General features: G+C 70.1%; 204 protein-coding genes, 2 tRNA genes and 1 pseudogene (1 of these 207 running past the window's edge). 132 read left to right on the forward strand and 75 right to left on the reverse strand.

Annotation, left to right across the window (positions count from 1 at the left end; translation table 11 throughout):
• On the reverse strand, positions 1-67 hold the beginning of the coding sequence (locus ACZ7M7_RS35180; RefSeq protein WP_383633614.1) for a pyridoxal phosphate-dependent aminotransferase. 1,124 nt of this gene lie to the left of the window's left edge; the window shows 67 of its 1,191 coding nt (coding positions 1-67); it begins with the start codon at positions 65-67; its stop codon lies beyond the left edge, outside the window.
• A gap of 239 nt (positions 68-306) precedes the next feature.
• On the opposite strand from ACZ7M7_RS35180, the gene ACZ7M7_RS35185 reads away from it, so the two are divergent.
• The 11 genes from ACZ7M7_RS35185 to kynU all read left to right on the forward strand — a co-directional run bounded on the left by ACZ7M7_RS35185 (position 307) and on the right by kynU (position 12,255).
• Positions 307-831: a hypothetical protein gene (locus tag ACZ7M7_RS35185; protein WP_472124082.1), complete on the forward strand. Its 525-nt coding sequence runs from the start codon at positions 307-309 to the stop codon at positions 829-831.
• Positions 832-1,713: 882 nt separating this feature from the next.
• Positions 1,714-2,271 (forward strand): DUF2617 family protein, encoded by a 558-nt coding sequence (locus tag ACZ7M7_RS35190; protein WP_472124085.1) that lies wholly within the window; start codon positions 1,714-1,716, stop codon positions 2,269-2,271.
• 93 nt (positions 2,272-2,364) lie between these two features.
• Positions 2,365-4,002 (forward strand): polyamine aminopropyltransferase, encoded by a 1,638-nt coding sequence (locus ACZ7M7_RS35195; RefSeq protein ID WP_472124088.1) that lies wholly within the window; start codon positions 2,365-2,367, stop codon positions 4,000-4,002.
• Positions 4,003-4,126: 124 nt separating this feature from the next.
• A complete protein-coding gene (locus ACZ7M7_RS35200; protein WP_472124090.1) occupies positions 4,127-5,047 on the forward strand; it encodes an SRPBCC domain-containing protein in 921 nt (306 codons plus the stop codon).
• A 252-nt stretch (positions 5,048-5,299) separates the two neighbouring features.
• Positions 5,300-6,097: an aldose epimerase family protein gene (locus tag ACZ7M7_RS35205; protein ID WP_472124093.1), complete on the forward strand. Its 798-nt coding sequence runs from the start codon at positions 5,300-5,302 to the stop codon at positions 6,095-6,097.
• A 10-nt stretch (positions 6,098-6,107) separates the two neighbouring features.
• Entirely contained in the window at positions 6,108-6,656 is a 549-nt protein-coding gene (gene pyrE / locus ACZ7M7_RS35210) for an orotate phosphoribosyltransferase (RefSeq protein WP_383615027.1), read from the forward strand.
• 178 nt (positions 6,657-6,834) lie between these two features.
• Positions 6,835-7,857, forward strand: a complete 1,023-nt coding sequence (gene fbaA, locus ACZ7M7_RS35215; RefSeq protein ID WP_370261656.1) for a class II fructose-bisphosphate aldolase — start codon at positions 6,835-6,837, stop codon at positions 7,855-7,857.
• Positions 7,858-7,915: 58 nt separating this feature from the next.
• Complete coding sequence (locus tag ACZ7M7_RS35220) at positions 7,916-9,433, forward strand: MFS transporter (RefSeq protein ID WP_472124097.1); 1,518 nt, start codon at positions 7,916-7,918, stop codon at positions 9,431-9,433.
• A 207-nt stretch (positions 9,434-9,640) separates the two neighbouring features.
• Positions 9,641-10,054, forward strand: coding sequence for a DUF3151 domain-containing protein (locus ACZ7M7_RS35225; RefSeq protein WP_328425366.1), 414 nt, complete (start codon positions 9,641-9,643; stop codon positions 10,052-10,054).
• Between the two features lie 154 nt (positions 10,055-10,208).
• A complete protein-coding gene (locus tag ACZ7M7_RS35230) occupies positions 10,209-11,057 on the forward strand; it encodes a tryptophan 2,3-dioxygenase family protein (protein WP_383615033.1) in 849 nt (282 codons plus the stop codon).
• Positions 11,050-12,255 carry a kynureninase gene (gene kynU, locus ACZ7M7_RS35235; protein ID WP_451172766.1) on the forward strand — a complete coding sequence of 402 codons (1,206 nt, stop codon included), beginning with the start codon at positions 11,050-11,052 and terminating at the stop codon, positions 12,253-12,255. The genes ACZ7M7_RS35230 and kynU overlap by 8 nt, the downstream gene beginning before the upstream one ends.
• Positions 12,256-12,348: 93 nt before the next feature.
• On the opposite strand, the gene ACZ7M7_RS35240 is transcribed toward kynU, so the two are convergent.
• Positions 12,349-15,726, reverse strand: a complete 3,378-nt coding sequence (locus ACZ7M7_RS35240) for a HelD family protein (RefSeq protein WP_472124102.1) — start codon at positions 15,724-15,726, stop codon at positions 12,349-12,351.
• Positions 15,727-15,979: 253 nt separating this feature from the next.
• Here ACZ7M7_RS35240 and ACZ7M7_RS35245 point away from each other — a divergent pair, with 253 nt between their 5' ends.
• Positions 15,980-16,705 carry a hypothetical protein gene (locus ACZ7M7_RS35245; protein ID WP_472124104.1) on the forward strand — a complete coding sequence of 242 codons (726 nt, stop codon included), beginning with the start codon at positions 15,980-15,982 and terminating at the stop codon, positions 16,703-16,705.
• 34 nt (positions 16,706-16,739) lie between these two features.
• Here ACZ7M7_RS35245 and ACZ7M7_RS35250 read toward each other — a convergent pair whose 3' ends face one another.
• Complete coding sequence (locus ACZ7M7_RS35250; protein ID WP_383629669.1) at positions 16,740-17,348, reverse strand: TetR/AcrR family transcriptional regulator; 609 nt, start codon at positions 17,346-17,348, stop codon at positions 16,740-16,742.
• 196 nt (positions 17,349-17,544) lie between these two features.
• Here ACZ7M7_RS35250 and ACZ7M7_RS35255 point away from each other — a divergent pair, with 196 nt between their 5' ends.
• The 9 genes from ACZ7M7_RS35255 to ACZ7M7_RS35295 all read left to right on the forward strand — a co-directional run bounded on the left by ACZ7M7_RS35255 (position 17,545) and on the right by ACZ7M7_RS35295 (position 27,446).
• A complete protein-coding gene (locus ACZ7M7_RS35255; protein WP_383629667.1) occupies positions 17,545-18,435 on the forward strand; it encodes an alpha/beta hydrolase in 891 nt (296 codons plus the stop codon).
• 219 nt (positions 18,436-18,654) lie between these two features.
• Complete coding sequence (locus ACZ7M7_RS35260) at positions 18,655-19,911, forward strand: alpha/beta hydrolase (RefSeq protein ID WP_472124108.1); 1,257 nt, start codon at positions 18,655-18,657, stop codon at positions 19,909-19,911.
• Positions 19,904-21,145, forward strand: a complete 1,242-nt coding sequence (locus ACZ7M7_RS35265; protein ID WP_383615053.1) for an acyltransferase family protein — start codon at positions 19,904-19,906, stop codon at positions 21,143-21,145. Before ACZ7M7_RS35260 ends, ACZ7M7_RS35265 begins: the two co-directional genes overlap by 8 nt.
• A gap of 133 nt (positions 21,146-21,278) precedes the next feature.
• Positions 21,279-22,682: a sensor histidine kinase gene (locus ACZ7M7_RS35270; RefSeq protein ID WP_472124111.1), complete on the forward strand. Its 1,404-nt coding sequence runs from the start codon at positions 21,279-21,281 to the stop codon at positions 22,680-22,682.
• Positions 22,679-23,353 carry a response regulator gene (locus ACZ7M7_RS35275; protein WP_369272470.1) on the forward strand — a complete coding sequence of 225 codons (675 nt, stop codon included), beginning with the start codon at positions 22,679-22,681 and terminating at the stop codon, positions 23,351-23,353. Before ACZ7M7_RS35270 ends, ACZ7M7_RS35275 begins: the two co-directional genes overlap by 4 nt.
• Before the next feature lie 134 nt (positions 23,354-23,487).
• Entirely contained in the window at positions 23,488-24,825 is a 1,338-nt protein-coding gene (locus ACZ7M7_RS35280; protein ID WP_383615059.1) for a sensor histidine kinase, read from the forward strand.
• Positions 24,822-25,487, forward strand: a complete 666-nt coding sequence (locus tag ACZ7M7_RS35285; protein WP_369272472.1) for a response regulator — start codon at positions 24,822-24,824, stop codon at positions 25,485-25,487. Before ACZ7M7_RS35280 ends, ACZ7M7_RS35285 begins: the two co-directional genes overlap by 4 nt.
• Before the next feature lie 47 nt (positions 25,488-25,534).
• Complete coding sequence (locus ACZ7M7_RS35290) at positions 25,535-26,755, forward strand: cytochrome P450 (RefSeq protein WP_472124115.1); 1,221 nt, start codon at positions 25,535-25,537, stop codon at positions 26,753-26,755.
• Positions 26,756-26,843: 88 nt separating this feature from the next.
• The gene (locus ACZ7M7_RS35295) at positions 26,844-27,446 is read left to right on the forward strand and encodes a Uma2 family endonuclease (protein ID WP_472124118.1); all 603 of its coding nucleotides are present in this window, start codon (positions 26,844-26,846) and stop codon (positions 27,444-27,446) included.
• A 9-nt stretch (positions 27,447-27,455) separates the two neighbouring features.
• Here the strand turns inward: ACZ7M7_RS35295 and ACZ7M7_RS35300 are convergent, their stop codons facing one another.
• Both ACZ7M7_RS35300 and ACZ7M7_RS35305 read right to left on the reverse strand, forming a co-directional pair.
• Positions 27,456-29,078, reverse strand: a complete 1,623-nt coding sequence (locus ACZ7M7_RS35300; protein WP_472124121.1) for an ABC transporter permease — start codon at positions 29,076-29,078, stop codon at positions 27,456-27,458.
• Positions 29,075-29,995 (reverse strand): ABC transporter ATP-binding protein, encoded by a 921-nt coding sequence (locus ACZ7M7_RS35305; RefSeq protein WP_472124124.1) that lies wholly within the window; start codon positions 29,993-29,995, stop codon positions 29,075-29,077. Before ACZ7M7_RS35305 ends, ACZ7M7_RS35300 begins: the two co-directional genes overlap by 4 nt.
• A 74-nt stretch (positions 29,996-30,069) precedes the next feature.
• On the opposite strand from ACZ7M7_RS35305, the gene ACZ7M7_RS35310 reads away from it, so the two are divergent.
• Positions 30,070-30,573 carry a GbsR/MarR family transcriptional regulator gene (locus tag ACZ7M7_RS35310; protein ID WP_383615077.1) on the forward strand — a complete coding sequence of 168 codons (504 nt, stop codon included), beginning with the start codon at positions 30,070-30,072 and terminating at the stop codon, positions 30,571-30,573.
• Positions 30,574-30,618: 45 nt separating this feature from the next.
• On the opposite strand, the gene ACZ7M7_RS35315 is transcribed toward ACZ7M7_RS35310, so the two are convergent.
• On the reverse strand, positions 30,619-31,482 hold the full coding sequence (locus ACZ7M7_RS35315) for a diacylglycerol kinase family protein (RefSeq protein ID WP_383615080.1): 864 nt from the start codon (positions 31,480-31,482) through the stop codon (positions 30,619-30,621).
• A 195-nt stretch (positions 31,483-31,677) separates the two neighbouring features.
• Here ACZ7M7_RS35315 and ACZ7M7_RS35320 point away from each other — a divergent pair, with 195 nt between their 5' ends.
• Together ACZ7M7_RS35320 and ACZ7M7_RS35325 are read left to right on the forward strand one after the other, a co-directional pair.
• Positions 31,678-32,961 (forward strand): adenylosuccinate synthase, encoded by a 1,284-nt coding sequence (locus tag ACZ7M7_RS35320; RefSeq protein WP_472124128.1) that lies wholly within the window; start codon positions 31,678-31,680, stop codon positions 32,959-32,961.
• A 125-nt stretch (positions 32,962-33,086) separates the two neighbouring features.
• Positions 33,087-33,383 carry a hypothetical protein gene (locus ACZ7M7_RS35325; RefSeq protein WP_472124131.1) on the forward strand — a complete coding sequence of 99 codons (297 nt, stop codon included), beginning with the start codon at positions 33,087-33,089 and terminating at the stop codon, positions 33,381-33,383.
• A gap of 3 nt (positions 33,384-33,386) precedes the next feature.
• Here ACZ7M7_RS35325 and ACZ7M7_RS35330 read toward each other — a convergent pair whose 3' ends face one another.
• The 3 genes from ACZ7M7_RS35330 to ACZ7M7_RS35340 form a co-directional block, all read right to left on the reverse strand.
• Positions 33,387-34,037, reverse strand: coding sequence for a phospholipase D-like domain-containing protein (locus tag ACZ7M7_RS35330; protein WP_328425325.1), 651 nt, complete (start codon positions 34,035-34,037; stop codon positions 33,387-33,389).
• A 340-nt stretch (positions 34,038-34,377) separates the two neighbouring features.
• The gene (locus tag ACZ7M7_RS35335; protein WP_383615095.1) at positions 34,378-35,085 is read right to left on the reverse strand and encodes a GntR family transcriptional regulator; all 708 of its coding nucleotides are present in this window, start codon (positions 35,083-35,085) and stop codon (positions 34,378-34,380) included.
• Between the two features lie 218 nt (positions 35,086-35,303).
• The gene (locus ACZ7M7_RS35340; protein ID WP_472124135.1) at positions 35,304-36,659 is read right to left on the reverse strand and encodes an aminotransferase class III-fold pyridoxal phosphate-dependent enzyme; all 1,356 of its coding nucleotides are present in this window, start codon (positions 36,657-36,659) and stop codon (positions 35,304-35,306) included.
• Positions 36,660-36,844: 185 nt separating this feature from the next.
• On the opposite strand from ACZ7M7_RS35340, the gene ACZ7M7_RS35345 reads away from it, so the two are divergent.
• The 4 genes from ACZ7M7_RS35345 (at position 36,845) to ACZ7M7_RS35360 (ending at position 41,648) form a co-directional block, all read left to right on the forward strand.
• Entirely contained in the window at positions 36,845-37,447 is a 603-nt protein-coding gene (locus ACZ7M7_RS35345; RefSeq protein ID WP_472124138.1) for a type 1 glutamine amidotransferase family protein, read from the forward strand.
• Positions 37,444-37,902, forward strand: coding sequence for a MarR family winged helix-turn-helix transcriptional regulator (locus tag ACZ7M7_RS35350; protein ID WP_383615104.1), 459 nt, complete (start codon positions 37,444-37,446; stop codon positions 37,900-37,902). The genes ACZ7M7_RS35345 and ACZ7M7_RS35350 overlap by 4 nt, the downstream gene beginning before the upstream one ends.
• A gap of 89 nt (positions 37,903-37,991) precedes the next feature.
• The gene (locus ACZ7M7_RS35355) at positions 37,992-39,944 is read left to right on the forward strand and encodes a serine/threonine-protein kinase (RefSeq protein ID WP_472124142.1); all 1,953 of its coding nucleotides are present in this window, start codon (positions 37,992-37,994) and stop codon (positions 39,942-39,944) included.
• Positions 39,945-40,094: 150 nt separating this feature from the next.
• Positions 40,095-41,648: a PstS family phosphate ABC transporter substrate-binding protein gene (locus ACZ7M7_RS35360; protein ID WP_383615110.1), complete on the forward strand. Its 1,554-nt coding sequence runs from the start codon at positions 40,095-40,097 to the stop codon at positions 41,646-41,648.
• Between the two features lie 58 nt (positions 41,649-41,706).
• On the opposite strand, the gene ACZ7M7_RS35365 is transcribed toward ACZ7M7_RS35360, so the two are convergent.
• Positions 41,707-42,459 (reverse strand): SLATT domain-containing protein, encoded by a 753-nt coding sequence (locus tag ACZ7M7_RS35365; RefSeq protein ID WP_383615113.1) that lies wholly within the window; start codon positions 42,457-42,459, stop codon positions 41,707-41,709.
• Between the two features lie 285 nt (positions 42,460-42,744).
• Between ACZ7M7_RS35365 and ACZ7M7_RS35370 the strand changes: the two genes are divergently transcribed.
• From ACZ7M7_RS35370 to ACZ7M7_RS35390, 5 genes are all read left to right on the forward strand, one after another.
• Positions 42,745-43,089: a YbaB/EbfC family nucleoid-associated protein gene (locus tag ACZ7M7_RS35370; RefSeq protein ID WP_383615116.1), complete on the forward strand. Its 345-nt coding sequence runs from the start codon at positions 42,745-42,747 to the stop codon at positions 43,087-43,089.
• Between the two features lie 98 nt (positions 43,090-43,187).
• Positions 43,188-43,787 (forward strand): recombination mediator RecR, encoded by a 600-nt coding sequence (gene recR / locus ACZ7M7_RS35375; protein WP_272114463.1) that lies wholly within the window; start codon positions 43,188-43,190, stop codon positions 43,785-43,787.
• Positions 43,780-44,439 carry a DUF5063 domain-containing protein gene (locus ACZ7M7_RS35380; protein WP_383615118.1) on the forward strand — a complete coding sequence of 220 codons (660 nt, stop codon included), beginning with the start codon at positions 43,780-43,782 and terminating at the stop codon, positions 44,437-44,439. Before recR ends, ACZ7M7_RS35380 begins: the two co-directional genes overlap by 8 nt.
• 165 nt (positions 44,440-44,604) lie before the next feature.
• Entirely contained in the window at positions 44,605-44,799 is a 195-nt protein-coding gene (locus ACZ7M7_RS35385; RefSeq protein WP_383629644.1) for a hypothetical protein, read from the forward strand.
• A gap of 119 nt (positions 44,800-44,918) precedes the next feature.
• Positions 44,919-45,422, forward strand: a complete 504-nt coding sequence (locus ACZ7M7_RS35390; RefSeq protein ID WP_383615124.1) for an SgcJ/EcaC family oxidoreductase — start codon at positions 44,919-44,921, stop codon at positions 45,420-45,422.
• Here the strand turns inward: ACZ7M7_RS35390 and ACZ7M7_RS35395 are convergent.
• From ACZ7M7_RS35395 to ACZ7M7_RS35410, 4 genes are all read right to left on the reverse strand, one after another.
• Entirely contained in the window at positions 45,388-46,764 is a 1,377-nt protein-coding gene (locus ACZ7M7_RS35395) for a HAMP domain-containing sensor histidine kinase (RefSeq protein ID WP_472124149.1), read from the reverse strand. The two genes, ACZ7M7_RS35390 and ACZ7M7_RS35395, sit on opposite strands and share 35 nt — an antisense overlap.
• Positions 46,761-47,468, reverse strand: coding sequence for a response regulator transcription factor (locus tag ACZ7M7_RS35400; RefSeq protein ID WP_472124152.1), 708 nt, complete (start codon positions 47,466-47,468; stop codon positions 46,761-46,763). Before ACZ7M7_RS35400 ends, ACZ7M7_RS35395 begins: the two co-directional genes overlap by 4 nt.
• Before the next feature lie 79 nt (positions 47,469-47,547).
• Positions 47,548-48,741: a cytochrome P450 gene (locus tag ACZ7M7_RS35405; protein WP_472124155.1), complete on the reverse strand. Its 1,194-nt coding sequence runs from the start codon at positions 48,739-48,741 to the stop codon at positions 47,548-47,550.
• Entirely contained in the window at positions 48,731-49,522 is a 792-nt protein-coding gene (locus ACZ7M7_RS35410; protein WP_383629636.1) for a cyclodityrosine synthase, read from the reverse strand. The genes ACZ7M7_RS35405 and ACZ7M7_RS35410 overlap by 11 nt, the downstream gene beginning before the upstream one ends.
• 278 nt (positions 49,523-49,800) lie before the next feature.
• Here ACZ7M7_RS35410 and ACZ7M7_RS35415 point away from each other — a divergent pair, with 278 nt between their 5' ends.
• From ACZ7M7_RS35415 to ACZ7M7_RS35430, 4 genes are all read left to right on the forward strand, one after another.
• Positions 49,801-51,078 (forward strand): aspartate kinase, encoded by a 1,278-nt coding sequence (locus ACZ7M7_RS35415; protein WP_328880259.1) that lies wholly within the window; start codon positions 49,801-49,803, stop codon positions 51,076-51,078.
• Entirely contained in the window at positions 51,075-52,127 is a 1,053-nt protein-coding gene (locus tag ACZ7M7_RS35420; protein WP_383615140.1) for an aspartate-semialdehyde dehydrogenase, read from the forward strand. The genes ACZ7M7_RS35415 and ACZ7M7_RS35420 overlap by 4 nt, the downstream gene beginning before the upstream one ends.
• 445 nt (positions 52,128-52,572) lie before the next feature.
• Positions 52,573-53,253, forward strand: a complete 681-nt coding sequence (locus ACZ7M7_RS35425) for a SigE family RNA polymerase sigma factor (protein WP_383615143.1) — start codon at positions 52,573-52,575, stop codon at positions 53,251-53,253.
• An 83-nt stretch (positions 53,254-53,336) separates the two neighbouring features.
• On the forward strand, positions 53,337-54,386 hold the full coding sequence (locus ACZ7M7_RS35430; RefSeq protein ID WP_472124160.1) for a hypothetical protein: 1,050 nt from the start codon (positions 53,337-53,339) through the stop codon (positions 54,384-54,386).
• Between the two features lie 77 nt (positions 54,387-54,463).
• Here the strand turns inward: ACZ7M7_RS35430 and ACZ7M7_RS35435 are convergent, their stop codons facing one another.
• The 3 genes from ACZ7M7_RS35435 to ACZ7M7_RS35445 form a co-directional block, all read right to left on the reverse strand.
• Complete coding sequence (locus tag ACZ7M7_RS35435; protein ID WP_383629633.1) at positions 54,464-55,306, reverse strand: SURF1 family protein; 843 nt, start codon at positions 55,304-55,306, stop codon at positions 54,464-54,466.
• 44 nt (positions 55,307-55,350) lie between these two features.
• Entirely contained in the window at positions 55,351-55,725 is a 375-nt protein-coding gene (locus ACZ7M7_RS35440; protein ID WP_472124162.1) for a nuclear transport factor 2 family protein, read from the reverse strand.
• A 90-nt stretch (positions 55,726-55,815) separates the two neighbouring features.
• A complete protein-coding gene (locus tag ACZ7M7_RS35445; RefSeq protein WP_472124165.1) occupies positions 55,816-56,664 on the reverse strand; it encodes a class I SAM-dependent methyltransferase in 849 nt (282 codons plus the stop codon).
• A 70-nt stretch (positions 56,665-56,734) separates the two neighbouring features.
• Here ACZ7M7_RS35445 and ACZ7M7_RS35450 point away from each other — a divergent pair, with 70 nt between their 5' ends.
• Entirely contained in the window at positions 56,735-58,594 is a 1,860-nt protein-coding gene (locus ACZ7M7_RS35450) for a S9 family peptidase (RefSeq protein WP_472124168.1), read from the forward strand.
• Positions 58,595-58,903: 309 nt separating this feature from the next.
• Here the strand turns inward: ACZ7M7_RS35450 and ACZ7M7_RS35455 are convergent, their stop codons facing one another.
• Positions 58,904-60,829: an NAD-binding protein gene (locus ACZ7M7_RS35455; protein WP_383629693.1), complete on the reverse strand. Its 1,926-nt coding sequence runs from the start codon at positions 60,827-60,829 to the stop codon at positions 58,904-58,906.
• A 181-nt stretch (positions 60,830-61,010) separates the two neighbouring features.
• Between ACZ7M7_RS35455 and ACZ7M7_RS35460 the strand changes: the two genes are divergently transcribed.
• From ACZ7M7_RS35460 to ACZ7M7_RS35475, 4 genes are all read left to right on the forward strand, one after another.
• Positions 61,011-62,054, forward strand: a complete 1,044-nt coding sequence (locus tag ACZ7M7_RS35460; RefSeq protein ID WP_383629627.1) for a permease — start codon at positions 61,011-61,013, stop codon at positions 62,052-62,054.
• Positions 62,051-62,902, forward strand: coding sequence for a TIGR03943 family putative permease subunit (locus ACZ7M7_RS35465; protein ID WP_472124171.1), 852 nt, complete (start codon positions 62,051-62,053; stop codon positions 62,900-62,902). Before ACZ7M7_RS35460 ends, ACZ7M7_RS35465 begins: the two co-directional genes overlap by 4 nt.
• 77 nt (positions 62,903-62,979) lie before the next feature.
• Positions 62,980-64,194: an amidohydrolase family protein gene (locus tag ACZ7M7_RS35470; RefSeq protein WP_383610468.1), complete on the forward strand. Its 1,215-nt coding sequence runs from the start codon at positions 62,980-62,982 to the stop codon at positions 64,192-64,194.
• Positions 64,195-64,322: 128 nt separating this feature from the next.
• Complete coding sequence (locus ACZ7M7_RS35475; RefSeq protein WP_383629621.1) at positions 64,323-64,511, forward strand: ferredoxin; 189 nt, start codon at positions 64,323-64,325, stop codon at positions 64,509-64,511.
• A gap of 6 nt (positions 64,512-64,517) precedes the next feature.
• Here the strand turns inward: ACZ7M7_RS35475 and ACZ7M7_RS35480 are convergent, their stop codons facing one another.
• From ACZ7M7_RS35480 to ACZ7M7_RS35505, 6 genes are all read right to left on the reverse strand, one after another.
• Positions 64,518-65,276 carry a glycosyltransferase family 2 protein gene (locus ACZ7M7_RS35480; protein ID WP_451177300.1) on the reverse strand — a complete coding sequence of 253 codons (759 nt, stop codon included), beginning with the start codon at positions 65,274-65,276 and terminating at the stop codon, positions 64,518-64,520.
• A 265-nt stretch (positions 65,277-65,541) separates the two neighbouring features.
• Positions 65,542-69,642, reverse strand: a complete 4,101-nt coding sequence (locus ACZ7M7_RS35485; RefSeq protein WP_472124175.1) for an nSTAND1 domain-containing NTPase — start codon at positions 69,640-69,642, stop codon at positions 65,542-65,544.
• A gap of 533 nt (positions 69,643-70,175) precedes the next feature.
• Complete coding sequence (locus ACZ7M7_RS35490; RefSeq protein ID WP_472124178.1) at positions 70,176-70,739, reverse strand: dihydrofolate reductase family protein; 564 nt, start codon at positions 70,737-70,739, stop codon at positions 70,176-70,178.
• A gap of 312 nt (positions 70,740-71,051) precedes the next feature.
• A tRNA-Pro gene (locus ACZ7M7_RS35495) sits at positions 71,052-71,125 on the reverse strand.
• A 32-nt stretch (positions 71,126-71,157) separates the two neighbouring features.
• Positions 71,158-71,967 (reverse strand): Pr6Pr family membrane protein, encoded by an 810-nt coding sequence (locus ACZ7M7_RS35500; protein WP_472124181.1) that lies wholly within the window; start codon positions 71,965-71,967, stop codon positions 71,158-71,160.
• 141 nt (positions 71,968-72,108) lie between these two features.
• A complete protein-coding gene (locus ACZ7M7_RS35505) occupies positions 72,109-73,035 on the reverse strand; it encodes a metallophosphoesterase (RefSeq protein WP_383610485.1) in 927 nt (308 codons plus the stop codon).
• 120 nt (positions 73,036-73,155) lie between these two features.
• On the opposite strand from ACZ7M7_RS35505, the gene ACZ7M7_RS35510 reads away from it, so the two are divergent.
• Entirely contained in the window at positions 73,156-73,620 is a 465-nt protein-coding gene (locus ACZ7M7_RS35510) for a GatB/YqeY domain-containing protein (protein WP_472124184.1), read from the forward strand.
• A 174-nt stretch (positions 73,621-73,794) separates the two neighbouring features.
• Here ACZ7M7_RS35510 and ACZ7M7_RS35515 read toward each other — a convergent pair whose 3' ends face one another.
• Complete coding sequence (locus ACZ7M7_RS35515; RefSeq protein ID WP_472124187.1) at positions 73,795-76,089, reverse strand: transglycosylase domain-containing protein; 2,295 nt, start codon at positions 76,087-76,089, stop codon at positions 73,795-73,797.
• 465 nt (positions 76,090-76,554) lie between these two features.
• On the opposite strand from ACZ7M7_RS35515, the gene ACZ7M7_RS35520 reads away from it, so the two are divergent.
• The gene (locus tag ACZ7M7_RS35520) at positions 76,555-76,893 is read left to right on the forward strand and encodes a WhiB family transcriptional regulator (RefSeq protein ID WP_328425258.1); all 339 of its coding nucleotides are present in this window, start codon (positions 76,555-76,557) and stop codon (positions 76,891-76,893) included.
• Between the two features lie 46 nt (positions 76,894-76,939).
• Here the strand turns inward: ACZ7M7_RS35520 and bagB are convergent, their stop codons facing one another.
• On the reverse strand, positions 76,940-78,418 hold the full coding sequence (gene bagB / locus ACZ7M7_RS35525; protein ID WP_427840603.1) for an ATPase BagB: 1,479 nt from the start codon (positions 78,416-78,418) through the stop codon (positions 76,940-76,942).
• A gap of 112 nt (positions 78,419-78,530) precedes the next feature.
• A complete protein-coding gene (gene bagA, locus ACZ7M7_RS35530; RefSeq protein ID WP_472124190.1) occupies positions 78,531-79,508 on the reverse strand; it encodes an ATPase BagA in 978 nt (325 codons plus the stop codon).
• 822 nt (positions 79,509-80,330) lie between these two features.
• Between bagA and ACZ7M7_RS35535 the strand changes: the two genes are divergently transcribed.
• The 6 genes from ACZ7M7_RS35535 (at position 80,331) to ACZ7M7_RS35560 (ending at position 84,616) form a co-directional block, all read left to right on the forward strand.
• Positions 80,331-80,585 carry a hypothetical protein gene (locus ACZ7M7_RS35535; RefSeq protein ID WP_472124496.1) on the forward strand — a complete coding sequence of 85 codons (255 nt, stop codon included), beginning with the start codon at positions 80,331-80,333 and terminating at the stop codon, positions 80,583-80,585.
• Entirely contained in the window at positions 80,557-81,072 is a 516-nt protein-coding gene (locus ACZ7M7_RS35540) for a DUF6879 family protein (protein ID WP_472124193.1), read from the forward strand. Before ACZ7M7_RS35535 ends, ACZ7M7_RS35540 begins: the two co-directional genes overlap by 29 nt.
• 13 nt (positions 81,073-81,085) lie before the next feature.
• Positions 81,086-81,934 (forward strand): helix-turn-helix domain-containing protein, encoded by an 849-nt coding sequence (locus ACZ7M7_RS35545; protein WP_472124196.1) that lies wholly within the window; start codon positions 81,086-81,088, stop codon positions 81,932-81,934.
• Between the two features lie 129 nt (positions 81,935-82,063).
• Complete coding sequence (locus ACZ7M7_RS35550; protein WP_472124199.1) at positions 82,064-82,873, forward strand: hypothetical protein; 810 nt, start codon at positions 82,064-82,066, stop codon at positions 82,871-82,873.
• Positions 82,874-83,055: 182 nt separating this feature from the next.
• The gene (locus tag ACZ7M7_RS35555) at positions 83,056-83,976 is read left to right on the forward strand and encodes an HNH endonuclease (RefSeq protein ID WP_472124201.1); all 921 of its coding nucleotides are present in this window, start codon (positions 83,056-83,058) and stop codon (positions 83,974-83,976) included.
• Positions 83,977-84,088: 112 nt separating this feature from the next.
• Positions 84,089-84,616: a hypothetical protein gene (locus tag ACZ7M7_RS35560; protein WP_472124204.1), complete on the forward strand. Its 528-nt coding sequence runs from the start codon at positions 84,089-84,091 to the stop codon at positions 84,614-84,616.
• A 440-nt stretch (positions 84,617-85,056) separates the two neighbouring features.
• On the opposite strand, the gene ACZ7M7_RS35565 is transcribed toward ACZ7M7_RS35560, so the two are convergent.
• From ACZ7M7_RS35565 to ACZ7M7_RS35585, 5 genes are all read right to left on the reverse strand, one after another.
• Complete coding sequence (locus tag ACZ7M7_RS35565; RefSeq protein WP_472124207.1) at positions 85,057-85,839, reverse strand: hypothetical protein; 783 nt, start codon at positions 85,837-85,839, stop codon at positions 85,057-85,059.
• 2 nt (positions 85,840-85,841) lie between these two features.
• Positions 85,842-86,087: a hypothetical protein gene (locus tag ACZ7M7_RS35570; RefSeq protein ID WP_472124210.1), complete on the reverse strand. Its 246-nt coding sequence runs from the start codon at positions 86,085-86,087 to the stop codon at positions 85,842-85,844.
• Positions 86,084-86,272 carry a hypothetical protein gene (locus ACZ7M7_RS35575; protein ID WP_472124213.1) on the reverse strand — a complete coding sequence of 63 codons (189 nt, stop codon included), beginning with the start codon at positions 86,270-86,272 and terminating at the stop codon, positions 86,084-86,086. The genes ACZ7M7_RS35570 and ACZ7M7_RS35575 overlap by 4 nt, the downstream gene beginning before the upstream one ends.
• A gap of 1,114 nt (positions 86,273-87,386) precedes the next feature.
• Positions 87,387-87,854, reverse strand: a complete 468-nt coding sequence (locus tag ACZ7M7_RS35580; RefSeq protein WP_472124216.1) for a hypothetical protein — start codon at positions 87,852-87,854, stop codon at positions 87,387-87,389.
• Between the two features lie 327 nt (positions 87,855-88,181).
• Positions 88,182-89,843, reverse strand: a complete 1,662-nt coding sequence (locus ACZ7M7_RS35585) for a recombinase family protein (RefSeq protein WP_472124218.1) — start codon at positions 89,841-89,843, stop codon at positions 88,182-88,184.
• Positions 89,844-89,868: 25 nt separating this feature from the next.
• On the opposite strand from ACZ7M7_RS35585, the gene ACZ7M7_RS35590 reads away from it, so the two are divergent.
• The 3 genes from ACZ7M7_RS35590 to ACZ7M7_RS35600 all read left to right on the forward strand — a co-directional run bounded on the left by ACZ7M7_RS35590 (position 89,869) and on the right by ACZ7M7_RS35600 (position 91,478).
• Positions 89,869-90,045, forward strand: a complete 177-nt coding sequence (locus ACZ7M7_RS35590) for a DUF4177 domain-containing protein (RefSeq protein ID WP_403030629.1) — start codon at positions 89,869-89,871, stop codon at positions 90,043-90,045.
• A complete protein-coding gene (locus tag ACZ7M7_RS35595; protein WP_383610498.1) occupies positions 90,042-90,509 on the forward strand; it encodes a RidA family protein in 468 nt (155 codons plus the stop codon). Before ACZ7M7_RS35590 ends, ACZ7M7_RS35595 begins: the two co-directional genes overlap by 4 nt.
• Positions 90,510-90,656: 147 nt before the next feature.
• Positions 90,657-91,478 carry a nucleotidyltransferase domain-containing protein gene (locus ACZ7M7_RS35600; protein WP_472124222.1) on the forward strand — a complete coding sequence of 274 codons (822 nt, stop codon included), beginning with the start codon at positions 90,657-90,659 and terminating at the stop codon, positions 91,476-91,478.
• Positions 91,479-91,506: 28 nt separating this feature from the next.
• Here the strand turns inward: ACZ7M7_RS35600 and ACZ7M7_RS35605 are convergent, their stop codons facing one another.
• The 3 genes from ACZ7M7_RS35605 to ACZ7M7_RS35615 all read right to left on the reverse strand — a co-directional run bounded on the left by ACZ7M7_RS35605 (position 91,507) and on the right by ACZ7M7_RS35615 (position 94,098).
• Entirely contained in the window at positions 91,507-92,337 is an 831-nt protein-coding gene (locus tag ACZ7M7_RS35605) for an MBL fold metallo-hydrolase (protein ID WP_427840600.1), read from the reverse strand.
• A gap of 76 nt (positions 92,338-92,413) precedes the next feature.
• Positions 92,414-93,280 (reverse strand): NUDIX hydrolase, encoded by an 867-nt coding sequence (locus ACZ7M7_RS35610; protein WP_383610507.1) that lies wholly within the window; start codon positions 93,278-93,280, stop codon positions 92,414-92,416.
• 143 nt (positions 93,281-93,423) lie between these two features.
• Positions 93,424-94,098: a Crp/Fnr family transcriptional regulator gene (locus ACZ7M7_RS35615; RefSeq protein ID WP_007492020.1), complete on the reverse strand. Its 675-nt coding sequence runs from the start codon at positions 94,096-94,098 to the stop codon at positions 93,424-93,426.
• A gap of 447 nt (positions 94,099-94,545) precedes the next feature.
• Between ACZ7M7_RS35615 and nth the strand changes: the two genes are divergently transcribed.
• The 3 genes from nth to ACZ7M7_RS35630 all read left to right on the forward strand — a co-directional run bounded on the left by nth (position 94,546) and on the right by ACZ7M7_RS35630 (position 97,739).
• A complete protein-coding gene (nth, locus tag ACZ7M7_RS35620) occupies positions 94,546-95,610 on the forward strand; it encodes an endonuclease III (protein WP_472124499.1) in 1,065 nt (354 codons plus the stop codon).
• A 220-nt stretch (positions 95,611-95,830) separates the two neighbouring features.
• Positions 95,831-96,526 carry an NUDIX hydrolase gene (locus ACZ7M7_RS35625; RefSeq protein WP_383610509.1) on the forward strand — a complete coding sequence of 232 codons (696 nt, stop codon included), beginning with the start codon at positions 95,831-95,833 and terminating at the stop codon, positions 96,524-96,526.
• Between the two features lie 13 nt (positions 96,527-96,539).
• A complete protein-coding gene (locus ACZ7M7_RS35630; protein WP_383610512.1) occupies positions 96,540-97,739 on the forward strand; it encodes a MarP family serine protease in 1,200 nt (399 codons plus the stop codon).
• A 39-nt stretch (positions 97,740-97,778) separates the two neighbouring features.
• Here the strand turns inward: ACZ7M7_RS35630 and ACZ7M7_RS35635 are convergent, their stop codons facing one another.
• The 6 genes from ACZ7M7_RS35635 to ACZ7M7_RS35660 form a co-directional block, all read right to left on the reverse strand.
• Positions 97,779-97,961 carry a hypothetical protein gene (locus ACZ7M7_RS35635; protein ID WP_383610515.1) on the reverse strand — a complete coding sequence of 61 codons (183 nt, stop codon included), beginning with the start codon at positions 97,959-97,961 and terminating at the stop codon, positions 97,779-97,781.
• Positions 97,962-98,088: 127 nt separating this feature from the next.
• Complete coding sequence (locus ACZ7M7_RS35640) at positions 98,089-99,027, reverse strand: alpha/beta fold hydrolase (protein WP_383610518.1); 939 nt, start codon at positions 99,025-99,027, stop codon at positions 98,089-98,091.
• A complete protein-coding gene (locus ACZ7M7_RS35645; RefSeq protein ID WP_383610521.1) occupies positions 99,024-99,527 on the reverse strand; it encodes a phage holin family protein in 504 nt (167 codons plus the stop codon). The genes ACZ7M7_RS35640 and ACZ7M7_RS35645 overlap by 4 nt, the downstream gene beginning before the upstream one ends.
• 77 nt (positions 99,528-99,604) lie before the next feature.
• Positions 99,605-101,044, reverse strand: coding sequence for a Na+/H+ antiporter NhaA (gene nhaA, locus ACZ7M7_RS35650; protein WP_472124228.1), 1,440 nt, complete (start codon positions 101,042-101,044; stop codon positions 99,605-99,607).
• 220 nt (positions 101,045-101,264) lie between these two features.
• A complete protein-coding gene (gene acs / locus ACZ7M7_RS35655; RefSeq protein ID WP_472124231.1) occupies positions 101,265-103,223 on the reverse strand; it encodes an acetate--CoA ligase in 1,959 nt (652 codons plus the stop codon).
• A gap of 373 nt (positions 103,224-103,596) precedes the next feature.
• Complete coding sequence (locus ACZ7M7_RS35660) at positions 103,597-106,257, reverse strand: bifunctional SulP family inorganic anion transporter/carbonic anhydrase (RefSeq protein WP_472124234.1); 2,661 nt, start codon at positions 106,255-106,257, stop codon at positions 103,597-103,599.
• 373 nt (positions 106,258-106,630) lie between these two features.
• Between ACZ7M7_RS35660 and ACZ7M7_RS35665 the strand changes: the two genes are divergently transcribed.
• Complete coding sequence (locus ACZ7M7_RS35665) at positions 106,631-107,914, forward strand: polysaccharide deacetylase family protein (RefSeq protein ID WP_472124502.1); 1,284 nt, start codon at positions 106,631-106,633, stop codon at positions 107,912-107,914.
• Positions 107,915-107,949: 35 nt separating this feature from the next.
• Here ACZ7M7_RS35665 and ACZ7M7_RS35670 read toward each other — a convergent pair whose 3' ends face one another.
• Positions 107,950-108,963 carry an ATP-binding protein gene (locus tag ACZ7M7_RS35670; protein WP_472124236.1) on the reverse strand — a complete coding sequence of 338 codons (1,014 nt, stop codon included), beginning with the start codon at positions 108,961-108,963 and terminating at the stop codon, positions 107,950-107,952.
• A gap of 101 nt (positions 108,964-109,064) precedes the next feature.
• On the opposite strand from ACZ7M7_RS35670, the gene ACZ7M7_RS35675 reads away from it, so the two are divergent.
• Complete coding sequence (locus ACZ7M7_RS35675) at positions 109,065-109,889, forward strand: Fic family protein (protein WP_472124239.1); 825 nt, start codon at positions 109,065-109,067, stop codon at positions 109,887-109,889.
• Between the two features lie 453 nt (positions 109,890-110,342).
• Here the strand turns inward: ACZ7M7_RS35675 and ACZ7M7_RS35680 are convergent, their stop codons facing one another.
• Positions 110,343-111,176, reverse strand: a complete 834-nt coding sequence (locus tag ACZ7M7_RS35680) for an HAD family hydrolase (RefSeq protein ID WP_427840589.1) — start codon at positions 111,174-111,176, stop codon at positions 110,343-110,345.
• A 558-nt stretch (positions 111,177-111,734) separates the two neighbouring features.
• On the opposite strand from ACZ7M7_RS35680, the gene ssd reads away from it, so the two are divergent.
• The 7 genes from ssd to ACZ7M7_RS35715 all read left to right on the forward strand — a co-directional run bounded on the left by ssd (position 111,735) and on the right by ACZ7M7_RS35715 (position 117,692).
• A complete protein-coding gene (gene ssd, locus ACZ7M7_RS35685) occupies positions 111,735-112,862 on the forward strand; it encodes a septum site-determining protein Ssd (protein WP_472124505.1) in 1,128 nt (375 codons plus the stop codon).
• 425 nt (positions 112,863-113,287) lie between these two features.
• Positions 113,288-114,454 carry a TadA family conjugal transfer-associated ATPase gene (locus ACZ7M7_RS35690; RefSeq protein ID WP_472124508.1) on the forward strand — a complete coding sequence of 389 codons (1,167 nt, stop codon included), beginning with the start codon at positions 113,288-113,290 and terminating at the stop codon, positions 114,452-114,454.
• A 116-nt stretch (positions 114,455-114,570) separates the two neighbouring features.
• Positions 114,571-115,431: a type II secretion system F family protein gene (locus ACZ7M7_RS35695; protein ID WP_472124243.1), complete on the forward strand. Its 861-nt coding sequence runs from the start codon at positions 114,571-114,573 to the stop codon at positions 115,429-115,431.
• Between the two features lie 40 nt (positions 115,432-115,471).
• Positions 115,472-116,260 (forward strand): type II secretion system F family protein, encoded by a 789-nt coding sequence (locus tag ACZ7M7_RS35700; RefSeq protein WP_472124246.1) that lies wholly within the window; start codon positions 115,472-115,474, stop codon positions 116,258-116,260.
• Between the two features lie 157 nt (positions 116,261-116,417).
• Positions 116,418-116,627, forward strand: a complete 210-nt coding sequence (locus tag ACZ7M7_RS35705) for a DUF4244 domain-containing protein (RefSeq protein WP_383610550.1) — start codon at positions 116,418-116,420, stop codon at positions 116,625-116,627.
• The gene (locus ACZ7M7_RS35710) at positions 116,614-117,027 is read left to right on the forward strand and encodes a TadE family type IV pilus minor pilin (protein ID WP_472124249.1); all 414 of its coding nucleotides are present in this window, start codon (positions 116,614-116,616) and stop codon (positions 117,025-117,027) included. Before ACZ7M7_RS35705 ends, ACZ7M7_RS35710 begins: the two co-directional genes overlap by 14 nt.
• A 164-nt stretch (positions 117,028-117,191) precedes the next feature.
• Positions 117,192-117,692, forward strand: a complete 501-nt coding sequence (locus ACZ7M7_RS35715) for an Rv3654c family TadE-like protein (protein ID WP_472124511.1) — start codon at positions 117,192-117,194, stop codon at positions 117,690-117,692.
• A 450-nt stretch (positions 117,693-118,142) separates the two neighbouring features.
• Here ACZ7M7_RS35715 and ACZ7M7_RS35720 read toward each other — a convergent pair whose 3' ends face one another.
• A complete protein-coding gene (locus tag ACZ7M7_RS35720) occupies positions 118,143-120,650 on the reverse strand; it encodes a DEAD/DEAH box helicase (protein ID WP_472124252.1) in 2,508 nt (835 codons plus the stop codon).
• 82 nt (positions 120,651-120,732) lie between these two features.
• Between ACZ7M7_RS35720 and bldG the strand changes: the two genes are divergently transcribed.
• The 13 genes from bldG (at position 120,733) to hisC (ending at position 138,771) form a co-directional block, all read left to right on the forward strand.
• Entirely contained in the window at positions 120,733-121,074 is a 342-nt protein-coding gene (bldG, locus tag ACZ7M7_RS35725; protein ID WP_003975386.1) for an anti-sigma factor antagonist BldG, read from the forward strand.
• Positions 121,075-121,198: 124 nt separating this feature from the next.
• Positions 121,199-121,636 (forward strand): ATP-binding protein, encoded by a 438-nt coding sequence (locus ACZ7M7_RS35730; RefSeq protein ID WP_383610562.1) that lies wholly within the window; start codon positions 121,199-121,201, stop codon positions 121,634-121,636.
• A 303-nt stretch (positions 121,637-121,939) separates the two neighbouring features.
• A complete protein-coding gene (locus tag ACZ7M7_RS35735) occupies positions 121,940-124,345 on the forward strand; it encodes a sodium-translocating pyrophosphatase (protein ID WP_383610565.1) in 2,406 nt (801 codons plus the stop codon).
• Positions 124,346-124,558: 213 nt separating this feature from the next.
• Positions 124,559-125,155, forward strand: coding sequence for a small secreted protein (locus ACZ7M7_RS35740; protein ID WP_383610567.1), 597 nt, complete (start codon positions 124,559-124,561; stop codon positions 125,153-125,155).
• A 37-nt stretch (positions 125,156-125,192) separates the two neighbouring features.
• Complete coding sequence (locus ACZ7M7_RS35745) at positions 125,193-126,743, forward strand: DUF7059 domain-containing protein (protein ID WP_383610570.1); 1,551 nt, start codon at positions 125,193-125,195, stop codon at positions 126,741-126,743.
• 23 nt (positions 126,744-126,766) lie between these two features.
• Positions 126,767-126,901 (forward strand): hypothetical protein, encoded by a 135-nt coding sequence (locus ACZ7M7_RS35750; protein WP_472124257.1) that lies wholly within the window; start codon positions 126,767-126,769, stop codon positions 126,899-126,901.
• A 195-nt stretch (positions 126,902-127,096) separates the two neighbouring features.
• Positions 127,097-127,294, forward strand: a complete 198-nt coding sequence (locus tag ACZ7M7_RS35755; protein ID WP_369272551.1) for a hypothetical protein — start codon at positions 127,097-127,099, stop codon at positions 127,292-127,294.
• 249 nt (positions 127,295-127,543) lie between these two features.
• Positions 127,544-130,396 carry a type I DNA topoisomerase gene (gene topA / locus ACZ7M7_RS35760; RefSeq protein ID WP_472124260.1) on the forward strand — a complete coding sequence of 951 codons (2,853 nt, stop codon included), beginning with the start codon at positions 127,544-127,546 and terminating at the stop codon, positions 130,394-130,396.
• A 188-nt stretch (positions 130,397-130,584) separates the two neighbouring features.
• Positions 130,585-133,803 carry a dTMP kinase gene (gene tmk, locus ACZ7M7_RS35765; protein ID WP_472124264.1) on the forward strand — a complete coding sequence of 1,073 codons (3,219 nt, stop codon included), beginning with the start codon at positions 130,585-130,587 and terminating at the stop codon, positions 133,801-133,803.
• Between the two features lie 380 nt (positions 133,804-134,183).
• Positions 134,184-135,389, forward strand: a complete 1,206-nt coding sequence (locus ACZ7M7_RS35770; RefSeq protein WP_472124267.1) for a DNA polymerase III subunit delta' — start codon at positions 134,184-134,186, stop codon at positions 135,387-135,389.
• Positions 135,390-135,558: 169 nt separating this feature from the next.
• A complete protein-coding gene (locus ACZ7M7_RS35775) occupies positions 135,559-137,196 on the forward strand; it encodes an alpha/beta hydrolase (RefSeq protein WP_472124270.1) in 1,638 nt (545 codons plus the stop codon).
• A gap of 174 nt (positions 137,197-137,370) precedes the next feature.
• Positions 137,371-137,444: transfer RNA gene (locus tag ACZ7M7_RS35780), tRNA-Thr, on the forward strand.
• Between the two features lie 232 nt (positions 137,445-137,676).
• Positions 137,677-138,771, forward strand: a complete 1,095-nt coding sequence (gene hisC / locus ACZ7M7_RS35785) for a histidinol-phosphate transaminase (RefSeq protein ID WP_472124273.1) — start codon at positions 137,677-137,679, stop codon at positions 138,769-138,771.
• Between the two features lie 164 nt (positions 138,772-138,935).
• On the opposite strand, the gene ACZ7M7_RS35790 is transcribed toward hisC, so the two are convergent.
• A complete protein-coding gene (locus ACZ7M7_RS35790) occupies positions 138,936-140,180 on the reverse strand; it encodes an MDR family MFS transporter (protein WP_472124277.1) in 1,245 nt (414 codons plus the stop codon).
• Positions 140,181-140,349: 169 nt separating this feature from the next.
• On the opposite strand from ACZ7M7_RS35790, the gene ACZ7M7_RS35795 reads away from it, so the two are divergent.
• The 4 genes from ACZ7M7_RS35795 to ACZ7M7_RS35810 all read left to right on the forward strand — a co-directional run bounded on the left by ACZ7M7_RS35795 (position 140,350) and on the right by ACZ7M7_RS35810 (position 143,462).
• Entirely contained in the window at positions 140,350-141,600 is a 1,251-nt protein-coding gene (locus ACZ7M7_RS35795; protein ID WP_472124280.1) for an ATP-grasp domain-containing protein, read from the forward strand.
• Between the two features lie 183 nt (positions 141,601-141,783).
• Positions 141,784-142,266: a hypothetical protein gene (locus tag ACZ7M7_RS35800; RefSeq protein ID WP_472124283.1), complete on the forward strand. Its 483-nt coding sequence runs from the start codon at positions 141,784-141,786 to the stop codon at positions 142,264-142,266.
• The gene (locus ACZ7M7_RS35805; RefSeq protein WP_472124285.1) at positions 142,263-142,679 is read left to right on the forward strand and encodes a DUF2000 family protein; all 417 of its coding nucleotides are present in this window, start codon (positions 142,263-142,265) and stop codon (positions 142,677-142,679) included. Before ACZ7M7_RS35800 ends, ACZ7M7_RS35805 begins: the two co-directional genes overlap by 4 nt.
• 138 nt (positions 142,680-142,817) lie before the next feature.
• Entirely contained in the window at positions 142,818-143,462 is a 645-nt protein-coding gene (locus ACZ7M7_RS35810; RefSeq protein WP_472124288.1) for an MBL fold metallo-hydrolase, read from the forward strand.
• A 7-nt stretch (positions 143,463-143,469) separates the two neighbouring features.
• Here ACZ7M7_RS35810 and ACZ7M7_RS35815 read toward each other — a convergent pair whose 3' ends face one another.
• From ACZ7M7_RS35815 to ACZ7M7_RS35830, 4 genes are all read right to left on the reverse strand, one after another.
• The gene (locus tag ACZ7M7_RS35815) at positions 143,470-144,270 is read right to left on the reverse strand and encodes a nucleotidyltransferase domain-containing protein (protein WP_472124291.1); all 801 of its coding nucleotides are present in this window, start codon (positions 144,268-144,270) and stop codon (positions 143,470-143,472) included.
• On the reverse strand, positions 144,270-145,367 hold the full coding sequence (locus ACZ7M7_RS35820) for a histidinol-phosphate transaminase (protein ID WP_472124293.1): 1,098 nt from the start codon (positions 145,365-145,367) through the stop codon (positions 144,270-144,272). The genes ACZ7M7_RS35815 and ACZ7M7_RS35820 overlap by 1 nt, the downstream gene beginning before the upstream one ends.
• A 59-nt stretch (positions 145,368-145,426) precedes the next feature.
• The gene (locus ACZ7M7_RS35825) at positions 145,427-146,251 is read right to left on the reverse strand and encodes a class II aldolase/adducin family protein (RefSeq protein WP_472124296.1); all 825 of its coding nucleotides are present in this window, start codon (positions 146,249-146,251) and stop codon (positions 145,427-145,429) included.
• Between the two features lie 391 nt (positions 146,252-146,642).
• Positions 146,643-147,311, reverse strand: a complete 669-nt coding sequence (locus ACZ7M7_RS35830; RefSeq protein ID WP_472124299.1) for a dTMP kinase — start codon at positions 147,309-147,311, stop codon at positions 146,643-146,645.
• Between the two features lie 676 nt (positions 147,312-147,987).
• Between ACZ7M7_RS35830 and ACZ7M7_RS35835 the strand changes: the two genes are divergently transcribed.
• The 8 genes from ACZ7M7_RS35835 (at position 147,988) to ACZ7M7_RS35870 (ending at position 157,064) form a co-directional block, all read left to right on the forward strand.
• Positions 147,988-149,259: a hypothetical protein gene (locus ACZ7M7_RS35835; protein ID WP_472124302.1), complete on the forward strand. Its 1,272-nt coding sequence runs from the start codon at positions 147,988-147,990 to the stop codon at positions 149,257-149,259.
• 88 nt (positions 149,260-149,347) lie between these two features.
• On the forward strand, positions 149,348-150,577 hold the full coding sequence (locus ACZ7M7_RS35840) for an argininosuccinate synthase-related protein (protein WP_472124304.1): 1,230 nt from the start codon (positions 149,348-149,350) through the stop codon (positions 150,575-150,577).
• A complete protein-coding gene (locus ACZ7M7_RS35845) occupies positions 150,571-151,332 on the forward strand; it encodes a YciI family protein (RefSeq protein WP_472124307.1) in 762 nt (253 codons plus the stop codon). The genes ACZ7M7_RS35840 and ACZ7M7_RS35845 overlap by 7 nt, the downstream gene beginning before the upstream one ends.
• Positions 151,329-152,543 carry an ATP-grasp domain-containing protein gene (locus ACZ7M7_RS35850; protein ID WP_472124310.1) on the forward strand — a complete coding sequence of 405 codons (1,215 nt, stop codon included), beginning with the start codon at positions 151,329-151,331 and terminating at the stop codon, positions 152,541-152,543. Before ACZ7M7_RS35845 ends, ACZ7M7_RS35850 begins: the two co-directional genes overlap by 4 nt.
• A gap of 75 nt (positions 152,544-152,618) precedes the next feature.
• Positions 152,619-153,884, forward strand: a complete 1,266-nt coding sequence (locus ACZ7M7_RS35855) for a lysine N(6)-hydroxylase/L-ornithine N(5)-oxygenase family protein (RefSeq protein ID WP_472124312.1) — start codon at positions 152,619-152,621, stop codon at positions 153,882-153,884.
• 47 nt (positions 153,885-153,931) lie between these two features.
• The gene (locus ACZ7M7_RS35860; protein ID WP_472124314.1) at positions 153,932-154,879 is read left to right on the forward strand and encodes a fatty acid desaturase family protein; all 948 of its coding nucleotides are present in this window, start codon (positions 153,932-153,934) and stop codon (positions 154,877-154,879) included.
• Positions 154,880-154,909: 30 nt separating this feature from the next.
• The gene (locus ACZ7M7_RS35865; RefSeq protein WP_472124315.1) at positions 154,910-156,124 is read left to right on the forward strand and encodes an MFS transporter; all 1,215 of its coding nucleotides are present in this window, start codon (positions 154,910-154,912) and stop codon (positions 156,122-156,124) included.
• Positions 156,111-157,064, forward strand: a complete 954-nt coding sequence (locus tag ACZ7M7_RS35870) for a GNAT family N-acetyltransferase (RefSeq protein ID WP_472124317.1) — start codon at positions 156,111-156,113, stop codon at positions 157,062-157,064. Before ACZ7M7_RS35865 ends, ACZ7M7_RS35870 begins: the two co-directional genes overlap by 14 nt.
• A 70-nt stretch (positions 157,065-157,134) precedes the next feature.
• Here ACZ7M7_RS35870 and ACZ7M7_RS35875 read toward each other — a convergent pair whose 3' ends face one another.
• Positions 157,135-157,833 carry a 2-phosphosulfolactate phosphatase gene (locus ACZ7M7_RS35875; protein ID WP_472124319.1) on the reverse strand — a complete coding sequence of 233 codons (699 nt, stop codon included), beginning with the start codon at positions 157,831-157,833 and terminating at the stop codon, positions 157,135-157,137.
• A gap of 723 nt (positions 157,834-158,556) precedes the next feature.
• Between ACZ7M7_RS35875 and ACZ7M7_RS35880 the strand changes: the two are divergent.
• The 5 genes and pseudogenes from ACZ7M7_RS35880 (at position 158,557) to ACZ7M7_RS35900 (ending at position 166,950) form a co-directional block, all read left to right on the forward strand.
• Positions 158,557-159,348, forward strand: a pseudogene (locus ACZ7M7_RS35880) (ABC transporter ATP-binding protein).
• A 187-nt stretch (positions 159,349-159,535) separates the two neighbouring features.
• Positions 159,536-160,921, forward strand: a complete 1,386-nt coding sequence (locus ACZ7M7_RS35885; RefSeq protein WP_472124514.1) for a Tat pathway signal sequence domain protein — start codon at positions 159,536-159,538, stop codon at positions 160,919-160,921.
• A 111-nt stretch (positions 160,922-161,032) separates the two neighbouring features.
• Complete coding sequence (locus ACZ7M7_RS35890; protein WP_472124322.1) at positions 161,033-161,452, forward strand: DUF3052 domain-containing protein; 420 nt, start codon at positions 161,033-161,035, stop codon at positions 161,450-161,452.
• A gap of 100 nt (positions 161,453-161,552) precedes the next feature.
• The gene (locus ACZ7M7_RS35895; protein WP_472124324.1) at positions 161,553-162,449 is read left to right on the forward strand and encodes a glycosyltransferase family 2 protein; all 897 of its coding nucleotides are present in this window, start codon (positions 161,553-161,555) and stop codon (positions 162,447-162,449) included.
• A gap of 406 nt (positions 162,450-162,855) precedes the next feature.
• Positions 162,856-166,950, forward strand: coding sequence for a BTAD domain-containing putative transcriptional regulator (locus ACZ7M7_RS35900; protein ID WP_472124327.1), 4,095 nt, complete (start codon positions 162,856-162,858; stop codon positions 166,948-166,950).
• Here the strand turns inward: ACZ7M7_RS35900 and ACZ7M7_RS35905 are convergent, their stop codons facing one another.
• On the reverse strand, positions 166,951-168,654 hold the full coding sequence (locus ACZ7M7_RS35905) for a bifunctional 3'-5' exonuclease/DNA polymerase (protein WP_472124330.1): 1,704 nt from the start codon (positions 168,652-168,654) through the stop codon (positions 166,951-166,953).
• 34 nt (positions 168,655-168,688) lie between these two features.
• Positions 168,689-169,465: a Clp protease N-terminal domain-containing protein gene (locus ACZ7M7_RS35910; RefSeq protein WP_472124333.1), complete on the reverse strand. Its 777-nt coding sequence runs from the start codon at positions 169,463-169,465 to the stop codon at positions 168,689-168,691.
• A gap of 123 nt (positions 169,466-169,588) precedes the next feature.
• Here ACZ7M7_RS35910 and ACZ7M7_RS35915 point away from each other — a divergent pair, with 123 nt between their 5' ends.
• Complete coding sequence (locus ACZ7M7_RS35915) at positions 169,589-170,734, forward strand: DUF2786 domain-containing protein (protein ID WP_472124336.1); 1,146 nt, start codon at positions 169,589-169,591, stop codon at positions 170,732-170,734.
• Positions 170,735-170,749: 15 nt separating this feature from the next.
• Here ACZ7M7_RS35915 and ACZ7M7_RS35920 read toward each other — a convergent pair whose 3' ends face one another.
• The 4 genes from ACZ7M7_RS35920 to rpmB all read right to left on the reverse strand — a co-directional run bounded on the left by ACZ7M7_RS35920 (position 170,750) and on the right by rpmB (position 172,587).
• Positions 170,750-171,286 carry a DUF4232 domain-containing protein gene (locus tag ACZ7M7_RS35920; RefSeq protein WP_472124339.1) on the reverse strand — a complete coding sequence of 179 codons (537 nt, stop codon included), beginning with the start codon at positions 171,284-171,286 and terminating at the stop codon, positions 170,750-170,752.
• 120 nt (positions 171,287-171,406) lie between these two features.
• On the reverse strand, positions 171,407-171,901 hold the full coding sequence (locus ACZ7M7_RS35925; RefSeq protein ID WP_472124517.1) for a hypothetical protein: 495 nt from the start codon (positions 171,899-171,901) through the stop codon (positions 171,407-171,409).
• Positions 171,902-172,045: 144 nt separating this feature from the next.
• The gene (gene rpsN / locus ACZ7M7_RS35930) at positions 172,046-172,351 is read right to left on the reverse strand and encodes a 30S ribosomal protein S14 (RefSeq protein ID WP_472124342.1); all 306 of its coding nucleotides are present in this window, start codon (positions 172,349-172,351) and stop codon (positions 172,046-172,048) included.
• Positions 172,351-172,587 (reverse strand): 50S ribosomal protein L28, encoded by a 237-nt coding sequence (gene rpmB, locus ACZ7M7_RS35935; protein ID WP_383610622.1) that lies wholly within the window; start codon positions 172,585-172,587, stop codon positions 172,351-172,353. Before rpmB ends, rpsN begins: the two co-directional genes overlap by 1 nt.
• Positions 172,588-172,649: 62 nt before the next feature.
• Here rpmB and rpmG point away from each other — a divergent pair, with 62 nt between their 5' ends.
• The 5 genes from rpmG (at position 172,650) to ACZ7M7_RS35960 (ending at position 174,984) form a co-directional block, all read left to right on the forward strand.
• On the forward strand, positions 172,650-172,814 hold the full coding sequence (gene rpmG / locus ACZ7M7_RS35940) for a 50S ribosomal protein L33 (RefSeq protein ID WP_015658813.1): 165 nt from the start codon (positions 172,650-172,652) through the stop codon (positions 172,812-172,814).
• 8 nt (positions 172,815-172,822) lie between these two features.
• Entirely contained in the window at positions 172,823-173,071 is a 249-nt protein-coding gene (locus tag ACZ7M7_RS35945; RefSeq protein WP_472124346.1) for a type B 50S ribosomal protein L31, read from the forward strand.
• Positions 173,072-173,075: 4 nt separating this feature from the next.
• Entirely contained in the window at positions 173,076-174,239 is a 1,164-nt protein-coding gene (locus tag ACZ7M7_RS35950) for a CobW family GTP-binding protein (protein WP_472124349.1), read from the forward strand.
• Between the two features lie 5 nt (positions 174,240-174,244).
• On the forward strand, positions 174,245-174,478 hold the full coding sequence (gene rpsR / locus ACZ7M7_RS35955) for a 30S ribosomal protein S18 (protein ID WP_383610629.1): 234 nt from the start codon (positions 174,245-174,247) through the stop codon (positions 174,476-174,478).
• A gap of 287 nt (positions 174,479-174,765) precedes the next feature.
• Positions 174,766-174,984 (forward strand): DUF397 domain-containing protein, encoded by a 219-nt coding sequence (locus ACZ7M7_RS35960; protein WP_052032434.1) that lies wholly within the window; start codon positions 174,766-174,768, stop codon positions 174,982-174,984.
• A 92-nt stretch (positions 174,985-175,076) separates the two neighbouring features.
• Here the strand turns inward: ACZ7M7_RS35960 and ACZ7M7_RS35965 are convergent, their stop codons facing one another.
• Positions 175,077-175,595 carry an ATP-binding protein gene (locus ACZ7M7_RS35965; protein ID WP_383610632.1) on the reverse strand — a complete coding sequence of 173 codons (519 nt, stop codon included), beginning with the start codon at positions 175,593-175,595 and terminating at the stop codon, positions 175,077-175,079.
• 333 nt (positions 175,596-175,928) lie between these two features.
• Here ACZ7M7_RS35965 and ACZ7M7_RS35970 point away from each other — a divergent pair, with 333 nt between their 5' ends.
• From ACZ7M7_RS35970 to ACZ7M7_RS35990, 5 genes are all read left to right on the forward strand, one after another.
• Positions 175,929-176,753 (forward strand): helix-turn-helix domain-containing protein, encoded by an 825-nt coding sequence (locus ACZ7M7_RS35970; protein ID WP_472124520.1) that lies wholly within the window; start codon positions 175,929-175,931, stop codon positions 176,751-176,753.
• 140 nt (positions 176,754-176,893) lie between these two features.
• Entirely contained in the window at positions 176,894-178,354 is a 1,461-nt protein-coding gene (locus ACZ7M7_RS35975) for an aldehyde dehydrogenase family protein (protein ID WP_472124353.1), read from the forward strand.
• A gap of 65 nt (positions 178,355-178,419) precedes the next feature.
• The gene (locus tag ACZ7M7_RS35980; protein WP_472124356.1) at positions 178,420-179,061 is read left to right on the forward strand and encodes a PadR family transcriptional regulator; all 642 of its coding nucleotides are present in this window, start codon (positions 178,420-178,422) and stop codon (positions 179,059-179,061) included.
• 73 nt (positions 179,062-179,134) lie between these two features.
• Positions 179,135-180,100 carry an ATP-binding cassette domain-containing protein gene (locus tag ACZ7M7_RS35985; RefSeq protein ID WP_472124359.1) on the forward strand — a complete coding sequence of 322 codons (966 nt, stop codon included), beginning with the start codon at positions 179,135-179,137 and terminating at the stop codon, positions 180,098-180,100.
• Positions 180,097-180,852 carry an ABC transporter permease gene (locus tag ACZ7M7_RS35990; protein WP_383610643.1) on the forward strand — a complete coding sequence of 252 codons (756 nt, stop codon included), beginning with the start codon at positions 180,097-180,099 and terminating at the stop codon, positions 180,850-180,852. The genes ACZ7M7_RS35985 and ACZ7M7_RS35990 overlap by 4 nt, the downstream gene beginning before the upstream one ends.
• Before the next feature lie 45 nt (positions 180,853-180,897).
• On the opposite strand, the gene ACZ7M7_RS35995 is transcribed toward ACZ7M7_RS35990, so the two are convergent.
• Positions 180,898-182,319 (reverse strand): glutamate decarboxylase, encoded by a 1,422-nt coding sequence (locus ACZ7M7_RS35995; protein ID WP_472124362.1) that lies wholly within the window; start codon positions 182,317-182,319, stop codon positions 180,898-180,900.
• Positions 182,320-182,407: 88 nt separating this feature from the next.
• Between ACZ7M7_RS35995 and ACZ7M7_RS36000 the strand changes: the two genes are divergently transcribed.
• Positions 182,408-183,169, forward strand: coding sequence for a MerR family transcriptional regulator (locus ACZ7M7_RS36000; protein ID WP_472124365.1), 762 nt, complete (start codon positions 182,408-182,410; stop codon positions 183,167-183,169).
• A gap of 27 nt (positions 183,170-183,196) precedes the next feature.
• On the opposite strand, the gene ACZ7M7_RS36005 is transcribed toward ACZ7M7_RS36000, so the two are convergent.
• Positions 183,197-183,562, reverse strand: coding sequence for a YbjQ family protein (locus ACZ7M7_RS36005; protein WP_383610652.1), 366 nt, complete (start codon positions 183,560-183,562; stop codon positions 183,197-183,199).
• 133 nt (positions 183,563-183,695) lie between these two features.
• Here ACZ7M7_RS36005 and ACZ7M7_RS36010 point away from each other — a divergent pair, with 133 nt between their 5' ends.
• Positions 183,696-184,604, forward strand: coding sequence for a DedA family protein (locus ACZ7M7_RS36010; protein ID WP_383610655.1), 909 nt, complete (start codon positions 183,696-183,698; stop codon positions 184,602-184,604).
• Positions 184,605-184,695: 91 nt separating this feature from the next.
• Here ACZ7M7_RS36010 and ACZ7M7_RS36015 read toward each other — a convergent pair whose 3' ends face one another.
• Complete coding sequence (locus ACZ7M7_RS36015; RefSeq protein WP_472124368.1) at positions 184,696-186,327, reverse strand: threonine/serine exporter family protein; 1,632 nt, start codon at positions 186,325-186,327, stop codon at positions 184,696-184,698.
• A gap of 118 nt (positions 186,328-186,445) precedes the next feature.
• Positions 186,446-186,937, reverse strand: coding sequence for an inorganic diphosphatase (locus ACZ7M7_RS36020; protein ID WP_164425123.1), 492 nt, complete (start codon positions 186,935-186,937; stop codon positions 186,446-186,448).
• A gap of 79 nt (positions 186,938-187,016) precedes the next feature.
• On the opposite strand from ACZ7M7_RS36020, the gene dacB reads away from it, so the two are divergent.
• The 6 genes from dacB (at position 187,017) to folE (ending at position 194,914) form a co-directional block, all read left to right on the forward strand.
• Positions 187,017-188,654, forward strand: a complete 1,638-nt coding sequence (gene dacB, locus ACZ7M7_RS36025) for a D-alanyl-D-alanine carboxypeptidase/D-alanyl-D-alanine endopeptidase (RefSeq protein ID WP_472124371.1) — start codon at positions 187,017-187,019, stop codon at positions 188,652-188,654.
• Positions 188,655-188,756: 102 nt separating this feature from the next.
• Positions 188,757-189,881, forward strand: a complete 1,125-nt coding sequence (locus ACZ7M7_RS36030) for a zinc-dependent metalloprotease (RefSeq protein ID WP_472124374.1) — start codon at positions 188,757-188,759, stop codon at positions 189,879-189,881.
• Positions 189,882-190,092: 211 nt separating this feature from the next.
• Positions 190,093-191,283, forward strand: a complete 1,191-nt coding sequence (tilS, locus tag ACZ7M7_RS36035) for a tRNA lysidine(34) synthetase TilS (protein WP_472124377.1) — start codon at positions 190,093-190,095, stop codon at positions 191,281-191,283.
• A gap of 72 nt (positions 191,284-191,355) precedes the next feature.
• Positions 191,356-191,916 (forward strand): hypoxanthine phosphoribosyltransferase, encoded by a 561-nt coding sequence (hpt, locus tag ACZ7M7_RS36040; protein ID WP_328430472.1) that lies wholly within the window; start codon positions 191,356-191,358, stop codon positions 191,914-191,916.
• Positions 191,917-192,123: 207 nt separating this feature from the next.
• A complete protein-coding gene (gene ftsH, locus ACZ7M7_RS36045) occupies positions 192,124-194,163 on the forward strand; it encodes an ATP-dependent zinc metalloprotease FtsH (RefSeq protein WP_383610670.1) in 2,040 nt (679 codons plus the stop codon).
• 145 nt (positions 194,164-194,308) lie between these two features.
• A complete protein-coding gene (folE, locus tag ACZ7M7_RS36050; RefSeq protein ID WP_472124380.1) occupies positions 194,309-194,914 on the forward strand; it encodes a GTP cyclohydrolase I FolE in 606 nt (201 codons plus the stop codon).
• A 22-nt stretch (positions 194,915-194,936) separates the two neighbouring features.
• On the opposite strand, the gene ACZ7M7_RS36055 is transcribed toward folE, so the two are convergent.
• From ACZ7M7_RS36055 to ACZ7M7_RS36080, 6 genes are all read right to left on the reverse strand, one after another.
• Positions 194,937-195,425 (reverse strand): DUF3180 domain-containing protein, encoded by a 489-nt coding sequence (locus tag ACZ7M7_RS36055; RefSeq protein WP_369272625.1) that lies wholly within the window; start codon positions 195,423-195,425, stop codon positions 194,937-194,939.
• Between the two features lie 57 nt (positions 195,426-195,482).
• Positions 195,483-196,094: a 2-amino-4-hydroxy-6-hydroxymethyldihydropteridine diphosphokinase gene (gene folK, locus ACZ7M7_RS36060; RefSeq protein WP_451174814.1), complete on the reverse strand. Its 612-nt coding sequence runs from the start codon at positions 196,092-196,094 to the stop codon at positions 195,483-195,485.
• Complete coding sequence (gene folB / locus ACZ7M7_RS36065; protein WP_369272627.1) at positions 196,091-196,450, reverse strand: dihydroneopterin aldolase; 360 nt, start codon at positions 196,448-196,450, stop codon at positions 196,091-196,093. Before folB ends, folK begins: the two co-directional genes overlap by 4 nt.
• A 383-nt stretch (positions 196,451-196,833) precedes the next feature.
• On the reverse strand, positions 196,834-197,337 hold the full coding sequence (locus tag ACZ7M7_RS36070; protein ID WP_383610688.1) for a nuclear transport factor 2 family protein: 504 nt from the start codon (positions 197,335-197,337) through the stop codon (positions 196,834-196,836).
• A complete protein-coding gene (gene folP, locus ACZ7M7_RS36075; protein ID WP_383629498.1) occupies positions 197,334-198,239 on the reverse strand; it encodes a dihydropteroate synthase in 906 nt (301 codons plus the stop codon). The genes ACZ7M7_RS36070 and folP overlap by 4 nt, the downstream gene beginning before the upstream one ends.
• 101 nt (positions 198,240-198,340) lie before the next feature.
• Positions 198,341-200,227 (reverse strand): phosphatidylglycerol lysyltransferase domain-containing protein, encoded by a 1,887-nt coding sequence (locus ACZ7M7_RS36080; RefSeq protein ID WP_472124385.1) that lies wholly within the window; start codon positions 200,225-200,227, stop codon positions 198,341-198,343.
• Between the two features lie 260 nt (positions 200,228-200,487).
• Between ACZ7M7_RS36080 and ACZ7M7_RS36085 the strand changes: the two genes are divergently transcribed.
• Both ACZ7M7_RS36085 and ACZ7M7_RS36090 read left to right on the forward strand, forming a co-directional pair.
• On the forward strand, positions 200,488-201,603 hold the full coding sequence (locus tag ACZ7M7_RS36085; protein ID WP_472124388.1) for an alpha/beta hydrolase: 1,116 nt from the start codon (positions 200,488-200,490) through the stop codon (positions 201,601-201,603).
• Positions 201,604-201,763: 160 nt separating this feature from the next.
• The gene (locus tag ACZ7M7_RS36090; protein WP_472124391.1) at positions 201,764-203,149 is read left to right on the forward strand and encodes a hypothetical protein; all 1,386 of its coding nucleotides are present in this window, start codon (positions 201,764-201,766) and stop codon (positions 203,147-203,149) included.
• A 44-nt stretch (positions 203,150-203,193) separates the two neighbouring features.
• On the opposite strand, the gene ACZ7M7_RS36095 is transcribed toward ACZ7M7_RS36090, so the two are convergent.
• Positions 203,194-204,528 carry a PH domain-containing protein gene (locus tag ACZ7M7_RS36095; protein ID WP_472124394.1) on the reverse strand — a complete coding sequence of 445 codons (1,335 nt, stop codon included), beginning with the start codon at positions 204,526-204,528 and terminating at the stop codon, positions 203,194-203,196.
• Positions 204,525-205,043 (reverse strand): PH domain-containing protein, encoded by a 519-nt coding sequence (locus ACZ7M7_RS36100; RefSeq protein WP_472124397.1) that lies wholly within the window; start codon positions 205,041-205,043, stop codon positions 204,525-204,527. Before ACZ7M7_RS36100 ends, ACZ7M7_RS36095 begins: the two co-directional genes overlap by 4 nt.
• A 31-nt stretch (positions 205,044-205,074) precedes the next feature.
• Here ACZ7M7_RS36100 and ACZ7M7_RS36105 point away from each other — a divergent pair, with 31 nt between their 5' ends.
• Positions 205,075-206,226, forward strand: coding sequence for an NADH-quinone oxidoreductase subunit D (locus tag ACZ7M7_RS36105; RefSeq protein WP_383610707.1), 1,152 nt, complete (start codon positions 205,075-205,077; stop codon positions 206,224-206,226).
• Positions 206,227-206,247: 21 nt separating this feature from the next.
• Here ACZ7M7_RS36105 and ACZ7M7_RS36110 read toward each other — a convergent pair whose 3' ends face one another.
• Positions 206,248-207,252 carry an SAM-dependent methyltransferase gene (locus ACZ7M7_RS36110; protein ID WP_472124401.1) on the reverse strand — a complete coding sequence of 335 codons (1,005 nt, stop codon included), beginning with the start codon at positions 207,250-207,252 and terminating at the stop codon, positions 206,248-206,250.
• A 118-nt stretch (positions 207,253-207,370) separates the two neighbouring features.
• Here ACZ7M7_RS36110 and ACZ7M7_RS36115 point away from each other — a divergent pair, with 118 nt between their 5' ends.
• The 3 genes from ACZ7M7_RS36115 to ACZ7M7_RS36125 all read left to right on the forward strand — a co-directional run bounded on the left by ACZ7M7_RS36115 (position 207,371) and on the right by ACZ7M7_RS36125 (position 210,037).
• On the forward strand, positions 207,371-208,585 hold the full coding sequence (locus tag ACZ7M7_RS36115; protein WP_383610713.1) for a sensor histidine kinase: 1,215 nt from the start codon (positions 207,371-207,373) through the stop codon (positions 208,583-208,585).
• 74 nt (positions 208,586-208,659) lie between these two features.
• Positions 208,660-209,331, forward strand: a complete 672-nt coding sequence (locus ACZ7M7_RS36120) for a response regulator transcription factor (protein ID WP_383610716.1) — start codon at positions 208,660-208,662, stop codon at positions 209,329-209,331.
• Between the two features lie 49 nt (positions 209,332-209,380).
• Positions 209,381-210,037 (forward strand): AAA family ATPase, encoded by a 657-nt coding sequence (locus ACZ7M7_RS36125; protein WP_472124404.1) that lies wholly within the window; start codon positions 209,381-209,383, stop codon positions 210,035-210,037.
• A gap of 24 nt (positions 210,038-210,061) precedes the next feature.
• On the opposite strand, the gene ACZ7M7_RS36130 is transcribed toward ACZ7M7_RS36125, so the two are convergent.
• Positions 210,062-211,168, reverse strand: coding sequence for a DUF5937 family protein (locus ACZ7M7_RS36130; protein ID WP_472124407.1), 1,107 nt, complete (start codon positions 211,166-211,168; stop codon positions 210,062-210,064).
• Positions 211,169-211,349: 181 nt separating this feature from the next.
• Between ACZ7M7_RS36130 and ACZ7M7_RS36135 the strand changes: the two genes are divergently transcribed.
• Positions 211,350-211,565: a hypothetical protein gene (locus ACZ7M7_RS36135; RefSeq protein WP_472124410.1), complete on the forward strand. Its 216-nt coding sequence runs from the start codon at positions 211,350-211,352 to the stop codon at positions 211,563-211,565.
• Here ACZ7M7_RS36135 and ACZ7M7_RS36140 read toward each other — a convergent pair.
• Positions 211,555-212,748, reverse strand: a complete 1,194-nt coding sequence (locus ACZ7M7_RS36140; RefSeq protein ID WP_472124413.1) for a threonine aldolase family protein — start codon at positions 212,746-212,748, stop codon at positions 211,555-211,557. The two genes, ACZ7M7_RS36135 and ACZ7M7_RS36140, sit on opposite strands and share 11 nt — an antisense overlap.
• 197 nt (positions 212,749-212,945) lie before the next feature.
• On the opposite strand from ACZ7M7_RS36140, the gene ACZ7M7_RS36145 reads away from it, so the two are divergent.
• From ACZ7M7_RS36145 to ACZ7M7_RS36190, 10 genes are all read left to right on the forward strand, one after another.
• Positions 212,946-213,884, forward strand: a complete 939-nt coding sequence (locus tag ACZ7M7_RS36145; RefSeq protein ID WP_472124415.1) for a Rossmann-like and DUF2520 domain-containing protein — start codon at positions 212,946-212,948, stop codon at positions 213,882-213,884.
• Complete coding sequence (panC, locus tag ACZ7M7_RS36150) at positions 213,881-214,870, forward strand: pantoate--beta-alanine ligase (protein WP_472124418.1); 990 nt, start codon at positions 213,881-213,883, stop codon at positions 214,868-214,870. Before ACZ7M7_RS36145 ends, panC begins: the two co-directional genes overlap by 4 nt.
• On the forward strand, positions 214,867-216,576 hold the full coding sequence (locus ACZ7M7_RS36155) for an L-aspartate oxidase (RefSeq protein WP_472124420.1): 1,710 nt from the start codon (positions 214,867-214,869) through the stop codon (positions 216,574-216,576). Before panC ends, ACZ7M7_RS36155 begins: the two co-directional genes overlap by 4 nt.
• Before the next feature lie 5 nt (positions 216,577-216,581).
• Entirely contained in the window at positions 216,582-217,553 is a 972-nt protein-coding gene (gene nadC, locus ACZ7M7_RS36160; RefSeq protein ID WP_472124423.1) for a carboxylating nicotinate-nucleotide diphosphorylase, read from the forward strand.
• An 8-nt stretch (positions 217,554-217,561) separates the two neighbouring features.
• Positions 217,562-218,359: a type III pantothenate kinase gene (locus tag ACZ7M7_RS36165; protein ID WP_369272645.1), complete on the forward strand. Its 798-nt coding sequence runs from the start codon at positions 217,562-217,564 to the stop codon at positions 218,357-218,359.
• 320 nt (positions 218,360-218,679) lie between these two features.
• Positions 218,680-219,372 carry a hypothetical protein gene (locus ACZ7M7_RS36170; RefSeq protein WP_472124523.1) on the forward strand — a complete coding sequence of 231 codons (693 nt, stop codon included), beginning with the start codon at positions 218,680-218,682 and terminating at the stop codon, positions 219,370-219,372.
• An 84-nt stretch (positions 219,373-219,456) separates the two neighbouring features.
• Positions 219,457-219,636: a hypothetical protein gene (locus ACZ7M7_RS36175; RefSeq protein ID WP_328425066.1), complete on the forward strand. Its 180-nt coding sequence runs from the start codon at positions 219,457-219,459 to the stop codon at positions 219,634-219,636.
• Between the two features lie 158 nt (positions 219,637-219,794).
• Complete coding sequence (locus ACZ7M7_RS36180) at positions 219,795-220,301, forward strand: BlaI/MecI/CopY family transcriptional regulator (protein WP_383610743.1); 507 nt, start codon at positions 219,795-219,797, stop codon at positions 220,299-220,301.
• Between the two features lie 9 nt (positions 220,302-220,310).
• Positions 220,311-220,874: an amino-acid N-acetyltransferase gene (locus ACZ7M7_RS36185; protein WP_328425062.1), complete on the forward strand. Its 564-nt coding sequence runs from the start codon at positions 220,311-220,313 to the stop codon at positions 220,872-220,874.
• A gap of 225 nt (positions 220,875-221,099) precedes the next feature.
• The gene (locus ACZ7M7_RS36190) at positions 221,100-221,435 is read left to right on the forward strand and encodes a histone-like nucleoid-structuring protein Lsr2 (protein ID WP_328425060.1); all 336 of its coding nucleotides are present in this window, start codon (positions 221,100-221,102) and stop codon (positions 221,433-221,435) included.
• An 18-nt stretch (positions 221,436-221,453) separates the two neighbouring features.
• On the opposite strand, the gene ACZ7M7_RS36195 is transcribed toward ACZ7M7_RS36190, so the two are convergent.
• Positions 221,454-222,260: an SCO3374 family protein gene (locus ACZ7M7_RS36195; RefSeq protein WP_472124428.1), complete on the reverse strand. Its 807-nt coding sequence runs from the start codon at positions 222,258-222,260 to the stop codon at positions 221,454-221,456.
• A gap of 430 nt (positions 222,261-222,690) precedes the next feature.
• On the opposite strand from ACZ7M7_RS36195, the gene ACZ7M7_RS36200 reads away from it, so the two are divergent.
• The gene (locus ACZ7M7_RS36200; RefSeq protein ID WP_383610751.1) at positions 222,691-225,216 is read left to right on the forward strand and encodes an ATP-dependent Clp protease ATP-binding subunit; all 2,526 of its coding nucleotides are present in this window, start codon (positions 222,691-222,693) and stop codon (positions 225,214-225,216) included.
• Between the two features lie 75 nt (positions 225,217-225,291).
• Here ACZ7M7_RS36200 and ACZ7M7_RS36205 read toward each other — a convergent pair whose 3' ends face one another.
• Together ACZ7M7_RS36205 and ACZ7M7_RS36210 are read right to left on the reverse strand one after the other, a co-directional pair.
• Positions 225,292-225,939, reverse strand: coding sequence for an HAD family acid phosphatase (locus tag ACZ7M7_RS36205; protein ID WP_472124431.1), 648 nt, complete (start codon positions 225,937-225,939; stop codon positions 225,292-225,294).
• Between the two features lie 289 nt (positions 225,940-226,228).
• Positions 226,229-226,753 (reverse strand): hypothetical protein, encoded by a 525-nt coding sequence (locus ACZ7M7_RS36210; RefSeq protein WP_472124433.1) that lies wholly within the window; start codon positions 226,751-226,753, stop codon positions 226,229-226,231.
• Positions 226,754-227,521: the final 768 nt, after the last annotated feature.

A 227,521-nucleotide genomic window follows, 5' to 3' on the forward strand; every position in this document is an offset into this window, starting at 1 on the left:
TCGTCGTCCCGAACTCGGCGAGCCGGCGGTTGAGCAGGGGGCGGGAGCGGGAGGTCATGCCCGACATCCTGCGCCCAAGCTCCGGAGTTCCTCAACTTCCTTGGGGAAGGTCTCCGCCTTTGCCTGCGCAGACGGGCGGCAGCAGCCCGCGCTTGTTCTCTTCGGACGGCTGCGTACAGTACCTGCGACCATCGATTGGAGAAGACGTTGGACGCGGTCGAGTTCCCTCTGAGCGGTCGGGTGCGCGGGGCCCGGCGATGGCTCGTGGCCACGAGCGCGGCGGGTGCCGTACTCGTGGGAGCCGCTGTGGCATCCGTGGTCGCCGACGCCTCCGGGTGGGTGCCGGTGCCGCGGGCGATCCAGGCGTGTTTGGTGCTGGTGACGCTGTTCGTGCTGCCCGTCGTATGGGTGGGAGTGCACGCTGTGTGGGCGCTGCGCGGGCGGGCCGAGCTGTTCATCGCCGCCGGAGAGCATCCGCGGCGGCGTCCCACCGACCGGCAGTTGGTCAACCACCTGCGCAACGAGCACCCGCTCACGCCACTGTGGTGGATGGTCTGCGTCCTCGGCGGCCTCGGCACGCTCTGCCTAGGATTCGCGCTTCCGTTCGCCCTGGCGGACGGCGCCGCACTCGCCGGCGTACTCCTCGGGACCGGGCTCGCCGTGTCCCTGGCCGCCCTGGCGCTGGCCGTGCCCGGTATCCGCCGCGCCGCCCGCCAGGGCGCGGAGGACGAAAAGCGGCGTGCCGAACTGTGGTCCCTGCCGACCGCCGTCGAACGCCGGCTCATGATCCCCCTCCTCGGCGCCGGCGACGGGGCACACCTCGGAGCCTGAACAATCTTTGGGCGAGAGCACGGCCCGCGGATAGCCCAGTGAGCCCCGAACGGCCCCTGAACTGCGCTTCTGTGCAGGTCAGGGGCCGTTGTGCGATGAGAAGGCTCTGAAGTTCCTCAACTCTGCTTTGGGCCGTGAGGCGGCCGGGCATCTCCCTCCCACGCACCGAGCGGGAGGCGCCCACGGGGGGACGCCACGGTCCGCTTCGGGGGAACGGAAGGAGGCTGACGCCATGATCACAGGGTTTGTTCTGGCGCTGGTCGCATTGGTCTTCGTGTTGATCTTCGTGTCCGCCGTGCGCGGCGGCTCACGGTCGGCCAACCGCTCGCGCAGCCGCAGGAGTCGCTCGCACGACAGCGGCGGCAGCAGCAGCTGGTGGGCCGGCGGGGGAGACAGCGGTGGTTCGTCCTGCGGGGGCGGCTCGTCATGCGGAGGCGGGTCGTCCTGCGGAGGAGGGGGCGGGGGCGGGGGCGGATGCGGTGGCGGAGGCAGCTGACACGGGGCAGCTGAGCTCCCCGAGCAGGGGGAATCGCATCCGTTTGGAGCGGGGCCGGTACCTGGGACCGGCCCCGCTTTCGTGTTCGCACCGGCGCACCGGCGCACCGGCGCACGCCCCGCCCTCAGAGGCGTACGCCGGAGTTGAACAGTTGAGCTGATAAGCCCTCTGAGGGATGGAAACCCTACGAACTTGGGTAAAAACGCTGTGGCGGCGCCACACTTCATGATTCCCTGAAAATCACCAACGCACCCTCTCGGACGTCCCGCGGACACCCCTTCTGACCGGCCGACTGGGCTGACCGGGTCGACTCCCGGTGTCGGCCGGGGTGCGCCGCCGGAGACCGAAACCTCCCCTTTTTCTTTGCGTGCTTGCGGAGCCGACCCATGCTCACGACCCTGAACACCGCCTACACCGACACGCGCGCGGCCGACCTCGCCTGGGCCCTCGGGCGGGAGCCGCTGCCCGCGCTGGCCACGCTCGACCTCGAACTGACCGGGACAAAGCTCCAGTTGCGACTGCTCGGCGCGTCCCACCAGGTGCTCCTGGAGGAGGACCGGGGCATCTGCTCGGAGACGGTGGCCTGTATGCCCGGCAGCAGCACGCCCCTTCCGCTCGGCGTGGCCAAGCGGGCGGGCGACTGGGAGTACGAGTTCGCGGCCCGGGTGGAGATCCTGTCACCAGGTCAGTTCGCCGGTCGTGCCCAGGAGTTGCTGGCCCTGGTCGCCGACCACCCGCACGGCCTGGCCGGCGTCTTCCCCGGCAGCCCGCACGCCTTCACCGCGATGCTGGCCCAGCACCACGAGGGACAGGTGCACTGGCGGACGTGGCACGCGTACCCGCAGGACGGGCAGTTGGTGGCGACGCGCACGAGGGTGGGGGTGAGGGCGGTGGCGGTCACGCGCAGACCCCGGTCCAGGCAGTCCAGCCCGTCCGGCGCTTGAGCCTCCCGGTGGCGGCGACGCAAACGTCCCCCACCTCAAGAACACACGTGTGGGTGACGTAGCGTGCCGCAGGCGTAACGTACCGTCGGCAACGTGATCGAGCCGCACGCCCCCGCCCCGCCCGGCACACCACCGCCCTGGGGTGGCCCCGCACGGCTTCCGGTCAGGCCGGGAACCGGGCGGTTCCTCGTCCTCGCGGGCGTCTTCGTCTGTGCTGCCTGCGGACTCGTGTACGAACTCGAACTCGTCGCCCTCGCCTCGTACTTGATCGGTGACTCGGTCACCCAGGCCTCCGTCGTGCTGTCCGTCATGGTCTTCGCGATGGGCCTCGGCGCCCTCGCCGCGAAACGCCTGCGGCCGTACGCCGCGGCCGGCTTCGGCGCCATCGAGGCGGTACTCGCCCTCGTCGGCGGGTGCAGCGCGTTCGCGCTCTACGCCGTCTTCGCCTGGACCGGCGACTGGGGCGGCCTGTGGGCCAGCGGCCCCCGCTGTCTCCTCGTCGCCTTCTCCCTCATCATCGGCCTGCTGATCGGCGCCGAAGTGCCGCTGCTGATGGAGCTGATCCAGCGCATCCGGCGCCAGGACGCGGGCGGCGCGGTGGCCGACCTGTTCGCCGCGGACTATGTCGGCGCGCTCGTCGGCGGCCTGGCGTTCCCCTTCCTTCTCCTGCCCCTGCTGGGCCAGTTGAGCTCCGCGCTGATCACCGGCGCCGTCAACGCCGTCGTGGGCGGCGCGCTGGTCCTCGGCCTGTTCCGCAGGGACCTCAGCCGCCGCGCCCGCTGGCTGCTGGTGATCGCCAATGTCGCCGTGCTCGGCGTGCTCGCCTCGGCCGCCGTACTCGTCGACGACTTCGAACGGGCGGCACGGCACGCGGTGTACGGGCGGGACGTACGCGTGGCCCTCCACACCGGCCTTCAGGAGGTCGTCATCACCGGCGGCACGCACGGCCGGCCCCTGAACCTCTTCCTGGACGGCCGCCTGCGGGTCAGCGGCCAGGACGAACGCCGCTACCACGAGGCGCTGGTCCACCCCGTGATGAGCGGCGAGCGCACGCGCGTGCTGATCCTCGGTGGCGGGGACGGGCTGGCGGCGCGCGAGGTGCTGCGCCATCCCGGGGTGCACCGGGTCGATGTCGTCGAAGCCGACGCCGGGGTGGTGAGCCTGGCGCGCCGCGATCCTCCGCTGGCCGACCTCAACGACCACGCCTACGACGACAACCGCGTCCACGTCATGACCAGCGACGCCTTCCGCTGGCTGCGGGCGGCGCCGCCGGCGACGTACGACGTCGTCATCTCGGACCTGCCCGACCCCGGCATCACCGCCAGCACGAAGCTGTACTCGCAGGAGTTCTACGGCCTCGCCCGGCGCGCCCTGACCCCGCACGGCCGGCTGGCCGTCCACGCCGGCCCGGCCTCCTCCCGGCCCCGCGTCTTCTGGACGGTCGACACGACATTGCGCGCCGCGGGCCTGCGGACCGCCCCGTACTGCGTCCGGGGCCGCGGTTCCGGTTTTGCGGCCGGCCCCGACCGCTCGGCGGGCCCCACGCGGGCGCCGCACGACTGGGGGTTCATCCTGGCGGGCCATGGCGAACGTCCGGCGTTGCGGCTCGGGGAGGGGGTGCCGCGGCCCGCGACGTTGACGCGGCAGGGGCTGACGGCGGATGCTCGGGCGGCCGAGGGCACGCGGGTCGGGGGGCTGGGGGCGTCGACGCTGGTGCATCCGCGGTACTGAGGGGCGTGGTGGGGTGCAGGGCTCTCGGGCGGATCGGGGAGGGTACGCCCGGCGGGAGGGCTTGCGGTGAGAATCCTCGGATGTGTGGGTGCGGTTCACGCCATGCTGGGTAGGCTCGGTCCCCATGGAGCATGAGGTGTTCGTTCCGGTTGCGGCCGAGCGGCTCAGGGCGGTGCTGGCCGATCCCGCACGGGTTGCCCGGGCGGTCCCCGGGCTCCAGCAGGACGCCGGGGCCGAGCCCGTTGCCGGGCGGCTGAAGGTGCGCGTCGGTGGTCACACGATCACGTATCGGGGTGCCGTACGGGTCTCCGCGCAGGAGGACGGTGACGGTGCGTCCGCCTACGCCGTCGAGGGCGATGCGACCGAGGTGCGGGGCAGCGGGGTTGTGAAGCTCGCGCTCACGGTGCGGGTCCTCGAAGCCGAGGGCGGGGCCACCGTGAAGTTCGCGGGGACTGCTTCGGCGGACGGGCGGGTGGCCGAGTTCTCGGCGGAGGCGGTCGGCTCTGCTGTGGGTCGGTTGCTGAACCGTTTTGGGGAGCAGTTGGGGGTTGTGGCGGAGGAGGCTGTGTCCCCGGAGGCGGGGCAGGAAGCGGGTGCCTCCGAGGATGTGGAGGGGTTGGCTCCTGGGGAGTTCGAGACCCGGGTGACCAGTGACTTCGAGACGACGCCGGATGCGGATGACGCCGCGGCGCCCGGGCCGGCTTCGGCTCCTTCGGCTCCGGCGGCGGGGTCGGATTCCGGCGACGGGGGTGAGGAGGCGTCCGTCTTCGACGCCGAGGTTCCGCCGCCGGCGCTCGAACCGGAGGCGGAGGCTGAGGCCGGGGACGGTGAGGCTCCTGTGGCCGAGGCGGCGCATGCTCGGCGGACGATGATCGGGCGCAGCGCGGAGGAAGTGGATCACGCGCCGCCGCGGGGGCGGTATGCGCCTGTGCCGGCGCCGCAGACTGTCGTGCCGAGTTCCACGTTGCGGTGGGCTGCTCCGGCGGCGGCGATCGTGGTGGCGTCGGCGATTGTGGTGGGGCGGGCGTGGCGGCGGCGCCGTTGAGGGCGTGGGTTTCGCCCCGCCGCCCCTACCCTTCCCGTCCTCCAGGGGCTGCTGCCCCTTCGACCCCGGCCTCTGGGGGCTGCCACCCCCAGACCCCCGCTGTCGACCTGAACGGCCTCGTCCTCAAACTCCCCCAGAGGGGGCACCCCCAGACGGGCTGAAACAACTGGGCCGGCGCCGAGAAGCACCGGGCTCGTCCTCGAACGCCGGACGGGGTTCGGGCCCCTTGATCGTCCCAGTAGGGTCATCCCCGTGAGTAACGAACACATCACGCTGACCGCGGGTGACGCGGAGGTGGACGTGCTGCCGGAGAACGGTGGGCGGGTCGGGGGGCTTCGGGTCGGGGGGACGGAGCTGTTGCGGCAGGGGGAGCGGTTCGGGTGTTTCCCGATGGTTCCCTGGTGTGGGCGGATCCGGGACGGGCGGTTCCTGGACGGGGCCGTCGTGCGGCAGATGCCGTTGAGCGCCCCGCCGCACGCCATCCACGGCACGGCACGCGACGGCGCCTGGAAGGTGGCCAGGGTCGCCGGTGACGAGGCCGTCATCACGTACGACCTGGTCGAGCCGTGGCCCTACGCCGGCCGCGTCACCCACGTCATCGCGCTCACCCCGGACAGCCTCAGCCTCACCATGTCCGTCGAGACGTACGAGACGTCCTTCCCGGCCCAGATCGGCTGGCATCCCTGGTTCAACCGGAACCTCGGCGGAGCGGGCGCCCAGGATGCGCTGCTCGACTTCAGCCCCGCCTGGCAGGAAGAGCGCGGTGACGATCATCTGCCGACCGGGAACCGGATCGAGCCCCGGCCCGGGCCCTGGGACGACTGCTTCGGGATGCCCGGCGGTGTCGACGTCACGCTCACCTGGCCGGGGCAGCTGGAGCTGAAGGTGGCCAGTCGGGAGGAGTGGGTCGTCGTCTACGACGAGCAGGAGGCCGCCGTGTGTGTTGAGCCGCAGACCGGGCCGCCCAACGGGCTGAACACCCTGCCCCGCCTGGTCACGCCCCTGGAGCCGCTCGAGGCCGCGACCGTCTGGAGCTGGCGGCGCCTCTAAGCTGGGCGGCATGACTGACGTACGTGGCGCGCTGTTGCAGCAGATCAAGGACAAGGCCGTGGTGCACGGCAAGGTGACCCTGTCTTCGGGGCTGGAAGCCGACTACTACGTCGATCTTCGGCGCATCACCCTCGACGGGGAGGCCGCTCCGCTGGTCGGGCAGGTGCTGCTCGATCTGACCGCGGAGCTGGAGTTCGACGCGGTGGGCGGGCTCACCATGGGCGCCGACCCGGTCGCCGCCGCGATGCTGCACGCCGCCGCCGCGCGCGGGAAGCGGCTCGACGCCTTCGTCGTACGCAAGGCCGCCAAGGCGCACGGGCTGCAGCGGCAGGTCGAGGGGCCGGACATCGCGGGGCGGCGCGTGCTCGTCGTCGAGGACACCTCCACCACCGGCGGCTCGCCGCTCACCGCCGTCGAGGCCGTGCGCGCGGCCGGCGCCGAGGTCGTCGCCGTCGCGACGATCGTCGACCGGGCCACCGGAGCCGCCGAGAAGATCCAGGAGGGTGCGGGCGTGCCGTACCTGTTCGCGTTCTCCAAGGGCGAGTTGGGGCTCGACTGACCTCGGCCCCGGCGGACGTCCGTCTCGGCTGCTGACAGGCGCTCGGAGCATCCCGGTTCGTCATGGAAAGATGGCCCCGGCGATGCCGACGATGACGTCGCAATCGAGGTCTAGGTCAGGGCCGTAAAGAAGAACGCTGTAAGCAGTACGTCAACCCGCACACTCAAGGAGCGGACAGATGCCCATCGCAACCCCCGAGGTCTACAACGAGATGCTCGACCGGGCGAAGGCAGGCAAGTTCGCCTACCCGGCCATCAACGTGACCTCCTCCCAGACCCTGCACGCGGCCCTGCGCGGCTTCGCGGAGGCGGAGAGCGACGGCATCATCCAGATCTCCACGGGTGGTGCGGAGTTCCTCGGCGGCCAGCACAGCAAGGACATGGTCACCGGCGCCGTCGCCCTGGCCGAGTTCGCGCACATCGTCGCCAAGAAGTACGACATCACCGTCGCCCTGCACACCGACCACTGCCCGAAGGACAAGCTCGACGGGTACGTACGCCCGCTGATCGCCGTGTCCGAGGAGCGCGTCGCGCGTGGTGAGAACCCGCTGTTCCAGTCGCACATGTGGGACGGTTCCGCCGAGACCCTCGCCGACAACCTCTCCATCGCGCAGGAGCTGCTGGAGCGCGCCCGCGCCGCGAAGATCATCCTCGAGGTCGAGATCACCCCGACCGGTGGCGAGGAGGACGGCGTCTCGCACGAGATCAACGACTCGCTGTACACGACCGTCGACGACGCCATCCGTACCGTCGAGGCCCTCGGTCTCGGCGAGAAGGGGCGCTACCTGCTCGCCGCGTCCTTCGGCAACGTGCACGGCGTGTACAAGCCGGGCAACGTCGTGCTCCGTCCCGAGCTGCTGAAGGAGCTGAACGACGGCGTCGCCGCCAAGTACGGCAAGGCGTCCCCGTTCGACTTCGTCTTCCACGGCGGCTCCGGCTCCTCCGCCGAGGAGATCGCGACGGCGCTGGAGAACGGCGTCGTCAAGATGAACATCGACACCGACACGCAGTACGCCTTCACGCGTCCGGTGGCGGCCCACATGTTCCAGAACTACGACGGTGTCCTGAAGGTCGACGGCGAGGTCGGCAACAAGAAGACCTACGACCCGCGGACCTGGGGCAAGCTCGCCGAGGCGAGCATGGCCGCGCGCGTGACGGAGGCCTGCTCGAACCTGCGCTCCACCGGCACGAAGATCAAGTAGCCGTACGCATGCAGCGAGCCCGGTGCTACGGCACCGGGCTCGCTGTATACCTGGGGTCATGCCCGACGTCCGGATGGCCTCCCCACAAGGCAAGTGGATCCTGCTCACCACGGTCCTCGGCTCAAGCATGGCGATGCTGGACTCGACCGTCGTCAACGTCGCCCTCCCCCGGATCGGCGAGGACCTGGACGCGAACCTGTCCGCCCTCCAGTGGACGGTCAACGCGTACACCCTGGCCCTCGCCGGTCTGATCCTCCTCGGCGGTTCCCTGGGCGACCGCTACGGCCGCCGCAAGATCTTCGTCATCGGCGTCGTCTGGTTCGCCGCGGCCTCGCTGCTGTGCGGGCTCGCCCCGAACGCCGGTTTCCTCATCGCAGCGCGGACCCTTCAGGGCATCGGGGGCGCGCTTCTCACACCCGGCTCCCTCGCGCTGATCCAGGCGTCCTTCCACCCCGACGACCGGGCCCGGGCGGTGGGCCTGTGGTCCGGTTTCGGCGGTATCGGTGCGGCCATCGGCCCGTTCCTGGGCGGCTGGCTCGTCGACGGCCCCGGCTGGCGCTGGGTCTTCCTGCTCAACGTCCCGCTGGCGCTGCTGTGCGTCCCCATCGCCCTGCGCCACGTCCCCGAGTCCGATGGGGGCACCTCCCGCTCGAGCCCAGCCGAGAGTGGGGGAGGGTCCAAGCACGGACGCTTCGACGTGCTCGGCGCGGCCCTCGGAGCGCTCTCCCTCGCACTGGTGACGTACGCCCTGATCGAGGCCCGCGATGGGTCCCTGGCCATCGCCGTCACGGCGGTCGCGGGCGTCGCCGCCGGGATCGCCTTCGTGTACGTCGAGAAACGGCGGCCCGACCCGATGATGCCGCTCGACATCTTCGCGTCCCGTCAGTTCACCGCGGTCAACCTGGTCACCGTGTGCGTGTACGCGGCCCTCGGCGGCTTCTTCTTCCTGGCCGCGCTCCAGCTCCAGGTCGTCTCCGGCTACTCGGCCCTGCAGGCCGGTACGGCACTGCTGCCGACGACCGTGCTGATGCTGCTGTTCTCCGCCCGGTCCGGCGCCCTGGCCGACAAGATCGGGCCGCGCATCCCGCTCACCGTCGGGCCACTGGTGAGTGCGGCCGGCCTGCTGCTGATGCTGCGCGTCGGCCCGGACGCCTCGTACGTCGCCGACGTACTGCCCGCCGTTTTCGTCTTCGGCCTCGGCCTGGTCACCCTGGTCGCGCCGCTGACCGCCACCGTCCTCGCCTCAGTGAACGTCGCCCGCGCGGGCCTGGCCAGCGGCATCAACAACGCGGCGGCCAGAGCGGCGGGCCTGATCGCGGTGGCCGCACTGCCGCTGCTCGCCGGCATGAGCGAGGAGGCCTACCGGTCGCCGGACGCCTTCGACAGCGCGTTCGGACGGGCGATGCTGTGGTGTGCCGGGACCCTGGTCGTCGGCTCTGCCATCGCCTTCGCGACGGTACGCACCCTGCCCCCGGACTGCCGCAAACCGGAATGCCTCCACCACGGCTCGATCACTTCGCCGCCGCTGGAGGGGGTGCGCAGTAGGTCCCGGTTGGCGGGCGAGGGGGACGGCTAGGCGCCGGTCCAGGCAATCAAGCCCGTCCGGCGTTTGAGGACGAGGCCCGTTCAGGGCCGAAGTGGGGGTCTGGGGGCCGCAGGCCCCCAGGTGCGGGGCGAAGGGGCGGCAGCTCCTGGCGGACGGGACGGGTAGGGGCGGCGGGGGCGCAGGACAGGGCGCAGGACACGGCACCCACCGGCCCCGGCGATGGCCCACACTTGACCCATGGCCATTCACGAAAACCTCCTCGGGGGCCCGCCCCCGACTCACCTCCCCGACGACCCCGAGCCGCGCGAGCTCCTCGCCGGCGGCACCGCCCCCGCGGACGTCGCAGCGAAGTACCCCACCTCCTCCCTGGCCTGGGCCCAGCTGGCCGACGAGGCCTTCGAGCGCGGCAGCGTCGTGGAGTCGTACGCCTACGCCCGTACGGGCTACCACCGCGGCCTGGACGCCCTGCGCCGCAGCGGCTGGAAGGGCCACGGCCCGGTCCCCTGGGAGCACGAGCCGAACCGCGGCTTCCTGCGCGCCCTGCACGCCCTCGCCCGCGCCGCGGGAACGATCGGCGAGCAGGAGGAGTACGAGCGCTGCTCACAGTTCCTGAAGGACTCCTCGCCGACGGCCGCCCAGACCCTGGGCTAGCCACCGCACCTCCCCTGTCGTGGGGCCCGCCGGTGTGACGAGGGCGGGCCTTGCGATGCGGGAGGACATCCCTGAGGATGCCGGGTGGGGACCGGGGCCCCTTTGTCGATAACGGCAGGGCGGACCGCTACCCGGAGTTACACAGGAGACAGCGATGTCCCAGCAGGCTCACAGGTCCGCAGAGACTCAGGAGCCCGAGACCCCGAATCTCGACTTCGCAGGCACGACGCCGTACGAGGACTACGTCAAGGCGGACGTGCTCACCCACCTCCAGCACACCCTCTCCGACGATCCCGGAGAGATGGTCTTCCTGGTCACGACCCAGGTCATGGAGCTGTGGTTCACCGTCATCGTCCACGAGTGGGAGACCGCGGCACGCGCCCTGCGCGAGGACCGCCCGGCCGTGGCGATCGACGCCCTGAAGCGTTCGGTGCGGGAACTGGACGCCCTGAACTCCTCCTGGAAGCCGCTCGGCCAGCTCACGCCGGCCCAGTTCAATTCGTACCGCAGCGCCCTCGGCGAGGGCTCCGGCTTCCAGTCGGCGATGTACCGCCGGATGGAGTTCCTGCTCGCCGAGAAGTCCGCGTCCATGCTGGTCCCGCACCGCGGCGCCCCCCGCGTCCACGCGGAGCTGGAGAAGGCGCTGCACGAGCCGAGCCTCTACGACGAGGTGCTGCGCTTCCTCGCCCGGCACGGCTGCGCGATCCCGCAGGCAGTGCTGAAGCGGGACGTGTCGCAGAAGTACGAGCCGTCGCCGGCGGTCGAGGCGGCCTGGACCGCGATCTACTCCGGCGACCAGAACTCCGAACTCGCCCGCCTGGGTGAGGCGCTCACCGACGTGGCCGAACTGGTGTGGCGCTGGCGCAACGACCACCTGGTCGCCACCCGGCGCGCGATGGGCGCCAAGGCGGGTACCGGCGGCTCCGCAGGCGTGGCCTGGCTGGAGAAGCGGGCGCAGAAGAACGTGTTCCCGGAGCTGTGGACGGCGAGGTCCCATGTCTGAGTTCGCCGAACTCGCCACCAAGGCCGAGAAGCTCGACGCGACCGACGAACTCGCGGGCAAGCGCGCGGAGTTCGTGCTCGACGAGGTCGTCTACCTCGACGGCAACTCGCTGGGTGCCCTGCCGTCGAACGTGCCCGGACGGGTCGAGGACGTCGTACTGCGGCAGTGGGGGCGGATGCGCATCCGTTCCTGGGACGAGAGCGGCTGGTGGACCGCGCCGGAGCGGATCGGTGACCGGATCGCCCCGCTGGTCGGCGCGGCGGCCGGCCAGATCGTGGTCGGCGACTCGACAAGTGTCAACGTTTTCAAGGCACTTGTCGCCGCCGTACGGATGGCGGAGGCCGCCGGTCCCGGCCGGGACGAGATCCTGGTCGACGCGACCACCTTCCCCACGGACGGTTACATCGCCGAGTCGGCGGCCCGGATGACCGGCCGTACGCTACGGCCCGTGACGCCCGCCGAGGTGCCGGCGGCACTGTCCGGCCGTACCGCCGCCGTCCTCCTCAACCACGTCGACTACCGGACGGGCCGGCTGCACGACCTGCCGGCCCTCACCGCCGCCGTGCACGCGGCGGGCGCGTTCGCCGTGTGGGACCTGTGCCACAGCGCGGGCGCGCTGCCCGTCGGTCTCGACGAGCACGGGGTCGACCTGGCGGTGGGCTGCACGTACAAGTACCTCAACGGCGGCCCGGGTTCGCCGGCGTACCTGTACGTACGCCAAGACCTTCAGGACCGCTTCGACTCCCCGCTCCCCGGCTGGAACTCGCACGCCGAGCCCTTCGGCATGCGTCCCGCCTACGAGCCGGCCGCGGGCGCCCTGCGCGGCCGTGTCGGCACGCCGGACATCCTCTCCATGCTCGCCCTGGAGGCGGCCCTGGAGGTCTGGGACGGTGTGTCGGTCGAGGCGGTGCGGGCCAAGTCGCTGGCGCTGACGGACTTCTTCCTGGAGTGCGTCGGGGCCTATGTGGGGGAGGGACGCGTCGAGTCCCTGACCCCGGTGGCCCATGACGAACGCGGCAGCCAGGTGGCCCTGCGCTGCGAGAACGCCGGGGAGGTCATGCAGCGGCTCATCGACCGAGGGGTCGTCGGCGACTTCCGGCATCCCGATGTGCTGCGGTTCGGATTCACGCCGCTGTACGTGGGGTTCGCGGAGGTGGAACGGGCGGCTCGGGTGCTGGGGGCGCTGCTGCCGGGGTAGCGGTTCGGTACCGGGCGGGCACTGTTCTTCCGGAGAGTGTCCGCCCTCGAGGCCGTATTCCGGCCTCGACGTACCACGTGCGGCGAGGTGAGCTCATGCCGGACCGGTGCCCAGGCGGGCATCCCCGTTACGGCCGTCCCAGCCCGCCGGGGTGCGCCAGACGACGTGGACGCCGAACACGTCGTGGACGGCGTCGGCCGTCCACGCGTCGGCGGGTGGTTCACTCAGCACCAGGTAGAGGTGGTCGGCGGGAGCGGGCAGCGTGTGGTTGACCTCGATCAGGCGGGCCGCTCCCGAGCGGAGGTCGGGATAGGCAGACCGGCCGGCACCCAGCACCTCGTAGAGGATGCTCCCTTTCTCGGTGGCGCACGTGACGTCGACCACGGGTGAGCTGTCGGGCTGCAGGTTCGCGCGCAGGAGTGCCGCCATCAGTTCGAGTCGCACCGCCTCGTGGGTCTTGCACACGCGGTCGGCCGCCGCGGAGGTCTGCAGGTGTTCGAGCAGGTCCGTGGTCGGCCCTGCGTGCGGAGAAGTGGAGTCGGCTGTGCCGATGGCCATGGGAAGGGGTTCCTTCGGCTCGGGCTGCCCGGACGCTTCACCGGTCCGGGTCTGCTCGGACGGGGCAGATACGTCCTGCTGGTGGGTGGAGGGGAGTTGATCGTGCTCCGCCTCCTGGTTGGCTTCGGCGCTGCTCACACGCCGCTCGAGGTCCCGCCGAGCCGCGACCATGGCCTCGGCCCAGCCGCTCTGTTCCAGATCGGCCCGGAACCGGTCAAGGTCCAGTGCGTCGGACGCCAGAGCCCGGGCGGTGTGCGCGGCGAGGTCCCGCAGCACGGTCAGGCGGGGTCTGTCCGGTGCGCCGAGGACGCGCCAGACGTCCAGCCAGTCGTGCTGGTCCAGGCGCAGGCAGCGGTTGGCCATGCCCTTCAGCTCGGACAGGCGGGTGCGGGCGTCAGCCGGGACGTTCCCCGCGACGAGGTCCTCGACGACGGTGAGAGCGTGTACGTAACGCTTCGCCATGGTGGGCGAGATGGGCTTGCGGCCGCGCCCGTCGACCGTGACGAAGGTGACGTTGGAGTCGTGGCGCAGTACCCAGGCGTCCAGTTCTTCCCCGGCGGCAGGCGGTGTGGCTCCGTTCCGGACGGCCATGAGAAGTGGGCGGGCCGTGGCGTGTGACGTGGCCTCGACCTTGTAGTTGCCGCCGCTGATGTGACCGATCACCCGGACACGGATTTCGGTGCCGATCTCGGGGACATCCCCTGGTGCTGCCGGTGCCGTTCCTTCGGACGGCCGGGGTGTGCCTTCGTCGCCGTGCGTGAGGGCGGACGGCAGCGCGGAGGTGTGCAGCACGGTCAGGCTCTGGGTGCTGCGGGTCAGGGCGATGTACAGCTGGCGGAGACCGGCTGGGCCGCGGTCGGCGATCGTGGCGGGCTCGACGACCAGGACGTGGTCGTACTCCATGCCCTTGGACTGGGCCGCCGCCATGACGGAGACGGCTTCGCGCTCCTGGGCCGTGATGCGGTCGGACTCGTCCAATTGGCGGCTGATCGCGTCGAGCCAGTTGGAGTCGTCCGGGACGATGACGGCCACCGACCGCAGATTTCGTCCGTCCGTGGAACCGGCGAGCCGGATGACGTGGGCGACCGTGTCGTCAAGGAGTGCCCATGGCTCGGTCGCCACCGTCTGGACAGCACTCCCACCGGCTTCCCGCACAGCTTGTGGATAGGTCAGTTCGGGAGCGATGGCGCGGGCCAGGGGCGCGACGAACTCCATGATCTCGGCGGGTACCCGGTAGCTGGTGTTCAGCTCGGCCACGCGCCAGTCGCCGTGGTCGGAGAGGAGGGCGCCGAGGCGGTCCCAGTCCGCGTGCGCGTACGGCCCGGTGGCCTGCGCCAGGTCGCCCAGCACCGTCATCGAGCCGCCGCCTGCCGCGCAGCGGCGGCGCAGAGCGCGGGCCTGCATGGGCGTCAGGTCCTGCGCCTCGTCGACGACGATGTGCCCGTAGCGGCGTGGTGTCTCCCCGCTGATGAGATACCGAAGTTCTTCCAGGCAGGCCCGGTCGTCCAAGGACCAGGGTTCCTCGTCCGCCCTGGCTGCCCGGGGGCGGTGCAGTGCGGACTGTTCCTCGGCGTCGAGGATGGCTTCGGCGCAGGTTCGCAGCAGGTCGGGGGAGTCGTAGAGGGTACGCAGGGCTTCCCTTGCGCCGGGGGACGGCCAGACGCGTTCGATGAGGCGGTCCACCTGACGGTTGCGTTCCAGGTCACGGCGGATCGTGTCGTCGCGGGCGCGGCGCGGGGCGATGGTGGTGAGCTCCCGCAGCAGACGGTCGACGAGCAGGGTGCGGAAGCGCTCGCGACGTTCGCGGTAGGCGCCTGAGCCGTCGCGGACCTCCTCCACGAGGGTGAGGACCTCGGAGCGCGGGAGGCGCAGGGTCGTGCTGCCGACGGCGACCGTGAACGCCGGCTCGTCGCCTTCGTACGACGGCGCGGTGGTGAGGTCGTCGAGGGCCTCGGGCCGGCATTCCTGTTCCACCCGCTGCCGCAGTACGGACGCCATGCGCTCGTCGGACTTCACCAGCCGCACCCGCGGTTCGTCCACGCCGAGGATGTCGCCGTCCCACAGGCGCGACAGTTGCACGGCGTTCACGTCGCGCGTGCCGAGAGTGGGCAGGACCTGCCCGACATAGTCGAGGAACCTCTGGTGAGGGCCGACGACGAGGATGTCCGAGGCCTTGAAATGGCTGTTGTTGACCAGCCATGTCACGCGGTGCAGACCAACCGCGGACTTGCCGGTTCCCGGACCGCCCTGCACGACCAGGATGTCGGAGGGCGAACCCGTCACCAGCGCCATCTGGTCGCGGCGGATGGTCTCGACGATGTCCCGCATGCTCCCGCTGCGCGAGCGCTGGAGCTCACGCAGCAGGAAGTCGTCGGGCTGCATCGGCTTGCGGCGCTGGACGCGGGCGATGTCGCCGGGAGTGGGGACGAGGGTGAGCGGCACCGGCTGCGGCTGCTCGGTCGTGGCGGGGAGGGGCGTGGTGCTGATCTCGTCGGAATAGCTCTCCACCACGTGCTGCGCGCAGTGCAACTGCCGTCGCAGGACCACCTCGCCCGGGGCGTCGGGGGACGCCTCGTACCACTTCTTGGCGAGGGGGCTGGTCCACAGCAGGACCACGGGGTCGCTCTCGGCGTCGAGGACACCGCGTCGCCCGATGTACCAGGGCCGCGTCGCGCCGCCCGGTTCCTGCGCGTCGACGCGGCAGAACACCAGCGATTCGCTGCCGAGGCCACCGTATGCGGCGGCCCGCTCTTCGGCCTCCATCCGGTTGGCGATGCTGTCCTTGCCGCTGGCGGAGGCGCCCGCGACCGACGCGCCGGTCATCTCGGCCAGCCGGGCCGCGTAGCAGTCGTAGGCGAAGTCCACCTTCTTCTGCTCGAGGGCGATGATGTCGTCGCGCGTGGTGGTGCCCATGTACTTCCCCTCCCCTGCGGCCCCCGGAAGGGCCGCCCCGGACATATGCCCAGGTCCCACGAAATAGGTACCAGACCTGATCGTGACGGGGGGTCAGGAACCGAGTTTCGACCCCAGTTCGCCGACCTCTGCCCGCCATGGGCACACCTGGTTTCGGGAGGGGGCCGATTTCGTACTGGTGGTGGCGCAGTGTCCGGTCAACTGGTGGAATATGAGACTTCGTTGGAACAGGAAGACTTGAGGAGTTCGAGGCATGCCAGCAGATGCCCCCGACGGACCGGATCCGGAAGCAGCCGGACGTGGGCAGCGAGTCCTCGACCTCCTGGACAAGGCGATCGACCTCCAGACCCCACTGGTGCGCAAGAACATCGCCCGAGCCCGCCAGCGGAACCCGGAGGCGACACCGGCACAGGTGATCCGCAACCTGGAGCGGATGTACGTCAGCGCCTTGACCGGGACGGGTGCCGCGGTGGGAGGAACCGCAGCGGCGCCCGGTGTCGGCACGGGCCTCGCACTGGCACTGTCGGCAGGCGAGGCTCTCTCGTCTCTCGAGCTGAGCGCCCTCTTCGCGCTCTCGGTCGCGGAAGTCCACGGAGTCCCCATCGGGGAGATCGAGCGCCGCCGAACGATCGTGATGGGAGTCATGCTCGGCGGGTCCGGCTCCACCACCATCACCAAGGTCGCCGAGCGCACGGGTCAACACTGGGGACGGCAGGTCGTCGCCAAGGTGCCGGTCGAGACGTTGCGCCAGATCAACAAGATCCTGGGGAGAAACTTCGTCACGAAGTACGGCACCAAGCAGGGAATCATCGTTCTCGGCCGAGTGGCACCGTTCGGCATCGGCGCCGTGATCGGTGGTGGCGCCAACGCTGCCCTCGCCGCTCTGGCGGTGCGGGCCGCTCGTCGCGCATTCGGCCCGCCCCCGACGGCGTGGCCGCCGCAGCCGCTACCGGAAGCGCTGATCCCGGAGGGAGCCTGAGTCAGGAGTCCCCCTCTTCAGGGAGCGGGAGGAGTCAACCTCCTCCGGCGTACACCCCCGCCACGGCAGCCGCGTGCGCGGCCCGCGCTGCGCGCTCCGCGGCGGGGGCGTCGGGGATCACCCCGGTCGTCAGCAACTGGTAGTAAAGGGGCGCCGACACCGCCCGTACGACCGCCTTGGCGTCCGTACCGGCGGGCAACTCCCCCCTGGTGACGCCCTGTTCCACGCACGGTGCCCACTCCGCCACCCGCATCTCGTAGAACCGGCGGAGCGCCTGCGCCGTACGTTCGTCGCAGGTCGCCGCGGCGATGACGGCACGGAACAGGGCGCCCTGCCGGGGATCGGCCAGCGTCCGCTGCACCAGCGCCGCGTTGGCGAGCAGGTCGCCCAGCACGGACCCGGTGTCCTCGCGGGGCAGCGACTGCTCGGCCATGTCGGCGAGCAGGTCGGCCACCAGCCCGGTCACCGAGCCCCAGCGCCGGTACACGGTGGTCTTGCCGACCTCGGCCCGGCGGGCGACGTCGGCGAGGTCGAGACCGTCGAAACCCTGCTCCGCCAGGACGTCCCCGGCCGCCCGCAGCACGGCCTCACGGACACGCGCGGTACGCCCTCCGGGACGTACGGTGCCGGGCTCGGCGGACATATCGGCCTCCTTGGTGCGCGTACGATCTACGACCCCAGCGTAACGGAACAGTGGAACCGTTTACCCTTCACCCTGCGTGACATCCCCGTGTCCACGCACGTCACCCGCCTGATACCGTCCCCGCCAACGGCCGAATTCCCACGTGGTCCGCCACTCCGCTTTCGTCCAAATCCGTTTCGTCGCTGAGAGGTTGAGCATGCCGGACGACGTCGCAGCAGCCCGGGCCGCCGCCGAAGAGGAGTCCGCCTTCTCGCACCCGCCCGTCGACCCCGACGCCATCGCCTCGTACGGCGACCACCCCGACCAGGTGATCGACTTCTATGCGCCGCGCGGCGAGGCCGTTCCGGGCGACCTGGCTCCGCTGGTCGTCGTACTGCACGGCGGGGCATGGCGGGCTCCGTACGACCGGCGGCATGTCACGCCGTTCGCCGACTTCCTGGCGCGGCGCGGGTTCGCCGTGGCCAATGTGGAGTACCGGCGGGGGGCGGCGGATTCCGGTACGGGTGCCGGTACGGGTGCCCCGGTCGCCGGACGCTGGCCGGACACGTTCGACGACGTCGCCGCCGCACTGGACGCGATGCCCGCCCTCCTGCGGGAGATGCTCCCGCAGGCCGATCCGCGCCGGACCGTGGTCACCGGCCACTCGGCCGGCGGTCACCTCGCCCTCTGGGTGGCGGCCCGCCATGTCCTGCCCGCGGACGCCCCCTGGCACACCGGCCGCCCCGCGCCCCTGCGGGGTGTCGTCGCGCTGGCCCCGATCGCCGACTTCGCGGTCGCCGACAAGCTGGACGTCTGTGGCGGAGCGGCGCAGCAACTCCTCGGCGGAGGAGTGGAGTTCGCCGAGCGTCAGCCGTACGCCGACCCCGCGCTCCTGCTCCCGACGGGCATCGCGACGACGCTCGTCCAGGGCCGGACGGACGTCGTGGTCCCGCAGGCGGTCGCCGAGTCGTACGCGGACGCGGCGGCGAAGGCGGGGGAAGTGATCGGTCTGACGCTGCTGGAGGACGTCGGCCACTTCCCGCTGATCGACCCTGCGGCGGATGCGTGCGCGGTGGTGGCGGAGGAGATCGCGCAACTGGCGTGGTGAGTTCGCAGGTGCCCCCTCACCTGCACGTATCCCGTCACCGCACCTGTCCCGTCACCCGCACGCGCCCCGCCCGGAGCGGCCCCTGAAGGGAGGGCCCCTACATACCCGTAGTACCTGAGAGCTACATCGCAGGTGAGCTCCCTGGCATGACGCGGACGACAAGTCCGGATCCGTAACTTCCCTTCCAGGTAGGCCCGATGGCCGGGCGGACTGGAAGGGATGACGACCGTGGGGCGTACGACGGGGGTAGCCGGGGCGAGTTCGTCGGGCGGGGCGGGTGAGCCTGGCGAGTCGGCCGACTTGAGCGGGTCGGACCACTCGAGCGGGTCGGACCACTCGAGCGGGTCGGACCACTCGAGCGGGTCGGAGTACTCGAGCGGGCCGACCGGGCCCGTCGAGCCGACCGGGCCGAGTGGGTTCAGCGGGACGAAGAAGGCCCGCCGCACGCACAGACTGCGCCGGGCGCTGCTCGCCACCGTGATCACCGGTGCCGTGGTCGTCCCGCTGTCCGGTGCGGCGCGGCCCGAGATACCCGCCCCGAAGCCGGCCGTCCTCGCGCCGGTCACGGCGGCGACGCTGGACGAGGCGTACGCCGCCAACCGAGCCAACGCCGCCGAGGCGTCCCGCATGGCCGCGGCCAACGGACATCGCGCACGCGCCGCCGCGGACCGTGCGATGGCCGACCCGTCCCGCCACTTCCTCACGTTCGACGGCCGCGGCCCCGGCCTCGCGACGGAGGTCTTCGGCGACCTGGCGCACGCCGACCGCATCGCCGTCCTGGTTCCCGGCTCCGACACGTCCATCGACACCTACGACCGTTTCCGCAACACCGCCCGCGCGCTGCACGAACGCCTCACCCGGGAGGCCCCGCAGGGCACGCGCACCGCGGTGGTGGCCTGGCTCGGCTACGAGACGCCGGGCACGATCAGCGTCACGGTCGCCACGGCGGGACGGGCCGAGGACGCGGCGCCGAAGCTGCGGGAGTTCGTACGGCAGCTGCGCGCCATCCCGGATCGCACGTCGAGCGCGGGCCGCACGTCGAGCATGAGCGGCGCGTCGGGCATGAGCGGCGCGTCGAAAGGGTCGGCCGAAGAGGGGCCGCACGTCTCCCTGCTCTGCCACTCCTACGGTTCGGTGGTCTGCGGCCGTGCGGCCTCCGACCTCGATGTGGACGACATCGCCCTGATAGGCAGCCCAGGCACCGGTGTCGACACCGCGGGCGCCCTGCACACCGCGGCCCGCGTCTGGGCGGCCCGTGGCGGTGACGACTGGGTGGCCCAGGTCCCGCACGTCAGGTTCGACCTGCTCGGCACGACCGTCGGCTTCGGCACCGACCCGATGTCGCCGTCCTTCGGTGCCCGGGTCTTCGCGGCGGGCGACGGCGGCCACAGCGACTACTTCAGGCCCGGCACGACGTCCCTGACGAACCTGACCCGCATCGTCCTGGGCGAGACCTCGGAGGTGACCCATGGCTGAGTCCACGATCACGGGGCGGGCGCGCGGTGCCCGGCGGGGCATACCGGAGGGCATCCGGCGGGGCGCCGCTCGCGTCGACGCCGTCACCCCCATCGAACGGGACCGGGCGGTCGACGCCCTGCGCGCCTTCGCCATCCTCGGCGTCGTGCTCGGCCACTGGCTGGTGACGGCTCTGGTGGCGGACGGCGAGTCCGGCCTGCGCACCGCGAGCCCGCTCCAGCACATGCCCTGGCTGGCCCCGATCTCCTGGGCCTTCCAGACTCTCGCCGTGTTCTTCCTGGTCGGCGGCCATGTGGCGACCCGCGGTTACACCTCGGCCCGAGCGCGCGGCACGACGTACGGACAGTGGCTGAGGTCCCGTATGTCCCGCCTGTTCAAACCGGTGGCGGCCGTCCTCACCCTGTGGACGGTGACGTCGGTCCTGCTGCTCCTCTCGGGCACGGACATCGACACGATCCACACCCTGCTCAAACTGGCCCTGTCCCCCCTGTGGTTCCTGCTGGTCTTCGCGGCGCTGACGGCGGTGACGCCCCTCCTCCTGCGCCTGAACCCCCTGTGGCCGCTGGCCGTCGTCCTCCATGTGGACCTTCTCCGCTTCGGCCTGGGCGGCCCCGCGTGGCTCGGCTGGGCGAACGTGGCGGCCGGCTGGCTGGTGCCGTTCAGCCTGGGCGCGGCGTGGACCCGGGGCGAGCTGGAGCGCCGCCGCGCGGGCTGGATCCTGCTGACGGGCGGCGCGGCGGCGACGGCGGCGCTGGTCGCCTGGGCGGGCTACCCGGCGTCCATGGTCGGCGTCCCCGGTGCCGGCATCTCCAACCTCAACCCGCCGACCCTGGCCGCTGTCACCTTCGGCCTGGCCCAGTGTGGCCTGGCCCTGCTCCTGCGCGAGCAACTGCGCCGCACGATGCGCCGCCCCCTGGCCTGGGCGGCGGTGGCCCTGCTCAACCTCTCCGCGATGACGATCTTCCTCTGGCACCAGACGGCCCTGATGGCCACCACAGCCACGGGCCTCCTGGCAGGCCACCTCCCGGGCCTGCACACACTCCCCGACAACCTCACGTGGGTGGCGGCCCGCCTGGCTTGGCTCCCGGTCTTCACCCTGGCCCTGGCAGCCTGCTGGACGACGTTCCGCCTCTACGAACAAGGCCCACGCCGCACCAAGGGCCGCACATCCAAGGTGATCCGTTCCAACCCCACCCCACAGAGCGGGAAAACGAAGGCCGAGCACCATGCCTAGTGTTGACCCCGTGAATGGCGAGGAGGAGAGGCCGACGGCCGTCGAGGGGGAGCGGGGGCCGACTGCGGGGGCAGGGGGTGAGAGTGACTCGCGGGTGGGGTCGGCAGGGGCTGCGGGTGAGCATGCCTCGCATGTGCGCCCTGCAGCCGCCGATGACACCTACGCCCCACCGGGGCCACGCACACCCGCGCCCGCGCCCTCACGCAGGAAACGCCCCCTTCCCACCAACCTCCGCAAACCCTTCGGGAGAACGTGGCGCCGCTGGCTGACCATCCTCCTCACCACCTGGATCGCCCTGGGCGTCTCCCTCGCCGGCGGCAACGATCTCAGCGCCAGCTACGACCTGAGCACGGCCCACGGTCTGATCGCCGGCTTCGCCCAAGGCATCGCCCTGTGCCTGGCCCTGTGGCGCCCGGGCCGGGCATGGGCCCTGAGCCTGACGGCCACCTTCATCACCGCCTTCGTTGTCCGCCCTCACCTCGCGGAAAACGCGCCCCCCGCCCCCAACTGGCCCTGGGCCACCCCCGAAGTCATCGCCCACGCAGGCGTCCTCCTGCTCCTGGCCCTGCGCGTGCCCACCCGCAGGTCCGTCGCGGCCCTCGGGGTGTCAGGCCTGGCCACCTTCGCCCTCCAGGGCCAGTTCGGCGGCACGAAGTACGCCGGCACCGGCGCCGCGGCGGTCGCCATCTTCGCCATCGCCGTCATCGTCGGCACCGCCCTGCGCGGCCGCAAGGAGGCCCGCACCCAACTCGTCGAGCAGGAAACGCTCACCGCGGAGGAACGAGCCCACCGCACCCTGCTGGAGGAGCGCAGCCGTATCGCCCGTGAGCTGCACGACGTGGTCGCCCACCACATGTCGGTCATCTCCATCCAGGCCCAGGTCGCCCCCCACCTCGTCGAGAACCCGTCCGACGAGCTCAAGGAGAACCTGGACGGCATCCGGCAGAACGCCCTCGAGGCGCTCACCGAACTCCGCCGCGTCCTGGGAGTCCTGCGCTCGGAACACCCCGACAACCCGGCAGCGGCCGGCACCGGCACAGGCACCGGATCGGCCACCGCCCCGCACGCTCCCCAACCCACCCTCGACCGGCTCGACGCCCTCGTGGAGAACACCCGGGCCGCCGGCCTGACCGTGACCCTCGGCGTCACCGGCGAGCGCCGCCCGCTGCAGCCCGGCCTGGAGCTGTCGGCGTACCGGATCGTGCAGGAGGCGCTGAGCAACGTACTGCGGCATGCCCCCGGCGCGACCGCCCGCGTCGAAGTCGTGCACGAGCGCAGCGGCCTGACCGTGTGGGTCGCCAACTCCCGGCCGGAGCGTCCCGCGCCCCCGTCGCCGGGCGCCGGGCACGGCCTGCTCGGCATGCGGGAGCGGGCCGCGATGCTCGGCGGCGCCCTGTCGGCGCACCCGTCGCCGGACGGCGGCTACCTGGTGAGCGCGTATCTCCCCGCATACCCGCGCCTCGACGGCCTCGGCTACGTTCCCCAGGGTCCCCATGACGCCCACGCCACTGCCCCGGACAAGGACGGCACCGCATGACGAGCAGCCCCATCCGCGTACTCATCGCCGACGACCAGCAGATGGTGCGGCAGGGGTTCACCGTGCTGCTCAACACCAAGCCCGACATCGACGTGATCGGCCAGGCGGTCGACGGCCTGGACGCGGTCACGAAGGTCGCCGACCTTCTTCCCGACGTCGTGCTGATGGACATCCGCATGCCCGAACTCGGCGGCATCGAGGCCACCCGCCGCATCACCGCCGCGACACCGCAGATCAAGGTGCTGGTGCTGACGACCTTCGACCTCGACGAGTACGTGTACGAGGCGCTGCACGCGGGCGCCTCGGGCTTCCTGCTGAAGGACGCCTCCGCCGACCAGCTGGCCGAGGCGGTCCGGGTGGTGGCGGCCGGCGACGCCCTGCTCGCGCCCGGCATCACCCGGCGGCTGATCGTCGAGTTCTCCCGCCTGGTCAAGCGGCCACGGGCCCCGCTCAAGGAACGGGTCGGCGACCTGACCGAACGCGAGACGGAGGTCCTCGCGCTGATCGCGCAGGGGCTGTCGAACGCGGAGATCGCCGAGCGCCTCGTCGTGGCCGAGCAGACCGTGAAGACCCACGTGGGCCGGATCCTGGTGAAGCTGGGCCTGCGGGACCGTACGCAGGCGGCGGTGTTCGCGTACGAGTCGGGGCTGGTGCGGCCCTCCGGATACTGAGCGGCACCGCAGCCCACGGACCGCCCGCACCCGGCCTCGACCAGCAGCGATACCCGTAGTACCTGAGATGGACCTGCAGGAACCCCTCTCACTGGGGACGACCGCGACATGGCCCTGCGCCTACCGTTCTGTACGTGACCGAGACGACTCAGATGCCGACCCCGCCACCCGGCGACGGGGCCAAGACGCGCAGCCCCGAGTTCCGGCTGGCCGCGAACGCCCTGCAGGGCCTGCGCCAGGATCTGTTCCACGACGCCTTCGCCTACCGCCCACTGGCCAGGATGAAGGTCGACGGCCCCGTGACCCGGCGGCTGCCCGGCCGCATGCGTGAGTACGCGGCCTGGACACCGCACACCGTGATCGCCACGATCGGCCTGCTCACGCTCCTGATGTCGGCCGCCGACAACGACAAGGGGGCGCTGCTGCTCGGCCCGCTCGCCCTGATCCCGATCCTCCTGACCATGGTCCGGCCGGTCGGCGCGTTCTGGCTGTCGATGGCGGCCACCCCGGTCAGCCAGGTCTTCGGCAGCTCCTGGGACGGCTGGCCGTGGCTGCCCGCGGCCTTCCTCTGCCACCTGACGGTGCTGACGGTCGTGGCCATACGCACCAGGCCCCGCACGGCGGCCTACACGTGGGCCGTCACCGCGGCCTACGCCTTTGTGGCGGACCTGCTGTTCGGCCCGGCCTACTACGGCACGAACTCCGGCCCCATGCTGATCCTCTCCGCCCTGATGCTGCTCGTCGTCGCCGTCTGGCACACCCGCAAGGAGGCCCGGCAGGAGGTCACCGCCCAGCAGACGGTGACCGCTCAGGAGCGCTCCAGGCGCACCCTGCTGGAGGAGCGCACGAACATCGCCCGGGAGCTGCACGACGTGGTGGCCCACCACATGTCGGTCGTTGCCATCCAGGCGGAGGCCGCCCCCTACCGGGTGGAGAACCCGCCGCCGGAGCTGGAGCGGGCCTTCGCCACCATCCGGGAGAACGCGGTGGCGGCCCTCACGGAACTGCGCCGCGTGCTGGGCGTCGTCCGCGCCGAGGACTACGAGGCCCCGGACGCCCCGCAGCCGACCCTCGGCGACCTGGACGCGCTGCTGGCCAACGTGCGGGACGCGGGACTGAGCGTGGACAAGACGGTGATCGGCGCGGTCCGTGAGCTGCCGCCCGGTGTGGAGCTGTCGGCGTACCGGATCGTGCAGGAGGCCCTGAGCAACAGCCTGCGGCACGCGCCCGGCGCGAGCGCCCGGGTGGAGGTCGGGTACGTTCTCGGTGGTCTCGGCCTGCGCATAGTCAACGGGCCGCCGCCCGCGCCGGCCCTCGTGAAGCCCTCGCCCGGCGCCGGGCACGGCATCACCGGGATGCGGGAGCGCGTCACCATGCTGAACGGTGAGATGACGGCGGACCGGACGGAGGACGGCGGCTACGAGGTGGCCGTGTTCCTGCCGGTCGCCATGACGACAGAGGACGGCTCATGACCATCCGCGTGCTGATCGCGGACGACCAGATGATGGTGCGCGAGGGCTTCTCGGTCCTGCTGAACGCGATGCCGGACATCGAGGTCGTCGGCGAGGCGGTCAACGGACGGGAAGCGGTGGACCGGGTCCGCGAACTCACCCCGGACGTCGTGCTGATGGACATCCGCATGCCGGAGCTGAACGGCATCGAGGCGACCCGGGAGATCGTCGCGGCCGACGGCGCGGCGAAGGTGCTGGTGCTGACCACCTTCGACCTCGACGAGTACGTGTACCAGGCACTGCGCGCAGGCGCCTCGGGCTTCCTGCTGAAGGACGCCTCGGCACGCCAACTCGCCGATGGAGTAAGGGTGGTGGCGGCAGGTGAGGCTCTGCTCGCTCCCTCCATCACCCGGCGGCTGATCACGGAGTTCTCCAAGCTGTCCGACTCTCCGCGTCTGATGTCGTCCGCGCACGCGGCGTACGGGGATCTGACCGAGCGGGAGACGGAGGTGCTGGTGCTGATCGCGCAGGGCCTGTCGAACTCGGAGATAGCCGAGCGGCTGGTGGTCGCCGAGTCGACGATCAAGACCCATGTCAGCCGGATCCTGGTGAAGCTGGGGCTGCGGGACCGGACGCAGGCGGCGGTGTTCGCGTACGAGGCCCGGCTGGTCACGCCGGGCTGAGCGGACACCCCTGGTCAGGGAGGGGGAGGTGGGGCTAACGTCCGGGCATGGCAGCTCCTTCCGCCCTCGCGTTCGACCCGTGGGACCCGGCGTTCCTCGCCGACCCGTACCCCGCCTACGCAGAGCTGCGCGCCCGCGGCCGGGTGCACTGGTTCGAGCCGACGAACCAGTGGCTGGTCCCGCACCACGCGGACGTCTCGGCACTGCTCCGCGACCGTCGCCTGGGGCGGACGTATCAGCACCGTTTCACGCACGAGGACTTCGGGCGGACGGCGCCACCGCCGGAGCACGAGCCGTTCCACGTCCTGAACGACCACGGGATGCTCGATCTGGAGCCGCCGGACCACACCCGGATCCGCAGGCTGGTGTCGAAGGCGTTCACGCCGCGCACGGTGGAGCAGCTGAAGCCGTATGTGCAGGGGCTGGCGGGCGAGCTGGTGTCGGGGCTGGTCGAGGCGGGTGGCGGTGATCTGCTGACGGACGTCGCGGAGCCTCTGCCGGTCGCGGTGATCGCCGAGATGCTGGGGATTCCCGAGTCGGACCGGGCGCAGCTGCGGCCCTGGTCGGCGGACATCTGCGGGATGTACGAGCTGAACCCGTCCGAGGAGACGGCGACCAAGGCGGTCCGGGCGTCGGTCGAGTTCTCGGAGTACCTCCTGGAGCTGATCGCGGCCCGCCGCAAGGAGCCGGGCGACGACCTGATCTCGGGCCTGATCGCGGCGTACGACGAGGGCGACCGTCTCACCGAGCAGGAGATGATCTCGACGGCGGTCCTCCTGCTGAACGCCGGCCACGAGGCCACGGTGAACTCCACGGTCAACGGCTGGTGGGCGCTGTTCCGCAACCCCGACCAGCTGGCGGCCCTGCGTGCCGACCACTCCCTGATCCCCTCGGCGATCGAGGAGCTGATGCGCTACGACACCCCGCTGCAGCTCTTCGAACGCTGGGTCCTGGACGAGATCGAGATCGACGGCACGACGATCCCACGCGGCGCGGAGATCGCCATGCTGTTCGGCTCCGCCAACCACGACGCGACGGTCTTCGAGAACCCGGTCGCCCTGGACCTCACCCGCAAGGAGAACCCGCACATCTCCTTCAGCGCCGGCATCCACTACTGCATCGGCGCCCCGCTGGCCCGCATCGAACTGGCGGCGTCGATGACAGCCCTGCTGGAACAGGCCCCGACCCTGCGGCTGGCGGCGGACCCGGAGCGGAAGCCGAACTTCGTCATTCGGGGACTGGAGGGGTTGAGCGTCGAGGTGGGTTGATCACTCGTTCGGCTGACCACTGAGCGAATCCCGATCGAAGGTCGTCGGCGGCTCGTCAAGCTGGTGCCTGCCTACGAAGGGAGGCACCATGACGGTTATGGCAGAGCGTGCGCTGCAGTCGCCCCAGATGTCGGTGGAAGAGTTTGAGAGGATCGCCGCGTTCGCGGCCAAGGAGACCGACGACGCCGTCAGGTTGGAGTTCATCAACGGACGGATCGGGGTCAAGAAGGTGGCCGATGGCGACCACAACAGCGTTGTCGTGTGGTTGAACAAGCGCTGTATGCGTGCGAGGCCCGATCTGGATGTGTACCAGGGACAGGGTCTGAGGGTGGAGAAGTATCGCGAGGGTCGGGCTATCCCTGACGCGGTCGTAGTGCCCGAGGACTATTTCGCCGGACATGGTGAGTGGGCCGACCCGAGCGGCGTGCTGCTGGTACTCGAGGTCACGTCGTTCGACTCCGACACCGACAAGCGCGATCGCAAGGAGAAACCAATTGCATACGGCGCCGCAGGTATCCGGTTCTACCTGCTGATCGACCGAGACGCATGCACAGCCAACCTCTACAGCGATCCGGTGCCTGAGGTCGGGTACGGCAACTGTCGCACAGTACCTTTCGGAGACACGCTCGCCCTGCCCGAGCCCCTCGGCGTCGAACTCGACACCGAGAAGCTCAAGCAGTACGTCGACTGATCCGCCCCGTCAAGTCGTCATGTCCCGCCGCCGCACCCCCGCCAGCCCCCCGGCCACCAGGACTGCAGCGAGACCGGTGAGGACGAGGACCGGTCCCCACTCCATCCCCCCACCCGGCAGCTTCGGCAGATGGCCGAACGGGGACAGGTCGAGGACCGCCTGCGGGACGTCCAGCGCGGGGCCGACCCAGCCGAGCAGCAGGACCGCGCCCGCCACTCCCCAAGCCGCCATCGCCGCTCGCGGGAGCAGGCCGTACAGGAGGACCGCCAGGCCGCCGACGACCCAGACCGCGGGGAGTTGGACCAGGCAGGCGCCCAGGATCGGGCCGAGCTGTTTGCCGTAGCCGACGGCGAAGCCGAGGCCGGCCAGGAGCATGATCAGGGCCGAGCCGGCGAAGGCGATCACGAGGTGGCCGGCGGCCCAGCGCAGGCGGCCCACCGCGTTCGCCAGGATCGGTTCCGCCCGCATCGACGTCTCCTCGCCGTGCAGCCGCAGGACGGACCCCACCACGTGCAGGGCGGCGATCAGACCGAGCATGCCGACCATCGAGGCGAGGAAGGCGTCGGTGACGCCGGACTGCCCTCCCATCCGCCGGAAGATCTCGCGGGCGTTGTCGTTGTCGCCGACCAGGTCGGCCACCCCGTCGGTGAGCCCGCCGTAGACGACCCCGGCGAGGAAGAAGCCGATGCTCCAGCCGAGCACGCTGCCGCGCTGGAGCCGCCAGGCGAGCGCACCCGCCGTGCCGAGGCGGCCGTCGGCAGGCCCGGGACGGGCGGGCAGGAAGCTCATGCCGACGTCCCGGCGCCCGGCGAGTTCGTACGCCACCACGCCCTGGACGACAGCCGCCCCCGCGAACAGCAGCAGGACCCACCAGCGCTCGTCCGCGAACGGCCGCAGGTTCTCCAGCCAGCCCAGCGGTGACACCCACGTCAGCGCCGACGAACCGTCGTCCGACGCCGAGTCGCCCGCCGCGCGCAGCACGAACGCGGCGCCCACCAGCCCCGCCGTCAGCCCCCGCGCCAGCCGGGCGCTCTCCGTGAACTGGGCGACGATCGCCGCGAGCGTGGCGAAGACCATGCCGACCCCGGCGAGACCGAGCCCGAACGCCAGCGCGCCGGACGCGCCCTGGCCCGCCAGGCCGGCGGCCACCAGCACTGCCAGTACGGCGTTCGCGACCCCCGCCGTCAGCAGCGCCGCCGTCAGGGAGGCCCGCCGGCCCACCATCCCGGACGCCACCAGCTCCTGGCGGCCGCTCTCCTCCTCGTCCCGGGTGTGCCGTACGACGAGGAGCATGCTCAGTACGGCGGCGAGGGCGCCCGCGTACACGCCGACCCGCCAGGCCGTCAGGGCGCCGATCGAGTCGCCGAAGACCGGGCCGATCAGGGCGCGGAAGGAGGCGTTGGCCGCGGTGTCCTGCACCAGGTCGGCCCGGTCGGCCGGGGTGGCGTACAGGTTCTCCAGGGTGTTCGGCATGGAGAGGATCATCAGCGCGTTCACCGCCACCCAGACCGGGATCATCACCCGGTCGCGGCGCAGGGCGAAGCGCAACAGTGTGCCCGTACCGGCGAGTTGGCGGGTGCCGCCGCCGGTCCGTACGGCGAGGTCCCCGGTCGTCGTGGTCGCCGTGGTCATCGGGCCACCTCGCTCACATCGGCCTGGTAGTGCCGCAGGAACAGCTCCTCCAGCGTCGGCGGCGTCGAGGTCAGTGACCGTACACCGGACTCGCTGAGCGACCTGAGGACGGCGTCGAGCTTGTCGGTGTCGACCTGGAGGCGCACGCGGTGGCCCTGACTCCTCTCCATTGACTGAATGGCGAGGTCGTGGACGCCCGGCAGATGCCCCAACCCGTTGGGCGGACCGGCCAGTTCGGCCGTGACGCTGGTCCGCGTCAGATGGCGCAGCTCGGCGAGGGAGCCGCTCTCGACCGTACGGCCCTTGCGGATGATGCTGACCCGGTCGCAGAGTTCCTCGACCTCGCTGAGGATGTGCGAGGAGAGCAGGATCGTACGGCCGCGCTCGCGCTCCTCCTCGACGCAGCGCTGGAAGACCTCCTCCATCAGCGGGTCCAGGCCGGACGTCGGTTCGTCGAGGATGAGCAGGTCGACGTCGGAGGCGAACGCGGCGACGAGGGCGACCTTCTGGCGGTTGCCCTTGGAGTACGTGCGGCCCTTCTTCGTCGGGTCCAGCTCGAACCGCTCGATCAACTGGGCCCGGCGCTGCTTGTCGAGGCCTCCGCGCAGCCGGCCGTACAGGTCGATGACCTCACCGCCGGAGAGGTTGCGCCACAGCGTCACATCACCCGGCACGTATGCGATCCGGCGGTGCACCTCCACGGCGTCCGCCCACGGGTCGCGGCCGAGTACCTGTGCACCGCCCGAGTCGGCGCGCAGCAGGCCGAGCAGGACGCGGATGGTGGTGGACTTGCCGGCGCCGTTGGGGCCGAGGAAGCCGTGGACCTCGCCGGTCTCGACGTCCAGGTCGAGGCCGTCGAGCGCATGCGTCTTGCCGAACGACTTGTGCAGTCCGGAGACGGTGATTGCCTTCGTCATGCTTCAGAACGTACGCTTCTTTCAGAAATTTGTGAAGTTAAGGAAGCATAGAAACCCTCGATAGGATGGGGTGCATGACGGAATCAGTCGGCGCAGGGGCAGGCCGGGACGCGGAGTCCGTGTCGAAGTTCGTGGAGTCCTTCGCGGCGCAGCTCGTCGAGGCCGGGATGCAGCGTATGGCCGCCCGCGTCTTCGCCGCGCTGCTCTCCTCCGACAAAGGCGTGCTGACCTCCGCCGAACTGAGCGAACAGCTCCGCATCAGCCCCGCCGCGGTCTCCGGGGCGGTGCGCTACCTGTCCCAGACGCACATGGTGACGCGCGAGCGGGAGCCCGGCTCGCGCCGGGAGCGCTACCGGGTGCACGGCGACCAGTGGTACGAGGCCCTGACCAACCGCGAGGCCGTGCTCAAGCGCTGGGAGGTGGCCCTGCGCGAGGGCGTCACCAGCCTCGGCGCCGACACCCCGGCCGGCCGTCGGCTGGCCGAGACGCTGGCCTTCTTCGAGTTCGTGGAGATCGAGGTCGCGGCGATGATGGAGCGCTGGCGAGCCCACCGCGAGAAGACCTTCGGCCAGGGCTGACCCACCTGCTCGACGGCTGGGCAGCGCAAACGGGGGCAGTCCGGCTTACGGCCCATCGCCCGGCAGCATCAGCCGCAGCCCGCCCTCGCCCACGGTCCACGTCCGTCTGCGTACCGGACCGGAGACCGCCGTGTCGGCCCGGTAGCGGAAGTGGGCGCCCGAGACGGTCACCGTGCGGCCCTCGGCGCGCAGCGGTGAGGCCTCCGCGCCGACCGAAGCGGGGCGCACCTCCACCTCGGCCACCCCGGCGAGCCCCGGCGCCACCGACACCGCCTCGACCGGCTGGTCGAGGTCCACCAGCGTCGTCCCGTCGACCTCGACCCGCAGCCGCGACGGCCCGGACGCGGCCGGGGTGGTGCCGCGCGCCGGCACCAGGGTCCGTACGAGCGACTGACACGTCCGCAGCCAGGGCCGCCCCGCCATCGACCCCACCGCGGTGGCCCCGGCCGGCGCGGCGGGGTCCCGTATCGGCGGGATCCGCAGCGCGCCCAGCACCACCCCGTCGCTGTCGTCCACGAGCAGGTCCAGCCGCCGCTCCGCCCCGTCCAGCACCGCCCGGGCCGCCGCCACCGCCCCCATGGGCACCCCGAGGGATCCGGCCAGGGTCAGCGCACCGCCGACCGGCACCACCGACAGGACACATTCGGCCAGCTCCCGCTGCCGGTGCAGCACCGTCACCGCACGCATCAGCGCCCGGTCGTCGCCCACGACCACCGGCCGTCGCGACCCCCGTCGGGTCAGCGCCCTGGCGAATTCGTCGGGATCGTCGGGCAGGCAGACCTTCGTCGCCGCACCCGCGCTGAGCACGTCTTTCGCGATCCTGACGGACTCCCCGTCCGTCCTCCGAGCAACCGGATCGATCACCACCAGCAGCTGATCGGACGTCGCGAAAGTCGCCACCTCGGCCATGCCTCGCTTCCTCGGGTAGCATCTTTGTGCAAGAGCCCCTTGCGCTATTGCGCCAGGGGCTTCGTCTATTCCGGGGCATCCGGTCCGACGGTTCGCGGCCAACGACGGTCGCGTCCGGTCGAGGTGTACACGGTGGGAGACCTCCGCGTATACCCCTGACCTTGGACATGCCCCGCCCGGAAGGGGTGTACGCGCGTGCCCGCACTTGTGCTGCTCGGTGCTCAGTGGGGTGACGAAGGCAAGGGAAAGGCGACGGACCTGCTAGGCGGCTCCGTCGACTATGTGGTGCGCTACCAGGGCGGCAACAACGCCGGCCACACGGTAGTCGTGGGTGATCAGAAGTACGCCCTTCACCTGCTCCCTTCCGGAATCCTGTCCCCGGGGTGTACCCCGGTCATCGGAAACGGTGTCGTCGTCGACCCGTCGGTCCTGCTCTCCGAGCTGAGCGGTCTGAACGAGCGTGGCGTCGACACGTCCAAGCTCCTCATCAGCGGAAACGCGCACATCATCACGCCGTACAACGTGACGGTGGACAAGGTGACGGAACGCTTCCTCGGCAAGCGGAAGATCGGCACGACCGGGCGCGGCATCGGCCCGACCTACGCCGACAAGATCAACCGCGTCGGCATCCGCGTCCAGGACCTCTACGACGAGTCGATCCTCACCCAGAAGGTGGAGGCGGCCCTCGACGTCAAGAACCAGGTCCTCACCAAGCTCTACAACCGCCGCGCGATCGCCGTCGAGCAGGTCGTCGAGGAGCTGCTGGGCTACGCCGAGAAGATCAGGCCGTTCGTCGCCGACACGGTCCTGGTCCTCAACCAGGCCCTGGAGGACGACAAGGTGGTCCTCTTCGAGGGCGGCCAGGGCACCCTCCTGGACATCGACCACGGCACGTACCCCTTCGTCACCTCCTCGAACCCGACGGCCGGCGGCGCCTGCACGGGCGCGGGCGTGGGCCCGACGAAGATCAGCCGCGTGATCGGCATCCTCAAGGCGTACACGACCCGCGTCGGCGCCGGCCCGTTCCCGACCGAGCTCTTCGACGAGGACGGCGAGGCACTGCGCCGCATCGGTGGCGAGCGGGGCGTGACGACCGGCCGTGACCGCCGCTGCGGTTGGTTCGACGCGGTCATCGCCCGGTACGCGACCCGCGTGAACGGTCTGACCGACTTCTTCCTCACCAAGCTGGACGTGCTGACCGGCTGGGAGCAGATCCCGGTCTGCGTGGCGTACGAGATCGACGGCAAGCGCGTCGAGGAGCTCCCGTACTCCCAGACCGACTTCCACCACGCCAAGCCGGTCTACGAGCTGCTGCCCGGCTGGTCCGAGGACATCTCGAAGGCCAAGTCGTTCTCCGACCTCCCGAAGAACGCCCAGGCCTACGTCAAGGCGCTGGAGGAGATGTCCGGCGCCCCGATCTCCGCGATCGGTGTGGGTCCGGGCCGGGACGAGACGATCGAGATCAACTCGTTCCTGTGAGCCGAGAGGGGCGCCCCGTCGGGGCGCCCCTCTTTCTCCTGATGGACCAGTGAACGGGCGAAACGCGCAGGGCGCCCATAGCGTGAGGTCGTACGGCTCAGCGACGACCGGAACGAAGGTGTGTCATGCGCGTGCTCCTCAAGGCGAATCTGGACACGGAGAAGGGGAACCAGGCGATCCGCGCCGGCAAGCTGCCCCAGGTGATCCAGGAACTCATGGAGAAGATCAAGCCGGAGGCCGCCTACTTCACCACCGAGCAGGGGATGCGCACGATGTTCCTCTTCTTCGATCTGGAGGATCCCTCCCAGATGCCGGTGATCGCCGAACCGCTGTTCTTCGAGTTGGGCGCCAAGGTGGACTACACGCCGGTGATGAACGCCGAGGACGTCCAGAAGGGGCTCGCCCAGCTGAAGATCAGCTGATGGTCAGCTGAAGACGATCATCGACCCCTGCGCCAGACTCCGCGTCGCCGCCGCGTGCAGGCCCAGCCACACGTGCCGTTCGCGGGCGAAGGGGCTCGGGTCGTAGGGGGCGGGGACCGCCGGCTCCTCCAAGGACGTGGGGGAGAGCGGGGGTTGCGGCGGCGCCGGCGGATTGGCCGGGTCGATGCCGATGACCTGGGCCACGAACTCCAGCTCGCGCAGGAGCGCCTGGGCGGAACCCAGGGGGCCGCCGCCCGCCAGGAGTTCGTCGTTGGCGAGCGGATTCGGGAAGTCCACGGGGACGTAGGCGCCCGCGTGGTCGTAGTGCCAGACCAGGTGCGACTGCTGGGCCGTCGTCTCGAACATCTCCAGGAGCTGTTCGTAGTCGCCGCCCAGGTCGTCGACCGGGGTCACCGGGAGGCCGCAGACCTGGAGCAGATACGCGCGGCGCAGGAAGTGCAGGGCGTCGTAGTCGAAGCCGGCGACCGGGGCGACGTCGCCGGACAGTCCCGGCATGTACTGGTACACCGGCACCGGCGGCAACCCGGCCTCGGCCAGCACCTTGTTGTATTGCGCGAGTTCTTCGGCGAACGGGTTGTCGGGGGTGTGGCACAACACGTCGACGAGCGGTACCAGCCACAGGTCACAGGCCAAAAGAGGGCTCCTCGCGTAGCACGTCGGTCAGGGAAGGGTAATCGGTGCGGCGCGGGGGCGGACCCCCTCGTGCGGGCCCTCAGGCAAGTCCCCGCTCGTGCAGGTCCCATACCCAGACTCCGTCCACCCACCTCCCCGGACCGCCCACCAGCTTCTCGCTCTCACGCAGCGCACCGTCGTTCGGCTGCGGGGCCGGCTCGGCGCCGTGGATGCCGACGCGTTCGTCGCCGTGCGGCCCGCGCTTGCTCGTTGCAGGCCGGGATGACTATGGAGAGGGCCGGGGGGTTCCCGAGGTCCGGGTCCGGCACGTCGGGGGCTTTCGGCAGCTCCCGCTCGTGGGTCATCCGGCCGCCAGTCGCTCGATCAGGGCGAGCGCGTTCGCGTCGTGGTCGGCGATGATCGACTGGGCCGTGGGCAGGTCGCGGCGCATCAGGGCGTCGACCAGTTCGGTGTGCCGGGACCACAGATGGCCGCGCAGATCGTCGAGGCGGCGCAGATGCTGGACCGCGCAGACCCAGGACTGCACGCGCAGCCGGTGCAGGAAGTCGGAGAGGTACGGGTTCCCGAAGAGGGCGCCGAGTTCGCGCCAGAAGCGCAGGTCGTAGCCGATGAGGACGGTGAGGTCGCCTGCGGTGGCGGCGCGCTGCGCCTCCTCGGCGCGGCGGCGTACCCCGACGGCGGCGGCGAGGACGCGCGGGTCGTCGGGGTCGCGGTGGCCTGCCCGGTCGCCGGCCAGCACCCGGAACATGCCGTCGGTGACCAGGCCGCGGGCCTCGATGATGCCGCGGTAGTCCGCTACGGAGTACTCGTGCACGCGGAAGCCGCGGTGCTGGTCGGCCTCCAGGAGGCCCTGCGCGGAGAGGTCGACGAGTGCCTCGCGGACCGGGGTCGCGGAGACGCCGTACTGGTCGGCGATCTCCTTGACCGTGAACTCCCGGCCTGCCTGCAGCCGCCCGGACAGTACCTCGTCGCGCAGGGCGTCCGCGATCTGCTGCCGCAGGGTGCTGCGGGTCACGGAGCCGTTGCCGCCGGTGCCGGTGCCGGGCATGGTGAGGGCGTCTCCCGTCGTCGCGAGGTGGCGTGCGCATGTATGTCTACGAGCACGCCACCTTACGCGTTCGGCTTCCGGGTGAGATTCCCGTGACGGCGCCGACTTTTTCGCCCCCGCCGCCCCTACCCGTCCCGTCCCTGGGGGCTGCCGCCCCCAGACCCCCGCTTCGGCCTGAACGGCCTCGTCCGCAGACGCCGGACGGGCTGGAACGACGCCTACTCCACGTACCCGTCCGCCACAGCCAGCGCAGCGTCCAGCGCCGACAGCCCCTCCTTCAGTTCCGCCTCGGTCACGTTGCACGGCGGCACGACGTGGGTGCGGTTCATGTTCACGAACGGCCAGATGCCCCCGGCCCTCGCGGCGGAGCCGAACGCTGCCATGGGGGCGTTGGCCTCGCCCGCCGCGTTGTAGGGCACCAGGGGCTCGCGGGTCTCGCGGTTCTTGACCAGTTCGAGCGCCCAGAACATGCCGACGCCACGGACCTCGCCGACGGAAGGATGACGTTCGGCCAGCTCGCGCAGCGCCGGTCCGACCACCTCGGAGCCCAGTCGGGCGGCGTTCTCGACGACGCCCTCCTCGGCCATGACGTTGATCGTCGCGACGGCGGCCGCGCAGGCCAGCGGGTGCCCGGAGTAGGTCAGACCGCCGGGGTACGGCCGCTTCGCGAAGGTCTGTGCGATGGCCCCGGAGATGGCCACGCCGCCCAGCGGCACGTACCCGGAGTTCACGCCCTTGGCGAAGGTCATCAGGTCGGGGCTGACGTCGAACAGGTCCGCCGCGAACCACTCACCGGTCCGCCCGAACCCGGCCATGACCTCGTCCAGGATGAAGACGATCCCGTACTTGTCGCAGATCTCGCGGACGCCCGCCAGGTAGCCGGCCGGCGGAATCATGATCCCGGCCGTCCCGGGAACCGTCTCCAGGATGATCGCGGCGACGGTCGACGGGCCCTCGAAGGCGATCGTCGTCTCCAGGTGCTCCAGCGCCCGGGCGCACTCCTGCTCCTCGGTCTCGGCGTAGAAGCGGGAGCGGTAGAGGAAGGGCGCCCAGAAGCGCACGACACCGGCCGCGGCGCTGTCGGAGGCCCACCGCCGCGGGTCGCCGGTGATGTTCACGGCCTGCTGCGTACCGCCGTGGTACGACCGGTACGCCGACATCACCTTCGGCCGCCCGGTGTGCAGCCGGGCCATCCGTACGGCGTGCTCCACGGCGTCCGCGCCGCCGTTGGTGAAGAAGATCTTGTCCAGGTCGCCCGGCGTCCGCTCGGCGATCAGCCGCGCCGCCTCGGACCGGGCCTCGACGGCGAAGGCGGGCGCGAAGGTGGTCAGGTGTGCGGCCTGCTCCTGTATCGCGGCGACGACCTTCGGGTGCTGGTAGCCGATGTTCGTGTAGACGAGCCCGCTGGTGAAGTCGAGGTAGCGCTTGCCGTCGTAGTCCCAGAAGTACGACCCCTCCGCACCGGCGACGGCGAGCGGGTCGATGAGTTCCTGAGCGGACCAGGAGTGAAAGACATGCGCACGGTCCGCGGCCTTCACAGCGGCGCCGACCTCGGGATTTGGCTGAGGGGTCATGCGCCCGAGCGTACGGGTGAGCCCTTCCGGCGCGATATCGGCGTCCTGTCTGCGGTCGGTGGGTTTCCGCGACAGGTTGTCGACGCCCCGTGCAGCCCGCGCCCCCTCCTGCCCCCTCCGATACATTGACAGTAGGCTGTCTAAGTGACAGGATGTTGTCATCTTCGAGGTCTCCAGGAGGAGCCATGAGCAAGCCCGTATACCTCGCCGTCTACAACACCCTGGCCGACTGGGAGCCGGGCCACGCCACCGCCCAGCTCGCCCGCGCCGGCTACGAGATCCGTACCGTCGGCCCGACCCGGGAACCCGTCAGGACCGTCGGCGGCCTGCGCATCCAGCCCGACCTGGCCCTGGAAGACGTACGGCCCTCCGACGCGGCCCTGCTGATCCTGCCGGGCGCCGACCTCTGGGACGCGGGCGACGAGCTCGCCCCGTTCGCCCGCAAGGCGCGGGAGTTCCTCGACGCGGATGTCCCCGTCGCGGCGATCTGCGGGGCGACGGCCGGGATGGCGCGCGAGGGGCTGCTCGACGACCGGGACCACACCAGCGCGATCTCCTTCTACCTGGCCGCGACCGGCTACGGCGGCGGCGAGCGGTACGTCGAGGCCGACGCCGTCGCCGACGGCGGGCTCGTCACCGCCGGCCCGACCGAACCCGTCGCCTTCGCCCGGGAGATCCTGCGGCTGCTGAAGGTGTACGACAACGAAGCCGTCGACGCCTGGTACCGCCTGTTCCACCACTCCGACGCCGAGGCGTACGCGGTGCTCGAGAAGGCCGGGGTGCTGTGAGCCGGGAACGCCAGGACCTGCTCAGCCGCAGCGCGCTCGGTGTCTTCCGGCTCAACGGCCAGTTCCTCGCGGTGGCGGAGGAACTGGCCCGGCCGGCCGGGCTGACGGCGGCCTGGTGGCAGGTGCTGGGCGCGGTGCTCGGCGAACCCCTGCCCGTCGCCGGCGTCGCCCGCGCCATGGGCATCACCCGGCAGAGCGTGCAGCGCATCGCCGATCTGCTGGTGGAGAAGGGGCTCGCCGAGTACCGGCCGAACCCCGCCCACCGTCGGGCGAAGCTCCTCGCGCCGACCGAGGAGGGGCGCGCGTCGATCTCCAGGATCGAGCCCGGGCACGCCGCCCTCGCGGACCGGCTGGCCGACGCCTTCGGGGACGCGGAGCTCGCCGAGGCCGTACGGGTTCTGGAACGGTTGTCGAAGGTCCTCGACGGGATCGACGCTCCTGTTACCGAACCGTAGACGCCGCCCCGCTCACCTCCCGGTATGCCGCACTATCGTGGGGCCGTCGCGTAGGCGGGGGCTTGCGTGGGTGGGGTTGGGGGCGTGCGATGGAGAAGCTGGGGTCGGGTGATCCGCAGCGGATCGGGGCTTATCGGCTGCTGGCGCGGCTGGGTGCGGGCGGTATGGGGGACGTGTATCTCGCCCGCTCGGACCGCGGTCGTACCGTCGCCGTGAAACTCGTACGGCGGGAACTGGCCGCCCAGGAGGAGTTCCGGGCCCGGTTCCGGCAGGAGGTGCAGGCCGCGCGGCAGGTCGGCGGGTTCTGGACCGCCCCGGTGCTGGACGCGGACACCGAGGCCGAGGTGCCCTGGGTCGCCACCGGGTACGTCGCCGGGCCCAGCCTGCAGCGGGTCGTCGGCCGTGACCACGGGGCCCTGCCCGAGCGCTCGGTGCGGATCCTGACGGCCGGGCTGGCGCATGCCCTCAAGGACATCCATGCCGCGGGGATAGTGCACCGGGATCTGAAACCGTCCAATGTGCTCGTCACCATCGACGGGCCCCGTGTCATCGACTTCGGGATCGCGCGGGCGCTGGAGACGGTGGGCGGCGAGAGCGGGCTCACCCGCACCGGCGCGCTCGTCGGGTCGCCGGGGTTCATGGCGCCCGAACAGGTGCGCGGCGACCGGATCACGCCGGCGTGCGACGTGTTCTGCCTGGGCTCGGTGCTCTCGTACGCCGCCACCGGCAGGCTCCCCTTCGGCTCCGTCGACAGCGGCGCGCACGCCCTGATGTTCCGCATCGCCCAGGAGGAACCCGACCTGGAGGGGGTGCCCGAGGGGATCGCCGAGCTGGTGCGGGACTGCCTGCGCAAGGATCCGGGCGCCCGGCCGACGCTGGACCGGATCCTGGAGCGCACGGGGGCGGAGGACACCGTCTCCGGGGGTCGGTCCCGGGACCCGTGGCTGCCGAGTGCGCTGGTGGCGCAGCTGGGGCGGCATGCGGTGCGGCTGCTGGACACGGAGGATCCGGTGGGGCCGGGAGGAGCGGAGGGGTCCGCGCGGCCCGGAGGTCCGGAAGGGCCTGCGCGTCCTGGCCCGGCGGAGGGTGGCTCCGGGGAGCCGACCCCCGCGGCCTCGCCCGAGCACGCCCCGGCCGCCGGTGCCATCCCGCCGGACCAGCTCCCGACCGCGGCCGCGACCCGGATCGGCCCGCCGCCGGAGCCCGGTGCCCCGCCCGGCGGCGCCTTCGGAGAGGCCGCCGCACCCGGTGGCACCCCGGCCCACCCGGCCTACGGCTCTCCGCAGCAACACCCGCAGCAGCAGGCGTACGGCCACCCGGAGCCCGGCCCGCACTCGCCCTACGGCTCGGCCCCCTCGTACGGCGCCACACCTCCGTACGGTCACGGCCCGTCGTACGGGCCCACCCCGCCGTACGACGTACCCATGCCGTACATTCCCGGGGCCTCGCCCGAGGGGCCCCGCCGGAGCGGTCGTTCCACGGTGGCCCTCGTCCTCATCGCGCTGGTCGTCGCGCTCGCGGCCGGCGGTTCGGTGTACGGCCTGATGAACGCCGACGGTGGGAACGGGGCCGGCGGTGATCCGACCGTTTCCCCGACCGTCACGACCGACGCGACCGGCTCCGGGGGCGACGACCCGACCGCCGCCCCCACCCCGTCCCCGAGCCCGACCGCCTCGGCACCGGGGGACGGTGTGATCCCGGCCGGGTACCTGGGCACCTGGACGGCCTCGATCGACAACGCGGGCGGCGCGAACACCCGGCGGCTGACCATCCGGCAGGGCGAGGTGGGCGACACGGTTCTCTCCCTCGTCGCCGACGGTCCCGCCGGAACCGGCACCTACCACTGCGAGTTCGAGGCGGATCTGACCCAGGCGCCGGTCGGGAACGGCCCGTTGGCGATGGGCCCGTCCACGGTGACGGCCGGCGAGCCCGCCACCTCCTGTTCGCCGGGCGCCGCCACCCGGATCACGCTGCTGCCGGACGGCCGGCTGGAGCGGGTGAACACGAGCAGCGGGGAGAAACTGACGTACCGGAAGCAGTAGGCGGAACGGCGGCGTGATTCCGGTGAACGCCCCTTTCCTGTGAGGCAGTTGAACAAACCGCGAACTTCCCCAGGAGTCGGTCGTTTGTTCCCCTGCGCGCGCGTACGGTGACCCCACCATCCGACTCCGGGGAGTAGCGGGGGCACCCATATGGAGTGGCTGAGCGCAGAGAACGTCGTGGCCATCGGGACGGCGGCCATCGGCGTCGTCGCGTCCGGTGTCATGGTCTGGTACGAGCGCCGGGTGCCGCGCCGCAAGCGGATCGGCTACCGCGTCCAGATGGACAACGCGATCGGCGACGACGTGCGCTCGGGCCGGGAGAACCGGCGTCTGGGCCTCTTCGACGAGGCGCCGGGCATGGTCGACGCCACGCTGGTCCTGCTGCGCATCGAGAACGACGGCTCGCAGACCATCGACCGCGACGACTACACGAGCCCCGAACGGCACGGGCTGACCGCGGTGTTCACCGACCGCACCATTCGCGGTGTCTCGGTCACGCAGCCGACCGACATCGACCACATCATGGACCACTTCAGCGCCGACCGCGGCTTCGGGTACGAGGGGAACCGGCTGCGTATCCCGCGGGTGCCGCTCAACCGCGGCGACTACTTCAAGCTGCTCGTGCTGCTCTCCGGCGGTGACGTCGGGCGCGAGATACGGCTGTACGGCGGGATCCGGGAAGGCGAGGTGCACCCCAACCGCAGCGCCACCCCGGACGAGAAGGAGAACGTCTTCAGCCTTCCGGCACGGGTGTTCACCGCCCTGCTCACGGTGTCCGTGCTGGTGCTCGCGGGCATCGTCGTCTTCCGGGACGGCAACCCGATCGAGTGCGAGCGGGGTGCGCTGACGGTGACCGGCTCGACCGCGTTCGCGCCGGTGATCGAGACGCTCGCGAAGGACTACGAGGGCAAGTGCCAGGGCGCCGACATCACGGTCGAGGCGCGCGGCAGCGAGCTCGGTGTCGTCGAACTCGACGCGCTGGCGGGCCGGTCGAAGGACAGCGCGCGTTCTGTGATCGCCTTCTCGGACGGGCCGTCGGGGGAGCGGCTGGGGCTGCGGGGGAAGAAGATCGCGCTGTCGGCCTACACGCTGGTCGCAGGCGAAGGGAACGCGTTCGCGGCGGCGGGGTTGTCGGTGCGGCAGGTGCGGGAGCTGTACGCGGGGACGTACACACGCTGGGGACAGCTGATGACCGAGGCGCAGCGGGAGACGAAGTACCGCGCCCTCGCCGACCTGCCCATCGTCCTCGTCAGCCGGGGGGACAACTCCGGGACCCGGCAGATCTTCCAGGAGCGGGTCTTGGACGGGCGGTGGGAGAGCGCGCCCAGCACCTCCCTGGACTGCCGGGAGAACGCCTCGGTCGTCGTGCGCTGTGAACTCGCCTCCACCGGCGACGTGCTGAAGAAGGTCGCGGCAGCGCGCGGCGCCATCGGCTACAGCGAGCTCGCCCTCGCCAGGGCCGCCGAGAAGGACGGCGTGACCAGGGTGCCGCTGGACGGCAAGCAGGCCGACATCGACGAGATCGAGACCAACGGCAGCACCTATCCGTATCGCGACGTCGAGTACGCCTACACCTACGGCACCCCGCGCAACGGGACCCTCGCCGCCAGCTTCCTCGCCTACCTCGACGAGGAGACGAGCCGGCAGGCGATCCGGGACAAGGGGCATGTGCCGTGCCGGCAGGCGATGAGCCTGTGCGAGTGACCTCGGGCGGTCGGGCGGTGTGCCCGCGGCGGCCCGATGCCGCTCGGTGGGGGGTGCGTCAGCGGATCTCCGGGGGGCGTTGGCGGGGCATGTTAGGGCGGGTGCCGTTCGTCGGGGCGGCGGGGAAGCGGCCCAAGGCCGTGCCCGTGTCCTGGCGGGTGCCCCCGGCCAGCGCGGCATGGATGCCCAGGGGCGCGGACCCCGTCCGGAACTCCACCATCCAGTCGGTCGTCTCCGCACGGACCAGCTCCGTCACGTCCTCGCAGAACCGCCGCAGCACCCCCAGGCACCGCTCGGCAGCCTCACTCGCCGTCCCCTCGGCCGGTCCCAGAACCTCCCGCACACTTTCCGTCGCCCAGTCGAACTGCAGCGCCTGAAGCCGCCGCTGCACCGCCTGGGCCGTGGCGACGTCCCTTATCCACCCGGACGTCAACCCGAAGAACCGGTCGGCCGCGACACACGCCACCGCCAGCAGCAGCGCCAGATACCCCCAGGGAGCCGTCCCGCTCACCGCCCCCGTCACATCCAGCAACGGCAACGCGGCGCCCACCACCGCCCCGGACGCCGCCCCACCCCGCAACGCGCGTGCCCCCCGCCGCTTCCACACCCGGTCCGCGAGATACCACGCGGCGGTGTTCAGCGCCCCCCGCTCCACCCACCGGTACAGCTCGTCCAACCGCACCGCCGGCTCTCCCCAGTCCCCGAGCGGAAAGGCCCGACCCGTCAGATCGCCCGGCCGCAGTCCGGCCGCCCCTTCGCCGCCCCGCCCGTCCTGTGGCGACCTGTCGGGCTGCATCTCCGGCTGAACCACCCGGCACTCCCTACTGATCACGGTGTGTGACCTCACGTGCGTCCCGGGTACGACCACCGCGGCGCACGGAACGTCACGCAACACCTGAGGCTGACGCGCCGGACCCTTCCTACCGCCCAATGGGTGGCGAAGAGATGCCTTTCGCCTCTTTTCCGCCCGGAAGGGGGTCTTGATCAGGTATAGGACTCCAGTTCCTCTCACTCGAAAGAGTGCCGGGGCGACGGCTGCCCGGACCACGTAGGCTCGTGCTGAACGGGAAAGCCGTACAGAGACAAGGAGCTGATCGTGATCCCCGGTGGTGGCCAGCCCAACATGCAGCAGCTGCTCCAGCAGGCCCAGAAGATGCAGCAGGACCTGGCAAGGGCGCAGGAGGAACTGGCTCAGACGGAGGTCGAGGGCCAGGCCGGCGGCGGCCTGGTGAAGGCCACCGTGACGGGTTCCGGCGAGCTTCGGGGGCTCAAGATCGACCCGAAGGCGGTGGACCCGGAGGACACCGAGACCCTCGCCGACCTGGTCATCGCGGCTGTACAGGCGGCCAACGAGAACGCGCAGGCGCTCCAGCAGCAGAAGCTCGGCCCGCTGGCCCAGGGCCTTGGCGGCGGCAGCGGCATCCCCGGCCTGCCCTTCTGACGCCGCGGGCGTTGTCCGGCTTGCCTTCTAAGACGGGCCGACGCCAACTACCGTACGTACCGTAAGGAACCGCAGGACCCAGGAAGGACGGCAGTCCGTTGTACGAAGGCGTGGTCCAGGACCTCATCGACGAGCTGGGGCGGTTGCCCGGCGTCGGTCCCAAGAGCGCGCAGCGGATCGCCTTCCACATCCTGCAGGCGGAACCGACGGACGTACGGCGCCTCGCGCAGGCCCTGATGGAGGTCAAGGCGAAGGTCCGCTTCTGCGCGACGTGCGGGAATGTCGCGCAGGAAGAGCTGTGCAACATCTGCCGGGACGCGCGCCGCGACCCGGCGGTGATCTGCGTGGTCGAGGAGCCGAAGGACGTCGTGGCGATCGAGCGGACCCGTGAGTTCCGCGGCCGCTACCACGTCCTCGGCGGCGCGATCAGTCCGATCGAGGGCGTCGGTCCGGACGACCTGCGTATACGCGAACTTCTCGCGAGGTTGGCCGACGGGACGGTCACGGAGCTGATCCTGGCCACGGACCCGAATCTGGAAGGCGAGGCCACGGCCACGTACCTCGCCCGCATGATCAAGCCCATGGGCCTGAAGGTCACCCGCCTGGCCAGCGGCCTCCCGGTGGGTGGCGACCTGGAATACGCGGACGAGGTCACCCTCGGCCGCGCCTTCGAGGGGAGACGACTCCTAGATGTCTGACGCCACGCTGCATGCGACCGAGCAGAACCCGGACGACTTCGCGGTCCAGATCTCGGACCAGATCGAGAGCTTCCTGGTCGCCGTCACGGAGGTCGCGAAGGGCGACGAGCCCGGCTCGACCGTGCCCTTCCTCCTCCTGGAGGTCTCCCAACTCCTCCTGGCCGGCGGCCGTCTGGGCGCCCACGAGGACATCCTTCCCGAGGAGCGCTACGAGCCCGACCTGGGCCCGGAGGCGGACGTGGACGAGCTCCGCGAGAACCTCGCCCGTCTGCTGGATCCGGTCGACGTCTACTCCGAGGTCTTCGACCCCTACGAGCCCCGCAAGGCGCCGGTCCCGGCCCGGATCTCCGACGACCTGACCGACGTCATCACCGACCTGCGCCACGGCATGGCCCACTACCGCGCGGGCCGCACCACCGAGGCCCTGTGGTGGTGGCAGTTCTCCTACTTCTCCAACTGGGGCTCGACGGCGTCGGCGACCCTGCGCGCCCTGCACTCGGTCCTCGCGCACGTCCGCCTGGACCAGCCGCTGGCGGAGCTGGACGGCCTGGACACCGACCAGGGCATGGGCGACGAGACCCTGGAGTTCGAGGCCGGCAAGGTGATGGAGCAGGAGATCGTGGAGCCGCTTGGGCTGCGCCCGACGAAGTAGGTGCTCTGCCGGGTGTGACGCGGGTTCCACGCGCCGGCCGGGGTGCAGCCCGCTCCACCTCGCCTTCGGGAGTGCACTCCCTCGTGGCTGATCCCGTGACACGGGATCGTTGATCTCGCCAGGTCAACGGCCGTCGAACCGGCCCCGCCCCGAAGGAAAACCGTCATGAAGGCCCTGCTCTCCTCCCGCCCCGTCCTGTGGTTCCTCTTCCTCTTCAATGCCGTCGTCGCCGCGGCCGCCCCCTTTGCCGTCGACGGCACGCAGGGCGTCATGACCGCCGTCGGCATGGGCGTCGTATCGCTCGGCGCCGGGGCCGAGTTGGCGCGCGGGCGCGGCCGCAGGAAGGCTGCCACTGTGTGATTGCGCGGGCGCGCAGCGTGAATTGGAGACGTGTTGTCCCCGGCCTGTACGTCTGCTGCACGGGCCCTAACCGGCGCCAGGTGAATGTGGAGTCACTTCCACCAGATCCTGGAGATGCGATGACTCGTCGTTCCCTCAGCAAGCGCGTAGCCGTTGTCACTGCCACCGCCGTTGTCGCCGTCGGTACCGTCGCCGCCGGTGCCGCGGTCGCCGGGCCCGGATGGGGTGACGGGAAGCCCGGCAAGAAGCAGATAGCCGGCCTGTTCGACCAGTGGAACAGGACGCTGCAGACCGGAGATCCGGAGAAGGTCGCGGACCTGTACGCGAGCGACGCGGTCCTGCTGCCCACGGTGTCCAACGAGGTCCGCGCCGACCACGCCGCCATAGTCGACTACTTCGAGCATTTCCTCGCCAACAAGCCCGTCGGCAAGAAGATCGAGACGCACATCAACGTCCTCGACAACAACTCCGCGATCGACGCCGGCACCTACCAGTTCACGCTCACCGACCCCGAGACCGGCGAGAAGAGCGTCGTCGAGGCCCGCTACACGTACGCGTACGAGAAGCGCGGCGGTGAGTGGCTCATCGTCAACCACCACTCCTCGAAGATGCCCGAAGGCTGATCCGCACCGACAGCCCGCCCCCGGGCGCGTCGCGAAGGGCCACCGTCCCGCCGTCGTCGGTCACCAGTTGCTTGACGACGGCGAGGCCGAGCCCCGAGCCCGTTCGCCCGGTCAGGCCCTTGCCGCGCCAGAAGCGGTCGAAGGCACGGGACTTGTCGGTGTCCGACATGCCCGGGCCCTCGTCGTCCACCGACAGCACCACCTCGTCGCCCCGCTGCTCCGCCCGGACGGTGATCGTGCCGCCGTCCGGTGACACCTCCAGGGCGTTCGAGAGCACGTTGTCCAGCACCTGTTCCATATGGCCGGGGCTGGTCAGCACGAGCAGCCGGCCGTCGGCACTCCCCCCGAGCGCGATGGTGACTCCGCGCTCGTCGGCGGCCGGCCTCCATACCGCCAGCCTCTCCTGCACGATGTCCCCCAGGACCAACGGCTCCGCCGCGGTGACCTTCGCCTCCGCCCGCGCCAGGACGAGCAGGCCGTTCACCAGGCGGCTCATCCGGACGACCTCCGCGGTCGCCTGCTCCACGTCCTCCTTGACGAACTCGTCGTCCACACCGTCCGCGATGTTGTCCAGCGACAGCCGCAACGCCGTGAGAGGGGTCCTGAGTTGATGCGAGGCGTCCGCGACGAAGATGCGCTGCGAGGCGATCAGGGTGTCCAGGCGCTCCGCCCCCTGATTGAGGGTGCGGGCGAGTGTCTGGGTCTCCTGCGGGCCGGTGACGGGGGAGCGGGCCGTGAGATCGCCGTCGCTGAACTTGCTCGCCATGTCGTTGAGTTGGCGCAGGGGACGGGTGAGGCGGCGGGCCACCACGACGCCGATCACGGCGGCCACACCCAGGACGAGCACGGCGAGGACCGCGCGAAAGCCCCAGATCTGCCACAGGCGGCCGGTCATCTCGCCGGTCGAGTACCGGATGCGTACGGCGCCGACGACCGGGCCCTTGTCGCTGTCGCCGGCCGTGGCCCCCTCGTGTGCGGGGACGGTGACGACCAGGGTGTCACCCCAGATGAAGTCGGAGCCCCAGTCGACCGAGGACTCGCCCGATCGCAGCGCCCTGGCCAGCGCCTCGTCCGCGGTGGGCCGCGGCAGGTCGGCGGCGCAGCCCGCGGTGGCGGTCACCTGGATCTCGTCCTCGTAGGCGTTGGCCACCTCCTCCAGGGCCTCGCACGCCGCGCTCTCGTCGTTGCCCAGCAGCAGGGCCATGGCGTCGGCCTCGCGCAGGACGGACGCCTTGGTGTCGTCGCGGAGCTGGTCGGTGAGCGTGAACGCCACCGGCACGGTGAACAGGGCGATGGCGACCGCGACGAGCAGGACGTAACTGCGGACGAGCTGACGGATCATGACGTGCCGTCGCCCCCGCTGCGCCCGCCCCCGTCGCCCTTGACGATCTCCAGCCGGAACCCGACCCCCCGCACCGCCTCGATCGTGATCGCCCCCGTCAGCTTCCGCCGCAGCGCCGCCACATGCACGTCCAGCGTCTTCGTCGGGCCGAACCAGTTCGCGTCCCAGACCGCCTCCATGATCTGCTCGCGCGACATCAGCGCCCCGGGCTCCTCGGTGAGGAAGGCCAGCAGGTCGTACTCCTTGGGCGCGAGGGCCACCTCCGCTCCGTCCAGGCGGACCCGGGCGGCCTTGCGGTCGACGGTCAGGCGGGAGCCGTAGTGGTCCGGGCCGGTCTCGGCGGACGTACGGGGCTGCGCGCGCCGCATCACCGCCCTTATCCGGGCGATGACCTCGCGGACCCCGAACGGCTTGGACACGTAGTCGTCCGCGCCGAGTTCCAGCCCGACCACCCGGTCCGTCTCGTCGCTGCGCGCGCTGATCACGATGATCGGGACGTCGCCGCGCCCGCGCAGCGCCTTGCAGACGTCGAGTCCGTCGGTGTCGGGCAGGCCGAGATCGAGGAGGACGACGTCGTAGGGGTCGTCATGACTCAGCGCCGCGCTGCCCGTGGTGACCCAGGCCACCTCGAAGCCGTACCGCAGGAGTCCTCGCCGGAGCGACTCGGCGACCGGTTCGTCGTCTTCCACCAGAAGTACGCGCACAGGGCGAACCATAGTGGTTGAACTTTAAAGACGTCCGGCCGCCGAGGCCGTGAACAGGCGATGTGGGGGCAAAACGCTGCTACCACATGATCGGCAGCCGCTCCGGAATCCGCTTCATGAAGCCGGTCCGCCACACCAGCTGCTCGATCGGCACCGCCAGGCGCAGGTCCGGCATCCGCTCCAGCAGGGTCTCCAGGGCGATCTCGGCGTGCCTGCGGCCGAGGGCGGTGGCGGGGCAGTAGTGCCGGCCGCCGCCGAACGAGAGGTGCGCGGTGCTGTTCTCGCGGGTGAGGTCGACGGTGTACGGGTCGGGGAAGGCGGCCGGGTCGAAGTTCGCGCCCTCGACGAGGACGAGGACCAGCTCGCCCGCCTTCACCTGAACATCGCCCAGCTGTACGTCCTCGGTCGCGAGCCTCGGCAGACCGTCGCCGATGGACAGGTTGATGCGCAGGAGCTCGTCCACGGCCGCGGGGATCCTCCCGGGGTGCGCGATCAGCTCGGCCTGCAGATCCGGGTGCTGGATCAGCGACACCAACGCCATGGTCAGGAAGCCCGAGGTGGAGATGACGCCCGCGCCGAACATCGTCACCCCGACCGTCGCGAGCATCTCGTCGGTGAGGTGGCTGTAGTCGGGGTCCGTGCGCAGGGCGGCGAGTTCGGCCATCAGACCCGTCGTCGCCGGGTCGTCGAGCCGCTCGGTCATGTACGCGATGTCCCGGTCCCAGTTCAGCCGGGCCCCCGTGACCGGGCAGGCCGAGTTCATGAACGCGATGTCCAGACTGCGCATCAGCCGGGGCGCGTCCTGCTGCGGGATGCCGAGGATGCGGCAGTGCATGCCCGCCGAGTACGGGTCGGCGAAGCCGCCGCGCAGGTCCGCCGGGGCGCCCTCGCGGACCAGCCCGTCGACGAGTTCGGCGGCGTAGGACCGCAGCCACTCGGCGAGGCCCGGGCTCTTCGGGTTGAGCGCCTTCAGTACGGCCTTGCGCAGCCCGGCCCCGGTGATGTTCCCCATGTTGTTGACGACCTCGGGCGGGATCGTCAGCGCGTACTGGCGGGGCACGCCGGGGGCGGAGGTGTCCTTCAGGCTGAACCGCGGGTCTTCGAGGACCTGCCTGCACAGGTCGTACGACGACACGAGCCAGGCCTCGTCGCCGGCGATGGTGCGGACGCGCCGCACGGGCGTTCCGGTGCGCAACTCCTCGACCTCGGCCGGGAGTTGGTCGCCGCGCCAGGAGAACGGGAAGTCGATCGCGGTGAGCGTTTCAGTGGACATCGGTGCCGGTCTCCTCCGGGTCGGTCCCCTCGGCGGGCGTCACGATGGCGTGCCCCTGGTTGCGGGAGGCACGCAGGCCGGCGCCGCGGGAGTAGAGCAGCTCGGCCATCGGCAGGAGCTGGTGGTAGCAGTTGAGGGAGGAGGGGACGCCGAGGATGGCCGGGGTGTCCAGGAAGAGGGGGGCCTCGGCGCAGACGTAGGCCAGGCAGACCTCGCGCTGTGCGTCACTCGCGCGTCCCGCCTTGCCGGCCAGGAAGGTGTCGACGAGCTTCTCGCAGGTCGTGCGGAACTCGTCGTCGGTGGCGAGGCGGGTCTGGAGCCGGTCGTGGATCTCGCGGTACGCGGCGTTGCCGCGGAAGTCGGACATGGCGTGGGCATACAGGCGGGTGCCGCCGGGATCGACGGCCTGGACGGCGCCCAGGACCTTGGCCCGTACCCCGCGCAGGTTCTTCACCGCCTTGCGGCGCGCGTCCTCGGGCGGATAGCCGGACGCGGCGTACATCTCGGCCACGTACAGGTCGGTGTAGACGAAGTCCACCCGCTCGAAGAGCGCGAGCCCCCAGCGCGCCAGGTCGTGGACGCGGGCGGCGGAGAAATAGCTGTTGCCGGGGGAGACGCCGATGACGGCGTGGTCACCGGCGACGCGGATGACCTCGCAGTGGGGCGTGAAGGGTTCGATCTTGAAAAGGCCGGTCGGGGAATCCGTGTCCGGGTGGTCCGTGGCGGGTGCCGATGCGGCTGGAGTGACGTGCTGGATCTCTGAAGCGGTCGCAGTCGTCAAAGGAGGAGGGTCCTTCGCGTCGCAAGTCCCGATGGAGCCGTGTGCTCCTGGTGTGGCGACGACGACGCGAAGTTAGCGTTTGACTACGGAGAGCGTCAATGCCCTCTTGACGCCGGTACCCCGCCGGTAGTGACCTGTCCCACTTTCCGGAGTGCCCTGCCCGCGGCCGGGCAGACACCATCCCGGAGCGTCCGAATCTCACCATCTGGGAACCCCAAGGTCGAATTCGGACGCTCGGTAAACTGAGCCGACACACACGGACTGAGCGAGGAGCGCACGTGGGCCTTGTCGTGCAGAAGTACGGAGGCTCCTCCGTAGCCGATGCCGAGGGCATCAAGCGCGTCGCCAAGCGGATCGTGGAAGCCAAGAAGAACGGCCACCAGGTGGTCGCCGTGGTTTCCGCGATGGGCGACACGACGGACGAGCTGATCGATCTCGCCGAGCAGGTATCCCCGATCCCTGCCGGGCGCGAGCTCGACATGCTGCTGACCGCGGGAGAGCGGATCTCCATGGCCCTGCTGGCCATGGCGATCAAAAACCTGGGCCACTCGGCCCAGTCGTTCACCGGCAGCCAGGCAGGTGTCATCACCGACTCGGTCCACAACAAAGCCCGGATCATCGATGTGACGCCGGGCCGGATCCGCACCTCGGTGGACGAGGGCAACATCGCCATCGTCGCCGGTTTCCAGGGCGTGAGCCAGGACAAGAAGGACATCACCACGCTGGGGCGTGGCGGGTCGGACACGACCGCGGTGGCGCTGGCCGCCGCGCTCGACGCCGAGGTGTGTGAGATCTACACCGACGTCGACGGCGTGTTCACCGCCGACCCGCGCGTGGTCAAGAAGGCGAAGAAGATCGACTGGATCTCCTTCGAAGACATGCTGGAGCTGGCTGCGTCCGGCTCGAAGGTGCTGCTCCACCGCTGTGTGGAGTACGCCCGCCGGTACAACATCCCGATCCACGTCCGGTCCAGCTTCAGCGGACTTCAGGGCACGTGGGTCAGCAGCGAGCCGATCGAGCAAGGGGACAAGCAGGTGGAGCAGGCCATCATCTCCGGTGTCGCGCACGACACCTCCGAGGCCAAGGTCACGGTCGTCGGTGTGCCGGACAAGCCGGGCGAGGCCGCCGCGATCTTCCGGACGATCTCCGACGCCGAGATCAACATCGACATGATCGTGCAGAACGTGTCCGCCGCCTCCACGGGCCTGACGGACATCTCCTTCACGCTTCCCAAGGCCGAGGGCCGCAAGGCCATCGACGCCCTGGAGAAGAACAAGCACGGCATCGGCTTCGACTCGCTGCGCTACGACGACCAGATCGGCAAGATCTCCCTCGTCGGCGCCGGCATGAAGACCAACCCCGGTGTCACGGCCGACTTCTTCAAGGCGCTGTCCGACGCCGGCGTGAACATCGAGCTGATCTCCACCTCGGAGATCCGCATCTCGGTGGTCACCCGCGCCGACGACGTCAACGAGGCCGTGCGCGCCGTGCACTCCGCCTTCGGGCTCGACTCGGACAGCGACGAGGCCGTGGTCTACGGCGGCACCGGTCGATGACCCGTCGACCGACGCTCGCGGTCGTGGGAGCGACCGGGGCCGTGGGCTCGGTCATGCTCCAGATCCTGTCCCAGCGTGCGGACATCTGGGGTGAGATCCGTCTGATCGCCTCGCCGCGCTCGGCCGGCCGCAAGCTGGCCGTGCGCGGCGAGGAGGTCGAGGTGGTGGCGCTCACCGAGGAGGCCTTCGCCGGGGTCGACGTCGCGATGTTCGACGTGCCCGACGAGGTGGCCGCCCGATGGGCGCCGGTCGCCGCCGCCAAGGGCGCGGTGGTCGTGGACAACTCGGGCGCCTTCCGCATGGACCGGGAGGTGCCCCTCGTCGTCCCCGAGGTCAATCCGCACGCGGTCCGGATGCGGCCGCGCGGGATCGTCGCCAACCCCAACTGCACGACCCTCTCCATGATCGTGGCGCTGGGCGCGCTGCACGCGGAGTTCGGGCTGCGCTCCCTGGTGGTGTCCTCGTACCAGGCGGTGAGCGGAGCCGGGCGTGCCGGCGTGCAGACGCTCAGGCAGCAGCTCTCCCTGGTCGCGGGTACGGAACTGGGGACCGCCCCCGGTGACGTACGGCGGGCCGTCGGCGACAACACCGGGCCGTTCCCGGAGCCGGTCGCGCTGAACGTCGTGCCGTGGGCCGGGTCGCTGCGCGAGGACGGCTGGTCGTCGGAGGAGATGAAGGTGCGGGACGAGTCCCGCAAGATCCTCGGGCTGCCGCAGCTGCCGGTCGCGGTGACCTGTGTGCGGGTGCCGGTGCTGACCGGGCACTCGCTGACCCTGCACGCCCGCTTCGAGGGCGAGGTCACGGTCGCCAAGGCGCGCGAGATCCTGGCGACGGCACCGGGGGTCGTGCTGTACGACGACCCGGAGGCCGGCGAGTTCCCGACGCCCGCCGATGTGGTCGGCACGGATCCGACCTGGGTCGGCCGGGTGCGGCGCGCGCTCGACGATCCGACGGCGCTCGAACTCTTCGTCTGCGGAGACAATCTGCGCAAGGGCGCGGCCCTCAACACCGCGCAGATCGCGGAGCTCGTGGCGGCGGAGTTTTCGTGAGGCCCCCGGTGGCACCGGAAAACTCCTGGGCCTGGGCCGATTCGTTTGTAGGATCTGTGTGAAAAGTGTGAGCTGATCGATGGTCCGGACCACTTGAACCGGGCCCCGGCGGCAGCTGAAGATTTTTCTCCCCGCTCTTGCAACCGCTTGCAGGGCGGGGAGCGTCTTTGCGGTCGCCCTTATGGGGCGTGGAGACGCGTTTTTTTCTGGCGTGGGGACGCCAATGAGCAGGCGTGGGGACGCCCGCTCATATATAAGACATAAGGGAAGAGCGGGTAGGCATGTGGGCGTTTGACGCACGGTCAGTTGTGCTGCCTGGCACGAGACGGCCGGCTGCGGGGTCCGGAGGTTCGGCTGCCGTGGGCGGAGGGCCCCTTGCGGGGGCTGACGCAAAAGTGACGTCCGGCACGTACAACCCTCACGGGGGGGCGCGTGTCCAACTGGCGTGGCAGAGGTTCTCGACTTCAGCGCGGCGACCCGCGGTACGGCCCTACGGCCGCCCCGCCGTCCCGTCCGACCCCGCATGGGCACGCCCGGCGGCATGCCGGTGATCGCGCCCATGCCCGCAGCGCGGCCCGCCCGCATCCCCAGTCAGCGCGACGGCGCCGATCTCGCCGAGAACAGCGCGGCGGCCGGCACGACCGTCGACCACCTCACCGAGACCTACCGGGCGCACTACCGCTCGCTGCTGGGTCTCGCGGCGCTCCTCCTCGACGACACCGCCTCCTGCGAGGACGTCGTCCAGGAGGCGTTCATCCGCGTCCACTCCGCGCGCAAGCGGGTGCGCGACCCGGAGAAGACGCTGGCGTACCTGCGCCAGACCGTCGTGAACCTCTCCCGCTCGGCCCTGCGCCGCCGCATACTCGGCCTGAAGCTGCTGTCCAAGCCGATGCCCGACATGGCGAGCGCGGAGGAGGGGGCGTACGACCAGCTCGAACGCGACTCCCTCATCAAGGCGATGAAGGGCCTGCAGCGCCGGCAGCGCGAGGTGCTGGTCCTGCGGTACTTCGCGGACATGACCGAGGCCCAGGTCGCCGAGACGCTCGGCATCTCACTGGGCTCGGTGAAGGCGTACGGCTCGCGCGGCATCGCGGCGCTGCGGGTCGCGATGGAGGCGCCGGCATGAGCGAGGACCATGACGGCCGGCGTGACCCGGCAGGGTGGCCGGACAAGCAACAGCCGAAGCAATCGCACGCTGGGAACGGAACTGTGAACCACGGCCCCGACGACCAGAGCCTCGAGGGGTTCGACTCGGACGAGCTGGCACTGCGCCGCATGCTGCACACCGCAGTCGACGAGATCGAGCCGCGCGACGGCACGCTGGACCATCTGCGGCGGGCGGTCCCCGCACGGCGGGCGCGCAAGCGGCAGGCGCTCGTCGGCGCGGCCGCCGCGGTGCTCTTCATCGGCACCGCCGTCCCGGCCCTGGTGCACGTCTCCAACTCGACCGGCTCCGACGTCAACCCGTCCGTCGCCGGCCACGGTGAGCAGGCGCAGGGCGGAGCCGGGGAGGGCAAGCAGACGGAGGGCGGCGCGGGCACCTCCGGCGGCACCTCGGGCCGGACCGAGGGCACGGGCAAGGACGGCGAGAAGGAAGACGACAAGGGCACCGGCACCGGTCCCGGCACCGGCTCCGGAAAGCCCGACGACCCCTTGGCGACCAGCACGGCCGGCATAGCCGTGTGCAGCTCGGACCAGCTCGGCCTGTCCGGTGCGTCCGCCGATCTGCCCGACTCGTCCGGCACGGTGTACGGCACCTTCCGCTTCAGCAACGTCTCCACCGCCGAATGCACGGTGAGCGGCCCCGGCACGGTCGGTGTCGTTCCGCAGGGAGCCGCGGACCCGACGAAGGTCACCTCCGCCCGGCATGTCGCCGGTGACCCCGCGGTCGGCCTGCCCGACCCGTCGACGGAGTACGCCTCCCTCGTCCTCAAGCCGGGCGCCTCCTACGAGGTCAAGTTCGCCTGGCTCCCCTCGGCGACCTGCCCCACGACGGGTGACAACAACGGCGGCGGCACCGGCGGCCCCGACCCCTCACCGGACCCGACCCCCACCGAGGGCACCCCCGGCACGAGCGAGGGCACGTCCACGGGCGGCGACACCGGCACCTCCACCCAGCTGCTGACGGAGGACACCACGGCCGACGGCAGCGTCGCGGTCACCAACACCCCGGAGGCCGGAGCCCCGGGTGCCTCGGTGACGGTGTCCAACGCCTGCGCGGGCACGGTGTACTGGACGGGCCTGCTGCCGGGCGCGTAGGGCACGGGCGGCAGCGGCGCTGTCGCGGCCCACCGGCCGCCTTCGCCGCCTACCGGGCGTTGTGGCCCGGCGTGCGCCTAGGCGTTCGCCTTCTCCTGGGTCGGGCCCTCGCCGGTGCCCCCGGCATCGGCCCGGTTCCCCTCGTCCCCGTCGGTCTCCCCGTCCGGAAGCAGGCCCAGTTCCGCGTCGCGTGCGAACTCCGCCTCGCGGCGCAGCAGGCGGAACCACATGAAGACCACGAAGCCCGCGAAGACGAACCACTCGCCGGTGTAGCCGAGGTTCTGGAACGCCTTCAGGTCGAGCCCGGTGTCGTTGGGGGCGGCCACCGGCACCGGCTTCATGCCGGAGTCGGCCTTGTTGAGGGTGACCCAGGCGTCGTACACGTCGTCCGGCACCAGGTTCACCAGCGACGCCGCGCTGATCGCCCCCGTCTGGCCGGACGGCAGGCCACCCTGCGCGGGCACGCCGTTCTCGCCGGGCACCTCGGACGCCTGGAGCGCCCCGGTGACCGTGACCTCGCCGGACGGTGCGGCAGGGAGGGCGGCGCGATCGGCGTCGCCCGGCCGCCAGCCCCGTACCACCGGCAGGGTCTTGCCGTCGTCGGTGTGCAGCAGCGTCAGGACGTAGTAGCCCTGCTTGCGGTCCAGTTCACGGTCGGGCACGAGCAGCTGCTTGCCGTACCGGCCGCTCGCGGTGACCTGCTTGCCCACCGTCGCCTTGTCCACGGGCAGCAGCTCGGCGAGCGGACGGGCCGCCTCCTGCTTGTTCTCCGCGGCCTGGTCACCGGCGCTGCGGTGGTCCTCCACCCGCGCCTCGAACCGGCTCAGCTGCCACGACCCCATGAACACGCAGAAGGGGATGGCGAGCAGCACGAAGACGTTGATCCCCCACCAACGGGGCGTCAGCAGAAACCGGTACACGCCCTCAAAGGTACGGGGCTCCGGCGGAGGGCCGGGCCGCGGGGTCAGTACCGCTCGACGAGGTGTTCGCGGCCCGCCGGCGGCTCGTACGGCTCCGGCCAGAAGTCCGTGACCGTGGATATGCGGCCGCTCCCGTCCTCCGTGAAGAACGAGATGCCGTACATCTCCTCCAGCCCCACCGTGAAGTGGATCCAGGTCACGACCTGTCCCGGCTCGGCGACAACGCGCTCGACGCGCAGCCGCCAGTCCCCCGGATACTCCCGGTTGAACCGCACATACCGCTCCCGCCCGCTGATGCACTCACGCGTCTGCGGCAGCGTGTACACGACGTCCTCGGCGAGCGTCTCGGCGAACGCGTCCCACTCCCGGGCCGCGGCGGTGGCCCAGAACCTCTCGACTGTCCTGCGCAGATCGGTCATGGAAAGGAGTCTGCACCCCGCCACTGACAATGGCTCCGACCTGCGTGAACGCCTATGAGCGAGCGGTCAGCCCTTCGGTCAGCCCGTCGTTCAGGGCGTCGGTCGGGCCTTCGGCCGGTCCTTGCGGGCCCGCAGCGAATACATCAGCGGAATCCGCGGCCGCCCGGTGGGGAACCGGAAGTAGCCGTCGCGTTCCTCGAAGGACTCGAACCGGCGGAACAGCGAGACGTCGTGCTCGCGCAGGAACTCGATGCGCAGCCCGGCCGCCGCGAGCGCGCTCACGACCTCGCCGATGGGGTGCTGCCACTCGACACTGCGGTTGCTGACGGTGTCGGTGCTGTCCGAGCCGTAGGTGCCGGGGATGTCGTACACCTGGGCGTCGCGGTCGAAATAGTCGCGGACGATCCGGGAGCCCGTCTCGTCGTCGAGGACCTCGGTGATGGGGTGGAACTCGGCGAGGTAGAGGAACCCGCCCGGCGCGACGAGGGAGGCCGCCGTCTCGGCCCAGCGGTGGATGTCGGGCAGCCAGCACAGGGCGCCCACACCGGTGTAGACGATGTCGTACGAGGGGTCCGGCACCGCCTGCGCCGCGTCGTACACGTCGGCCGCGACGAAGGCGGCACGGTCGGGCCCGAAACCCAGGTCGGCGGCGAGCGAGCGGGCCGTCTCCACCGCCGGTTCGGAGAAGTCCAGGCCCACGACACGGACGGCGCCGTGCCGCGCCCAGGACAGGGTGTCCAGGCCCATGTGGCACTGCAGATGCAGCAGCGTGCGGCCCGTCACGTCCCCGACCTCCGCCCGCTCGAAGTCGCGCAGGGCGTCGGCGCCGGCACGGAAGCCGGCGAGGTCGTAGAAGGCTCCGGCGGCGTGCAGCGGGACGCGTTCGTCCCACATGGCACGGTTGGCCTCGTTCCAGTCCGGGGGGATCGCGGGGTGCATGGTCGCGAAGTTATCCACAGGCTGGGGGCCTCGCCAGCGAATTGTCGGCCGGGCCAGGCACTATGGGGCCATGACTGAGAGCCACGGGTCCGATTCGCGGGATCACCACATGCAGGACAAGGACATGCCGGGCAAGGGCATGCCGGACTGGGAGAAGCGCTTCCGGGCCCCCCGGGTGTCGCTGCCGGACTGGGCGGAGGACGCCCCGGACCGCTCCTTGTTCGTGTCGAACGCCACAGGGACGTACGAGCTGTACGCCTGGGACCGTGCGACGGGCGAGCAGCGCCAGGTGACCCACCGGCCGAACGGCACCACGGACGGCGTGCTCACCCCGGACGGCGCGTGGATCTGGTGGTTCGACGACAAGGACGGCGACGAGTTCGGCGTCTGGCGCCGCCAGCCGTTCTCCGGCGGCGAGGACGAGCTCGCGGCGCCGGGCCTGGACCCGTCCTACCCGGCCGGCCTCGCCCTCGGCCGCGACGGACGTACGGCGATCGTGGGCCGCTCGACGGACGAGGACGGCACGACCGTCCATCTGGCCCGCACCGGTGAGCCCTCGGTGGAGATCTACCGCCACCGCGAGTCCGCGGGCGTCGGCGACCTCTCGCACGACGGCACGCTGATCGCCGTCGAGCACACCGAGCACGGCGACGCGATGCACTCCGCGCTGCGTGTCCTGCGCCCCGACGGCTCGGCGGTCGCCGAACTCGACGACACCAAGGGCGGCACGCAGGAGCTGGGCCTGGAAATCCTGGGCTTCGCCCCGGTGGCCGGTGACGCCCGCCTGCTCGTCGGCCACCAGAGGCGCGGCCGCTGGGAGCCGCTGGTGTGGGACGTGGCGACGGGGGAGGAGACGGACCTCGCGCTGGAGCTGCCCGGTGACGTCAGCGCCGAGTGGTACCCCGACGGGACCGGTCTGCTGATCGCGCACAGCTTCGAGGCCCGCAGCGAGCTGTTCCGGTACGACCTGGACCGGCGTGAGCTGGAGCGGATCCCGACCCCGGCGGGCTCCGTGTCCGGCGCGACGGCCCGTCCGGACGGCAGCGTGGAGTACCTGTGGTCGTCGGCCGCGGAGCCGTCGGCGGTGCGGTCGACGACGGGGCGGGTGGTGCTGGATCCGCCCGGCCTGAAGTCCCCCGGCTCGGTCCCGGTGGAGGACGTGTGGGTGGAAGGGCCCGGTGGCCGTATCCACGCCCTCGTCCAGCGTCCCGCGGGCACCGAGGGCCCCCTGCCCACCGTCTTCGACATCCACGGTGGCCCGACCTGGCACGACAGCGACGCCTTCGCGGCGGGCCCGGCGGTCTGGGTGGACCACGGGTACGCGGTGGTGAGGGTCAACTACCGAGGCTCCACGGGCTACGGGCGGGCCTGGACGGACGCGCTCAAGCACCGGGTGGGCCTGATCGAGCTGGAGGACATCGCGGCGGTCCGCGAATGGGCGGTGACCTCCGGCCTGGCCGACCCCGCCCGCCTCATCCTGACCGGCGGCTCCTGGGGCGGCTACCTCACCCTCCTCGGCATCGGCACCCAGCCGGACGCCTGGACGCTGGGCATCGCAAACGTCCCCGTCGCCGACTACGTCACGGCGTACCACGACGAGATGGAAGCCCTGAAGGCCATGGACCGCACCCTCCTGGGCGGCACCCCGCAGGAGGTCCCGGAACGCTTCGAGGCCTCGTCCCCCCTCACCTACGTCGACCAGGTGAAGACCCCGGTCTACATCGCGGCCGGTGTGAACGACCCCCGCTGCCCGATCCGGCAGATCGACAACTACGTCAAGCGACTGGAGACCCGCGGGGCGGTACACGAGGTGTACCGGTACGACGCGGGCCACGGTTCCCTGGTCGTGGACGAGCGAATCAAGCAGGTACGCCTGGAACTGGACTTCGCGGAGAGGCACTTGGGGCATTCCGGCCGGCCTGGCGTTTGACCCGCAGTGGGCGGCGCATGAGTGGCGACGGTTCTTCTCGGCGCCGGTCCGGGCATTCCGGCCCGTCCGGCGTTCGAGGACGAGGGGCCGCCGTCCCTGGCCCCCACCCACCCGGCGGGGGCTGAGCACGCGCGCCCGACGGTGCTTCTCGGTGCCGGTCCAGGCAATCCAGCCCGTCCGGCGTTTGAGGACGAGGCCGTTCAGGCCGAAGCGGGGGTCTGGGGGCGGCAGCCCCCAGGGACCCGGGGTCGAAGGGGCGGCGCCCCTTCAAGGACGGGAAGGGTAGGGGCGGCGGGGGCGAAAACCCCCCTAAGCCCCCGCCCGCTCCCGCGACCGCCTCCCCAACAGCTCCGCCAACCCCCGCCGAGTCGCGGCCAGCACCACCCGGTCGTCCTTCTGCAGGACATACGCGTCGGGCAGATCCCACACCCACCCCGACACACCACCCACCCCGCCGCCGTCCTCGTAGGCCTCCTCCACCGCGGGCTCCTCCCGACGCTCCTCGCGCCGCTCGTCCCGCGGCGTCCGATCCAGCGCCAACACCCGCCACGCACCGGCCCGAAAGGCCTCACCGACGGTCTTGTCCTCAAGCTGTGGATGACCGCCCACATCCACCGCAGCGAACAACAGCACCCGCCGCTCGACAGGGATCGCCCCCAGAATCTGCCGCCCCATCATCGCCCCGGCGAACGCGGGCGCCGCCAGATGCGTCACACTGCGGCTGCGCGTGGACGCATGGGGGTGCGCGGCCCGCAGGGTCCGGTACACGGCGGTGGCGAAGTCGTCGTCGTACAGACGCAGGACCACACGCAGGTCCGGCCGTACGGAGCGGGCGTACAGCGCAGCCTCCAGATTGGTGGTGTCCGCGCTGGTAACCGCCAGCAGCGCATGTGCCCGATGGATCTTCGCGGCCTCCAGGACACCTTCCTGAGTGACGTCCCCGAGCACCACAGGCACCCGCAGCCGCCGAGCCGTGGCCATCCCGCGAGCGTCGGGGTCGGCCTCCACGCACACCACGGGGATGTGCAGTTCCCGCAGCCGGGTCAGCACCCGGGTGCCGATCTTGCCCAGGCCGAGCAGCACCACATGCCCGCCCAGGCCGCGCGGCGGTTTGCGCAGGGCCGATGCGGAGCGGAAGGTGCCGAGGGCCTCCAGTACCGCCGCCAGCAGCACCGGAAGCAGCAGCAGACCCATCAGCCCGGACAGCAGTTGGAGGACCTGCCGGGCCGGCGACTGGTGGAGGGCGGGTTCGTTGATGGCGAAGAGGTCGAGGAGGGTCATGTACGTGGCGTACAGCGGGTGTTCCCCGGTCACCACCGTCAGCGCGACGGCCAGCGCGGCCACACAGCCCACCAGCCCGGCCAGCGACCACCGGAGCCGCCGCGAGAACAGCGAGGCGAACGACGGCACGACGCCTCGCCCCGAGGGCAGGGAGGGACCCGCGTACGACACCTGCTCGAGGACGACCGTCCCGCGGCCCGTGGCCCCCTGCACGGCCGCCGCGTCAGGCAGCAGCAGCGGCCCCTCTTCGTCGCCGTTCTCCGAACCGTCCGTTCCGGCCGGGTCGTTGTTGGTCGTGGACAGCAGGGCCAGCGTGGTCAGTCCGGCCGGGGCCGCCTGCCCCGGGCGCAGGGGCGGGCGCTCCACCGCGCGCAGGAGCAGGCCGTCGGTCTGTACGACCTTGGTGGTGCCGGCGACGGCCGTGGCGGTCAGCGCGGGGGCGGCGGTATCGGCGTCGGACAGGACGGTCGTGGAGGCGTCGAGCCCGGCGTCCCCGGCGCCCGTCGCCAACGCGGCCGCCTGGTCGAGGAGTTCCTCGATGTGCTGGCCCAGCCGGCGGTTGTACAGCCGCAGGACGAGCCGGAGGCGGGGGTTGAGACGGCGGGCGGTGAGAGCGGCGCGGATGTTGGTCTCGTCGTCGTCATAGACGAGGGCGAGCGCGTCGGCCCGTTCCACGCCCGCGTCGGCGAGCGCGGCCTCCGTGGCCTCGGGGGCCTCCACCACCCGGATGCTCCCGGCCGGTTCGGTGCCGCCGCCGGCTCCGCCGCCCGCACGGTTGACGGCCGCCGTGACCGCTCCGAGCAATGCCGCCGAAGCGGCCCGGGCGCGGCCCACGACCGGTGTCCGTACCGTGCGCTCGGAAGGGGGCACGAGGAGCGTCACCTGCTCGCCGTACACCCCACGCAACTCGGCGGCCAGCCGGTGCGCGAGCCCGTCGTCGCCGCACACCACCATGTGTGCGGCCGTGTCACTCGCCAAGCCCTGATTCGGAACGCTCGCCACAAGGGAAAAGACTGCCTCAATGTGACGGGTGGTTCCAGAAGTGGCCCTCCGCGTCTGAACGCCCGCTCGCGTCCGGCCGTAGTGGAGGGGAGGGTAGTCAGCGCCCTACCGCACCACCGGAGGTACCTCGCCCGTGGCGATCACCAAAGCGGCCCCGCAGCAAACGGACGGCGGGGCCGACGACCGCGACGGCCGCCGCACGCCGGGGCCGCGGGCCGGGGACGAGGGCCGGCACCTCAACTCCTCGCTCCTGCTCACGATGCTCATGCTCGGCCTGGTGCTCCTCCAGAGCCCGATCCGCCGCGCGCTCTCCGCACCGGTCATGCAGAGCTGGACGACGGTGTTCGTCGCGGTCATGGTGCAGGCGCTGCCCTTCCTGGTGCTCGGCGTGCTGCTGTCGGCGGCGATCGCGGTGTTCGTGCCGCCGTCCTTCTTCGCCCGTGCCCTGCCCCGCCGCCCCGCCCTCGCCGTCCCGGTCGCCTCAGCTGCGGGCGCGGTGCTGCCGGGCTGCGAGTGCGCGTCCGTGCCGGTGGCCGGGGCACTGGTCCGGCGCGGCGTCACCCCGGCCGCGGCGCTGGCGTTCCTGCTGTCCGCGCCCGCGATCAACCCGATCGTGCTGACGGCGACGGCGGTCGCGTTCCCCGGCAACCCGGAGATGGTCCTCGCCCGTCTGGTCGCGAGCCTGCTGGTGGCCTGCGCGATGGGCTGGCTGTGGTTGCGCCTCGGCCGTACGGACTGGCTGAAACCGCCGTCCCGCCAGGCCTACGACGGCCAGAGCAAGGGCGAGGCCTTCTGGGGCTCCGTCCGCCACGACGTGATGCACGCCGGCGGCTTCCTGGTGGTCGGCGCGATGGCGGCGGCGACCCTCAAGGCGGTGGTTCCGGAGACATGGCTGAGCACGGCGGCCGACAACCCGGTGCTGTCGGTCCTGGCCCTGGCGGTCCTCGCCGTGGTGCTGTCGATCTGCTCGGAGGCGGACGCGTTCGTGGCGGCGTCGCTGTCGCAGTTCTCGCTCACGGCCCGGCTCACCTTCCTCGTCGTGGGTCCGATGATCGACCTGAAGCTGTTCGCGATGCAGGCGGGCACCTTCGGCCGCGCCTTCGCCCTGCGCTTCGCACCGGCCACCTTCGTGCTGGCCGTGGTCGTGTCGGTGCTGGTCGGGACGGTGATCCTGTGAACCGTCAGGCCCAGTCGGCCGTCCTGTTCCTGCTCGGCGCGTCCCTGCTGCACGCGGCCACCACCGACCTCTATCTGCGGTACGTCAAGCAGGGCCTGCGCCCGCTGGTGCTGGTGGCCGGCGCGGTACTGGTCGCGGCGGCGGTGGCGACGGTCTGGTACGAGCGGAAGCGGGCGCGGCGGCAGAAGCAGCACACCGCCGACCAGGGGGACGGCGACGAGAACGCCGAGAACCCCGAGAACGCCGAGAACCCCGAGAACGCCGAGAACCCCGAGAACCCCGAGAACCATGAGAACTCCGAGAGCCACGACAACCCCGACAGCCATGACGGCCACGGTCACCGCGAACCCCGCATCTCCTGGCTCCTCGTCCTCCCCCTCCTCGCCCTGATCCTGGTGGCCCCGCCCGCCCTCGGCTCCTACAGCGCGACCCGCACCGGTACGGCCCTCCAGGAGCCCCTGGCCTACCCCGCACTGCCCGCCGCCGATCCCCTGAGGCTCAGCCTCGTCGACTACGCGGGCCGCGCCGTCTACGACCACGGCCGCACCTTGCGCCACCGCCAGGTCCAGCTCACCGGCTTCCTGGCCCTGGACCGCGACGGCACTCCCTACCTCGTGCGGATGGCCCTCAACTGCTGTGCCGCCGACGCCCAGCCGGTCAAGGTCGCCCTGACCGGCGAGGTCCCACCGGTCCTCCAGCCGGACACCTGGCTCCGCGTCACCGGCACCTACGTCCCGCGCCGTGCCGAGGACCCGGTCAACGGCGGCCCGATCCCGTTCATCGAGGTCACGGCGGCGAAGCCGGTGGCGGCGCCGACGGACCCGTACGACGAGAGCTGGAACAGCTGACGAGTGCACTCTCTTGCCGGTCCCCAGGACGCCCCCTACGCTGAATCTGATGGGTCGTCAGATTCGGGAGGCAAGGCGTGGCCAGTACCGAGAGCGGCACCAAAGACCTGCCCAAAGTCATCAGCGTGGACGATCATGTGATCGAGCCCGCGCACCTCTTCGAGACCTGGCTCCCGGCCAAGTACCGGGACCGGGGCCCGAAGCCCCTCACCGCGGGGATCGGCGAACTCGAGTACGTCGGCGGGAAGTACCGGTTCACCACGGACCCGGACGGCCAGCTCACCGACTGGTGGGAGTACGAGGGCGGGCTGTTCCCGTACAAGCGCATCATCGCGGCCGTCGGCTTCTCCCGGGACGAGATGACGCTCGACGGGATCACCCGTGAGCAGATGCGGCGTGGCTGCTGGGACCCCAAGGCCCGGCTGGCGGACATGGACATCAACCATGTCGAGGCCTCGCTCTGCTTCCCCACCTTCCCGCGCTTCTGCGGCCAGACCTTCGCCGAGGCCAAGGACAAGGAGGTCGGGCTGGCCTGCGTGCGCGCCTACAACGACTGGATGGTCGAGGAGTGGTGCGGCGACAGCGGCGGCCGGCTGATCCCGCTGTGCCTGATCCCGCTGTGGGACATCGACCTCGCGGTCACGGAGATCCATCGCAACGCGGCCCGTGGGGTGCGCGCGGTGACGTTCAGCGAGATCCCGACGTATCTCGGGCTGCCGTCCATCCACTCCGGCTACTGGGACCCGTTCTTCGCGGCCTGCGAGGAGACCGGCACGGTCGTCAACATGCACATCGGGTCCTCGTCGCAGATGCCGGCCGCCTCGCCCGATGCCCCGCCCGCCGTCCAGGCCTCGCTGAGCTTCAACAACGCCATGGCGTCGATGATGGACTTCCTCTTCTCCGGGGTCCTCGTGAAGTTCCCGCGGCTGAAGCTGGCCTACAGCGAGGGCCAGATGGGCTGGATCCCGTACGCCCTGGAACGCGCGGACGACGTCTGGGAGGAGCACCGGGCCTGGGGCGGCGTGAAGGACCTGATCCCGGAGCCGCCGTCGACGTACTACTACCGCCAGATCTTCTGCTGCTTCTTCCGTGACAAGCACGGCATCGAGGCGATCGAGACGGTCGGCGTCGACAACGCGACGTTCGAGACGGACTACCCGCACGTCGACTCGACCTGGCCGGAGACGAAGCGGGTGGCGGCGGAGCATGTCGGCGGGCTCTCCGACGAGGTGGCGTACAAGCTGCTGCGCGGAAACGCGATCCGGATGCTCGAACTCCCCTTTGATCAGTGATCAGTCACTGATCAGTGATGGATCAGGGGACGGTCAGGGCTGGATCAGGGCTGGATGAGTGATTAAAGGGGCGTGGCCGCTGGGCAGTTCAGTCGTGTAGGCGACGACGGTCCGCGACGGGAGCACGGATGAAGGTCTCGATCGACAGCAACCTCTGTTACGGCTCCGCCGAGTGCGTGCACAGGGCTCCGTCGGTCTTCGAGTTCGTGGACGAGTACGGCGTGGTGAGACCGGGACGGGAGGGCAGCGGCGACGACCCGCAGGTGCGGGAGGCCGCCGAGAAGTGCCCGTCCCAGGCCATCTCCCTCACGGGGTAGCGGCGCTCACGGACCGGTCGGGTACCGCCACCCGAACGAGCCCAACGCCCGTGCCCTGGCCTCCACCACCGCCATCCGGGCCTGCCGCTCCGCCGGATCGACGTGGGCCGGCTGACCGGTCATCTGGCCGTCCCACTTCCGGTAGAGCAGCCCCGCCTCGGCCGAGAACCAGCCCCGGCTGACGGAGTTGAGCGCGAGCAGCAGGCCCGTGTCCTCGGACGCCGGGAGGGCCATCCAGCCGCCGAGGGCGAGCAGGAGGTCCCGGCGTACGCACAGGGTCGCGGGGTGGACCTGGGCACGGAAGCCGTTCGCCCGCCAGAAGTCGAGTACGGCCCCCTGCTCGATCGGCCCGTCGTCGGGGTCGCCGGGGAAACCGGCCGTCGAGCCGTCCGGCAGGAGGTCCAGGACCCGGGAGGTCGTCCAGCCGACGGCAGGGTCCGCCTCGAGGACGGCCAGGTCGCGGGCGAGCGTCCCCGGCGTGAGCTGGTCGTCGGCGTCCAGGATCTTGGCGTACTCGCCCTCGGTGTGCGCGAGCGCGACCGTGCGGGCCACACCGGGGCCTCCGGGGCGGCCCTGACGGAAGGTCACCCGCGGGTCGTCGGGGACGTGCGGGCGGACCTCGTCGGTCCGGCCGTCCTCCTGGATCACCCAGTGCCACTCCCAGCCCGGCGGCAACTCCTGTGCGCACAGCGACTGGTGGGCCTGCGGCAGGAACTCCGCCGACGGGCCATGGACAGCGGTGACGATGATGACGCGCCGGGACACGGCGGCCCTCACCACCTTTCGGACATGCGAAGGCCCGACCGCTGGCGACGGGGGATGCACCAGCGATCGGGCTGGGGCCAACAGTAACAAGGCTGCCTGCCTCGTGGGAGTCGCCTCATCCGCTGCGATGACGCGTTGTGATCGGGATCACGGAAACCGCTGTCCGTGGCGCCCCCTTCATGCCACTTGCGTCCCCGCCCCGTCACGCAGCGCACGGAGCGAGGTGGAGCAGGGGGTCGCGGGCCGTATGTCCGCACGGGCGAACCTAGTTCGCGCACGGTGGCTCGTACGACAGCCGAGGCAGGTACTCGTGCCATTTCTCCCGCGTCAGCACGCCCTGCGTGGTCGCGCAGACGCGGCTGATCGCCTGGTCGACGTCCAGGTTCCACAGCCGGACGGTGTCGGTGCCGCTGGAGACGCCGAGCATGTGGCTGGTGGGGCTGAACGACAGGAAGTTGCCCGTCGTGGCGTTCGGGCTCATGGCCTGGCCGATGGCCGAGGCGTCGGACGGGCTTGCGACGTTCCACAGCCGGACCGTGTTGTCATTGCCGCCGCTGGCCAGATAGCGCCCGCCCTTGCTGAACGTCAGGGAGACGACCGCTTCGGTGTGGCCGGTGAGGGGGTCCCCGTGCGGGGTCGCCCGGCTCGGGTCGGTGACATCCCACAGCCGCACGGTGTCGTCGTCGCTGCCACTGGCGAGCGTATGGCCGTCCGGACTGTAGGCGAGCGCGTTGACGGGCCCGCTGTGACCGGTGAGCGGCGCCCCGCGCAGGGTGGGGCGGCGCGGGGCGGTCACGTTCCACAGCCGGATCGTGTCGTCCGCGCTGCCGCTGGCGAGCGTACGGCCGTCCGGGCTGAAGGCCAGGGAGTTGACGTAGCCCGCGTGCCCCTTGATCGGTGCGCCGAGCGGCACGACATGGGCGGGGTCGCTGACGTTCCACAGCCGGATGGTGCGGTCGTCGTAGGCGGTGGCCAGGATGCGCCCGTCGGGGCTGTAGGCCAGGCTTCGCGGGCCCGCGAAACGGGTGTGCAGGGTGAGGGGCGACCCGGACAGGACCGGTCGGGCCGGGTCGGTGACGTTCCACAGGTACAACGCCCGGTGCCCGGTCCGTACGGCGAGGGTGCGGCCGTCGGGGGAGAACACCATCGAACGCTGGTAGCCGTCCGCGGGCATAAACGGTGTGCTCAGGGACACGGGCCGGCCGGGAGCCGACACGTTCCACAGCCGGATCCGCCCGTCGCGCGCGGCCGTGGCGAGGACCTTCCCGTCCGGGCGGAACGCCCCGCTGCGGCCCATCATGTCCGCCGTCGGGATCGACCACAGCCGGACCTTGCTGTCGCCGCTGCCGGTGGCGAGCGTACGGCCGTCGGGGCTGAACCCGAGCGCGTACATCTCCCCGCTGGCACCCGCGAGCGGCTCGCCGACCTGCGCGGGATACGCCCGGTCGCTGATGTTCCACAGGCTCGCGGTGCTGTCCGCGCTGGCGGCGGCGAGCATGTCGCCCTCGGGGTTGAAGGCCACCGACCAGATGGGGCCGGTGTGCCCGGTGAGCGGTGCGCCGAGCTGCCGGCCACGGCGGGGGTCGGCGACGTCCCACAGCCGGATCGTGTCGTCCGCGCTGCCGCTGGCGAGGGTGCGGCCGTCCGGGCTGAAGGCGACGGAGTGCACCAGGTCGGTGTGTCCGGTCAGCGTGGAGAGCACCTTCGGCCGGTCCGGTTCGGCCACGTCCCACAGCCGGATGGTGTCGTCGTCGCCCCCGGCCGCCAGCGTCCTGCCGTCCGGGCTGAACGCCACCGACCGCACCGCGGCGCCGGCCCCGGTCAGCGGCTCGCCCAGCGGCTCGGCCCGCTCCGGATCGGTGACGTCCCACAGCCGTACGGTCCGGTCCTCGCTGACGGAGGCGAGGGTACGGCCGTCCGGGCTGAAGGCGACCAGGTAGATCGTGGCGTCGTGCCCGGTCAGGGGCGCCCCGAGCGGCCGCGGCCGGCTCGGCTCCCGTACGTCCCACAGCCGGACCGTGCCGTCGTCCGAGGCACTGGCGAGGGTGTTGCCGTCCGGGCTGAAGACGGCGCTGCTCACCCAACTGGTGTGCGCGGCCAGGGGTTTGCCCAGGGGCTTGGGCCGCTTCTGGTCGGAGACGTCCCACAGCCGTACGGTCCGGTCGTAGCTGGCGGTGGCCAGGAGCCGTCCGTTCGGGCTGAAGGTGGTCAGGTAGACGGCGCCGGAGTGGCCGCGCAGGGGCGTGGCCAGCGGGGCGTTCACGATCGATATCAGCCGGCTCCTGGTGTCCTCGTCGTCCGGGCGCAGCCGGTGGGCCACCAGGTCGAGTTGGGCGGACAGCGACGGGTCGGTGTACTGGAAGCGGTCGGCCTCGGCCAGCACCTGCGCGTACACGGCGTCGTCCCGCTGCTGCCAGGCGACCACCGCGGCCCCGACGGCCACCATCACCAGCGCGACCAGCGCCGCGACCGAGCTCCGCATGATCCAGACCGTCCGCCTGCGCAGCCTCACCGAGGCGGCGAGGAACTCCACCGCACCCCGGGTCAGGAACGTGTCCCCGGCCGACCGTGCCCAACTGTGGGCCTGCTCCAGCCGGGACCCCCGGTACAGCAGCGACGAGTCCCGCGCGGACTCCGCCCAGGCCCGGCCGTCCTCCTCCAGCCGCTGGCGCAGCAGATGGCCCTGCCGGTCCTCGTCGATCCAGTCCCGCAGCCGCGGCCAGGCATGGAGCAGCGCCTCGTGCGTGATCTCCACGGTCTCCGCGTCCAGCGTGACCAACCGGGCCCGCACCAGCGCCTCGAGCGACTCCTCCGTCTTGTTCGGGTCCGTCGACTCCTTCGCCAGTTGCCGCCGCGTTCCCCGCCGCCGGGTCGTCTGCGTGTCCTCGCCGAGCCGGACCAGCCTGAGCAGCAGCAGCCGCGCGGCGGTACGCGCCGCCGGATCGAGGCCGGACCAGGCGCGCTCGGCGGTGGCCGCCACGGCCCCCTGAATCCCGCCGGCCGCCCGGTACCCGGCCATGGTCAGCCGCCCCGCTTTGCGCCGCTGCCAGGTGGCGAGCAGCGCGTGCGACAGCAGCGGCAACGCCCCCGCGTCATGCGTCCCGCGCGGCCCGTCCGCACTCACCTCCCGCACGATCAGCTCCGCCAGCCCCGGCTCCAACTCCAGCCCCACAGCCTTGGCCGGCCCGGTCACCGCCTCCCGCAACTCCGAGGCCGTGAGCGGCCCGAGCACCATGTGCCGGTGCTGCAACGCGTCGGCCAGCTCCGGGTGCCCGAGGCACTGCTCGTAGAAGTCGGCACGGATACCGAGGACGACGAGGACGGGCGGGGGGTCGCCGGGCTCGGCGGGGGTGCAGGCGGCGTGGAGGAGCTGGACGAAGGTGCGGCGGTCTGCGTCGTCGGGGCAGAGGGTGAAGGTCTCTTCGAACTGGTCGACGATGAGGACGGGTGGGGTGGTGGGGTCAGTGGGGCTGAGAGAACTGGCGGCGGTGGTGCCGGAAGAGCGGTCCTGGTCGGCGTCGGCGTTGGCGTCGGCGGCCTCGCGCCGGGCCCAGGCGAGGACGGCGGCGCGTGTGCGGCGCCCGAAGTCGGCACGGAGCTCGTCGGCGCCGTTCTCGTCCCCGTCCTCCGCCCGGTAGTCCGAGCCCTCCACCTCCGCCGACCGGACGACATCGGCAAGTTCCGGTATACGACGGGTCAGCTCGGCCAGCGGATCGGCGCCCGGCACCAGCTGCACCACGGCGCCCGCCGGACCGCTGCCACCCGCCCCGCCCAGTGCGCCGTTGCGCAGGGCAGTCACCAGACCGGCGTTCAGCAGGGAGGACTTGCCGGCCCCCGAGGCACCGACGAGCATGACGAGACCGCCGGTTTTCTCCACGGCACGGAGCTGAGCGACCAGCGCGTCGGTACTGCGCTCCCGCCCGAAGAACCAACGGGTGTCCTGCTGCCGGTACGAGGCCAGCCCCCGATAGGGACACACCCCACCGGACACCGCAGGCGCCTCGACCGGAGCCTGGGGATCCTCCTCTTCCCCGGAGGTCGCCCGCTCCCACAGCCGCTGCCACTGACCCAGGTCGTACAGCCCGGCGGACACGGGCGCGGGCCGCGCGCGGCGCGCCTGCGGAACCAGAACATGCAGTACGGCTGACAGCGCGGCGAATTGGGCAGGCACGTTCTTGGCCCGGCGCCAGTCACTGATCCGCTGAGCGGACACCCGTACGGGACGCCCCCGCTCATCGACCCGCTGCAGCCGTACGACCGCGTCGGCCACACTCTTGAGCGGCGGATTGCCGGCCTCCTTGTAGAGCAGCGCGAGCCGTTCCGCAAAGGCTGTGCGCGCCGCCGAGTCGGAACTCAAGCCCTCCACTCCCTTACTCCGCCGCTGCTCGGCCCACCTGGTCTTCCGGACCGGAAAACTCACTTTATATGGCTGACCTGCGGCTAAGTCGGCGTCCGGAGACCGGAAGCTCCTCTCCGGCACCCTCGACTGGCAGGATCACGACGCACTTGCGCATCCATCGCGCGACGCCCAGGCAGGCCACCAGCCCATAGCCCGGAGAGACCACTCATGGCGCCGCATGTTCTCGGACACCTTCGACACGATCCGCTTTCGCAGGAACTACGAGCCCTCGACGCCACCACGGTCCAGCTCGACCCGCACTGACCCGCCAACACGGCGCGTCCCCACGGGTCGACACCTCCTCGCCGTTCGGCACCGGTCCCCACGAGGGGAGGGACCGGTGCCGGACGACGCGGCTGATTGGCGGGCGGGTGCCTGAGTGAGCGTGAGTGCGACCTTGCGCTGGATGTGCGCTCGGGCGGCACGGCCGTGCGCTGTTCCGGCGTCGCGAGCGTGGGCACTGGTCCGGCGTGCCATGACCCCGGACGCCATTCGCGCGGTCAGCGCCTGGTCTCGTACCTGGTCAGCAGCACGCTGTCGGGAAACGTCCGGGTCTCCATCAGGCTCAGGTTCACCCAGTTGTCCAGGGCTGTGAAGAACGGCGTGCCGCCGCCCACCAGGACCGGATGGGTGACGATCACGTACTCGTCGATCAGCCCGGCCCGCATGGCGGCCGCGGCGAGTGTGGCACCGGCGATGTCCATGGGGCCGCCGTCGTCGGCCTTGAACCTGGTGATCTCGGTGACCGCGTCGCCGGTGACCAGACGGGTGTTCCAGTCGACCGTGCTGGTCGTGGAGGAGAACACCACCTTCGGCATGTCCCGCCAGCGGCCGGCGTACTCGATCGCCGCCGGTGTGGCACCCGGCTGCTTGTCGGCGGTCGGCCAGTGGGAGCTCATCGTCTCCCACAGCTTGCGCCCGTACAGCGCCAGGCCCGTCGCGGCCACCCGGTCGGACCACCACTGGAACAGCTCGTCGCTCGGCACACTCCAGCCGAGGTCGTCGCCGGGCGCGGCGATGTAGCCGTCCAGGCTCATGTTCATGGCGAAGGTCAGTTTCCGCATGGCGTCAGCCTCCCGTGAGTCGGTATTCGGCGTACAGACCAGCACGGCGCGCAAGACTCATCGGTCAGGGCACACCGAGGACCAGTTGACCACCCCGCCAAGCAGATGCTCCGTCACCGCGGCAGGAAACCGGGCTTCTCCTCTGCCAGGGTGTGGAGTCGATTGAGGTAGTCCTGTGCCGCGGGTTCCGAGCTGTACCGGCACGACCCAGCGACGGCCTCCCCCTCGTGTCGAATGCGGTTGGCCCCCCGTTTGGCCCTAGGGCATGAAAGAGGCCCATTCGCGATTAAGCGAATGGGCCTCTGACCTGTGTCGGGGTGGCGGGATTTGAACCCACGACCTCTTCGTCCCGAACGAAGCGCGCTGCCAAGCTGCGCTACACCCCGATGTCGCTGCTGTCGCGGCGACGTCGTTTACTTTAGCCCACCGGTGGCTGGAGACGAAATCCGGTTTTCATGCGTTGGTGGACGCGGTGGCGGATGGGGTTGGGGCGGGCGTGGTCGAGGGCCACGAGGGCGATGGCCAGGGCGTAGATGGCCAGGCCGATGAGGAGGGCGTTGCCGAGGACGCTCTTGTAGCCGTGCTGGGCCACGTCGAGGAAGGGGTAGAGGTAGCGGGCCGGCGTGCCGGGGACGAGTAGTTCGCCTCGGGTGAAGGTGAACGCCAGGTAGGTGAGGGGGTACAGCAGCCAGATCGCCGCCGGGCGCAGGCGCAGGTGGCCCGGGGCGGTCAGGAGCAGCCAGTCCAGCAGGGCCGCGATGGGCGTCGCCGTGTGCAGGACCTGGGTGGTGATCGCGTGCCAGCCCGTGGGGTCCGCGGCTTCGCCCGTGAGGACGCCGGGGAGCGCGTAGGGGCTTGACTCGTTGGCCAGCAGCACGTGGTAGACGAGGCCCGTGACCAGGGCGTAGAGCAGCGTGGCGCCCGTCAGTGCGGAGGGCAGGGGGCGGCGGGCGGTCCAGGCGCGGCGGGCCGAGAGGACGAAGACCAGGGCCAGCAGGATGTTGGCCTGGATCGCGAAGTGGCTCAGGGTGCGCACGGGGCTGCCGAGGGTCAGTTCGACGGCGACCGCCGCGGCCGCGACCAGGGCGACCAGCAGGCGGTACACGGCTGCCAGGGGGCGGCGGGCGGGGGCCACCACCGCGGTGGCGGGGACGTGGGACGGCAGCAGCGCGGGGATGCCCGGTATCGCGGGGAGGTCCGGGATGTCCCTGGGTATCGGGGCTGTCATGCCCTCACGCTAAGCAGGATGGGCAAAACGGGCGATACGGGTGGTCCGTGCGGGTTACGCCGAGCGGCCGGATGGCTCCACCTCGACCCGTACTCCGGCCCACCCCGCCCCTTACTCCCGCCCCACCCGCATCACCAGCCCCTACTCCCGCCCCACCAACGTCAACAACGTCGCCTCCGGTGGGCAAGCGAACCGGAACGGCGTGTAGCGGTTCGCGCCGCAGCCTGCCGAGACGTGCAGGTAGGACGTACGGCCCTCGGCCGTATGCGTGGACAGGCCCTTCACGCGGTCCGTGTCGAGGTCGCAGTTGGTGACCAGGGCGCCGTAGAAGGGGATGCAGAGCTGGCCGCCGTGGGTGTGGCCGGCCAGGATCAGGGGGTAGTCGTCGGCCGTGTAGGAGTCCAGGACGCGCAGGTACGGCGCGTGCACCACACCCATCGCGAGGTCGGCGGCGCCGGACGGGCCCCCGGCCACCCGCTCGTAGCGGTCCCGCTTGATGTGCGGGTCGTCGAGGCCGGTGAGCTCCACCGACACGCCCTCGACCTTCAGCGTCCCGCGCGTGTTCGTGAGGTTGAGCCAGCCCGCGGCGTCGAAGCCGTCGCGCAGGTCCTCCCAGGGGTTGTGGATCGCGCCGACGGCGGGTGCGTTGCCGTTCAGGCCGTGGCGGCCCTGGGCCTTCTCCAGCAGGTAGCGGGCGGGGTTGCGCAGCTTCGGGCCGTAGTAGTCGTTCGAACCGAAGACGTACGCCCCCGGGAACTGCATCAGCGGACCCAGCGCGTCCAGCACCTCCGGCACGCCCTCCGGGTCGGAGAGGTTGTCGCCGGTGTTGATCACGAAGTCCGGGCGCAGGCCCGCCAGCGAGCGCAGCCAGCGCTGCTTCTTGCGCTGGCCGCCGACCATGTGGATGTCGGAGACCTGGAGCACGCGCAGCGGACGCATGCCCGCGGGCAGGACGGGGACCGTCACCCGTCGCAGGCGGAAGGAACGGGCCTCGAAACCCGCCGAATACAACAGACCGGCGGCGCCAACCGCCGTGATGCCCAGGGGTACTCCGTATCGCGCGCGCATACAACCATCGTGTCAGACCGGCGAAGTCCCCGTACCCAGCCGCCCCCGGTACGGCATCGCCGTGCACGCCCCTTGAAATCAAGGGGCGTTCCCTGCCCCACACCTGCGACAATCGACGCCATGACCACGCTCAAGTCGAAGCTGCAGGAAGACCTCAACGCCGCGATCAAGGAGCGCGACGAGCTCCGCTCCTCGACGCTCCGGCTGACGCTCGCCGCGATCACCAAGGAGGAGGTCGCGGGCAAGGAGAAGCGCGAGCTCTCCGACGACGAGGTGCAGAAGGTGATCACCCGCGAGGCGAAGAAGCGCCGTGAGGCGGCCGAGGCCTTCGCGCAGGGTGGTCGTGCCGAGTCCGCCGAGCGGGAGAAGGCGGAGGGCGAGGTCCTCGCCACGTACCTGCCGAAGCAGCTCAGCGACGACGAGCTGAACGAGATCGTCGGCCAGGCCGTCGAGGAGGCCAAGGCGGCCGGCGCCGAGGGTCCGCGGGCCATGGGTGCCGTCATGAAGATCGTGAACCCGAAGGTCGCGGGCCTGGCGGAGGGCGGCCGCGTGGCCGCGGTGGTCAAGAAGCTGCTCGCCGGCTGACACCCACGGCAGGGCAGCCGGCCCGGCGACGAGCCGGCCCACCCGCCCCGGACGCCTGCCTCGGACGTCCGCTTCGGACGCCCGCCCCGGACGACAGACGGCCCCTGTCCCTTCGTACGACATCAAGTCCTCGTACGAAGGGACAGGGGCCGTCAGAGCCTCAAGCGCCCCGCGTCACCCGCGCCCCCCGGTGCCGTTCCCGTTCGACTGCCCCTGCCACCAGCCCTCGGGGATCGAGAAGGAGGGCGCCGGGGACGCACCGCCGTCCGCGCCGCCATTGTTGCCGCCGCCGTTGTTGTTCCCGCCGCCGATCAGGCCGCCGATGAACTCGTCGCCGTTGTTGCCGTTCCCGTTCTCGTCGCCGTCTTCGTCCTCGTCACCGCGGCCACGGTCCGGCTTGTCCTCCGGGATGTCGACGGTGTTGAAGTTCTCGTCGGCCTTGCCGTCGAGGGCGCCGTTCATCGCGTCGCGCCAGATCGGGCCCGGGACCCGGCCGCCGTAGACCAGGTCGTGGTACTGGCCGCCGATGTAGATGTTCCGCATCTTGACCTTCTGGGTGGCGCTGCCGACCCAGACGGCGCCCGAGAGGTTCGGCGTGTAGCCGACGAACCAGGCGTTGCGGCGCTCGTCCGTCGTACCCGTCTTACCGGCGCTCTGGCGGTTGGTGAGACCGGCCTCCTTACCCGTGCCGGAGTCGACCACGCCCTGCAGCAGGGTGTTGACGGTGTCCGCGGTCTGCTCGGACATCGCCCGCGAGCACGTCGACTTGGGCACCTCGAGCGACTTCTGCTCCCCGCCGACCTTCTGCGAGATCGACTCGATGGCGATCGGCGTGCAGTACATGCCGCGGGAGGCGAAGGCGGCGTACGCGCTCGCCATCGTCAGCGGGGAGAGGCCGACCGAGCCGAGGGTGACGGAGGGGGTCTCCGGGAGCTTGTCGCCGTTGCCCTGCCGGACCTGCAGCTTGTCGGTGATGTTGACCACCGGGCACAGACCGATGTCGGCGACCATCTGCACGAAGTAGGTGTTGACCGACAGCTCCATCGCCTTGCGCAGGCGGTAGGGGCCGCGCTCCGACTCGGCCTCGTTCTCCAGCTTCTCGCCACGCAGATTGGTCCACGGCTTGCTGTCGCACGTCTGGACCGGGCTCGGGTACTCCATCTCGTACGGCGACGGGTATTCCTGCGTCGGCGGGCGCCCCTCCTCCAGGGCGGCCGCCGCGACGAACGGCTTGAACGTCGAACCGGTCGGGAAGCCGAAGTTGGAGCCGCCGTAGGCCGCGTCGACCGAGTAGTTGTACTCGGTCTCGTTCTTGCCGTAGCCGTACGGCTTCGACTGGCCCATGCCGAGGATCTTGCCGGTGCCGGGCTCGACGAGGGTGGTCGCGGCGGCGACCTTGTCGTCCTGGTTGACGTGGTCCTTGAGCGAGGCCTGGACCGACTTCTGGGCCTGCGGGTCGAGGGTCGTCGTGATGGTCAGGCCGCCGCGGTTCCAGATCTTGGCGCGGGCCTCGCGGTTCTTGCCGAAGACCGGGTCGCTGAGGAAGACCTTCTCGACGTACTTGCAGAAGAAGCTGGCGCCCTTGACGGCGGTGATGCAGCCGTTGTTGGGCTTGCTGACCTTCAGGCCGAGCGGCGCCTCCTTGGCCTCGTCTGCCTCCGCCTGGGAGACGTCGCCGACGTCGGCCATGCGCTGCAGGACGATGTTGCGCCGCTTGATGGCCTCGGCCTCGTCGTTGACCGGGTCGTAGCGGCTCGGCGACTGGACGATGCCGGCGAGCAGGGCCGCTTCCTGGAGCTTGAGGTCCTTGGCGGACTTGGAGAAGTAGCGCTGGGAGGCGGCCTCGACGCCGTACGCCTGCTGGCCGAAGAACGTGATGTTCAGGTAGTTCTCGAGGATCTTCTTCTTGCCGAGCTCCTCCTCGACCTGGATCGCGTACTTCAGCTCCTTGATCTTGCGGCCGAGGGTCTGCTGGGTGGCCTGGGCGACCTTCGTCTGGTCGTTGCCGGCCTCCTCGACGAAGACGTTCTTCACGTACTGCTGGGTGAGCGTGGACGCGCCCTCGGTGACGCCGCCGCTCTGCGCGTTGCGGTTGAGGGCGCGCAGGACGCCCTTCAGGTCGACCGCGCCATGCTGGTAGAAGCGGGCGTCCTCGATCGCGACGATCGCCTTCTGCATGTACGGCGCGATGTCCTTGAGGTCGACCACCGTACGGTCGCGCGAGTAGACCGAGGCGATCTGAGCGCCCTTGGTGTCCAGGATCGTGGTGCGCTGGCTCAGTGGCGGCGTCTTGAGGCTGACCGGGAGCTCGTCGAAACTCTCGACCGACCCCTTGGCCGCGAGCCCCAGCGCGCCGACGGCGGGCAACGCGATACCGGCCAGCACGGCTCCCGCGAGCACACTGACACCGAGGAACTTGGCGGCCTGTTGCGTTGGCGACAGACCACCGCCCGAGCGCTTCTTTGGCATGGGGGCAGCCTAAACCGTAGAGATGAGCGAACCGAGGCCCACCGTGCGCGAGCAGAGCTCACTCATGGATGCAGCCCATTCGCCGGACAGGCATGCAGGCGTTGGCCTAAGCTGCTCTCAACTGTCACAGCAGTGCGACCACGTATCAATACGTCCGGCGACCCCGAATCGTTCCGGAGGTTCCTCACTTTTTTGGTGGGGGCGTGTCCGAATCCGCCTTGTGTGTCATCCGGCGTCCGTTGTGACTCAACTGAACTGTCCTGGTTTGCCGGGAAAGTCACGCATGTCGCCAGCTCACTCCCCCGGGTGATCTGCCGCTTACGCATAGTCCGTTCGGGCCATTCAAGATTGGGCCCGAAGGGGGTGTTGCGCTGTGCCCACCTTCCGTAACGTCCTCAACTGGCGGCGGTGAATATGCCGCTGCCGCCGTGGGGGAGCCTCGATTCGGGAGAGGACGGCGCCGGTATGGGCTGGGTAGTCGACTGGAGTGCGCAGGCGGCCTGCCGCACTACCGATCCGGATGAACTGTTCGTTCAGGGAGCAGCGCAGAACAGGGCCAAGGCGGTGTGCACCGGATGCCCGGTGCGCACGGAGTGCCTGGCGGACGCGCTGGACAACCGCGTCGAATTCGGCGTGTGGGGAGGAATGACCGAGCGGGAGCGCCGCGCGCTGCTGCGCAGGCGGCCCACCGTGACCTCCTGGCGCCGGCTGCTGGAGACCGCGCGCTCGGAGTACGAGCGGGGCGCGGGCATCCTGCCGCTCGACGACGACCAGGTGTACGAGGACTTCGCAGCGGTGAGCTGAGGGGGCCAGGGCTGAGGGGACCAGGAGGTCTCCTCCCGGAACTCCCTCAGGTGCCGGCCGCGGGGTCAGGCAGCTCCGGCTTATGGGCCGCGAGTCGGTTTCCGATGTTCCGCAGTCCCGCCAGGTCATGCACATCGCCGGGCAGCGCGGCCACTTCGGCCACGGCCACCTCGGGGTGCAGTGAGGTGAAGCGGTCACGCGTGCGCTGCTCACGAGAGAGCAGCTGCATGCGCTCGGCATGCAGCCTCAGCAGGCCTGTGGTGAGTTGGTCGACGGACCGCTCCACATGCGCCGGGCCCGGCGCATCGGCGCCGGTGGCGGATTGCGGAGTGACGGGCTGCGGCTCGTCCGTGGCTGCGGTGCGCTCCGTGTCGGGGGCGGGGGAGCCTGCCTCAGGAGCGGCGGGGGAGCCTGCGTCGCGAGCCGGTTCTTCGGGAGCCGGTTCGTCGGAAGCGGGCGATTCGGATGCGACTGATTCTGAACTGTCGTACGTGTCAGGGGAGTTACGAAGTCCAGCTTTCCCGCCCTCCTGATCCACAATGCCGGTCTCTTCAAGATTTTCCGCGGCGGCGAGTGCCCGCTCGGCCGACAGCCGGGCGGCGCCGCTGCCGTGGACCCGGTTGAGCACCAGACCGGCGAGCGGCATGTCCTCGGCGGCCAGCCGCTCCACGAAGTACGCGGCCTCGCGCAGCGCGTCCCGCTCCGGCGCGGCCACCACCAGGAACGCCGTCCCGGGCGCCTGGAGCAGCTTGTACGTCGCGTCCGCGCGCGTACGGAATCCGCCGAACATGGAGTCCATCGCGGCCACGAAGGTCTGTACGTCCTTCAGCAGCTGACCGCCGAGCAGCTTGCCCAGCGCACCCGTCATCATCGACATGCCGACGTTCAGGAACTTCATCCCCGCGCGGCCGCCCACCTTGGCCGGGGCCAGCAGGACGCGGATCAGCTTGCCGTCCAGGAACGAGCCGAGCCGCTTGGGCGCGTCGAGGAAGTCCAGCGCCGAGCGGGACGGCGGCGTGTCGACGACGATGAGGTCCCACTCGTCCCGGGCGCGCAGCTGGCCGAGCTTCTCCATCGCCATGTATTCCTGCGTGCCCGCGAAGCCCGCCGAGAGCGACTGGTAGAAGGGGTTGCCCAGGATCGCGGACGCCCGGTCGGGGTCCGCGTGCGCCTCGACGATCTCGTCGAAGGTGCGCTTCATGTCGAGCATCATCGCGTGCAGCTCGCCCTCACCCTCGACGCCCTTCACCCGGCGCGGGGTGTTGTCCAGGGAGTCGATGCCCATCGACTGGGCGAGCCGGCGGGCCGGGTCGATGGTGAGCACGACCACCTTGCGCCCGCGCTCGGCGGCCCGCAGTCCCAGCGCCGCCGCGGTCGTGGTCTTGCCGACGCCGCCCGAGCCGCAGCACACCACGATGCGGGTCTTCGGGTCGTCGAGCAGCGGGTCGAGGTCGAGCACGCGCGTGGGGGACAGGTGAGAGGCGCGCGCGGCGTCGGGCGCCTGGGCGGATTCCGGACGGCTCATGACATCCCCTGCTTCCGACGCTGACGGTCCTGACGTACGACGTGCCGATCCCGCCGCACGGCGTGCCGCTCCCGCCGGCTGAACGGACTCGTGTCCTGCCTGGTGAACGGACTCATGACAGGCCCTGTTCCCGCAGCTTGCCCGCGAGTTCGTACAGGCCCGCCAGGTCCATGCCCTCGGCGAGCAACGGCAGTTCGTGCACCGGCAGCCCCAACTCGTCCAGGACCGCCCGCTGCTCATGCTCCAGCGCGTACCGCTCGGCGTACTCGTCGGCCTGCGCCAGCAGCGGGTCCACCAGCCGCTCGGCGTTCCCGCCGCGCCGTGCCCCGCCGAGCCCGGCGGAGGACAGCGACTTGGCGACAGCGGCACGCGGCACACTGCGTACGAGTTCCAGGTCGGTGGCGTCCAACACCTCGGGCCGCACCATGTTCACGATGATGCGCCCCACCGGCAGCCGCGCGGCCCGCAGCTCGGCGATCCCGTCCGCGGTCTCCTGGACGGGCATCTCCTCCAGCAGCGTGACCAGGTGCACGGCCGTCTCGGCCGACTTCAGCACGCGCATCACGGCCTGTGCCTGATTGTGTATCGGCCCTATCCGTGCGAGCCCGGCGACCTCGTCGTTGACGTTGAGGAAGCGGGTGATGCGCCCGGTGGGCGGGGCGTCCATGACGACACAGTCGTAGATGAACCGCCCGGCCTTGTCCTTGCGCCGCACGGCCTCACACGCCTTGCCGGTCAGGAGTACGTCTCTCAGCCCCGGCGCGACGGTGGTGGCGAAGTCGATCGCGCCGAGCTTTTTCAGGGCCCGGCCCGCACCGCCCATCTTGTAGAACATCTGGAGGTAGTCCAGAAGGGCCAGTTCGGGGTCTATGGCGAGGGCATACACCTCCCCGCCCCCAGGAGCGACGGCGATCTTCCGCTCCTCATAAGGCAGCGCCTCTGTTTCGAAGAGCTGCGCGATGCCCTGCCTGCCCTCGACCTCGACGAGAAGCGTCCGCTTCCCCTCCGTGGCGAGGGCGAGCGCGAGCGCGGCGGCGACCGTGGTCTTTCCGGTCCCGCCCTTGCCGCTGACGACCTGGAGCCTGCTCACGTCTTCGAGCCTAACCAGTCGGTGCGCAAGCTACGCGACAGCCTGTGGACAACGTGACCGCGGTCGGCCGCATGGCCCGCGCCGGGCAGCGGATAAAGTCGGCCACATGACCAAGTGGGAATACGCAAAGGTTACGCCACACACGATGGCATGAGCCAGTAGGTGTCTGACCAGCGACTATGGCAGCAGGAAGCCCCCGCCCATGCGCCACGGGGGAGGGCACACAGACGGGGGCAGTCTCAACACCAGCGCACAGGCTCAGCGTCACCGCCTACGCAGGCCGGACAGGGGCGCTTCTCGGTCCATCGGCAGCGCCGACAGCCCCCGAATCCGCAGCACCCGTCACACCAGATTTCACGGTGTCCGGCGCAGCATCCGCATAGGTCTCCGTGCTTCCAAAGGGACCAGGGTTCTTCCCCGCCCGTTCGTCCGGCGCGTGGTTTGGCAGGTGCGCTCATGTCCGGTGCGCGTGTCGCCGAATCTCCACGTTCAAGTCAGTGACCTTTGAGAGATCCCCGCGCATCCTCGCGTCCGTCCGCTGAACGTCCAGCGCAAGGCATACGTCGCAACCGGTCGTAGGTTCCGGGTCTTGGCGCTGATCCAACGGCAGATCAACCGGCGCGCTCGGATACGTTCTCGGCCTGCTCACGTCTGGCCCCCTCCGTCGCTTCGGTGAGCAGTCAACGACTGAGGCAGCGGGCAACTCCATCAACTTGCATGAGCTTGCACGTGAGTTATTCCGCAGGTGGTCTTGACGGTGCAACAGAGCGCGAGACGATGGCTATGCAAGTCGAAGCAAACCGCGCACTGACGGAGGCTGAGATGGCGCTACGGTTCGTCGGGATCGACCCAGACACTGACCTTGAGCATTGCCCCACCGTGTGGGCGGACGACCAGTCAGGAGAGCTAGTCATTCAAGGCTGGAAGGCAAGCCCCGAACTGCGGGCAGCATGCGAAGTCAACACACCGGCTCGCGGGGCGATCCCGGACAGCGAAGAGGTCATCAGGATTCCGGCGCGCATGGTGCCGATGATCAGGGAAGCGTGCGATGCCGTCGAGCGTTCCGCCGTTCAGTGAGCTACTGGCCAACACCCGCGAATCCGCCGTGCACTTGGAACTCCGCGACGACTACGGCAGCAATCCTCGGCTAGAAGCATGGCAGCGTGGTGAGCGCGTTGACTGGGAGGACCGCGACTCCTGGTGGCACCCGTTCCATCAGACGATTGCGGATGCCGTACAGCGGGGCGTGGCTGTCCGCCGTGCACGCGTCGTCTCAGAGCCTCTCAGCGAGTACATCCGATGGGAGCACTACGTAACGCGCGCCAACATCGCTGCTGGGGAAGAGGTTCGCTGGTTGCCACGCAGAGAGGCGAGCGGATTCCTGGTGCCTGCCAACGACTTTTGGCTGTTTGACGGAAACCTGCTCCGCATCCATCACTTCGCGGGGGATGGCAGCCACGTCACGGATGAACTCAACTCGGACGCCGAGACGCTGAAAATGTGCTCGGCAGCCTTTGAGGAGATCTGGCAGCGCGCAATTCCGCACAGAGAATACACAATCTAGGCACGGCCAACTCATGTCGTCGTCTCCATCGTCCCGCGCCCAAGAGGCCAGAGAAGCTATCGCTGTCCGGTTGCGTGAGCTTCGCCTAGACGCTGGAATCACGGCGCGTGAGTTGGCCGTTCGCTGCGGGTGGAGCGAATCAAAGTCATCACGCATCGAGCATGCCAAAACGCCAGCGAGTGACGCCGACATTCGAGCGTGGTGCACAGCGTGCGAGGCGCCGGCGCAGGCTGATGAACTAATCGCCGCCAACCGGCAAGCAGATTCCATGTACGTCCAGTGGAAGCGGCTACAGCGCACAGGGCTGCGACAGCTACAGGAGTCCGGCGTACCGCTGTATGAGCAGACGCGGCAGTTTCACGTCTACTGCTCGAACGTGGTGCCGGGGTTCTTCCAGACACCGGGCTATGCAACCGCACTGCTGACCTCGATCGCCAGATTCCGGGGCACACCCGACGATGTTGCAGACGCCGTAACAGCGCGCGCGAATAGGTCCCACGTCATCCGTGAAGGTGACCACAAATTCGCCGTCCTGGTTGAAGAGGCAGTTCTGCGTTATCGGATCGGCAGCGCAGAAGTGATGGCCGCGCAGCTTGGCCACTTGCTTGCCGTCATGGCGCTGCCGTCGGTGTCGCTCGGGGTCATCCCTTTCACCGCGCCCCGGACATCATGGCCGCTGGAGGCTTTCACCGTCTTTGACAGTCAGCGGGTGCATGTCGAAACACTGTCGGCATCCATCAAGGAGACTCAGCCAAGTGACGTGGCGCTGTACCTTAAAGCGTTCGGGAACCTCAAAGAGATTGCCGCCTATGGGGCTAACGCTCGAACGCTGATCACGTCTGCCATCAACGCATTGACATAATTGACGCACCGTCAGGGAAGCAACTAGCCCCGTACCAACCACCAGGAAGGCAGCGGCAACGGGGTGTCTTGCCTTCACTTGCTCAGAGAAACCTACACAGGGGCGCCGCATGCGGTGCATCATCAGGTCATGCTTGCGAGTCTGCTTCCAGGGTTCCGCCACCTTCGTACGCCGTTTGCTGTCGGCGCACTGTGCGTGTTCCAGCTATGGATATTGTTCGGAGAGTCGGTGCCATCGCGCAACGAGGCCAACGGTTTACTTGAGCGTGTCTATTTACTGGGAGAGGTGGCAGGCAGACCTATAGTGACCGCAATCATTGCGTTTGCGCTTTACCTCATAGGCGACGTCATGAGGATCCCATGGAGGCGGATAGCAAAGCTCAATTGGATCTTCTTGGGTGAACTCGCGCTCGTGACTGCAGAGGATATGGTCGCCTTGCGGACCTACGCTTTGAAGGCTTTTCGTGTGCGTGGCGTGACTGACCCATATTCAAACCGAGTTGCGATGCTTGTGGATAATATCCAGTTTGAATTTCCTGAACTGCGTACACATCTCATCGGAAATAGTGTGGACGTCTACATGGAAAGCGACCGACTTAACGCGGAGGGGGAGTTCCGCATAAATGTTGCAATATATTCCGTGCCTCTGTGGGTCGTTCTCGCGGTCAGTTGGTCTCCTTGGTTCCTCTTCAGCGCCGCCGCTTCACTTGTGCTGTACATGAACGGGGTCGGTGCATTCCGGTCCGCCAACGGCCTTCTTGTTCAGTCCGTCATCGCGGAATTTGTAACGTCACGGTATTTCGAAGAAGAAAAGCAGGAGGACGAAGCAAGCGTACCGAACTCTGGAGCGCCCGCCATTGAACCCCTCCACCGACCGTTCACTATCCGACCCAATTCCGGATCACCCACCGAGAGTAGTGAAGCTCCGGCCAGTGAGTGACCAAAGCATCAAACGGGGGTGGTTCTCTCCGCGCAATCGGCTTGAGTTGCTGCGGTAGGAAATCACCTCCCTGCCGAGTGGCTAGTGAGAGGGGAGAGCCATCCCTCAGGGGTAGGTCCGTGGACACTGTCGGTTCCTGGAAAACCCTGCATGCTGGGTACTGGTGCAGGCATACTCGATGTGTGAACAAGCGAGAACGTTGGTTCAGCGAAGGGGCGCCGCTGCTCCGGCAAGTGTTGGAACGGATTGGGCGCGCTGATCGGTTGCCCAGCGATGATGCCTACTACGCGTGCCCATGCTGTTTGTATGCCTTCCCATTTGAGGCGATTGCAGCCCAGAAATTGACCATTGAGCATGTGCCGCCGGAAGCACTCGGCGGAAAGGGAATGCTGCTCACGTGTAAGCGCTGCAACAATGACGCGGGACGAGACTTTGACTCCCAGGCGCAGAAACGTGCCGACTTTCACAGCATGATGGCCGGCAAGGGAACGAAGCGACCCATGCGGGCTGTGTTTGAAGCAGGAGGAATCGAGATCAACGGGGAGGCTCTGAGTACGGGGAATGGCTGGTTTTTGCAAGGTGTACCTAAGCAGAATCGCAAGGAAAACCTCGACGCTCACGAAAAGGCTCTTCGAGCGCAGTCTGATCGAGGGGAAGAATCTGGCCTCAAGTTCACAATTAAGCAGCGCTTTTCGACAGAGCGTGCTGATATGTCATGGGTCCGATCGGCCTATCTGGCTGCATTCTCCGCACTCGGGTGGAGCTACATCCTCCAGCCAGCGCTAGACCCAATCCGAGAAAAACTCAAGTCGGACGCTCCATCTGTCCTGCCGTCCATTATCGGTTTCAACCCTGAAACTGACCTTGCGGCAAGAGAAATGATGATCGTTCAGGAGCCCAAAAGTCTCAGCGGTCTCCTTGTGGTCATCGGACACTACTCCATGTGGCTCCCCGATCCTTGGGGAACTCTTAGCCTCGATCAGTTGGCGGACTCTCTTTCGAGGTTGCGTGATGATGCAGGCAAGGTCCAATACGACTTGAGGGGTCAGATGGTGCCTTGGCCCAGCAAACCCATGTACGTGCTGGACAGGCTGGAGTCGTAGCGGCAGCACACATCCCAGCAACGAATGTGAGGTTTTCAGCCGGCTGCGACTCCTCGGGTGCGTCAGCACATGCGCTTGACCAACTGACCTGCACCCCGGGAAAATTGGCGCCATGGACGCAGGATTGGCGGCGGTGCTCGGGGCACTGGCGGGGTCAGTGGCAACGATTGGCGCAGCGCTGGCAACAGGATGGGCTCAGCGGGAAGGCGCGCGTATCACCGCGCGGGCAGAACATCGACGGGAAAGGCGTGAGCCGCGTTACAACTTCTACAGGGATCTCATCAACGAAGCGTCCAAACTACGGGACTCATCCGCACCCTTCAGGCTGCATCCAAACCTGTATCCGGTACTTGACGACGACGTGGAAACGCGCTGGACGCAGATGGCGACTGCAATCAAGGAAGCGAGCACGGAAGCCGCCCTAGTCGGACCAGCCATGGTGAGCGATGCGGCCATTTCACTCGCACGAGGCGCTTCAGAGCTGTTGGTCGAACTGCGGGTATACAACATGGTTGATGAAGAGGGACAGCGGGAAGGCCGTGTGCGATTGTTCGAGCAGTCGCAGGAATTCTCGTCCAGCCTCACTACTTTCATCGTGGCAGCGCAGGCCGCGCTAGATGACGACGGCAGTCGGAAGTAGGCCGGCGCTACTCGCCCTCAGCCTTTAGACGTCTACGGCGCTCGCGCTGATATTCTGTCTTGCACTGTCGGCACCAGGGCTGAACACCTCGGCGAGCCTCAAGCGCGAACTCTCGGGCGGGCTTTTCCTGCTCGCAGCGAGAGCACCAATGCGGGATGGCTTCCCAGCGCGCTATGTATTCGTGGTAGCTTTCCATCGGGTCACGCTCCGTGTGTAGAACCAGGTCTAGGACTGGGCGCGCACCTCAGAGACCTCCCCCGCGTTCTCGGCCCCCTAGGGGGTAAGGGGTACACCCGCACCCCTATCGCCCCAATCGGACATTAGGTGCGACTACGTAATGTGATCGCTCGGTCAATGCCAATGCAATGCGTGATGCATGACGGAACAGGCCGGAGCACATACCGAATTGGTAGGTGACTCCGGCCCACTCCGCTGCGTGATCAGCTCTGAAGCATGTGCCGAGTGAACGCACTGGCCGCAACACGAGCCTTGCGCAGTTCGGCAAGAGCGAGGTTCGTACGAGCGGCAGCAGAACGCTTCGGGTCGCCGCTCCCTACGGCTGCCCTAACCACTTCAGTGCCGACTATGGTCAAAACTGCCTCGCGCATGTCCGGGTCAATTCCCTGCGCGTCGAGGAAATCCCCTAGGAAGCGCTGATCGGCCACCAGGGCGCCGACTCCGTCACTGCGCTGAGCAAGCCGCTTCAGCGTTTCGGCCAGCTCCCCATGCCTGCCGATGTGGCGCTGAGTCAGCATTTGAAGGTCAGCGCGAGCGGGCATCGAGTCTGCTGCCGAAATGCGCGGGCGGGCAGCTTCATACGTGAGTGCGGCAGCCACCTGGATCTGATCGTCAGCCTTCGCAAGCGACTCTGCGACCTTGTCATCGGCCGTCTTAGTTGCCTCATTCGCCAGGAGTTCGCGCCCCTGAGGGTAAATCGTGACGTCGTTTCGGAAGGTGTCTGCCTTACGCCGAGCCTCGTAGGCAGTGTGCAGTGTCGAGGTGATCGCCATGGAAGCGTCACGGACCATATCCCGAAGATCAGCGGGCAGGTTGTTGCTCGTGTCGGCGTTGCTGCTGAATGCGGCAGCGTGAGCCTTGGCAGTCCTCGCCAGACCAGCAACGGCCACGTCAGCCTGATTGGGGGCGCTCGGGCGCATGGCATCGAAAGTCGGCGGGTCGGCCTCGGTGCCGGAACCGGTGAATTCGAGAGGGGTTTCAGTCATGGTCAGTTCTCCTTCTTGTCGGTGGCGACACGCTGAACAGCGCGCCACAGGGAATCGCCGATGCGCTGTAGCTGTTCGGTAGTCAGATCGTTGGGGATGCGAAGCTCATCCCAGACGGCGTAATACGCAGCTTCCTGCGCTTCGCGGGTGGATAGATCCCAAGCTTCGCGGCGCAGCTTGGCAGTGGCGATGCAGTCGGCTACCCAGCGCAGACGGGAAGTGCGGGATTTGCGGCCTCTCTTGCTCATGCGCTGCGTTCGCGCTGGGCGTTCAGCAGAGCCACATAGCTAGCGAGTAGGCCCGTGAGTACTTCGACGCCGTCTAGGTCTATTTCGTCGGCGGATTCCAGAGCGGTCGCGAGCGACACAATCAGCGTGGAAAGGGCGGGACGTTCACGCAGCTTGGCGCCGGGCATGGTGGCGGGTGTGGGCACGTGTGCTCCTGGTAATCGAAGATTTCAGCCGGCTGAGGCTTGGAGCCTGGTCAGCGGGCGTGTGTGTGCGGACTTGCGCCGTTAGCGCGTGCGACCCCAGAGGTGGTCTAGGCGCCGACTCCGCTCGTGCTCAGCGTCCAGCGCGCAGGGGCTACAGAAGGGCGAGTAATGCTCTGGCTCGTCGCTGTAGAGCAGAAACTCGGGACCCTCGCGCCGGGACAGCTCCACTAGCTGCCATTCCGCTGCGGGTTCAACTGCGCAACCGGTGCAGGTGTATTCGTCAGGCTCGCCGCGCAGATAGCGAACACGGGCCAGCGCATTGGCCACGTCAGCGGCAGCTTGGGGGTGGCGCTTCGCGAACCTGGTTAGGCGCGCGTCGCGCTCGCGTAGTCGGCGGTGAATGTCCATGGGGTTTCTTTCTGAAGGCATGAGAGAGGGCCTGTACGCCGTTCTGAGCGACGTGCAGGCCCTTCGCGTGAGTTGGTATGTCAGGGGCGCTTAGAGGCTCTGTGGGAGGCTGTACGGCAGCGCGGTGAGCAGAACTTGGGCGGTCGGCCACGGCCGGACCATTCCATCCATTCGCCGCAGTGTGCGCACCACAGGTCATCCTCACGGTCGTTACGTGCGTCGAATGCCGCCTGATGCAGGGCAGTTTGAAGCTCCGCGCATTCCGCGCCGGCATCCTCATCGAAGTCGCAGAACGTCTGCTTTCCCCGACGGGGCCGGAAGGTGGCGCCACACAGTCGGCAGACCTTCTCAGCGGGCGGAGTGGCATTCCGGCGACGGGAACGCATCATGCATGCGCGCGAGCAGAAACGGGTTTGCCGACCGGTCAGCCACTCCGGGCAATCTTCACATTCCCGGGGGGTTCCGAGACCGATCATGGTGAGTCCAAGGGATCGTGTGGGGGCGGTGCACCCCCTCAACCACTCTTTCCCGGAGGTTCGGTGGCCTGTCCCACTGTGACGTAGCGAAACTCGATGAAGCGTTACCGTTCGCCTATTTCCATTAGAATCTATAGAGGAATGTGTGTAACGGTAACAACAGATCTAGTTTCATAACAGCGCAGGTCAGAGGGGGTTTGGGCTGTGTAGTTTCCCTCCGTGCTGTGTAGTTACCGCTTGCGCTTCCGCTCGGCGTCACGCTTCCGGCGGCACGAATCGCCACAGAATTCCGGCCAGCGAGCCTTCACGCGCACCGGTCTGCGGGTAGAGAAACTGTCCCCGCAGACCTTGCACTCTCGGTAGTTGATTTTGTAGGCGCCATACGACTCGACATGTCCGCGCAAGTCGCCTGTCAGGTGGCAGCGCTTCGGCAGAGGTAGCCCGTCCCACAAACCGCGCTGAATTACGGAGCCGCCGGATCCGATCACCTGCCACTTCCCGCCCTCGCTGCTGACGGCTACGCCCTGAGTCAGCAGATAGGCCACACGCAGCACGCTGTCACGGTTGATCTCGGCGGCGTCCGGCACATCGAGTGGGCGAGTGCCACGGCCATGTGCGCTGAAGCCGCCAGCGGCCAGCAGTGAGCGAATGGCGGCGTCGTAGGCAGGATCGTCAAGGGTGGTTAGGTCAAGGGGCATGGTGGTGTCCTCCGTGATTCCGCCGTGTTCTTTGGATCGGGGGTGGGCGGCGTGGTGTGCCTGCGCCGTTCGCCGCTCTCGATGTGCCTCTATCGAGTCGGTGACCAGCCTGAGAGCAAATAGGGGCGAAGCCAGGCAAAATAATTCCGGCATATGTGGGCATCCTTGGAGTGTCTGTCTCCATGCTCATGTCAATAAGGTGCCGTGTGTTCATGACAAGGCTTGGCCTGCCTGCCTGTGAGCCCCGTGCGGTCGTCTGAGGGCATGAATAAGGGCCCCGGCCGGAGTTCTGACCAGGGACCCCCAGAACGGCGCCTACAGGGGCGCCTAGACCCACTCGATGGACACGCGCCCCTCGATCACAGCCTTGGCTTTGTTCCCCCGACTCTTCTCGCCGGCGAGTGCCTTACGCACGACGATGCGTTTGCAGAACAGCGCCACGAACTCTCGGCGGTCAGCGAGGGATGCCGACTCCCACCAAGACCCCGGGCCCATCGGGTCGCCATTATCCGACTCGGTCCACCCGCTGATCGGAAGCACCATCGAACCAGCATCGCCGAGTTCCTCAAGTCGCCGATCTGCGGCGCCTACTCGTGCTTGCTGAACCTTGATATCCGACTGCCAGCGCTCACGGCCGATTTCGTCGCCCCGATACAAGTCGGCGTCGTCGTAGAGCTGTCGCAGAGCAAGCAGTGCATCGGCCCGCTCATGCAGCACCGTTTGCCGTTCCTGTGCAGCCTCGGGCGTCTCGTTGATTTCGGCGTAGTGCGCTGATACCCGCTCAAGAATTGCGCGCGATTCCTCATCCCACTCTGCGGCATCAATCAGCGCGAAGATCCGGCGCACCACGTAATCATCAAGCGCCATACGACTGATGTAGGAACGCCCCTCATGGTCGCCGGGCTTGTTCGGGTCGACCGGCTTGCCTGATGGGCGGTTGCAGAAGTAGCTAGGGCGCTCCGAGTTGTTCGCACTCTTGGAGCAGCCGCACGCGCAGATCAGGATTCCCTGAGACGACAGCAGCGCCGTAGTGCGGTGCTCATTCATGCGGACCGGACGGGCGTCGAGCCATTCCTGAACGGCGAACCAATCCGCCTCGCTGAGAATCCGTTCCCATGCGCGTAGCGGCTTGCCCTCAGTGTCACGGCGGACACGGTGACCAGTCACGCGACCCTGAGCGTTGTAGACGGCCTCAGCGTCGAACCCAGCAAGGTGCGGGTGCCGAAGCATTCGAATCAGAGTCTTGGGGTGCCAGGAACTACCCGCCGTGCGCTTACCGCGCGATGCCCCCAGGGTCGAAACACCCTCGGCATTCAGCGTCGCGCACATCGAGTGCACAGAGTCCGTACCGGCGAGCAGAGCCTTAGCGATTCGCTCGATAACTGCGGCCTCATCGGGCTGAGTTACGAGTACCTGAATCGCAACAGGCTTACCGTTCGGTGCCGTTCGAGTTTCCTGCTTGAGTCGGCGGCCGTACGGCGACTTACCGCCCACGTAGCCACCCAGGGAGCGAGCCAGCGCAGCAGCGTCGCGGACAGCAGTGCTCTTGTTCTTGGACTCCTGATAGGCAGCGTCAAGCCGGAAAATCAGGTGGATCAGGTCCATCACTTCGCCGGGACGGAACACGCCCTCAGCGACAGAGACGATCGTGACACCCAGCGACATGAGTTCATTGACGATCGGGATAGCGTCGCGCGGTTCGAGCCGAGAAAGGCGGCTGATGTTATAGACGACGAGGACGTTGATTCGCCCCATGCGGCAGTCTCGAAGCAGCCGCTCGAAATCAGGTCGCTCGGTCCCGCTGTACGCGGATATGCCGACGTCCTCATAGTGACCACACCAGGCAGCGTCGCCACCCTGGCGGGCGGCCTCAGCGGCGAACGACTCGAACCGAGCGGCGTTGGCATCGCGCTGGGTTGCCGGGCTTGCCTCGCTGCCGTTGACCCGTCCGTAGGACTGCCGTGTGTAGCCTGCGACGTGCAGATTCATACCGACTACCGCCCGAGGTGTTGTCATGGCCGAAGTTAGCCATCGTTCGTGGGAATACGCAACCGTGCCGCTGCTCGTCCACGCCACGAAGCAGATTCTGGACACCTGGGGCGAGGACGGCTGGGAGCTCGTCCAGGTCGTGCCCGGGCCGAACAACCCCGAGCAACTCGTGGCCTACCTGAAGCGGGAGAAGCAGGCGTGAGCGCGGTCGAGGAGAAGCTCGCCGAGCTGGGCCTGACGCTGCCGGAGGTCGTGCCTCCGCTGGCCGCGTACCAGCCGGCCGTCCAGTCCGGGGTGTACGTCTACACCGCCGGCCAGCTGCCCATGGTGGAGGGCAAACTCCCGGTCACCGGCAAGGTGGGCGCCGAGGTCACCGCCGAGGAGGCCAAGGACCTCGCCCGCACGTGCGCCCTGAACGCCCTCGCGGCCGTGAAGTCGGTGGCGGGCGACCTGGACCGTGTCGCGCGCGTGGTGAAGGTGGTGGGCTTCGTGGCCTCGGCCCCGGACTTCACCGGCCAGCCCGGCGTCCTCAACGGCGCCAGCGAACTCCTCGCCCAGGTCCTGGGCGACAAGGGCGTCCACGCGCGCAGCGCGGTCGGCGTGGCCGTGCTTCCGCTGGACGCGCCGGTGGAGGTCGAGCTCCAGGTGGAACTCACGCAGGCGTAGGCGACGGCGTTGGCGCAGGCCCTCGGCGGTGCGGCTGTCGAGGCTGCCCACCGCCGGGTGTCGGCCGCCGCGCGGAGAGGCTGAACATCGCTGAACGGCACCGTAAATGAGCGGCCCGCCGCCCTCCCGGCAGGGCACAGTGGCCCCATGGCCGACACCGTCCTCCGAAGCGGGCTGGACGCCCAGGGGTACATCGCGCGCGAAGGGGCGCTCGGGCGCGTCCCCCATGCGTTCCGGCCCGTCGTCGCCGCCGCGCGCGACCGCCTGCTGGATGTGTTCGGGGCGCGGCTGCACAGCGCCTACCTCTACGGGTCGATTCCGCGCGGCACCGCGCGCGTGGGGCGCAGCGACCTGGATCTGCTGGTCGCCCTGCGCGAGGAGCCGACCGAGGCGGATCGCACGGACGCGCGCGGGCTCGACGAGGGGCTGGACAAGGAGTTCGCGCAGATCGACGGGGCGGGGACGCTGCTGTGCAGCCGCAGACAGCTGCTGAGTGACCTGGAGCGGTACGACGGCGGGTGGTTCGTCGCCTGTCTGTGCACGCCCCTTCTGGGGGACGATCTCGCCGAGTATCTGCCGCGCTACCGGCCCGACTCGCTGCTCGCGCGCGAGACGAACGGCGATCTCGGCCTCCTGCTGCCTCGGTGGCGGGCGCGGATCGCCGGCGCCGACGACAGCGATGACGCCCGACGGCCGCTCGTCCGGTTCATGTCGCGGCATCTGGTGCGGACGGGGTTCACGCTGGTCATGCCGAGCTGGGGTGGGTGGACCAGCGATCTGGTGGAGATGGCGGACGCATTCGGGTCGTACTATCCCGCGCGGGCCGAGCAGATGCGCACCGCGGCCCTGCTCGGGCGGGAGCCGACCGGAGATGCGGCCGTCCTCCGGTCGTACGTCGAGGACCTCGGCCCCTGGCTTGAGCAGGAGTACGCGCGTGTGCACGGCGTGAAAGCCCCCCGGCCCGAGTGACGACGCGCAGGGGCGGCCCTCGGCTCGCCTAGATGAGCCCGTGCTCCTCCAGGTAGTCCAGCTGCGCCCGTACCGACAACTCGGCCGCGGGCCACAGGGAGCGGTCCACGTCCGCGTACACGTGGGCGACGACTTCGGCCGGGGTGCCGTAGCCGTCCTCGACGGCCGTCTCGACCTGGGCGAGGCGGTGGGCGCGGTGGGCGAGGTAGAACTCGACGGCGCCCTGGGCGTCCTCGAGGACGGGGCCGTGACCCGGGAGGACGGTGTGCACGCCGTCGTCGACCGTGAGGGACCGGAGCCGCCGCAGGGTGTCCAGGTAGTCGCCGAGGCGGCCGTCGGGGTGCGCCACGACCGTCGTGCCGCGCCCCAGGATCGTGTCGCCGGTCAGGACGGCCCGGTCGGCCGGCAGGTGGAAGGAGAGCGAGTCGGCGGTGTGGCCGGGCGTCGGGACGACCCGCAACTCCAGGCCGCCGATGTCGATCACGTTTCCGGCGCCGAGCCCCTCGTCGCCGAGCCGCAGCGCCGGGTCGAGGGCACGCACGTGGGTGCCGGTCAGTTCGGCGAAGCGTACGGCGCCCTCGGCGTGGTCCGGGTGGCCGTGGGTGAGCAGCGTCAGGGCGACGCGCTTGCCGGCCTTCTCGGCCGTGTCGACGACGTTGCGCAGGTGTCCCTCGTCCAGCGGGCCCGGGTCGACCACGACGGCGAGGTCCGAGTCGGGCTCGGACAGCAGCCAGGTGTTGGTGCCGTCCAGAGTCATCGCGGAGGGGTTGGGCGCGAGGACGTTGACGGCGCGGGCGGTGGCGGGGCCGGAGAGAACCCCGCCTCGCGGCTGGCCGGGGAGGGCTGCTGCGTCCGTCATACGAGGGGGCCTTCCAGGGCTGTCGGCACTGCGGGAGCTTCGGGAACCGCGGGTGCTGCGGACACTGCGGGCAAGGTCATGCGGGGGCTCCGCCGGTCGGGATGTGCTTGGTGAACTCGTCGTGGCCGGGCCAGGACAGCACGATCTCGCCGTCCTCCAGGCGGGCCTGCGCCAGGACGGGCGTGAGGTCGCGTTCGGGAGCGGCGGCGAGAGCCTGAGCGGCGCTGTCGTACGGGGTCAGCTGGCGCAGCGTCGCGATGGTGGGCGGCATCATCAGCAGCTCGCCCTTGTCGTACGAGTCGGCGGCGTCCGCGGGACGGATCCACACCGTGCGGTCGGCCTCCGTGGAGGCGTTGCGGGTGCGCTGGCCCTCCGGGAGGGCGGCGACGAAGAACCACGTGTCGTAGCGGCGGGGTTCGAACTCCGGGGTGATCCAGCGGGTCCAGGCGCCCAGCAGATCCGAACGCAGCACCAGTCCCCGGCGGTCCAGGAACTCTGCGAACGACACGTCCCGGGCCACCACGGCTGCGCGGTCCGCCTCCCAGTCCTCGCCGGTGGTGTCACCGACGACGGAATCGGGGGTCGGGCCGGCGAGCAGGACGCCCGCCTCCTCGTACGTCTCCCGCACGGCCGCGCAGACGATCGCCTGGGCCGCCGCCTCGTCGACGCCGAGCCGCTGGGCCCACCACGCGCGCGTGGGGCCCGCCCAGCGGATCTGATGCTCGTCGCGAGGATCGACACCGCCGCCCGGGTAGGCGTACGCCCCGCCCGCGAAGGCCATGGACGCCCGGCGGCGCAGCATGTGCACGGCCGGGCCGGTGCCGGCGTCCCTGAGCAGCATGACGGTGGCCGCGCGTTTCGGGGCGGCCGGGGTCAGGTTTCCTTCCGCAAGTGCGCGGATTCGGTCCGGCCACTCCGGTGGGTACCACTGCCCGTTTGCCATGGGCGGAGGCTATCTCCTGGTGCGCGGATGTTCGAGGGGTGGCCGATCAGGGCGCAGGCAAACGCGCCGGGGCCCCGCCTCACGGAGAGACGGGGCCCCGGCGTCGTACGGCTCGAGATGCGCCTGGCGCTGACTCGGTGTGCCTAGCGCGAGCGCTTGGCCAGCCGCTCCACGTCCAGCAGGATCACCGCGCGGGCCTCCAGGCGAAGCCAGCCGCGGCCTGCGAAGTCGGCCAGCGCCTTGTTGACCGTCTCGCGGGATGCGCCGACCAGCTGGGCCAGCTCTTCCTGCGTCAGGTCGTGCACGACGTGGATGCCCTCCTCGGACTGCACGCCGAAACGGCGGGAGAGATCCAGGAGTGCCCGGGCCACGCGGCCGGGGACGTCCGAGAAGACGAGGTCGGACATCGCGTCGTTGGTGCGGCGCAGACGGCGCGCGACGGCGCGCAGCAGCGCGGTGGCCACCTCGGGGCGGGCGTTCAGCCAGGGCTGGAGGTCGCCGTGGCCCAGGCCCAGCAGCTTGACCTCGGTGAGCGCGGTGGCGGTCGCCGTGCGCGGGCCCGGGTCGAAGAGGGACAGCTCGCCGATGAGCTCGCCGGGACCTACGACGGCCAGCATGTTCTCGCGGCCGTCGGGGGACGTCCGGTGAAGCTTTACCTTGCCCTCGGTGACGACGTAGAGCCGATCGCCCGGGTCGCCCTCGTGGAACAGGGAGTCGCCACGTGCGAGGGTCACCTCACTCATGGAGGCGCGCAGTTCCGCGGACTGCTCGTCGTCGAGAGCCGCGAAGAGCGGATTGCGCCGCAGAGGGTCGTCCACGAGTTCTCTCCTTGTCGACCTGCTCAGGGGATCGCTCCCCCGCGTACCAGGGGACCGTGCTCCCCATTTTGCCGGACGGTCCAAACAGTGTGATCTGTCACAAGGATGCCGCACAGGTGTCCCGAGGTAAGCGGCAGGGGTCCAATTGGGGGCCGATCTTCAGGGTCCGGGGCGGATGTCAGTGCCGGGCTTTAGGCTGGCCGGGTGTCCAAATCGCCGGTGAGAGCACAGGCCAAGGGGGCTGGGCGGGTGGTTGTACGTCGCGATTCCGCTGTGGGCGAACAGAACCCTGGTGGCGGACGGAAAACGGCAAAAGCGGCGAAAAAGGCGCCGGGTGAGTCGGTGGCACGTGGCGAGAAAGCGGCGGTGAAGTCGGACGCTGCTGAGAAGGCCGCCGGCGGTGAGCAGCCGGGCGGTGCGGAGGCGTCGACGGGCGCAAAGAAGGCCGTGCCCGCAAAGAAGGAAGCCGGCGTGGGCGTGAGGAAGGGTGCGGGCGTGAAGAAACAGACGGCCGCCAAGAAGTCGACAGCCGCCAAGAAAGCCACGCCTGCCAAGAAAGCCGCTCCCGCCGAGAAGACGGCAAGCGCCAAGAAAACGGCGAGCGCGAAGAAAACGCCTGCGGCGAGGGCGAGCACGAAGAGGGCGATCAGTAAGAAACCGGCCATCGTCCCCGAGAAGGCCACTGCCTCGGTGAAGGGCGCCTCTGCCGTCAGGACCGTCACCCCGAAGCCCCCCACGGCCGAGTCCCGCACCGCCCTCGTCCGTCGCGCCCGCCGTATCAACCGTGAGCTCGCCGACGTCTACCCGTACGCCCACCCCGAACTGGACTTCGACAACTCGTTCCAGCTCCTGGTCGCCACCGTCCTGTCCGCCCAGACGACCGACCTGCGCGTCAACCAGACGACTCCCGCGCTCTTCGGCAAGTACCCCACCCCGGAGGATCTTTCGGCCGCCAATCCGGAGGAGGTCGAGGAGATCCTCCGTCCGTGCGGTTTCTTCCGGGCCAAGACCAAGTCGGTCATGGGCCTGTCGAAGGCTCTGGTGGAGAACCACGGCGGCGAGGTCCCCGGCCGGCTCGAGGACCTGGTCAAGCTGCCCGGCGTCGGCCGCAAGACGGCCTTCGTCGTCCTCGGCAACGCGTTCGGCCGCCCCGGCATCACCGTGGACACGCACTTCCAGCGGCTGGTGCGGCGCTGGCAGTGGACCGAGCAGACGGACCCCGACAAGATCGAGGCCGAGATCGCCGCGCTGTTCCCCAAGAGCGACTGGACGGACCTCTCGCACCATGTGATCTGGCACGGCCGCCGCATCTGCCACGCCCGCAAGCCCGCCTGCGGCGCCTGCCCCATCGCGCCGCTCTGCCCGGCCTACGGCGAGGGCGAGACCGACCCCGAGAAGGCGCAGAAGCTCCTGAAGTACGAGAAGGGCGGCTTCCCCGGCCAGCGACTCAAGCCTCCGCAGTCCTACCTCGACGCGGGCGGCAAGCCGGCCCCGCCGCTGGGGGCCGGATGACGCGGCCGAGCGGACGGGCTGCCGGGGGCTCGGAACGGACCGGTCGACGGTCGGCATGCCCGCGTACGGCCCGCCCGGAACCGTTCGAGCAGCGGCGGGCGTGTGGTCGTACGGCCACCTTCGGGTGGACGGGATGCCGTTCGGTGGGCGAGCGGGCGGGTCGGCCGGAACGATCTAGGTGCCGTCGGGCGTTGGACCGGGCAGGACGAGGGGGGTGGCGATGACGCGGGCGAGCGATACACAGGGCGGGCCGGTGGTGCTCAGCGACGAAGGGCTGCCGGCCTGGCTGGCCCCGGTGGTGCGGGTGGTGGAGACGGTCGAGCCGATGCAGCTGAGCCGCTTCCTGCCGCCGGAGGACGGCGCGGGGCGCCAGTCGGCCGTACTGATCCTCTTCGGCGAGGGCGAGCGCGGGCCCGAGCTGCTGCTGATGGAGCGCGCCAGCTCACTGCGCTCCCATGCCGGACAGCCCTCCTTCCCGGGCGGCGCCCTCGACCCCGAGGACGGCGACCCGCAGGCCGACGGGCCGTTGCGGGCCGCTCTCCGCGAGGCCGAGGAGGAGACCGGGCTCGATCCCGGCGGCGTCCAGCTCTTCGGCGTCCTGCCCAAGCTGTACATCCCGGTGAGCGGCTTCGTCGTGACGCCCGTGCTGGGCTGGTGGCGCGAGCCGAGCCCGGTCGACGTCGTCGATCCGAACGAGACGGCCCGCGTCTTCACCGTCCCCGTGGCGGATCTCACGGACCCGGACAACCGCGCCACGACCGTCCACCCGAGCGGGCACCGAGGTCCGGCGTTTCTGGTCGAATCGGCCCTGGTCTGGGGCTTCACAGCCGGCATCATCGACCGTCTGCTGCACTACTCGGGCTGGGAGCAGCCCTGGGACAGAAGCAAGCAGGTCCCGCTCGACTGGCGGTCATGACAGGGTGGCCTCCGTGAATGTGCTGGACATCCTGTTGCTGGTCGCCGCCGTGTGGTTCGCGATCGTGGGCTACCGCCAGGGCTTCGTCGTAGGCATCCTGTCGGTGATCGGCTTCCTCGGCGGCGGTCTCGTGGCCGTGTACCTCCTCCCGGTCATCTGGGACGCGCTGACCGACAACGCCGAGGTGAGTACGACCGCCGCCGTCGTCGCGGTCGTCGTGGTGATCGTCTGCGCCTCCGTCGGCCAGGCCCTGACCACCCACCTCGGCAACAAGCTGCGCCGGTACATCACCTGGTCCCCGGCCCGCGCCCTGGACGCGACCGGCGGTGCCCTCGTCAACGTCGTCGCGATGCTGCTGGTGGCCTGGCTGATCGGCTCCGCCCTTGCCGGGACCACCCTGCCGACGCTCGGCAAGGAGGTCCGTAGCTCCAAGGTGCTGCTCGGCGTCTCGCGGGCGCTGCCCGACCAGGCGGACACCTGGTTCGCGGACTTCTCCACGGTCCTTGCGCAGAACGGCTTCCCCCAGGTCTTCAGCCCGTTCTCGAACGAACCGATCAACGAGGTCAAGCCGCCCGACCCGGCCCTGGCGGCCAGCCCGGTGGCCACCCGCGCCCAGCGCTCCATCGTCAAGGTCATGGGCACGGCGACGAGTTGCGGCAAGGTGCTGGAGGGCACCGGCTTCGTCTTCGCCGACCGCCGCGTCATGACCAACGCGCACGTCGTCGGCGGCGTCGACGAACCCACCGTCCAGATAGGGGGCGAGGGCAGGAAGTACGACGCCACCGTCGTTCTCTACGACTGGGAGCGCGACATCGCCGTACTCGACGTGCCCGACATGGACGCGCCCGCACTGCAGTTCACGGCCACCGACGCCGAGAGCGGCGACAGCGCGATCATCGCGGGCTTCCCGGAGAACGGGGCGTACGACGTGCGTGCCGCGCGCGTGCGCGGGCGTCTGCCGGCCAACGGCCCGGACATCTACCACCGCGGCACCGTGCGCCGTGACGTCTACTCGCTGTACGCGACGGTGCGTCAGGGCAACTCCGGCGGCCCGCTGCTCACGCCCGAGGGCAAGGTGTACGGCGTGGTCTTCGCCAAGTCCCTCGACGACGCCGAGACCGGCTACGCGCTCACCGCGGACGAGATCCAGGAGGACATCGTCAAGGGGCGTACCGCCAACCAGCAGGTGGACAGCGACAGCTGCGCGCTGTAGTCCCGGGTGCCGGAACAGGGCCGCGGGGCGCGGCCGGTGTCAGGTGCGCGGGTGGCGCAGCCGCACCGAGACCCAGCGGGCCCGGCGGCGCAGAATGCGCGGAATGCCCACCCGTAGGTCCGAGCCCGGCATCTGCGGGGCGGTGCCTCGCTGGTGGGAGCTCAGCCCAGCGGCCGAGCGGCGATTGCGTGCTGCGTCACTGTAGTCGTGCGTCCAGCCCATACCCCGACGTCTGCCCCTGCCCCAAGGTCGATAACCGCCCCCAGGGCCCCCAATTGGCCTATGCGCCAGGCAATTGGCTGTTCGTAGTACACCTGTTCAGATCCGGATACCGGGCGCGTCGGCGCGGTCACCGATCGGGTTCGGGATCTTTCAGCCAGTTGATCAGTTCGGTGGAGAAAGCGACCGGGTCTTCCTCGTGCGGGAAGTGCCCGAGCCCGTCGAACAGCCGCCAGCGGTACGGCGCTTCGACGTACTCGCCGGACCCGGCCGCGCTGCGCGTACGCATCACGGGGTCGAGCGAGCCGTGCAGATGCAGTGTCGGGACGCGCACCGGGCGCTTCATGCGCCGGTTGAACTGGATGCCGTCGGGACGGGCCAGCGAGCGCACCATCCAGCGGTACGGCTCGATGGAGCAGTGCGCCGTCGACGGGATGCAGATCGCGCGGCGGTACGTCTCCACCGCCTCGTCGTCCGGCAGGCGCGGGCCCGACCAGTCCCGGACCAGCCGCGCGACGAGCGCCCCGTCGTCGGCGGTCAGCTGCCGCTCGGGAACCCAGGGCCGCTGAAACCCCCAGATGTAGGAACTCGCACCCGTCTGCTTGACGTCCGAGAGCATCGCCGACCGCCAGCGCCGCGGGTGCGGCATGGAGGCGACCGCGAGCCGCCGCACGAGCTTGGGACGCATCACGGCCGCCGTCCACGCCAGATAGCCGCCGAGGTCGTGTCCGACCAGCGCGGCGTCGGGCTCACCGAGCGAGCGGACCACCCCGGTGATGTCGAGGGCGAGGTTGGCAGGGTCGTAACCGCGCGGGGTGCGGTCGCTGCCGCCGACGCCCCTGAGGTCCATCGCCACCGCCCGGAAGCCCGCGTCGGCGAGGGCGACGAGCTGGTGCCGCCAGGCCCACCAGAACTGCGGGAAGCCGTGCAGCAGCAGCACCAGCGGGCCGTCGCCCATCTCGGCGATGTGGAAGCGCGCACCATTGGCGGCCACGTCCCTGTGTGTCCAGGGACCATCGGGTCGTACGACCGAGGCAGGTTGCGCCGAGGGGGTGGCGGGATCCGTCATGACGACGAGCGTGCCACAGCCTCGATGGCCGCGGGCGACCGGTCCTCCAGCTCCGGTGCCGTCAGCGGGGCCGGACGCGGATGCGGCTTGGCGTTCTGCAGGACGCCCGCCGTCTCCTTCACCGAGGCGGCGACCTTCTGCGGACCCTGGCTCTTCTTGGCCTTCTTCGCGAACAGGACTCCGATCAGCGCGAGGACGAGCGCAATCAGGACATTCGCCGCGAAGGACAGCACGAAGCAGATCGCGAGGTTCCAGTCGCTCCAGGTCCGAATGCCGTACGCGAGGGCGAAGTTCAGCATCGGCAGCGAGAACACCAGCACCGCGGCGGCCACCGTGAACGCGCCGCCGCTTGTCGCGCCGCGCTTGACGTCCTGCTTGAGCTGCGCTTTCGCCAGTGCGATCTCGTCGTGCACCAGCGCCGACATCTCGGTCGTCGCCGAGGCGAACAGCTGGCCGATGCTGCGTTCGGCGCCGACCGGGCTGCCGTCGGGTGCGCTCATCGCGGTCTCCCTCGTAGTCACGGTTCCGTCTTCTGCCTGACTGGGTACGGTTCCGTCTTTTGTGCCGTCCCGTCAGATCATGCCCGACGCTGCTCTTCCTCGCCTGCCCCGCCCGCCACTTCGGCAAGCGCGTGGCGTGCGGCGACCTGCTCCTCGGCGATACGGCGGTGCTCGGCGGCCTTGCGGTCGTGGATGGCGGCCATCCGCAGGTGGTACTCCGGAGTGTCCTGCTCGTAGATATCCGGAATGCCGCTCTCGTCCTCGTCGCGCTCCTCGGCCTCGACCATCGTGCGGTACTTGGCGTTCCGGATCTTCAGCAGCACCGTCGCCAGAATCGCTGCGATGAGGGAGCCCAGCAGCACGGCGGCCTTGACCTCGTCGGTCAGCGTGGCGTCGCCGCCGAAGGCGAGCTCCCCGATGAGCAGCGAGACGGTGAAGCCGATGCCGGCGAGGGTCGCCACGGCGAACACGTCCGCCCACTCCAGGTCGTCGCTGAGCGAGGCCTTGGTGAAACGTGCCGTCAGCCATGTGCCGCCGAAGATCCCGATCGTCTTGCCGACGACGAGCCCGAGGACCACGCCCAGCGTCTCCGGCTGGACGAACACGTCACCGAGCGCACCACCGGAGACGGCCACGCCGGCGCTGAACAGCGCGAACAGCGGCACGGCGAGTCCTGCCGACAGGGGGCGTACGAGATGCTCGATGTGCTCGCCGGGGGAGTGCTCCTCGCCCTCGCGCCGGGTGCAGCGCAGCATGAGGCCCATCGCCACGCCCGCGATGGTGGCGTGGATGCCGCTGTTGTACATCAGCGCCCAGATGACGAGTGCGAGCGGAACGTACAGGTACCACCCGCGTACGCCCTTCCTCAGCAACAGCCAGAAGACGCCGAGCCCGACGACGGCACCGCCCAGGGCGGCGAAGTCGATCCGGTCGGTGAAGAAGATCGCGATGATCAGGATCGCGAACAGGTCGTCGACGACGGCGAGCGTGAGCAGGAAGGCGCGCAGGGCGCTCGGCAGGGAGGTGCCGATGACGGCGAGCACGGCGAGCGCGAAGGCGATGTCCGTGGCGGTCGGGACGGCCCAGCCCGCCGACGAGCCGCCTCCGACGACGTTGGTCAGCGTGTAGACCAGCGCGGGCACCGCCATCCCGCACAGCGCGGCGACGACCGGCAGTACGGCCGCCTTGGGGTCCCTGAGATCGCCGGCGACCAGCTCACGCTTGAGCTCGATACCGGCGACGAAGAAGAAGATCGCGAGGAGTCCGTCGGCGGCCCAGTGCTCGATGGACAGATTCAGCCCCAGGGCCTCGGGGCCGAGGTGGAAGTGGCTGACGCTCTCGTAGCTGTCGTGCAGTGCGGGAACGTTTACCCAGACCAGCGCGGCGATCGCGGCGACCAGCAGCAGTACACCACCGACGGTCTCGGTGCGCAGCGCGTCCGCGACGAAGTTCCGCTCGGGGAGGGACAGCCGCGCGAAGACCTTGCGGGCGGGAGCGGTGGTGCGGGACGCGGCCACGAGGGAGACCTCCGGTCGGTGGGCAGGACAGAACACATGCCGACCAGACTTCCCGGCGCACCTGAGGGTGAGGCTGTTTTTGGTTAGTTTACCTAAGGGCGCGTCGGGGTGCATCCGTCGAGTTCCACCGTACGTACGCGAAGGGCACCCGGCGCGCTTGACGCCGGGTGCCCTTCGCGGTTGTGCTCAGTCCCCTGCCGTGCTCGGACTGCGGTCGTGCTCAGTCCTCGCTCGGTGCTGCCGGGAGCTTCGCCTGGATGAGGTCCATGACGCTCGAGTCGGTGAGCGTGGTGACATCACCGAGCTGGCGGTTCTCCGCGACGTCCCGCAGGAGTCGGCGCATGATCTTGCCGGACCGGGTCTTCGGCAGCTCGGCCACCGGCAGGATCCGCTTCGGCTTGGCGATCGGGCCGAGCGTGGTGCCGACGTGGTTGCGCAGTTCGTTGACGAGGCCCTCGTCCTCGGCGTTCGCCGTACCGCGCAGGATCACGAAGGCGACGATCGCCTGCCCCGTGGTCTCGTCGGCGGCACCGACGACGGCCGCCTCGGCGACGGACGGGTGCGAGACCAGCGCGGACTCGACCTCCGTGGTGGAGATGTTGTGGCCCGACACGAGCATGACGTCGTCGACGCGCCCGAGGAGCCAGATGTCCCCGTCGTCGTCCTTCTTCGCCCCGTCACCGGCGAAGTACTTGCCCTCGAACCGCGACCAGTACGTGTCGATGAACCGCTGGTCGTCGCCCCAGATGGTGCGCAGCATCGAGGGCCACGGCTCGGTCAGGACCAGATAGCCGCCACCGCCGTTGGGCACCTCGTTCGCCTCGTCGTCGACGACGGTCGCGGCGATGCCGGGCAGCGGCGTCTGCGCGGAACCGGGCTTGGTCTCCGTGACACCCGGCAGCGGCGAGATCATCATCGCGCCGGTCTCGGTCTGCCACCACGTGTCCACGATCGGGGTGCGGTCGCCGCCGATGTTCTTGCGGTACCAGATCCAGGCCTCGGGGTTGATCGGCTCACCGACGGACCCCAGCACCCGGAGGCTGCCGAGGTCGAACTTTGCGGGGATGTCGTCGCCCCACTTCATGAACGTACGGATCGCGGTCGGCGCCGTGTACAGGATCGTCACCCCGTATTTCTGGACGATCTCCCAGAACCGGCCCTGGTGCGGCGTGTCCGGCGTGCCCTCGTACATGACCTGCGTCGCGCCGTTCGCCAGCGGCCCGTACACGATGTACGAGTGCCCGGTCACCCAGCCGACGTCGGCGGTGCACCAGTAGACGTCCGTCTCCGGCTTGAGGTCGAAGACCGAGTGGTGGGTGTACGCGGTCTGGGTGAGGTAGCCGCCGGAGGTGTGCAGGATGCCCTTCGGCTTACCCGTCGTCCCGGACGTGTACAGGATGAACAGCGGGTGCTCCGCCTCGAACGCCTCAGGCGTGTGCTCGGCGCTCTGCCGCTCGACGATCTCGTGCCACCACACGTCGCGGCTGTCGTCCCAGGCGACCTCCTGACCGGTGCGCCGGACGACGAGCACATGCTCGACGTTCTCCACGCGCGCCACCGCGTCGTCCACGGCCGGCTTGAGCGCGGACGGCTTGCCGCGCCGGTAACCGCCGTCGGAGGTGATGACAACCTTGGCGTCCGCGTCCTGGATCCGAGTGGCGAGCGCGTCCGCCGAGAAGCCGCCGAAGACGACGGAGTGCGCGGCGCCGATGCGCGCGCAGGCCAGCATCGCGACCGCCGTCTCGGGAATCATCGGCATGTAGACCGCGACCCGGTCGCCCTTCTGAACACCCAGCTCCAGCAGGGCGTTGGCGGCCTTGGAGACCTCGTCCTTGAGCTCGGCGTAGGTGATCGCGCGGTTGTCGCCGGGCTCGCCCTCGAAGTGGATGGCGACTCGGTCGCCGTGCCCGGCCTCCACATGCCGGTCCACGCAGTTGTAGGCGACGTTGAGCTCGCCGTCCTTGAACCACTTGGCGAACGGCGGGTTCGACCAGTCCAGCGTCTCGGTAGGCTCCTTGGCCCAGGTCAGCCGGCGGGCCTGCTCGGCCCAGAAGCCGAGCCTGTCAGCCTTGGCCTGTTCATACGCCTCCGCGGTGACGTTGGCGCCTGCGGCCAGGTCGGCGGGGGGTGCGAACCTGCGTTCTTCCTTGAGCAGGTTGGCCAGGCTTTCGTTGCTCACGACATCTCCCTTTCCCAGGGTGTCCGTTGTGTCCCAGGCCACAGCTCATCAGACCCGGGGGCCCGATGACAAGGGTCGACGGAAAATTGGTTTAGACCTGTCGGCGATTGGGCCCGGAAGTGGCCCGGAGGTGCTTTCGGGCGTCGGGGTGAACGCGCCGGGGTCATCCGTTCCCACGGGCGCCGGCCGGACGCGGTTCAGGTCTGTAATCCCTTTCACATTCCAGCCCGGTCCAGGCGAAACGCCGATCCGCGGGAATGCCGCTCCGTGGGGCCTCGGATCCGGCCCCTCCCAGGTGAACCCGGCCCACGCGAACCGCAGCCAACCAGAAGCGCGGCCCCACACCGAACGGGGCCGCGCTCACCTCCCCGCATCACGCCGACAGATCCGCCACTCCCACGTGGTCGAACACGTCGTCCGTACCCTCCTCACCCTCCTCGGCGAGCAGATACGCCTGTGCTTCGCCCACGTGGAAGTACATCCCGTGCAGTTCCAGCGCCCCCTCCCGCAGGGCCCGGGCCACCGACTCGTGCGCTCGCAGGTGCTCCAGCTGCTGGACCACGTTGGTCAGGCAAAGCTGTTCCACCGCGTCGGCCGGGGCCCGCTCGGCGAGTCTGGCCCACGGCCGGTCCTCGTCGGACATCCGCTCCAGGCTCGGCAGCCCGTGCCGCAGCCACCTCCTGAGCGGGGTCTGCGGGGCCCGCGGGCCGTCCGGTTCGGCGTTGAGCAGCGCCTGCATGGCCCCGCACCCGGAGTGCCCGCACACCGTGACGGACCGCACCTCCAGCACGTCCACCGCGTACTCGATCGCGGCCGCCACCGAGTCGTCCCCGCTCTCCTGGCCCGGCAGCGGAACGAGGTTGCCCACGTTGCGCACCACGAACAGGTCGCCCGGACCACTGGAGGTGATCATCGACGTGACCACTCGTGAGTCCGCGCAGGTGAGGAACAGCTGGGAAGGCTGCTGCCCCTCCCGCGCCAGCCGCGCCAGCTCGCCCCGCACCAGGGGCGCGGTGTTGCGCTGGAACGCGCTGATGCCTCGGGCCAGTTGGCGGCCGCTGGGCCGGCTCCCGTCGGTGCCGCCGGCCATCCCGCGGACCTCGCTGCCTGCGCCGAGCCTGTCTGCCCTGACTGCCCCGTCGACGCCGCTCTCGTCGGGGCGGACGGATCCGGTGGGGCTTTCGGTGCCGTCGGTCCTGCCGACACCGCCGACCGTGCCGGGGTCGCCGGTGCCGTCGGTGGCGCCGGTGCGGCCAGGGGCTCCTGTGTTGCCAGGGGCTCCAGTGCTGCTGGACGCACCTGCCTCGTGGCTGTCGTCGGTCGCGATCGCCTGCGCTTGCCCAGGCTCTCCGTCGCGGGACGTGACGGACTCCGGGATCTCGCACTGGTGGTTGCGCCAGGCCGTCCAGGGGTGGCAACGGCAGTCGGCCGACTCGGTCGTGCCCGTCCCGTCGAGATGGAGACCGACCGGTCCTGTCGGCTCACCGATCCGAACCCCGGATCTGCGGCCGATCAGCTCGACGGTGCCGCCGTGGGCGGTGTGCGTGTTCTGCCAGTCCTGCAGTGACTCGTACGCCGCGTGGTCCATGAACGAGCCGTCCAACTCCACCACGGCTTGCGCGCCTTGGGGTACGAGATGCAGGGCCCGGCTGAGCCGTGGCACCGCGAGGAACGTCAACTGGCCTCTTACGTGTACGTGATGGACTCCTTCCTTCTCGTCGTGCGTGATGCGGGTGCGGGTGAGGCGGTGCAGGGCGACGGCGACGGCCATGGCGATTCCCAGCGTCACGCCCTCGAGGACGCCGAAGAACACCACGCCGAGGGTGGTGATGGCGTACACCAGCACCTCGCGGTGGCGGGTCACCGTGCGGATGTGGTGCAGGGACACCATCTGGATGCCGACGGCCATCACCAGGGCGGCGAGCGAGGCGAGCGGGATGAGCTCCAGGATCGGAACCATCAGCAACGCGGCGACTACTACGAGAACGCCGTGCAGCATCGTGGAGTTCCGGCTGACGGCACCGGCTTGCACATTCGCGGAACTGCGCACGGCCACCCCGGCGATGGGCAGCCCGCCGAGCGCGCCGGAGACGACATTCGCGGCGCCCTGACCGAGCAGCTCACGGTCCAGGTCGGAGCGCCCGACACGGGCGGACAGCTCCGGCCGTGTGGCGACCAGCTTGTCCACGGCGACCGCACCGAGCAGCGACTGCACGCTGCACACCAGCGTGATGGTCAGCACGGCGGCGACCAGGCCGAGGACCGGGCCCTCGGGGAGTGCGGCCAGAGCGTGGCTGCTCCAGGACGGCAGGTCGACCTTGGGCAGGCTGAGCCCGGCGAATGACGCGGCCGTGCTGGCGACGGCGACGGCGACGAGCGGGGCCGGCACCTTGCGCAGGAGCCCGCCCGTGCGGCCGGGAATCCGAGGCCAGGCCAACAGCAGGACGAGGGTCAGCGCGCTCACCGACAGCGCGGCCGCATGCACGCCGGCCAACTGGGCCGGTAGCTCACGCATGTTGTCGAGGACCGAGCTGTGCGGGGTGCCGCCGAGGACGATGTGCAGCTGGGCCACGGCGATGGTGACACCGATGCCGGCGAGCATGCCGTGCACGATGGCGGGGCTGACCGCGAGTGCGGAGCGTGCCACACGCACGAAGCCGAGGCCGAGTTGGGCGAGGCCGGCGAGGACGGTGATGGCACAGGTCGTACGCCATCCGTATCTCTGGATGAGCTCGGCGGTGACGACCGTGAGGCCGGCCGCGGGGCCGCTGACCTGGAGTGGTGTGCCGCCGAGGTAGCCGACGACGATCCCGCCGACGGCCGCGGCGACGAGGCCGGCCTGGAGGGGCGCGCCCGTGGCCAGGGCGATGCCCAGGGACAGGGGGAGTGCGATCAGGAAGACCGCGATCGAGGCCGACACGTCGGCGCCCGCGATGCGGCGGCGGGGCCGCCTGGTCGGGGGCGGGCTGTGGGGTTCGTGGAGGTGCTTCTCTCGGCTTGGTTCGTCGGTGCGGGTGGGGACGAAGGCTGACATGTTTTCCCGTCTCCTCCGGGGCAGCGCGGTCGCGGATCTGGTGGTCCCCCGCTCTTCGGCGAGGGGTCGGGTCGGCGGCCGTGTGGTCACGGCGTGCAGCGGCGGGATGCATCAACAGTCGGTAAACGGATCGTAATGCAGAGTAAAGGGCCGGAATAGTTTTTCCGAGCAAATGGACTAATAAATCCCCCTGAAGAGTGAAGTGGCCGATTAGTCGGCTTGTCGTACTAATTCCTTCTCGGTCCCATGCGACTTTGGCGGCGCTGTCGGCACCCGAGAGAAGGAAGAAGGTGGACGGAACATGGCCGCCACCCGCCACAACGCCGCCCCTCGCGCAATTGCCGCGTCACACAGGGCCTCCGCGACGCACAGGATCATCGCGACGCACAGGATTACCGCAGGCACCGCGATCGCGGCGGTCTGTGCCGCTTCCCTCGCGGGTTGCTCGACCGGCACCGATGCCGGGCGGGGCGTGCCGGGACCGCCGAAGGTCAAGCCGGCGGCACCCGCGCCGCAGAACGTCGTCCGGCTGATCGGCGACGGGTCCACCGCGTACACCGGGGCGCAGCCGCATCTGCGCAGACCGGAGCGACTGAAGCCCGGTCAGAAGCCGCCGCAGTTCGTGGTGTTCTCCTGGGACGGCGCCGGCGAGGACAGCCAGAAGCTGTTCTCCCACTTCCGCAAGGTGTCCAAGGCGAACAACGCGACGATGACTTACTTCCTCAGCGGCGTGTACATGCTTCCGAACCACAAACGCGACCTGTACCGGCCGCCCCAGCACTCCCCGGGCCGCTCCGACATCGGCTTCAACGACGAAGAGGGCATCGCCGACACAGTGAAGCAACTGCGCCTCGCGTGGCTTGAGGGCAACGAGATCGGCACTCATTTCAACGGCCATTTCTGCGGCAGCGACGGCGGGGTCGGCGAATGGTCGGTGGAGGAATGGAAGGACGAGATCACCCAGGCGAAGAAGTTCGTGAAGTCCTGGAAGACCAACGCCGGTATGACGAAGACGCCCCCTCTGCCCTTCGACTACGACAAGGAGCTCATCGGCGCCCGCACACCCTGTCTGGAAGGCCAGAAGAACTTCGTGAAGGCCGCGCGGGATCTCGGTTTCCGCTACGACTCCAGCGGGGTCAACACCCAGCTCTGGCCCACGAAGAAGGAGGGTCTGTGGGATCTGTCGCTCCAGCTCGTGCCCTTCCCCGGGCACTCCTACGAGCAGCTCACCATGGACTACAACTTCATGGTCAACCAGTCGGGCACCGACAGCCAGGGCGACCCCGCCAAGCACGGCTTCTGGGGCAACCAGATGCGGGACGGTCTGCTCAAGGGCTTCCACCGGGCCTACGACGGCAACCGCGCGCCCCTGATCATCGGCAACCACTTCGAGTCCTGGAACGGCGGCACCTACATGCGCGCCGTCGAAGCCGTCGTCGAGGCCGTCTGCAACAAACCCGACGTGCGCTGCGTGTCCTTCCGCCAGCTCGCCGACTGGCTGGACGCCCAGGACCCGGCGACCCTGAAGAAGCTGCGCACCCTCGGGGTCGGTGAGGCCCCGAAGGAGGGCTGGGCGTCCTTCCTGTCGGGGCGCCCGGCCCCGGCCCCGAAGGGGGTGCCCGGGGCGCCTGCGGTCAAGGAAGGCGCCAAGGAGTAGGTCAAGCGGTCGGTCAGCAGTCGGTCAGCGGCCGGTCAAGCAGTAGGAGTCAGGTGGGAGTTGTTGCCTCCGGACAGGGCCGCGACGTTCTCGCCGAGTACGAATCCGGGGTCGATCTGCGCCGCCAGGTCGGCCCCGGTGCGTTCGTTGCCCCAGGACTGGGCGTTCTTCAGGTGGAAGTGCACCATCTGGCGGGTGTAACGCTCCCAGTCCCGCAGCTCGTGTGTGGCATCCACGGCCGTGTGCAGGCGGCGCAGGGCGAGCTGATTGGGGTCCTCCAGGAGCTCGAACCGGGGCGGGCGGCCCTTCTCCATGGCGCGCACCCAGTCCGAGTGCCCGACGGTCACCAGCAGGTCGTCCCCGACCTCGGCGCGGAGGAAGTCGAGATCGTCCTGACCCTGCACCTTGTTGCCGACGACCTTCAGGATGACGCCGAAGTCGCGGGCGTACTCCTTGTACTGGCGATAGACGGAGACTCCCTTCCGGGTCGGCTCGGCGACGAGGAACGTGATGTCGAAGCGGGTGAACATGCCGGAGGCGAACGAGTCCGAGCCCGCCGTCATGTCGACCACGACGTACTCGTCGGGGCCGTCCACCAGGTGGTTCAGGAACAGCTCCACCGCCCCCGTCTTGGAGTGGTAGCAGGCGACCCCGAGATCGGAGTCCGTGAAGGGGCCGGTGACCATCAAACGGACGGCGCCGCCGTCGAGTTCCACCGGCCGGGCACAGGCGTCGTACACCGCATTGCTCTCGCACACCCGCAGCAGCCGCGACCCCTCGCCCGGCGGCGTCGTCTTGATCATCGTCCGCGCGGAGGCGATCCGCGGATTGGAACCGCGCAGGTAGTCCTTGATCAGCGACAGCCGCTCGCCCATTGCGGGCAATGCCCCGGCCTCCGTGTCGTCGAGGCCGAGTGCGGCTCCCAGGTGCTGGTTGATGTCGGCGTCGACGGCGACGACGGGCGCGCCCGTCGCGGCGAGGTGGCGGATGAACAGGGAGGACAGGGTCGTCTTGCCGCTGCCGCCCTTCCCGACGAAAGCAATTTTCATGTTCACAAAGGGTAGTGGAGTGGTAGCTGTACGTGACAGGCGTGCGTGAAGAAGGCCACTCGATCGTGGGGTGTGCGCCCTGGTTGCGTAGTGTCGTACTCATGAGTACGACAGGCGCGTCCGCCGATCCGCTCGCGACTCTCGGTTCCCTGCCCGGTGTGCCCGAGTCCGTGGAGTCCGTGCGTAAGTCCGTGGACCGGGTGTACGGGCACCGGATCATGCGGCGCCGCAGCAACGAGATCACCGCCGAGGCGGCGCTGCGTGGCGCCCGCGGGTCCGCGTCGCTGTCCGGGGCCGACTGGGCGCTGGAAGAGGTGCGCCGGCGTACCGACTTCAGCGGTGACGACGAGGCGCGCGTTGTGGGTGCCTCGCTGCGGCTGACGGCCGAGGCGGGTCAACTGCTGTCCATCTGGCGGCAGTCGCCGCTGCGGGTGCTGGCCCGGCTGCACCTGGTGGCGGCGGCAAGCAAGGACGACCGGGTCGGACGGCCGCGGCAGGAGGGCGAGCCGGTCGACGAGCCGCTGGTCGAGCTGCCGCTGCCGAACGCCGCGGAGGTGCATGGCCGACTGGAGGGGCTGTCCGAGCTGATCATCGCCGGCGGTTCGGCTCCTGCGCTGGTGACGGCCGCCATCGTGCACGGCGAGCTTCTCGCGCTGCGTCCCTTCACCTCCCACAACGGCCTGGTCGCGCGCACGGCCGAGCGCATCGTCCTGGTCGGCAGCGGCCTCGACCCGAAGTCCGTCTGCCCCGCCGAGGTCGGCCACGGCGAACTCGGCCGCGCGGCCTATCTGGCGGCGCTCGATGGCTATGTCTCGGGCACCCCCGAGGGCATGGCCGCCTGGATCGCCCACTGTGGCAAGGCGATCGGGCTCGGCGCGCGCGAGTCCACGGCTGTCTGCGAGGCGCTTCAGCGCGGCGCGGCGTGACGCACACGCACGGGCGCGAGGCGTTGCGAGCCGGAAAAGCATTGCGATGCGCAGGGCATGAGTAGGGCATGAAAAGAGCCCCCGTGGGGGCTCATAAGAGTTGCGGCGGTACGAGGATTCGTACCGCCGCTGGCATGTCCACCGGGTTACCAGGCGTCCTCGATATGTTGCCCATCAGGTCGGGAACTTTGCCCGTCACCTGGTGCGGCTGGCCCGTAATCGACGGGTCGACGTCGCGTGGGTGCCCGGTGTCCATGCTCGGTCCGTGGGGCCAAATGCGTATTTAAGGTGATCCTCTCGGATGTCCTTGGTCTCGCGGGCCGTTGAGTCCTTTGTACTCCAGGACCCAACCAAGCGGAAGGCCTGGCCGCAGTTCTTTACTTTTGCTCGCAAAACGGAGACAAATGGTCATCGGTAAGTCGAACGCGGTGCGCCCAGCCAGGGAAGCGCAGTTCAGGCGAGCGCGGAGCGGCGTCGACTCGCGTACCAGACAAGGCCCGCGGTGGCCGCCGCGGCTCCTATGGCCGCAGCCGCGACAAGGGCGGGACGCGGGGGTACGGAGAACGAAGGAATGCGCTGCTTGAGCCGGACGGGGCGATGGAAGTCGAGAATCGGCCACCCGCGCACGAGTGCCTCACGGCGCAGCGCGCGGTCGGGATTCACCGCATGCGGATGGCCGACGGCCTGAAGCATCGGCAGATCGGTGGCCGAGTCGCTGTAGGCGTAGCAGCGGGAGAGGTCGTAGCCCTCGGACGCGGCCAGCTCCTTGATCGCCTCGGCCTTCGTCGGGCCGTACGCGTAGTACTCCACCTCGCCGGTGAAGCAGCCGTCGTCGCCGACGACCATGCGCGTGGCGACCACGCGGTCGGCGCCGAGCAGCTCGCCGATCGGCTCGACCACCTCCGCGCCCGACGTGGACACGATCACGACGTCGCGGCCGGCGGTGTGGTGCTCCTCGATGAGGGAGGCGGCCTCGTCGTAGATGATCGGGTCGATCAGGTCGTGCAGCGTTTCGGCGACGATCTCCTTGACCTGCTGGACGTTCCAGCCGCGGACGAGCGCGGAGAGGTACTCGCGTGTGCGCTCCATCTGGTCATGGTCCATACCGCCCAGGCGGAAGACGAACTGGGCGTATGCGGTCCGCAAGGCGGCCCGGCGGTTGATCAGACCGCCTTGGTAGAAGGACTTGCTGAACGTGAGCGTGCTCGACTTCGCAATGACCGTCTTGTCCAGGTCAAAGAAGGCGGCTGTGCGGGGCAAGGAGTGGTTTTCCACGACCCTGAGCATAGGGGCAGCCCATTCGGCGTAAGGTGGGCGCGTGGGTTTGCCTGAGAGGGCTCTCGGGTACACCATGGAAGTCACGGATCGTTCGCGACCGTGCTAACCCGGTCCGACTCCTCCCCCCCCGAGTCGGCCGTGGAGACGACCCCCGCTCTCCCCCCCGGCGGGGGTCGTCGCATGTCCGGGTGCATTTTCCCCTTCCGAGCGCGGCCGTAGGGCCGAGTTGAGGCGGCTGCGGCCGCCTCTTTCGCATGCCCATGATTCATCACTGTGTGTAGCGATCGTGCTGCTCTGCGGGAGTCGCACAGGGATCGGTGCGGGGGTCACCGGTTTGGGTGACGGCGATATTCACAAGCGCCGAGTTGTCCACAGTTATCGACCAAGATCCACACGATTTCCGGGATCGCTGCACCGTGTTTCCAACGCGCCCCGCTCAAGCCGACTTCATGGCCGGTTCTGGTTAGTCGGGCGCGTTTGGCCGGTTCGTATCGGCCGTTCATATGGAGGCCGCTTGCCGGTTCTTCACACGTTTGGGAATCGCGGGGCCGCAGGGCTGCGCGAGTGATGCAGCGAAGGGGGACGGAAACCGTGACCGCAACCGTCACACACGATCCGCCGCCCGCCGCCTCAGGGCGGCCGGGCAAGCCGTTGATCGTCACGGAGGACGCCGATCTGCTCGACGACCTGCTGCGCCTGTGCGCCGCGGCAGGCGCCACACCGGAGGTCCACCACGGAGTGCCCGAGCCCAGAGGCAGCTGGGAGGCAGCGCCGCTCGTCCTGGTCGGCGACGACGCCGCACGCCGCGTGAGCGGCGCCGGCCGCCGAAGGGGAGTCGTGCTCGTCGGACGGGACCAGGACGACTCCGGGGTCTGGCGCCGGGCCGTCGAGATCGGCGCCGATCACGTCCTCATGCTGCCGGACGGCGAACAGTGGCTGGTCGACCGCATCGCCGACGTCGCCGAGGGCGTCGGACGCCCCGCCCTCACCGTCGGCGTCATCGGTGGACGCGGCGGGGCCGGAGCCTCCACGCTCGCGTGCGCCCTCGCCGTCACCGCCGCGCGTGAGGGGCTGCGCACGCTGCTCGTGGACGCCGATCCGCTGGGTGGCGGACTCGACGTACTCCTCGGCGGTGAGTCCGCCGACGGCCTGCGCTGGCCGGCATTCGCCGGCTCACGCGGGCGGCTCGGCAGCGGCGCCCTGGAGGAGTCGCTGCCGAAACTGCACTCCCTGCGGGTCCTGAGTTGGGATCGCGGCGACTGCGTCGCCGTCCCGCCACAGGCGATGCGAGCGGTCCTCGCCGCGGCGCGGCGCCGGGGCGGCGCGGTCGTCGTCGACCTGCCCCGCCGTATCGACGAGGGGGTCGCGCAAGCCCTTGCCCAACTCGACGTCGGGATTCTCGTGGCCCCGGCCGAGCTGCGCGCCGTGGCTGCCGCTCGGCAGGTGGCCTCCGCGGTCCAACTGGTCCTGCGCGACCTGCGGGTGGCGGTACGCGGACCGTACGCGGCAGGGCTCGACGACCGCGAGGTCGCCCGACTCCTGGAGCTGCCGCTCGTGGGTGAGGTGCCGGTCGAGTCGGGGCTGCTGCGGCCGCACGAGAGCAAAGATCCGCCGGGGGCGGCGGGGAGAGGGCCGTTGGCGCGGTTCTGCCGGGAGTTCTGGGAGCGGGCGTTGCTCGAGGCGAGGGTGGCATGAGTACGGGTTCGGGGCTTGGGCGGGGTGGCGGAAGCGAGGCCGGCCCGGTGCGGGTGTCGTCCGAGGAGGCGCGAGCGGGCGGGGCGTCGGGCGTCAGGGCCTGTAGGGGTACGCCGCGGTGGGCGTCGGATGCGTCTGCGGGCGACGCTGACGAGCGGCAGCCGGTGGGGCGTGTGGTGCGTGGAGGCGTGGCGCGTCGGTCGTCGGACCACTTAGCGGGCGGGGCTGTGGGCGGGTGGCTGCCGGACCGTACGGCGATTTCGGGTGCTGGGCGGCGGGAGTTGGCGGGCCTGGACGGATCGTCGACTGTGCGGTGGGAGTCGGACGACAGAGACGGATCGTCGGCCGTGTGGCGGGAGCCGACCGAGAGAGCCGGTACGTCGGCTGCTCGGTGGGCGACGGAGGGGTCGGCGGCCGGGGTGGGCATGCCGGTGGGGCTGCTCGTCGGGGTGCGGCAGTGGCTGGCCGAGAGCGGGGCCGAACCGACTCCGGCGCGGGTCGCGCAGGCCCTGCGGGAGCAGGGCAGGGTGCTGGGGGACGCCGAAGTTCTTGGGGCGGCCGAGCAGTTACGGTCCGAGTTGGTCGGGAGCGGCCCGCTGGAGCCGCTGCTCGCCGATCCGTCCGTGACGGATGTGCTGGTCTCGGCGCCGGACCGGGTCTGGGTGGACCGGGGCGGCGGACTGGAGCTGACATCCGTGTCCTTCCCGGACGCTTCGGCCGTACGGCGCCTCGCGCAACGCCTCGCCGCGGTGGCAGGGCGCCGCCTGGATGACGCGCGGCCCTGGGTGGACGCCCGGCTGCCCGACGGCACCCGGCTGCACGCGGTGCTGCCGCCGGTCGCCGTCGGCTGCACCTGCCTGGCGCTGCGTGTCGTACGGCCGCGGGCGTTCACGCTCGACGAGTTGGTCGCGGCGGGCACGGTGCCGCCGGGCGGGGACCGGGTTCTGCGGGCGCTGGTCGAGGCGCGGCTGTCCTTCCTGATCAGCGGCGGGACCGGCAGCGGTAAGACGACGCTGCTGAGCGCGCTGCTGGGGCTCGTCGGGGCGGGTGAGCGGATCGTCCTCGCGGAGGACTCGGCAGAACTCAGGCCGGACCACCCGCATGTCGTACGGCTGGAGAGCAGACCCGCCAACCAGGAGGGCGCCGGGCTCGTCACCCTCGAGGACCTGGTCCGGCAAGCGCTGCGCATGCGGCCGGACCGGCTGGTCGTGGGCGAGGTGCGCGGACCCGAAGTGGTCCATCTGCTGGCCGCGTTGAACACCGGCCACGAGGGAGGCTGCGGGACCGTCCACGCCAACGCGGCCGCAGACGTGCCGGCCCGACTGGAGGCGCTCGGTACGGCGGCCGGGCTCGACCGGGCCGCGCTGCACAGCCAGTTGGCGGCGGCGCTGTCGGTCGTACTGCATCTCGTGCGCGACCGGAACGGGCGGCGGCGTATCGCCGAGGTGCACGTCCTGGAGCGGGACCCGTCGGGGTTGGTGCGGACGATGCCGGCGCTGCGGTGGGGCGCGGAGGGGTTCGCGTACGAGCGGGGGTGGGAGCGGCTTCGGGGGCTGCTTCGGGAGGAGGGCGATGGCGGGATGGAGGTGTGAGGGGTGCGGGGCGTCAGGGGTGCGCGGTCGTGGGGACGCGGAGCGTGAGGGGTGCGCGGTCGTGAGGGACGCGGGGCGTGAGGGCTGTGCAGGCGTGAAGGGTGTGGGTGATCCGTATGGGTGAGATGTCGTTGGGCGCTGCTGTGGCCTGCCTCGGGGCGGCGGTCTGGTTGCTCGGTGGGCGGAACTCCGGGGCGCGGCGTGCGCAGTTGCTGCTGGCGGGCGGTGGGGCTGTGGGTGCCGGGCCGCCGGAGTGGCGGCAGATGACGCGGGAGCTGGGGCGGCTTCGTGAGCGGTTGCGGGCCGAGTGGTGGGCGCCGGTCGCCGGGTTGGTGCTGGCCGTGCTGGGGTCGTCGGTGTTGCCGGTCGTCGCGGGGGCGGTCGGGGTGCCGGTGCTGCGGCAGGTACGGCTGGCAAGGGAGGCGCGGCGGCTACGGGAGCGTCGCGGGGACGCGGTGATCGCGCTGTGCGGGGCGCTCGCCGGTGAGGTGCGGGCCGGACGGCAGCCGGGACAGGCGTTGCTGCTGGCGGCGCGGGACTCCGGTGGGCTTGGTCAGGCGCAGGCCGCGGTGCTGGCGGCGGCACGGTTCGGCGGGGATGTGACGGGCGCCCTTGCCTTGGCGGCACGGCAGCCGGGCGCCGAGGGCTTGTCGGGCCTCGCGGCGTGCTGGCGGGTGGCCGTGGACCAGGGCGCCGGGCTCGCGGCCGGGCTCGACCGGCTGGAAGGGGCGTTGCGGGCCGGACGGGACCAACGTGCGGATTTGCGTGCTCAGTTGGCGGGCGCTCGCTCGACGGTGGTGATGCTCGCCGGTCTGCCGGTCCTCGGATTGCTGCTCGGTGCCGCCATGGGGGCCCAACCGTTGCGGGTGCTGCTGCATACCGGGGCGGGGATCGGGTGCCTGGCTGTCGGGGGCGTGCTGGAGGGGCTGGGGACGTGGTGGGCGCTGCGGATCGTGCGGGGAGCGGAGGCGACGTGAGGACTCGAACCGGTCGAGGGCGTGAGAGGGAGGGGGCGGCGTGAGTGCGGAGGTTGTCCACAGGGTGGGGACGGCGTTGGGGGCGGTACTGGTCGTCGGGTGGGCTTTGTGGTGGTTGCTCGCGGCCAGAAACGAGCGAAGGGCCCGGCGACGGCTCGCCGAGTTGATGACGACGGTCGATCTGGCGTCGAGCCGCCGGCGGTTCGACGTCCGGCCGGGCGTGCGGCGAGGGCTGCCCATGGCGGCTGTCGTGGCTGCCGGTTGGGCGGTGGTCGGCGGTGTCGCCGGGTTGGCGGTGGGGTTGATCGTCGCGGCCGGGCTGTGGGCGTGGCGGCGTCGGCAGGAAGCCCTCCGCCCTGCAGACGAAGTCGACGCCGGTGAAGTGGCAAAGCAACTTCCGCTCGCGGCGGATCTATTGGCGGCCTGCATCGCTGCGGGAGCCGCTCCGGTGATCGCGGCACAGGCCGTCGGCGAGGCCCTGGGCGGCCCCGTCGGGGACCGGCTCGCGCGAGGGGCCGCGGAAGTGCGGCTCGGCGGTGAACCGGGCGAGGCGTGGCAGCGGTTGGCCTCGTTGCCGAGGGCCGGGGCGCTGGCGCGGCTGCTGGAACGGGCCGACGTGTCCGGGCTCCCTGCGGCCGGGCCGGTCGCGCGGATCGCCGCGGAGGCTCGCGCCGACTGGGCGCGTGCGGCGACGGAACGTGCCAGGCGGGCGGCCGTCATGGTGAGCGCACCGGTGGGGCTGTGCTTCCTGCCCGCGTTCATCGCGGTCGGGGTCGCGCCGGTGGTGATCGGGCTGGCGGGCGGGGTGCTGGGAGGGGGTGGCGGGTGACGCGGTGAGGGAGCGAGCGCGGCGTACGGCTGCGGATCAGCAGGACATAAGCCTGGTGGCCGCCGGCGGCAACGGCGGGTCAGCGGGACCTTCAACGGATTAGTAGCAGGACATTCAACAGCTGGTTTCAACGGAACTGAGCTCTACGGGGGTTGAGATGTACAAGGCGGTACGGGCACGGATGCGGGCCCTGGTGTGCAGGATGCGGGCGGCGCGGAGGGACGCGGGGATGGTCACCTCCGAGTACGCGATGGGGATCGTCGCGACGGTGGCGTTCGCAGTGGTGCTCTACAAGGTCGTGACGAGCGGGCAGGTCAGCGCGCAGCTGCAGGACATCGTGAAGCAGGCGCTCGATGCGCGGATGTGAGCCGAGGAGCGGGAGGAGGAGCAAGCGGAGGCCCGGTCGGCTCGCGGTCTGGGGTTCGGACCAGGGATTTGTGACGGCGGAGTCGGCTGTCGTGCTGCCCGTGCTGGTGATGTTCGCGATGGCCTTGGTGTGGGGGCTGCTCGTGGTGGCCGCGCAGATCCAGTGCGTCGACGCGGCTCGGACGGGCGCCCGCGCGGCGGCCCGGCAGGATCCGGCCGACGCGGTCATCGAGGTCACCCGGGAGGCGGCACCGCGCGGCGCGACGGTCACGGTCGACAGGAAGGGGGACGAGGTCCGCGTGGTCGTCGTGGCCAAGCCGCCGGTGCTGGGCGGCCTTCCCTTCGAGGTACGGGAGGAGGCCGTCGCGGCGGCGGAGGAGACGGTGGGTGCGGGGACGTGAGTAGGGGTTGGGCAGTACGCACCAGGTCTGGCGTCGGGCAGAGCCTTGAGCGTGGGGTGGGCGGTCGGCCGTCCGGGAGCGGCGTCGGCGCGGACGCCGAGGCCGACTGGGCCCAGGCCCAGGCCCAGGACCAGGGCAGAGGTAAGGGCTGGGCCTGGGGCCGAGTGGCCCGACGGCGCGCCGTCGCCCTCCGTGCCGATCGTGGCTCCGCCACCGTCTGGAGCGTCGGCGCCATCGCCGTGCTCTGTGTCGTGTTCGGCGTCGTACTCGCCCTGGGACAAGCCGTGATGACCCGGCACCGCGCGGCCGGCGGTGCCGATCTCGCGGCGCTGGCGGCGGCGGACCACTGGGCGGAGGGCGGTACGGCGGCCTGCGCTCGGGCGGAACGGGTGGCTGGGGCTCAGGGGGTGCGGCTGGTGCGGTGCGTGTTGGTGGGGGACGTGTCGGATGTGACGGCGGCGTCGGGGCGGGGGCCGTTCGCTGCGGAGGTCAGGGCGCGGGCAGGGCCGGCGGGGCCCGCCGAGCCGACGCAGGCGTCCCTGCTACCGGGGTCTCAGCCGTTCGGCCCTGAGGGGACGGACCGGCTGACGGGGAGTCCGCAGGTCCCCCTTGAGGGCACGGACCGGCCGAATGAGGGCACCGACCGGCCGACGCCGCCTCCATGACCGTTACGCGGCCACCGACGGCTCCTCCTGCCGCCCAGGAGCCGGGGCAGGCTCTCTCCCGCCCGGTTCGGGACAGACTCGCCTTCGGGGCCAGGGGCTGGCTCTCCTTCAGGGGCCGGACACCGGGGCACCCCAGAGACGGGTCAGGGCAAGGGCCGGGTCCGGGAGCCAGGGCACCCTCCGCCTACCGGTCCGAGACAGCCTCGCCCTTCCGATCCGCGACGAAAGCCTCCCCCGCCTGTTCCGCGACAGCACCCCGCTCCCGCTCCAAGGCAACCCCGCCGTCCCCGCCCCGGGCCGGCCCCCTCGCCGTCACCCAGGCCTGGCTGCCCGGCCGCACCAGGCCAGGCCCCCGGCCTCACCCCAGCCAGCCCTCCGGGCCTCACCCCCAGCCAGCCCTCCGGGCCTCACCCGGGCCAGACCGCCCAGCCTCACCCAGCTCAGCTCAGGTCACGCCGCCTCACCCGGACCGGACCCCCCGCCTTCACTCACCCCAGTCTCCGCCGTCTCCTCAGGCGCCCCCCGCAACAGCACAGTGAGCAGCCGCACCGCCCCCCGCTTGTGCAGTGGATCGTTGCCGTTGCCGCACTTGGGGGACTGGATGCAGGACGGGCAGCCGGCATCGCACTCGCAGGAGGCGATGGCCTGGCGGGTGGCGGTGAGCCAGCTTCGGGCGGTGTGGAAGGCGCGCTCGGCGAAGCCCGCGCCGCCGGGGTGGCCGTCGTAGACGAAGACCGTCGGCAGCAGCGTGTCGGGGTGGAGCGGGATCGAGACGCCGCCGATGTCCCAGCGGTCGCAGGTCGCGAAGAGGGGCAGCAGGCCGATCGAGGCGTGTTCGGCGGCGTGCAGGGCGCCGCCGAGGATCTCCGGGTTGATCCGGGCCTCGTCCAACTGGTCCTCGGTGACCGTCCACCACACCGCGCGCGTGCGCAGCGTACGAGGAGGGAGGTCGAGTTTCGTCTCGCCCAGTACTTCGCCGGTGATCAGCCGGCGCCGCAGGAAGGAGACCACCTGGTTGGTGACCTCGACGGAGCCGTAGCACAGGCGGCCGTCACCCCATGGGACCTCGATGTCCGTCTCCAGGACGGAGATCGCCGTCGTGTCGCGGGCGACCGTCGAGTACGACGGGGAGGCCTCTTCGACCAGGGCGACCGAGTCCTCGAGGTCGAGGGAGCGCACCAGGTACGTACGGCCCTGGTGCAAGTGCACCGCGCCCTCGTGCACCGTGCCGTGCGCCGCGCCCGCGTCGACGGTGCCGAGCAGCCGACCCGTCCCGGACTCGACCACCTGGACCGGACGGCCGCCCTCGCCGCGGATGTCGGTCAGGTCGGCGGCCCGTTCCCGGCGCGTCCAGTGCCAGGCCTTCGTGCGGCGGCGCAGTAGCTTCGCGGCCTCCAGCTGCGGCAACAGCGCTTCGGTCTCGGGGCCGAACAGCTCCAGGTCCTCGTCCGTCAGCGGAACTTCGGCGGCCGCGGCGCACAGGTGCGGGGCGAGGACGTACGGGTTGTCGGGGTCGAGGACCGTCGACTCCACCGGACGGTCGAACAGGGCCTCGGGATGGTGGACGAGATAGGTGTCCAGCGGGTCGTCGCGGGCGATCAGGACGGCCAGCGCGCCCTGCCCGGAGCGGCCGGCCCGGCCCGCCTGCTGCCACAAGGACGCGCGTGTGCCCGGGTAGCCGGCGATCAGTACGGCGTCGAGGCCGGAGACGTCGATGCCGAGTTCCAGGGCGGTGGTGGCGGCGAGGCCGAGGAGTTCGCCGGAGTGGAGGGCCTGTTCCAGGGCGCGGCGTTCTTCGGGGAGGTAGCCGCCTCGGTACGCCGCGACACGCCGGGCGAGGGAGCGATCGACCTCGGCGAGGCGTTCCTGCGCGATGACCGAGATCAGCTCGGCGCCACGCCGGGAACGGACGAAGGCGACCGTGCGGGTGCCCTGGACGGCGAGGTCGGTCAGCAGATCGGCCGTCTCGGCGGTGGCGGTGCGCCGGACGGGGGCGCCCTTCTCGCCCTGGAGCTCGGTGAGCGGCGGCTCCCAGAGGGCGAAGACCAGCTCGCCGCGCGGGGAGGCGTCGTCGGCGACCTCCACCACCGGGAGGCCGGTGAGACGGCCGGCGGCGACCGCGGGCTCGGCGGCGGTCGCGGAGGCCAGCAGGAAGACGGGAGAGGCCCCGTAGCGAGCGCACAGGCGGCGCAGGCGACGCAGGACCTGGGCGACGTGGGAGCCGAAGACGCCGCGGTAGGTGTGGCACTCGTCGATGACGACGTACTTCAGCGCCTTCAGGAAGGAGGACCAGCGGGGGTGGGACGGGAGTATGCCGCGATGCAGCATGTCGGGGTTGGTCAGGACGTAGTTGGCGTACTGGCGGATCCACTCGCGTTCCTCGAACGGAGTATCGCCGTCGTACACGGCCGACCGTACGGAATTGCCCAGCGGATGTGAAAGTTCCTTCACCGAACGGCACTGATCCGCCGCAAGAGCCTTGGTCGGAGCGAGGTAGAGAGCGGTGGCGCCGCGCCCGTTCGGCGCCTCCGAGCCGTCCAGGAGCGTCGACAGGACCGGGACCAGGTAGGCAAGGGACTTGCCCGACGCCGTGCCCGTGGCGACGACCACCGAGTCGCCGTCCAGGGCGTGCTCGGCGGCGCGTGCCTGGTGGGCCCAGGGATGTTCGATTCCGGCCGTCTGCACCGCGGCGATGATCTCCGCGCGGATCCGATCAGGCCAGACGGCATGGCGACCGGCGCGCGGGGGCACATGCTCCGTATGAGTGATGCGCGAAGCCCGGTTCGGTCCCGAGGCGAGCCGTCCCAGCACCGTGCCCGGGTCCACCCGGGAAACGGGGCCCGTCGGGGATCGATCGGATCGGAGATTCTTGGCCATCGGCACCGAGTGTGTCACTGGCGTGACGGACAATGGGACCAAGGCGTCGTGCACGCCTGCCGGTAAGTGATTGAATGCCATCGCGGCTGGCGAACCGTCCTGGGGGCTGTAAGCCGAGGTGTCCTTAGGGACGACCGCTCGATAGCAAGGTGCTGGAGGATCCGTGGACCTGTCCCTGTCGACCCGTACCGTCGGCGATCGTACGGTCGTCGAGGTCGGTGGCGAAATCGACGTATATACCGCGCCCAAGCTGCGCGAACAGTTGGTCGAGCTTGTGAACGACGGGAGTTTCCACCTCGTCGTCGACATGGAGGGCGTGGACTTCCTCGACTCCACCGGGCTCGGCGTGCTGGTCGGCGGCCTGAAGCGTGTGCGTGCCCATGAGGGCTCCCTGCGCCTGGTCTGCAACCAGGAGCGCATTCTGAAGATCTTCCGTATCACCGGCCTCACCAAGGTGTTCCCGATCCACACCTCGGTCGAGGAAGCGGTAGCGGCGACCGACTGATCACCGGACCCAGGCACGCCGTGCTGCGGCGTGCCCGGGTTCGCAGAAGGTGAAAGTGAAGGGGGACTGGGCTTTCGGCGGCCCGGTCCCCCCGAAAGCACGCCCGTAGTTCTGAGGGGGATGCATGGCCACCGTTGAACTCCGCTTCAGCGCGCTGCCCGAGCACGTCAGGACCGCCCGACTGGTGGCGGCAGCGGTGGCGCGCAGGGCCGGAGTGGACGAGGCCGTACTCGACGAGGTCAGGCTCGCTGTCGGCGAGGCCTGCACCCGTGCCGTCGGACTGCACCAGAGCGTCGGCATCACGGCGCCGGTGAAGGTGGCGCTGATCGAGGAGGAGAAACAGTTCTCCATCGAGGTCGGCGACGAGGCACCACGCTCCGTTCCCGGCGACCGGGCAGCCCGTGCCGCGGGTGGCGACGGCGAAGTGGATGCCGAGGAGGACGAGATGGGCCTCGCGGTCATCAGCGGACTCGTCGACGACGTCGAGGTCTCCGCGGGGGAGCACGGTGGGCTGATCCGTATGACCTGGCCGACCACACCGCCGGCCGCGGTGCTCTCCTGACCGACCCACCCACCCGTCACATCGCGAAGGGGCCCTGCTCAGCAGGGCCCCTTCGCGTTTTTTCGGAGAGCGTGCGGGAATTCGTGAATGAATTCACGATCAATCTGCCGATAATTTGATCAAGTAAACGCGGGCGTCAATGGTTTTGGGGCATTAGCGCTTTCGGGTTCTGTGGTGGTACGTCGATCATTTGCTGAACGGCATGTGAAGGCTGATTCCGTTTACCGCGCTCTGTTTTGATCAGCTTCCGGTACCTAGAATCCGTCCACATCTTGAGCTCAGCCCAAGCGTCAAGGAGGACGAATGGCGGGGCTTTCTACCCCTCATCAGCTGGACCATCCCACTACCCTCGCAGCCGCAGTACTGACGGATGACAACCGGATCATCATCACGATCATCGGCGTCGTCGCGCTGGCAGCGCTCGTGGTCGCCGGAGTCCTGGTGCGCCAGGTGCTCGCGGCGGGCGAGGGCACCGACAGCATGAAGAAGATCGCGACGGCCATCCAGGAAGGCGCGAACGCCTATCTGGCCCGGCAGTTGCGCACGCTCGGCGTATTCGCCGTGGTCGTGTTCTTCCTGCTCATGCTGCTGCCCGCGGACGACTGGAATCAGCGCATCGGCCGATCGGTGTTCTTCTTGATCGGCGCCGCGTTCTCGGCGGGCACCGGTTATATCGGCATGTGGCTCGCGGTGCGCAGCAATGTGCGCGTTGCCGCAGCCGCGCGGGAAGCGACCCCGGCGGAGGGTGAGCCGGAAAAGGATCTCACCGCCGTCTCGCACAAAGCCATGAAGATCGCTTTCCGTACCGGCGGCGTCGTCGGCATGTTCACAGTGGGGCTCGGTCTGCTGGGCGCCTCCTGTGTGGTGCTGGTGTACGCGGCCGACGCGCCGAAGGTGCTCGAAGGATTCGGTCTCGGTGCCGCGCTGATCGCGATGTTCATGCGTGTCGGTGGCGGCATCTTCACCAAGGCCGCCGACGTCGGCGCCGACCTGGTCGGCAAGGTCGAACAGGGCATTCCGGAGGACGATCCGCGCAATGCCGCGACCATCGCCGACAATGTGGGCGACAACGTCGGCGACTGCGCGGGCATGGCGGCCGACCTGTTCGAGTCGTACGCCGTGACCCTGGTCGCCGCTCTGATCCTCGGGTCGGCGGCGTTCGGTGACTCCGGGCTCGCCTTCCCGCTGATCGTGCCCGCGATCGGTGTGATCACCGCGATGATCGGCATCTTCGCCGTGGCACCGCGCCGCACTGACCGCAGCGGCATGACGGCGATCAACCGCGGGTTCTTCATCTCCGCGGTGATCTCGATCGTGCTGGTCGCGGCCGCCGTGTTCATCTACCTGCCGTCGTCGTACGCCGACCTCGACGGCGTCACCGACGCGGCCATCGCGGCCAAGGACGGCGATCCGCGGATCCTCGCGCTCGTCGCCGTGGGGATCGGCATCGTGCTGGCCGCCGTCATCCAGCAGCTGACCGGCTACTTCACCGAGACCAACCGCCGGCCGGTCATGGACATCGGCAAGACCTCGCTCACCGGTCCGGCCACCGTCGTCCTCGCCGGTATCTCGGTCGGTCTGGAATCGGCCGTCTACACCGCCCTGTTGATCGGCCTCGGCGTCTACGGGGCGTTCCTGCTCGGCGGTACGTCGATCATGCTGGCGCTGTTCGCGGTGGCGCTGGCCGGCACCGGCCTGCTCACCACGGTCGGCGTGATCGTCGCCATGGACACCTTCGGTCCGGTCTCCGACAACGCGCAGGGCATCGCCGAGATGTCCGGCGACGTCGAGGGCGCGGGCGCCCAGGTCCTCACCAACCTGGACGCGGTCGGCAACACCACCAAGGCCATCACCAAGGGCATCGCCATCGCCACCGCCGTCCTGGCGGCAGCGGCGCTCTTCGGGTCGTACCGCGACGCCATCACCACCGGTGCGCGGGACGTGGGCGAGAAACTCAGCGGCGAAGGCGCGCCGATGAACCTGATGATGGACATCTCGCAGCCCAACAACCTCGTCGGCCTGATCGCCGGCGCGGCGGTCGTCTTCCTCTTCTCGGGGCTCGCCATCAACGCCGTGTCGCGGTCGGCGGGTTCCGTGGTGTACGAGGTGCGGCGGCAGTTCCGCGAGCGGCCCGGGATCATGGACTACACGGAGAAGCCGGAGTACGGCAAGGTCGTCGACATCTGTACCCGGGATGCCCTGCGTGAGCTCGCCACGCCCGGTCTGCTCGCCGTGTTGGCGCCCATTTTCATCGGATTCACGCTCGGGGTCGGCGCCCTGGGCGCGTTCCTGGCGGGCGCGATCGGTTCCGGCACGCTGATGGCGGTGTTCCTCGCCAACTCCGGTGGTGCGTGGGACAACGCCAAGAAGCTCGTCGAGGACGGCCACCACGGCGGCAAGGGCAGCGAGGCCCACGCTGCGACGGTGATCGGCGACACGGTCGGTGACCCCTTCAAGGACACCGCCGGTCCCGCGATCAACCCGCTGCTGAAGGTGATGAACCTGGTCGCACTGCTCATCGCGCCCGCGGTCATCCAGTTCAGCTACGGCGAGGACAAGAACGTCGGGGTACGGGTCGTGATCGCCGTGCTCTCGCTCCTTGTGATCGTCGGCGCGGTGTACGTCTCCAAGCGGCGCGGCATCGCGATGGGTGACGAAGGCAACGCCGACAGAGTGGCCAAGCCGGCCGACCCCGCGGTGGTTTCATAGGCGGTCTTACGACGGCCCAGCTCAAGATGCGGGCGGGCGGCGCGCGTTGGCGTGCCGCCCGCCCGCCTTGTGTCCGTTCACGCCCTAGCCGTGACCCTTCTCTCACATGGTGCAAAACGTCGATAACGCCATGAATGCTGCATTCTGCTCGCGGCCGCCTCCCGGCATCCGTGTAAGGTCCGGTGGCCGAGAGCCACGGAAGGGACCAAACCGGTGAACAAGAAGCTCACGGCCGCACTGTCCGGCGGTGCGGTGCTGCTGCTGGCGCTGACGGGATGCACGAGCGACGAGGGCAACCCGGAGCTGGACGCCTGGGCCAAGAAGGTCTGCGACGCGGTGCCGGCGCAGAACGCCAAGATCTCGGCCGCCTACGTCGCGATCACCAAGGCGGCCAAGGACACCACGAGCACGCCCAAGGAGCTCCAGAAGGCCGATTCCGAGGCCTTCCAGGACCTCGCCGACGGCTACAAGGCGCGCGCGTCCCTCATCAGCAACGCAGGTGCGCCTCCCGGCGTCGAGGACGGTGCGAAGGTCCAGCAGGACGTCGTCAAGAAGCTCACGGCCCTGTCCGCGGCATACGGCGACCTGAAGAAGCGCGTCGACGGCCTGGACACCAAGAACCAGGCGAAGTTCGCGTCCGGCCTGAAGGACGTGTCCGCCGAGATGAAGCAGGTGGAGACCCAGCGCAAGAGCGCGGTCACGGCGCTGAAGACGCTGGAGTCGGGCGACACCAAGAAGGCGCTGACTTCCCAGAAGGGTTGCAAGCAGGCCGCCGCGGTGACCGCGTCGGCAGGCGCCGCCGGCAGCTGAGCCCTCTCCGCGAGCGGGCGCGGGTCACAATGAGGGCGTGAGTGACTCCAGCCTGCCTGCCCTGCCCGCCTCCGACCGCCACGATGTCGCCGCCCGGCTGCGGGAGGCCCTGCTAGGGGCCTCCTTCACCGCGGACGGATTGCTCGAACTGCTCGGCGCGCCCGCGTACGCGGCGCTTGCGCGCAGCGAGACCGTGCCCGCGCTCCGGGCGACCCGCGGAGACACGCCCCTGGAAGCGCTCGTACGGCTGTTCCTGTTGCAGCAGCCCGTCCCGCACGCGCGCGTGGCGGGCGTTCTGCCCGTCGACGCGTGCCTGGAGAGCGGGTGGCTGGTCCGGGTCGGCGGGGAGCCGGCCGGATCCGGGGACCCCGGCGACGACGTCGCCGCAACCGTCGACGTACGGCCGTACGGCGGGCCCGCGGGCGAGGACTGGTTCATCGTGTCCGACCTGGGGTGCGCAGTCGGCGGTGCCGGCGGCATCGGCAGCAAGGACGAGGGCGTTGTCCTCGGCGTCGGCGGCGCGTCCACGACCCTCGCGGGCATCACCGTCCGTACGCCCGTCTCCGCTGCCCTCGACCTCGGCACCGGTTCCGGAATCCAGGCGCTGCACGCCGCGCAGCACGCCACGCGCGTGACGGCGACCGACCTCAACCCGCGCGCGCTTCACATCACCGCGCTGACGCTCACCCTGTCCGGTGCCTCGGCCGCAGACCTGCGGGAGGGCTCGCTGTTCGAGCCGCTCAGGAACGGCGAGACGTACGACCTGATCGTGTCGAACCCGCCCTTCGTGATCTCGCCGGGCGCGCGGCTGACGTACCGCGACGGCGGGATGGGCGGGGACGATCTGTGCCGGTCGATCGTTCAGGGGGCAGGGGAGCGGCTGAGCGAGGGCGGGTTCGCGCAGTTCCTCGCCAACTGGCAGCACGTGGAAGGGGAGGACTGGCAGGACCGGCTGCGGTCGTGGGTGCCGCGCGGGTGCGACGCGTGGATCGTGCAGCGCGAGGTCCAGGACGTCACGCAGTACGCCGAGCTGTGGCTCAGGGACGCCGGCGACCACCGCGGTGACGCGGCCGAGTACCAGGCGCGCTACGACGCGTGGCTGGACGAGTTCGAGGCGCGCAAGGTCAAGGCCGTGGGGTTCGGGTGGATCACCCTGCGCAAGACGTCGGCCGCCGTGCCCGCGATCACGGTGGAGGAGTGGCCGCACCCGGTCGAGCAGCCCCTCGGGGAGACCGTCCGTGCGCACTTCGACCGGCTCGACTATCTGCGTGCCAACGACGACGCGGCCCTGCTGGAGGACCACTTCAGGCTCGTCGCCGAGATCGTGCAGGAGCAGATCGGGATGCCCGGCGCCGAGGACCCGGAGCACGTGGTGCTGCGCCAGCACCGCGGCATGCGCCGGGCCACCCAGGTGGACACGGTCGGCGCGGGCTTCGCGGGCGTGTGCGACGGCTCGCTGAGCGCAGGGCGCATTCTGGACGCCATCGCCCAACTCATGGGCGAGGACCCGGTGCTGCTCCGCGACCGTACGCCCGCGCAGATCCGGCTGTTGGTGGAGCAGGGCTTTCTCGAGCCGGCCAGGTCATAGGCACAGTTCATGCGTCCGGCGAAATGATCCGCAAGAAGGGTTCCGGCAACGCCGCCAAGCTGTGCTGCATCAAATTCGAGTCGATCTGGACGCCGGGTCCGGAGGAGATCATCCAGCGCTCATCCACGGCCGGAACGCAGAGGTGGGACCGGGACTGAGACCAGAGAGAGCCGTGGGTCCCATGGGCCTATGAGCCCCTTCTGGGGTGCTTCGGGACGACTGCGTCCATCGGGGCGGAAGTCCACAGGTGCGTCGGTTCCTCGTTCACCTCAGGTTCGCCTGTACGCCGTCCGTGCGTGTCAGCCTCGCTTGGCTGGGCGCATACTGGCGGGAGAAAAGGGGCAAACGGAACCATGGAAACGGGACCGGCACTCTTCGCCGGGGTTGTGTTCGCCCTGTTCGGAGGTGGGCTGCTGGCCTGGACCGTCGTCCGGGTGCGGCAGCGCCAGCCCGTTGCTCAGGGTGTGAGTCCCGTCGCATCGGCGACGCTCGCGGGCCTTGTCTCGGTGATCGCGCTGATCATCGGAACATGGTGCTTCACCCGACTCTGAGAACGGCCCACGAGCTGGGCGGCCGGTAATTGGGAGGCCCTCTTCCGGAAAGGCTCGAAAAGGCCGGTGGGCACTCCGGGCGGCAGGAATGGCGGAAGTCGGGTTACCGTTCGAGTGGCCGTTGCGGGCTTTTCCCGTTTGACAACCGGGCGGGATGTACCGTCACACTCCGCAGCGTCACCACCACCCGACCCCGGGATCCAAGCGACCCTGGGGAGGCCCCAGCGTCGACCGGAGAGAAGAGCGAAGTTGTCCCCGACCAGCGAGACCGCACAGGGCGGCCGCCGACTCGTCATCGTCGAGTCGCCTGCCAAGGCGAAGACGATCAAGGGCTACCTGGGCCCCGGCTACGTAGTCGAAGCGAGCGTCGGGCACATCCGCGACCTTCCGAACGGCGCCGCGGAGGTGCCGGAGAAGTACACCGGCGAGGTGCGCCGCCTCGGCGTGGACGTCGAGCACGACTTCGAGCCGATCTATGTCGTCAACGCCGACAAGCGGGCCCAGGTCAAGAAGCTCAAGGACCTGCTGAAGGAGTCCGACGAGCTCTTCCTCGCCACCGATGAGGACCGCGAGGGCGAGGCCATCGCGTGGCACCTCCAGGAAGTGCTCAAGCCCAAGGTCCCGGTCAAGCGGATGGTCTTCCACGAGATCACCAAGGCCGCGATCCAGGCCGCCGTCGCCAACCCGCGCGAGCTGAACCAGAAGCTGGTCGACGCCCAGGAGACCCGCCGCATCCTCGACCGCCTCTACGGCTACGAGGTCTCGCCGGTCCTGTGGAAGAAGGTCATGCCGCGTCTGTCGGCCGGCCGTGTCCAGTCCGTCGCCACCCGGCTCGTCGTGGAGCGGGAACGCGAGCGCATCGCGTTTCGTTCTGCTGAGTACTGGGACCTGACGGGCACCTTCGCGACCGGCCGCGCCGGGGATTCGTCGGACCCGTCGTCGCTGGTCGCGCGCCTGCAGACCGTCGACGGCAGGCGGGTCGCGCAGGGCCGCGACTTCGACTCCGTGGGACAGCTCAAGAGCGCGAACACCCTCCACCTCGACGAGGCGAACGCCCGCGCCCTCGCCGCCGCCCTGGAGAACACGCAGTTCGCGGTGCGGTCCGTCGAGTCCAAGCCGTACCGCCGCTCGCCATACGCCCCGTTCCGTACGACGACGCTGCAGCAGGAGGCCAGCCGCAAGCTCGGCTTCGGCGCGAAGGCCACGATGCAGGTCGCGCAGAAGCTGTACGAGAACGGCTACATCACGTACATGCGTACGGACTCCACGACCCTGAGCGACACGGCCGTCGCGGCCGCCCGCGCCCAGGTCACGCAGCTCTACGGCGCCGACTACCTGCCGTCCGCCCCCCGGACGTACGCCGGGAAGGTCAAGAACGCGCAGGAGGCGCACGAGGCGATCCGCCCCTCCGGTGACCGGTTCCGCACGCCTGCCGAGACCGGGCTGACCGGTGACCAGTTCAAGCTCTACGAGCTGATCTGGAAGCGGACGGTCGCCTCGCAGATGAAGGACGCGACCGGTAACTCGGTCACGGTCAAGATCGGCGGCACGTCGGCCGACGGCCGGGACGTCGAGTTCAGCGCCTCCGGCAAGACGATCACCTTCCACGGCTTCCTGAAGGCCTATGTCGAGGGCGCCGACGACCCGAACGCCGAGCTGGACGACCGCGAGCGCCGCCTCCCGCAGGTCAGCGAGGGCGACGCGCTCAGCGCCGAGGAGATCACGGTCGACGGGCACGCCACCAAGCCCCCGGCCCGCTACACCGAGGCGTCGCTGGTCAAGGAGCTGGAGGAGCGGGAGATCGGCCGCCCGTCGACGTACGCGTCGATCATCGGCACGATCCTCGACCGCGGCTATGTGTTCAAGAAGGGCACGGCCCTGGTGCCGTCCTTCCTGTCCTTCGCCGTGGTCAACCTCCTGGAGAAGCACTTCGGGCGGCTCGTCGACTACGACTTCACCGCCAGGATGGAGGACGACCTCGACCGCATCGCCCGCGGCGAGGCCCAGTCCGTGCCGTGGCTGAAGCGGTTCTACTTCGGCGAGGGCACCCACAACGGCGGCGCGGCCGAGGCCGGCAACGGCGACGGGGACCACCTCGGTGGCCTCAAGGAGCTGGTGACCGACCTGGGCGCGATCGACGCGCGTGAGGTGTCGTCGTTCCCGGTGGGCAACGACATCGTGCTGCGGGTCGGCCGCTACGGCCCGTACATCGAGCGCGGCGAGAAGGACTCCGAGAACCACCAGCGGGCGGACGTCCCCGAGGACCTGGCCCCGGACGAGCTGTCCGTGGAGCTCGCGGAGGAACTGCTCGCCAAGCCGAGCGGTGACTTCGAGCTCGGTGCCGACCCGCAGACCGGCCACCAGATCATCGCCCGTGACGGCCGCTACGGCCCTTACGTCACCGAGGTGCTCCCCGAGGGCACCCCGAAGACCGGCAAGAACGCCGTCAAGCCGCGTACGGCCTCGCTGTTCAAGTCGATGGCGCTCGACACCGTGACGCTGGAGGACGCGCTCAAGCTGATGTCCCTGCCGCGGGTCGTCGGCAAGGACGCGGAGGGCGTCGAGATCACCGCGCAGAACGGCCGCTACGGCCCGTATCTGAAGAAGGGCACGGACTCGCGCTCGCTGCAGGCCGAGGAGCAGCTCTTCACGATCACGCTCGAAGAGGCGCAGGCGATCTACGCCCAGCCCAAGCAGCGTGGCCGCGCGGCCGCCAAGCCGCCGCTGAAGGAGCTGGGCACCGACCCGGTGAGCGAGAAGCCGGTCGTGGTGAAGGACGGCCGCTTCGGCCCGTACGTCACCGACGGGGAGACCAACGCGACCCTGCGCTCCGGCGACAGCGTCGAGACGATCACCCCGGAGCGCGGCTTCGAGCTGCTCGCCGAGAAGCGGGCCAAGGGCCCCGCCAAGAAGACGGCGAAGAAGGCTCCCGCGAAGAAGGCGACCGCCAAGAAGGCCGCCCCGGCCAAGAAGACGGCCGCCAAGAAGACCGCGGCGAAGAAGACGACGACGGCTGCGAAGAAGACGACGGCGAAGAAGACGACGGCGAAGAAGACGACCGCCAAGAAGGCGACGGCTTCGAAGTCGGCGAGCGAGGACTGAGCCGCCGCCTGCACGCACAGCGATCGGTCTTCGTGAAGTCCAACCGGGCTCTCACGAGGGCCGATTGAGGGTCCGGTTCTTCACTTCCGGTTCGCAAAACGAACGCCTCGGCATCAGTTTGGTGTCGGGGCGTGCGTACGTTCGGGCGGGAGCGCCGGGCTGTCGGTGGGTCCCGATAGGCTGAAAGCATGACGCGAGCCGACCAGCCAACGGCCCACCACCCCGCCCCCGACGACGCCCTGGCCGCGGACTCCCGCGAGCGTGCCGTCCGCGCCCTGCTGCGCCGACCGCAGCTCAAGCGGCTGTGGAGCGCGCAGTTGGTAGGGGGTGTCGGCGACATCCTCGCCCTCCTGGTGCTGGTCCTGCTGGCCCTACAGGCGGCGATCGCCGAAGGGTCGTTCGGCGGCGGTTACCGGGGCGTGGCGTTCGCAGTGGCGACCGTCTTCGGCGTGCGCATCCTGGCGACGCTGCTCTTCGGCGCCGTACTCCTCGGCCCGCTGACCTCGCTCACCTCCCAAGAGGGCCCGCTCGACCGGCGCTGGACCATGGTCGGCGCGGACGGCCTGCGGGCCGCCACGCTGATCGTCGCGCCCCTGTGGATCGACTGGACGCCGGACAATGCCCTGGCGCTCCTCCTGGTCACGGTCTTCGTCACCGGCGTCGCCGAGCGCTTCTGGACTGTGTGCCGGGAGAGCGCTGCGCCCGCGCTGCTGCCGCCCCCGCCGCCGGAGGGCGCGACCGTACGACCGCTCCCGGACCACATGGACACCCTGCGCCGCCTGTCGCTGCGCACGGGCTTCGTGGCGATCCCCCTGGCCGCCGCCGCACTTGTCGTCGCGGCCCTGCTGAACAACCTGCTCGGTACCGGCCTCGACTGGTTCGAGCAGCACCAGGCGGCCCTCGCGTCGTATGTCGCGGCCGGTCTGTTCGCCGCCTCCCTGTCCGTGCTGACCTTCCTGGAGCTGCCCGACACGCGTACCCCCCGCGCGCGGTCGCCGCTCGAGGGGCTGCGCCGTCCGAAGACCGGCTCGGGCATCGACAAGGGCCGTACCGGTGCGATCCCGCTGCTGGTGACGGCGTGCGCGGCAGTCGCCGGGGCGGTGTCCGCCGTGGTCGGTGTGTCCGTGCTGCACGCCAAGGACCTGGGCGGCGGCCCGGTGCTGTACGGCCTGCTGGTGCTCCTGCTGACCGGCGGCGTGGTCGTCGGCATCCGTACGGCGCCCTCCGTGCTGCCCTCGCTGTCGCGGCGCCGGCTGCTTGCGCTGGTGATCGCCTTCACCGGCGTCGCGCTGCTGGCTGCGGGACTCGTCCCGGACGTCACCACCGTGCTGCTGATCATCGCGCTGGCCGGCTTCGGCGCGGGCGTGGCCGCCAACACCGGGCATACCCTGCTCGACCAGGAGGCCGAGGAATTCCGGCGGGCGCGCACGACGGAGCATCTGCACGCGGTCGCACGGGTCTGTGTGGCGCTCGGCGCCGTGATCGCGCCGCTGGTGGCCGCGCTGATCGGGCCGCACCGGCTGGAGAGCGGCAAGTTCGTCTTCGCGCACGGCGGAGCGGCGTTCACCTTGATGCTGGTCGGCGCGCTGCTGCTGCCGGTGGCCGTGCTGGTGCTGGCCAAGGTCGACGACCGCTCCGGCGTGCCGTTGCGCCACGACCTGCGGGACGCGCTGCTCGGCGGGGACGACCCCGAGCAGGTGCCCGCGACGGCCGGCTTCTTCATCGCCCTGGAGGGTGGCGACGGCGCCGGGAAGTCCACCCAGGCCGAGGCGCTCGCCGAGTGGATCCGCGGCAAGGGCCACGAGGTCGTCGTCACACGCGAGCCGGGGGCGACGGCGGTCGGCAAGCGGCTGCGGTCGATCCTGCTGGACGTGTCGAGCGCGGGCCTGTCGCACCGGGCCGAGGCGCTGCTGTACGCGGCGGACCGCGCGGAGCACGTCGACACGGTGGTCCGGCCCGCGCTGGAGCGCGGCGCGGTCGTGATCTCGGACCGGTACGTCGACTCCTCGGTCGCCTACCAGGGGGCCGGCCGTGACCTGTCCCCGACGGAGATCGCCCGGATCAACCGCTGGGCGACGAACGGACTCGCGCCGCATCTGACGGTGCTGCTGGACGTCTCGCCGGAGATCGCCCGCGAGCGATTCACCGAGGCACCGGACCGGCTGGAGTCGGAGCCGGCAGAGTTCCACGCGCGTGTGCGCTCCGGATTCCTGACGCTGGCCGCGTCCGACCCCGGTCGGTACCTGGTGGTGGACGCGGGCCAGGAGCCCGAAGCGGTGACGACCGTCATCCGGCACCGGCTCGACCAGATGCTGCCCCTGTCGGAGGCGGAGATCCAGGCGCAGGAGGAAGCGCGCCGCAAGGCCGAGGAGGAGGCCCGCCGCAAGGCCGAGGAAGAGGCCGCCCGCAAGGCCGAGGAGGAGCGCCTGGAGCGTGAGCGCCAGGAGCAGCTCGCGCGGCTGCGTGCCGAGGAGGAGGAGCGCAAGCGGCGCGAGCTGGAGGAAGCGCAGCGGCGCGAGGCCGAACGGCAGGCGGAGGAGGCCCGGCTGCGGGCCGAGGAAGCACGCCGGCGGGCCGAGGAGGAGCGGCAGCGGCTCCTCGCGGAGGAGAAGGTGCGCGCCGAGGAGGAAGCGCGCCGCAAGGCCGACGAGGAACGCCGCCGCAAGCAGGCCGAGGAAGAGGCCCGGCTGCGGGCCGAGGCGGAAGCGGTCCGCCTGGAGAAGCAGCGCAAGGCGGAGGAGGCCCTGCTGCGGGCCGAGGAGGCACGGCGGCTGGCTGAGCAGGCGGCGGCGCAGGCCCAGGCGGGCCCGAAGTCGGCGGCGTCCGATGCCGGGGCTGTTCCTGGCGACGCGTTGACGGTGCCGACGCCGGTCGTCACGCCGGGGCGGGCACCCGGCGGGGCTTCGGACGAGACGACTGTGCTGCGGCCGGTGCGGGATGAGGACCGGCGGGGGACGGGCGGTGAGGGGTCTTCGGGTGACCGTGCTTCCGGTGGACGTGCTTCCGGTGGACGTGCCTCCGGGGAGTCCGAGGCCGAGGTGACGACGAAGCTGCCGCAGCCGCCGGCGCCTTCGGGAGCGGCCGACGAGACGGCCGTGCTGCCGCCGGTGGTGCCCGGTGCCGCCGATGAGACCGCTGTGCTGCCGCCGGTTCCTCCGGGGGCCGCGGATGAGACTGCCGTGCTGCCTCCGGTGTCGGGGGAGTCCGCGGATCGGGTTCCGCCGGGGTACTTCCGCGAGGAGGAACGCACGCGCGAGATGCCTCAGGTCGACGAGGCCGGGGCACCGCGGCGGCGGGCTCGGTCCGACTGGGCCGAGGAGACGCCGCTGGATGATCTGCCCACGCTGGCGGATGAGCTGCTGGGGCCGCACGAGGACGAGGACGAAGGCCGGGGTCGGCGGCGCTGAAGTCGTTGGCGTTGAGGTCGGCCGGCGTTGCTGCTGGGCAGCGCTGAGATCGGGCGGTGTTGAAGCCGGTTGGTCAGCCGGGCGGGGTTGCTGCTCGGTGCGGGTCGGCTGGGCCCCGGTGTGCTGAGCCCCGGTGGACTCGGCGACCGTCGGCTCGGTGCGGGGTCCGCTCGGGTGTCGGCCGACCCGGCTCAGGGGGCCTGTTCGGGTCCGCTCGGAGGTCGGTCGACCCGGCGCAGGGGCTGTTCGGGGTCAGGTCCGCCCGCCGCGAAGCTGGAGCCGTCTGCGGGTCGGCTCTGCCCGCTCCGTCACCCGTTGTCAGTGCTGCCCCGCACAATGGATCCCGCACCGCGAAATGTGAGCGAAGGGCGGCGTGACCCGTGAGCGTGTGGGACGACCTGGTGGGACAGGTGAGGGTGAGTGAGCAGCTGGGTGCTGCCGCTCGGGACGCTGATGCCCTCGTCACCGCCGCTGCCACCGACGCGCCGCCCCCCGAGGCGTCCAAGATGACGCATGCCTGGTTGTTCACCGGGCCGCCCGGAGCGGGCCGGAATCAGACGGCGCGGGCCTTCGCCGCCGCGTTGCAGTGCGTCAGCCCTGACAGGGCGCTGGGCGGCGCCCCCGGATGCGGCTTCTGCGACGGGTGTCATACGGCACTGGTCGGCACGCATGCCGACGTCACCACCGTCGCCGCCGTCGGCGCCCAGATCCTCGCCGACGACATGCGGGACACCGTCCGCAAGTCGTTCACCTCCCCGGCGAACGGCCGCTGGCAGATCATCCTGGTCGAGGACGCCGAGCGGCTGAACGAGAAGTCCGCCAACGCCGTGCTGAAGGCAGTGGAGGAGCCCGCCCCCCGCACGGTCTGGCTGCTCTGCGCTCCTTCCATCGAGGACGTCCTGCCCACCATCCGCTCCCGCTGCCGCCACCTGAACCTGAGCACGCCCTCGGTGGCCGCCATCGCCGACATGCTCGTACGGCGAGAAGGCATCGACCCCGAGATCGCCGCCGCCGCGGCCCGTGCCACCCAGGGCCACGTCGACCGGGCCCGCCGCCTGGCCACCGACCCCGCCGCCCGCGACCGCCGGGCCGCCGTGCTCAAGCTGCCGCTCCGGCTCGGCGAGGTCGGCGCCTGCCTCAAGGCCGCCCAGGAGCTGGTGGACGCCGCCGCCGAGGACGCGAAGCAGCTTGCCGAGGAGATGGACGCCAAGGAGACCGAGGAGCTGAAGACGGCGCTGGGCGCGGCCCAGGGCGGCAGGATGCCGCGGGGCACGGCGGGCGTGATGAAGGACCTGGAGGACAAGCAGAAGCGGCGCCGTACGCGCACGCAGCGCGACAGCCTCGACCTCGCCCTGACCGACCTCACCGCCTTCTACCGTGACGTCCTCGCCCTGCAGCTGGGCTCCCGCGTGGCCCTCGCCAACACCGATGCCGAGGACGCCTTGGAGCGCCTCGCGGGCGACAGTTCCCCGGAGTCCACACTCCGCCGCATCGAGGCGATCGCCGCCTGCCGCGACGCCCTCGACCGCAACGTGGCGCCGCTGCTGGCGGTGGAGGCGATGACCATGGCACTCAGAGCGGGCTGAATCGCCGGGCCGGCCGCCGCTCCCGCCACCTTCGCCCCCGCCACCCCCACTCCCGCCGCCCCGGGCAGGCACGCGCAAGTGATCAACAGGAGGTTGACCCACGTAACACGTACGAGCCGCGACGTGCACGCACAGCATCCGAACCACTGCACAGAGTTACGCTCGCCAAATGCACACCAGGCGCAGCTCTCCAGTCAGCCCAGACCCAAGCCCCAGCGGGCAGGGCCCACGCAACCGCCGCTCGACCCCACGGCGGGCCGGCACGTTCGGCACCCTCATCGCCGTTGCCGCACTGCTCGTCTCCGCCTGCTCCTCCGGTGGGGCGCCCGAGGCGACGATGAAAACCGGCAGCCCGGCGGCCGGGGCGGCGCTGGCCGCGCTGCCGAGGTCGACACCGGCGGCGCTCACGCCGTACTACGCACAGAAGCTGACCTGGCACAGCTGCGGGGTGCCCGGCTTCCAGTGCACGACCTTCAAGGTGCCGCTGGACTACGCCAAGCCGGACGGCGGGGAGACCCGTCTCGCGGTGGCCCGCAAGAAGGCGACGGGACCGGGCAAGCGGCTCGGGTCGCTGCTCGTGAATCCGGGTGGACCGGGCGGTTCGGCGATCGGCTACCTCCAGCAGTACGCGGGGATCGGCTACCCGATGGAGGTGCGGGCCCAGTACGACATGGTCGCGGTCGACCCGCGCGGCGTCGCGAGCAGCGAGCCCGTCGAATGCCTCGACGGCCGTGAGATGGACGCGTTCACGCAGACGGACTTCACGCCCGACGACGCCAAGGAGACCGGCCGGCTCGTCAGCGCGTACAAGAAGTTCGCTGAGGGCTGCGGAGCGGACGCGCCCGGCCTGCTCCGGCATGTCTCCACCGCCGAGGCGGCCCGCGACATGGACCTCCTCCGGTCGGTGCTGGGGGACGAGAAGCTGTCGTACGTGGGGGCGTCGTACGGCACCTTCCTCGGGGCGACGTATGCCGGGCTCTTCCCGGACCGGGTGGGCCGGCTGGTCCTGGACGGCGGCATGGACCCGTCCCTGCCCGCCCGCCGGATGAATCTCGACCAGACGGCGGGCTTCGAGACGGCGTTCCAGGCGTTCGCGCGGGACTGCGTGCGGCAGCGGGACTGTCCGCTGGGCACGAAGGCGAACGAGGTCGGCAAGAACCTCAACGCCTTCTTCGAGAAGCTCGACGCCCGGCCGATCCCGACCGGCGACACGGCCGGCCGTGAGCTCAGCGAATCCCTCGCCACCACCGGCGTGATCGCGGCGATGTACGACGAGGGAGCCTGGGCCACCCTGCGCGACGCCCTGTCCGCGGCGACGCGGGAGAAAGACGGCGCGGGCCTCCTCGCCCTCTCCGACAGCTACTACGAGCGCGACTCCGACGGCCGCTACACGAACCTGATGTTCGCCAACGCGGCGGTCAACTGTGTGGACCTCCCGGCGGCCTTCTCCACCCCCGAGGAGGTGCGCGCAGCCCTCCCGGCCTTCGAGAAGGCGTCCCCCGTCTTCGGCAAGGGCCTCGCCTGGGCCACCCTGAACTGCGCGTACTGGCCGGTGGCACCGACCGGCGAGCCGCACCGCATCGAGGCGAGGGGCGCGGCCCCCATCGTCGTGGTCGGCACCACCCGCGACCCGGCCACCCCCTACCGCTGGGCCAAGGCCCTCTCCCGCCAGCTCTCCTCGTCCCGCCTGCTCACCTACGACGGCGACGGCCACACCGCGTACGGGCGGGGCAGCTCGTGCATTGACAGGACGATCAACGCGTATCTCCTCCGGGGGACGCCCCCCGCGCGTGACAAGCGCTGCTGACGGCTGCGTGATCGGTGGTACCGGGCCCCGGAGCGCCGCGCTCCGGGGCCCGGGGGAGGGCGGCGTAGGCCTGCGGAAGGGCCGCGGAGGGCCGGGTGGGGGGCGGTACGGAGCACCCTCAGAAACTGTGTAGACTTACCGACGTTGCTGATCGCACCATAGTGCGGACAGCGCGCCGCCTTAGCTCAGATGGCCAGAGCAACGCACTCGTAATGCGTAGGTCTCGGGTTCGAATCCCGAAGGCGGCTCCGGCAAAGGCCAGGTCACATATTTCGTGACCTGGCCTTTTGTGTTGGTCGGGGTTCACGCGTCACACGGTCGGAGTGCCGCGAACTGGCCTGCGCGAGCCAGTGGCCTGGGGCCTGCCCTCCCTGCCGGCCCTGGCGTTCAACGCCCAGCAGGTGAGATGCCCTTGAACAGGCCGAAGGGCTTAAAGGATCATGGCCGCTCATTGTGTCGTCAGCTAAGGGGGCAGAGCGAGTGGGCGAGCAGTTACCCAGACTGAGGCCGGTCCTTGAGTCGATACCTGGCTACCGGCCGGGGCGCTCCGTGGCGTCCTCCGGCGCGCGGGCCGGCGCCGTGTACAAGCTGTCCTCCAACGAGAACCCCTTTCCGCCGCTCCCTGGCGTACTGGAGCGGGCGCTCGTCGGTGCGGACAGCGTCAACCGTTATCCCGATCTGACCTGCGGGGAACTCGTCCGTGAGCTCTCCCGGTACCTCGACGTGCCGGAGTCCCACATCGCGACGGGCACGGGATCCGTGGGCGTCACACAACAGCTGCTTCAGGCAGTCGCCGAGCCGGGGGACGAAGTCCTTTATGCCTGGCGGTCGTTCGAGGCGTATCCGGTGCTCACGCAGATCGTGGGGGCGGACTCCGTGCGGGTCCCGCTCACCACCGGGGCGGCGCACGACCTCGCCGCGATGGCCTCCGCGATCACCGATCGCACCAGGCTCGTCTTTGTCTGCAACCCCAACAATCCCACCGGAACCATCGTCCGCCGAGCGGAGCTGGAACGCTTCCTCGACAGAGTTCCCCCTGACGTGCTGGTGGTTCTCGACGAGGCATACATCGAGTTCGTCCGAGACGACGACTTTCCCGACGGGATCGAGGTGTACCGGAACCGCCCCAATGTCTGTGTCCTGCGCACCTTCTCCAAAGCGTTCGGGCTCGCCGGTCTGCGAGTGGGCTTCGCCGTGGCACACGAACCTGTCGCGGTGGCGCTGCGCAAGACGGCCGTGCCGTTCGGGGTGACCCGGTTCGCACAGGACGCGGCCATCGCCTCACTGCGGGCCGACGGCCTGATGCGGGAACGGGTCGCCGCGCTCGTGGCCGAGCGGGACCGGGTGACGTCGGCGCTGACCGAGCAGGGATGGACTGTGCCTCCGTCCCATGCCAACTTCGTGTGGCTTGCCACCCGCGAGCGCACGGCTGCCTTCACCCAGGACTGCGACGACGAGGGAATCCTGGTGCGCTCGTTCGACGGCGAAGGCGTGCGGATCAGCATCGGGGAGCGCACCGCGAACGACCGCTTCCTCTTCGCAGCGAAGCGTTTTCGCAAGGAGACGTTCGGCTGACGCACGTGGAGCGAGGACTTGGTCGCCGCGTCGGACGCTCTTGAGGTAGTCCTTGGCGGCGCCATCGTCTGCCGGTCGCCGGAGGCGAGGCGGTTCTGCCGGCCTGGGTGGATCCTGCCGCGCGGAGGTGGCGGACGACTCGCTGCCGACCGGCCCGCGTTCGGTCAACCCTCGGCCGGCGCCATCCGGCGTCGGACGGCGCCGCGCAGGGCCCACTGCCCGGCGGCCGCCACACCGCACAGCGCGGCGCACGTGTACCAGAGCACGGGGGCTCCTGCCTCCAGCAGACGGGTGCCGCCGAGCGGCGCTGTGAACGATCCGAGCCCCCAGGCCAGTCCGTACAGGCCGTTGTACCGGCCGCGCAGGTCCACCGGTGCCAGGTCGGCGACCAGGGCGGAGCCGAGCGAGGTCAGCAGGACCTCGCCCACCGTCCAGACAGCGACCGCGCCGGCGTACCCGGGTGTGGTGGACACCCAGGCCGTGGCGGCGTTGCCGACGCCCATCAGCACCATGCCGAGGACCAGCCCGTGAGTGCGGTCGACATGCCCGAGCCGGTGTCCCATCAGCGGTTGGAGCACCACGATGGTCAGCCCGTTGAGGGCCATGACCAGGCCGTACGAGGACGTGGGCAGGCCATGCCGCTCCATCGCCAGGGGCAGGGTGGTCAGGGCCTGCATGAAGACGAAGGCGCACAGCAGGGTCAGGAGCACGAAGATGACCATCACCTGATCCCGCAGGGCGTCGGTGGCGCGCCCCTGGCCGACGCTGGTCTGCCGGGCGGGCCCTTCCGGCACCCCCCGCCAGACGAGCAGACCGAAGACGGCGCAGCTCAGCGCGTCGATCCAGAACAGCGTGAGGAACCCGTCCCTGGCCAGTGCCCCCCCGAGAGCCATGGACAGGGCGAAGCCCAGGTTCACCGCCCAGAGCAGCATCCCGAAGGCCCTGGGGCGCCCCTCGGGCGGGAACAGGTCGGCGACGATCGCCTGGGACGCGGGCCGGAACAGGTCCAGGGCGACGCCGAGAAGGAACACCACCACGACGATGACGGCGGTGCTTTCGGCATAGCCGAGGGCCAGCATGAGCGCGCCCGTGGCCAGCATGCCGCCGCTCAGCGCGACCCGACGGCCCCAGCGGTCCGTGATCAAACCGCCGATCGGCTGGGAGAGCACCCCCCCGATCCCCAACACCGCGAGAACGGCACCGACCTCCGTGGCGGCCAATCCCCGCTCGCGACTCAGATAAAAGGAGAGAAAGGGGATGACCATCGTGCCGAGTCGGTTGATCAGGGTTCCTGACCAGAGAATCCAGAAAGGTCCGGGAAGGCCACCGAATCTGGCCTGAGTCATGGCTGAAAACCGCTCGAATGTGGCGGGATTTCGCTTGGTCCGCATGGGTGGAAATCTTCGCACGATAGTGACTCGACTGTCGACGTCGACTGCTGGCGAGCGGCATTCCGGATGGTGAGATGCCAGGTTGACAGGCCTTATGGGGCAGTGAAGGATGCATATTGTTCCGACAGGTACGGGGGAAATAGTGGGAACCAATTCTTACGCGTCTGGGAAGCCGCATGTCGTTCTCGTGGATACCTATGAGACGGCATCGCACGGCGTTCCGCAGACCGCTCGCCATATAGCGCCGGCATTTAGACGGGCCGGATTTCCCTGCGTACGGATCCAGAGTTCTGCCGAGCCGCCCGCCGTGTACCGGTCGTCGCGCCCGACGCTGGAGAACTACGCGGCGAATATCGTGCACGACGGTGATCTCGACCAGACCCTGAAGGAACTCGCCCCGTACCGGCCGGTCGCCGTGATGGCCGGCGGCGAGTACGGAGTGGCTTTCGCCGACGTCCTGAGCGAGGCTCTCGGACTGCCGTCCAATGGCACCCGGCTCAGCGAGGCCCGCAGGGACAAGGCCGCGATGGCCGAGGCCGCACGCGCCGCGGGCCTGCTCACAGCACGGCACCTGCGTGCCGAGAACGAGGCCGAACTGGTGGACTGGCACCGGGAGATCGGCGGCCGGATCGTCGTCAAGCCGATGCGCAGCGCGGGCGGGGACGGCGTCTCGTTCTGCGACACTCCGCAGGAGTCGGCCACGGCCTTCCGTCGGCTCATCGGGTCCGACGACATTTTCTCCGCACCCAATACGGCGGTCCTCGCCCAGGAATACCTGGTGGGTACGGAGTACATCGTCAATACGGCGAGCCTCGACGGCCATCACCACGCTGCCGAGATCTGGCGCAGCTCCCGGTACTCCGTCAACGGGATCACGGACCTGTCCGGCGCGTGCTACATCGTGCCGCGCCGGGGCGAGGATCAGGATGCGCTGGTCCAGTACGCCTTCGACGTGCTGGACGCGCTCGGCATCCGGTACGGCGCGGCGCATGTGGAGCTCAAGATGACCCCGCAGGGCCCCTGTCTCATCGAGGCGGGCGCCCGGCTGTCCGGCGGCGACCTGCCGTACTACGCCCAGCTGGCCACCGGCGAGTCCCAGCTCGATTGGGCCGTTGACGCCTATGTCCGCCCCCGGCGCTTCCTCGCTCGCCGGGGCGAGCCCTACGCGATTGACCGGTTCTTCGCCTGGGTGGCGCTCATTTCCCCGGTCGCCGGAAAGCTTGCGGGCTACCCCGACCTCGACCGGATCAAGTCGATGGAGAGCTTCCGGGAAGTCTGGGAGCTCGTGCGGCCGGGTGACCGGATCGTGCCGACCATGGACGACACGACGTATCCCGTGATCGTCAATCTGATGCATGAAGTGGAAGAGATCGTCCACCGTGACATGGGGACGATTCGATATCTCGACGGGGTGGGTTTCTATGAAATCGAGCAGTGATTATTCCCTCTTCCTCTCGTATGTGAGAGAGAGCTGACCGTGACTGCACAGATCGATGCACAGATCGATGGTTATGAGCAGGCGGCAGCATTTTCCACGGAAATCACCCCGGCCGTTCGTTACCGCTCCGCCGCTACACTCGCGGACGATCCCGCAGGTCTGACCTGTAGCGTCACCGTGGGAATGCGGTGGGCAGCGGCACACGGACGAACGGGCCGGCTGTTCGGCTACCCGTCCTTCGAACTCGCCGCCACGTCGGTGAAGGACGGCCGGCACGACGCGCTGCTCGTCGCCGGCGCGTACCCGGAGATCCGCTCCTTCTTCTTCGACCCGCAACTGCGCGCGGTGGAGGCGTTCGTCAGCACGCTGCCCGACATGGTCCTTGCCGCCCCGGAGGAACATGCAGCCCTCCACCGCTTCGACACGGTCCACTACCACCCGGCGACCCGAGTCCTGTTCGAGGCCGGTGTCCAGAGCCGCACGGACGACGCGGTCCAGGCCACCTCCAACAGCGCGGCCTGCCGTGGCGCCCTGGAGAATCCCCGTACAGCGGCCGCCATAACCAATCAGACCTGCGCCGACCACTACGGTCTCAAGACCATCGAGGTGCTCTCGGCCGGTACGCCGATGAGCTTCGTCGTGTTCGAGCGGAGGGAACAGCAGTGACGTCCGACCTTCTTCGCACGGCCATCGCCGTCGACAAGTCGATGGACGCGGGAGCGGTCGCCAATGCCTCCGCGATCGTCATGGGCCAGCTGGCCCGCCTCGACGACCGGATCTACGCGGACGACGTACGCGACGCCGACAGCGCGTTGCACGCCGGCATCCGTTTCAACACCCTGGTGCTCTCCGGCCGGAGCGGTCACCTGACCGCTCTTGCCCAGGCTGCCCGGGCCGAGGGACTGCCCACCGTGCTGTTCACGGCTCAGGGCCAGTCCCTCAGCAACTCCTTCGACGCCTACCGTGACCTGGTCGCCCGAGCGGCGCCGGGCGAACTGGGCGTCTGCGCGGTCGGTGTGGTGGGGGAGCACGAGCTGGTCCGCACTCTGACCAAGCGCTTCAGCGTCTACCGCGGCTGACGCTCCGTCGAACAGATCGATCCCTGACCTTTTGGGCCGCGGTTCGTGATGCCGCGGTGTGTCCCCGGAGGCCTGCGGCGGCAATGCTGCTGCGGAAGTTGGCGGACCGTGGCCCGGGGGGCACGACAGGATGGACCCATGAAGCTCACCAAGAATTCCCACGCCTGTGTCCGCCTGGAGAAGGACGGCCGAGCCCTTGTCATCGATCCGGGCGGGTTCTCGGAGCAGGACGCCGCGCTCGGCGCCGACGCGATCCTCGTAACACACGAGCACCCCGACCACTTCGACGAGGCACGGCTGCGCGCCGGCATGGAGGCCAACCCCGGCGCGCAGATCTGGACCCTGAAATCGGTCGCGGAGCAGCTGACCGCCGCGTTCCCGGGCCGTGTCCACACCGTCGGCCATGGCGACACGTTCACCGCAGCGGGATTCGACGTCCAGGTCCACGGCGAGCTGCACGCTGTCATACACCCGGACATCCCGCGCATCACGAACGTCGGCTACCTAGTACAGGGCGACGACGTCGGCACGGTCTTCCACCCCGGCGACGCCTTCACCGTCCCCGACCACCCGGTCGAGACGCTGATGCTCCCGGTGCAGGCTCCCTGGAGCAAGATTTGCGAGGTCATCGACTACGTACGCGAGGTCAAGCCGCGCCGTGCGTACGACATCCACGACGCGCTCCTGTCCGACCTGGCCCGCCCGATCTACGACCGGCAGATCGGTGGGCTCGGCGGCACGGAGCACCTGCGCCTGGCCCCGGGCACCTCGGCCCAGCTCTGAAGTCCTGTCAGACTCCGAGGTCGTCAATGAAAGCGATCTTCGGCAGTTCCAGCGGGTAGAGGCGTGACCTCTCGATGGCGATCCAATCAATCAATGATTCGATTGATTCAAGCGCGTCATCGGGATCGGTCAACTCGGACATGAGCGCCAATATGTTCCGCGCGGCTGCCGCCTTTTCGGGATAATACTCTCCGAAGAGGTCGCAGCACATGTTCGGGTCGCGCGTATATTCTTGCTGCCGTTCGGCAACCAATTCCAGGCCGGCGCGCAGTACTCGCTTCACAAGTCGCAAAATGAGCGTTTGCGCAAAAGCCTCGGTGGCGCCGTCAACGGCGCCACGGACCGTTTTGAGATCGAGTTCGAGATTAAACAGATGGCTGAACGCTTCCGCATCAATCGGATAGGGGGCGATCCGCGTCGCGAAGTCTTCTCCGTACACCAGAGCCGATTGCGTCTTGATGTAGAAGCCGCTTTTTCGGTCCGTGAGTATTGTTGTCGCCGATGTTATGGCGAGGTCGATGTCGACGACGGTCGAGTGTCGGCTGCGCGTACGATCCGCGGCCTCCTGCATCCACACCCTGTCGAACGCGTGCTCCTGGTGCGTCACGGCTATGAGGTCAATGTCCGAACGTCCCCACACGGCTGTTCCGGTGGCCACTGATCCTCTGATGTAAACGCTGGCAAGATCTTGGTAGCGTAACCTGCATTCATCCACCAGACTCTCGATGAGGGGGCGCCATTGCGGCCCCACCTTCTCGGCGTCGGCAAGATTTATCAGATGGCCGTCAGAATCAAGGGGAATGAACACTAGTCAATCCTCGCTGTGAGCAACTGGCCAGCTGTGGCTGTCACCTCGAGAAGCCGGTCGTTCTCCGCTGCGGTGCCTATGGTTACGCGGGCAGCTTCGGGAAAGTCGCGTATGAGGACCCCGCCGGCCTTGCAGTGCGCCGCAAAGGCAGCGGGATCCGCCATGGGGAGCCAGAAGAAATTCGCCTGAGACACTGGGGCCCGGGGTGCAAGTGCCTTGAGCGCCGGGTACATCCGGGCGCGTTCCGTGGTGATGAAGTCGACGCGGCGGCGTACCTCCTTCTCCTGGTCGAGCGCGGCGAGCGCGGCTACCTCGGCGAAGGTGCTTGTGGCAAAAGGGGCCAGGAGCTTGCGCATGGCGGTGGCCACTTCCGGCGCGGCGGCCAGCCATCCCAGGCGCAGGCCGGCCAGGCCCCACGCCTTTGACATGGTGCGGAGGATGACTACGTTGCGCCGGTCGCCGTACTCGACCAGCCCGTCCGGGACGTCGGGGTCGGTGACGAACTCGCCGTATGCCTCATCCAGGACGACCAGGACCGATTCCGGGACCGAGTCGATGAACTTCGTGAGCTCTGCGCGGGTGACGGCGGTGCTGGTGGGGTTGTTGGGATTGCAGATGAGCGCCACACGGGTGTCGGCGGTGATCGCCGCCGACATTGCGTCGAGGTCCTGACGGAAGTCGGCGGCGCAAGGCACCTGTACGGGACGTATGTTGCCGCCCACCGCGGCGACCGGATATGCCTCGTAGGAGCGCCAGGGGAAGACGAACTCCTGGCCGGGTTCGCATACTGCCTTCAGCAGCAGTTCGAGGAGATAGACGGAGCCGAAGCCGGTCACGATTCGATCCGGTGTCACACCGTGGCGGTCGGCCAGGGCGTTGCGCAGGGCCACGGCCGCCATGTCCGGATAGCGGTTGGAGCCGTCGGCGGCGGCGATGATGGCCTCGAGGACACCGGGCAGAGGGCCGAAGGGAAGCTCGTTGAGCGCGAGTCTTGCAGCGTCGGGTGCCTGCGGGGCACCGCTGCTGTCGAGCGGGATGGGGCTTGGCAGGTAGGACGGCAAGGCGTCCAGTTCCGGCCGGGTGAGCTGCGCTTTCAACGGTCCTCCTGAGACGGGTGAACTCCGGTGCGATGGGCGGGTCGCTGAGGGCAGCGAGGTCAGACCGGAGTGGGCACAGGCACCACGGGCATGCGGGACGCCTCGGTGGTCCACGCCCCGTCGACGTGCTCGATGTAGTCGTAGAGGGGCTGGAACTGCACGCGTGCGCTTTCTTCGGATGCCACATAGCGCTGTGTCTTGAGGGCGACGTCGTGCGGAATCGGCTCCAGCGGCCCGAGCCCCGCCGACAGCACCTGCGCCTTGCACGCCCTTTCCAGGGTGATGTAGCGCCAGGCCGCCGCCTCCACCGAGGCCCCGACGGTGAGCAGGCCGTGGTACTTGAGGATCAGAGTGTTGAGGTCGCCGAGCGCCTCGGCGGTTGCCCGGCCGTCCTCGAACGTGTGGGGCAGGCCGCCGAACTCGTGATCAACCGCCTGGTCCTGGTAGAAGGCGCAGGTGTCCTGGCTGGTGACGGGGAGGATTCTGCCGGTGCTTGCCCAGATGCGTCCGTATGTGGAATGGAAGTGCGCCGAGGCCACCACGTCCGGTCGTGCGGCATGCACGCTGGAGTGCAGCACCAGGGCACCTATGTTGACCGGGTGGCGACCCGCCAGCACGTTGCCCTCGTAGTCGAGCAGGACGAGGTCGTCGACGTCGACCATCGACAGATGGACCCCGACGGGGTTCACCCAGAACGCGTTCTTCACTTCCGGGTCCCGGCAGGCGAAGTGCCCGGCGAAGCCCTCGCCTTCGTCGTAGCCCCAGCGTGAGAAGAGGCGGAGTGCGGCGATCAGCTGGGTCAGCCGGTGCTGCCGCTCCTGAGCGATCGACCGAGTGATCTCGGGATCGTCAGTACCGTTCACCAGGACGATCGAGCCCTTCATCGTGTTATCCCGTCGTTGTTGGATGGATTGCCGAGGTGGAACGTGCGGCCCGGCCGGGAGGGCGTGATCGTCGTGGGACGACCGACGCAAGGGGTGGGCGCGAGGCGGCGAGCCGTTGCCGGAGCAGCGAGGGGCGGGGTTGGGGTCCGGCGCCCCGCCATCCGGCCGGCGCTTGAAGCCGCAGGGTCATGGGGCGTACCGAAGCGTCGGCCGTCTCGTATGCGTGCCGTCCCGGGCTGTGGCCACAAGGGAAGGGAGCTCGCCATAACGGGGCCGGCAACGAGCGCATCACCGGCCTGATGGAGGTCGGTTCTCTCGAAGTTCCGGTGCTTCTTGGCCAGTTGAGAGGTGACCGGGCTCGACGGAGCCTCGGCCCCGTCGGGAGGGCGGCTCAGCTGGTCGAGACGTTCGCGAAGATCTCGGGGAAAGCGTCGACGAGGGCCTGCCTCATGGCCAGCTGTACCGTCTCGAAGTCGCCGTCGCCCGGGACCGAGACGAAATCGGTGAACTCGGGGAGGTCGAGGTACGCGGCCCGGAAGGTCTCGAGGAACTCCGGGTCCTCCTCGTCGATTCCGCGCACATTGATGCGGCGAACCGCTTCGGCCGGAGAGACGTCCAGGAAGATCGTGAGATCCGGCTTGGGCGCTCCTCCGAGGAGCCTTCGCAGGAAGTCGACGCTGCCGACCCCCTCGGCCTTGGCCAGGGCGTACTGACAGTAGACGAAGCGGTCGACGATCACGACGTCCGGGGATGTCGTGAGGTTCTCCGCGAGAGCGGTGACCCGGGCAAGCTGGGAGCAGGAGGAGACGAGGCGCATGGTCTCGCCGCCGATGAGCTCCAAGTGGTCTGCGAGCCCCTCCTGTTCGGCGATGAGGTTGAGTGCCTTGCGTACGGGGGCCATGGTGAGGCTCCGGTGCGCTTGGCCCGGAACGCCTTGTGAGCGGAGCCATTCGCCGAGCATGCGCACCTGGGTCGACTTGCCGGCTCCGTCCAGGCCCACCACGGCCACGAGGCGCCCGGTTCTCGATCCTGGCCCCGCAGGGTTTTGCTGTGCGCGCACTTGTACCGCCTAGTGAAAGTGTTCCGTCACCAAATACTGATCGGCCTGGTGTGCGGCTTTCGTGAGGGAAGGCGAGAACCAAGGATGCGGATACCTGTGAGGTGAATCCATGGTTCTGAAGTCGTGTCCCCCCGCCGACACCTGAGTGAACCTAGATCCTTACGAGCGACGTTGTAAACCGATTACCGGATGGCGTCTCGGTTAATGAGACGCGGATGGCCGAGAAGTGGTGTCTCGATCTGATTGTTTTCTTGATTTCTGCTGGCCAGGCGCCATCTGAACGGGAGGTGTGCGATAGCGGCGGTGTCGGTGGAGCAGCAGATGGGGGGCTATGTGCGGGCGGCAGATCTATGGGAGGAACTCGCCCGTTTTGTTGGGGAGTTGGGGGCTGTCGGTCAGCGGACGGCAGCCGACACGCCTAGCTGTGGAAGTGTGTTGACGGCTAATGCCGGGTCTGCTTAGTGTGCTCCCTCGTTGCTAATCTCGGCGGCGACCCGGGTGAAACGTCTCCGTTTTGCCGTCTGCCGCCTTGGATTCTTCTATTCCGGATTCTCGCAGCGCCGCGAGAGGCCGCTCCAGCCATCGCCTTTTAAGCAGCGTGGCTATCTTCACGAGCATCTGGTCCGTCGATTTGAGGGTGGCCTTTCCGTGTCTGAGTACTTCACTAGGAGTTGCATTGACAGCGCAGTTGCCCGTTGACGACGGGGGAGTTGGCGCGGCCGTCGCCCGGCGTCTCGTCCTCGCCGATGCCGCCTACCAGTACACGCTCGCGCCGGTCGCGGACGCGCCCGTACTCGTGGCGGAGCTCGCACCCGAAGAAGGTGCCGGCACGAGGGCCGTGGAGTACCTGCGCCAGGGGGACACCGTCGCCCGAGCGGTAGCGGTACTCGAGGCCACGGATGGGGCCAGGGCGCTCGCCCTGCCGGCCGAGCCCCTGGCGACGTGGGCCGGTACAAGGCTCGACGAGGCTTTCACGAACCACCTGCGCACCGCCTTGGCGGCGTCGGGCCAGGCGCCGGATTCCGGTGCCACGGACGAGGCGCTCGCGGCGCTCGGTCCGGTCATGCTGCTCCGTACTCACGCCGGCGGGCAGCAGCCGTATACGGAAGTACTGATGTGTACCCGAATACGTGCCATCGGGGCGCTGTTCGTCCGCGTCGCCCAGTTCGACCATGCAGCCGACGTCGGCCTGGGTGAGCTCGTGACGGCGGCGTTCAAGCACCGCACCGAACTCGAGGACTTCGTCCGCATCGAGGGCAACGCCTATCTGGGATACGAGAAGGACATCGAGATCGAGGAGAAGATCACCCTCGTCGACGACGCCTCCATCTGGCCCCTCACCAAGAGCATGTGGACGGCCGTTGAGAACGGGGACTTCCCCGGGTTCGTCACCGACCCCGGATACGAGCTGAGCCGCTGGCACTTCGTGCAGTACAACTTCGAGGTGCTCGCGCCGGACGACGAGGTCGGCCATTACGCATTCCAGGAGCGTGCGGACGGCACGTACCGGCTCAAGATGAAGAAGTTCGCGAAGGACTCCCTGCGCCGGGTCGAGACCTTCCGCAACGGCCTGGAGATTCCGGGCGCCGACTTCGAGGGCTACCTGGCCCGGGAGTTCCCCGACCTGAGCTTCAGGCGACTGCCGGGGCTCCGGCGTACGAAGTTCGACATCAACGTCCAGTCCCTCACCACCGGGCACTGCTTCGGCATCGAGACGGACGAGATCACCCTCAGCGACGGCTCCGGGCGCAAGATGCGGCAGGTGGAGACGGAGTACCTGGAGACCCGCCGGCACTCCGGCATGGACGGGTCGTCGATCGACACCGAGCTGGGCCGTCTGACCAGTCTGGTCGAGGCGCATCTGGCGGGCCTCGGCATCGCCGCCAACCGTGGCCTCTACTCGAAGTTGTCCTTCCTGCGCGACTGTTCGCAGCCCGCCGACCGCTGACGGCCATGGAGCCCGCCCGCGGGACAGATCGCGGCGGCCGTGACCGCCTCCTCCCTCAGAATCCGGCTGGACCGTAAGGACGTGCGGCGTGAAGACAAGTCGAAGGGGGATCCGGTCCTTCCACGACATCACGCGGAGTGATGTTGATGTGAGGCGCCCCATCGTGACGCTGTTCAGCGGTGGGCTGGACAGCACGTACCTCCTGCACCGCCTGGTGCAGGCAGGCGCCACCGAGGTGCATGCTCTCGCCGTGGACGTCGGTGGCGACGAGCAGCCGGAGCAGATCCGGCGGATCGCCGACCAGCTGGGAGTACGGCTCCATCTGGTGGACGGACGGGCCGCGTTCGTGGAGGAGTTCGTCAAGCCCGCGATCGCCGCGCACGGCGTGTACCTGGACACCCACCCCGTCAGCTCGTCCCTGAGCCGGCCGTTCATCGCCCGTACGGCCGTGCAGGTGGCACGGGACCTGGACGCGCAGATGATCCTGCACACCGCCAACCGCTCGCAGAACACGCTGCGCCGACTGAACGGCGCCCTCGAACAGCTCGCGTTCCAGGGGTACTTCGGCACCCCGTACGACCTCGATCCCGTGGGCCGGGAGATGAAGATCAAGGAGCTGCGGGCCATCGGCCTGGACGAGATGTCCGAGCGCTCGGCCAGCGGCGACTCGAACCTGTGGTGCCGCGAGTTCGAGTCCGGCAGCCTGGACGATCCGGAGAACCATGAGGTACCCGAGTCCTGCTACCGGTGGAGCGCGACGCCAGGGAGCCTCGGCACGCAGGACCTCGAAGTGACCTACCGCGCCGGAACACCGGTCGCCGTCGACGGGCGGGAACTCCCGCTCATGGACATCATCGAGCTGCTCAACCGAACGGTCGGAGCACACGGCCTCGGCCGCCACACCGGCCTGGAGCACCTCGCGGACGGAATCAAGGTCCTCGAAGTGCGGGAGATGCCGGCGGCTTGGCTGCTGCTGGCGTCCCGCCGGCACCTGGAAACGGCGGTGCTCGACGCCGAGGCCCTCAGGGAGAAGATCCACGTCGAGCAGATCTGGGTCCGTGAAGCGCTCGAAGGACGCTGGTTCGGCGGTCTGCGAGCGGCGTGCCAGGCCTTCGTCACGGAACTCGTGGCCCCGGTCACCGGAACGGTGCGCTGGCGTCTGGCAGGCAGCCGGACCTCCACCGTCTCCATCGTCGCCGCCGACCCCAAGTACGTGCGCAGTAGGGAGGACTGGGAGTTGGCCGCCATCAGGGAAGAGCTCTCGCACCTGGGCGGAGCGGTGCACGACGGGAACGGAAACAGGAGCGGACAGTGGTAGGGCCCCAGCGAAACACCCAGTCGGCCTCCGGGCGCCTGGTCGTCATCGACGCGAGCGTGCGCACCGCGCGCAGCGCGCACACCCTCGGCTGCCACACCGTCTTCGTCCAGCGTCCCGGCGCCCCGGTGCACGACCTGGTCGACGACTTCTCGGGCTACTACAGCGTTGATTTCACGGGGGAGACGTTCAAGGAATTCGTCCTGGAGGTCCTGCGTCCGCTCGCTCCCACAGCGGTGGTCTCGCTCAGCGCAGACGGCGCCCTGCCGGCCGCGCTCGCGAACTCCCTCCTCGGCACGCCCGGCACCACGGCCGACGTGCTGCGCCGCCTCACGGCCGACGCGGTGGGCGGTGAGGCCGACGACACCGGGGATCGGCACGCGTACACCTTCAGCGAGGCGGGAGCACACCGGTGGGTGGCGCTCGTCGACGACGGAATACAGCCGACGCTGCCCGAGCACGTCGTCCCGGAGCGGCGGCTGACCGTCGGTGACCACGACGCCGTCGAGGCGGCCCTGACCGGGTTGCTCGACGCGGCGGGCCTGCAGAACGGTCCCGCCCGCATCCGGCTGCGGAGCCGGGACGGCGAGGTGCGCGTCCTCGGGGCCGCCCCGACCCCGGGCACGGACACGGAGGCCGAGCTGGTCGGGCGGCTCACGGGATTCGACCTGGTGCGCGCGTCCCTTGTCCGGGCCCTCGAGCTTGCCGGCGACGACGCCACGAGCCCCGCCCGCGCACCGGAAGGGGTCACCCGATGACGAAAACGACCGCGCTGTTCATCAACGACCACCCGTACGCGCACTTCGACCGCGGCGGTACCCACATTCTGCCGACCTCGGAGATCGAGATCCACATGGTGGCCCGCCAGCGGGTCCACGGCGGAGTCAGCGGATTCGCCGACCACCCCCTCGACCACGTCGCGCTCTGCGACGCCGACGATGAGGCCCGCCGGCGCGAGATCTGCGAGTGGACGCTGCGCAACCACCCCATCAGCCGGGTCATCGCCGTGCATGAGCGGGCGGTGCTCCTCGCTGCTGAGATGCGCTCGAAGTTCGGCCTTGCCGGGATGGACCACGAGACGGCGACCCGCTTCCGCGACAAGGTGCGGATGAAGGAGGCCGTACGGTCGGCGGGCGCCGCGGCCGTTCCCGACTTCACCGCCCTCGACAGCGTCGAGGACCTGAAGAAAGTGGACTGGGCCACCGGCCGCAAGGTCATCAAGAGCCGCTGGGGCCTCGCCGCGAAAGATCTCTACATCGTCGAGTCGCTGGAGGACGCGCGGCGCGTCGTCGGGGGTCTGGACCTCTCCGGATCGCACTACGAGGTCGAAGAGTTCGTCAAGGGACAGATCTACCACTGCGACTCCGTCGTGCGCGACGGGCGCATCGTCTTCCGCAGCGTCGGCAAGTACCTGGCGGATCCCGCGAGTTACCGTCCGGGCTCCGTCTTCGGCACCGTCCTCGTGGGTGCGGGAGAGCTGCACCGGCGCATCACGGCACTGAACGCGAAGGTGCTGGCCGCACTGGGGATCCAGGACGGCACCACCCACCTGGAACTGTTCCGCACGGAGGCGGACCAGCTGGTGTTCTGCGAGGTCGCCGGGCGCCCGCCGGGCGGCATCATCCCCCCGGTCATCCAGGCGCAGTACGGCTTCAACATCGTCGAGACGCAGATCCGCATCGACGCCGGGCTCGACATCTCCCTCGGCTCCGCACCGGCCGCCGTGGACGGAGGCGGCACGAGCGGATTCATCGCCTTCTACCCCGGGGGCGGCGACGCGCGAGGGATCGACGCCGACCGGCTGGCCGCCCTGGGCGTCGTGGAACACCTCACGCACAGCGGCGCGGGCAACGGCCGCGGAGGCGTCCGGCATTCGACGGACTTCCTCGACTCTTACGTGGTCAGGGCCCCCGACGACGAGACGCTGCTGCACCGGATCGCCCGAATCGAGGCCGAGTACCGGCGGTGACGGCCTCCCGCGGCACGTCTCCTCTCCCCGCGGAGCGCGACAGCTGCGCCCCGACCCATGAACGAAAGATGTGGCATGCCTGACTTCGACCTGATCGGCATCGGCACAGGGCCGGCGAATCTGAGCCTCGCGGCCCTGTCCGACCCCCTGCCCGAGCTCCGCACCCGGTTCCTGGACGCCAAACCGGAGTTCGGGTGGCACCCCGGACTCATGCTCCCCGACTCCCAGTTGACGGTGACGTACTTCAGGGACCTCGTCACGCTCGTCGACCCGCGGAGCAAGTTCTCCTTCCTGAACTTCCTCGTCGAGTCGGGCCGGGCGTTCAGGTTCCTGGAGGCGAACGGTCTGAGCTGCTCCCGGCGCGAGTTCGAGCAGTACTACCAGTGGGCGGCCGCGCAGATTCCGTCCCTCCGGTGGGGCAAGCGCGTCGAGTCCGTGTCCCTGACCGACGACGGCTTCCGGGTCACCTCCGCGGGCGGTGACACCAGCACGGCCCGCAATCTCGTCCTCGGATCAGGGTCCGAGCCCCGCCTGCCCGCCGTCGCGAAGCCCTTCGAGGGCGAGCGGGTGGTGCACAGCAGCAACCTGACCGTGACCCGCCCCGAGTGGAACGGGCGCCGGGTTCTGGTCGTCGGGGCGGGGCAGAGCGGAGCCGAGGTCGTCAACCACATCCTGTCCGACGAGAACGGCCTTCCCTCGTCCCTGACCTGGACCTCCAGCCGCATCGGCTTCCAGCCGCTGGACGACTCGCCCTTCACCAACGAGTGGTTCTCGTCGGCCTTCGCCGGCTACTTCAACGGGCTTCCCGCCGCGCGCCGCGCGGAGATCATCCGCGAGCAGCACGACGCCGGTGGCGACGGCATCACCGACGAGCTGCTGGACTCCGTCTACCGGCGGCTCTACCACCTCGACCACGTCCTGCGGTCCGGGCTGCGCCACCGGCTCCTGGCGTGCCGACGGGCGGTGGGCCTGGAGCAGAACGGATCCGAGATCGTCGTCGACCTGCACGACGTGAACCGCGGGGACGTCGAACGGCTCCCGGTGGACCTGGTGATCTTCTGCACCGGATACCACAGCCCGATTCCTGAGTACCTCAAGCCGATCCAGGACCAGTTGTCGATCGAGGACGGCAGGTTCGGCGTGCGGCCGGACTACTCCCTCGAGTTCGACGGGCCGCAAGACCTCAGCATCTATGTCCAGGGCTTCGCGGAGAGCACCCACGGCATCAACGACACGCTGCTCAGCCTCGCGTCCTGGCGCAGCGCTCGCATCGTCAACTCCGTGCTCGGACGCGAGGCGTACCGCGTCGCCGACGGGGCGACCACGGTGGTCTGGCAGTAGCGCCTCACATCCGAGCGGTTCTTCGGACCGCGCTCAAGGGGGAGATCATGAGTACCGACAACGCCGTGGCGAAGGCGCTGTTCGAACGGACGAGAGTCACGCGCAACGACGAGCTCGTGTTCGTGGCGAAGCTGGCCGTGGCGCTGCTGCTCAGCTGTCTCGGCGGGTTCCTCGCCCTGACCTCCGGCCTGCTCGGCGCATCCACCGGCGTTCTCCTGCTCGCCGCGATGTACACGCACATGGTGGAGCTGCAGCATCAGTGCCTGCACCACTCGGCCTTCCGCAGCAGCTCGCCGCACCGGCCCGTGGGATTCCTGCTCGGACTCCCTCTGCTCTCGGCGTACAGCCACTACCGGGTTCAGCACCTTCAGCACCACAAGTACCTGGGCACACCCGACGACTCCGAGTTCTTCGGCTTCGACACGCGTGCGCCGCTGACCTGGGGGGCTCTGCTGCGAGGCACGCTCAGCCCCGCGCGGCTCCTCCAGGTCGTGGTGGACGTCCTCAAGAGCTGCCGGGGTAACTGGACGTACACGATGGGACAGATCGCCGACCGTGCCCGCCGGCAGGTCATCACCGAGTACCGCCTGTTCGCGCTGTACATCGTCGGGGCCGCGGGACTGTCCGTCGGGGGGTACGGCCACGCTGTGCTGATGCTGTGGGTCCTGCCGCTCCTGCTGTCGGTACCGATCCACTTCCTCCTGGAGCTGCCCGAGCACGTCCTGTGCGAGACGGACAGCACGGATGTGCTGCGCAACACCCGCACAATCAGCGGCAGCTGGTTCAGCCAGTGGTTCACCAACGGCAACAACTTCCACGTCGAGCACCACGCGTCGATGGTGGTCCCGATCAACCGCCTTCAGGAACGTCATCCGGTGGCCAAGGAACACGCCGTGCACACGGACGACAGCTACGTGACCTTCTACACGAAGATCATGAGAGAGGCCAACCGCAACCGCAGGCAGCGCCGCGCGCTGGACAACGCCGTCAAGTAGGTTCGGTCGGCCCTTCCGGGAGAAACTCACATGCACCAAGGGCTGCCCGCGGACACGCGCGTGCTGCGCGTTCTCGTCACCTCCTCGATGCTCTCGAAGGTCGCGGACTGGCAGATGGGCATCGTCATTCCGCTGGCGGTGCTCGCGGAGTCGGACTCCGTCGCCCTGGCGCTGGTCTCGTTCGCGCTGCGTGGTGTCTCCTACGTCGCCTCGCCCTTCCTGGGTGCGCTGATCGACCGCTTCGACAAGCGGACGATCTACGTACTGGCCCAGCTGCAGCAGGCCATGTGTCTCATCCTGCTGGCGGCGCTGCTGTCCAGCCGGCTGTCGGTGGCCGCGCTGGTGCTGCTCTCGGGCTTCGGCGGGGTCGCGAGCACCATCACCGGCCAGTTCGTGCTCATCCCGAAGTTGATCAGTGCGCCCGCCCGTCCCGTGGCCGTGGCCAAGCTGAACTCGGCGATCGAGCTGTCGAAAGTTGTCGGGCTGGTCCTGGGCGGTACGGCCTTCGAGCTCCTCGGTCCTGCGCCGGCCTCGGTGTGCATCGCGGTCCTGTACCTGCTGGCGGGCTGCGTCGCGCTGCTGCTTCCCCGGGTGGCATCCAGTCGCCAGAAGATGGACATCCGCCGGGACCTCGCGATCGGATTCCGCTGGGTCGGCCGCCGCGAGATCCTCTGGCTCGTGGTGACCATGTCGATGACGAACCTTGCCATCGGCCAGCTGGAGCCCGTCCTGATCACCGAGTTCGGGGACCAGGACATGAACAGCACCGTCATTTCGGCGGTGTTGGCAGTGGGCCTGCTCATGGGCGCCCTCGCAAGCCGCCTGGCGCCGGCCATCGCCCCCACCTGGAGCCCCGAACGGACCATCCTGGCGGCCCAGTTGATCGCGTTCGCCGGCCTGGTCCTCGTGGCCACGCCACTGCTGCCGGTGCGGCTCGCCGGCTTCATGCTGGAGAGCTTCGCGGTCGCCGTGAGCAACGTGGCCTCGATCACCTACCGGCAGGAGACGATCCCGGCCGATGTCGCGGGCCGGGCGAACGCGACGATCCGGATGTTCATCACGGGGGCCTCCCCCCTCTCCGGATTTCTCTTCGCGTGGGCGAGCCGATTCGACGGCTTCTGGTACTGGCTTCCCGCACTGGGCCTGTGGGGCGCCGCGATCCTGATCTGGGCCGTCTACACCCGCAGCAGCGAACCGGCCGCCCAGGAGGCGGACCTGGAAGGAGCCTCCCGTGGAAATCGCTGAGCTGGATCACGTCGTCGTCGCCACGGTGAACCGTGACGAGGCCGAGGAGCACGCCTGGAAGGACAGCGACGTACCGGTCGACATCGTCAGGCTCGCCGAATCCGACGGTCTCGACGAGGCGACCCTGACCGCTCTGGGGTTCGTGGCACGTCCGCGCTGGATCAACTGGTGCGCTCCCCTGCGGGATTCCGCGACGGAGTTCGAGGCCGCACTCTCCGGCACCGAACGGCGCAACATCCGCTTGGGCCGCCGGTTCGTCCATGACGAAGGGCTGCACGTCAGCGTCCGGGTCGGACTGACTCCGCAGCTCGTCGACGAGTTCCTCGTGCTGTACGAACGCCAGATCGAGGCGATGCCGCGCGGGAAGAACTTCGCCCGCCGCTGGCGCGACCGTCTCCTCGCGGCGGGTCACGAGCACGTCAGCGTCTGCGTGTACGAAGGCGCCCGAATGATCGTCGGCTCGCTGTGGTGGATGCGCCCCGGGCAGTCCCTGCTGCAGATGCGTTTCTCCGCGGCCTCCGCCGACGCGCGCCTGAGCCGGGTGATGCGGGTCGCCTACATGGAGGCGTTCAACTTCGCCCGCGAAAGCGGGTTGGCCCTCGCGTCCCTCGGCAACGACCCGTCCCTCTTCGGGCACGTCGTGCAGCCGGGACTGTTCACGTTCAAGAGCCGCTTCGGCTTCGCCCCCGTCCCCTCCCAGATGCTCGACCCCAAGCTGGCGGGCGAACACGCCGACAGGTTTCTTACATTGCGATCACTCTCCGACCCCGCGCTCGTGGTGACGTGGGGACGGTACCGGGGCACCACACTGTCCTGGCCGGAGTCCGCGCAGGCCCCCGGCCACGATCTTCTCATCCTGTCGGCCGTACCCGACGAGGCGCTGACGGGCCGCTTCCGCACGGACGGTTTCCGGGAGGCCCGGTCCGTGACGGTGGTGTAGCCGGGTGGTCCACGTGTCGTCGCCGCCGTGCCTCGTCGCATTCGAGGAGTGACACCGGCATTCCAGCAGGTCAGCGAAGACTGGACGGGACGTCGGGCATCGCAACCGGTCGGAGTACCGTTAGGGACTCTTCCTGGCGAGCCACCATCGCAAAGGAGAACCTGTCGATTTCCAAGCAGAGTTCGACATCGTCCGGGTGGGACCCGCTGCGCAGCCCAGCGGCGAGGTCTGCCGCGGCCCGAGAAGTCCTCGCGCGGTGGAGATACGGGACCGCCTCGACATCGTCGCCGGCCATGCGTTGACCAATGTATTCGGCGCAGGCCCGGTCCTCGTCGGCCTGGCCCTCCTCGCCGGTGACGACGAACGTCACCGGACCGGAATCCTTGGTCTGCAGGTACCGTGCGGTCGGGCCGGCCACCACGAAGCTCGCGCACAGGACCAGCGGCGCGTTCCTGACGGCCAGAGCGCCCACGGTGCCTGCCGTCGTCTTCTGCACCAGCGTGCGCCCGGCGAAATCGCGGGACCTGAGCAAGCCGGGTGAGTTGACCGCGTCGAAGCCCGCAGCGGGAGCTCCGTCCTTCAGAGCCAGCCAGTCCGGCCGGCTCTCCTTCAAGGCAAGTGCCTCACTCTCCGTCGAGGCCAGGACGATCCTCTCGACGCCACGCGAGAAGGCCCAGGCAGCCACGGTGAAGGCGCGCATGACGTCGATGACGACAGCGACACGGGGAACTTCGGTCAACTCTGGGATGCCAACGAAGTGATGGTCCATCGCACCATTCTGAGGCCCTGGATCATCCGAAGAGCAGGGTCTGTACGGCCATCGGCCCTGCCCAAAGCCATACGGGTACCAGCCTTTCGCCATGTGACGCATCAGAGGCCGGCGGGGAGACAAGGGCGCGGTCGGTTACGAGGGTTAGGCGGGCTGCGTGGACTACGCGGCTACGAGGCCTTCTGTACACGCTTCTTGTAGGGGCGACGTCCGTGATCGCCGTCATGACGACCGCGTCGGCCGGGCCGCTCATCAGCGGTCCGGCGCTGTGGTGGTCACCGCCGCTCTGATGCTGACGGTGTGGAGTCCTCAGGACGCGAGGATCCTGCTGCCTGCCCTGCCGGGGCCGCAGCCGTTTCGCTGCGCCCCACCTCTTCCCGGCCGTCGACTGTGCCGCCCCGCTCACCGACATGGCGCGCTATCACGTGGGGGGACTCGGACCGCCGTGGAGTGCGGAGTACGGGGATCCGGCCGACCCCGACGCGCTGCGAGCACTCCTGACGTACTCCCCGTACCACCATGTCCGCGACGGTGACGCCTTCCCCGCCGCGCTCTTCATCACCGGAGCAACGACGTCCGGGTGCGGCCGTGGCATGCCTGGAAACTCTGCGCCGCGCTGCAGGAAGTCGCCCGTGTCCTCGCGCTGCTCGCCGCCCGAACCGGCCTGCGGACACCACCGCTCGGGCCCCCGTCCGTACCCGCGTCACTCATGAGGAGCGTCACATGACCTCGGCCCCCTTCCACCACGGCACGACACAGCAGGCACACGGTTTCCCGGCGGCCTCCGCCGTCGAACTCACCAAGGTGCACGGCGACGGTGCGCGCGGCGTCACCGCGCTCGACCGTGTCACCGTCTCCTTCCACCGCGGCCGGTTCACCGCGATCATGGGCCCCTCCGGATCGGGCAAGTCCACCCTGATGCAGTGCCTCGCCGGCCTCGACTCGCCGACCTCCGGGTCCGCGAGGATCGGTGACCTGGAGCTCTCCCGGCTCTCGGACCGACAGCTGAGCAGGTTGCGCAGGGAGCGGATCGGCTTCATCTTCCAGTCGTTCCACCTGCTGCCCACCCTGACCGTGGCCGACAACATCACCCTGCCCCTGGGCATTGCCGGACGCCGTGCGGAGCCGCAGTGGCTGGAGCAGGTCACCACGGCCCTGGGCCTCGGGGACCGGCGCCGGCGCCGCTCGGGCCGGCTCTCCGGCGGCCAACAGCAGCGGGTGGCCTGCGCCCGCGTCCTGGCAGGCCGTCCCTAGATCATCTTCGCGGACGAACCCACCGGAAATCTGGACACCCGCACCGGCGCCGAAGTCCTTTCCCTGCTGGGTCAGTTGGTACGCCGGATGGGTCAGACGATCGTCATGGTCACGCACGACCCCGTCGCCGCGGCGTATGCGGACCGTGTGGTCTTCCTGGCCGACGGCCGCACCGTCGACGAGATCGAGCAGCCGAACGCGGACCAGGTGCTGGAGCGCATGAAGCGTTTCGATCGTCCGGGCGGAGCCGGTCGAATCTGAGCTGCCCCGGCCAGTAATCCCCCAGCCGGCCGGGACTCTCCATCGTCAACTGCTGCAAAGGTCAAGGACATTGACCCACCCCACGCGCACCAGCAGAATGAGCGCGCATCCTTGAGAGCGCTCTCAGAGGCGAGGGAGACCCATGAACGGCATGAACGGCATGAACCACATGCACGACATGAATCGCATGAACCGCGTGAACGGCATGCAGGGGCCGGCGCTCAGTCGCCGCGCGCTCATGGGTACCGGCCTGGGCCTCGGCGTCGCGGCCCTCGCGGGGACCGGCGCCGGCGCCGCCCACGCCGTGCCTTCCGCATCCCCTCGGCGGCGAGGACTCGCCTTCCTCGCCGCCGCCATGGACGCCTACCCCGATCACGGCCCCATCCGTCTCGCCCAGAGCTACAGCGATGAAGCCGGTCTGTTCAGCACCGCCTTCACCTACGACAACGCCCTCGCGATCCTCGCCCTCCTCGCCGCCCGCACCGCGGACGGGCGGGACCGCGCCGCCCTGCTCGGGGACGCGCTGCTGTACGCCCAGCAGCACGACCCGGTGCACGACGACGGCCGGCTTCGGCAGGGGTACAACGTCGGGCCGTACACCTTCTACGACGGCTCACGGCAGCCGGACGGGTTCGTGCGGGCGGACGGGGCCGCCAATGTCGGGACGCAGTTCGGGTTCACGGGGACGGCCGTGGGGGACATGGCCTGGGCCGGGATCGCGCTCAGTGCGCTCGCGCGGCGGACGGGGGAGCGGCGGTTCCTGGGCGGTGCCGTGCGGATCGGGGAGTGGATCGAGCGGAACGGCCGTACCGATGAACCCCTCGGCGGGTACAAGTTCGGGGTCAACGGCGCCGACGAGAAGTTGCCCTTCACCTCCACCGAGCACAACACCGACCTCCTCTGCCTCTTCGGCCGGCTCGCCCGGCTCACGAGGGACAGGGTGTGGGCGGCGCGGCGGGCGCGTGCCGAGGCGTTCGTCATGAGGATGTGGGAGCCGGCCGGCGGCTTCTTCTACACCGGCACCAACGACGGGGTGACCGTCAACAAGTCGCCGATTCCCGAGGACACCCAGACCTGGACCCACCTCGCCCTCGACTCCCGTGCCCACGCCCGGTCCCTGGACTGGGCCGCGCGCGAACTGGCCGTCCTCGACCACGCCGGGCGACGCAACAGCACGGTGCCGGCGGGGCAGTCGTACGACGGCGTCACCTTCAGCTCCGCCAGTCTCCTCGCCGACGAGGACGCCCCGATCGCCGACTCCCAGCCCAAGCCCGACCGCAACGGCGTCTGGTTCGAGGGGACCGCTCACCTCGCGCTCGCCCTGCGGGACCGGCACCGGCGCGGTGACGAGGCGCGTGCGCGGCGGCTGCTCGACTCCATCGAGCGGGCCCAGGACCTGCTCGGCGGGGGACAGAGCGGCGGCGGGCGGGCGCTTCCCGACCGGGCGGGGGTCGTGTCGGCCAGCAGCCCGCTCGACACGGGGTTCGGGTTCGGGTACTACCCGTATCGGCACGTGGGGGCGACCGCCTGGTATCTGATGGCGGCCACGCGCTCCAACCCGCTGCGGGTCTGAACCGGTCCTCGCCCCGAGGCCCGAACACGCCGGTCGCCGTCCCCCTCGCTCCATCCCGTGCTCCGGCGTGCCCGCCGCGCGAGAATGAGAGCGGTGGGAGTGATGGCTGACATGAGTGACTCCGGTACGCCGCTCGCCAAGAAGATCGGCATCAAGCCGGGCCAACGGGTCCGGCTCCGTCACGCGCCGGCCCGGTGGGACATCCCCGGGCTGCCGGAGGGCTGCGACGTGGCCGCGGGCGGCCCGCGGGGCGCCGATGTCGCCGTCGCGTTCCATCGGTCGTACGGCGATCTGGTCGCCGAAGCGGCCGGGCTGGTCGGTGACCTTGGCGATGGCGCCATGCTCTGGATCGCCTGGCCCAGGCGCGCGGCCGGCCATGTCAGCGACATCACGGAGAACGGGTTGCGGGAGCTCTTCCTCCCGCTCGGCGTGGTCGATGTGAAGGTCGCCGCGCTGGGGGAGGACTGGTCGGGGCTGAAGTTCGTACGGCGCAGGGAGAACCGTCGTAACGGTCGTAACCGGCGTACGTAGCCCGCCGATCGCCCTGTGAGAAGGCGAACTTGAGACGTCTTTACCGTGAACCACTAGCATCTCGGCGGTAATCGCAGCCGGGACGATGTGAGGGCAGGGTATGACGGAACCGAGGATCGCTGTCGCCGTGGTGACCATGGGGAACCGCCCCGCCGAGGTCGACGCGCTGCTCGAGTCCGTGGCCGGGCAGGACCTCGCCCCCGAGCGGATCGTCGTCGTCGGCAACGGCTGCCCGCTGCCCGAGTTCGCCGAACGGCTGGCGCTGCCCGGCGAGGTCACGCCCATCGAGCTCGACGAGAACCTCGGCTGTCCGGGCGGACGCAACGCGGCCCTCGCCCGACTGCGCGACTTCGGGGACGTCGACGTCGTGGTCGAGCTGGACGACGACGGTCTTCTCGTCGACACCGACGTGCTGCGGCGGGTGCGGGACCTGTACGCCGCCGACGGCCGGCTCGGCATCGTCGGCTTCCGCATCGCCGACGAGCACGGCGAGACACAGCAGCGGCACGTGCCCAGGATCGGCAAGTCGGATCCGCTGCGGGGCGGGTACGTCACGGGGTTCCTCGGCGGCGGGCACGCGCTGAGCATGGCGATGCTGGCCGAGACGGGGGACTGGCCCGCCGAGTTCTTCTTCGCCCATGAGGAGACCGACCTGGCCTGGCGGGCCGTCGACGCGGGCTGGCGCATTCTCTACGCGCCCGAACTCCTCCTCCGGCACCCGAAGACCTCGCCCGCCCGGCACGCCATCTACTACCGGGTGAACGCCCGCAACCGGGTCTGGCTGACCCGCCGCCGACTGCCCCTCGCGCTGATTCCCGCGCATCTCGGGCTGTGGGTGCTCCTCACCCTCGTACGCAACCGATCGTCGCTCGCCGGCCTGCGCGCCTGGTTCGGCGGCTTCCTGGAGGGCGTACGGGAACCGGCCGGTGAGCGGCGGCCCATGCGATGGCACACGGTGTGGCGGCTGTGCCGGCTGGGACGGCCGCCGGTCATCTAGGGCCACGAGCGGGCCGGGCCTGGCCGAGGAGGGGATGGGGACGCGGGTCCCGGTCGTTCACCTCCGACGACCGGGACCCGCATACGTCCCCGAATCCGGCCGCGGCGGCGACACTCCCCCGAGTTACGCGTCGTACGCGCGCACCGTCGGGCCAGATCCGATGAAGTGATCACATCAGGCCACACCAACGGATCGCTAACATGTGGCCAACGATGCTCCGTTTCGGCGCCGTTCAGTTGGCGTGAAGTCGACGGACGGTGACGGGAGACGACCTGGGTGGAACGGTTCGTGGCCGAGTAGCGTCGTGAAGGGTGTGGCGGGAAACCGTCGTACATGGGCTGTGCATGGGTTGCACATAGGTCACACACAAGGGCGCGGGCCCGTCGCGTGGGAAGGCAGTGGCGGCGTGAAGCGGTACGGGCTGCGGTTCGGACTGCTGGGGCCGGCGGTCGTGTTCGAGGCGGGGACGGATGACGGCTCCTCCGAGTCCAGCGCCGGCCGGAGCCCCGGCGACGACGCGCCGAGCGTGTCCGACCGTGCCGTCCGGACCATCCGCAGCCCCAAGGTGCGGGCCCTGCTCGCCACGCTGCTGCTCGAAGGCGGCCGGGTCGTCTCCGTCGAGTCGCTGACGGACGTGCTGTGGGGCGGGGCGCCGCCCCCGTCGGCGCGCGCCTCGCTGCACAACCACGTGGCCCGGCTACGGCGACTTCTCGACGACCCCGAACGGCTGCGGGCGGCGCCGCCCGGCTATGTCCTGCGCGTCGACGAGGGCGAACTGGACGTCGACGTCTTCGTCGCCGGCGTCGCCGCGGCCCGCGTCGCCCATGCCGGCCGGGACTGGGAGCGCACGCTGCGCGAGAGCACGGCAGCGCTCGCACTGTGGCGCGGCACGCCCCTGGCCGGCCTGCCCGCCGAGGTGGGCGGCTACGCACTCGTCCAGCGCCTGGCGGAGGCGCGGCTCCTGCTCCTGGAGTGGCGCTACGACGCCGAGCTGAGCGTGGCCGGGCCGCGCGTCGACGCCCTGGTACCCGAGCTTGCGGCTCTGGCCGCCGAGCATCCCCTGCGGGAGTCCTTCCACCGCCACCTGATGCTCGCCCTCCACCGCACGGGCCGACGGGCCGAGGCCCTGGCCGTCCACCGTGATCTGCGCATGCGTCTGATCGAGGAGTTGGGGGTGGAGCCGGGAGTAGGGGTTCGGGAGGCGCATGTGGAGGTGTTGCGTGCGGGTTCGGAGGGGGGACGCGCGGGGTTGGTGCGCGGGGGTTCGGAGCGTGGGGGCGGCGACCTGGCGCGCGGTGCCGTCGGCTCTGCGGTTGCCCAGGTCGGCGACGTGCCCGGTAGCGCCGCGAACCCTGACGCTACGCGCGATGACGACACCACCCGGCGACCCGGGCAAGGCGATGCTCTCCCTGAGGGGGACACTCCGGCCGGCCCACCCCGACCGCCCCGCCCCGCCCAACTCCCCCCACCTCCGGCCCACTTCACCGGCCGTACGGCCGTACTCACCGACCTGCGTCGCACCCTCGCCCCCACGACCGCGCCCACCCCGACCATCACCGTCGCCGTCCTCAGCGGCATGCCCGGCGTCGGCAAGAGCGCCCTCGCGCTGCAGGCCGCCCATGGGCTGGCGAATCGTTTCCCCGACGGTCAGCTCTACGTCAACCTGCACGGCGCCACCCCCGGCATGCCCCCGCTCACCCCCGGCCAAGCCCTCACCGCACTCCTTCGCGACCTCGGCGCCGACCCCCGCTCCATTCCCGAACACCCGGACGAGGCCGCCGCGTTGCTGCGCTCGCTGCTCGCCCCCACCCGCACGCTGATGCTCCTGGACGACGCCGCGAACGCCGCCCAGGTACGCCCACTGCTCCCGGCCGGCCCCGGCTGCGCGGTGATCGTCACCAGCCGCTCCCCGCTGACGGCCCTGGACGGCGTCCGCCGCTTCCCGCTGACGCCCCTCACCGCCGAGGAGAGCGCGGCGCTGCTGCGCGCGGCTTCGGGGCGCGACGGTTTCCACGGCGACGACGGCGGCTTCCGCAAGGCCAACGACGGCCGCGATGCCCGTACCGAGCAGGACCGCCCCGTTGGACGGGGGACCTTCGACACCGGCGACCAGACCGATGCCGTCGAGGCACAGGCTTCCGCCGGCGAGCGCCGTGCGTCCGCAGGCGACGCCCCGGTGTCCGGTAGCGGGGGTGGCGAGCCGGGCGGCCAGGGCCCTGCGCCCACCGGTAACGGCCCCGCACCCACTGGCTGTGGCCGCGCGCTTGGCGTCGCAGCGCGGCCATTGGTCGGCCACGACCCCGCGCCCGCCGACGATGGCCGCCCGCCCGGCCGCGATGCGCAAGCCCTCACCGGAAACAGCCCGGCACCGACCGGCTGTGGCCGCACACCCGGCGGCGCAGCGGAGCCACCGGTCGGCGACGGCCAAGGGCCAACCGACGACGGCCGCACGCCCGGCCGCGATGCGCAAGCCCCCACCAGCAACGGGCCCGCACCCACCGGCTGTGGCCGCGCGCTTGGCGGCGCAGCCCAGGCACCGGTCGGCGACGGTCAAGCGCCCGCTGGTGACGGCCAGGGGCCAACCGACGATGGCCGCACGCCCGGCCGCGATGCGCAAGCCCCCACCGACAACGGGCCCACACTTGCCAGCTGTGGCCACACGCTCGGCGGCGCAGCCCAGGCACCGGTCGGCGACGGCCCCGGGCCCACCAACGACAGCTGCCCGCCCGCCACCGAAGCGCAAGCACTCACCGGCGACGGCACCGCCCCCACCAGCAACGGCCCCGCCCCCGCCACCTATGCCCGCACATCTGGCGGCAAAGCCGCAGCCCCCACCATCGAGGGCCCAGCCCCCACCACCGAGGCCCCCGCACCCCCCACCCACCCCCTGATCGCCCTAACCGGAGGCCTCCCCCTGGCCCTCCGTGTCGTCGCCGCCCGGCTCGCCGCCCGCAGCGCGCTCACTCCCGACATGCTGGCCGGGCAACTGGCCGCAGCCGAGAGCCGGTTGCATCACCTGGAGTACGACGACCTGAGCGTCCGCCGTTCCCTCGCCGTCGCCCACGACGCCCTCGCCGCCTCCGAACGTGAGGTCGACCGAAACGCGGCCCTCGCCCTGCGCCGCATCGGCGCCCTCGACCTGCCCGCTTACGGCGCACCCCTGCTGGCCCGCCTGACCGGCACCGACGAACGCCGCGCCGAAGCCGCACTCGACCGACTCGTGGACGTGGCCCTCCTGGAGGAGACGGCGTACGGCCGCTATGCCCCCCACGACCTCGTACGCGACTTCGCCCGCGAGCTCGCCGGCGCCGGAGCCGACGCCGAGGGTGAAGCCGACGTCACCGAGACCGCCCTGCGCTGGTACGCCGCCGTAGCCGAACGCACCCTCACCGCCATCGTCGAACCCGGCCTCGACCAGGACGACCGCCGTCGCCCGACCCCGGCCCAACCGCCCGAGCACGCGACGACCGTCGCCACGGTGCCCGCCTTCCCCAGCCCCGAAGCCGCCTTCGCCTGGGGCGACTCGGAACTGGAGAACATCGTCGCGCTGGTGGAGCAGTACGGCGACGACGGCACCAACCCCCGGACGGCCACGGCCTCGACCTCAACCACCACCACCGGCCCCCTCTCCACCCTCATCCGCCTCCTCTTCCCCTACCTCCAACGCAGCGGCCACGTAGCCGAGATGGAGCTAATGGGCCGGACCGCACTCCGCCTGGCGACGCGGCTCGGCGACGAAGCCGCCGAGGCATACGCCCTGGGCGACCTCGCCGGTCTGCACTTCCTGACCGGCCGCCACACCGAGGCGCTGCACCTCAACGACCGCGCCCTGACGATCTGGCAGCGTCTCGAAGTCGTTTCCTGGATGCGCCGCTGCCTCAACAATCGCGGCCTGCTGCTCGAAGGGCTCGGCCGCTACGACGAGTCGGGGGAGGCGCTGCGCCAGAGCCTGGAGTACTCAAGGCAGTTGAACGACCCGCACGGCGAGGCCGTGACCTACAGCCACCTCGGGAACCTGTACGAGCACACCGACCCCCGGGCCGCCATCGAGCACCACCGCCGCTCACTCGCCATCGGCGACGAGATCGGCAACGTCATCGTGCAGCACTCGGCCCGCTGCAACATCGGCTACGCCCACCTCACCCTCGGCGAACCGGCGGCAGCCGCCGCGCACTTCGAGGAGAGCCTGCGCATCCTCGGCGGCCACGGCGACTGGCACGGCGAGTCCCAGACCCGCCTCGGGCTGGTCCGCGCTCTGCGTCTCCTCGGCCACACCGACCGCGCCACCCACGCCTGCGCAGAACTCCTCACCCGAGCCGACGCCCGAGCCGACCGCTACATGGGCGGCCTGGCCCGGCACCAGTACGGCCTGCTGCTGCGGGAACTGGGCCGTGTCCAGGCCGCGCACGCCGAGTGGCGCACCGCTCTCGACCTGCTGGACGGCACCGACGAGAAGGCGGTGGTCGAGGAGCTCCGACTCCTGCTGGACCACACCCGGTGATCACTTCGCATCCGCATAACACTCCACCACCGCCGTGGTGAACGGAAACCGCACCGGCGTCTCCCCGAACGTCAGCCGCCCCGCCAGCTCCGCCGCCTCACGGATCGCCGTCACGACCGTCTCGGCCTCCTCCTCGGGACAGTGCACGATCACCTCGTCGTGCTGGAAGAAGACCAGTTCCGCCGCCATGTCCGCGCAGGCCCGCCGCAGCGCCGCGAGCAGCAGCAGGGTCCAGTCGGCGGCGCTGCCCTGGACGACGAAGTTGCGGGCGAAGCGGCCCCGGGCGCGGGCGTTGGTGGAGGCGTAGCCCCGCCCCCACTCCTGCGGCCCGGAGCCCTCGGCGGGCTCGTCCTGCGCGTCCGGCACCGGAATGCCCGCCTCCTCGGCGGCGTCGTCCGTCGCACCGGCCGCCGGCGGACACGTCCGCCCCAGCCAGGTCCGCACGAGCCGCCCCTCCTCACCGGCCCGCGCCGCGTCGTCGACGTAGGCCACCGCCTTGGGGAAACGGCGTCTGAGCGCGGCGAGGTTCTTGAGCCCGTCGCCGGAGGTCTGGCCGTAGACGGCACCCAGCACAGCGAGCTTGGCCTGGGCGCGGTCGCCGGAGAAGGCGCGGTCGGACACCGACTGGTAGAGGTCGGTCTCCCGTCCGGCCACTTCCATCAGCCCGGGGTCGCGGGAGATCGCGGCCAGCACACGCGGTTCCATCTGGTCGGCGTCCGCCACCACGAGCCGCCAGCCCGGGTCGGCGACCACGGCACGCCGGATGACCTTCGGGATCTGCAGCGCGCCCCCGCCGTTGGTCACCCACCGCCCGGTCACCGTCCCGCCCGCGAGGAACTCCGGTCTGAACCGCCCGTCGCGCACCCAGTCCTGCAGCCAGGACCAGCCGTGGGCCACCCAGATCCGGTACAGCTTCTTGTACTCGACGAGCGGCTTCACCGCCGGATGGTCGAGGGACTCGATCTCCCAGCGACGGGTCGATCTGATCTTGATCCCGGCCTGCGCGAAAGCCTTGATGACGTCCGCGGGCAGATCGGGCCGCACCCGGCGACCGAAGGCCGCGGACACCTCGTCGGCCAGCTCGGCCAGCCGGCGCGGCTCCCCGCCCCCGGCATACCGCTCACCGAGCAGCTCGTGCAGCACCCGGCGGTGCACCTCGGCGCTCCACGGCAGCCCGGCCCGGTTCATCTCGGCGGCGACCAGCATCCCCGCCGACTCGGCCGCGGTCAGCAGCCGCATCCGCTCCGGATGCCCGGCCTTGTCGTGCCGGCGCTGCTGGTCGGCGTAGACCTCGACGAGGTCGGCGAGCGGCACATGGACCGCCTGCGGCTCGAAGAGCGAGGACTGCGAGCCGCGTTCGGCGGACCGCTGGGGCGGATCGGGCGGCACCGGGCGTCCGCGCAGCCGGGCGAGGGCCGCAGCGGCCGATCTCGGTTCCCCGGACCGCCCCTCGTGACCCAGCAGAAGGGTCTCGGCGTCCTCGATGTCGTAACACCGCTCCACTCGCACCCCCGTGGCGAGCAGGCGCGGATACACCTCGGCGGTGGACCGCCACACCCACCGCGCGACATCGGGCCGTCCCCGCACGGCCTGAGCGAGGTCCGCCTCCCGGCACACCGGCCCCGCGGGCAGCCCGTCCGGACCGAGGGGGGCGACCTCCACGCCACCGTCCTCGGCCGGAGCGAGCGCCCACCGGTCGGTCATGCTGCGAGTGTGGCACCCGGGTCTGACAACGGGCTCAGCCCTGCGCCTCGCCGGCCTCGCCCTGCTCGCGGGACTCCTGGCTCGTCTGCTCACCGCTCTGCAGGAACTGCGAGAGCAGCTCGACGACGTAGTCCTCCACCGCCTGCTTGGTGAGGCCGAGGCCGGACAGGACACCGGTGCCGTTCTCGAACTCCAGCAGGGCCAGCAGCATGTGCTCGGTGCCGACGTAGTTGTGGCCGAGGCGCAGAGCTTCGCGGAAGGTCAGCTCCAGCACCTTCTTGGCGTCCGAGCCGTAGGGGACGAGCTCGGGCACCTCGTCGACGGCGGGCGGCAGCGCCGCGGTGGCGGCCTGGCGTACGGAGTCCAGGAGCACGCCCTGCGCCGTGATCGCCTTCGCGGCCAGGCCGTCGGGGTCGGCCAGCAGGCCGAGGACCAGGTGCTCCGGCCGGCCCTCGGAGTTGCGGGCCGCGATGGACTCGTTGTGCGCGGCCACCACCGCGCCCCTGGCACGCGGTGTGTAGCGGCCGAAGCCCTGCTGGGGGTCGAGGTCGATCGACTCCTTCGGCACGAACCGCTTCTGTGCGGCCTGCCGGGTGACGCCCATGCTCTTGCCGATGTCGGTCCAGGAGGCGCCCGATCGCCGGGCCTGGTCCACGAAGTGGCCGATCAGGTGGTCGGCCACTTCGCCGAGGTGATCGCCGGCGATCACCGCGTCCTGGAGCTGGTCGAGGGGTTCTTGGTGGACCTTCTTGATGGCCGCGATGAGTTCGTCGAGACGTACGGATGACGTGATGGTCGGGTTCGTCGACATGTGTCAACCGTAGGTTGACAGTCCAGAGGTGTCAACCCGTGGTTGACAACATCCGGCAGGGAGCCGCAGGGCTTCCCCGGCGGTCCCGCAGGCGTGGCGTCCGCCCCGTGGCACCATCGCCAGGTGAGCAGTACGAACAGTTCGAGCGGTACGCCCGGCCCCGTCGACCGGGCCTTCGAGCACGCCCTCTACGCCGACACCGACACCGCCCTCGACACCGGCGCCTCCCTCCTCGCCGCGGACCCCACCGCGGACGCCGAACTCGCCAAGCGCGGCCAGGAGTTCGTCGCCGCCGCCTGGCGACGCGGCTGGCAGCCCGCCGATGCCGTACGGCTCGTACGGCGCGAGCTGGAGGACGTACACGTACGGCTGCTCTCGGCGCTGATCCACGCGCAGCGGCCGTACGACCGCCCCCGCGGCCCCCGCTGGAACGCCCAGCTCGACGACCTGCCCACCGAGGCCCCGCCCCGCACGGACCGCTTCTCGCACGCGACCGCCGTCCTGGAGCTGTACCGCCTCCTGCTGCGGCTGCCCGCGCTGGAGCCCCTCGACGAACCGACCGAGCCGGCCGGCCAAACCGCCCGGCGCCCCGGATCCGAGTCCCGCATGCTCACCCGCATCCGCGCGCTGCTCGCGAAGGCGGAGGCGACCGGGTTTCCGGAGGAGGCGGAGGCGCTCAGCGCCAAGGCCCAGGAACTGATGGCCCGGTACAGCGTCGACGAGGCGCTGCTCTCGACCCGCACGCAGGGCGCGAAGGACGCCCCCGGCGCCTGCCGGATCGGTGTGGAACCGCCGTACGAACAGGCGAAGGCGGTCCTGCTGGACGCGGTGGCGACCGCCAACCACTGCCGTGCCGTGTGGAACGAACCGTTCGCCTTCTCCACGGTCGTGGGTTTCGAGGCCGATCTGGAGGTGGTCGAACTGCTCCACACCTCGCTCCTCGTGCAGGCCCAGACGGCGATGACGAAGGCGGAGGCGGCCCAGCGGGCGGGCGGCCGCAAGCGGACCAAGACCTTCCGCCAGTCGTTCCTGGCGGCCTACGCCCACCGCATCGGCACCCGCCTGGCCGAGGCGGCGCAGTCGCAGGTGACCCAGGACCTGCTCCCGGTGCTCGCCACCCGCGAAGTGGCGGTCACCGACCGCCTGGACCGCATGTTCCCGGAGACGACCACGACCCGCCTACGCGGCGTCAGTGACGAGGCGGGCTGGGTGGAGGGGTCGGAGGCGGCCGAGAAGGCGCAGGTGGCTCCCCGCCGGCCGCTCGGCTGAACCGCCGCACCGGCGTCAGTCGCCGGTCCGCTGGAACCCGCTCACCGAGGCGTCCGGCGCCTTCCCGTCGCTCTTCAGCGCGACATCGCCGTACGACCACTTGAAGCTCTGCGTCCTGGTGGACCCGGGCAGCCGGACCTTGACCGTCTCCACGGCGAGGCTCTTGCTGCTGCCCTCCTCGCCCCGGACGTAGGTGAGGGCGAAGGAGGTGGAGGCCTCCTTCACGAGCGTCGTTCTCGTCGACGCGGCGGCCCCGGCACCCTCGTCCGCCGCGACGGAGACCGTCGTGCCACCCGCGTCGAACTCGACGGCAGGCAGCCCGTCCAGGACGCACTCGCCGTCGCCGCGGTTGGTGACCGTGACGGGGACGTTGCCGGTGTCCCCGGCAGCGGGGGCCGCGTTGGCGGGCCCGAACTGCACGGCCAGTTCGCCGACACAGGCGGAACCGGCCTTGCTGTCCTTGCTCTTGCCGCCCCCGTCCCCGCCGTCGTCGCAGGCGGTCAGGAGGAGGGCCGCGGCGAGGGCGGCGACGGTGAGGGAAGTGGCGCGCATGGGTCCTCTGGGAGTGGCGTCGGTGAGCGGGCGGCGATCTCCGCACCGATCGTCGGTGACCGCCGCATGGATCGGCAGCGGCTCACGGCACTGATCGGGGCGGACGTCACCGATGAAACATCACGATCCCAGACCGGCCGTAGGCAGCCCCGTCGGCAGCTTCCCGCCCTCCGCCCTCGTGTACGTCTCGGCGCCGAGGTCGCCCTCCCAGGTCACCTTCAGCCGCGACTTGTCGACGGAGTCGACCATCCCGGTCGCCCGGCCCTTGCTGCCGTCGGTGCACTTCAGGCGGATCATCTTCATCCCGCCCTCCTCGCCGGCGGTCCCGCTGCACACGGTCCCGCCGGTCGCGAAGAGCCCGGCCTGCTTGCCGGTGACGACGAGCGCGACGGCCTTGCCGTCGGTCGTGGCGAGCCAGCTGCCCTCGAGTTCACCGGAGGCGGACTCCGATCCGCCTCCCGTACCGCCGCCGGTGTCCGGACCGGCCGTCGCGGAGGGGTCGGCCGAGGAGCCGTCCTTGGCGTCGGAGCCGCCGTCGCCGCTGCACCCGGTCAGGGCGAGCGCGCCGGCCAGGGCCGCGGCCACGGCCACGACCCGCACCCGCCGGCCGGACATCGTGCGCGTACGCGAGAAAGTCGCCGAGGTCACTGGAAGCTCCCAAGCTGTAGCGGTCGGCATACGGCCGAGTCGGCCATGTGGCCGAAACGCCCGCTGCAAGTTACCAGGGAGTCCAGTCCAAAGCTCCGGAACGTGCCGTACCTACCAGGACGCCTTGCGCACACCCGGCAGATACCCGGCATGCGCCTGCTCCCGCAGACCCACCCGGGACAGCCCGAAGGCACGGAAGTAGCCGCGCGGCCGCCCGTCCACCTGGTCGCGGTTGCGTACGCGCGTGGCGCTCGCGTTCCGCGGCTGCCTGCTCAGCTCCCGCCGGGCGGCGAGCCGTTCGGCATCCGTGGACGAGGGCCGACGGATGATCTCCTTCAGCTCGGCCCGCCGGGCGGCGTACCGCTCGACGACCTCCTGGCGCTGCCGGTTCTTCGAGATCTTGCTCTTCTTGGCCATCAGACCTTCACCCCCCGGGCGCGGATCCGGGCGACGGCCGCCTCGACGCCGATGACGTCAACCGTCTTGATCCCCTTGGCGCTCAGCCGCAGCCGCACATACCGGCCCTCGCCGGGCAGCCGGTAGCGCTTGGTCTGGATGTTGGGGTCGAAGCGGCGGGAGGTCCGCCGATGGGAGTGGGAAATCGTGTTGCCGAAGCCGGGCCGGGCGCCGGTCAGCATGCAGTGGGCGGACACGGGTGACGCACCTCTCCTCGCTCGCTACTGTTAATGGAATTCATTTTCAGTAAGATAGCAGCATGGCACGCAACGAACTCCGCCCGGTCATCAAGCTCCGGTCCACCGCCGGAACCGGCTTCACCTATGTGACCCGCAAGAACCGCCGCAACGACCCCGACCGCATGACCCTGCGCAAGTACGACCCGGTCGCCGGCCGCCACGTCGACTTCCGAGAGGAGCGCTGAGCCCCGCCATGCGCAACGGAATCCACCCGTCCTACGGCCCCGTCGTCTTCCGCGACCGCGCCGCGAACCACGCCTTCCTCACCCGCTCGACGATGACCAGTGGGAAAACGATCGAGTGGGAGGACGGGGCCACCTACCCCGTCGTCGACGTCGAGATCTCGAACGTCAGCCACCCCTTCTACACGGGCACGGCCCGCGTCATGGACACGGCCGGCCGAGTCGAGCGCTTCGAGCGCCGCTACGGGAAGCAGGGCTGACCCAGTGCCCGAACTCTCCGTCGTGATCGTCGGCGGTCTGCACGCCGACGCCCGCAAAGAGGCCGTGGCACGGCTGCTCGCCGACGTCCCCGACAGCGTCGTACTCCACCGCGACCTGGCCACGGCCGCCGCCGGCACGGTCGTACGGACGATCCGCGACGCCACCGGCACCGTCAGCGCCGGCGAGGCGCCTCTCGTCAACGACTGCGCCTGCTGCGCCCTGCGTGAGGATCTGGTGCCGGAACTCCTGCGCATCCGGGACGCCGGCGGCACCCGTATGGCGATCGTCGAGCTGTGGGACTCGGTCGAACCGAAGGCCATGGCCGAGGTGGTCACAGCAGGCGGGCTCACGGTCACCGGCGTGCTCACCGCGGTCGACCCGGCGCTGGTCCTGCCCTATCTGGGCAACGGTGACGACCTGGCCGAGCGCGGCCTCGCGGCGGCGGCGACCGATCAGCGCACGGTCGCCGACACCTTCGCACGCCAGTTGGAGTACGCCCCCGTCCTCGCCGTCGCCGCCTCGCCGGAGGCCGACGACGAGGACCGCGAACTTCTCGCCCAACTCCACCCGACGGCCCGCCAGGTCCCGATCGACGACCTGACGGTGCCCGCCCCGCGCCGACGCCCCCTGTCCTCCCTCGCCCGGGCGGCCCTGGCCGGCTTCGACGTCGAGGCGGCCGACGCCGCCCAGCACCCGGCGTGCGCCCTGCTCCCCGCCGAGGCCGACGCGCACGGCGTCTCCACCCTCGTCTGGCATCGCTGCCGCCCCTTCCATCCGGAGCGGCTGTACGCGGCGCTGGAGGACCTGACCTGCGCGGCGGCCCGCAGCCGTGGCCGGTTCTGGCTCGCCGACAAGCCCGACGTGCTACTGCACTGGGACGCGGCGGGCGGCGCCCTGTGCGTGGAGAGCGCGGGCCCATGGCTCGCCTCACTCCCCGACGCGGCCTGGGACATGGTCCCGCCGGTACGCCGGGCCGCCGCCGCCCTGGACTGGCACCCCGAGCACGGCGACTGCTGCCAGCACCTGGTCTTCACCTCACCCGCCCTCGACCGCGACGGCCTCGAGCAACTCCTCGAATCCTGCCTCCTGACCGACGCCGAGTACGCCGCCGGCCGCACCGCCTGGAAGCAACTCCCACCCGCCTTCGACACCCTCCTGGAGGTCTGACCCCCATGCCCCGCAAGCCCGAGCGCAAGCCCGCGAAGTCCCGCCCCAACCCCCTGGACCAGGCCGGCATCACCTACATCGACTACAAGGACACGGACCTCCTCCGCCGCTTCCTCTCCGACCGAGGCAAGATCCGCAGCCGCCGTGTCACCCGAGTTACGGTCCAACAGCAACGAGACCTGGCAAAAGCCATCAAGAACGCAAGGGAAATGGCCCTGCTCCCGTACGCCACCCGCTGACCCCCACGGGCTGAATTGCCGTCACCGGCGCTGGAACACCAGCGCCCCGGAACGCGTCTCTTCCTAGTACACGAGGGACCGATCCCGACTGTGACGCGATCCCCGGGGCAGGCGAGGGAAACGCTGGAACGCATGCGGCCCCGCGTGCGTCACAGGAGTAACCACAGGAACACCCCCCGTGCACGTGCATCTGCTCATGCAGTTGCACGTGAACAGAGCTATGATCCGGACGCACACCACTGAACACCACCGGGGAGCGACCTGTGGACCACGACGTGTACAACGGCATGGCAGCCACGGATCTGAACGGGGTGGCCTGGCAGAAGAGCAGGCACAGCAACTCGCAAGGCTCCTGCGTGGAGTTCGCGAGGCTCCCCGGCGGTGACGTCGCCGTGCGCAACTCGCGCTTCCCGGACGGTCCGGCCCTCGTCTACACCCGCGCCGAGATCGAGGCGATGCTCCTGGGCGTCAAGGACGGCGAGTTCGATCACTTGGTAGCGGGCTGAGGGCAGTCGAACGTGGGCCACCAGTGCATATCCGCACGAAACAACCCACGCAACGCGCGTAGAACCACGGCGTCAGCACACGCCGCGGCACATCATTCCGCCGCCCCCGAACCCCCCTGCGGCGCCGGAAGCCGAAACAGCGCCCACACCACCTTGCCGTTGAGCGCCCCGGCAAGCGGATGCCACCCCCAGCCGTCGCTGAAGGAGTCCACAAGGAACAGCCCCCGCCCCGACTCCGCAGAGAAGTCGTCGGAATCGCGCGCGACCGGGCTGTCATGACTGGGGTCGCGCACCGCACACACCAGCCGCTCGGTCCACCGCATCAGATGCAGCCGCACCGGCGGTGCCTGGTCGTGCACACGCTGCGCATTCGCCGGCAGGGCGTGCCGCAGCGCGTTGGTCACCAACTCCGAGACCACGAGGCACACATCGTCGAAGCGATCGCCCAGTTCCCACTGATCCAGAGTGCGACGTGTGAACTTCCGCGCCTCACGCACCGCTTCGTAGCGGGCGGGCAGTGCACAGGAGGCGGCGCTGGAGACGGCTGCGGGATCAAGCGGCGGAAGGCCCTGCCGTAACGGCTCGAGCATGGTCGATCCATTCGTCCCCATGCGAGGCACTCCCGGGAGTTCGCGGTCGTTGCGATGCAGCGGTTGCGCGGGACCATGGTTTCGGATGCGCAGGGCAGATGCAAGGGCAGATGCACGTGCACGTGACCGAATTGGACGTTCCCGTACCGCTTGTTGGCCATTTTTTCCGCCAACTTCAGCGCCTCTCCTTGCTCATCCCTCACCTCTTCCTGAGAGGAATCCTTGTCTTCTTTCCATCTCTGTAATCGGACGAGTACTGCTCGAAGTGATTTAGTGGCAGACTGCGGGCCCTGAAGACGGTTGGGGAGGCTGGCGAACGTGAGCGCGGGAGAGCCCGGATCGGTGGTGCGGCGCATGCTGCTCGGCTCGCAACTGAGGCGACTGCGGGAAGCGCGCGGGATCACGCGCGAGGCGGCGGGTTACTCGATCCGCGCCTCCGAGTCGAAGATCAGCCGGATGGAGCTGGGCCGGGTGAGCTTCAAGACGCGTGACGTCGAAGACCTGCTGACGCTCTACGGCATCACGGACGAGCAGGAGCGCGCCTCGCTCCTCTCCCTCGCCCGCGAGGCCAACGTCGCGGGCTGGTGGCACAGCTACTCCGACGTCCTGCCCAGCTGGTTCCCCACGTACGTCGGCCTGGAGGGCGCGGCGAGCCTCATCCGCGCGTACGAAGTGCAGTTCGTGCACGGCCTGTTGCAGACCGAGGCGTATGCCCGCGCGGTCGTCAGGCGCGGTATGAAGGGCGCGAGCAAGGCCGACGTCGAAAAGCGTGTGGCGCTGCGCCTGGAGCGGCAGAAGTACCTCGTCGACGAGAGCGCCCCAGAGTTCCACATCGTCCTGGACGAGGCCGCCCTGCGCCGTCCGTACGGTGACCGCGAGGTGATGCGCGGCCAGCTCCAGCACCTGATCGAGATCTCCGAGCGTCCGAACGTACGGCTGCAGATCATGCCGTTCGGCTTCGGCGGCCACTCCGGTGAGTCCGGAGCCTTCACCCTCCTCAGCTTCCCCGAGTCCGACCTGTCGGACGTCGTCTACCTGGAGCAGCTCACCAGCGCGCTCTACCTCGACAAGCACGAGGACGTCGCCCAGTACGAGAAGGCGCTGAAGGAGCTCCAGCAGGACAGCCCCGGTCCGGACGAGAGCCGGGATCTTCTCCGGGGTCTCCTTCAACTCTCTTGAAACACAAGTACGATGACGTGTGATCAGACCGTGAAGACGGTCTAGGTGATCGAGTCGATCAAGGCGATCAAGGCCGGTCAAAGCCGGTCAAGGCTTCCGTGATCAATCGATCGGGTGTCCGCTAGGGATTGAGGGATCACATGTCGTCCTACTTCACCGACCTGGCTCAGCAGTACATCGACGGTGAATGGCGCCCGGGCACAGGCTCCTGGGACATCATCGACTTCAACCCGTACGACGGTGAGAAGCTGGCGTCGATCACCATAGCCACGGTCGACGAGGTGGACGACGCCTACCAGGCCGCCGCCCGCGCACAGAAGCAGTGGGGCGCGACCAATCCGTACGCCCGCCGTGCCGTCTTCGAGAGGGCGCTGCGCCTGATAGAGGACCGTGAGCAGGAGATCACCGAGGTGATCATCGCCGAGCTCGGCGGCACCCGGCTGAAGGCGGCCTTCGAGCTCCACCTCGCCAAGGAGTTCCTGCGCGAGGCGGTTCACCTGTCCCTGCGCCCCGAGGGCAAGATCATCCCGTCGCCGATCGACGGCAAGGAGAACCGCGTCTACCGCGTCCCGGTCGGCGTCGTCGGCGTCATCAGCCCCTTCAACTTCCCCTTCCTTCTCTCCATCAAGTCGGTCGCCCCGGCCCTCGCGCTCGGCAACGGCGTGGTGCTGAAGCCGCACCAGAACACCCCGATCTGCGGTGGCTCCCTGGTGGCGAAGATCTTCGAGGACGCGGGCCTGCCCGCCGGTCTCCTCAACGTCGTCATCACGGACATAGCCGAGATCGGCGACGCCTTCCTCGAGCACCCGATCCCGAAGGTCATCTCCTTCACCGGCTCCGACAAGGTCGGCCGCCATGTCGCCACCGTCTGCGCCTCGCTCTTCAAGCGCTCGGTCCTCGAACTCGGCGGCAACAGCGCGCTGGTGGTCCTGGACGACGCCGACATCGACTACGCGGTCGACGCGGCGGTCTTCAGCCGGTACGTCCATCAGGGCCAGGTCTGCATGGCCGCGAACCGCGTCCTGGTGGACCGCTCGGTCGCGGACCGGTTCACCGAGAAGTTCGTCGCCAAGGTGAAGACCCTGAAGACCGGCGACCCGCGCGACCCGGAGACCGTCATCGGCCCGGTCATCAACTCCTCGCAGGCGGAGGCCATTTCGGCCACCGTCGCGCAGGCGATCGCCGAGGGCGCGACGGCCCTGGTGCACGGCACGACGACGGACAACCTGGTCGAGCCGTCCGTCCTCACCGGCCTCCCGGCCGACTCGCCCCTGCTGAAGCAGGAGGTCTTCGGCCCGGTCGCCTTCCTCGTCCCGTTCGACGGCGAGGAGGAGGCCGTACGCCTCGTCAACGACACGCCGTACGGTCTCAGCGGTGCCGTCCACACCGGCAACATCGAGCGGGGCGTCGCGTTCGCCAAGCAGATCGACACCGGCATGTTCCACGTCAACGACGGCACCGTCCACGACGAGCCGATCGTCCCCTTCGGCGGCGAGAAGCACTCCGGCCTCGGCCGCCTGAACGGCGAGACGATGCTGGACGCGTTCACGACGACGAAGTGGATCTCGGTGCAGCACGGCAGGAGCGGCTTCCCGTTCTGAGGTGAACGGGGCGCTTCCCGGGGCTGACCTCGGCCCCGGGCGCCCGCCGCCCTAATCTGGACCGCATGTCAGCGATCCGTCTTCTCGTGCTCGGCGCGGTCCGGCAGCACGGGCGTGCCCATGGGTACCAGGTGCGCAACGACCTGGAGTACTGGGGCGCGCACGAGTGGTCCAATGCCAAGCCCGGCTCGATCTATCACGCCCTGAAGCAGATGGCGAAGCAGGGGCTGCTGCACGCCCACGAGATCGCGCCGTCCACGGCCGGCGGGCCGCCGCGCACGGAGTACGAGATCACGCAGCAGGGCACCGAGGAGTACCTCGGGCTGGTGCGGCAGTACCTCACGGCCTACGACCAGCGGCCTGACGTGCTCACCGCCGCGCTCGGCTTCATGGTCGACCTGGACCGCGAGGAAGTCCTCGCCCTCCTGGAGGAGCGGGTGCGCAGTATCGAGGGGTGGCGCAAGGCCGTCACGGAGTACTACACGCCCGAGGAGGGCCCCGCCCAGCTCGGCCACATCGGCGAGATCATGAACTTCTGGGTCCACTCAGCCGACACCGGCGCCGAGTGGACTCGCGGGCTGATCGAACGCATCCGGGGCGGCGCCTACACCTTCTCCGGCGAGGGCGATCCGTTCGTCGGGATCCTTGCCGACGACCAGGAGAACCCGTACGCGACAGGGGAGCGGCAATCTGAGGACCGTCCCTAATCAAGTTTGACTAAGTGCGCCCCGGGTATTAGCTTCGAGCTGGTAGTCAAGTTTGACTAGCGAGGGAGATTCAGTGGCCGACGCGGCGATCATCGTCGAAGGGGCACGCAAGAAGTACGGCGGCAAAGCCGGCAAACACGCACTGGACGGGCTCGACCTCACGGTCGCGCGCGGCACCGTGCACGGAGTGCTCGGCCCGAACGGCGCGGGCAAGACCACCCTGGTCCGCATCCTGTCCACCCTCCTGCGGCCGGACAGCGGCCATGTGGAGGTGGCGGGACACGACGTGGTGCGCCAGGCCTACGAGGTCCGCCTGCGCATCGGCCTGCTCGGCCAGCACGCGGCCCTGGACGAGGAGTTGGGCGGCCGGCAGAACCTCGAGATGTTCGGCCGCCTCTACCACCTGGGCGCCCGCCCCGCGCGCGTGCGGGCCGACGAGCTCCTGGAGCGCTTCGGCCTCGCGGACACCGGCCGCAAGCCGGTGAAGCAGTACAGCGGCGGCATGCGCCGGCGACTGGACCTGGCGGCCTCACTCATCACCGACCCGGAGGTGCTCTTCCTGGACGAACCCACCACCGGTCTCGACCCGCGCGGCCGCGTCGAGGTCTGGTCCGCCGTCCGGTCCCTGGTCGGCGGCGGCACGACGGTCCTGCTCACCACCCAGTACCTCGAGGAGGCCGACCAGCTCGCCGACCGCATCTCGGTCGTCGACGCCGGCCGGGTCATCGCCGACGGCACCGCGGACCAGCTCAAGGCGCTGACCGGCGGCGACCGCATCGACGTGGTCCTGCGGGACGCCGGCCAACTGGGCGCGGCCGTCGCCCTGCTGCCCGTGCCGAAGGACGACGTCTCGGTGGACCCCGACCGCCGCCTGCTCAGCGCCCCGGTCACCGACCGGATGGCGGCGCTCTCCGGTGTCGTACGGGCCCTGGAGGAGGCCGGGATCGAGGCCGAGGACGTCGCGCTGCGCCGCCCGACGCTCGACGAGGTGTTCCTGCAGCTGACCGGGTCCGACGAACGAGTGAAGGAGGCCGTGTGACCGCGTACGCACTGACCGACTCCTGGACCATGACCCGCCGCGAACTCGCCCACTGGGCGCGGCAACCCGTGCAGGTCGTGGTCAACCTGGTCTTCCCCGTGATGCTGCTGCTGATGTTCGGGTACCTCATCGGCGGCGGCCGGGGCCTGCAGGGCTCCTACATCGACTACCTGGTCCCCGGCATGCTCGCGCTCACCATGGCCTTCGGCCTGGAGGGCACGATGATCGCGGTCACCCAGGACCTCAACAAGGGCGTGATCGACCGCTTCCGCTCCATGCCGATGGCCAACGGTGCGGTGCTGGTGGGCCGTTCGGTGGCCGACATGCTCCAGTCGGCGCTGGCCCTGTTCGCCCTGATGGGCATCGGATACGCGCTGGGCTGGCGAGCGGAGGGCAGCCCAGGGGCCTTCCTGGGCGCCGTGGGCCTGCTCCTGCTGTTCCGTTTCGCCATGCTGTGGATCGGCATCCACCTGGCGCTGGTGGCCGGGAAGCCGGAGATGGTGCAGGCGGTGCAGATCCTCGTCTGGCCGATCGGCTTCCTGTCCAACGCCATCGCGCTGCCCGAGTCCATGCCGGGCTGGCTCGGCACGGTCGTCGAGTGGAACCCGATGTCCCAGACGGCCACGGCCGTACGGGACCTGTTCGGCGGCACGGGTACGGACGGCGTCGGGGCGGCGATCGTATGGCCGCTGGTGCTCCTGGCGGTGTTCTTCCCGCTCGCGGTACGGCGGTTCGGACGCCTGAGCCGCTAGACCGTGTCCGCAAAGTCCCGCCTGCCCCGCGGCCTAGGGCGGCGCCTAGTGGTGGAACCCGGTGGCCGCCCCCCTGTCCTGTGTCAGGGGGTGCGGCTGCCGGCGCAGCTCCGGCAGCAACACGGTCAGGTCCTGCACGAACAGCTCGGCGAGGTCCGCGGAGAAGCCGTTGCGGCACACCACCCGCAGGACGGACAGATCCTCGCGGTTCGGCGGGAAGGTGTACGCCGGGACCAGCCAGCCCTTCTCGCGCAGCCGCCGGGATACGTCGAAGACGTCGTACGCCCGGACGTCCGGGGCCGTCGTGAAGGCGAAGACGGGCAGCTGGTCGCCCCGCGTCAGCAGCCGGAAGTCGCCGAGCTTCTCCACGGCCCCGGCGACGGTCCCGGCCACGTCCCGCGAGGCCTGCTGCACGGCCCGGAACCCCTCCCGCCCCAGCCGCAGGAACGAGTAGTACTGCGCCACCACCTGGGCGCCGGGCCGCGAGAAGTTCAGCGCGAAGGTCGGCATGTCGCCGCCCAGGTAGTTGACCCGGAAGACGAGCTCCTCGGGCAGCGCCTCCTTGTCCCGCCACAGCGCCCAGCCGACACCCGGGTAGACGAGCCCGTACTTGTGCCCCGAGGTGTTGATCGAGGCGACCCTCGGCAGCCGGAAGTCCCACACCAGGTCCTCGTCGAGGAAGGGCGCCACCATGGCACCGGACGCGCCGTCGACGTGCACCGGGACGTCGAGGCCCGTGCGCTCCTGGAGGGCGTCCAGGGCGGCACACAGGTCCGCGATCGGCTCGTACGAACCGTCAAAGGTGGAGCCCAGGATTCCGACGACGCCGATGGTGTTCTCGTCGCACAGCTCGGCCGCCGCCTGCGGGTCCAGATGGAACCGTTCGCCCTCCATCGGGACCAGGCGGGGCTCCACCTCCCAGAAGTTGCAGAACTTGTCCCAGCAGACCTGGACGTTGACGCCCATCACCAGGTTGGGGCGCGCGCCGGGGTACCGGTCGGCGTTGCGCTGCGCCCACCGCCGTTTGAGCGCCATACCGGCGAGCATGCACGCCTCGCTGGACCCGGTGGTGGAGCAGCCCACCGCCACCGAGGGATCCGGCGCGTTCCACAGATCGGCGAGCATCGCCACACAGCGCCGCTCCAGCTCGGCGGTGCGCGGGTACTCGTCCTTGTCGATCATGTTCTTGTCCCGGCACTCCGCCATCAGCACCCCGGCCTGCGGCTCCATCCAGGTGGTGACGAAGGTGGCCAGGTTGAGCCGGGAGTTGCCGTCCAGCATCAGCTCGTCGTGCACCACCTGGTACGCCGTCGCCGGCGGCAGGGGAGCGTCGGGCAGCCGATGCGTGGGCGGGGCCTCGGTCATGCCGCTGACCGGGTTCGTCTCGCCGTAGAAGGGGTTGACCGCGAGCCTGCGCCCGCCGCCCTTGTCGTCCGGTGCTTCGCTGTTCCCACGATGCAGTGGCATGTATACGACGGTAGGTCCGGGCCGCCGGGCTTGCACCTCACGCCGCGTGAGGACTCATCGTGGAGTGCGTACCGAGAAGGGAGCGGAAGTGAGCTACTCCGTGGGACAGGTCGCCGGCTTCGCCGGAGTGACGGTGCGCACCCTGCACCACTACGACGACATCGGCCTGCTCGTGCCCAGCGAGCGCAGCCACGCGGGCCACCGGCGCTACAGCGACGCCGACCTCGACCGGCTGCAGCAGATCCTGTTCTACCGCGAGCTCGGCTTCCCGCTCGAGGAGGTCGCCGCCCTGCTCGACGACCCGGACGCGGACCCGCGCGCACACCTGCGCCGCCAGCACGAGTTGCTGACCGCCCGGATCGAGAAGCTGCAGAAGATGGCGACGGCCGTGGAGCACGCCATGGAGGCACGCAAGATGGGCATCAATCTCACGCCGGAGGAGAAGTTCGAGGTGTTCGGGGACTTCGACCCGGACCAGTACGAGGAGGAGGTGCAGGAGCGCTGGGGCAACACCGACGCCTATCGGCAGTCACAGCAGCGCGCCGCCTCGTACACCAAGGAGGACTGGCAGCGGATCCAGCGCGAGGCCGACGAGCTCAACCGCCGCTTCGTCACGCTCATGGAGGCCGGTGAGCCGGCCGACTCCGAGGCGGCCATGGACGCGGCCGAGGAGCACCGCCGGGGGATCGCCCGCAATCACTACGACTGCGGGCACGAGATGCACGCCTGCCTCGGCGAGATGTACGTCTCCGACGAGCGGTTCACCCAGAACATCGACCAGGCCAAGCCGGGCCTCGCGGTCTACCTGAGGGACGCGATCCTCGCCAACGCCGCCCGGCACTCCTCCTGAGGATCCTGGCCCGGGGCCCCGTGCGGGTCACTCCCGGGCCAGGACCACCGCCGTCCCGTAGGCACACACCTCGGTGCCCACGTCCGCCGCCTCCGACACGTCGAACCGGAACGCCAGGACGCCGTTCGCCCCGCGCGCTTGCGCCTGCTCGACGAGCCGCAGCATGGCCTGGTTGCGGGTCTCCACGAGGGTCTTGGTGAGCCCCTTGAGCTCACCGCCGACCAGCGACTTCAGTCCGGCGCCGATCTGGCTGCCCACATGCCGGGAGCGCACGGTCAGACCGAAGACCTCACCCAGAACCGAGGTGACCCGATAGCCGGGAATGTCATTGGTGGTCACCACCAGAACGTCGGGCTGTGGCTCCTGCCCGCCGCCGTACTCTTCGATGCCCATGAATCACAGCTTTGTCCCAGCAGGGGCACAGTGCATCCTGAGGGGGTCCATGGAACCTGGGCGGCCAGTGCAGCGTTGATAATTTGAGCACCCAGCTTCGCCTCCGCCCCCTCCCCGCAGGAGCCACAATCCCGTGACCACGCTTGCGCTCGGCCCCGAGTGGCTCAGCCCGGACTATCTGATCGAGACCTTCAGCCTCCCCGGCATCCTGCTGATCGTCTTCGCCGAGTCCGGCCTCTTCGCGTTCCTGCCCGGGGACTCCCTGCTGTTCACGGCGGGCCTCTTCGTTGCCGAGGGGAACTACATCAGCCAGCCGCTGTGGCTGGTGTGCACCCTGATCGTGCTGGCCGCCGTCATCGGCGACCAGGTGGGGTACATGATCGGCAAGTTCTTCGGCCCGAAGCTCTTCAACCGGCCCAACTCCAAGCTCTTCAAACAGGAGAACCTGGAGAAGGCCCACGAGTTCATGGAGAAGTACGGCCCGAAGGCGATCGTCCTCGCCCGCTTCGTGCCGATCGTGCGCACCTTCGCCCCGATCGTGGCGGGCGCCGGCCGTATGCAGTACCGGACGTTCCTCACGTACAACGTCATCGGCGGTATCGCCTGGGGCACCGGCGTCACCCTCGCGGGCTACTGGCTCGGCCAGATCGGCTTCATCAAGAAGAACGTCGAAGCGATCCTCATCCTGATCGTCTTCATCTCCGTGGTTCCGATCATCGTCGAGTTCCTGCGGGAGCGCGCCAAGAAGAAGCGCGCGGCGGCCCAGGCCCCGGCCGCACCCGCCCAGCACGCCCAGCAGGCCCCGATGATGGACGACGCGACGACCCAGCTCCGCCGCATCCCCTCCGAGGACCACCCCCAGCAGTACGGCAACCAGGGGCAGCAGCAGTACGACTACGACCAGCAGTACTACGGCCAACAGCAGCCGCAGCAGCAGCCCCAACAGCAGCCGTACGCCCAGCAGTACCCCCAGGGCTACGGCCAGCAGCAGCCGTACGGCGGTCAGCAGAACCAGCAGTACCCGCCGAACCAGGGTTACTGAACGGCCCCTTCAGGGGCGCGGGGAACTGCGCGGTCAACGACACACGATCCGCAGCCGCCGTCGATCCGGAAGCGACCGAGCTACCAGGCGCTCAGAACCCTCGAGTCCGCTTGGCAGCTCGCCGCTTCTCCGGCGATCCGATCCGCAGGAACAACCGAGAGATCTCCGACCCGAGGTTGACCCCGATAGCGATGGCCATGGCCAGGGAAGCCGCCGTGGCCAGGGAGACCAGCCCCTCGTCGACATCGTTCTGCGCGATCGCCAACAGCCCGAAGTACGTGGCGGAACCCGGCAACAGCGGCCCGATCGCCGCAGTCGTGTACGGCAACGCGGACGCGAACCGGTAGCGCGCCATCAACTGCCCGAACAGCCCCACGAGCCCGGCCGCGACGGCCGTGGAGGCGACCGGCGAGAACTCACCGGCGTAGTGCATCGCGCCGTACACCACCCAGGCGACACCCCCGTTGAGGGTCACCGCGAGCACCGTGGTCCGCTCCTGCTGGAGCAGCACGGCGAAGGTCAGCGACAGCAGCATCGACGCGGCGATCTGCCAGTACGGCCGGTCGGAGGCGAGCAGCGCCTCGTCCGGGGTGAGCTTGGCACCCAGGTTCACGCCGAAGTACAGGATCACCAGCACGCCGACGACGATGCCGACGAAGAAGTACATGACCTCCAGCAGTCGCGCGGCCGCGGTGATGTAGAAGCCGGTCAGCCCGTCCTGCACGCCCGCCACCAGCGCCCGTCCGGGCAGCAGCGCGAACAGCCCACCGGTGATGACCGCGGACGCCTTCACGTCGACGTGCGTCAGCGTCAGCGCGACCCCTATGGCGGCCGGCGGCATCGCGGCCACCGTGAACTGGTAGAACTCCGGCAGCCCGCGGCCCGCACACAGCCACGCCAGCCGGTCGCCGAGCATCGCGCCGAGCATCGCCGCGATGAACACGATCAGGTCACCGCCCACCAGCACCGAGGCCGCCCCCGCGAGCAGCCCGCTCGCCGAGGTCAGCACCCAGGTCGGGTACGGGTGCCGGTTACGGCGGATCTCCGCGAGCCGCCCGTAGGCCTCCTCCAGGGAGATGTGGCTCTCCGGGTCGCTGAGGTCGTCGACGAGCTGGTACACGGCGGCCAGGCGCGTGTAGTCGGTGCCGCGCCGCCGTACCGTGCGCGACGCCGTCACCGGATCGTCCACCAGCGACGGCTGGTACGAGATCGACAGCAGGGTGAAGGTGACGTTCGGCTCGCAGCGGTCCAGGCCGTAGGAGCGGCAGACCGCGAACATCGCGGCCTCGACGTCCTCGGCGCCCTCACCGCCCGCCAGCAGCAGTTCGCCGATACGCAGGGTCAGGTCGAGCACACGCGGGACGGCCGGGCCCTCGTCCTCCGCCCGCGCCATCCGCTCCGGCGCGGGCCGCTCGGTGACCGGCATGCGCAGCATCGTGCGCATCCGGTCCTGCCAGGGCAGGTCCTTGGTCAGGCTTATCCGCGGTATGCCGCCGGCCGGGGTGAACGCGGGCGAGGCGTCCTCGGCGGTGTAGCCGCTGGGCGCGGTGAACGCCGATCCCTCGGGCTCGTGGAGCGGTGCCTGCAGCACGTCCAGCCCCTTGGGCAGGGCGAACTCGGACGTGGTCTCCGACTCGCTGTCGCCCACCTCGATCCCGGCGGGAGGCGTGAAGGCCATCCTCGCCTCGTCCGACTGCGGCTTGCGGTCCTCCGCGTCCGTCACCTGCGTAGCACTCCCTGTACGACACCTCCTGCCGCTCTCAGTATGCGCACAGACACGCGAACGGGCTGCACGCGCACGCGTGCAGCCCGTTCACTTGTGGCTGAGAGGTGCCGGTGGCTCAGTGGCCGCCCTGGTCCTTGAAGCGCTTGTAGGACCGCTCGATCTCGGCCTCGGCGTCGGTGCGGCCCACCCAGTCGGCGCCCTCGACGGACTTGCCGGGCTCCAGGTCCTTGTAGACCTCGAAGAAGTGCTGGATCTCCAGGCGGTCGAACTCGGAGACGTGGTGGATGTCACGCAGGTGCTCCTGGCGCGGGTCCGTCGCCGGCACGCACAGCAGCTTGTCGTCGCCGCCCGCCTCGTCCGTCATCCGGAACATGCCGATCGCGCGGCACTTGATGAGGCAGCCCGGGAAGGTCGGCTCGTCAAGGATGACCAGCGCGTCCAGCGGGTCGCCGTCCTCGCCGAGAGTGTTCTCGACGAAGCCGTAGTCGGTCGGGTAGGCGGTCGAGGTGAAGAGTCGACGGTCCAGGCGGATCCGACCGGTCTCGTGGTCCACCTCGTACTTGTTCCGTGAACCCTTCGGAATCTCGATCGTGACGTCGAACTCCACCGGTGGCTCCTCCATGATCAGCACATAGTTCTGGTGGTTAAGTGTCCCTCACGCAGGTGTGTGATCGCGAAAGGGGCTGGTGGTCGTGCCAGAGCTGAGGCCTTGGCGAGCCGCGAGACCGCATGTGACGCGGGTCGCGAGCGCCGTTCGACCGCGTCTGGCACGGGCCGCGGACGCCGTACGCCCACGTCTCGCACGCGCCGCGACGGCCGCGAAACCGCAGGTCACACGGCTCGCACGAGCCGTATCACCGCAGGCCGCGCGGATCACGAAGCCGAAAACCTGGCAGTACACCGCGGGCGCCGCCACCGCCGGACTGGCGCTGGCCGCCGGAGTGGTGACCGCCGTCGGCCCCTGGGACTCCACCGGTCAGCGTACGGCCGAGCGGGACTGGGCGGCCGCCCAGGAGCGCACGGGTGGCGCAGATCACGGTCGTAATACTGATACGTCCGGTTCGTCCGATGCGGCGGGCGAGGCGCCCCGTCCCGCCCCCTCCGCGGGCTCCGTCCTGACCGGCCTCGGCGGCGGCGTCGGCACCGTGAACTCGGTCCCGAACGGCCGGGCTCTCGCCGACCTCCTGGGCCCGCTCCTGGACGTCCCTGAGCTCGGCACGCGCAGGTCGGCGGCGATCGTGGACGTGGCCAGCGGCAAGCGCCTCTTCGGCGTCGGAGCCGCCGAGCCCCTCACGCCCGCGTCGACGACGAAGATCGCCACCGCCGCGGCCGCCCTCACCGCGATGGGCCCCGACCACCGCCTCACCACCCGCACGGCCCTCGAACCCGACACCAAGGAACTCGTCCTGGTCGGCGGCGGCGACCCCACCCTGACGGCCCGCAAGGAGGCCGACGGCTGGGCAAGCCTGCGCGAGCTGGCCGACGCCACCGCACAGGCCCTGAAGAAGCGCGACGTACGCGAGGTCACCCTCTCGTATGACAAGACGCTCTACGCGGGCCCCGAACTGCACCCCATCGGCGAGGACGGCAACCTCGCCCCGGTCAGCGCCCTCATGGCCGACGAGGCCCGCACGGACGACTCCACCAGCGGCCCGGTGGCCCGGGCGAAGGACCCGGCCATGGACGCGGCGACCAAGTTCGCGTCCTTCCTCGCCGACCGCGGCATCAAGACGACGTCCCCCGGCCCGTCCAAGGCCACGAACCGGGCCGAGGCCCTCGCCGAGGTCTCCTCGCCCCCGCTGTCCTCCCTGGTCGAGCGCATGCTCACCAACAGCGACAACGACATCGCCGAGGCCCTCGCCCGCCACACGGCCGTCGCGAGCGGCAAGCGCGCCGACTTCAACGGCGGCGGGCAGGCGATCGCGGCCCAGCTGAAGAAGCTCGGACTGCCGGTGTCCGGCGTCTCCTTCAAGGACGGCAGCGGCCTCAACCGCGACGACAAACTCACCGCGGACCTGCTCACGTCCCTCCTGGCCAAGGCGGCCGACCCGACCCACCCGCAACTGCGCCCGGCGCTGACCGGCCTCCCGGTGGCCGGCTTCACCGGCACCCTGAGCAGCCGCTACACGGACGGGGCGGCAGGCATCGTCCGAGCCAAGACAGGCACCCTGACCGGCGTCAACGCTCTGGCCGGCACGGTCGTCGACCAGGACGGCCACCTGCTGGCCTTCGCCTTCCTGGCAACGAACACGACGAACAAGGACGCCGCCCAGTCGGCCCTGGACAGAACCGCAACGGCACTGGCGGCCTGCGGCTGCGGCTAGGCACCGGCGGGCGCCGTCCAACTCGCGGCCGCCCCTGCCGGACCCGCCTCCGCAAATCCGCACGGCCTGCCCCAAGTGGGAACGCTCACGTACGGTTGACACATGACGAGCATCGGTGGTGCCGAGATGGTCGACTGGAATCTCGCGGTGGCGACCGCGACCCGGCTCGTGCGGCCGGGCCCGGAGGTGAGCCGCGACGAGGCCAGGGCCGTCGTCGCCGAGCTGCGCCGACATGCCAAGGCCTCGGAGGAACACGTCCGGGCCTTCACTCGTATGGGCACGGAGGACACCCACGACACCCCCGTCCTGGTGGTCGACCGCCCCGGCTGGGTGCGGGCCAACGTCGCCGGGTTCCGCGAGATCCTCAAGCCCCTGCTCGACAAGATGCAGGAGCGCCGCAGCAGCAGCCCCGGCGGCGCGGTCATGGGCGCCGTCGGCGGCAAGGTCACCGGCGTCGAACTCGGCATGCTGCTGTCCTTCCTGGCCTCCCGGGTCCTGGGCCAGTACGAGACCTTCGCCCCGGCCACCCGCGAACTCCCGGCGGGCGAGAACGGCGCCGGACGACTGCTGCTCGTCGCCCCGAACATCGTCCACGTGGAGCGCGAACTCGACGTACAGCCCCACGACTTCCGCCTGTGGGTGTGCCTGCACGAGGAGACGCACCGCACGCAGTTCAGCGCCGTGCCGTGGCTGCGGGACCACCTCGAGGGCGAAATCCAGTCTTTCTTGGCAGAGACGGATGTCGACCCCATGACCGTCCTGGAGCGCATCCGCGAGGCCGCACAGTCGCTCGCCGGCGGCCGGCCCGAGGCCGAGGAGGACGACGGCGGACGCTCGTTCGTCGAACTGGTGCAGACCCCGGCCCAGCGGGAGATCCTCGGCCGGCTCACCGCAGTGATGTCTCTCATGGAGGGCCACGCCGACTTCGTGATGGACGGAGTCGGGCCCCAGGTCGTACCGACCGTCGCCGAGATCCGCGAAAAGTTCCAGCAGCGGCGCGCCAAGGGCGCCTCCCGACTGGACATGGCCCTGCGCAAGTTGCTGGGTCTCGACGCCAAACTCAGGCAGTACCGTGACGGCGAACGCTTCGTACGGGCCGTCCACGACCAGGTCGGCATGGACGGCTTCAACCGCGTCTGGACATCCCCGAACACCCTCCCGACCAAGTCGGAGATCGCCAAACCGGCGGACTGGATCGCGCGGGTGCATCGCAAGGCGGAGTCGTGAATCGCGCGCCGAGTCGTGCATCTCATACGAAGGTCGTGAACCGAATCCGGCCGACGGCAGGCGAACGCCCCTCCAATCACCCGTCCGAGGGACCGTGAGCCATGGGTAGGCGTGCAATGCTCGGGGAACGGCCCGTCTCTGTCACCATCTACACACTCTGAGTGACCGAGCTCGGGCTCACCCCCCGAAAACTTCATGAAGGGAACCGGACATGGGTCCCCATCCTGCGGTCGCGGCGATACGCCTGGCGGTCCGCCGCGTCCTCCACGACATCCTCACCGAACACAGCCGCACCACCGACGCCCTCGCACCCGGCAGGCGGCGCGCGACCTCGTACGAGATCCCGCACATGTCGCTGCCCACGGCGCCGCCCGTGACGCCGACCGGCGCAGCGCCCGCCGCCCACGACACGGCGCGCGAACTGTCGTACGCGCCCCCCGGTCGGGCCCCGCAGGAGCCCCCTCGCACCACCCCGCACGAGCGACCCCCCTCCCCGCTCGTGCTCGTGGCATGCTCCGGCGGCGCCGACTCCATGGCCCTCGCCTCCGCTCTCGCCTTCGAGGCCCCCAAACTCGGCATCCGCGCCGGTGGCATCACCGTCGACCACGGTCTGCAGCCCGGCTCCGACCTGCGCGCCGAGGAAGTCGTCCTGCGCATGCGCGAACTCGGCCTCGAACCCGTCGAGTCCATCGCCGTGACCGTCGGCCGCTCGGGCGGACCCGAGGCCGCCGCCCGTGACGCCCGCTACGCCGCCCTCGACGACGCGGCCGCCCGCCACGGCGCCATCGCCGTCCTGCTCGGACACACCCGCGACGACCAGGCCGAAACCGTCCTGCTCGGCCTCGCCCGCGGCTCCGGCATCCGCTCCCTGTCCGGAATGGCCGCGGTCTCGGGGGCCGGCGGCCGTTACCGCCGCCCCTTCCTCGGGCTCGACCGGCAGACCGCGCGCAAGGCCTGCATGGTCCAGTCCCTGCCGGTCTGGGACGACCCGCACAACGCCGACCCGGCATACACGCGCTCACGCCTGCGCCAAGAGGGCCTGCCCGCCCTGGAGAAGGCGCTCGGCAAAGGCGTCGTCGAGGCACTCGCCCGCACGGCCCAGCTCTCCCGCGACGACGCCGACGCGCTCGACGCCTGGGCCGGCCATGCCGAGGCCGCCGTACGCGACGCGGCCGGCCTCCTGGAGTGCGCCAAGCTGTACGCGCTGCCGCCCGCCGTACGCCGCCGGATCCTGCGCCGCGCCGCCATCGAGGCCGGGGCGCCCGCCGGAGCGCTGTTCGCCCGCCACATCGAGGAAGTCGACCGTCTGATCACCGGCTGGCGCGGTCAGGGAGCCATCAATCTCCCCGGCAAAGTCGTCGCCCAGCGCCAGGGTGGCAGACTGGTGATTCGGCAAGGCTGATTCCCGACCCCTCCACGAACACGACGGAGGGGCCGGCCGAGCCAATCAATGCGGGACGACCGACCGAAAGTGATGCGGGTGGACGCGAAAGACATGGGTGCCGACCTCCAGCGGGTGCTCATCACCAAGGAAGAGATCGACGCGAAGCTGGCCGAGCTGGCCGCGAAGATCGACGCGGAGTACGCGGGCAAGGACCTGCTCATCGTCGGAGTCCTCAAGGGCGCGGTGATGGTGATGGCCGACCTCGCGCGGGCGCTGTCCACCCCCGTCACCATGGACTGGATGGCTGTGTCGTCGTACGGCGCCGGCACCCAGTCCTCCGGTGTCGTGCGGATCCTCAAGGACCTCGACACCGACATCAAGGGCAAGCACGTCCTCATCGTCGAGGACATCATCGACTCCGGTCTGACGCTGTCCTGGCTGCTGTCCAACCTCGGCTCGCGCGAGCCCGAGTCGCTCAAGGTGTGCACGCTGCTGCGCAAGCCGGACGCCGCGAAGGTCGCCATCGACGTGGAGTGGGTCGGCTTCGACATCCCCAACGAGTTCGTGGTCGGCTACGGCCTCGACTACGCCGAGAAGTACCGCAACCTCCCGTTCGTCGGTACGCTCGCGCCCCACGTCTACGGCGGCTGAGCCCGGCGGTCCGCGATCGCGGACCCGAAGGGCCCAACACCCGTACGAAGATCGGGAACCCCGGCGGGCCTCGCGCCGTTGGAGCATGCAGACGGGCTTACCGGCCGTCCCGTGCGGCTACGGGCGTCGAAGCTGGGGTACCGTCAGAAGAACTGTCTTATCAAACTCACTATGGCAGGAGGGACGGGGCGACACCGCTCCGTATGGATGGACGTGAAGCGATACTTCCGTGGGCCGGTCATGTGGATCGTGCTGGCCGTCCTTGCCGTGGTCGTGTTGATGCAGGTCGTCGGCTCGTCCGGCGGCTACAAGACGGTGGACACCGGCCAGGTCGTCCAGGCGATCAACGAGAACAAGGTCGAGTCGGCCAAGCTGACCACCGGCGACGAGCAGATCATCAAGGTCCAGCTCAAGGACGGCGAAAAGGTCGAGGACGCCACAAAGATCCAGGCGAGCTATATCGGCGACCAAGGCGTGGACATCGCCAACACGCTGCAGAACAAGTACCAGCAGAAGCAGATCCCGGACGGCTACACAGTCTCGCCGTCCAAGCAGAACCCGTTCGTCGGCATCCTGCTCTCCCTGCTTCCCTTCGTCCTGATCGTGGTCGTCTTCCTGTTCCTGATGAATCAGATGCAGGGCGGCGGCTCCCGGGTCATGAACTTCGGCAAGTCCAAGGCGAAGCTCATCACCAAGGACACCCCGAAGACGACGTTCTCGGACGTCGCCGGCTCGGACGAGGCGGTCGAGGAGCTCCAGGAGATCAAGGAGTTCCTGCAGGAACCGGCGAAGTTCCAGGCCGTCGGGGCGAAGATCCCCAAGGGCGTACTGCTGTACGGCCCGCCCGGCACCGGCAAGACCCTGCTCGCGCGCGCCGTCGCGGGCGAGGCGGGTGTGCCGTTCTACTCGATCTCCGGTTCCGACTTCGTCGAGATGTTCGTCGGTGTCGGTGCCTCCCGAGTCCGTGACCTGTTCGAGCAGGCCAAGGCGAACGCCCCGGCGATCGTCTTCGTCGACGAGATCGACGCGGTCGGCCGTCACCGTGGTGCCGGCCTCGGCGGCGGTCACGACGAGCGCGAGCAGACCCTGAACCAGCTGCTCGTCGAGATGGACGGCTTCGACGTCAAGGGCGGCGTGATTCTCATCGCCGCGACGAACCGGCCCGACATCCTCGACCCGGCCCTCCTGCGGCCCGGCCGCTTCGACCGCCAGATCGCGGTCGACCGCCCGGACATGCTGGGCCGTCTGGAGATCCTCAAGGTTCACCAGAAGGGCAAGCCGGTCGCCCCGGACGTCGACCTGTCGGCGGTCTCCCGCCGTACGCCGGGCTTCACCGGTGCGGACCTGAGCAACGTCCTCAACGAGGCCGCGCTCCTGACGGCCCGCAGCGACAAGAAGCTGATCGACAACCAGATGCTCGACGAGGCCATCGACCGCGTCGTGGCGGGCCCGCAGAAGCGGACCCGGATCATGTCGGACAAGGAAAAGAAAATCACCGCGTACCACGAGGGCGGACACGCCCTGGTCGCGGCGGCTTCCCCGAACTCCGATCCGGTCCACAAGATCACGATCCTCTCCAGAGGCCGTGCTCTCGGCTACACGATGGTCCTGCCGGAAGAGGACAAGTACTCCACGACCCGCAACGAAATGCTGGACCAGCTGGCGTACATGCTGGGCGGCCGCGCGGCCGAGGAGCTCGTCTTCCACGACCCGACGACGGGCGCGGCGAACGACATCGAGAAGGCCACCACCACGGCCCGCGCGATGGTCACGCAGTACGGCATGACCGAGCGCCTCGGTGCCATCAAGTTCGGCGGCGACAACACCGAGCCGTTCCTCGGACGTGAGATGGCTCACCAGCGCGACTACTCGGAAGAGGTCGCCGCGCTGGTGGACGAGGAAGTCAAGAAGCTCATCGAGAACGCGCACAACGAGGCCTGGGAAATCCTGGTCGAGAACCGCGACGTCCTCGACAACCTGGTCCTTCAGCTGCTGGAGAGGGAGACGCTGGGCAAGGAGGAGATCGCCGAGATCTTCGCCCCCATCGTCAAGCGCCCGCCCCGGCCCGCCTGGACCGGTTCCTCCCGCCGTACGCCGTCCACCCGTCCGCCGGTGCTCTCCCCGAAGGAGCTCGCACTGACGAACGGCGCCAACGGCGCGACGCCGGCGATCACCACCGCCAAGTCGACGGCGACGGAGCCCGCCCCGGTGGCCGAACCGGCCCCCGAGGAGCGTCCCGAGAGCTGACGCCGCTCAGGCCCTGGTGACCACACCAGGCCCGGAATGAATGCCACGCCCCCCAGGTTCTAGCCTGGGGGGCGTGGCATTTTCGTATGCCGGCAGTTCAGACGCGTGACCCATACGCGCCACCCGCAAAGGATCGAGGCACCACATGACCGACCCCGTGACGCTGGACGGCGAGGGCCGCGTCGGAGAGTTCGACGAGAAGCGCGCCGAAAACGCCGTGCGCGAGCTGCTGATCGCGGTCGGGGAGGACCCGGACCGGGAGGGGCTCCGGGAGACGCCGGGGCGGGTGGCGCGGGCGTACAAGGAGATCTTCGCGGGGTTGTGGCAGAAGCCCGAGGACGTGCTGACGACGACGTTCGACATCGGGCACGACGAGATGGTGCTCGTGAAGGACATCGAGGTATATAGCACCTGTGAACATCACCTGGTGCCGTTCCGCGGTGTCGCTCACGTCGGCTACATTCCGGCCACGTCCGGGAAGATCACGGGTCTGTCCAAGCTGGCTCGGCTGGTGGACGTCTACGCCCGTCGGCCTCAGGTGCAGGAACGGCTCACCACGCAGATCGCAGACTCCCTGATGGAGATCCTGGAGCCGCGTGGTGTGATCGTCGTTGTGGAGTGCGAGCACATGTGCATGTCGATGCGGGGCATCCGCAAGCCGGGCGCGAAGACCATAACGTCGGCGGTGCGCGGCCAGCTGCGGGACGCGGCGACGCGCAACGAGGCGATGAGCCTCATCATGGCCCGCTGAGACGCGGTGCGCTGACCCCGCTCTAGACCGTCGGCGCCGCCCCCGCGCCGTTGTGCTCGTCGTCCTCCGGGAGTTTGCAGACGCGCTCCAGGAAGATGGCTGCCGCTATTACGCCGATGCCTGCCACGACGGAGAAGCCGGCGTAGATGGCCTGGTCTCGGCGGGCGGGGATGTCGAGGGACTCCAGGAGGAAGACGCCCGCGCCGCCGTACATGCCGGCGACGAGGGCGGCGACCAGGGCGCTGGACTGGCCGAAGACGACCGCGCGGGCGGCCATCAGGGGGTCGACGCCCTTGGCCTCCGGGCGGCGTTCGCGCTGGGCCTTGAGGCGGGCGCGGATCGAGAGTGCCGTGGCGAGCAGGATCACGGCGATGACCGCCAGGACGATGGGCGCGGCCAGCGGGACGCTGGGCAGGGTCCCGACGGCGTTCCATAGGCGGGCGCCCGCCCAGGACAGGACTCCGGCCACGATGAACACGCCTGCCAGCAACCTGATGCGCAGCTCTCTCACGGTGCCCCTTCAGCTCCCCCGGGTCCCCACGGAATGTGGTCGTCTTGACCTTAACGACTATTCGGGCAGCTGGAGTTCCAGGTCGCTGCGGGGTGCGACGCCCTCCCGGGTGACGGTGCCGAGCAGGTCGACGACGGGGCCGCGGCCGGGCAACTGGGCCTCGGGCTCCAGGTCGTGCCAGGGGGCGAGGACGAAGGCGCGTTCGTGGGCGCGCGGGTGGGGAAGCGTGAGGTTCGGGTCGTCGGAGACGAGGTCGGCGTACGAGACGATGTCGACGTCGAGGGTGCGCGCGCCCCAGTGCTCGTCCCGTACGCGGTGGAAGGCCTCCTCGACCGCGTGCGCCCGCTCCAGCAGGGAGGACGGGGGGAGGGTGGTCTTGAGGACCACGATCGCGTTGAAGTACGAGGGCTGGGTGCCCGGCTCGACGCCCCACGGTTCCGTCTCGTAGACGGGGGAGACCCCCTTGATGCGCACGCCGGGGGTGTCCTCCAGGGCGTCGATGGCGCCCTGCAGGGTCTCGAGGCGGTTGCCCAGGTTGGAGCCGAGGGAGATCACGGCCCGTTTCGGGTTGCTGAGGGTGGTGTCGGCGGCGTCGACCTGGTCGACGACGGAGGCGGGTACCGGCTGTACGGTCGGGTCGTTGGGGCCCTTGATGAACGGTGCAGTCATACTCGGCTCCGGGTGATGGTGACGGTCACGTCGTCGAAGGGGACGGTGATCGGCGCGTCCGGCTTGTGGACGGTGACCTCGACCTCCTGGACTCCTTCGTGCTTCAGACAGGCCTGGGCGATGCGCTCGGCGAGCGTCTCGATGAGGTTGACCGGGTCGCCCTCGACGACGGCCACGACTTCCTCCGCCACGATGCCGTAGTGCACGGTCTTCGCCAGGTCGTCGTCGGCGGCGGCCGGTCGGGTGTCCAGACCGAGGACGAGGTCCACGACGAAGGTCTGGCCCTCCCTGCGTTCCTCGGGGAACACACCGTGGTACCCGCGGGCCTTCAGGCCGCGCAGCGCGACACGATCCACGCGAATCACTCCTGCAATCGTCGGTACGGCCGGTCGATGCCGTGTGCGGGCGGCACACCGGCCTCGATCGAATCTACCTGCGGGCACTGACAGGGCCGGGCCACGGGGGCGTGGGTCCGGTCCGGGCCGGGCGGATTCACTGGGTGTTTCCCCTGGGGAACCCGGCGGCTCACGGGTTGGTAGCCGCGCCTACCCGGGGACGCGTGATTCCAACCACTTCTTGGTCCCGGCGGGGGCCGGCGGGCCTCCTTGCGGGTGGCTCCTGCGAGTCATCCCAGTGTTTGTCCGAGATTGTCCCTGCGTGTGTTCCTGCCGTCCTGTGGTGCGGCCTTGTGGTGCGGTTCTGTGCGGTCCTGCGGTCGGCCTGTAGGTCGCCTACCCACTCAGGAGGGGGTGTCGTCGCTCTCGTCCTCGTCGTTTTCGGCCAGAACCGGCGAAGCGTGGTGCGACCACATCTTCCAGCCCTCCGGCGTGCGCCGGAACACGTTCGTGGCGACCACGAGCTGGCCCACGAGCGGGCCGAGCTCCTCGTCGCCCTCGGGGGCGGGCCCGCCGCTGAGGATGTTCTCGGTGCAGGTCACCACGGCGGTGTCGCCGGTCACGGAGACGTGCACGTCGGTGAGGAAGAACTGGATGTAGTCGGTGTTCGCCATGATCAGCGCGTACGACCGCAGGACCTCGCCGCGGCCGGTGAGAACCGGCCAGCCGGGGTGCACGCAGGAGACCACGCCGACGTCCGCCGGGTCGTGGTAGGTCTCGTCGACGCCGAGGTCGGACGGGGTGAGCCAGAACGAGGACAGCTCCTCGAAGTCGCCGCGCTCCATCGCCTCGTAGAAGCCGGTGTTGGCGGCCTCCACCTGCTCGACGTCGGTGTGCGGGGCGCTCACCGGGCTCCCTCGGCGGCCTGCGCGCCCGGCGTGTTCTCGGGGACGCGCGCTCCTTCGACGGCGCGTGCCACGCGCACCGCGTCCGCGGTGGCGTGCACCTCGTGCACCCGCACCGCCCAGGCGCCGGCGTGCGCCGCGAGCGCCGAGACGGCGGCCGTGGCGGCGTCGCGCTCGCGCGCGGGTGGCGGCGCGCCCTCCGGCCCGGCGAGGACACGGCCGAGGAACCGCTTGCGGGACGCGGCGACGAGGAGGGGGTGGCCGAGGGCGAGGAGGCGGTCGAGGTGGGCGAGGAGCACGAGGTCGTGCTCGGCGTCCTTGGAGAAGCCCAGGCCGGGGTCGACGACCACGCGGTCGGGGGCGATGCCGCCGGCCAGCACGGCCTCCACACGCGCGTGGAGCTCGGCGACGACCTCGGCGACGACGTCGTCGTAGACGCCCTTGACGTTCCCGCCCTCCAGGAAGCCGCGCCAGTGCATGACGACGAAGGGGGCGCCGGCGTCCGCGACGACGGGGATCATCGCGGGGTCGGCGAGGCCGCCGCTGACGTCGTTGACGAGGGCGGCGCCGGCGGCGAGGGCCTGCTCGGCGACGGAGGCGCGCATGGTGTCGACGGAGATCGTGACGCCCTCGGAGGCGAGGCCGCGGACGACGGGGATGACGCGGCGCAGTTCCTCGGCCTCGTCGACCCGGCTGGCGCCGGGGCGGGTGGACTCGCCGCCGACGTCGACCAGGTCGGCGCCCTCCTCGACCAGGGCGAGGCCGTGCTTGACGGCGGCCGTCGTGTCGAACCAGCGGCCCCCGTCGGAGAAGGAATCGGGGGTCACGTTGACGACTCCCATGACCGCGCACCGGTCCCACTGCGGAAGGCCCGCGACGCGCCCGCGTCCGCTCTGCTTGCTCATACGTTCAGCCTAGGCCCAAGGGCCTGTCGGGACGTGCTGTGGCCCGAGCGGGAGCCTTCGGGGGCAGGGGGCTTCCGCTCGGGCCGGTCGGGGGGCCGCGGTCACGCCGCCTGGACGTCCCGTTCCGTCACGCGGTGCGGGCAGGGGCGCGGGGCGTTGGTCCGGCGGCGCAGGAAGCGCGGCAGCGGCAGGGCCAGGTTCACGAAGCCCTCGGCCTGCATGGCGGCGAAGCCGAGGCGGGGCAGGTCGGCCGAAGCGCGGTAGACCACGAAACGGGGCTCCCAGCGTGGCCGGAACTTGGCGTTGAACTTGTACAGGGACTCGATCTGGAACCAGCGGGACAGAAAGACCAGCAGGCCCCGCCAGGCGCGCAGCACGGGGCCCGCGCCGATCTTCTCGCCGCGCGCGAGGGCCGAGCGGAACATCGCGAAGTTGAGGGACACGCGCGCGATGCCGAGCTTCGGAGCGGCCTGCAGGGCGGCCACGATCAGCAGTTCGTTCATGCCGGGGTCCGCGGAGCGGTCGCGGCGCATCAGGTCCAGCGATACCCCGTCCGTGCCCCACGGCACGAAGTGGAGGATCGCCTTGAGGTCGCCGTACTCTCCCGGTTCCTCGTCGGCCCACCCGTCTCCCACCACCGCCCTACCTGAGGCGCTTCGCGCCGCTCTTTCAATTCTGTGGGCGGTGGCGACGAGACAGTCGCCGTCGGCGGGGTCGCCGACGCGGCCCAGCGCCATGGAGAAGCCGCGCTCGGTGTCGGTGCCGCGCCAGTCGTCGGCGGCGCGGCGGATGCGGTCCAGCTCGGTCTCGCCGAGGTCACGGACGCGCCGTACCCGGGTCTCGTAACCGGCGCGCTCGATGCGCTTGACCATCTGTCGTACGTTGCGCATCGCGCGGCCGGCGAGCGAGAAATCCGGGACGTCCACCACCGCCTCGTCGCCCAGTTCGAGGGCGTCGAGCCCGGTCTCGCGGGTCCACACCTCGGCGCCGGTCTCGGAGCAGCCCATGACGGCGGGGGTCCAGGAGTGGGCCTTGGCCTCGTCCATGAAGCGCTCGATGGCACCGGGCCAGGCCTCGACGTCGCCGATCGGGTCGCCGCTGGCGAGCATCACGCCGGAGACGACGCGGTAGGTGACCGCCGCCTTGCCGCTGGGGGAGAAGACGACGGCCTTGTCGCGGCGGAGCGCGAAGTGGCCGAGGGAGTCGCGGCCGCCGTGCTTGGCGAGCAGGGCGCGCAGGCGGGCCTCGTCGTCCTCGGTGAGGCGGGCGGCGGGGTGTTCGGGGCGGAAGGCGAGGTAGATCGTCGTGACCGCCGTGATCCAGCCGAGGGCGCCGAGCGAGAAGGCGACCGTCCACGAGGTGTTGCCCTGGTAGTCGACCGGACCCTCGAAGCCGAACAGGCCGTACAGGACGTGGGTGATGCGGTCGACCAGGCCCGGGTCGCCGACCAGGGCGTTCGGGTGGGCGCTGACGATGATCAGGCCGAGGGCGAGGGAACCGGCGCCCATGAGGACGAAGTTGGCCAGCGCCCGCCACCGGCTGCGCGGGTCGGGCAGGGCGGTGAACTGGCCCCGGTGGCGCAGCAGGGTGGCCAGCAGCGCCAGTGAGATGAGGACGCCCACCACGGAGTGGCGGTACGTGAACTGCGCGATCGCTCCGGCCGGCAGTAGCACGACGGCGGCCCGCCAGGCCCGCCGCTTGCCGCGCTTGAGGCCGTGCGCGAGCAGGAGCAGCAGTACGCCGGCGCTCAGCGAGAGCGCGGCCGCGAACGGGCCCGTGGAGCCCGGCAGCACCTCGGCGATGGCGTGCATACGGCTGTGCCGGAAGCGCGGGAAGACACCCGCGGCGATGTCCAGCAGGCCCACCAGGGCGCAGGCTCTGCCGACGAGCAGGGGAACTGCCTCGGGGCGCGGGCCGCGGAGCAGATGCCGTACCCGGCTGGGCAGTTGCCCCCCTCGGTTCGATCGTTGAGGAACCGCGCCTGACATTTCCACATCTGTCCTGACAGACATCGCATCCCATTAGTTCTGCGAGAGACCTTGGATCCGGTGCCGATTCGGGCATCCGGCGACATTGCGCCCTCTAGGACGGTGTCTTGAGGGGAGAGGTTCACTCGGCTTCCCAAAACCGTTTCAAAGGCCAAGGAAAGTCCGGGGCAAGCCCTTGCGAAGGTGCGGGGGAGGCGGCGTGGGCGTATGTGTCGTGCGCCCGCGTGGACCGGACGGAAAGTGCGGACAGGTAACCATCGATGGGGCTCACGAGCGACAAGGTGCTGGCGCTGGCGGTGTCGGCCGCCGTAGGGCTGTTCGTCGGCACGGTCTGGCTGTGGCCACGACTGGCGCGCCGCGGCCTGCGGGCGGTCGGCGGGCGCGTCGGCCTGCTGTTCTCCACGCAGTTGGCGCTCTTCGCGGCGGTCGGCCTCGGAGCCAACCAGGCCTTCGGGTTCTACGCCAGCTGGGCCGACCTGTTCGGTCAGGAGGACGAAATGGGCGTCGTCGTGGACCACACGCCCGCGCGCGGGCCGCTTCGGGTCGTCGACACGCGGCGGGTGCCGGGGGCGGCGAGCGCGCGGCCGCAGGTGGGCGGGCAGATCCAGAAGGTCGGGATCGTGGGCCGTACCACGCGGATCGCGACGCCCGCGTACATCTATCTGCCGCCCGAGTATTTTCAGCCGCAGTTCCGCACGCGTACGTTCCCGGCGGCCGTCGTTCTCACCGGGTATCCGGGTACGGCCGAGGCGCTGGTGGACAAGCTCGACTATCCGCGTACGGCAGGGAGGCTGGCCGCGGACGGGCGTATGCAGCCGATGATCCTGGTGATGATGCGGCCCACTGTGGCGCCGCCGCGGGACACGGAGTGCGTGGACATTCCCGGGGGGCCGCAGACGGAGTCGTTCTTCGCGAAGGATCTCCCCGATGCCGTGAGCGGGCACTACAGGGTGGGGCGTGAACCGGGTGGCTGGGCCATCATCGGGGACTCCACGGGCGGCTACTGCGCGTTGAAGCTCGCCATGCACCATCCCCGTACGTATGCCGCCGGGGCGGGGCTTTCCGCGTACTACAAGGCGCCGATCGACGCCACGACGGGCGATCTCTTCCACGGTGACGAGGAACTGCGCAATCGCGCGAACCTGTGGTGGTACCTCGAGCACATGCCGCCGCCGGACACTTCACTGCTGGTGAGCAGCAGCAAAGTGGGAGAATCCAACTACAAGGACACGTTGAAGTTCATTGAACGTGTGAAGGCCACGAAGCTGACGCGGATCTCGTCGGTCATCCTCGAAAGCGGCGGGCACAACTTCAACACCTGGCGGCGGGAGATTCCGGGGACGTTGGAGTGGGTGAGTGGGCGGTTGAGTGGGTGAGCGGGCGTTGAGCGCGTGAGCTGCGGCGCGGCTTTGTGATCTTGGTTCCTGGTTAATTCGGGGCGGATCTGATTGCTGATGCACTGTGAACGACTCGGGATGGCTGTGTTTTTACGGGGTGGGGCGCCAAGAATCGCCTACGCGCGGTAAGTTTCTGGCCATGCCACGTGGACGTCACCGTCATTCCCCGCCCTTGCACAGGCTGCTGCCTCCGTCGGCGATCGCAGGCGTATCCGTTGTCTGTGCCCTTGCGCCCTGGGTGTTCACCGAGCCCGTGGTGCTGCGCGGCCTTGCCGCGGCCGCCGCGGCGACGGCGGTCGTGGGTGGGGTCGTCATGCGCCGCTGGGACGCGCAGGCGGGCAAGCAGGTCGCCGACCTCACGCGCGCGCGTGCGAGCGACGAGTGGCGGCACGAGGAACGGGTCGCCGAGCTGGAGACCGACCTCGAGGAGTCGCGCGAGCTGCGGGTGAAGCTGGAGCAGCGGCTGCGGGCCAAGCGGGCCGAGCTTGCGGGGTTGCGCAACGAGCATGCGTCGCTGCTGCGGCGGTACGCCACGGCGGAGACCGAGCGGGCGAGTGTGCTGGAGGAGCGGCGGGTCCTGGAGATAGAGGCGGGGGCGCCTGCGCGGGCGTTGCCGCCGGGGGCTGTGCCGGGGCCGGTTGACGGGGTGGAGGCTGTGGCTGTCTCTGCTGATGTCGAGGCCGACTCCGAGGGTGCTGCCGTCGAGACCGAGGTCGAGGTCGACGCCGAGGGTGCCGAGGCTGAGGCCGTTGAGGAGGCGTCGGCGGTGTCCGCTGTTTTCTCGCCTGAAGGTTCTCGGCTGTTCCTGCGGGCCAAGGAGGCGTTGGCGCGGTTCGACGAGGACGGGGAGTCTCCGGCGGGGGAGTCCTCGAAGAGTGAGTCCTCGGAGGGTGAGTCCTCGGAGCGCGAGCCCACGAAGGGCGAGCCCGCGAAGGGCGCGTCCTCGAAGGATGAGCCCCCGACGGATGAGCCGCCGAACAACGAGCCTCCCAAGGGCGACGGGCCCTCCGACGATGTGCCGGTGAAGACCGGTTCGGGGGCCGCCGAGGCGGAGGCGGGGGACGCCACCGGATCCGAGACGGAGCCTGCGTTGGAGGATGACGCGCAGGGGAAGCCCGAGGCGGTCGACGGGCATGAGCGCGCGGCCGCCGGCACCCCGACGGGCGCGGTCGCCCGCACTGCCCAGCCTGCCCTTCCTGCGGCCCGCCAGCCGTCCGGGCACTTCATCGCGCCGACTGCCGTGGCCGTCGTGCCGGCGACGCCCGTACGGCGTCCGGCGGTCCAGGGTGGCTTCGACTTCTTCGGTACCAAGCGGGCCGAGTCCTCCGCGTTGGAGTCCGTCCAGAACGAGGACCTCGCCGATGTCGTGGGCCAGGAGGCCCTGGCTCTTCACAAGGCCGAGGCCGAGGCGGAGTTCAAGCCTGCCGACGCCGAGTCCCGGGGGATCGGGCAGGTCATCGACCTGACGGCTCATGACGAGACCGAGCAGATCGATGTCCAGGGGTTGCGGAGCGCGGTTTCCTGAGGGGTGCCGAGGCATCCCTGTTCCGCGACCGCGCAGCCCGGCCGTCACGCCATCCAGCGGTCCGGACGGGCGTCTCTGCGGCCCGTGCGGGAGCGTTCCGCTTGGCTGCGCAGGAGTTCTGCCGCCTCCTCGGCGTCCCTCAGACGGGCGGTCACCGTCTTGTTGGCCCCCGTGTCCACGTGTACGTCGGCGACGCCCCACAGGCGCTTCCAGGGGCCCTGAGTGAGGCGTACGCTCTGGACCTTCGCGTGGGGGACCAGGGCCAGGCTTCTGCGGAAGAGGCCGGTTCGGGCGGCGAAGACGGCCTCTGTGACGGACAGGCCGTAGCCGCGCCACCACAGCGGCATGCACCGGGCGGCGCGCCGCGGTGGGCGGGACAGGGCGGCGCGGGAGGGCACCGTCGTGCCGGGGAGTACGTGCGCGACCACCGACTCGGCCACCTCGCGTGGGGCGACCGGGAGCAGGAGGGAGTTGGACGAGCCCGCCACGTCCAGTTCGACCCGTACCCAGCCGCGCCGGCGCCACAGCAGCGGTTCGACGATCCGTACGGTCTGGACGCGGCCCGGGGGCACCGTCTCGTGTGCGCGGTCCAGCAGGCCGTGGTCGATGCGCAGTCCGTCCGGTGACTCGCCCACCGTCCAGTCGTACTCGGCGACGAACCGCCCCACACTGCTCGCCCCTGCCGCGCCGATCAGCGGAACCGCGGTCGCCAGAACCGTCCACACGCTCTCGGTGACCAGCCAGAGGAATGTCGGTACGGCGATCGCGGCGGCCAGTGTTCCCCAGGTGGCGCCGGTCAGGACGAGGGAGATCGCCAGGACGGTGGGGGGTACGCGCAGGAGTTGGCGGGACGGTGCCTCGCCCACCTCGTGTGCCGTCTCGGGCGCGAAGCCGGCGGCGCGGGCGAGGAGTTCCGCGCGGAGGGTGCGTGCCTCTTCCGCGTCCAGGAAGGCGAGTTCATCCTTTTTGTCCGTACCTATGACGTCCAGTTTGAGCTTGGCCACGCCTGCCACGCGCGCGAGCAGGGGCTGGGTGATGTCGATGGCCTGGATGCGTTCCAGCCGGATGTGCGCGGTGCGGCGGAAGAGCAGTCCGGTGCGGACGCGCAGTTCGCTGTCCGTTACCGCGAAGTGTGTGAACCACCAGGTGAGGAAGCCGTACAGGGCCGCTGCGGGGACGAGCACCGCCAGCGCGAGCAGGAGGGTGGTGGTGGTCAGTCTGGTCAGCTGGCGTTGCGCCTGGTCCGGATCGTGCACCGCCCAGCCGATGAGTACGGCGATCGGCGCCCACGCGCGCCTGAGCGGCGTCACCGGGTGGAGCCGGCGTTCCGTGATGGGTTGTTTCCCGCGTACGGCGTCGTCGACGCCCTGCGTCGTCACAGGCCCGCCGATCGGGCCTCGCCCAGTTCGGTGAGCCGGTCGCGCAGGCGTTCCGCCTCCGCCGGGTCCAGGCCGGGGATGGTCGCGTCGGTCGCGGCCGCCGCCGTGTGCAGTTGCACGCTGGCCAGGCCGAAGTGCCGCTCCACCGGGCCGGACGTCACCTCGACCAGCTGCATCCGGCCGTACGGCACGATCGTCTCCTCACGCCACAGCACGCCCCGGCTGATCAGCAGGTCGTCGGCGCGCTCGGCGTAGCGCCACGAACGCCAGTTGCGGCCGAGCATCACCCAGCCCCACACCATGAGCACCGGCGGCATCACGGCGAAGGCCGCCCAGGCGGGTCCGGCGAGCAGGCCGAGCAGCAGGCCCAGGCCGATCGTCAGCAGACCCAGCCACATCACCAGCAACAGTCGGCGCATGCGCAGCAGGCCCGGTGGCAGCCCCCGCCACCCCGGCTCGGCCGCCCCCGGCTCGTCTCCCGCAGTCCCCGTGTTCTCCGGGCTCCCCGTCTCCATGAGGCCAGCGTACGTAGGAGAGACTGTGTCCATGACTCCTACGACGGAGACCATGGTCGGTATCGGCGGCGCCGCGGAGAGCACCGACATGGTGCTCAACATCGGCCCCCAGCACCCGTCCACGCATGGCGTGCTGCGCCTCAAGCTCGTGCTCGACGGCGAGCGCATCGTGCGGGCGGAGCCGGTGATCGGGTACATGCACCGGGGTGCGGAGAAGCTTTTCGAAGCCCGCGACTACCGGCAGATCATCATGCTCGCCAACCGGCACGACTGGTTGTCGGCGTTCTCGAACGAGTTGGGCGTCGTCCTCGCCGTGGAGCGCATGCTCGGCATGGAGGTGCCCGAGCGGGCCGTGTGGACCCGGACGCTGCTCGCGGAGCTCAACCGGGTGCTGAACCACCTGATGTTCCTGGGGTCGTATCCGCTGGAGCTGGGCGGGATCACGCCGATCTTCTACGCCTTCACGGAGCGCGAGGAGCTCCAGCATGTGATGGAGGAGGTCTCCGGTGGGCGCATGCACTACATGTTCAACCGGGTCGGAGGCCTGAAGGAGGACCTGCCGGCCGGGTGGGCCACGCGTGCGCGTGCCGCGGTCGCCGATGTGCGCTCCCGCATGGACCGGTTCGACGATCTTGTGCTGGGCAACGAGATCTTCCGGGGGCGTACGCGGGGCGTGGGCGCCCTCACGCCGGAGGTCGTGCACGCGTACGGCGTGAGCGGACCGATCGCGCGCGCTTCGGGCGTGGACTTCGATCTGCGGCGCGACGAGCCGTATCTCGCCTACGGCGAGCTGGGGGACGTGTTGCGGGTGGTGACCCGGGACGAGGGTGACTGCCTTGCTCGTTTCGAGTGCCTGCTGGAGCAGACCCACGTCTCCCTCGACCTCGCCGACGCCTGCCTGGACCGGCTCGCCGAGCTGGCGCCCGGGCCGATCAACCAGCGGCTTCCCAAGGTGCTGAAGGCGCCCGAGGGGCACACCTACGCGTGGACCGAGAACCCGCTCGGCATCAACGGCTACTACCTCGTCAGCAAGGGCGAGAAGACGCCGTACCGGCTGAAGCTGCGCTCGGCCTCGTACAACAACATCCAGGCACTGGTCGAGCTGCTGCCGGGGACGCTGGTCGCGGACATGGTGGCGATCCTGGGGTCGCTGTTCTTCGTGGTGGGGGACATCGACAAGTAGTCGGCGGGGAGCCGGGCGCTGTCAGTGCGCCAGTACGTCCGGAATCCCGACCGGCTGCAGCAGCCAGCCGAAGTCTCCCAGTCCGGCCGTCGCCGTGAGCTCGGCGGCCTCTCCCGCGGTCGCGAGGGCGCGCACGTACTCGGTGGGGTTGGTGGATGCCAGTTCGAGCGGCGGGCGTGCGCCTGTGATGCCCACGGCGTGCAGTGCCTCGCGCTGGTACAGCAGGCGTGCGCCGGACAGCGCGCACGCCGTCGCGCACGCGTCCAGGGCCACGTGCGCCGTGATGTCGCACGAGCCGTCCGGCACGGGCACCGTCTCGCGCCCCTCGCGGAAGCCGGTGAGCGTCCCGAAGGGCGGCCGCGCGGGCGCCGTGTGCGCGTAGTCCACGGCGACCGCGAGCCCCCGCTCCAGGGTCGCCACGGCCACGGCCCAGGCCTCGTCGCGCGGCAGCCCGATCTCGGCCCGCGCCCCCTGCGCGCCCCCGAGCGGCCACCAGCGTGCGAGCCACTGCGCCTCCGCACCGGCGACCGGCTCCCCGAGACGCTCGGTCCCGTCCCGTCGTACGAGAACCAGGCGCGGTACGCCCGCGGAGTCCACCTCCGCGACCGCCAGGGGGACGTTGTCCAGCCACTCGTTCGCGAACAGCAGGCCCTTGATCCGGAGCGGCGGCTCGGACCTCCACTCGATTCGGTGATCCAGGGTCTCCGGGCGGTCGGCGAGCTCGACGGCGTACGCACGCGTGCGTGCCGCCACGTCGGCGGGCAGGGCGGCCAGTACGCCGGTGACCAGCTCGCCCCGCCCCGCCGCCATGTCGACGAAGTCGAGCCGCTCGGGGCGGCCCAGGGCCTCGTCGACCCGGCACAGCAGCCGGGCCACGGCAAGGGCGAAGAGGGGCGACGCGTGGACGGACGTCCGGAAGTGACCGGCGGGGCCCTCGGGGCGGCGGTAGAAGCCGTCAGGGCCGTACAGGGCGGCTTCCGTTGCCGCCCGCCACCCGCGCCACTCGCCCGCCGCCACTTCTGTCACCGGCCCAGGCTAAGCGCACAGGAGAACGCAGCCTCCACCTTGCGGAGTACGCGCGGGTAGTGCGGATCGGCCCTCCGGTTGACCCGTGCACGCATCTCGCTTCCCTACGCTGGGTTACGTGCAGCGCCTCTATGACTTCCTCCGCAGGCACCCGACGTGGGTCGACAGCTTCTGGGCCGTCCTCCTCTTCGGGATCTCTGTGATGAGCGTGGCCGTCCGCGAGGAGGGCGGGCAGGACCTGCCGGGCACCTCCTCCGAGGCGATCATCGTCCCGGTCCTCCTCCTGCTGGGCCTGGTGATCGCGCTGCGCCGGCGCATGCCGGAGAAGATGCTGGTGCTGGCCATCGTCGTGGGGCTGGCGCAGCTGGTGCTGAACGTGGCGCCTACGCCTGTCAACTTCGCCTTCCTGGTGATCACCTACACCGTGGCCGCGACCGGCGCCCGCTGGGCGTCCCGGCTCGCGCTGGGCACGGGCCTGTGCGCGGCGCCCCTGGCACAGACGCGCTGGCCCGAGCAGGACTCCAGCGTTCTGGGCAATGTGGCCCTGGTGATCTTCCTTACGGTGCCGTTCGCGCTCGCCTGGGTGCTCGGCGACTCCATCCGTACCCGTCGCGCCTACTACGAGCAGCTCGAGGAGCGCGCGACCCGGCTCGAAAAGGAGCGCGAGGCGCAGGCCAAGGTCGCGGTCGCCGCCGAACGCGCCCGGATCGCGCGCGAGCTGCACGACGTCGTCGCGCACAACGTCTCCGTGATGGTCGTGCAGGCCGACGGCGCCGCCTACGTCCTCGACTCCGCCCCGGACCAGGCCAAGAAGGCCCTGGAGACCATCTCCTCCACCGGCCGCCAGGCCCTCGCCGAGATGCGCCGCCTGCTCGGGGTGCTGCGCACCGGCGAGCACCAGGAGAGCGGCGAGTACGTCCCGCAGCCCGACGTCGAGCAGATCGACGACCTCATCCAGCAGTGCCGCAGCTCCGGTCTGCCGGTCGACTTCAAGGTCGAGGGCACCCCGCGCCCGCTGCCCAGCGGCGTGGAGCTGACGGCGTACCGCATCGTGCAGGAGGCGCTGACGAACACGCGCAAGCACGGCGGGCCGAACACGGGCGCCAGCGTGCGCCTGGTCTACTTCGACGACGGGCTCGGCCTGCTCGTCGAGGACGACGGCAAGGGCGCCCCGCACGAGCTGTACGAGGACGGCGGCGCCGACGGAAGTGGCCACGGCCTGATCGGTATGCGCGAGAGGGTCGGCATGGTGGGCGGCACCCTGGACGCGGGGCCGCGCCCGGGCGGAGGATTCCGCATCAGTGCGCTGCTGCCGCTCAAACCAGCACACTGACGCTTGCGTATGCGCTTTGTTGACACCTGTAACGGCCCTGTAGACGGATACGAAAGACACGGAAGAGGACCCCGATGACGATCCGCGTGATGCTCGTCGACGACCAGGTGCTGCTGCGCACCGGGTTCCGGATGGTGCTTGCCGCCCAGCCGGACATGGACGTCGTCGCGGAGGCGGGAGATGGCGTCGAGGCCCTCCAGGTGCTGCGCTCGACCCCCGTCGACGTCGTGCTGATGGACGTGCGCATGCCGAAGCTGGACGGCGTGGAGACCACCCGCCGCATCTGCTCGGACCCCGAGCCGCCCAAGGTGCTGATCCTGACCACCTTCGACCTCGACGAGTACGCCTTCTCCGGGCTGAAGGCGGGCGCCTCCGGCTTCATGCTGAAGGACGTGCCGCCCGGCGAACTCCTCGCCGCCATCCGCGCGGTGCACAGCGGTGACGCGGTGGTCGCCCCGTCGACGACCCGGCGTCTGCTGGACCGTTTCGCGCCCATGCTGCCCTCCAGCGGCAACGAGCCCAAACACAAGGAGCTGGAGCGGCTCACCGACCGCGAGCGCGAGGTCATGGTGCTCGTCGCCCAGGGCCTGTCCAACGGCGAGATCGCGGCCCGGCTGGTCCTGTCCGAGGCGACCGTGAAGACCCACGTCGGCCGCATCCTGACCAAGCTGGGACTCCGGGACCGGGTGCAGGTGGTCGTCCTCGCGTACGAGACGGGTCTGGTGCGGGCCGGCGGGCACGGCTGACGCACGCCGGCGTGACTCCCGCGTAACCGGTGCCCACTAGGGTCTGCGCATGCTCCTGTGGATCAACGGCCCCTTCGGGGGCGGCAAGACACAGACCGCGTACGAGATCCAGCGCCGCCTGCCCGGCAGCGTGGTCTGCGACCCCGAGCACGCGGGCTTCGGGCTGCGGCGGACGCTGCCGCCCGAACTGCGAGGGGACTTCCAGGACTTGAGCTCCTGGCGGCAGGGCGTCGTCGAGGTCCTCGACCTCGCCCTCACCAAGCACGACGGTGTGGTGATCGCGCCCATGACGGTCACGGACTCCGGCTACTTCGAGGAGACCGTGGGCCGACTGCGTGAACTCGGCCATGACGTACGGCACTTCACGCTCCTCCCCGAGCGCGAGACGGTCCTGAAGCGGCTGCGTGAGCGTGGCTTCGGGCACCTCCTTCAGTACGCCGCCGGAAAGAACGCGGGGAAGAGCATCGGGAAGAACGCCGGGCTGCGCCGGGAGAGCTGGGCCGTCCAGCAGCTCGACCACTGCCTGGAGCGGTTGCGGGAGCCGGAGTTCGCCGAGCATCTGTGGACGGACCACTCGACCGTGCCGAAGACGGCGGACCGCATCGCCGTCCTGGCCGGCCTGCGGCTGAGGCCCAACAACGAGGGCGCGCTGCGCACCCGGCTGCGGCAGGCGAGGGTCGGGATCAGGCACATCCGCTTCGACTGAGCCGTGGGCGCAGGAGGGGAGCGCTCAGCGCAGGATCCCCTCCAGGAAGTCGCTGCCCAGCCGGGCCACCACCGTCACGTCCAGCTGGTGCAGGACGTACCGCCCCCGGCGGCGGGTGGTGATCAGGCCCGCCTTCTTCAGCACGCCGAGGTGCCGGGATATCTCCGGCGCCGTCACGCCGTGCGCCTGCGCCAGCTCGCCCGTGGTGTACGCGCTGCGGGCGAGATTGCGGCAGATACGCATGCGCACGGGGTGGGAGAGCGCGGTCATCCGCAGAGCCAGTTGCTCGAGCGTGGGCGGGGCGGCGAGCTCCGGGGAGCCGACCGGGTAGTGCAGCACCGGCTGCCAGGCATAGCGGTGCAGGACCATCAGGTGCGGCCAGCCCAGGCTCGTCGGGACGAGGAGGAGGCCGCCGTCCCCCGTGGCCGTACGGCCGTCGCCCAGCTTGTCGACCGTGATCCGCGCGGCGGCATCGTCGAGGGTGACCGCCGGGGACACCGCGGCCAGCGCCTCCGCCAGGCCCTTGTGCCGCAAAAGGTCCGTCTTGTGGCGGGCGTCCGCCGCGAGTTGGTGGCGCAGCCGGGACCAGGTATCGGCGAAGAAGGCCTCGTCGCAGTCCTGGAGGAACTGCCGCAGCCAGGCCCGGATGCGCGGCGGATCGAACAGCAGTCGCTCGCTGAACCGCATCTGCTGCGGCCCGCGCGCGGCCGCGAGGTCCAGGGCACGCCGCCGCACACCGGCGTCGGAGAGCGCATCGGGCCCGCGCGTGCTGTACGGAAGGGCGCAGGTGAACTCCAGGGCCGCGTCCACGAACTGCTCGTCCGTCAGCTTGTCCAGCTGATCCAGCTCCTCCGCCAGGGTGGCGCCCGGGAGGGCGCTGCGGCCCGGGATGCCGGCGAAGGGCAGGAAGAGGTCGGAGAACGTCGACCGCCACAGGAAGTCGGCCTCGCACATCCGGTCGGCCAGGTGTGAGTCCAACCGGGCCGTGACGCCCGTCACCCACCCCTGCAGGCCCGGGTGGTGCCCCGGCTCCGACAGCGCGTGCAGCGCCATGCCGAGCTCGGCCAGGGGTGAGGGCACGACGGCGAGCCTCTCCGGCCGCAGCCCCGCGATGTCGATGGTCACGCTCATGTCCTCATGGTGCACCCCGCCACTGACAACGCGGCCGCCGATTGACGACGGCCGTCAATCGACGCGACGCAGCCGCCGGACGGAGGCAAGCCTGGGATCACCGGGGCGACCGCGGAGCCCGATCCCTCCGCACTCATGCCTCCTGCGACCTGTCTCCCACGTCCCGAGAAGGCGATACGCCATGAGCATCACGCAGCAGTACCTCCTCGACACCTACCGCGCCCACCAACACGGCGATCCCGCCCCGCCCGGGCCCGGTGCCCATGACCGGCAGGTCGCGCGCGAGTGGCGCGACCACCGGCAGTTCCGGGCGGTGGTCGCCGGACGCCCGGCCCGTGGGCGGATGCGCCAGGCCATGCGGCGATGGCTGCGTCCACGGGCCCGCGCTACCCACTGACCTCCTCGGCCAGCACGGCCACGAACCGGGCGACGGCCTCCTTCACGTCCTCGGCCGTCCACTCCAGGCCGGCTCCGCGGACCGAGACCTCGGTGCAGGCCAGCCCCGGGCCCTTCTGATCCCAGGCGTTGGCGAACAGACCGGTTCTCGTCTCCTCCGCCTGCCGGATCGCGGCCTCGGAGAGGACGTCGACGTCGTACGGCAGCCAGAGCTGGAACTCGTTCGTGTGCGGCACCTCGGGGTGGACGCGCGCCCACGGCACCCCGGCTGCGGCGAACCCCTCGCGCAGCGCGGCGGCCACCACGCGCGCGTGAGCCACGTACTCCGGCAGCCGGGGCAGCTCCCGCTCCAGGCCGACCAGCGCCGACAGCGCCGTGGGGAACTGCTGGAAGACCATGCCGCCGTAGCGGTGCCGCCAGACCTTCGCCTCCTCCACCAGTGTCCGCGGACCGGCGAGCGCGGCGCCCCCGTATCCGCCCAGTGACTTGTAGAACGACACGTAGACGCTGTCCGCCAGGCCTGCGATCTCCTCCAGCCGGCGGCCGAAGTGGACGGTGGACTCCCACAGGCGCGCACCGTCGAAGTGCACCACCGCGTCGAGCTCCCGCGCTGCCTCCACCACCTCGACGAGCTCGTCCCAGGAAGGCAGCAGGAAACCGGCGTCGCGGAGGGGAAGTTCCAGTACGAGTGCCCCGAAGGGCTCCTCGAAGTCGCGGACCTCGGCGGCGGTCGGCTGCCTCGGCTCGCTCGTCACCTGAACCGGGCGCAACCCACTGACCTGGCTGAACGCGTCTCGCTCATGCACCTCGGGGTGGGCCAGCGCATGCAGGGCGACGGTCGGGTCGCCGGTGCGGCCGGCCCAGCAGCGCAGGGCGATCTGCTGGGCCATCGTGCCGGTCGGGAAGAACGCGGCGGCTTCCTTGCCGAGCAGCGCTGCGGTCTTGTCCTCCAGGGCCTCGACGACGCCGTTGCCGTAGAGGTCCGCCCGCTCGTCCAGGTCGTACACGTCCGGCGCCGCCTCCAGAAGCGCGAGGCGCTCGCGGAGCGTGCCCAGGAAGTCGAGGCGTGAGAGGACGCGCTCCGCACTCCGGAATGCGCTTATGCGCCGCTCGAAGCGCTGTTTGCGCTGTTCGTCGTCCGTCCGCGTGCTCTGCTGTGTGCCCTGCTCCGCTGCATCGCTCATGGCCCGGATCATCCCGGGAGACCACCCGGGCGGGCACCCGAGTTTCGGCTGCTGCCCTCACCCGTCCATACGTGCGCGCAAGGCGTGTGGAAACCCACAGCCTGTGGACAACCGAACGCCTCTCGAACCAATCGCGTTAACATGACGAGAAATCGTCCGGTACCCGGAGCGGACTGGAACGGGAAGGCCGCCGTCGAGTGAGTACAAGCCAACAGCCAGATCCCAGGGACCGCCCCGCGCGGCTCACCGTCGGTGTCGTCGGCGCCGGGCGTGTGGGCCCCGCACTCGCTGCGTCCCTCCAGCTCGCCGGGCACCGCCCGGTGGCCGTCTCCGCGGTCTCCGACGCCTCCCGGCGGCGGGCGGCGCAGCTGCTCCCCGACGTGCCGCTCGTGCCGCCCGCCGAGGTGCTCGCGCGCGCCGAGCTGGTGCTGCTGACCGTCCCGGACGACACGCTGCCCGGGCTGGTCGAGGGCCTCGCCGAGACCGGTTCCGTACGACCGGGGCAGCTGCTGGTGCACACCTCCGGGCGGTACGGCGCGAAGGTCCTGGACCCCGCCCTGCGCGCGGGCGGCCTGCCGCTGGCCCTGCACCCGGCGATGACCTTCACCGGCACTCCCGTGGACGTCCAGCGCCTGGCCGGGTGCTCCTTCGGCGTCACCGCGCCCGAGGAGCTGCGGCTGGCCGCCGAGGCCCTCGTCATCGAGATGGGCGGCGAACCCGAGTGGATCGCCGAGGAGAGGCGCCCGCTCTACCACGCGGCGCTCGCGCTGGGCGCGAACCACCTGGTGACGCTCGTCGCCCAGTCCATGGAGCTGCTGCGCGAGGCGGGCGTGGCGGCCCCCGACCGGATGCTCGGCCCGCTGCTCGGCGCCGCCCTGGACAATGCCCTGCGCTCCGGCGACGCGGCCCTGACCGGCCCCGTCGCGCGCGGGGACGCGGGCACCGTCGCCGCGCACGTCACGGAACTGCGCAGGCACGCCCCGCAGGCCGTCGCCGGCTATCTGGCGATGGCGCGCGCGACCGCCGACCGGGCGCTCGCCCACGGACTGCTCAAGCCGGAGCTCGCCGAGGACCTTCTCGGGGTACTCGCCGACGGGACCGACGGTGCCGACGGCGCCGAGGGAGACGCCCGATGACGACCCTGCTGCGCACAGCTGACGAACTGCACGCACGCACGCGTACCGGCCGCCGTGCCGTCGTGATGACCATGGGCGCCCTGCACGAGGGCCACGCCACCCTGATCCGCACCGCGCGCACGATCGCCGGCCCGCACGGCGAGGTCGTCGTGACCGTCTTCGTGAATCCCCTGCAGTTCGGCGAGGGCGAGGACCTCGACCGCTACCCGCGCACCCTGGACGCCGACCTCAAGATCGCGGAACAGGCGGGCGCCGACGCCGTGTTCGCGCCCTCCGTGGACGAGGTCTACCCCGGCGGCCAACCCCAGGTCCGCATCAGCGCCGGCCCCATGGGCGACAGCCTGGAGGGCGCCTCGCGCCCCGGCCACTTCGACGGCATGCTCACCGTCGTCGCCAAGCTGCTCCACCTCACCCGCCCCGACGTCGCCCTGTACGGCCAGAAGGACGCCCAGCAACTCGCCCTGATCCGCCGCATGGTGCGCGACCTGAACTTCGGCGTCGAGATCGTGGGCGTCCCGACCGTGCGCGAGGAGGACGGCCTCGCGCTCTCCAGCCGCAACCGCTACCTCTCGCCCAAGGAACGGCACACGGCACTCGCGCTGTCCCAGGCCCTCTTCGCCGGCCGCGACCGGCACGCGGCACAGGAGGCGCTGCGCGCGCGGGCACGCGAAGTGCCAGCCACACGCGCGCGTGCGGAAGCGCTCAGCGCCATAGGGGAGTCCCGCGCGGCGGCCGACGCACACGCCGTCGCCAAGGCGGTACCCGGCGCCCCGGCGGCCGTGCGCGCCGCCGCCCGCCTGCTCCTCGACGAGGCCGCCCGCCTCGACCCGCCGCTCGAACTGGACTACCTCGCGCTCATCGACCCGTCCGACTTCAGCGAGATCGAGGACGACTTCACCGGCGAGGCCGTCCTCGCCGTCGCCGCCCGGGTCGGGGCGACCCGGCTGATCGACAACCTCCCTCTCACCTTCGGAGCCGCCTCGTGACCAGCACAGGCATACGACTGCACGCGCCCGCGCCCGGCTGGGCCATCACCGCGGACGTCGTGGTCGTCGGCTCCGGCATCGCAGGCCTCACCGCGGCCCTGCGCTGCGAGGCCGCCGGCCTGACGGCGGTCGTCGTCACCAAGGCCCGCCTCGACGACGGCTCCACCCGCTGGGCCCAGGGCGGCATCGCCGCGGCCCTCGGCGAGGGCGACACCCCCGAACAGCACCTCGACGACACCCTGGTCGCCGGCGCGGGCCTGTGCGACGAGGACGCCGTCCGCATCCTCGTCACCGAGGGCCCCGACGCCGTACGCCGCCTCATCGAGACCGGCGCCCACTTCGACGAGTCGGAGGAAGGCGGCCTGGAGCTCACCCGCGAGGGCGGCCACCACCGCCGCCGTATCGCCCACGCCGGCGGGGACGCGACCGGCGCGGAGATCTCGCGTGCCCTGGTCGAGGCGGTACGCGCGCGTGGCCTGCGCACGGTCGAGAACGCACTCGTCCTCGACCTCCTGACGGACGCCGAGGGCCGTACGGCCGGCGTCACCCTGCACGTCATGGGCGAGGGCCAGCACGACGGCGTGGGCGCCGTCCACGCGCCCGCGGTGGTCCTCGCGACCGGCGGCATGGGCCAGGTCTTCTCCGCGACGACGAACCCGTCGGTGTCGACCGGTGACGGCGTGGCCCTGGCGCTTCGCGCGGGCGCCGAAGTGAGCGACCTGGAATTCGTCCAGTTCCACCCCACGGTCCTCTTCCTCGGCCCGGACGCGGAGGGCCAGCAGCCCCTGGTCTCCGAGGCCGTACGCGGCGAGGGCGCCCACCTGGTCGACGCCGACGGCGTGCGCTTCATGGTCGGACAGCACGAACTTGCCGAACTCGCCCCCCGCGACATCGTCGCCAAGGGCATCATGCGACGCATGCAGGAGCAGGACGCGGAACACATGTTCCTCGACGCCCGCCACTTCGGCGCCGACATGTGGGAGCACCGTTTCCCGACGATCCTCGCCGCCTGCCGCGCGAACGGCATCGACCCGGTCACCACCCCCATCCCGATCGCCCCGGCCGCCCACTACGCCTCCGGCGGCGTGCGCACCGACTTCCAGGGCCGTACGACCGTCCCCGGCCTGTACGCGTGCGGCGAGGTCGCCTGCACGGGCGTGCACGGCGCCAACCGACTGGCCTCCAACTCGCTCCTCGAAGGCCTGGTCTACGCCGAGCGCATCGTGACCGACATCGCGGCCGCCCGCGCGGCCAACGGCCTCCACGCGCGCGTGCCGCACCCGGTGCCGTACCCCGAAACCCCCGAGCACCCGCTGCTCGGCCCCGAGGCCCGCTTCGCGATCCAGCGGACGATGACCGACGGCGCCGGAGTCCTGCGCTCCGCGGACTCCCTCGCCAAGGCCGCCGAGCAGATCCAGCAGCTGCACAGCGAGGCCCGCGACGCCCTCGCCGAGAACGGCAAGACGGCCGAGCCCGGCGTGGACACCTGGGAGGCCACGAACCTCCTCTGCGTGGCCCGGGTCCTGGTGGCCGCGGCGCAGCAACGCAAGGAGACCCGGGGCTGCCACTGGCGCGAGGACGAGCCCGACCGTGACGACGCGACATGGCGCCGCCACATCGTCGTACGCCTGAACCCGGACCGCACACTGGCCGTGCACACCACAGACACCGCAGACTTCCCCCCGACCCGTCCCCAGGAGCAGTGACAGCAGTGACCACCCCCGACCTTCCCCTCGCCTCCACCGGCGGCTGCGGCGACGGCTGCGCCTGCGGTGCCGACGAGGAGTACCTGGAGTGCGGCCTCGACCCCGCGCTCGCTCAGCTCCTGGCCGACGCGGGCCTCGACCCGGTCGAGGTCGAGGACATCGCGAACGTGGCCATCCAGGAGGACCTGGCCCATGGCGTGGACGTGACGACGGTCGCGACCATCCCCGAAGAGGCCGTCGCCACCGCCGACTTCGTCGCGCGTGAGGCGGGCGTCGTGGCGGGCCTCAGGGTCGCCGAGGCGGTGGTCTCGATCGTCTGCGAGGACGAGTTCGAGGTCGAGCGCCACGTGGAGGACGGCGACCGCGTGACGGAGGGCCAGAAGCTGCTCTCGATCACCACCCGCACCCGCGACCTCCTGACGGCCGAGCGCAGCGCGCTGAACATCCTCTGCCGCCTGTCGGGCATCGCGACGGCCACGCGCGCGTGGGCGGACGTACTGGACGGCACGAAGGCGAGGGTCCGCGACACCCGCAAGACCACCCCCGGTCTGCGCGCCCTGGAGAAGTACGCGGTCCGCTGCGGCGGCGGCGTGAACCACCGCATGTCGCTCTCGGACGCGGCCCTGGTCAAGGACAACCACGTCCTTGCGGCCGGCGGCGTGACCCAGGCCTTCAAGGCAGTCCGCGAAGCCTTCCCGGACCTCCCGATCGAGGTCGAGGTGGACACCCTGCACCAGCTCCGCGAAGTCGTGGACGCGGGCGCGGACCTGATCCTCCTGGACAACTTCACGCCGGGCGAGTGCGAGGAGGCGGTGTCGATCGTGCACGGCCGAGCGGCACTCGAGGCATCGGGCCGCCTGACCCTGGCCAACGCCAAGGCGTACGCGGACACCGGCGTCGACTACCTGGCCGTAGGGGCCCTCACCCACTCCTCGCCGATCCTGGACATCGGCCTGGACCTGCGAGCGGCGGAGTAGGGACCGGCATGCTCCTCACGATCGACGTAGGCAACACGCACACCGTCCTCGGCCTGTTCGACGGCGAGGACATCGTCGAGCACTGGCGCATCTCGACGGACGCCCGCCGCACCGCCGACGAACTGGCGGTGCTGCTCCAGGGCCTGATGGGCATGCATCCGCTCCTCGGCGACGAACTGGGCGACGGCATCGACGGAATCGCCATCTGCGCCACCGTCCCTTCCGTCCTTCACGAACTCCGTGAGGTGACCCGCCGCTACTACGGCGACGTCCCCGCGGTCCTCGTCGAACCGGGCGTGAAGACGGGCGTCCCGATCCTCACGGACAATCCCAAGGAGGTCGGCGCCGACCGCATCATCAACGCGGTGGCAGCGGTCGACCTCTACGGCGGCCCGGCCATCGTCGTCGACTTCGGCACGGCGACGACGTTCGACGCGGTGAGCGCGCGCGGTGAGTACATCGGCGGTGTCATCGCCCCCGGCATCGAGATCTCGGTCGAGGCCCTCGGGGTCAGGGGCGCGCAGCTCCGCAAGATCGAGGTGGCCCGCCCGCGCAGCGTCATCGGCAAGAACACGGTCGAGGCCATGCAGTCCGGCATCATCTACGGTTTCGCCGGCCAGGTGGACGGCGTCGTCAACCGCATGGCCCGCGAACTCGCCGACGATCCCGACGACGTGACGGTCATCGCCACGGGCGGCCTGGCCCCCATGGTCCTGGGCGAATCCTCGGTCATCGACGAACACGAGCCGTGGCTGACCCTGGTCGGCCTTCGCCTGGTCTACGAACGCAACGTCTCCCGCATGTGACTCCATCGGTTGGGCCACACCGACAGATGCCGCCCGGCGAGAGCTGACCGGCGTCGGGGTGGCCCACCGGGGGCCTGCGCCCTCCAGGCCCCGCTTCGGCCCTGAAGGGGCCTCGTGCTCAAACACCGGACGGGCTGGATTGCCCGGACCGGCGCCGGACTGCCTGGACCGGCGCCGGAAGGTGACCAAGTCACCGGCGCACCTCCGCACCCCCACCACCCGAGTGGCGCCCCACGCCACACCCACCCCACCTATGCCGCGTTTGTCTGATTAGCGCGTATCGTCGGCCCATGCCCACGCCATACGGATCCCGCGGCGCCATGGCGTTCGGTGCGGAGGAGCTGCGTGTGCTCCGCCGCGCTCTCGCCCTCGCCCTACACCCCAGCCCCGCCTCGGCCGAGGAGGTCCAGGACTGCCTCCGCCTCGCCGAGTCGCTCGACGAGGCGATGCGCGAGGGCGCCCGGCTGCGTGCCTTCCTGACGGCCGACCTGGCCCGCTACCGCGCCGCCCTCCCCGGCACCGCAGCCGGCTACCTCACCCTCCTCGAGGAGGCCCTCGCCGCCGGGCACCCCCCGACCGCCGAGGACCTCGCCGCCCTCCGCGCCCTGCGCGGCAACCCCACCGCGGCCGCCCTCCTCACCCGCTGCCAGGCGCCGGCGGAACAGGGCGTACAAGCCCGTCTCGCGCGCGGCTCCGCCCGCCCGGCCACTCCTGCCAGGCCGGCCATCCCCGCGTCCCGTACGCACCTCCTGGCCCTCCCTGGAGGCCTTTCCGAGGAGCGCCCCCGCCCCCCGGTCGACCTCCCGGCGCAGGCGGCCGGCCAGGACCCGGCCAAGCCGCCCCGGAAGAAGCCCGCAGAAAAGCCGGCCACCCCCAAGCCCGACCCCGGCCCCGAGCACACACCACCCGCGCCCAAGCCGGCCCGCCCCATCCCCACCCCCGGCGAGGTCTTCCCCCGCCGCAAGCCGACCCCGCCCCCCGCGAACCCGCCCCAGCAGCTCGCCGCCGGCTGAGACGCGAACCACCGAGACGCGAACCACCCCACAACGCCCAACCCCCGCCCCGCCCGCCCCTCACCCCCTGGCTACCCTGGACGCATGGACTACGTCTCCGCACTCCTCCCCCCGGCCGTCATGGCCGTGTTCTTCATCGGTGTGATCAGGGTGATCGTGAAGACCCAGGGCGGAGCCAACAAGGCCAAGGAGGACGCGGCCGTGGACGCCGCCCTCGCGCGCGTGGAGGGCACCCGCCAGGCCTCGGCGACCCCGGACGCCTGACCTCAGCGGCGTACGACTCCAAGCTCACCGCTTTCCGAGTCGTACGCCCTTTTGTTCCTGTTTGTCGGAGAAAGAGCACGTCCGGCACGCCAACGCCCGGATCTCCCACTATTGTGCGAGCTGTGCCTCGCCCATTGGGAGAACTCGAAGACGCGGTCATGACGCGGGTGTGGAAGTGGAACCGCCCGGTGACCGTTCGGGAAGTCCTGGAAGATCTCCAGCAGGAACGGTCCATCGCGTACACCACGGTGATGACCGTTTTGGACAATCTCCATCAGAAGGGCTGGGTACGCCGCGAGGCGGAAGGCCGGGCCTATCGATATGAGGCGGTCTCCACCCGAGCCGCCTACGCCGCCGCCCTGATGAACGACGCCTGGTCGCAGAGCGACAACCCCGCCGCCGCACTCGTCGCCTTCTTCGGCATGATGAGCGAGGAACAGCGCCAGGCCTTGCGGAACGCGGTACGCATCGTCCAGGGCCCGGAAACGCCCGAACCCGCGGAAGCACCGGATACGCGCCGCGTTACGGGCACCGATACCGGCGCCGCCGCCGATACCACCAGCACCGATACCAGCGGCGATACCAGCACCGATACCGCTGCGGATACCCGTACCGATACCGCCGCCGAGAACCCCGCGTCGGCACCGGAGCCCGACGGGCGATAGCGTCCGCTCATGTCCGCAGAGAGCCACTCGGCCGAGAGCCCCGCGGCTCAGAGCCCAGAAGTCACCGCAAAAGCCATCACCGTCCGGCGGGCCCGTACCGGCGATGTCCCGGCGGTGCGTCGTCTCCTTGACGAGTACGTCCGGCGTCGGATCCTGCTCGACAAAGCCACGGTGACTCTTTACGAGGACATCCAGGAGTTCTGGGTCGCGGAACGGGACGACAACGGCGAGGTCGTCGGCGCCGGCGCCCTGCACGTGATGTGGGAAGACCTGGCGGAAGTCCGCACTCTGGCCGTGAAGCCCGGCCTGAAGGGCGCCGGCGTCGGTCATCAGTTGCTGGAGAAGTTGCTGCACACCGCGCGCTGGCTCGGCGTTCGCCGCGTTTTCTGTCTGACCTTCGAAGTGGACTTCTTCGGCAAGCACGGCTTCGTCGAGATCGGTGAGACGCCGGTCGACACCGATGTCTACGCCGAGCTGCTGCGTTCCTATGACGAGGGCGTCGCGGAGTTCCTCGGTCTCGAACGAGTGAAACCGAACACCTTGGGCAACAGCCGGATGCTTCTGCATCTGTGATCGTCCCCCACTATTCCGACGGGTCACCCTGCCCAGGTGCCCTATGTCCGAAACGCGCATGTTTCCGGACCGCAGTCGGCCTGTGAGTCTCTCCCGGGGGTTTGTGTTTTTCCAGCAAAAGCGGTTTGCTTTCCGACGTACTGCAGTACTGCATATAACAGGGGACGGCGAAACGGCGGACGCCGCAGACCCCAGGCCCTCAAGTTATCGATGAAAGGAAATCCGGTGGCACAGAAGGTTCAGGTCCTTCTTGTCGACGACCTCGACGGCGGCGAGGCGGACGAGACCGTGACGTTCGCGTTGGACGGCAAGACGTACGAGATCGATCTCACGACCGGCAATGCGGACAAGCTCCGCGGCCTTCTCGAGCCTTACGTGAAGGGCGGTCGTCGTACCGGAGGCCGTGCTTCGGGCGGGCGCGGAAAGGCGCGCGCCACTTCCGGCGGCAGCCAGGACACCGCGCAGATCCGCGCGTGGGCCAAGGAGAACGGTTACGAGGTCAACGACCGCGGCCGCGTTCCGGCGTCCATTCGCGAGGCATACGAGAAGGCCAACGCCTGATCCGGGTCGATGCCTGATCTACGGACAGGCCGAAGGCTGCACGCACGCGCGTCGCAGTCCCAGGCGGTGGCAGTGCGTCGCCACCGTGCCCAGTACCCGCACGAGATCGGGGGCGCCCCCACCGCCCCCAAGGGCCGACAACGTCGGCAGCGAGGCTTCGACCTCGCCCCCAGGCTCGGGGGGCCGCAGCCACACGGCGGCCCCCTGCACGGCATCGGAGCGGTCCGGGGGAAGCGACCGCACTCCGCAATGCCCCGGCAGGCCAGGACGCCCTACGGCTCCCCCCGGTCCCGAATCGACGGGACACCGTACGGCCGCCGCGGCCGGACCCGGACCCACAGAGCCCGGTTCGGCCGCGAGATGCCGCACCAGCGCCGGTGACCCGAGAACCGCAAGCGGCCGTACGGCCGTGACCGGCCACTTCTCGGGCGGCAGTGGCGCCTCCATGAGGTCGCCCTCGCCCAGCGCCGTCAGATCCAGGGGCAGCGTGCCCCACTCCAGCCAGTCCAGCACCCCCGGCACCTCCTGAGCGCTGCCCGCGGCCAGGAGGAGCCGCATCCGGGCGCCCTGAACGGCCACCGGCGAGTCGGGTGCCAGATGGCGCAGTGCCGCGCGGCCCGCCTCGGCGGGGACGTCCAGGACGTCGAAGTGCAGGCCCACGCGAAGGCTCAGCGGGGCTCCGGGGGCTCCGGGGGTGGCGGGCACCACCGGCCAGCCCAGTTCGTTCTCGTACCACCGGCGGACCTGATCGCTCGGATCGAGCGGCCGACGGGGGAGGGGGATCGAGGCGAGGTCCGTGATGATCTTGGGGCGGGTGCCGACCATGCCAAGTGCAACCGCCGAATGGGCGTGCGGGTTACGCTGGGTATTGGGACGAGTGCACAGAGTGGCGAATTCGGGGGCGTGTGGGGGTGTGGGGTGGCGCAAGGTTGTTCGCCCGTAGCGGAGGGAACCGGGGGGCGCGGCATGGAGTGTCAGTCCCAGCGGGTAAGACATCCCTAGTGGGAGGGGGCGACACGCAGGCAAGGTGGTCTCACGTTCGCCATCGGCGTACTGATGGTGAGGGTAAGTGCCTGGCCTGCGGGAACATCGTCTCGCACCATCGGGTTGGAGCAGATGTCGGCGTTCGGGGTCAGGAGGCCATCGACGGTGTCGGCAGTTGGAATGAGCGGTCCCCGCTTGCGGGACTAAGCTGCGGAAGGACAGGGAGGGGAAGTTCCCCCCACTGCCTGACCGCTCTGAGGAGCGATTAACGATGTTCGAGAGGTTCACCGACCGCGCGCGGCGGGTTGTCGTCCTGGCTCAGGAAGAAGCCCGGATGCTCAACCACAACTACATCGGCACCGAGCACATCCTCCTGGGCCTGATCCATGAGGGTGAGGGTGTCGCCGCCAAGGCCCTTGAGAGCCTCGGGATTTCGCTCGAGGCGGTCCGCCAGCAGGTGGAGGAGATCATCGGGCAGGGGCAGCAGGCCCCGTCCGGGCACATCCCCTTCACCCCCCGTGCCAAGAAGGTCCTGGAGCTGTCGCTCCGCGAGGCCCTTCAGCTGGGCCACAACTACATCGGCACGGAGCACATCCTGCTCGGCCTGATCCGTGAGGGCGAGGGCGTCGCCGCCCAGGTCCTGGTCAAGCTGGGCGCAGATCTCAACCGGGTGCGGCAGCAGGTCATCCAGCTGCTCTCCGGATACCAGGGCAAGGAGACCGCCACCGCCGGCGGGCCTGCCGAGGGCACGCCCTCGACGTCCCTGGTCCTCGACCAGTTCGGCCGGAACCTCACCCAGGCCGCTCGTGAGTCCAAGCTCGACCCGGTCATCGGGCGCGAGAAGGAGATCGAGCGGGTCATGCAGGTGCTGTCCCGCCGTACGAAGAACAACCCGGTCCTGATCGGTGAGCCCGGCGTCGGCAAGACCGCCGTCGTCGAGGGCCTCGCTCAGGCCATCGTCAAGGGCGAGGTGCCCGAGACCCTCAAGGACAAGCACCTCTACACCCTCGACCTCGGCGCGCTGGTCGCCGGCTCCCGCTACCGCGGTGACTTCGAGGAGCGCCTGAAGAAGGTGCTCAAGGAGATCCGCACCCGCGGCGACATCATCCTGTTCATCGACGAGCTGCACACGCTGGTCGGAGCGGGTGCCGCCGAGGGCGCCATCGACGCGGCTTCCATCCTGAAGCCGATGCTGGCCCGCGGTGAGCTGCAGACCATCGGTGCGACCACGCTGGACGAGTACCGCAAGCACCTGGAGAAGGACGCGGCCCTCGAGCGCCGCTTCCAGCCCATCCAGGTCGCCGAGCCGTCCCTGCCGCACACGATCGAGATCCTCAAGGGCCTGCGCGACCGTTACGAGGCCCACCACCGGGTCTCCATCACCGACGAGGCGCTGGTCCAGGCCGCCACCCTGGCCGACCGGTACATCTCGGACCGCTTCCTGCCGGACAAGGCGATCGACCTGATCGACGAGGCCGGCTCCCGGATGCGCATCCGCCGGATGACCGCGCCGCCGGACCTGCGCGAGTTCGACGAGAAGATCGCCGGCGTGCGCCGCGACAAGGAGTCCGCGATCGACTCGCAGGACTTCGAGAAGGCCGCCTCCCTGCGCGACAAGGAGAAGCAGCTCCTGGCCGCCAAGGCCAAGCGCGAGAAGGAGTGGAAGGCCGGCGACATGGACGTCGTCGCCGAGGTCGACGGCGAGCTGATCGCCGAGGTCCTCGCCACGGCCACCGGCATCCCGGTCTTCAAGCTGACGGAGGAGGAGTCGTCCCGCCTGCTGCGCATGGAGGACGAGCTCCACAAGCGGGTCATCGGCCAGATCGACGCCGTCAAGGCGCTGTCGAAGGCGATCCGCCGTACGCGTGCCGGTCTGAAGGACCCGAAGCGCCCCGGTGGCTCGTTCATCTTCGCGGGCCCGTCCGGTGTCGGTAAGACCGAGCTGTCCAAGGCGCTCGCCGAGTTCCTCTTCGGTGACGAGGACGCGCTGATCTCCCTCGACATGTCGGAGTTCAGCGAGAAGCACACGGTCTCGCGTCTCTTCGGTTCGCCCCCCGGCTACGTGGGCTACGAAGAGGGCGGCCAGCTGACCGAGAAGGTCCGCCGCAAGCCGTTCTCCGTCGTCCTCTTCGACGAGGTCGAGAAGGCCCACCCGGACATCTTCAACTCGCTGCTGCAGATCCTGGAGGACGGTCGCCTGACCGACTCCCAGGGCCGGGTCGTGGACTTCAAGAACACGGTCATCATCATGACGACCAACCTCGGCACCCGGGACATCTCCAAGGGCTTCAACCTGGGCTTCGCGGCCTCGGGTGACACGAAGAGCAACTACGAGCGCATGAAGAACAAGGTCTCGGACGAGCTCAAGCAGCACTTCCGCCCCGAGTTCCTCAACCGCGTCGACGACGTGGTCGTCTTCCCGCAGCTGACCCAGGACGACATCCTCGCGATCGTCGACCTGATGATCGGCAAGGTGGACGAGCGCCTGAAGGACCGGGACATGGGCATCGAGCTCTCCCAGTCCGCCAAGGAGCTGCTGTCCAAGAAGGGCTACGACCCCGTGCTGGGCGCCCGGCCGCTGCGCCGTACGATCCAGCGCGAGATCGAGGACTCGCTGTCGGAGAAGATCCTCTTCGGCGAGCTGCGTCCCGGTCACATCGTGGTCGTGGACACGGAGGGCGAGGGCGAGAACAAGACCTTCACCTTCCGCGGCGAGGAGAAGGCGGCCCTGCCCGACGTCCCGCCGATCGAGCAGGCGGCCGGTGGCACCGGTCCGAACCTGAGCAAGGAGGCGTAGCCGCGCGCTTCGCCTGAACCAAAGGGGCTGCCCCGGGACCTGTGTCCCGGGGCAGCCCCTTTTTCACACGCTCCGTCAGGAGAGCTGCCCGTTGTAGTCCGGCAGCTTGTACGTCTTCTCGGCGTGGCCGCCCGACAGGTCCGTGGCGCTGTTGCCGATGTTCGCGATGATCGTGTAGCCCTTCTTCTCGATGTCGACGCGCTGGGCCGTCTTGTAGTCGCCGACGTTCTTGAAGAGGTCGAAGAAGCCGCGCACGTACAGCCCGGAGACCTCGTAGCCGCGGTACTCGAGGTTGTAGTCGGTCACCGAGTAGATGATGCCGGGGCGGGCGGTCACGAAGAACAGGGAGACGCCGTGCTCCTGCGCGTACTCGGCGACCTCCCGGACCGGCTCGTTGGCCGGCTGCGGGTAGCTGAAGCCGAAGTCCGTCTCCAGGGTGGTGTTGTCGATGTCGAAGACGATCGCCTGCTTCTCACCCGGCTTGGTGTTCGCGATCCGCTGCTTCAGGTGTGGCAGCGCCTGGTCCATCACCGCCTGGCAGTCCTTCTGCCAGGTGTCGTAGTCGACATCCGCCGAGGAGGCCGTTGCTGCCGTGATGGTGGCGGTGGTCGAGGTGCTCGTCGCGGCGGTGGCCGCTTCGGCGGGGACCGCGAGGGCCACGAGGGCGGCCGCGGAGACGGTGCTGACCGCGATACGGCGTGCCCAGGGGCGGCGAAGCGTCATGTGTGGGGGTCCTCTCACGTCACGTGCGCTATGTCGTTGTCGCGTGCATGTTCGTGGGTACGGATGGCGTGAGGGGAAAGTTAGGGTTACTGAGCGGTAAGTCGCTAGAGATGTGCGTCACTTAATTCTGACGATCACTTGTTGCTGTGTGGCGAGGCGGGTGCGACGAGGTCGATGCCGGTGAGGGGTTCGCCGGTGTTGCGAAGGCTTGCGGTGAATGTGTTCACCCGTGTCAGGCGGGGGTGAGCAGCCGGCGGGGCCGGGTCGAGCTGCTCGGCGAAGTGCCCGTTCAGGATCTCGTCCAGACCCTCGGGACTCGGCAGCAGATCCAGCACGATGGGCCCGAGATCGGCCGGCTCCGGCGCTTCGGCCCGACTGCGCGGCGGAACAACTCCCTCGCCCGCCGCCTCACTTCCGCCCGCAGCCCCAGGAAGTCCTGGAAGGTGCGGTGGACGAAGTCCACGAACCAGCCGGTGCCGGAGGATCTCCTCGGGCGAGCTCTGGGCGGCGACGTACGGCATGGACGGCAGCAGCTGCTCCAGTTGGGGGGCAGCTCGCCCCGGGACTCCTCGTCCCGCTCTACCGTCAGTTCGCGTTCGCGGTCCCGGCGTTCGAGAAGCATGGACAGGGCAGCGTCGTGCAGCGCCTTGCCGTGGATCGTGAGACGGCCGTGCTTCGTCGGCAGGTACCGCGCGTATCGCTGGTCGAAGGCCGCGTCCTGCGTCGTGCGCGAGGTGAAGCGCTCCATGAGGACGTCGGTGAGCCGGAGCAGCCGGGCCACCTGTCGGCTCTGCTCGACGAGGGTGCGGGCCATACCAAGGCCGAGCCGTAGCCGAGGTCCCGCAGCAGCCGGTCGCCGCCCCACTGTCCGTGCAGCGGTCGGCCGGCGCCTCGTAGCCGAGCCGTACGGCTTCCAGGTTCGTCCGGGTCCGGATCGCCGAGCGCGTGCAGGGTCCGCTGCAAGGCCCCCGAGACCGCTGCCGGCTCCGGCTCGTCCAGCCATGCCTCGGGCGTCTCGCGCCCCGCCCGCTCCACCAGCTCACGGACGGCCCTGCGGAGCTCCGCTCGCCGATCGCCCGCTTCTCGCCGCGGAACGACACCAGGGCCCGACAGCCGTACGGGCTTGCCGACCAGCCCGGCCCCCCGGGGCCCTGGGCGAACAGCTGCTTCATCAGCGGGGCCACCAGGCCGGACGCCGGCCTGCTGCCTGTGACCGTCGGGTCCACGCGGCCTCTTCCTGAGCCCCTCTTCGGTAGAGCAGCTGCGTAGTGCCCGTCACATTCCGGGGTCTTCCGATTGCATAGGGCGGTGACATGCCGCACAGGCGATTTGTCCGTTACTAGCGGGAATAGTGGAAACGGGGTTGGCGGGCAAATCGGACGTTAGCGATGAAAACTGGCGAGGCGTTTCGGCATCAGCGCTGGTTCGTCCGTATTGGGTGTTCTGTCAAGATGCAGGGATTTTTGGGGCGAAGTACTAGCGCTAGTCGTAGATAAGGGGTTTTGGGGTTCGAGGGGGCGGGGGTTACCAAGGGATGGCCATCCGGCGATTGCCCTGAGCGGTCGGGTGGTTTTCTCTGTCG

Source organism: Streptomyces sp. NPDC111606 (genome assembly GCF_055656945.1).

Bases quoted from the DNA above. Each gene is read 5' to 3' on its own strand.
- ACZ7M7_RS35190 (WP_472124085.1), top strand. From the start codon at position 1,714: ATGCTCACGACCCTGAACACCGCCTACACCGACACGCGCGCGGCCGAC.
- ACZ7M7_RS35200 (WP_472124090.1), top strand. From the start codon at position 4,127: ATGGAGCATGAGGTGTTCGTTCCGGTTGCGGCCGAGCGGCTCAGGGCG.
- pyrE (WP_383615027.1), top strand. From the start codon at position 6,108: ATGACTGACGTACGTGGCGCGCTGTTGCAGCAGATCAAGGACAAGGCC.
- fbaA (WP_370261656.1), top strand. From the start codon at position 6,835: ATGCCCATCGCAACCCCCGAGGTCTACAACGAGATGCTCGACCGGGCG.
- ACZ7M7_RS35220 (WP_472124097.1), top strand. From the start codon at position 7,916: ATGCCCGACGTCCGGATGGCCTCCCCACAAGGCAAGTGGATCCTGCTC.
- ACZ7M7_RS35225 (WP_328425366.1), top strand. From the start codon at position 9,641: ATGGCCATTCACGAAAACCTCCTCGGGGGCCCGCCCCCGACTCACCTC.
- ACZ7M7_RS35230 (WP_383615033.1), top strand. From the start codon at position 10,209: ATGTCCCAGCAGGCTCACAGGTCCGCAGAGACTCAGGAGCCCGAGACC.
- kynU (WP_451172766.1), top strand. From the start codon at position 11,050: ATGTCTGAGTTCGCCGAACTCGCCACCAAGGCCGAGAAGCTCGACGCG.
- ACZ7M7_RS35240 (WP_472124102.1), bottom strand. From the start codon at position 15,726: ATGGGCACCACCACGCGCGACGACATCATCGCCCTCGAGCAGAAGAAG.
- ACZ7M7_RS35245 (WP_472124104.1), top strand. From the start codon at position 15,980: ATGCCAGCAGATGCCCCCGACGGACCGGATCCGGAAGCAGCCGGACGT.
- ACZ7M7_RS35250 (WP_383629669.1), bottom strand. From the start codon at position 17,348: ATGTCCGCCGAGCCCGGCACCGTACGTCCCGGAGGGCGTACCGCGCGT.
- ACZ7M7_RS35255 (WP_383629667.1), top strand. From the start codon at position 17,545: ATGCCGGACGACGTCGCAGCAGCCCGGGCCGCCGCCGAAGAGGAGTCC.
- ACZ7M7_RS35260 (WP_472124108.1), top strand. From the start codon at position 18,655: ATGACGACCGTGGGGCGTACGACGGGGGTAGCCGGGGCGAGTTCGTCG.
- ACZ7M7_RS35265 (WP_383615053.1), top strand. From the start codon at position 19,904: ATGGCTGAGTCCACGATCACGGGGCGGGCGCGCGGTGCCCGGCGGGGC.
- ACZ7M7_RS35275 (WP_369272470.1), top strand. From the start codon at position 22,679: ATGACGAGCAGCCCCATCCGCGTACTCATCGCCGACGACCAGCAGATG.
- ACZ7M7_RS35285 (WP_369272472.1), top strand. From the start codon at position 24,822: ATGACCATCCGCGTGCTGATCGCGGACGACCAGATGATGGTGCGCGAG.
- ACZ7M7_RS35290 (WP_472124115.1), top strand. From the start codon at position 25,535: ATGGCAGCTCCTTCCGCCCTCGCGTTCGACCCGTGGGACCCGGCGTTC.
- ACZ7M7_RS35295 (WP_472124118.1), top strand. From the start codon at position 26,844: ATGACGGTTATGGCAGAGCGTGCGCTGCAGTCGCCCCAGATGTCGGTG.
- ACZ7M7_RS35300 (WP_472124121.1), bottom strand. From the start codon at position 29,078: ATGACCACGGCGACCACGACGACCGGGGACCTCGCCGTACGGACCGGC.
- ACZ7M7_RS35305 (WP_472124124.1), bottom strand. From the start codon at position 29,995: ATGACGAAGGCAATCACCGTCTCCGGACTGCACAAGTCGTTCGGCAAG.
- ACZ7M7_RS35310 (WP_383615077.1), top strand. From the start codon at position 30,070: ATGACGGAATCAGTCGGCGCAGGGGCAGGCCGGGACGCGGAGTCCGTG.
- ACZ7M7_RS35315 (WP_383615080.1), bottom strand. From the start codon at position 31,482: ATGGCCGAGGTGGCGACTTTCGCGACGTCCGATCAGCTGCTGGTGGTG.
- ACZ7M7_RS35325 (WP_472124131.1), top strand. From the start codon at position 33,087: ATGCGCGTGCTCCTCAAGGCGAATCTGGACACGGAGAAGGGGAACCAG.
- ACZ7M7_RS35335 (WP_383615095.1), bottom strand. From the start codon at position 35,085: ATGCCCGGCACCGGCACCGGCGGCAACGGCTCCGTGACCCGCAGCACC.
- ACZ7M7_RS35340 (WP_472124135.1), bottom strand. From the start codon at position 36,659: ATGACCCCTCAGCCAAATCCCGAGGTCGGCGCCGCTGTGAAGGCCGCG.
- ACZ7M7_RS35345 (WP_472124138.1), top strand. From the start codon at position 36,845: ATGAGCAAGCCCGTATACCTCGCCGTCTACAACACCCTGGCCGACTGG.
- ACZ7M7_RS35355 (WP_472124142.1), top strand. From the start codon at position 37,992: ATGGAGAAGCTGGGGTCGGGTGATCCGCAGCGGATCGGGGCTTATCGG.
- ACZ7M7_RS35360 (WP_383615110.1), top strand. From the start codon at position 40,095: ATGGAGTGGCTGAGCGCAGAGAACGTCGTGGCCATCGGGACGGCGGCC.
- ACZ7M7_RS35380 (WP_383615118.1), top strand. From the start codon at position 43,780: ATGTCTGACGCCACGCTGCATGCGACCGAGCAGAACCCGGACGACTTC.
- ACZ7M7_RS35385 (WP_383629644.1), top strand. From the start codon at position 44,605: ATGAAGGCCCTGCTCTCCTCCCGCCCCGTCCTGTGGTTCCTCTTCCTC.
- ACZ7M7_RS35390 (WP_383615124.1), top strand. From the start codon at position 44,919: ATGACTCGTCGTTCCCTCAGCAAGCGCGTAGCCGTTGTCACTGCCACC.
- ACZ7M7_RS35395 (WP_472124149.1), bottom strand. From the start codon at position 46,764: ATGATCCGTCAGCTCGTCCGCAGTTACGTCCTGCTCGTCGCGGTCGCC.
- ACZ7M7_RS35405 (WP_472124155.1), bottom strand. From the start codon at position 48,741: ATGTCCACTGAAACGCTCACCGCGATCGACTTCCCGTTCTCCTGGCGC.
- ACZ7M7_RS35420 (WP_383615140.1), top strand. From the start codon at position 51,075: ATGACCCGTCGACCGACGCTCGCGGTCGTGGGAGCGACCGGGGCCGTG.
- ACZ7M7_RS35440 (WP_472124162.1), bottom strand. From the start codon at position 55,725: ATGACCGATCTGCGCAGGACAGTCGAGAGGTTCTGGGCCACCGCCGCG.
- ACZ7M7_RS35445 (WP_472124165.1), bottom strand. From the start codon at position 56,664: ATGCACCCCGCGATCCCCCCGGACTGGAACGAGGCCAACCGTGCCATG.
- ACZ7M7_RS35450 (WP_472124168.1), top strand. From the start codon at position 56,735: ATGACTGAGAGCCACGGGTCCGATTCGCGGGATCACCACATGCAGGAC.
- ACZ7M7_RS35455 (WP_383629693.1), bottom strand. From the start codon at position 60,829: ATGGTGGTGTGCGGCGACGACGGGCTCGCGCACCGGCTGGCCGCCGAG.
- ACZ7M7_RS35475 (WP_383629621.1), top strand. From the start codon at position 64,323: ATGAAGGTCTCGATCGACAGCAACCTCTGTTACGGCTCCGCCGAGTGC.
- ACZ7M7_RS35490 (WP_472124178.1), bottom strand. From the start codon at position 70,739: ATGCGGAAACTGACCTTCGCCATGAACATGAGCCTGGACGGCTACATC.
- ACZ7M7_RS35500 (WP_472124181.1), bottom strand. From the start codon at position 71,967: ATGACAGCCCCGATACCCAGGGACATCCCGGACCTCCCCGCGATACCG.
- ACZ7M7_RS35505 (WP_383610485.1), bottom strand. From the start codon at position 73,035: ATGCGCGCGCGATACGGAGTACCCCTGGGCATCACGGCGGTTGGCGCC.
- ACZ7M7_RS35510 (WP_472124184.1), top strand. From the start codon at position 73,156: ATGACCACGCTCAAGTCGAAGCTGCAGGAAGACCTCAACGCCGCGATC.
- ACZ7M7_RS35515 (WP_472124187.1), bottom strand. From the start codon at position 76,089: ATGCCAAAGAAGCGCTCGGGCGGTGGTCTGTCGCCAACGCAACAGGCC.
- ACZ7M7_RS35520 (WP_328425258.1), top strand. From the start codon at position 76,555: ATGGGCTGGGTAGTCGACTGGAGTGCGCAGGCGGCCTGCCGCACTACC.
- bagB (WP_427840603.1), bottom strand. From the start codon at position 78,418: ATGAGCCGTCCGGAATCCGCCCAGGCGCCCGACGCCGCGCGCGCCTCT.
- ACZ7M7_RS35535 (WP_472124496.1), top strand. From the start codon at position 80,331: ATGGCGCTACGGTTCGTCGGGATCGACCCAGACACTGACCTTGAGCAT.
- ACZ7M7_RS35540 (WP_472124193.1), top strand. From the start codon at position 80,557: ATGCCGTCGAGCGTTCCGCCGTTCAGTGAGCTACTGGCCAACACCCGC.
- ACZ7M7_RS35545 (WP_472124196.1), top strand. From the start codon at position 81,086: ATGTCGTCGTCTCCATCGTCCCGCGCCCAAGAGGCCAGAGAAGCTATC.
- ACZ7M7_RS35550 (WP_472124199.1), top strand. From the start codon at position 82,064: ATGCTTGCGAGTCTGCTTCCAGGGTTCCGCCACCTTCGTACGCCGTTT.
- ACZ7M7_RS35560 (WP_472124204.1), top strand. From the start codon at position 84,089: ATGGACGCAGGATTGGCGGCGGTGCTCGGGGCACTGGCGGGGTCAGTG.
- ACZ7M7_RS35565 (WP_472124207.1), bottom strand. From the start codon at position 85,839: ATGACTGAAACCCCTCTCGAATTCACCGGTTCCGGCACCGAGGCCGAC.
- ACZ7M7_RS35570 (WP_472124210.1), bottom strand. From the start codon at position 86,087: ATGAGCAAGAGAGGCCGCAAATCCCGCACTTCCCGTCTGCGCTGGGTA.
- ACZ7M7_RS35580 (WP_472124216.1), bottom strand. From the start codon at position 87,854: ATGCCCCTTGACCTAACCACCCTTGACGATCCTGCCTACGACGCCGCC.
- ACZ7M7_RS35585 (WP_472124218.1), bottom strand. From the start codon at position 89,843: ATGAATCTGCACGTCGCAGGCTACACACGGCAGTCCTACGGACGGGTC.
- ACZ7M7_RS35590 (WP_403030629.1), top strand. From the start codon at position 89,869: ATGGCCGAAGTTAGCCATCGTTCGTGGGAATACGCAACCGTGCCGCTG.
- ACZ7M7_RS35600 (WP_472124222.1), top strand. From the start codon at position 90,657: ATGGCCGACACCGTCCTCCGAAGCGGGCTGGACGCCCAGGGGTACATC.
- ACZ7M7_RS35605 (WP_427840600.1), bottom strand. From the start codon at position 92,337: ATGACGGACGCAGCAGCCCTCCCCGGCCAGCCGCGAGGCGGGGTTCTC.
- ACZ7M7_RS35610 (WP_383610507.1), bottom strand. From the start codon at position 93,280: ATGGCAAACGGGCAGTGGTACCCACCGGAGTGGCCGGACCGAATCCGC.
- ACZ7M7_RS35625 (WP_383610509.1), top strand. From the start codon at position 95,831: ATGACGCGGGCGAGCGATACACAGGGCGGGCCGGTGGTGCTCAGCGAC.
- ACZ7M7_RS35635 (WP_383610515.1), bottom strand. From the start codon at position 97,961: ATGGGCTGGACGCACGACTACAGTGACGCAGCACGCAATCGCCGCTCG.
- ACZ7M7_RS35640 (WP_383610518.1), bottom strand. From the start codon at position 99,027: ATGACGGATCCCGCCACCCCCTCGGCGCAACCTGCCTCGGTCGTACGA.
- ACZ7M7_RS35645 (WP_383610521.1), bottom strand. From the start codon at position 99,527: ATGAGCGCACCCGACGGCAGCCCGGTCGGCGCCGAACGCAGCATCGGC.
- ACZ7M7_RS35660 (WP_472124234.1), bottom strand. From the start codon at position 106,257: ATGTCAGCCTTCGTCCCCACCCGCACCGACGAACCAAGCCGAGAGAAG.
- ACZ7M7_RS35670 (WP_472124236.1), bottom strand. From the start codon at position 108,963: ATGAAAATTGCTTTCGTCGGGAAGGGCGGCAGCGGCAAGACGACCCTG.
- ACZ7M7_RS35675 (WP_472124239.1), top strand. From the start codon at position 109,065: ATGAGTACGACAGGCGCGTCCGCCGATCCGCTCGCGACTCTCGGTTCC.
- ACZ7M7_RS35680 (WP_427840589.1), bottom strand. From the start codon at position 111,176: ATGCTCAGGGTCGTGGAAAACCACTCCTTGCCCCGCACAGCCGCCTTC.
- ssd (WP_472124505.1), top strand. From the start codon at position 111,735: ATGCAGCGAAGGGGGACGGAAACCGTGACCGCAACCGTCACACACGAT.
- ACZ7M7_RS35690 (WP_472124508.1), top strand. From the start codon at position 113,288: ATGCCGGTGGGGCTGCTCGTCGGGGTGCGGCAGTGGCTGGCCGAGAGC.
- ACZ7M7_RS35695 (WP_472124243.1), top strand. From the start codon at position 114,571: ATGGGTGAGATGTCGTTGGGCGCTGCTGTGGCCTGCCTCGGGGCGGCG.
- ACZ7M7_RS35705 (WP_383610550.1), top strand. From the start codon at position 116,418: ATGTACAAGGCGGTACGGGCACGGATGCGGGCCCTGGTGTGCAGGATG.
- ACZ7M7_RS35710 (WP_472124249.1), top strand. From the start codon at position 116,614: ATGCGCGGATGTGAGCCGAGGAGCGGGAGGAGGAGCAAGCGGAGGCCC.
- ACZ7M7_RS35720 (WP_472124252.1), bottom strand. From the start codon at position 120,650: ATGGCATTCAATCACTTACCGGCAGGCGTGCACGACGCCTTGGTCCCA.
- ACZ7M7_RS35730 (WP_383610562.1), top strand. From the start codon at position 121,199: ATGGCCACCGTTGAACTCCGCTTCAGCGCGCTGCCCGAGCACGTCAGG.
- ACZ7M7_RS35735 (WP_383610565.1), top strand. From the start codon at position 121,940: ATGGCGGGGCTTTCTACCCCTCATCAGCTGGACCATCCCACTACCCTC.
- ACZ7M7_RS35750 (WP_472124257.1), top strand. From the start codon at position 126,767: ATGATCCGCAAGAAGGGTTCCGGCAACGCCGCCAAGCTGTGCTGCATC.
- ACZ7M7_RS35755 (WP_369272551.1), top strand. From the start codon at position 127,097: ATGGAAACGGGACCGGCACTCTTCGCCGGGGTTGTGTTCGCCCTGTTC.
- tmk (WP_472124264.1), top strand. From the start codon at position 130,585: ATGACGCGAGCCGACCAGCCAACGGCCCACCACCCCGCCCCCGACGAC.
- ACZ7M7_RS35775 (WP_472124270.1), top strand. From the start codon at position 135,559: ATGCACACCAGGCGCAGCTCTCCAGTCAGCCCAGACCCAAGCCCCAGC.
- ACZ7M7_RS35800 (WP_472124283.1), top strand. From the start codon at position 141,784: ATGCGGTGGGCAGCGGCACACGGACGAACGGGCCGGCTGTTCGGCTAC.
- ACZ7M7_RS35810 (WP_472124288.1), top strand. From the start codon at position 142,818: ATGAAGCTCACCAAGAATTCCCACGCCTGTGTCCGCCTGGAGAAGGAC.
- ACZ7M7_RS35825 (WP_472124296.1), bottom strand. From the start codon at position 146,251: ATGAAGGGCTCGATCGTCCTGGTGAACGGTACTGACGATCCCGAGATC.
- ACZ7M7_RS35850 (WP_472124310.1), top strand. From the start codon at position 151,329: ATGACGAAAACGACCGCGCTGTTCATCAACGACCACCCGTACGCGCAC.
- ACZ7M7_RS35855 (WP_472124312.1), top strand. From the start codon at position 152,619: ATGCCTGACTTCGACCTGATCGGCATCGGCACAGGGCCGGCGAATCTG.
- ACZ7M7_RS35860 (WP_472124314.1), top strand. From the start codon at position 153,932: ATGAGTACCGACAACGCCGTGGCGAAGGCGCTGTTCGAACGGACGAGA.
- ACZ7M7_RS35865 (WP_472124315.1), top strand. From the start codon at position 154,910: ATGCACCAAGGGCTGCCCGCGGACACGCGCGTGCTGCGCGTTCTCGTC.
- ACZ7M7_RS35875 (WP_472124319.1), bottom strand. From the start codon at position 157,833: ATGGACCATCACTTCGTTGGCATCCCAGAGTTGACCGAAGTTCCCCGT.
- ACZ7M7_RS35885 (WP_472124514.1), top strand. From the start codon at position 159,536: ATGAACCGCGTGAACGGCATGCAGGGGCCGGCGCTCAGTCGCCGCGCG.
- ACZ7M7_RS35890 (WP_472124322.1), top strand. From the start codon at position 161,033: ATGAGTGACTCCGGTACGCCGCTCGCCAAGAAGATCGGCATCAAGCCG.
- ACZ7M7_RS35895 (WP_472124324.1), top strand. From the start codon at position 161,553: ATGACGGAACCGAGGATCGCTGTCGCCGTGGTGACCATGGGGAACCGC.
- ACZ7M7_RS35905 (WP_472124330.1), bottom strand. From the start codon at position 168,654: ATGACCGACCGGTGGGCGCTCGCTCCGGCCGAGGACGGTGGCGTGGAG.
- ACZ7M7_RS35910 (WP_472124333.1), bottom strand. From the start codon at position 169,465: ATGTCGACGAACCCGACCATCACGTCATCCGTACGTCTCGACGAACTC.
- ACZ7M7_RS35920 (WP_472124339.1), bottom strand. From the start codon at position 171,286: ATGCGCGCCACTTCCCTCACCGTCGCCGCCCTCGCCGCGGCCCTCCTC.
- ACZ7M7_RS35925 (WP_472124517.1), bottom strand. From the start codon at position 171,901: ATGTCCGGCCGGCGGGTGCGGGTCGTGGCCGTGGCCGCGGCCCTGGCC.
- rpsN (WP_472124342.1), bottom strand. From the start codon at position 172,351: ATGGCCAAGAAGAGCAAGATCTCGAAGAACCGGCAGCGCCAGGAGGTC.
- rpmG (WP_015658813.1), top strand. From the start codon at position 172,650: ATGGCACGCAACGAACTCCGCCCGGTCATCAAGCTCCGGTCCACCGCC.
- ACZ7M7_RS35945 (WP_472124346.1), top strand. From the start codon at position 172,823: ATGCGCAACGGAATCCACCCGTCCTACGGCCCCGTCGTCTTCCGCGAC.
- rpsR (WP_383610629.1), top strand. From the start codon at position 174,245: ATGCCCCGCAAGCCCGAGCGCAAGCCCGCGAAGTCCCGCCCCAACCCC.
- ACZ7M7_RS35960 (WP_052032434.1), top strand. From the start codon at position 174,766: ATGGCAGCCACGGATCTGAACGGGGTGGCCTGGCAGAAGAGCAGGCAC.
- ACZ7M7_RS35965 (WP_383610632.1), bottom strand. From the start codon at position 175,595: ATGGGGACGAATGGATCGACCATGCTCGAGCCGTTACGGCAGGGCCTT.
- ACZ7M7_RS35970 (WP_472124520.1), top strand. From the start codon at position 175,929: ATGCTGCTCGGCTCGCAACTGAGGCGACTGCGGGAAGCGCGCGGGATC.
- ACZ7M7_RS35975 (WP_472124353.1), top strand. From the start codon at position 176,894: ATGTCGTCCTACTTCACCGACCTGGCTCAGCAGTACATCGACGGTGAA.
- ACZ7M7_RS35980 (WP_472124356.1), top strand. From the start codon at position 178,420: ATGTCAGCGATCCGTCTTCTCGTGCTCGGCGCGGTCCGGCAGCACGGG.
- ACZ7M7_RS35995 (WP_472124362.1), bottom strand. From the start codon at position 182,319: ATGCCACTGCATCGTGGGAACAGCGAAGCACCGGACGACAAGGGCGGC.
- ACZ7M7_RS36005 (WP_383610652.1), bottom strand. From the start codon at position 183,562: ATGGGCATCGAAGAGTACGGCGGCGGGCAGGAGCCACAGCCCGACGTT.
- ACZ7M7_RS36030 (WP_472124374.1), top strand. From the start codon at position 188,757: ATGACGAGCATCGGTGGTGCCGAGATGGTCGACTGGAATCTCGCGGTG.
- tilS (WP_472124377.1), top strand. From the start codon at position 190,093: ATGGGTCCCCATCCTGCGGTCGCGGCGATACGCCTGGCGGTCCGCCGC.
- hpt (WP_328430472.1), top strand. From the start codon at position 191,356: ATGCGGGTGGACGCGAAAGACATGGGTGCCGACCTCCAGCGGGTGCTC.
- ftsH (WP_383610670.1), top strand. From the start codon at position 192,124: ATGGACGTGAAGCGATACTTCCGTGGGCCGGTCATGTGGATCGTGCTG.
- folE (WP_472124380.1), top strand. From the start codon at position 194,309: ATGACCGACCCCGTGACGCTGGACGGCGAGGGCCGCGTCGGAGAGTTC.
- folK (WP_451174814.1), bottom strand. From the start codon at position 196,094: ATGACTGCACCGTTCATCAAGGGCCCCAACGACCCGACCGTACAGCCG.
- folP (WP_383629498.1), bottom strand. From the start codon at position 198,239: ATGAGCAAGCAGAGCGGACGCGGGCGCGTCGCGGGCCTTCCGCAGTGG.
- ACZ7M7_RS36080 (WP_472124385.1), bottom strand. From the start codon at position 200,227: ATGTCAGGCGCGGTTCCTCAACGATCGAACCGAGGGGGGCAACTGCCC.
- ACZ7M7_RS36085 (WP_472124388.1), top strand. From the start codon at position 200,488: ATGGGGCTCACGAGCGACAAGGTGCTGGCGCTGGCGGTGTCGGCCGCC.
- ACZ7M7_RS36090 (WP_472124391.1), top strand. From the start codon at position 201,764: ATGCCACGTGGACGTCACCGTCATTCCCCGCCCTTGCACAGGCTGCTG.
- ACZ7M7_RS36100 (WP_472124397.1), bottom strand. From the start codon at position 205,043: ATGGAGACGGGGAGCCCGGAGAACACGGGGACTGCGGGAGACGAGCCG.
- ACZ7M7_RS36105 (WP_383610707.1), top strand. From the start codon at position 205,075: ATGACTCCTACGACGGAGACCATGGTCGGTATCGGCGGCGCCGCGGAG.
- ACZ7M7_RS36120 (WP_383610716.1), top strand. From the start codon at position 208,660: ATGACGATCCGCGTGATGCTCGTCGACGACCAGGTGCTGCTGCGCACC.
- ACZ7M7_RS36125 (WP_472124404.1), top strand. From the start codon at position 209,381: ATGCTCCTGTGGATCAACGGCCCCTTCGGGGGCGGCAAGACACAGACC.
- ACZ7M7_RS36130 (WP_472124407.1), bottom strand. From the start codon at position 211,168: ATGAGCGTGACCATCGACATCGCGGGGCTGCGGCCGGAGAGGCTCGCC.
- ACZ7M7_RS36135 (WP_472124410.1), top strand. From the start codon at position 211,350: ATGAGCATCACGCAGCAGTACCTCCTCGACACCTACCGCGCCCACCAA.
- ACZ7M7_RS36140 (WP_472124413.1), bottom strand. From the start codon at position 212,748: ATGAGCGATGCAGCGGAGCAGGGCACACAGCAGAGCACGCGGACGGAC.
- panC (WP_472124418.1), top strand. From the start codon at position 213,881: ATGACGACCCTGCTGCGCACAGCTGACGAACTGCACGCACGCACGCGT.
- ACZ7M7_RS36165 (WP_369272645.1), top strand. From the start codon at position 217,562: ATGCTCCTCACGATCGACGTAGGCAACACGCACACCGTCCTCGGCCTG.
- ACZ7M7_RS36170 (WP_472124523.1), top strand. From the start codon at position 218,680: ATGGCGTTCGGTGCGGAGGAGCTGCGTGTGCTCCGCCGCGCTCTCGCC.
- ACZ7M7_RS36175 (WP_328425066.1), top strand. From the start codon at position 219,457: ATGGACTACGTCTCCGCACTCCTCCCCCCGGCCGTCATGGCCGTGTTC.
- ACZ7M7_RS36180 (WP_383610743.1), top strand. From the start codon at position 219,795: ATGACGCGGGTGTGGAAGTGGAACCGCCCGGTGACCGTTCGGGAAGTC.
- ACZ7M7_RS36185 (WP_328425062.1), top strand. From the start codon at position 220,311: ATGTCCGCAGAGAGCCACTCGGCCGAGAGCCCCGCGGCTCAGAGCCCA.
- ACZ7M7_RS36195 (WP_472124428.1), bottom strand. From the start codon at position 222,260: ATGGTCGGCACCCGCCCCAAGATCATCACGGACCTCGCCTCGATCCCC.
- ACZ7M7_RS36200 (WP_383610751.1), top strand. From the start codon at position 222,691: ATGTTCGAGAGGTTCACCGACCGCGCGCGGCGGGTTGTCGTCCTGGCT.
- ACZ7M7_RS36205 (WP_472124431.1), bottom strand. From the start codon at position 225,939: ATGACGCTTCGCCGCCCCTGGGCACGCCGTATCGCGGTCAGCACCGTC.
- ACZ7M7_RS36210 (WP_472124433.1), bottom strand. From the start codon at position 226,753: ATGGCCCGCACCCTCGTCGAGCAGAGCCGACAGGTGGCCCGGCTGCTC.